Below are 211,472 nucleotides of genomic sequence, written 5' to 3'. Positions count from 1 at the left end.
CCTTACCCGACTGTACGGTAAATACAAGTTACTGCACCCATCTCACACTGCCAGGGAAGAAGTGCAGAGGAACTCAGCCATGGATTGCCAAGTCAATTACCCCGTGAACCACTTTCAGATTTTTGTTATAAAGCCTTCTCAGTGCTCGTTTTTTAGGCAGCGCACGCTGCGGGCACCGATAACAAAGACGATCAGCGCCACCTGTTAAGACCATGCAAGACCAACGCAATCCGACTTCGCGCCTGCTCAGCGCCGTGCGCCGGCATTTCCCGTGCACTCACGCACTGGCCGCTGGCGCGGCCAGCTTCGCCCTGGCGCTGACCATGTTTATTTCCACTCCGGACGTGGAAGCCAAACGGCTCTCCCTGCCAGTTAATCTGCCCCCCATTGAAGAGGGGGCCGCGACCACCTCCCCTGCTACGGCTGGAGCCGAGACACAACGGTTGCGCGCACTAAAGATCGAGGTCAAACCCGGCGACACCTTGTCCGACCTCTTTCAGCGCGCCGGTGTCAGCGCCGCGGAGATGTATCGACTGCTGGCCAGCGGCAGCGAAGCAAAGCAACTGGCACGCCTAATCCCGGGTGAAAAGCTGACCTTCCATATCGACGGCGACGGCGCTCTACAGAGCCTGGAACTGCACCGCGACCGCCTCAACCTTGTGGAATTCAAACGCGCAGCGGACGAATTCCAGTATGTACTGCACCAGCGCCAAGCAGATAGCTACACCGCCTACCGCCAGGGAGAAATCGACAGTTCGCTGTTTGTCGCAGGTAGCGAGGCCGGCCTCAGCCACGAATTAATCATGGAGATGGCGGATGTCTTCAGCTCCGATATCGATTTCGCCCTGGACATCCGCAAGGGAGACAGCTTCAGCGTAATGTTCGAGGAGGAGTTCCTCGAGGGAGAAAAGATTGGCAACGGCCCTATTCAGGCAGTGACTTTTACCAATCAGGGCAAGACCTACAGTGCGGTGCGCTATGTGGATAGTAACGGCGATGCCAATTACTACACGCCGGATGGCAAGAGCATGCGCAAGGCATTTATCCGCACGCCAGTGGATATCGGCCGCATCAGCTCCCACTTCAATCCGCGCCGCCTGCATCCCATTTTCAAAACCCGGCGCCCGCACAACGGCACTGACTACGCAGCGCCACGAGGCACACCAGTGTATGCAGCCGGAGACGGCCGCGTCGTTAAAGCCGGTTACAGCAAAGCCAACGGCAACTACGTATTTATCCAGCACGGGGAGCGCTACATGACCCGCTATCTGCACCTGGATAAACGCAAGGTGCGCACCGGGCAGCGAGTCAAACAGCGGCAGGTCATCGGCACTGTGGGCTCCACCGGTTACGCCACAGGGCCGCACCTTCACTACGAGTTTTTGGTGGACGGCCGACACCGCAACCCCGCGACCATTGTGCGCAAACTTCCCAAGGCCAAGTCCATTCCCAAATCGGAAATGGCCCGCTTCAAAACCCAAACACAGCCATTGCTGGCACAGCTGGAAAACTACCGGCAACCCGCCCTGGCACAGCGGGATGAAAACAATGACAATACCAGCGTCAATTAATATCAATCGGACCCGCGCCAGATGCCCAATCTGTATATCGGCCTTATGTCCGGCACCAGCGTCGACAGCATCGACGCGGTGCTGGTCGAATTCAATGAAGAAGGAAAATCATCCTCTCCTCACATCCTGACCACCCTCAGTCACCCGATTGCCCCGCCGCTACGCGAGGATATTCTCGCACTTTGCACTCCCGGCCCAGCGGAATTGGACCGCGCCGGCCAGCTGGATCGCCAACTCGGTCAGGTTTTCGCTGATGCGGCCAACACTCTGCTCTCACATGCAGGAGTCAAAAGCAGCGACGTAACCGCCATTGGCAGCCATGGACAAACGGTACGCCACCGCCCGCCCGGCACAGTGACTTCTCCATTCAGTTTGCAGCTGGGCGACCCGAATAGCATTGCCGCGCTCACGGGAATCACCACGGTTGCGGATTTCCGCCGGCGGGACATCGCTCTCGGCGGCCACGGTGCGCCACTGATACCGGCCTTCCACCACGCCGTATTTGCCACTGACCACAACCGGGCGGTCATCAATATTGGGGGCATGGGCAATATCACCGAATTGGCCGCGGATGGCAGTGTCAACGGTTACGATACAGGGCCCGGCAACGTCCTGCTGGACTACTGGATCGGGCTGCACCAGGGTGCACCTTACGACCGCGATGGTGCCTGGGCTGCCAGTGGGCAGGTACACAGTGAATTGTTCAAACGCCTGATGGCCGATCCTTACTTCGCAGCCAAACCGCCGAAGAGCACCGGCCGCGAGGCCTTTAATGCGAGCTGGCTGGAACAAGCCTGCAGTGGTCTGGAAGTGTCTCCGGTCGATGTACAGGCAACCCTTGCCGAAGTTACTGCAGCGAGTATCGCCGATGCCGTGCGCCAGTTTGCGGACAGTGGTGACGTGCTGGTATGTGGCGGCGGAGCAAAGAATAAGGACCTGCTGTCACGGCTGCGCCGCCGGCTGCCGGACTGGTCTGTCTCCCCCACAGACAATCACGGCATAGACGCGGATTGGGTGGAAGCGGTCGGATTTGCCTGGCTGGCCCGACAGACGTTGCTGGGACTGCCGGGGAACTGCCCGTCGGTGACAGGCGCTCAAAAGGAAAGTGTGCTGGGCGCTATTTACCCAGCCTGAACCTCGCGCTCGGACACAGGGCACACGTCAATCTGAAAGGGCGCACACCGCTAGACGCCGCGCCTTGTGTATGTGCAAGAACGGCTTCCGCCGCGGCGATCTCAAATGGAAAGTAGACAGATTCTAGATAGAAAAAGAGGAACCACAGCCACAGGTGGAGGAAGCGTTGGGGTTTTGCACCACAAAGCGGGACCCGGACAGCCCCTCTTCATAATCGACACTAGCCCCCACCAGATAGGGATAGCTCATGGCGTCCACCAACACCTGGATGCCATCTTTCTCGATTACGGCGTCATCTTCAGCCACCAGTTCATCAAAGGTAAAACCGTACTGGAAGCCGGAACAGCCGCCGCCGGTCACGAAAACCCGCAGTTTCAATTCCGGGTTGCCCTCATCCTCCAACAGGCTCTTGACCTTGGCCACAGCCTTGTCAGTCACCACAAGTGGTTCGGGAGAAAAAGATACAGCTTCAGACATATGCCTCTCTCTGGACCGGGGAGCATTTGTACCGTATAAAAATCATACAAGGTACAGCTTCGCTGCCCGCCATCTTGCAAAAACCCAGAAAACCAGTCAAGTATTATAAACAACAAACCCCGGCCTCTGCTTTCCTCGCAGAAGTACCGGGGCAAGCCAATTGACCAGTGGTTGGAGCAGGTCAGTCTGCGTCGATAACAGTTTCTTCCGCATACTCAATCATACGCGGCTCCCCGGCGGTATCCACATCGATATTGGAAACCAGAGAGCCATTCACCTGGGCGCCCTTGACCATCTCGATCAACTTGTAGTGGACATTGCCCTCCACCATGGCCTTGGATGCCAGCTCCAAGTGGCGCGCAGCGTAGACATCGCCCTTTACATTGCCGTTGATAACTACGTGAGGCACGCGAATCTCACCTTCGATCACGCCACCATCGACAATCTGCAGCCGGGCATCGCTGTCGCTGTGCGCATTCACATTGCCCTTGACGGTACCTTCAATAACCAGGTTGCCGCGAAAATGCAGATCGCCGGATACCTCGGTCTGACGCGCGATCAGCGTCGTATGGTTGCTACCGGAACTGGCCATAGTTACTGTCTTCTCTTTCTTACCAAACATAATATTCCGTCAAACCTCGTACTTCAGCGCGGCGGCTAGTTCTTCTGTACCAACCAGCCGTAGCGCTGCTCTATGTTGAAACCCTTGCGCCCGCTCGACTTGAGCGACAGCTCGACTTCTTCAGGCTGGAATCCCTGCGGCAACCGCAGCTCACCCTCGATGTTCTGGAAATACTTGAAGCGCAAAGGTATCGATTCGCTATCCACCTGCGGCGAGAGTTCGCTCAGGGAATAGCGTTTAGGCTGTCCATCCTGGCGGCCTACAACAGTGAATATCGCGCGACCGGTCACTAACTGGTGTCGCGTCGCCGACTGCTGTACCAGCAACTTGTACTGGTAACGCCTTTCATCGGCGGTCTGCGAAATACTGAAGCGGCCAATCGAAACTCCCTCACTGCCATCGGCAGGGGCCATCAGGCCACGATAAAAAGAGATTTCCTGCTTGAGTTCCGCGATACGGCTCTCTTTTTGCACCAGCTCTGCCCGCACCTTTTCACTGGCTTTTTCTCCAATCGCCAGGGAGCGCTCCGCAGTGACAGCACGCAGCCGCAATGCTTCATTTTCGCTTTTCAGTGCCTCCAGCTGGTGCAGTGCCTGCTCGTGGGCCACAGTCTTCTGATCGAGACTACTGCGCAGATGATGCTGACCGGCAAAGTACGCAGACGTCGAAGTGGCCAGTACCAGCAAGGCCACCCCGACCGTGGAAAAAGCGCGGGACATGGGGCGGTCTGGAACCACCTTCATGCGGTACTGCTTGCTGCCTTTTACTTTGCGCGCCATAAAATCCGCTGCTTTTTTCTGGTTATAAGTGGTCGTTGAAGAAATTTCCGTTGATTCTAAGGCAGCAACGCCGGGCTCTCCAGTCCCTGAGTTTCATTGAGGCCGAACATAATATTCATATTTTGCACTGCCTGCGCTGAGGCCCCCTTGGCCAGGTTGTCGATCACCGACATCACCACCACGGTATCCCGGTCCTGTGGCCGCATCACGCTGACCCGGCACATATTGGTACCGCGTACACTGCGGGTTTGCGGATGGCTGCCGGCGGGCATGACATCCACAAACGGCTCTTCTTTATAGCGGGCCTCGAACAGCAGCTGGAGTTCCTCTGCCGGGCAGTCGGATTGCAGTTTTGCGAACAGGGTCGCATGGATGCCGCGCACCATCGGCAACAAATGGGGAACAAAAGTTACCTTGGGGGCGTCTGCGCCCGCCGGTTGCACCCGGCGCAGCCCCTGCTCGATTTCCGGCAGATGGCGGTGACCTGCGGCGGCGTAAGCGCGGAAATTATCGCTGTTCTCCGCCAGCAACAACTCCGTCTTGCCCTGGCGGCCAGCGCCGCTGGCACCACTGGCGGCACTGGCAATCAGTGTTTCCGGTTTTACCAGCCCCGCCTCCAGCAGCGGTATCCAGCCCAGCTGTATCGAGGTGGGATAGCAGCCGGGACAGGCCACCAATTGCGCGTTGGCTATCGACGCGCGGTTTACCTCCGGCAGGCCGTACACAGCTTTCTCCGCCAACTCCGGCGCCGCGTGCCGCTGGCCGTACCATTGCTCCCAGAGCGGAATATTTTTAAGGCGGAAATCCGCCGACAGATCAATCACGCGCACGCCGCGCCGCACCAGCTCCGGTACCTGGGCCTGGGCGACGCCGTGGGGTGTGGCGAAAAATACCAAATCGCCCGCAGCCAGCTGCTCCACATCCGGCTCGCAGAAGTGCAAATCGCAGTGACCGCGCAGGTTCGGGAACAATTCCGCTACCGGCGTGCCCGCCAGTGCTCTGGAAGTGATTGCGGTTAGCTCAACCTCAGGGTGCACCGTTAGCAAACGCAACAATTCCACTCCCGTGTAGCCGGTACCGCCCACAATTGCTACTTTAATCACTTCGTCCGATTCTCCCTGTACGCGCCCGCCACCGCGGCGGAGACTTCTAATCAGCGGAGCACTCTACCACAACAGTTTAAGGATTTGCGGTGCCACGGAAGTCCAAAGAATCCATTGCAAAGCCCCATACAAGTTGGCCGCAGCGGGAAAGAGGCCTGGAGAGGCTGCGCCTGATGCTCGCTGCGCAGGACGCCCTTGCGCCTCTGCTGGTAATGGCGCTGCTCACGGGCACCTGCGCCGGCCTGGTCACCGTCGCCTTCCGCTTGCTAAGTGAATGGCCGACGCAATTCTTCCTCCCGGTCCCCGACCACTATGAGTCACTCCCCGCGCACTGGCGGTTCGCCTTGCCATTAATCGGCACTCTGGTGCTCGGCGCTGTCTATCAGCTGCTGAAGCCGAGCCGCCGCAACGTGGGTGTAGTGCATGTACTGGACCGTCTGCACAATCACCAGGGCCAAATGCCAATACAAAATGCCGTACTACAGTTCTTCGCTGGTGCCGCAGCTTTAGTCAGCGGGCACTCGGTGGGGCGAGAGGGGCCCGCCGTACATTTGGGCGCGGCCAGCGGCAGTTGGATCGCGCACAAACTCCGCTTGCCCAACAATTCAGCGCGCAGTCTGCTGGCCTGTGGGGTTGCCGCCGCAATAGCGGCTTCCTTCAACACACCGCTGGCCGGCGTGGTCTTCGCCATGGAAGTGGTCATGCTGGAATACTCCGTGGCGGGTTTCCTGCCCGTCATACTGGCGGCAGTGGCTGGCAGCGCGACAGCGCAAATCACCTTTGGCCGCCAGCCCGTGTTTAACGTGCCCGCGATACAGCTCAGTTCTCTGGCGGAACTGCCGGTACTTTTCCTGTGCGCCCTGGCGATCGGCTCCCTGGCGGCGCTGTTTATCCTCGCCCACCGGCGCCTGGCGCCCTATCAGCGCCGCTCCCCAATGGCGCGCTTTTTGCTGATTGGACTTACCACCGGCACTCTGGCGATCTGGGTGCCGGAAGTCCTCGGTACCGGCTACGACACCCTGGAAATGGCCATGCTCGGAGAGTTGGGGCTCACCACCTTACTGCTGATCGTGGCGGCAAAGCTCGCCGCCACGGCTCTCGGCACTGGCCTCGGCATTCCCGGGGGTGTTATTGGTCCCAGCCTGTTTCTCGGCGCCTGCCTCGGCGGCATCGCCGGCGGTCTGACCAACCTGTGGCTAGGAGAATACACAGCCAGCCCAGGCTTCTACGCCATGGTGGGCATGGCGGCGATGATGGCAGCGCTACTGAACGCACCGCTGGCCGCGTTGCTGGCAATTCTCGAGTTAACCTACAACCCCAACGTGCTCTTCCCGGGCATGATGATGATTGTGGTGGCCTGCCTGGTCAGCCGACATTTTTTCTCCACTGAAGGCATCTTCCAGGAGACACTGCGCGCCCTGGACAAAAGCGGCACCCCCAGCTGGCGCCAGCAGATGTTGAGCCGTGTGGGTGTGGCCAGTGTGATGGAGCGGAGATTTGTTGTCGCAGAGCGCTTAATCAGCGAGGAGCAAGCCGAACAGATCATCGGCCAGCACCCTCAGTGGATACTCATTGATCTGCCTGAAGAACCCGTTCCGCAATTGCTGCGTGCTGCCGACCTGGCCACCTTTCTCCAGCGGGTGAAAAAGGCACGGGAAGAGGGGCACGAGAACCGGCAGGAGGGCGGCGGGGACAAGATCGACTTGCTCAAACTGCCCGGCGAACGCGAACAACTGGCCAAATTGAACTGGCGCGCCACCCTGCTAGAAGCTCACCAACTGTTGGAATCCAGTGGTATCGATGCCCTCTACGTCAGCAGAGGCAGCGGCGGAGCACTGGACAAGAATGCCGCTGGCATTATCCTGCCGCAGCATATTGACAACTTTTATCGCAAGTAATTGCCAACCACTTTTCCGGGGGAACATGCCATGCTGTGGGTCAAAGCCTTCCACCTTATCGCCGTGGTCTGCTGGTTTGCCGCGCTTTTCTATCTGCCGCGGCTGTTTGTGTATCACGTGGACGCCACCGATGCCGTAAGCCGGGACCGCTTTTGTATCATGGAGCGCCGCCTCTACCGCGGCATTGCCACACCCTCGATGATCGCCACTATAGCGCTCGGAATCTGGCTGATCAGCTACAACGGGAACTACTACCTGAAAGCCGGCTGGCTGCACGCCAAGCTGTTTTTCGTCCTGCTGCTGATTGGCTATCACCACCTATGCGGAGCCTATGTGCGCCAATTCGCCGCGAACACCGTCAGCAAAAGCGGGCGCTACTTCCGCGTCTTCAATGAACTGCCGGTGATAGCGCTGATCGCGATCGTGATCCTGGCAGTGGTGAAGCCCTTTTAATCGGCGTTCCGCTGCAGAATCACTCCGATAGCAGCAGGCGCAGCAACTAAACTAAGAGGACTTATCCACAGCAACCGCCAGCCGTGCACACAACCAATGGATACGCGCCAACCCGTAATACTAACGATCACGCACCACGACCCGAGCGGCAGCGCGGGCATCACCGCCGATACCGAGACAGCCGCCAGCCTCGGCTGTCACTGTACCTCAGTGGTTTCCGCAATCAGTGTCGGCGATACCAGCGAGCTGATGGGCGTGGCCCCCGTAGAGGACAGCCTGTTGGTGGAGCAAACACGCGCGGTGCTGGAAGATATGCCGGTAGCGGCCATTAAAGTGGGCTACCTGGGCTCCGTGGAAAATGTGCGCGCCCTGCACAGTGTTTTGCACGACTACCCGGACATCCCCGTGATCATAGATCCGGACGCCACTCTCGCCGATAAAGAGAGCCTGCTGGCACCACCGCTTTGGGAGGCTTTGACATCACTACTGCTTCCCTACGCCACCATGGCCTGCCCCAACCGGCGTGAGGCCTGTGCCATGGCACTGGAAGCGGACGTACTCGACGCCATGGCACAGGAGCTACTCGAAAGCGGCTGCCGCTATCTATTGCTCACCGGGGTACCCAGCAATCAGCACCTTGAAAACCGCCTTTACGACGAACGCGGCCTGATCCGCCAATTTCAATGGGAGCGGCTGCCCTCCGCGGCCTACGGCACCTGTGGCACCCTCGCCACCGCCATTGCCTGCCATATCGCCCACGGCCTGACGGTCATCGAGGCGGTCAGCCGCAGTCAGCAGTTCACCTGGAGTGCCATCGCCGACAGCCGCAGATTGGGGATGGGGCGACCGATTCCCAACCGACTATTTTGGGCCAAGCGATAGGGGCTGCCCGGCTTCCGCCGTAGCCCTGCCCCTCTCCCGCCCGTATACCCTCGGTTGTAGCACCGTGTCCCGAACGCGATAATAGCCCGCCTCTATTCCAAAGCACTTCCAATTCCTATGAGCAAATCCGAGCAACTCTTTGCCGAAGCCCGGCAATACATTCCCGGCGGCGTCAACTCTCCGGTGCGCGCATTCCGAGCCGTGGGGGGCACGCCGCTGTTTATCCGCCGCGCAGAGGGCGCCTACCTCTACGATGCCGATGACAAGCGCTATATCGACTATGTGCAATCCTGGGGCCCGATGGTGCTCGGCCACGCGCACCCGGAAGTTATCGAAGCAGTGATCGAGACGGCGCAGTCCGGCCTCAGCTTCGGTGCGCCCACCGAACTGGAAACCGAGCTGGCGGAAGAGCTGTGCCGCCTGTGGCCGAATATGGACCTAGTGCGCTTCGTCAACTCCGGCACCGAAGCCACCATGAGCGCCATCCGTCTGGCACGGGGCTATACCGGGCGCGACAAGATCGTCAAATTTGAAGGTTGCTATCACGGCCACTCCGACTCCCTACTGGTCAAGGCTGGCTCCGGCGCGCTGACCATGGGCGTGCCGTCTTCCCCCGGTGTACCGGCCTCCCTCGCCGACCATACCATTACCCTTTCCTACAACGATGCCGAAGGTGTACGGGCGTGTTTTGAACAAATCGGCGACCAGATTGCCTGCATCATCGTCGAACCGGTGGCCGGCAATATGAACTGTGTTCCGCCCGTGCCCGGCTTCTTGGAAACCCTGCGCGAAGTCTGCGACCAGCACGGCGCTCTGTTGATTGTGGATGAAGTGATGACCGGTTTCCGCGTCAGCCTGACCGGAGCCCAGGGTCATTACGGCATAGAAGCCGATATCACCACCCTGGGCAAGGTGATCGGCGGCGGTATGCCCGTGGGCGCTTTTGGCGGCAAGCGCGAGATTATGGAAAAAATCGCCCCTCTCGGCCCCGTGTACCAAGCCGGTACTCTGTCCGGCAACCCGGTGGCCATGGTCGCCGGTCTGGAGACACTGCGCCTGATACAGGAAGCGGGGCTCTACGAGAAGCTGACAGAGAAAACCGACCGTCTCGTCGAAGGTATACTGGCCGCCGCCGCAGATGCGGGCATCCCAATGACCGCCAACAAGGCCGGCAGTATGTTCGGATTCTTCTTCACCGACGACGCGAAGGTCACCAATTACCAACAGGTAATGGCCTGCAACAGTGAGCGCTTTAACCGCTTTTTCCACGGCATGCTGGAGCAAGGGGTTTATCTGGCACCCGCCTCTTACGAGGCCGCTTTTATGTCGACGGCGCACAGCGATGCAGATATTGAAGAAACCATTGCCGCCGCACGCAAGGTGCTCGGCCAACTGGGCTGACCCCCTCCCTGACCCGCACCCCGGTGCGGGTCAACTCTGTCTCCTTCTCCTCCCCAGTCCAATAGGCTCCCTAAGGCACCTCAGATTTATTCACTTCCTGGCGGCAACGCTTCTTCAGATTCGAATGCGCATCCCATTACCTGGGTGCTCCGCAATCAACGACAGCGTAAATACAAGGAACCTCTGATTAATTCGCGTGAACGCTTTGGTTAGTTCCGTGGCGCTCAGGAAATAGGATGGCTATTTCGAAAACGCACGAGTACTTCCCTGTAGCTCCGACGGATACATCCCTGTATCCGACAGTTTCGAAATGACCATGCTATCACCTGAGCTTCTCATCTAGCGCCAAAGAATTTTTACCGTCAGGAAGCGAATTAATCAGAGGTTCCACAAGTTCAGCAACTGCTGTCACACAAAATGGTTGCGCTCACAATAAAAGCGACATATAAAAATGTATACATTTTATAAAAGGTATACATTTTGTCTCGCTCCATTTTTACAGATACGAGCCTGTCCGCAGTGAGTGCCGGCTTTGTGGCAGTGCTGGTCGGGGTCGCCAGTTCCATTGCCATTGTCTTCGAGGCCGCCCGCGCCGCTGGCGCCAGCGAAGCGATGATGGTGTCCTGGATCGGTGCGCTCGGACTCGGCATGGGACTCACCTGTATCCTTTTTTCCTGGTACTACCGCGCGCCGGTTATCACCGCCTGGTCGACCCCCGGCGCCGCGTTACTGGCCACCAGTTTGCAAGGCGTGTCCATGTCCGAGGCGGTTGGCGCTTTCCTGTTCAGTGCTGTGCTGACACTTTTGCTGGGCTTGTCCGGCACCTTTGACAAGGTGACGCGAAAGATTCCCGCGCCTGTGGCCAGCGCCATGCTGGCCGGCATTCTGGTTCAGTTCGGCCTGTCCGTATTTACTTCGCTGCAGGCCAGCCCGGCACTGGTGGGCGCAATGTTGGCGGCCTACCTCCTCGGCCGCCGCTGGCTGCCTCGCTACGCGATCATCCTGGTTTTAATCACCGGCTTTGTCGCCAGCTGGTTGCTGGGCCTGACCCATTTCGAACAGATACACTGGGCGCTGAGCCAGCCAATATTGGTAGCGCCGGAGTTCAAACTTTCCACTCTGTTCGGGGTCGGTCTGCCGCTGTTTATCGTCACTATGACGTCACAAAACATTCCCGGTGTCGCGACGCTGCGCGCTAGCGGCTATGAGCGGGTACCTGTTTCACCGGTCATCAGCGGCACCGGACTGGCATCACTCTTACTGACACCCTTTGGCGGGTTTGCTTTTAATCTCGCCGCGATCACCGCCGTCATCTGCACCGGACCGGAGGCACACCCGGACCCGGCCAAGCGCTACACGGCAGGTATCGCCGCGGGCATTTTCTATCTGCTGGTCGGTCTTGGAGGCGTCACTGTGGTTTCTCTGTTCAGCGCCTTCCCGCCAGCGCTAATCGCGAGCCTGGCGGGCCTGGCGCTGATCGGCACTATTGGCGCCAGTCTCGAGGGCGCCACCCGCGAAAGCGACAGCCGCGAGGCCGCACTGATCACCTTTCTGGTCACCGCCTCCGGGGCCAGCTTTCTGGGAATCGGCTCCGCCTTTTGGGGGCTTGTCGGAGGACTCGCCAGCCACTGGATTTTCAAGCGGAGAGATTAAATGGGCCTGTATCAACGCCTGAAGTCAGACTTACAACAGGGGCGCTTTGCGCCGGGCCGAATCTTAAAGCAGAGCGAATTGGCGGAAATGTACGGCGTCAGCCGCATACCAGTGCGGGATGCCCTACAGCGGCTGAAAAGCGAGGGCTGGCTCAGCGGGCATGGCAAACGCGGGGTGGCGGTGCCCCTGTTCGACCCGCTGGAAGTAGAAGACCTTTATTTAATGCGCACGCGGCTGGAACCCCTGCTGCTCGAACTTGCCGCGCCGCATCTCAGCGGAGAAATCCTCGGTCGCGCGGAGGATATTCTCGACCGCATGGAAATCGGCAACCAACTCGAGGCTGCAGAAATTGGTGCGCTCAACCGGGAATTTCACGCCTGTCTCTACCGCCCCGCCGGCAGGCGGACACTCTTCGCGACGGTGGAACAACTGCACCAACAATGTGAACGCTATATCGGCTACCAGTCCCGAGGGCTCGATTATCAGGCCCAAAGTCAGAGCGAACACTATGAAATTCTGTCAGCTCTGCGCCAAGGAGAAATCCAGCAGGCGACATGCATTCTCGGAAACCATATCAGCGCCGCAGGGCAAGCTCTGGTGCAGCACCTGCGAAATCCCTGACATATTCCCATGGGTGTTGCAGAGAGCTTCGACAGGCTATGGAAGAGGAACAGCTCAACCGCAACCGGTTTGTTATGATTGCCGCCGCTTTACGTTCTTCCAACCGGAGTCACTTCCCCATGAGCAATAACCTTCACCGCGGCGCCTACCCACACACCCGCCTGCGCCGCTTGCGCGCTCGGGACTTTTCCCGCCGCTTGGTGCGTGAGCACAGCCTCAGCTGCGACGATCTGATACTGCCGCTGTTCGTGATCGAGGGGCGTGGCGAGACTCAGAAAGTTACGTCTATGCCGGATGTCGAGCGCCTGAGCGTGGATTTGCTGGCAAAAAAAGCCAAAACGCTGCTGCAGCTGGGTATTCCCGCGGTGGCGCTTTTCCCGGTGGTCGATCCGGCACACAAATCCGATGACGCCCGCGCTGCTTATGATCCCGATGGCCTGGCCCAGCGCGCCGTGCGCGAGCTCAAAAATGCCGCGCCGGAACTTGGGGTAATCACTGACGTAGCCCTGGACCCCTTCACCAGCCACGGCCAGGATGGGCTGATGGACAACAGCGGCTACATCGTCAATGACGATACTGTCGAAGTTCTGGTACAGCAGGCCCTTTCCCACGCCGTCGCCGGCGCCGACGTAGTGGCGCCCTCGGACATGATGGACGGCCGCATCGGCGCCATCCGCGAGGCTCTCGAGCGGGAGGGCCATGTGAACACCCTGATCATGTCTTACGCCGCCAAATACGCTTCTGCCTACTATGGCCCGTTCCGCGATGCTGTCGGCTCCGCAGGCAATCTGAAGGGCGGCAGCAAGGCGAGTTATCAGATGGACCCGGCCAACAGTGATGAAGCGCTGCACGAGTGCGCCCTGGACCTGCAGGAAGGTGCGGACATGATTATGGTCAAACCGGGTATGCCCTACCTGGATGTGGTGCGGCGAGTGAAAGACGAACTCAAAGTCCCCACCTTTGCCTACCAGGTGAGCGGTGAGTATGCGATGCACTGTGCCGCGTTTGACAACGGCTGGCTGAATCGCGAGTTGGTGATACTGGAATCCCTGACGGCCTTTAAACGCGCCGGCGCGGACGGGATACTGACTTATTTCGCCGAAGAGGCAGCGCAGCTGCTGCAGGACTGAATCAAATCACCGCAAACTGACGCACCAGGTTGTGGTAAACACAGTGCAACCGATCCAGCTCGGCCCTGTCCACCTGCCCCTGGTGCAACAACCGCTGGATACTCTGATCCAGTTCATAGAGGCTTCGCCGTGCCGACGTATCGGATACCATGCTCTGAATCCAGGTAATGGCAGCGAGACGCTGACCTCTGGTCACCGCAGTGACCTTGTGCAAACTGCTGGAGGGGTAGACTACAGCCGAGCCGGAGGGCAGCTTGACCGACTGCTCTCCGAACTCAGTGGCAACGATTAGCTCGCCGCCATCGTATTCTTCCGGCTCGTTCAAAAACAGCGTCATCGACACATCGCTGCGCAATACGTCTGCGGTGCCGGGGATACGCATGATCGCCGCATCGACATGGAATCCATACTCTTCCGTTTCGCTGTAGCGGTTGAATACCGGCGGAAATATGCGGTGCGGCAGTGCGGCGGAAATAAATGCGGGCGTCTCCCCCAGGCGCGCCAGCAGTTGGTTGGCCAACCGCTGCACGCCCGGGTTCGAGGCATCGGCCTGATGATTGTTCTTGACCGCCGCCGCCATCCCCATGGCGGTGGCCTTGCCGTCACTCCAGGGCAAGGACGATAACACCTCGCGGAAGCGGCTGACTTCCTCTGGTGTCAGCAGGTTTTCAATCACAACCATCGGCCGTACGCACTCCCCTTGTCAGAACTCGTAGGTTAACGTTGTGCGGAAACTGCGGCCGTCACCCAGGTACATAAACGCCCCGGAGCGGTATGCCGCGGTCCAATACTCTTCATCGAGCAGGTTGCCAATATTGGCCCGCACGGTAAGTCTTTCCGTCGCATGATAGTTAGCGAAGAGCCCCACCACTTGGTAACTGGGGACCACAATGCTGTATTGACCGCTTTCGTGGTCGTAACCCGCCGCAGTATCCGGCTGGCCGCCGTACATTTCACCCTGGTAAGTGTAATCGCCACCAAAAGCGAGGCGCTCTGTCGGCTGATAGCGGATCTGGAAATAGTAACTCTTCTCGGAGAAGTTACTCAGCGCCAGCCCTATGTTCTCTTCGTTGTAAGAATCCAATACTTCGGAATCCATCAGTGTGGCAGAGGCCTGAATACTGAGTTTATCGGTGATATCACCGCTTAGGCCAAACTCCACCCCCTCGACCCGGTTTTCACCGGTATTCAGGGTGCCCAGGGTGGAGTAGCTGTCACCCACACTCTCCATCACGTCACTTTTGGTCATGCGGAAAGCCGCAGCTGTAAACATCAGCTTTTCATCGAAAAGCATCCACTTGGTGCCCAGCTCCAGATTTTCCACCACTTCCGGATCCGCTTGCGCAGCCTGCTCCGGCGTACCGCACAACCCGCCATAACCACAGTTGGTGCCCAGATCCGACTCGCCGCCATTGATATTGGTCGCGGTGCTGTATGTCGCGTAGACATTGCCGTTTTCGGCTAAGTCATACACCAGGCCCAGGTGGCCGTTGTACATGGTATCGGAATAGGCGTACAGCTGATCGCTGGTGACATTGCTGTAGTCAAAGCGGTCCTGGCGCAGGCCGAAAAAGATATCCATCTTGTCTGTGACGGCAAAGGTGTCCATTACATAGGCCGACACGGTTTCAATGTCATAGAGTGAATCGGCTTCACCACGAGTGAACGTTCGACCCATTACCCGGCCGAGGTCGCTCGCCAGATTGCCCTCCGCATCCAAAATACAGTATGCGCCGGAAACACCTCTACGCCCCGAAGTCAGGCAGTTGGTTTCGTTGCCATACTCGATGTCATAAACGCCGTTATCCACTGACTCGTCGGTGTACTCGAGGCCGAACACCAGTTTGTGCTCCCGACCGAACCATTCGGCATCCCAAAAAAGGTTGAATTGGGTGGTGACATAGTCCACCTCCTGCCAACCTTGATGGGTACTCAGGGTCATGGTGGCAGCACCGGGTGCTTCGGGATCGGTATCGGCCCGGTTGGTACCGTGAAGACCGGTTGTGATGTAACCGTTTTCCGTTTGCCCTGTGCGCGTCGCGTTATAAAAACGCAGCTTGTCGTTGATCTTGTATTCGGTGCGCAGGGTAAAGGTGGTCACCTCGGAATCCAGGAAGTCGTTGTCCTGGGCATACACCGGGATATCCTCTACCGGCTCGCGGACAGTTTTGTCGAAATAGCTGCCCAGATCCGGCTTGTCATGCGCATCCAGATAGTAGACGTCGGCAATGAAAGACAGTTTTTCGGAAGGGTTGTATATACCAGACAATTGTGCACCGTCGCGCTCGCGCTCGATGCCTTCGCGCCCCGGCTTGTCTTCGCTTGCGGACAAGCCATTGATGCGAACTGCCACCTCATCCGACAGTGACAGGTTGTAATCGACTGTAAAACGGCTGTGGTCATCGCTGCCCGCGGCCAGATCTACACGTCCAAAGTTGTAAGCAGTGGAAGCCTTTTTCGTAATGCTGTTGACCGCACCACCGGACGAGCCGCGCCCGGCAAAGGTGGAACTCGGCCCCTTGGTGATTTCGACGCGCTCGGTGGCAAAGCTTTCGCGAGTGGTCATCCCCGGATCGCGCAAACCGTCGACAAACACATCACTGCGCGCCTCGTGCCCACGGATAATATAGCGGTCGCCAAAGGCGTTGCCGTTCTCACCGGTGCCCAGAGTGACTCCTGCCTGGGCATTGAGGATATCTTTCAGGTCGGTCCTGCCGGATTCCTGAATCTGGTCCAGAGTCAACACACTGATCGTTTGCGGCGTATCCACCAGGTCGGCGACCCGGCGGGGGTCCCCCGAACGATCGTAGCGGTAAACCGAGTGCCGCACGCCGTGAATTTCGATGTGCTCTATGGCCTCCTTATCGGCCACGCATTCCACATCTTTTTTATCCTCGCACTCCGGCTCCTCTGCATAGACGGCCGCGGCGTGCGTGCCGAATGCCAACGCCGCAGCAATAGTCTGCGCCCCCAGAGTGAGCGGTGTTTTCTTTGTGTACTGTCCTGACATTATTCTGACCTCCCAAAATGACCCAGCGCCAACGCCGGCGCGGAGTATAGGTGATGTTTGCGCTGAAATAAATATAAATGGCAACTATTATCATTTATATACAAAGGGCAAAGGGGGGGGGGCGACCGCTAAATCCACTCAAAAATAAACACCGCGAGAGGAAGTCTTCGAGCGGTCAAAAAAAGAGGGGGCCAAGTCTTGTGAAATAACCCTTGCGGACGGGACGCAGTGCGTTGCCCAGGAGGGGGGCGCTTCGCCAGCGCTTCAATCGAGGTTCAAGGCCACTGGTCCTCCAGCTCCCAGGGCTGCGGCGCTTCCCGCTGCCAGGGCTGCGCCTCCACCACCGGCGCAGCGCGGTTACGGAGATCTTCTTCGCGCCGCGGCAACTGTAGCGGCTCCTCATCCGGCTGGGGGTCCTGTTGGCTTTCATCGTCGCGGCGCAGCTGCTCCTGCAATTGTCGCTCTCGCTCGCGGCGGCGCTCTTCTTCGCTTGGGTCAATTCCCCAGCCCGGTGTCATCTCTTCCCTCGGTGCGGCCTCCTGCTGATCCCCGCGATCAAACCAGTTGCGGAACCAACGCCAACGATCACGCCCCGCGCACTCCGGCGCTGGCTGCAGACGCGTCTCATAGGAGAAGGGCAACTCTGTACCACCGCGGCAATAGTCAGGGTCCATATATTGGCCGCGCTCGTTGACCGGCTTGAACTCCACGCCGCGGGGCGGCTCCACGCGACCGTGACGGTGCGGCAGGCTGCGCATTACCTCGGTCCAGATAGACAGGGCGCCAGTGGCCCCGGTCAGACTCGTGCGCGCATTGTCGTCGCGGCCCAGCCACACCACTGCAGTAACGCCCGGGGAGAAGCCCGCAAACCAACTGTCGCGATAGTCGTTGGTGGTTCCCGTTTTCCCGGCGAAAGCCACACTGCCCGGAAGCCGTCGGAAGGCACTTCTGCCGGTACCCTCGCGCATCGCCTGTTCCAATGCGTAGCGCAGCAAATAGGCGGGCACAGGGTCCACACCGCGGTCAGCGCGACGGCGGAAGTACTGCGCATGGCCGCCGTCCGCATCGGAAACTGCTAGCAGGGTGCGAGGCTCCACATGTTCACCGCCGTTGGCGATGGTCTGGAACATATTGGCCACTTCGAAGGGGGTTAACTCCACCGCGCCCAAAAGCATGGCGGGCACCCGCGGCAAATCCGCCTGCACCCCCAGGCGGCGGATGGTCTGCCGTACATTCTCAAGCCCCAAATCCATTCCCAGGCGCGCCGTGGCCTGGTTATAGGACTTGGCCAGAGCCAGGTACAGGGGCGTGGGGCCGTGACTGCGCTTGTCGAAATTGGAGGGCATCCACACCTGACCATCATCCGACTCGACACGGAGCGGAGCATCCTCAATCGGTGTGGCCAGATTGTATTTATGCGGCCGCTCCAGCGCGGTCAGGTAGACCGCGGGCTTGATCAGAGAGCCCACTTGGCGGCGCGCCTCCAGCGCGCGGTTAAAGCCCGGATAGTGCGGGCGGCGGTCACCAACCATCGCCAGCACCTTGCCACTCTGATTTTCCAGCAATACCGTCGCCGCCTGCAGGGAGCCTTTCTGAATGCCGCGCGTCTTCTCCAGATTGGCGGCACCAGCGCTGACAGCGTCCTCCACCACTTTCTGCACCGAGGGCGCCAGCGTGGTGTAGATGCGCAGACCTGCCGTCCGCAGTTCCTCGTAGGAATAATAGGGGCGCAGCTCTTCCAGCAGCCTCTCTGTAAATGCCGGATAGGGGTTTTGCGCGTTGCCGCCGGCGCTGCTCACGCCGAGCGGTTTCGCCTTGTTGGCCCGGTGGGTGTCCGCATCGATCAAGCCCTGCTTGAGCATAATATCGAGCACGGTATTGCGCCGTTCCAATGCCCGCTCCGGATGGCGCCAGGGGTTGTAGTAGGAGGCTCCCTTTGCCAACCCTACCAGCAGTGCGATCTGGTGCGGCTCCAGCCTGTCCAGGGGCCGCTGGAAATAGAACTCGGAGGCCAGGCCAAAGCCGTATATGGCGCGACTTCCCTGCTGGCCCAGCCACACCTCATTGATGTACTCCTGCAGGATATAGCCCTTCTCGTAGTGCAATTCCATCAGGATTGCCATCAGGGCTTCATTGAATTTGCGCCACAGACTTGGCTTGTGGTCAAAAAAGATATTTTTCACCAGCTGCTGAGTGATGGTGGAGCCACCCTGCACCACCTCACCGGCCTTGAGATTGGCCAACATGGCACGGGCAATGCCGCGCGGGGACACACCGAAGTGATTGAGAAAGTCCTGATCCTCCACTGCGATCAGTGTGTTGGCCAGCAGCGGGGGAATATCGGCAAAACGCACTGGGTTGCGATCGTCGCCGCCACCGAGAAGGGTGCCGATGTTCGCGGCGTCGAGCCGGAAGCTTTCCAGGCGCTCACCATTTTCGTCGCGCAGGTTGCTGATTTCGTCGTTGCGCAGGCGGAAGCTGACCACTGCCGCCGGCTCGCGGCCATCCGCGTGTTGAAAGTCCCGGCGCCACACCCGGTAATCCATTCCGTTCCGGGTCCACTGACCCGGTTCCGTCAATGTATCCCGCTTGCGGTAATTTAACGCTTCAAACTCCGCTTCCAGTTCGTCAGGGCGCATCACCATGCGCTCGCGCAGAATCAGCGGGCGCGCGAATACCCGCGCCGGCAATTGGTACAGGCGACTGTCGAGCCGCTCGCGCAGCTGTACGTCCAGGTAGACCATGTAGCCCGCCAGCGCCAGTACCCCCACCAGTGCCATCAGGCTAAGGCGCACCATCCAACGGTGTAATCTCCCCGGTCTAGACGCATTTTGGCGCCGGCGCTTGTTCGATGCCATATAACGAAGTTTCAGACTATTTAATCAACTATAGATAGAGTGCAATCTGTGGATTGACCGCGGCAGCTGTACAAAAGTTCACCACAAAGAGCAGCACTTCTGGGCCGGCCCTTTATAAGGCTTGCGCAACACAAGTCAAACTCGCCACCTTGCACTTGCCCTGAGGGCGGCGATAATGCGCCGGTTATTTACTCAATCAGCTCCGAAAAGGACGAATATGCACCAGTACGACCTCTACGGCATAGGCGCAGCCTTGCTCGACACGGAAATCGAAGTCACAGACAAGGATCTGCAGAAGCTCGGCGTTGAGAAGGGGGTCATGACCCTGGTGGACGATGCGCGCCAGCGGCAGCTGGTAGCGGATCTGGAGGATCACCTGGTAACCGCCACCCGAGCCTGTGGCGGTTCCGGCGCCAATACGGTAATCGCCGCCAGCTATTTCGGTCTGCGCACTTTCTATTCCTGCAAAGTGGCAGCGGACGACAACGGAGACTTTTATCTCGCCAACCTCGCCAGTGCCGGCGTCGACTACCCGGACGCACTGGATGAAGCGGTCCCGGGCACTACCGGAAAATGTCTTGTTCTGGTCACTCCAGACGCCGAGCGCAGCATGAATACTTACCTGGGCATCAGCGAACAACTGTCGACAACAGAGCTGGACATCCATGCTCTGGCCGCCTCCCGCTGGGCCTATATCGAAGGCTATCTGGTGTCATCGGAAACCGGTCGAGCCGCCGCTATCGCCCTGCGCGAGCAGGCGGAGAAAGCCGGGGTAAAAACGGCGCTCAGCCTCTCCGATCCGGCCATGGTACAGCTGTTCCGGGACGGGCTGGGGGAAATGATTGGCGACGGCGTGGATATGCTCTTTTGTAACCGCGACGAAGCACTGGGCTTTACCGAAACCAATTCCCTCGACGACGCGGCCGCGGCGCTGCAGCGCCACTGCCGCAGCTTTGCCATTACCCTAGGCGCCGAAGGCGCCCTACTTTGGGATGGCGAGCGGCAGCACCGGGTTTCCAGCCCCAAGGTACACGCAATAGATACCAACGGCGCCGGGGATATGTTTGCCGGCGCCTTCCTCTATGGTATCAACCGCGATATGCCCTTCGCCGAAGCGGGAGAACTCGCCTGCCGGGCGGCGGCTCAGGTAGTGAGTCAGTACGGACCACGGTTGCGGGCGGAGCAACACGCCGAACTTTTGGCGGCGGTTGTTTAAGGAGGGGGCGCCTAGGGAACCTCTGATTAATTCGAGGGGATACTACGGTGGGTTCCGGGGCGCTCAGGCAATAGGATGGATATTTCGAAAGCGCACAAGTACTTCCCTGTAGCTCCGACGGATACATCCCTGTATCCGACGGTTTCGAAATATCTACCCTATCACCTGAGCTTCTCATCCGCCCACGAAGAATCTCTGCCCCCAGAACGTGAATTAATCAGAGTTTCCCTAGTCGGGAGTCTCAGGAACCGCCCTGGGCCTCGACCCCTGGATTCCGGGCCGCTTCACAGATTTCCGGCAGACAGGCGGCGGCAGCGATACCAAAGCCCTGGGCGTAGTCCACTCCCATTAGGCGCAACCGCTCCATCAGTTCAGGGGTCTCGACGTATTCAGCGATGGTTTTTATGCCCATTCGCTTGGCCAAGTGATCGATAGTGCTGACCATTGCACTGTCGATCTCGTCTTCGATCATATTGCGCACAAAGCTGCCATCGATCTTCAGGTAATCCACCGGCAGCTGGCGCAGATAGGCCAGAGAGGAAACACCGCGCCCAAAATCGTCTAAGGCGAAGCTGCAGCCGGCAGCCCGCAACTTGTGGATAAAAATAAGCGCCCGCTCGAGGTTGTTGATCGCACTGGTTTCCGTAATTTCAAACTGCACCCGCGACGGCGCCACCCCCTTCTCGGTCATCTCCCGCAATACATAGTCGGCGAAGGTTTCATCCCCCAGACTGATACCGGATATATTGATCGCATAGTTGAAACCACTCATACCCATGCGCTGCTCCAGCGCCATGTAGGAGAAGATTTCGCGAATCACCCACCGGTCCACATCCTCGATCAATCCGTATCGCTCCGCCGCAGGCAGGAACAGCCCGGGGGAGATCAGACCTCCATCCCGACCGCGCATACGCACCAATATCTCGTAATGATGCACCCGCGGCTCGCCCTGAAGCGACACCACCGGCTGACGGTAGAGTAAAAAACGCTCCTCGCGCAAAGCCGCATGAATCTCCGCCACCCAGGTGGTTTCGCGACGCTTTTCCAGTACCTTGCGCGGGTCGCCGAAAAACTTCACCCGGTTGCGGCCTTGGTCGCGCGCCACGCGGCATGCGTCGTTTACCGACGCCAGCAACTGGGTGGCACTGGGTGCATGGCGGTCCACGGTGACCGCACCGACAGACAACGCCACGCGGCTATCACTACCCTCCCAGCGGAAGGCAAAACCCTTTACCGCCTCCAACAGCCGCGCCACCACCCTGCGCGCCTCTTCCAAGGTGCAGTCGCGCAGCAATACCGCGAACTCGTCACTGCCCACACGTGCAAGCAGATCGGCACTCGACAGGCAACGGCGCAGCAACTGCGCCAATTGTGTGAGCAGTTGGTCACCGGCGCTGTAGCCCAAAGTGTCATTGATCACCTTGAACTGATAGACATCCAGGTACAACAGCACATGGTGTTGACGCCGGTCGACACACAGGGACAAAGTCTGCTGCAATTCGATTTCAAAGAACTGCCGGTTGGGCAACCGGGTCAGGGCATCGTGGCTGTTCTGCCAGCTGAGACGGGAGGAAATACGGCGCGCGGCAGAAGTGTCCCGCAGGACCAGAACAAAGTTGCTAAGGGCTGCGCCATCGCGCACAGCCAACACTTGTACATTAACCTCCAAGGGGCTATGCGATTCACCGGAGTGCCGTATACAGGCGCTGAACTCCCGGACGCTGGGCGCGTCCTCGTCCCCTCCGGACGGCGGTAATATTGGCGGTAAAGGCACGCCCTGAGCATCGTATAACTGCAGGCTGTCATTGAGCATCTGCCCCGGCAGCAGCCCCACCAAATCACCGGTCATCTCACTGACCAATGGATTGCTATAGGTGATTCGGCCGCGGGCGTCAGTGACAATCACTCCGTCGGCAATCTCCCCCAGCGCCACCTCAGCGGCCTGCAGGCTAATTTGTGCGCCGGGCATCAGGTCACCATCGACCTGAGTTAGCAGGCCGAGATATTCGACGGATTTTGGGTCAAACTCAGTCAAAGCTGCAAGCTCGCGCCTTTAAGTAGTCCTACCGCGCCGACCGGGAACAGCCGCTTGCTCACGGCAGCGGCAATATTGCGATTCCACCGACTCCACTATTCGAGTCCGCGACAATACTCCGTGCACGGTGCCTTCCCTGCCCACCCGCTGTTTCGATGCAAATCACACACTCACAGATGGGTGCGCAAGAAGTTTCTCAGTTTTTCATCCTCAAACGCGCGCTGCAACGTCGCCCCCAAGAGGCCGTTAATGCGCGCTTCGACTTCCTCTCGGCTGGGCTTGATCAGCGTTCGGTCCACGCCACTGGAGCGGTAGCTGCCGAAATAGGTAGCGCCCCCGATCTTCACTTCCAGTTCCACTTCAGCAGAGGTGTCCACCTTGCTGGTATACAACTTGTTGGGGCTGTCGTACTTGAGACCGGTCAGTTTTGCCAGCACCTGCACGTCCCCACCCTCGTCGACCGTGCGGAAAGCCCATTTATCGAAACCACCGCGCAGGGTCGAAGCAATTGCCCCCTCTACATCGTTAGCTAGGCTCACGCGGGCGGTCTCTGCATAGACTCCGCCTAAGGATCCCAGTCCACCGCCCGGCAGCTGATTGACACCGCGCACACTCAAAGTGTACCCGGCGCCGATGGTCTCCGGCACTACCTGTACCTGTGGGTGCACCTGAATCTGCAGTGGACTGTGGGCACAGGCCGCCAGTACACAAGCGCCGAGGAGCAACAACAGCTTTTTCATCAAATCCTCCTGCGTTTTTTCACGCGTTTTTTCGCTTCAATTCGTACCCGGTCAGCGGTAAAAGTTCAGTGGTGGTGATGGTGCTGCGCAGCCACTGGCAGAGCGCGCACCGGCACTTCTACCTCCAGTACCGCGCCGCTGGCAAAGTGCAAGCGCAATTGCAATTGTTCACCGGCCCGCAACTTGACACCGTGCAACATCAGGTGCGTACCACCGGGGGCCATACGCACTTCGCCACCGGCGGGAATCACTAGTGAAGCCAGAGGACGCATGCGGCTGACACCGTCGTCGTCCACAGTTGTATGCAGCTCCACCATGGCACCATCAATATCCGGCAGTTCAACGGACTGCAATTGCATGTCGCCAGTGCCCTCGTTGTGGAAAGAGAGGTAGGCCGCGGTCATCGCCGCGCCCGGCAAAGTTTCACGGGCGTAGCCTTGCACCCGCACAGTTTGCGCCCAGACCGACGCGCCAATGCCCAAAAAAAACACGGTATACAGAAAAATGTGCACTCCTCGCATCATCGCCTCCTGCCAGATTTCATTCCGTATTTCCACCAAGTTGCAGTAGCAACCGCGGCGGGCTGCCCAGCTTGATATCCCCCCGCACACGGTAGCCGGGCACTGCCTCGCGCAATTGTTGATAGATCCAGCGCCCCTCTGCATCGGTGCGTGCCACGATAATCACCCGCAATCCATCATTGCGGATGCGCTCCGCGGCGCGGTGCAACAAAGCCACCACTGCGTCCGACTTTGCATCCAGTTGCCCGACCGGTAGTTCCAAGCTCTCGCCCTGGGGCAGATCCTGGCGCGCGCGACTGAGCTCTCGCGCCAACTGTGCACGCACCTCCATCACCAGTGGATTGCCCGGTGCCAGTTCTTCGGCGCGGCTTAAATAGGTGTTCACTTCCCCGAAAGACCTCTTGCGCAGGGCATTGCGGGCCCGCTCGACGAATTCGATCACTATGGCTTGTATACCCCCGGCGGCACGGCGGTTATCCGGATCCAATTGCCTTGCGCGCAGATAATAGTCATATGCGCTGGCGCCTGCGGGATAAATCAAAAGCCCCTGGTGCAGGGCCTCTTCGGCGCGATCGAGAAAGAACTCAACATTGCGCCTGCGTATTTCCTCCGGCGAGGGTGCTGTCGGCTCTGGTTCCGGCAAAGGTATCGCGCGCGGTGATGGTATCGGCGGCCTGGTGGTTACACAGCCCCCCAAATACAGGACCAACAACAAACTAAAAGTGCGAAGACGGTCAATTGACGACAAGCCAACCCCCAACTGTTGTTTTTTTGCGACACCGCCGTCGCTATACTGCCGGCTCGACCGAACCCCTGCCGACGGCGTCAGTCAAAGGCTCTCGTCAGACTATAATGAATTTTTACTCCGATGACTGTGATAACCAAGCGCTTCTCCAAAATTTTCCTCCCCTTGCTGACAGTCCTAACGCTGGCTTTCGGCACAGGGAGCAGCACATTGGCGTCGGATTCCCCTTTTGCCTCCCTGGCCGCGAGTGACGCAGAGTTCCTCCCTGTCGACCAGGCCTACCAGCAGGACTTCCTCTTCTCCGGCGACAACATCAGCACCATCTTCCAAATAGCGCCAGGCTACTACCTCTACCGGGACAAGCTGGCCTTGTATCACATTGACGGCGGCACCAAGAAAGAGCTGCCCCTGACCCTGCCCGAGGGCGAAGTCATCTGGGACGACTACTTCGAGAAGGAAACAGAGGTCTACCGGCTGCAGCTGGAAATTCCCCTGGCGGTGCAGAGCGCTGGCCCACTGCAATTGGAAATCCACTACCAAGGCTGTGCCGACGCCGGTCTTTGCTATCCACCCCAGGTGCGCCACTTTGAGCTAGATCCTACAAAGGCGAGCGCCACACCGGTCACAGCCCCCACCGCACGAAGCAGCACTCCCCCCTCAAGCGGTACGGACACCAATACCGACATGACCCTGGCCCTGGCGGTGGTGCTGGCCTTTGCCGGGGGACTACTGCTGAATCTGATGCCCTGCGTCTTTCCGGTACTTTCGATCAAGCTGCTGGCAATCAGCCAGACCTCGCAACAGGCGGGCCAGCGGCGCCTGCACGGCTGGGCCTACAGTATTGGCGTGGTAGTGAGCTTTGTGTTGATCGCGGCACTGATGCTGACCCTGCGCGCGGGCGGCGAAGCTGTCGGCTGGGGCTTCCAGCTGCAGTCCCCCTGGCTGGTGGCAGCCCTGGCCTACCTGTTTTTCACCATGGGGCTCAGCCTCTCCGGCCTGACCGCGTTCGGCACCCGCCTGATGGGACTCGGCAGCGGCGTCAGCGCACACCCCGGGCTGCGTGGCTCCTTCGCCACAGGCGCTCTGGCAACCCTGGTGGCGAGTCCCTGCACGGCACCGCTGATGGGATCCGCACTGGGCTTCGCGGTCACTCAACCGGCGGCGGTGGCGCTGGCGGTCTTCGCCGCGCTGGGCGCCGGCATGGCGGCACCCTTTCTGTTGCTGACCTATATTCCGGCCCTGGCGGATCGCCTGCCGCGCCCGGGCCCCTGGATGGACAAGTTAAAACAACTCCTCGCCTTCCCGATGTACCTGACCGCCGTGTGGCTATTGTGGGTGTTGGGTCGCCAGAGCGGCAGCGACGGCGTGGCGCTGGTCCTGGCCGGCGCAGTGGCCATCGCCTTTGCCCTGTGGATATGGCCCCACGCGCTTGAAGCCGGCAGCAAATGGCGCTGGGGTAAAAGCGCGGTAGCTCTGCTGGCACTGGCTTTTGCTGTCGGTCTTCTGCCGCAACTGAATACAGTGGAAGCCTCTTCGGAAACCGCCAGCGGCTACTGGCAGCCCTATTCGCCCGAACGACTGGAAGAAGCGCGCAGCCAAGGACGCCCGGTGCTGGCCAATATGACCGCCGCCTGGTGCATCACCTGCCTGGCCAACGAAAAGGTGGTGTTATCCAGCGACGAAATCGTCACGGCGGTGGAGCAACTGGGGGTAGTGGCACTGAAAGGCGACTGGACCAACCAAGATCCACAAATCAGCGAATTGCTGGCCAAATACGGCCGCACCAGTGTCCCCCTCTACCTGCTCTTCCCCGCCGGTGGAGGCGAGGCAAAAGTCCTGCCGCAGATCCTGACCCGCGAGGGCCTGCTGGCGGAACTGCAGTCGGCCGCCGAAGGTGGGCTCGGCACTTCCATGCGTTGAGCAGGGCAGAAGTGCGCCACTGTAGCCAGACCCACCGGCAAAAAGGACAAACGCAATATTTCTGCGCTGAATATCAGTGAAAAGCCGCCGAAATGCGGCTAACTTCAGCAAGCTGTGCCGCAGGCATGGACATAGAGTCACTTTTGCGGCACACTCACCCCGGCTGTCGGGCACACAATCCGCAATCTTTAGTTTTTCCGCAAGATTGTAGATTTTCACCGGTTTTTTCTAACTGTTTTGCGCCTTTTTGAGAGCATTCCATGGCGAAACTTCTCCTGCTGCACGGCCCCAATCTCAACTTGCTCGGTACGCGTGAGCCGGAAATCTACGGTGCCACCACCCTGGCGCAGATCAACGAGGCGGCGCGCCTCCAGTGCGAAGCTGCCGGCCACCAGCTGCAGACGCTGCAAAGCAATAGCGAAGCGGCGCTGATCGAGCGCATACATACAGCCCGGGACGAGGGCGTGGATTTTATCGTGATCAACCCGGCAGCGTTTACCCATACCAGCGTAGCGCTGCGCGACGCACTGGCGGCTGTGGCCATACCGTTTATCGAGCTGCACCTGTCCAACCCCCATGCGAGAGAGGAATTCCGCCGCCACTCCTATTTTTCCGATCTGGCCCGCGGGGTCGTGTGCGGCTTCGGCGCGCACAGTTACACCCTGGCCCTGCAGGCAGCCATTTTTCAACTGGACACAACGACCAAATAGCGAACCAACACTGTGAGTGAACATTATGGATATCCGCAAGATTAAAAAACTGATTGAACTGCTCGAGGAATCGGATATCGGCGAGCTGGAAATCAAGGAAGGAGAAGAGTCCGTGCGCATCAGCCGCGGTGTCAGCGGTGCCCCCCAGGCGGCTCCCGTTTACGCGGCGCCCGCGGCCCCTGCCGCCGCGCCCGCACCGACTCCAGCGCCGGCAGCCGCTGAAACCCAAGAAGAAGCACCGGCAATCACTGGCCACGTGGTCAAATCGCCGATGGTCGGCACTTTCTACGCCGCCCCCAGCCCCGGCGCCGAGCCTTTCGTGAAGGTCGGCCAGCAGGTGAAAGTGGGAGACGTGATCTGCATCGTCGAAGCGATGAAGATGATGAACCAGATCGAAGCCGACAAGGCCGGAACCATCGAAGCCATTCTGGTGGAAAACGGTCAGCCGGTAGAGTTCGACCAGCCGCTCGTGACCATCGTCTGAGCGGGGTGAATCGGCATGTTTGAAAAAGTACTGATCGCCAACCGGGGCGAAATCGCGCTGCGCATACTGCGCGCCTGCAAGGAGATGGGCATCGCCACCGTGGCCGTTCACTCCCAGGTAGACCGCGACCTGAAACACGTGCGCCTCGCCGACGAGTCTGTGTGCGTGGGCCCCAATCCTTCGCCCCAGAGCTACCTGAACATCCCCTCAATCATCGCCGCAATGGAGATCACAGATGCCCAGGCGGTGCACCCCGGCTACGGCTTTCTGGCGGAAAACGCCGATTTCGCCGAACAGGTGCAAAAGAGCGGCTTTACGTTTATCGGCCCCGACCCCGATGTGATCCGGCTCATGGGAGACAAGGTTTCCGCCATCGCAGCCATGAAAAAGGCCGGAGTTCCCACGGTGCCCGGCTCCAACGGACCGCTGCCGGATAACGGCGAACGCTGCCTGGCAATCGCCCGCGAGATCGGCTACCCGGTCATCATCAAGGCCGCCGCCGGTGGTGGCGGGCGCGGCATGCGCGTGGTACACACGGAGGCAGCCCTTCTAAACGCCATTTCCGTCACCCGCTCCGAGGCCGAGGCCGCCTTCGGCGACGGCACAGTGTACATGGAGAAATTCCTGCAGAACCCACGCCACGTGGAGATCCAAGTGTTGTCCGACGGCCAAGGCAACGCCATCCATCTGGGTGACCGCGACTGCTCCCTGCAGCGGCGCCACCAGAAGGTTCTGGAGGAGGCGCCAGCCCCTGGCATCCCCGACGAGGTGCGCAGCCAGGTACAGGAATCATGCGTACAGGCCTGCATCGACATCGGCTATCGCGGCGCGGGCACCTTCGAATTCCTTTACGAGGACGGGCGTTTCTACTTCATTGAAATGAACACCCGCATCCAGGTGGAGCACCCGGTCACGGAGATGGTCACCGGTGTCGACCTGATTAAAGAACAAATCCGCGTCTGCGCGGGCGAAAAGCTCTCTATCCGGCAAGAGGATATCTCGATCCGGGGCCACGCTTTTGAGTGCAGGATCAACGCCGAAGACCCGAAGACCTTCTTCCCCTGCCCCGGCAAGGTCAACAACTTCCATACCCCCGGTGGACTGGGTGTACGGGTCGACTCACACCTTTACTCCGGTTACACAGTACCGGCCAATTACGATTCCATGATCGCCAAGATCATCACCCACGGCGAGGACCGCCAAGAGGCCCTAGCGCGTATGCGTGTGGCCCTGTCGGAACTGATTGTCGACGGCATCAAAACCAATATTCCGCTACAGGAAGAACTGGTGCGCGACGAGGCCTTCGCCCAGGGTGGAGTCAACATCCACTATCTCGAGAAAAAACTGGAGCTATAGCTCCGCCGCGGGGCCGGAAAGGAATATCCGGCCCCTGTTCCGATGACACCCACAACCAACCTTCACCACTGAATTACCATGCCCTGGCTCCAACTCCGTGTAGATACCGATCGCGAACACGCTGAAAAAATCGAGGAAGCGCTGCTTTTCGCCGGCGCGGTGTCCGTCACGCTGCAGGACAACGCCGACCAACCGATCCTGGAGCCCGGCCTCGGCGAAGTGCCGCTGTGGGACCACACCCGGGTCACCGGCCTCTTCGACGCGGAAGTAGATACCGCCGTGACCGAAGCCAAGGCCGCCGCCTACTTGTGTGAGCTGCTGCCCAACGCCCGCTGGGAACAGCTGGAGGACAAAGACTGGGAACGGGAGTGGATGTCCCATTACAAGCCGATCCGCTGCGGGGACAAGCTGTGGATCTGTCCCAGCTGGTGTGAACCGCCGGAGCCCGAAGCCGTCAACCTGTTGCTCGACCCGGGGCTCGCTTTCGGTACCGGCACCCACCCCACCACCTTTCTGTGCCTGCAGTGGCTGGGACAGGAAAACCTGACCGGCAAAAACGTCATCGACTTCGGCTGCGGCTCCGGCATCCTGGGTATAGGCGCCATACTGCTCGGTGCAGCGCGCGCCTCGGGCACCGACATAGACCCGCAAGCCCTAATCGCCAGCCGCGACAACGCCGAGCGCAACGGCATAGACCCCGCCCGCTTTCCGGTCTATCTGCCGGAGCAACTGCCGCGGGAAAAGGCCGACATAGTACTGGCCAACATTCTCGCCGGTCCGCTGGTGGAACTGGCGCCGCAACTGAGCGAATTGACCCGCATAGGGGGACGCATCTGCCTGTCCGGCATACTTTCTTCTCAGGCGGACCAGGTTAAAGCGGCCTACCGGGAGTGGATCGACTTCGACGCGGACGGGCTACATGAAGACTGGGTGCGCCTCAGCGGCACCCGCGTACGCTAGGCACCGATAAATCGGTACAAGCGCTGCTACGGGCTCGCGGGCGCCTAAGGAGCCTCTGATGAATTCACCTGAGCACAGTCGTTGGTTCCGGGGCGCTCAGGTAATGGGATGGATATTTCGAAAACGCACGAGTACTTCCCTGTAGCTCCGCCGGATACGTCCTTGTATCCGACGGTTTCGAAATATCCATCCCACCACCTGAGCTTCTCATTTGGGTGATAGGTCTCTTTGTCGTCCAGGAGCCAATGAATCAGAGTCTCCCTAACACAAGGTGAACAAGGTTCGCCGTCACGCAACCTGCTGCTACACTTGGCGCCCCGATAAAAATTACGCAACTCGCATGTCGCAACTGGTTACCCGCTGCCCCCATTGCAGCACACCGTTTCACGTCAATGAGCAGCAACTGCGCGCAGCCCGCGGCGCAGTGCGTTGCGGCTCTTGCCTGCAGGTATTCCGCGCCGACGAGAACATTGTCTTCGACGAAGGCGCTCCCTCTGAACACAAACGCCTGGAGGCGCTGCTTGAGGACGACGACATCCTGATTCACGACGATATGGATCTGGAGGATGAAGAAGAGACGACAGCGCCCACCGACAAAACCCCGCCGCCCCCGAGCGCGGTGCGCGAAGAGGACGAACAACCACTGATCGACGACGCCTTTGGCGATAGCCAATGGCAGGAAATCGCCGCCGCGCCGAGTGCGATACAGGAAGACGGCGACGAAGAAGACGACGACAACGAAGTTCTGCTGGACGACGATTGGGATGACACCCCATGGGCAAATGAAATCCCCCAAGCGCCGCAAAAGCCTGACTCCACCCCACCGCCAACAAACCGGGAAGAGCGGAAGCCCCCCCGGAGTGCACTGAGTGGACAAACGCGGCATACCCCTCTGCCCAACACATCAAAAGAGACCTCTGCCAGTGCGGCCTCTCACGATTTTGCCGCAGGCTCCGAGCGCGAGCGGCTGATCTCCGCCATAGAACCCGCACCTCTGGAAGTCGCCTGGTCTCCACACCGCGAAAGACGTGTCCCGGGCTGGCTCTGGACACTGTTGGCACTGCTGCTCGCCGCCGGCATCCTGGCGCAGGTCGCCTATTTCCGCTTCGACAGCCTGAGCAAGCGACAGCCGTGGAGAAACATTTACGCTGCGGTCTGTCCAATGCTGGACTGTGAGCTGCCGCCGCAAGTGGATCTGCAGGCCATACACACCTCCAATCTGGTGGTGCGCAGCCACGCACAAATTCAGGGCGCCCTGGTGGTGGACGCGATTCTGCTCAACACGGCGCCCTTCGATCAGCCCTTTCCGCGGCTGTTACTGAGCTTCAGGGACCTGAAGAACAAACCAGTCGCGAGCCGACTTTTCGAACCCGAAGACTATTTGCAGGGCGAACTGGCCGGGCGCCGACAAATGCCCAGCGGAAGCCCGGTCCACATCGGAATAGAGATCGTGGACCCGGGCAAAGAGGCGGTGAACTACGAGCTGCAAATTGCCCCTTGAGCGCCGCATCTCGCCCTGTAACACCAGCACAAAATGGCGCGTGAACCCGCAAAAATTGACCAAACCGCAGGCTAAACGAGCACAACACAATCAATTTGCGCGTTTTTTCGCTTTGCCAACGCCAGGGCAGCGGCTATCATAGGCCGCTGTTTTTACCCGGCCGGGAGCGATTTGGTCCCGATTTTGTGAAAGCCCCCTGACGCCCGAGCGGAGCAACAGTGTCCATCGCCATAGGTCCTTACATTATCGACAACCCGGTAATTTTGGCTCCTATGGCTGGGGTTACCGACCGCCCTTTCCGCCAGCTGTGCCGAAAACTTGGTGCGGGCTTGGTGGTGTCGGAGATGGTGACAGCGGATACCCGCCTGTGGAACAGCCGCAAGTCGCGGTTCCGCCTGGAGCACACCGGCGAGGTGGCGCCAATATCGGTGCAGATCGCCGGTGGCGACCCACATATGATGGCTGAAGCGGCACGGGAAAACGTCAGGCGCGGCGCTCAGATCATCGATATCAACATGGGCTGCCCGGCGAAGAAGGTTTGCAAAAAGGCGGCGGGCTCCGCCCTACTGCGGGACGAGAAACTGGTCGCGGACATACTGCAAGCTGTAGTGCAGTCTGTCTCTGTCCCCGTAACCCTAAAGATCCGCACGGGCTGGTGTCCTGCATCTCGCAACGGGGTCCGGGTGGCTAAAATGGCCGAAGACATCGGCGTCTCCGCACTGGCGGTACACGGTCGCACCCGCGCCTGTGGCTACCACGGCCAAGCCGAATTCGATACCATTGCCGAGATTGTATCCACGGTGAAAATTCCAGTTTTCGCCAATGGTGACATCGCCAGTGCGGAACGGGCCCGGGATGTGCTCGACTACACCGGCGCAGCTGCAGTGATGATTGGCCGTGCAGCACAGGGACGGCCTTGGATTTTCCGCGAGATAAACCACTATCTCGCCACCGGTGAGCGGCTGCCCGAACCCTCACTGGCAGAAATCAGGGACATTTTGCTCGCCCATTTGGGCGAATTGCACCGTTTCTACGGTGAAGAAATGGGGGTCCGTATCGCCCGCAAGCACGTGGGTTGGTACCTGAAGACACTCGCGGGGAGCGAGTCCTTTCGCAAGACCTTTTTCAAATTAGATAGCGCAGAAGCACAACATGCCAGCGTTCAGCAGTGGTTTGAACGCCGAATAACGAGAGGGGCACAAGCGGCATGAATAACGAAGCACTAATTCCGGATGCTAGCAACGAAGAGGTATCCGTCGGGGGACAGACTCAACTGGCGCAGCCGCAGCAGCAATCCCTGCGCGACGCCGTCGAGCAGGCGATGGAAAACTATTTCCGCCACCTGGATGGGCAAATGGTCACCGACGTTTACGATATGGTGCTGTCCGAAATAGAAGCGCCTATGCTGGAAGTGGTTATGAAACACACGCGCCACAACCAGACCCGGGCCGCGCAGCTGCTGGGCCTGAACCGCGGCACCCTGCGCAAAAAGCTGAAACGCTACGGGCTGCTGTAAGCTAGTCGCGGCACTGTAGCCGAACAACGCGAGGGGGGATGAGGTCACTCATCCCCCCTCGCCGTTTGCTGACGCGGGATTTCCCCTAGACCGCAACCGCCGGATGTCTTCATCGATGCGCAGGCACCGAAGTTGCGGACGCCAGCAGCAGAATTTCCCCGCCCCACTGGGGGTAGAACCCTTTTCTGTAACCTGGATGGATTAACTGCTATGACTGACAAGGTTGCGATTCGCCGCGCGCTGATCAGCGTATCGGACAAAAGCGGAATCGTGGACTTCGCCCGGCAACTCAGTGAAATGGGCGTTGAAATACTCTCCACTGGCGGCACGCACCGCCAGCTGAAGGAGGCCGGTATCCCGGTAGTGGAAGTCTCCGATTACACCGGTTTTCCCGAGATGATGGACGGGCGGGTAAAGACCCTGCACCCGAAGGTGCACGGCGGCATCCTCGGTCGCCGCGGCACCGACGACGACGTGATGGCTAAACAGGGTATCAGCCCAATCGATATGGTTGTGGTCAACCTCTACCCCTTCGCCCAGACAGTCGCCAAGCCGGACTGCACACTGGCGGACGCCATCGAAAATATCGATATCGGGGGCCCGACCATGGTCCGCGCGGCGGCCAAGAACCACAAGGATGTCGCCATCGTCGTCAATGCCGGGGATTACGACACCATCATTGCGGAAATGAAAGCCAACAGCGGCGCCCTGAGCCAGGCCACCCGCTTTGATCTGGCGGTCAAAGCCTTCGAACACACGGCCAGCTACGACGGCGCCATCGCCAACTATCTGGGCGCCCTCAAAGACGGCCAGCAGCAACCCTTCCCGCGCACCTTCAACAGCCAGTTCATCAAAAAGCTGGATCTTCGCTACGGTGAAAACCCCCATCAGAAAAGCGCTTTCTATGTGGAAGCTGCGCCGGCGGAAGCCGGTATCGCCACCGCGGTTCAATTGCAGGGCAAAGCGCTTTCCTATAACAATATCGCCGACACCGATGCGGCCCTGGAGTGTGTCAAATCCTTCAGCGAACCGGCCTGCGTGATCGTCAAGCACGCCAACCCCTGCGGTGTGGCCATCGCCGACAGCATCGGCGCGGCCTACAACCTGGCCTTTGAAACCGACAGCGAATCCGCCTTCGGCGGTATCATCGCCTTCAACCGGGAACTGGATGGCGCCACTGCAAAAGCCATAGTCGAACGTCAGTTTGTTGAAGTGATTATCGCCCCGTCCATTTCCGAAGAAGCCAAAGCCGCTGTGGCTGAGAAAAAGAACGTACGCCTGCTTGCCTGTGGCCAGTGGAGTGAAACCCGCCAGCCGGCGCTGGACTACAAGCGCGTCAACGGTGGTTTGCTGATTCAAGACCGCGACGACGGCGCAGTCACTGAAGCAGATCTCAAAGTGGTCACTAAGCGCCAGCCCACAGAGGAAGAAATCCGCGACTTGTTGTTTACCTGGAAGGTCGCCAAGTTCGTGAAGTCCAACGCAATTGTCTACGGTCGCGACGGCCGCACCATTGGTGTCGGCGCGGGCCAGATGAGCCGCGTTAACTCCGCCCGCATCGCGGCGATCAAAGCGGACCACGCGGGACTTGAGGTGGCGGGCTCCGTTATGGCCTCCGACGCCTTCTTCCCCTTCCGCGACGGCATCGACAACGCCGCTGCCGCCGGTATCCGCGCAGTCATTCAACCGGGCGGCTCGGTGCGTGACGAAGAGGTTATCGCCGCCGCGGACGAGCACGATATGGCCATGGTCTTTACCGGCATGCGCCATTTCCGCCATTGACAACCGGTTGCGACTGCAAACCGGTCATTAAAGCCGGCACAAAATGGGCCGGCTTTTTCTTGCCCACCCTATTCCGGGCTAAAATAGCGCACTTATTGGATTACACCGGCCGACTGAGGGGGATTTGAAAATGAACATATTGGTGATTGGCGCCGGCGGCCGCGAGCACGCCCTGGCATGGAAGGCGGCGCAGAATCCCGCCGTCGACACTGTTTTCGTCGCCCCGGGCAACGCGGGCACCGACCGCGAACCCAAACTGCAAAACGTGGCCATCGGTGTGGACAACTTTTCCGCCCTGGCGGATTTCGCCGAGGAAAACGACGTAGAGCTGACCATCGTAGGCCCCGAGGCGCCGCTGGTAGACGGTATCGTCGATTTCTTCAACGGGCGCGGCCTGTCCATCTTTGGCCCCAGCAAGGCTGCGGCACAACTGGAGGGCTCAAAAGCCTTCACCAAGGACTTTCTCGAGCGTCACAATATTCCCACCGCCGCCTACCGCAACTTTACTGAGATTGAGCCCGCGATCGAATACATCCGCGAACGCGGTGCACCTATTGTGGTGAAGGCGGACGGCCTGGCTGCGGGCAAGGGCGTCATCGTCGCCGAATCGGTGGAGCAAGCGGAGCTGGCCGTGCGCGACATGCTGTCCGGCAACGCCTTCGGCGAAGCCGGCTGCCGCGTGGTGATCGAAGAGTTCCTGCAAGGCGAAGAGGCCAGCTTCATCGTCATGGTGGACGGCGAACATATACTGCCGATGGCCACCAGCCAGGACCACAAGCGCGTCGGCGACGGCGACACAGGCCCCAACACCGGCGGTATGGGCGCCTATTCTCCCGCGCCCGTCGTTACCGACAGTGTCTATCAACGTATCATGCGCGAAGTGATAGAGCCCACCGTTAAAGGGCTCGCCGCCGAGGGCATGCCCTACACCGGTTTCCTCTATGCCGGTCTGATGATAGACCCGGAGGGCGCACCCAAGGTGATCGAATACAACTGCCGCTTCGGCGATCCGGAAACCCAGCCGATCATGATCCGCCTCAAGTCCGACCTGGTGGAATTGTGTCAAGCTGCCCTGGACAAGCGTCTGGATCAAGTAGAGGCCGAGTGGGATCCGCGCCCGGCACTGGGAGTGGTGCTCGCGGCACACGGCTACCCTGGCAGCTACCGCAAAGGCGACGCTATCAGTGGTCTGGATCGCGCGGACGACGACTGTGACACCAAGGTGTTCCACGCCGGTACGGCGCTGGATGGCGAACGGGTAGTCACCAATGGCGGCCGCGTACTCTGTGCCACCGCCCTGGGAGATACCGTCGCCGCCGCGCAGGCCAACGCCTACGCCTGCGCGCGTAATATTTACTGGGACGGCGCCTTCTACCGCAAGGATATCGGCTTCCGCGCGGTGGAGCGGGAGGAAAACCAGTAATCACTGTCCAGGCGCGGCCACTGACCGCTATCCCTCTAAGTACAGATACGGAGCTGCAAATTATGAGTGAGCGCAAACTGACCGCCCTGGATCATCTACTGCTACAAGCGGACCGCGCCCTGCGGACCTTGAGTCCCGGCGCGCCCATTTGCGGGCGGCAAACTCCGGCCGCGGCCGAGGAAGAGACGGAAATGTCCGAGGCGGAACGCAAGCACGCGGCCGGGTTGATGCGGGTTAACCACAGTGGCGAAGTGTGTGCTCAGGCCCTCTACCAGGGCCAGGCGCTGACCGCCAAACTGCCGGAAGTGCGATCTGAAATGGAACGCGCTGCCGACGAGGAAATAGACCACCTGGCCTGGTGCGAGCAGCGCCTGCGCGAGCTGGACAGCCGCCCCAGCCTGCTCAACCCTCTCTGGTACGGGCTCTCCTTTGCCCTGGGCGCCACCGCCGGCAAGGTCAGTGATCGCATCAGTCTCGGTTTCGTAGCTGCCACCGAGGAGCAGGTTTGCAAGCACCTGCAGAGCCACCTCGAGCGGCTGCCGGCCCAGGACAAGAAAAGTCGTGCTGTGGTCGAGCAAATGCTGATAGACGAGGAAAAACACGGTCACTCCGCGCTGGAGGCCGGCGGCGCCCGTTTCCCGGCACCGGTGAAAAAGCTGATGACCCTTGTCTCCAAGGCGATGACATCAACCAGCTACCGAATCTAAACGAAACCGCCGCAGCCACCTTCCGGGATGACTGCGGCGGTTGTTGCCACAGCTGGCGGGGCGGCGCGCCACCGCCCCAGCTGTGGGAGGTCACGCGGATGTCAGACTTCCTCCACCCGGTAACTGTGCACAATTTCCACTCCGGCGTTGCGGAGCATAATGGACGCTGAGCAATACTTGTCCGCCGACAGCTCCACTGCCCGCGCCACCTGCGTTTCTTTTAAGCCGCTACCGCGCACGACAAACTCCATCTCGATACGGGTAAATGGCGCCGGTGTCGTATCCGGTCGTTCACCGTTGAGTTCACAATGGCAGGAAACAACTTTTTGCCGTGCTTTCTGCAAAATTGTGACCACATCATAGGAAGCACAACCGCCCACACCCAGCAGGATCATCTCCATAGGGCGGATGCCGTTGTTCTTGCGCCCACCTTCCATTACCACAGAATTGCCACTGCCGGCCTCGCCAACAAAGGTCAATTCGTCTACCCAGGTCACAGTCCCCCGCATCACCTGACTCCTTTTATTCCATCACGATAAAGCCGCGAAGCTTATCACATCCGCGTTCCACCCCTGGCTCCCCCCAGGTTTTTCCCCTAGTGACTACAGCGGACCCGCGTCACAGAAAGCAAAACAGTGTTAGACGCCGGTTGCCTCTGAGCGCCGCAGCCGCTATAAGTTTCATTCCCGGCACCACAAAGGTGTCGCAGGTCACACTGCGAGAGTTTCCCGGACCCGGCTACTGTTGGGGGCAGAGTTTTAGCGCCATAATTCGCCATGTTGCTGCGCTTTCCGGTTGGGATCCGGCACCACATTAATAAATAAGGAGTAGATCCGTGACGGTTGCTACCGAAGACCCTATGACTATCGGCAATATTGAAGACTTCCTCGCTCACTGCCACCGGCGACGCTATCCAGCCAAGAGCACTATCATCTACGCTGGCGACCGCTGCGAATCCCTTTACTTCATAATGCGCGGTTCAGTGACCGTACTGATCGAAGACGACGAGGGCCGCGAAATGATCGTGGCCTACCTGAATGACGGCGACTTTTTCGGCGAAATGGGCCTGTTCGATCAGGACACCCGCAGTGCCTGGGTACGCACAAAAACCGAGTGTGAGGTGGCCGAGATCTCCTACAACAAATTCCAGGAATTGACCCGTCAGCACCCGGAATTCCTGTTCGCCTTAGCGACCCAGATGGCCGGTCGCCTGCGCAACACCACGCGCAAGGTGGGAGACCTGGCCTTCCTCGACGTCACCGGTCGAGTGGCGCGCACGCTCCTGGACCTGTGCAACGAGCCGGATGCCATGACGCATCCCGAAGGCATGCAGATTAAAATCACCCGCCAGGAAATAGGCCGTATCGTCGGCTGCTCTCGGGAGATGGTCGGCCGGGTGCTCAAAACACTGGAAGAGCAAGGGCTGGTGTCGGTGAAAGGCAAAACGATGGTGGTCTACGGAACCCGCTAAAGGTTACCGCCACCACAGCAAGGGCGATCCCTGCGATCGCCCTATAGAGCCCGGCAGCCTGAGGGCTAAGTTGTTATCCTTGCGCCCTAGTTAAACATCTCCATCAGCTTGCGCCCCGGTTCCGCCTCCCGCATAAACGCTTCACCAACCAAAAATGAATTCACATTGTGACCGCGCATAGCCGCCACATCGTCGGTGGTGTGAATGCCACTTTCGGTGACCACGATGCGGTCTTCAGGGATCAAATCCAGCAGCTTGAAAGTGGTCTCCAGTTGTACATCAAATGTGTGCAGGTTGCGGTTGTTGATACCGATCAGGCGATTCGGCAGTGCCAGGGCGCGCTCCAGCTCAGTGCGATTGTGCACCTCCACCAGTACATCGAGCCCCAGCTCCCGCGCCAAGTCATTCAATTCCCGCATCTGCGCATCCTCGAGACAGGCGGCAATCAGCAGTATGCAGTCTGCACCAATGGCCCTGGCCTCGAGCACTTGATAGGGGTCCACCGTGAAGTCCTTGCGCAACACCGGCAGGCGTACCGCGCTCCTGGCTTGCTGTAGATACACATCGCTGCCCCGGAAAAAATCCACATCTGTCAGCACCGACAGGCAGGCGGCGCCACCCTTTTCGTAGCTTGTGGCTATTTCCGCGGGAATAAAGTCCGGCCGTATCACCCCTTTGCTGGGCGAGGCTTTTTTAATCTCCGCAATGACCGCCGCCTCACCGGAGGCCAACTTATTTTCTATGGCGCTGACAAATCCTCGTGCCGGCGGCTGGTCTTCCGCCCGCGCGCGCATTTCCTGCAGGGAACAACGCGCTTTGCGCTCCGCCACTTCCTGCCACTTGCGTTCGACAATCGTCTTTAGGATGGTCGGTGTGTTTACGGCTGTATTGTCTGCGCTCACGGCTGTCTCCTGTGCGCTCATGGTCGTTCCCCCTGGCTTATGGCTGTTGTCCCTCAACGCGATTAAGAGCGGAAGGCGCTGGTGAAAGCGGCCAGGTCTTTGATTTTCTCACCGGCGATACCGCTGGCAATGGCATCCTGGGCCATGTCGACACCCTGCCCCGCGGAGTCAGCGACGCCACTGACGTAAACGGCTAAACCGGCGTTCAGGGCGATAATGTCGGCGGCTTTGCCCCCGGCTTCAGTGGCGCGCTTGCCCAGCGCATCGCCAATCAGAGCCAGAGATTCGGCGGCTCCGGATACACTGAGACCATCGAGACTCTGCCGTTTGATACCGAAGTCCTCCGGACGGAGCGTCCACTCGTACAGCTCGCCACCCTTCAGTTCCACCACAAGGGTGTCCGCGGCGAGGCTGGCCTCGTCCAGGCCATCGTCGCTGTGCAATACCAGCACGTGCTCGGAACCCAGGCGCTGCAAGACTTCCGCGATCGGGCGGCAATAGCGCTTGTCGTAGACACCGATTACCTGGCGCTTGATACCGGCGGGGTTGGTCAAGGGGCCCAGCAGGTTGAAAATGGTACGCATGCCCAGCGCCTTGCGGGCCGGCCCCACATGGCGCACAGCACTGTGATAACTGGGCGCAAACATAAAGCCGACACCGATGGCATCCACGCAACGGGCTACCTGCTCCGGTGTCAGCTCCAGATAAATACCCGCTTGCTCGAGCAGATCGGCAGCACCGCTGGAAGATGACACAGAGCGGTTGCCGTGCTTGGCCACCCGGGCACCCGCGGCGGCGGCGGCGAAACTGGCGGCGCTGGAGATATTGAACAGATTGGCACCGTCACCACCGGTACCGACGATATCCACCGCATTGGTCAGATCCAGTGCCACCGGCTTCGCCAGTTCGCGCATAACTTCAACCGCACCGGCGATTTCATCGACTGTCTCACCGCGAATGCGCAAGGCAACCAACAGGCCACCAATTTGCGCTTCTGCGGCCTCGCCGCGCATAATCTGGCCCACGATTTCGCGCATCTCCGCACGGCTCAAGTGTTCGCCGCCAACCAGCTTGGCGATGGCCTCTTGGATATTCATTCTTTCTTCCCCCCAAGGCTCAAAAAGAGTGCGGGTACGAGGTGCCTCGCGGCGCCCCCCCTAGGATTGCAAAAAGTTTCTCAGCATATCGTGGCCGTGCTGAGTCAAAATGGATTCGGGGTGAAACTGCACCCCCTCAATCGCCAGTTCGCGGTGGCGCAACCCCATGATTTCGTCTATTTCGCCGTTTTCCGTTTCTGTCCAAGCAGTAATCTCCAGGCTCTCCGGCAGGCTGTCTTTGTCCACAACCAGCGAATGGTAGCGGGTGGCCTCAAAGGGATTGGACAGGCCGTGGAACACCCCCAGATTGTTGTGCACTATCGGAGAAATTTTGCCGTGCATTACCTGGCGCGCCCGAACAACCTTACCGCCAAACACCTGGCCGATACTCTGATGGCCGAGACAAATTCCGAGTATCGGAATCCGCCCTGCATAACGGCGGATAGCGTCCATAGAAATACCGGCTTCATTGGGCGTGCAGGGGCCGGGAGAAATCATAATCTTTTCCGGGGCCAGCGCGTCGATATCCTCGACCGCAATTTCATCGTTGCGCACCACCTTCACATGCGCACCCAATTCCTGCAGGTACTGCACCAGATTCCAGGTGAAGGAATCGTAGTTATCGATCATCAATATCATTGCTCGGCCCCTTCTCCGGATTGCTCTATACGGCGTTGCAGGCGTGCAAGCGCGTCCTGGGTGGCGCGCAGCTCGCGCAGTATTTCGGTATGGCTTGGCGGCAACCGCAGCTCGTCCAGGCGACGCAGCTTGGCTTCCTCCAGATTATTCAACACTACGCCAATAAACAGGTTGATCATTACGAATGCGCCCATGACCACAAAGCTGACGAAATAGAGCCAGGCCCACGGCAGGGACTCCATAGCTGTGTACATAACGTCAGTCCAGTCCTCAAGCGTGACGATGCGGAACAAAGTCAGCAGCGCGATTGGCAGGCTGCGCCAGTGGAGCGGATCCACGTCGTGGAAAAGGAAATAACCCGCCACGCCATAGATGTAGAAAATAATCGTCATCAACAGCGCTATGTGGAACATGCCCGGCAGGCTGTGCAACAGGGTGTCCACCAGCAGGCGCAATTCGGGAAAAGCCGAGACCAGGCGCAGTACCCGCAGCACCCGCACCAGGCGCGCCAGGGTCGCCAGAGGGCCGGCGGCCGGTATCAGACTCAGCGCGATAATTGCGAAGTCGAAGCAGTTCCAGCCATTGGCAAAGTAGCGCCAGGGGCGGCTGCCATGAGCGGCCATTTTGACCGCGGCCTCGGCGACAAAGGCCATCAATATCAACTGATTGATCGCCCCCAGCAGGCCGCCGAAACGCTCGGTGACCCAGGTAGAGGTTTCCAGGCCCACGGCGACGGCGTTGAGCAGGATCAGGCCAATGATAACTCGGTGGAACAACGGTGCTTCAGCGAGGCGCTTGCACTGCTCGGCAAAGGTCGGTTTCTGCGAAATACTAACTTCGTTCATCGCTGGTGATCTTGTCGATTACACTCCGGAAAGCGCAATGGCTGCGGCACGGAAAAGCGCGCGCGCCTTGTTCATGGTTTCGTCCCACTCGGACTGGGGTTGTGAGTCAGCTACCAAGCCGGCGCCGGCCTGGATATATAACTGCCTATTCTTTATTACCGCAGTGCGTATCGCGATAGCGGTATCCATATTGCCGTTCCACGCCAAATAGCCCACGGCACCGCCGTATATACCGCGCTTCTCCGGCTCCAGCTCATCGATAATCTCCATGGCGCGGATCTTCGGGGCGCCGGACAGCGTACCCGCCGGCAGAGCCGCGCGCAGTGCATCGATGCCTCCCAACTCAGATTTCAGTTGACCGGTCACATTGGAGACGATGTGCATAACATGGGAGTAGCGCTCCACCACCATCTGCTCGGTCACCCGCACGCTGCCGGTCTGCGCCACCCGGCCCACATCGTTGCGGCCCAGGTCGATCAGCATCAGGTGCTCTGCAATCTCTTTCGGGTCCGCCAACAGCTCCTCTTCCAGAGCGCGATCCTCTTCTTCAGTGACACCGCGGCGGCGGGTACCGGCCAGGGGCCGCACGGTCATTTCCCCCGCCTCCAGGTGCACCAGGATTTCCGGGCTGGAACCCACTACCTGGTGATCGTCCAGGTCGAGGAAATACATGTACGGGGAGGGATTCAGGCTGCGCAAGGCGCGGTAGAGGTTCAGCGGCGGGGCTTCATAGGGCGCCGACAACCGCTGGGAGGGCACCACCTGCATCACGTCACCGGCGAGTATGTACTCCTTGACCCGATCGACGGCGCGCTTGAAGTTCTCCTCGCCAAAATGAGACTTGAACACCGACTCATCGATGCCGGCACCGTTGAGATCCAGCGGCACCATAGCCGGCAGCGGTTGCGCCAATTTGCCGACCAGCTGGCCCAGCCGGGATTGAGCGCGATCATAGGCGTCTTCCTGCTCCGGGTCGGCGTGCACAATAAAGATCACCGCGCCAGCCAGGTTGTCGAACACCACCAGTTCATCGCTGACCATCAGCAGTATATCCGGGTTTCCAAGGGTGTCCGGCGGCGCGCTATCTGCCAGGCGCGGCTCGATATAACGCACACAGTCGTAGCCAAAATAGCCCACCAGACCGCCGTTGAAACGCGGCAGATCCGGCAGCTCCGGCACTCGGTAACGGCGCTGAAACTCTTCAACAAACGCCAGTGGGTCGGCGGACTCACACCGTTCTATCACCTCACCGTCGCGCTCGACGGTGATCTCGTGTCCACACACCCGCAGCAGGGTGCGTGCCGGCAGGCCGATAATGGAATAGCGCCCCCATTTTTCACCGCCCTGCACCGATTCCAGCAGATAGCTGTAAGGGCCCGCGGCCAGTTTGATGTAGGTGGATAAGGGGGTTTCGACATCCGCCAGCACACGGCGCACCAGCGGTATGCGGTTGTAGCCCGCAGACACAAGTTGGGCGTATTCGCTTGGGGTCATGGCGACGACTCCAGAGTTCAAAATTGCTTTTCGGAATTCGGTTGGCGGGCGGGATTCCTAAGGTGCCCGCGGGAAAGACGGCCGACCGGTACCCGTACCGGATGACCTCAGCGGATCAGCGGCGCCATCGCCAGCTGGTGTTTTGGGGGGCCCAATGGGTGCAGGCGTTAGTGTTCACGGACATTCCCTCGTTGCAGGCGCTCAAGTGTACAAATCCCGATCGGGGTGGGCAAGGGGGTTCAGCGGGCGGAGAAACACACGCTTCTCCGCCCTCATGCGTTACTGCGCCAAATTCCTCCGCATGGCGTCAATCACTTCACCGTAGTCATCCGCATTAAAGATGGCGGAACCGGCGACAAAGGTGTCGGCACCGGCGGCGGCGATCTCGGCGATATTGTCCCGGGTGACACCGCCGTCGATTTCCAGGCGGATATCCAGGCCGGAAGCGTCGATCAATGCGCGCGCTTCACGCAACTTATCCAAGGCCGAGGGAATAAATTTCTGGCCACCAAAGCCCGGATTGACCGACATCAGCAGGATCATATCCAGTTTGTCCATTACGTATTTGGCCGCGTCCAGACCCATGGCCGGATTGAACACCAGCCCCGCTTTGCAGCCGAGGCTGCGTATCAGCTGCAACGAGCGATCCACATGCCGCGAAGCCTCCGGGTGGAACGTGATATAGGTGGCGCCGGCATCGGCAAACATACGGATCATATCGTCCACCGGCTCCACCATCAGATGCACATCGATGGGCGCTTCCACCCCGTGCTTGCGCAGGGCTTGGCACACCATGGGGCCGATAGTGAGGTTGGGCACGTAGTGATTGTCCATCACATCAAAATGCACCCAGTCGGCACCGGCGGCCAGCACTGCATCCACTTCTTCACCGAGGCGGGCGAAATCGGCGGAGAGAATGGAGGGGGCAATCTTGTAATCCGACATAGCAATATCCTTCAGTTTATAGGTTGCCTTTGAGGCGCTGATCCAAACGCTCGAGGCGCTCCGGAGTGCCCACGTCACACCAGTCGCCCTCGTAAACCTCCGCCTGCAGGCGTTCTTCGTTGTAAGTAAGTACTTCCCCCAGTCCAAAACACTCGCGTGCACGGGGGTATTCCGTCAGCACCTGCGGACGCAACCAGCTGATACCAGAAAAGGTGTAGCGGGGCTTGGCGGTGCCGGACAGCAAGCCGTTTTCGATACCGAAATCCCCTTCTGGGTTATGGGGCGGATTGGGAACCATCAGCAGGCGGCCGGGACAACCGGCAGGCAGGGGCCTCGCCAACCAGTGCGACAGGTCAAAGTCACACCAGACGTCGCCGTTGACGACGAAAAAGGGACCATCGCCCAACAGGGGCAGCGCCTTGATTATTCCGCCCGCGGTCTCCAGCGGCTCCTCTTCCCGCTCCACCGAGTAGCAAATCCGCACCCCCCAGCGGCAGCCGTCCCCCAGGTGCTCGCGAATCCGATGGCCCAGATATCCGAGGTTGATCACCACCTGCTTCACCCCCACCGCGGCCAGCCGCTCCAGCGCATATTCAATCAACGGTTTGCCGTTTACCGGCAGCAGCGGCTTGGGCGTACGGTCAGTCAGGGGACGCATGCGTTTGCCGAATCCGGCGGCCAGCACCATGGCAGTGGGCGCCGGATCAGGTGAAAGGGAATCGATCATGTATGTGTAAAATCTGTACAGTTACTCTTTCCTGCCGCGGATACTCTTTCCTGCCGCGGACGCTCAGCGGTTACCGGCACTGCGGTAATCCCGATACCACTCCTGGCGCTCAACCAGTGGCAGCAGTCGTTCGCGAAACCAATCGGCGAAGGGACGCAATTCCGGGTAGCGGTCAGACACCTCCAAGGTGTAGCGAATGACCAACGGCAGATCCGGCAGATACCCCGGTTTGCCATCGCGCAGATAGAGGCGCGGGAAAAGACCCAACACCTTGATATGCCGCTGCAACCCCATCCAGTCAAACCAGCGCAAAAAGGTACCGGGCTGTACCGGCTCCAGCACACCAGCCGCCTCCGCGGTGGCAGCATAGGTCAAAGCCCAGTGCTCCACCCGCTCCCGCGGCCAGCGTATATAGCAGTCCCGCAGCAGCGAGGCCAGATCATAGGTGACCGGCCCCCAGACAGCATCCTGAAAATCCAGCACGCCGGGCCGTTCGCCATCGCGGACCATCAGATTGCGGCTGTGGTAATCCCGGTGCACCAGTACCTTGGGCTGCTCGCAGGCGGAGTCCAACAACAGAGCGAAGGTTTGCTCCACCAACTGCTCCTCAGCTGTATCCAGCGAGTAACCGAGTAACCGGTTGGCCAACCACTCGGGCAGTATCCGCATCTCCATCAACAGCAGTTCACGGCTGTAGCACGGCAAGAGATTCTCGGCCGGCGGTATCTGCTGCAGGCACAGCAGCTCGCTCAGCATTTCCGCGTACAGTGTCTCCACACTGTCGTCATTCAATTGGCCGAGCAGCTGCTTGTCCCCCAGGTCCTCGAGCAACATAAACCCGCGCTCGACATCCGCTGCGACGACCATCGGCGTGTGGATACCGTAGCGGCGCAGATAGTCCGCTATCGCCACAAACCGCGCCGGATTGGTGCGCTCCGGGGGAGAATCCACTGCGACCAGTGGCGGCTCGGTTCCGGCGCGGAAATAACGGCGGAAGCCTGCGTCACCGGCCAGTTTCCACAGCCGCAACACGCTACCTGTGCGCAGCGCGCGGCCGGCCCACTGGCTCAGAGCCTCGAGCCTTTTATCTGTATTGTCTTTCGTGACAGACTCCTCGCCTGTGAAAGGCTCTCTCATGCGCCGCTACTACTCCAATTAATTTGGCCGCATTGTAACCGGGCCGCGAGTTGCGTCCAGCGACAGCGGCGAATTCCCGCAGATTTACACTGTGCTGCCACCAGTTGGTGTCAACACGGCGCACATTCAAGTAGAATCGTCCGCTGTTTTCACGCGCCCCGGCGCACGCCCCTCTTCAAAAAAACACTAGAGATAGCCGGAACATATCACCTGATGCTGGAAGTTTCCCGGTGGCGCCGCCTGGCGCTGGCAATTGGACGAATTTATCGCCCGCGCTCGCTCGCTATCGGCCTGATCGCCGCGCAACCGCTGTGGGCCAACGCTACCGAAGTACAGGATGGCTCCGCGCCGACTGACGCGGAATACAATCCCTATCTCTATTTGGACTGGCTGCCCAAGTGGCAACTAACACCAGCGCAGCGCGCCACCATGCCAGCCGTCTGTTCCGGCGCCTTTGTGGAACCGCAGCGAAACTACCCCGACGCGCACCTGACCCCCGACGAGGCACCGCTGCGCGCCACCGCCGACGAATCCATCTGGCTGGAAGACGGCACCGCCCAACTGCGCGGCAATGTGCACGTCACCCAGGGGTACCGGCAATTATTCGCCGATCAGGTGGACGTTAACCGCAGTGAAAACACCGCCCAATTACGCGGCAGCATCGAAATGCGCGAACCCAACCTGCTGGTGCGAGGCAGCGCCGCGGAGGTACACACGGACAGCAAGGCTGCAGCCATTGAGGACGCGACCTATGTCGTGCACGATGCCTTTGTGCACGGACACGCGAACCAAGCCGCGCGAGAGGCCAGTGGAGAACTGACCCTCACTCAGGGCAACTATACCCGCTGTGAGCCGGGCAAGGAGATCTGGCGCGTCAGCGGCGGTGAGATCACGATCGACAGCGTCGAGCGCCAGGGGGTAGCCCGCGACGTCCGCCTGGAAATCGCCGATGTACCGATTTTCTACTTTCCCTACCTCCGTTTTCCGGTGGGGGACGCGCGCCTGTCCGGCCTGCTTTTTCCCAGCATCAGCAACAACAGCGAAAATGGCTGGGATATCGCCATTCCATACTACTGGAACATCGCTCCGCAAATGGACGCCACCATTGTGCCCCGCTATATCCAGTACCGGGGCACGGGCGCCGAGGTAGAGGTGCGCCACCTGAGTCGCATGTTCAACACGGAAATCCGCCTCGCCGGCCTGCCGGATGACAAGGGCGGCGACGATGAAGATGCCCGCGACCTGATTGATGCGGGTTTCCCTGAGGACCTGGTACTGCCAGCCAAAGGCACCGACCGCTGGCTGCTGAATATCGAGCAACAGGGGGGCGTCGGCAGCTTCTGGCGCACCGAGATCGACTACACCAAAGTCAGCGACCCGGATTACTTCCGGGATCTGGACACCGCCAACCTGAGCGTCTCCGCCGAGACCAAAGTCAACCAGACCATCCAGGCCAGCGTCAGCAACGACCACTGGCGGGCGACGCTGCGCACACAGGACTACCAGCTGCTGCAAAAGGACCAATTCGATACCTACGCCCAGCTACCGCGCCTGGATGTGGACGGTAACTACCGCTGGGGAAACTGGCAACTGTCGCTGGAGAATGAGGTCACATCCTGGGACCACGACGAAACCCAAACCATCCGCTATATCGCCGACACCGACGACCCGGACAGCGTCACCGAGAGCACGCGCGACTTCGTCACCGGCGAGCGGGTGCGACTGGACTATGAACTCTACTGGGACAAGCAGTGGTTGTGGGGCTATATCAAGCCCGGCGTTGCAGCCCGCTACCTGGGCTACAACCTGGACGACCAATTCCTGAAAACCGGGACCAGTGACACCCCCGAGGCTTCCGCAGCACAGTTCACGCTGGATACGGGACTTTTCTTCGAGCGCGACGGATACGCCTTCGGCCACGACTACGTGCAGACCCTGGAGCCGCGGCTCTTCGCCCTGGTCAGCAGCGATGCCGACCAGGACGACTTTATCGATATCAGCGAGGATGCTCTCGACGGCGGCAACGACCTGCTGTTCGACACCTCCCTGTTCACCTTCAGCTACGACCAGCTGTTCCGCGACAGCCGCTTCACCGGTAACGACCGCATCGACGACGCCGACCGCGTGGCCCTGGGCCTGACCACGCGCTTTATCGACCCGCGCAGCGGGCGCGACCTACTGTCCGCCAGTATCGGCCAGATCTATTATTCCGACGACGCGCGAATCGGTACCAGCGACTTTATCGAAGCATCACCCCGCTCGGAACTGGCCGCCCGCCTGGAGAGCCGGCCAATCCAGCCGCTGCGCATCGCCAGCGAGATCGTCTACGATGACAGCGAACACAACATCAACCGCGGCAACTTCAGCCTGCGTTATTTGGACGACAAGCTCCGCATCTTCAACCTGGGCTACGTCTACCAGCGCGATGACGACGAAATCATATTGACAAATGGCAAAGTGACAGATGAATCCATCCGCCAGGGTAACGTCTCCGCCGTCTTACCCGTGAACGCCCACACCTCTATACTGGCCGGAGCCAACTACGACTTCACCTACGACCGGGAACTGGAATACCTTGCCGGCGTCGAATATGACAGCTGCTGTTACCGCGCGCGCTTGGTGTGGCGCCGATCTCTCGACAACGATCTGGCGGACGTGGTGGATCCTGAAGATCTGGAATTCGACGAAGGCGTCTATCTGGAACTCCAATTGAAAGGGCTAGCCGGACTGGGCAGCACCGTCTCCAATATGCTGAGCCAGGGCATCGCCAATTTTGATCAAAGAGAAGTACTGAAACAGTGATGACAATAATGCAGAAATCCGCGCTTAAGAGCGGCCTGATGGCGCTGGTTGCGCTCTGTGCCCTGGTGGCGACCGCCGCTTCCGCCCAAGTACAGACGCTCGACCGCGTCGTCGCCGTGGTCGACGACGACGTGGTGATGGCCAGCGAACTGCAACAGCGTCTCAACACCATCATGAGCCAGATCCAGGCCCAGCAGGTACAGGCGCCCCCCATCGACATACTGCGCCGCCAAGTGCTGGAGCAGTTGATCATCGAGCGACTGCAGCTGCAAATGGCCGCACGCGCCGGCGTCACCATTTCCGAAGCGGAGCTCGATCAAGCCATCGCTCGGGTACAGCAAAACGCCGGTATGAGTCCGGAAGCCTTCCGTCAGCAGCTGGCTGCCGACGGCATCTCCATGAAAAACTTCCGCCACCAAATCCGCCAGGAAATGCTGATCCGCCGCGTCGAGCAGGGCAGTGTTAACCGCCGCATCCAGATTACCGATCAGGATATCGACAACTTTCTGCGCTCCAAGGAAGGCGAATTTTGGAAATCCCCCCAGTACGAACTGGGCCACATCCTGATCCCCGTCAACTCCAGTGCCCCCGCCGACGAAGTCAAAAAGGCGCGGGAAAAAGCCGAGCAACTGGCCCGGCAGGCCCGTGAAGGCGCCGACTTCCGCCGTCTGGCCATCGCCAACTCCGCCGGCCAAAACGCCCTCTCCGGCGGCGACCTGGGCTGGCGCAAGACAGTGGAACTGCCGACTCTGTTCGCCGACGCCCTGGAAGGGCTCAAGGTGGGCGATGTCACAGACCCATTCCGCAGCGATGCGGGCTTCCACCTGCTCAAGATCCACGCTCAGCGCGGTGCAACCGAGCAGGTGGTGGAACAGACTAAGGTGCGGCATATTCTGATCAAACCCTCCGCCATCCTCAGCGACGATGATGCCTACAACAAGCTTGTCGAACTTCGTGAGCAAATAGAAAAAGGCGCCGACTTCGCCAAGCTGGCACGGGAAAACTCCGAAGATATCGGCACCATGCTACAGGGCGGCGATCTGGGCTGGTCCATGCCCGGCCAGTTCGTACCCGAATTTACCCAGGCTATGAACAACACTCCGGTAGGCCAAATCAGCATGCCTTTTCGCTCTCAGTTCGGTTGGCACATTCTGAAGGTAGAAGGCCGCCGCAAACAGGACATGACAGACCAGTACATCCGCAACCAGGCCGCCAACCTGCTGCGCAACCGCCGCTACGAGGAGGAGCTGCAGAACTGGCGCCGCGAAATCCGCGACCAGGCCTATGTGGAAATCAATCTGCCGGACATGCAGGAGAAATCCCAGGACTAAGAGTTCCGACAGGCGCCGGAGGCTCCGGCGCCTTCGCATTCCATTCTGGCGGCATTGGCAAGCATGATCCCCCGAATAGCATTCACCCCCGGCGAACCCGCCGGTATAGGCCCGGAACTGGCGATAAAGCTCGCTTCCATCGGCAGCCCCGCACAAGTGATCGCGGTCTGCGATCCGCAACTGCTGGAAAAAACCGCGGCACAGCTGCGCCAGAAGCTCCGGCTTTTGCCCTTCGATCCCTCCGAGCCTCCCGCTGTCACACCCGCCGGCAGCCTCTATATCCAGCCGGTCCCCATGGCCGAGCCCGCTGTGGCAGGCCAGTTAAACAAATCCAATGCAACCTATGTCTTGGAGACTCTGAGTAGTGCTGCCCAAGGCTGCCTGTCGCGGCGCTTTGACGCCCTGGTGACCGGCCCGGTCCACAAAGGGGTCATCAACGATGCGGGAATCCCCTTTAGCGGCCACACAGAATTCTTCGCCGACCTGGCCGGCGTGGAGCGGGTGGTCATGATGCTGGCGGCTGAAGATTTACGCGTGGCCCTGGTCACCACCCACCTGCCACTCAAGGATGTGAGTGCCGCAATAACAGGCCCGCACCTGGAGCAGACAATCACCATACTGCACCGCAGCCTGCGCGATCAGTTCCGCATCGACGTACCGCGCATCGCCGTCTGCGGCCTCAACCCCCACGCTGGCGAAGGCGGGCATCTGGGGCGCGAGGAAATTGAAATCATAGGCCCAACACTGGACAAGCTCCGCGCCCTGGGGATTCAGCTTACCGGCCCGCTGCCCGCGGATACCCTATTCACTCCGCCGCAGTTGGCGCGCTGCGATGCGGTGCTGGCCATGTACCACGATCAGGGCCTGCCGGTGTTAAAATTCAAGGGCTTCGGCCACGCGGTAAACATTACCCTCGGGCTGCCGTTTATCCGCACTTCCGTGGACCACGGTACCGCCCTCAATATCGCCGGCCAGGGCATTGCCGATAGTGGCAGTCTGCAAGCGGCGCTGTCCCAGGCCATTCAATTGGTCAGGCTGCGCAATCTATAACCTCACTGATTTCCTCTGTAAATGCCTGTGCGCAGGCGAGCATGATTTGATGGACAACTTTTTCCAACACAGGGCGCGCAAGCGCTTCGGCCAGAATTTTCTCGTCGATGAAAATATCATCGAAAAAATAGTGCGCGCGGTAGCGCCCAGAGAAAGTGATCGGCTGGTCGAAATCGGCCCCGGTCAGGGTGCGATCACCCAGCTGCTACTGGCCCGCTGCCCATCGCTCACCGCGATAGAGCTGGACCGGGATTTGATACCGCCGCTGAAATTCAAATTCCGCAACTACGAACAGTTTCAAATCATCGAACAAGACGCGCTCAAATTCGATTTCGGAGAATTTGCCGGCGACAACAAGCTGCGCATCGTGGGCAACCTGCCCTACAACATTTCTACACCTCTGCTGTTCCACCTACTCGGCTTCCGCGGCGCGATACAAGATATGCACTTTATGCTGCAAAAAGAAGTGGTGGACCGTCTCGGCGCCACTCCCGGCAGCAAAGCCTATGGTCGCCTCAGCGTTATGGTGCAATACTTCTGCCGCGTGCAAGGACTCTTTCCCGTGCCGCCGCAATCCTTCCGCCCCGCCCCCAAAGTCGACTCCGCAATCGTGCGCCTGACACCCCACACCACTCAGCCCCACACCGCACGGGACGAGAAATTACTGGAACGCATCGTCAACATCGCCTTTCAACAGCGCCGGAAAACCCTCCGCAACGCCCTAAAACCCCTGTATCCTGACCTGGATGCAAATCAACTACCCATAGATGCCGGGCGCCGCCCGGAAACGCTCAGCGTGCAGGAATTTGTACAACTGGCAAACTACTGCGCAGAACTCGACAGCAAATAACAGAAAAGCATTGAGGTTGCGTTTTGGCCACATATGCCATCGGCGATATTCAGGGCTGCCTTGAGCCGCTGCAACGACTACTGAAAAAAATTCACTTCCGCCCCGACCGGGACAAACTGTGGCTGGCCGGCGACCTGGTGCACAGAGGACCTGACAGCCTGGGCACGCTGCGCTTCCTCTACCAGCACCGCGACCAGATCACCGCTGTACTCGGCAACCACGATCTGCATCTCCTGGCTCTGGCCCACGGCGCCAAACGCCTGACGGACAAAGAAAAGGATCTCGCCGAAGTACTCGCGGCCCGCGATGCCGACAAGCTACTTACATGGCTCCAGAGCCTGCCACTGGTGGTGCACAAAAAGGGATTCACCATGGTGCACGCCGGTATTCCCCCCATGTGGAGTGTCACTAAGGCGCTGACACTCGCCAGCGAAGTCCACCGGGCGCTGGCCGACAGCGCCATGGCAAAAGCCTATTTCTACGGCATGTACGGCAATGAACCACACCGCTGGAGTGATCACCTGCTTGGTATCGAGCGGCTGCGCTGCATCACCAACTACTTCACCCGCATGCGCTTCTGTACCGCCGACGGCACCCTGGACCTGATCACCAAGCGCGGCCCCGCTGCTGCCCACGGCGACTTCAAACCCTGGTTCAGCTTTCCCGAACGCAAAACCCAAAATGACAAAATTATTTTTGGCCATTGGGCGGCACTGGAAGGCAGAGCCGACACACCCAACGTCTATGCCCTGGATACCGGCTGCGTCTGGGGTGGATACCTGACCGCGATGCGGCTTAACGACGAAGAATTTTTCTGCGCGGATTGCAGCCTATAGGGGTACCCCGCGTCCTTGATCAACTCATATATGCGCCGTAGCAGGCCGGGGCTGCCCCTTCACTTGAACCAATCTCCTGGCAGATTCTTGCTTTCCGGCCCAAGAGAAATCTGAATTGAAGCTTTCTTGAGGTTATTCCTCCCTCTACGGAAAAGAAGGAGGATTAATCATTAAAGAATGCCCAAATAAATCACCACAATCGCACTGGCCAAATTATTCAGGCCGTGCAACAACATTGGCAACAGCACCGAGCCACTTTTCTCCCGTGCAATTCCCAGCATCAGAGCCAGAATAAAAATAAAAACCGCCTGGACCCAGTGATACTGCCCCAGTGCATAAGGGCAAATAGAGCGGAAGTCAGCAGCAAAGTGCCAGTGAGGCCGAGTCGGGATTGCCGCCAAGCGGTGAACAAATAGCCGCGAAAAATCAACTCTTCCAATACAGGCGCCACCAAAACAATCACCAGAACCAATGGCAGATGACGGCTTCCGGCCAGCATCTGCATAAATTCTCCCGGCGCTACGTCCAGCAGGCGTACCAGGAAAGACTGCACAGCCAGAAATACCAGCAACAAACCAATCCAGAGCCACACCAACTTAATCGCAAAAGGCCGCACCGCCAATGTCGACCAGAGAGACTGCGTTTTGAAATTTGCCACTGCCAGCAATACCGGAATAATCAGAAAAAACTGCACCAGATAAGAGCCAACTATAGCCGCCGGCGTTTGCAAATGTGCAGCCACCGCAGCTTGAATTTCCGCCGGATCAGGCATTCCCCCCTGCGCGCCAAGGCTTTGGCTGCGAAGAGAGATCAGCAGTTAAACCAGCATCAGGGGTGCTATTTTCAAACGTTGATTCCATGATATTTCCGTTTCCTTCTTCTTTACTTAAAAATACTGCGGCTTAATTCATATCACACCATAGTTAGTTATTACTTGAAAACAAGGCATATTTTGTCTTTTCATATATAACTAGAGTTTAGAGCGAGCTAGATCTCCAGCGGCCCTGTATTAGCCAATGAAAATCCAACACAACTCCAATTGTCTGCTGAAAAATCTCTATTTTTACAGTCCCCACCTGGAATCGGACAAAAACTCACCATGTGGCGTCTCGAATTTCCTGCAGGTAACATTCCGCCAGCCGCGAACATTAAAATTCCGTAATTGTCGGGCCAGCTCTTGTCGGATTCTTCCGGAAGTGATCGATTGTTGACTTCACCAAGAACTTATCTGGCTCAATTCCTTGGTCACATCTCTGCCTGCTACTGAGAGCAACTGGATCAAGGTAAGCGGTAAATCTACCACCCCATTGCCATTACTCATCTTATGTTCAGACAAGATTCCACGGCAGCAGCTGCTCTATCTCTTCCACGCTCTGCGCCTTGGGCAGTTCTGTAAACACCTGCCTGAGATATCGGTACGGCTCGTGCCCGTATAGTTTGGCGGTTTCAATCAAGCTGTAGAGTGTCGCTGAAGTTCTGTCCCCAGCCTGTCTGTTTATGCTATAGATGTACACTCTTCTACGAAGAACACTTTTTTACTCTACATATTGGTGATGAATATCACTAAAAAATGTATTAAAAAATAATAAAAAGAATCGCATTCACTGCACATACTTACCTAGCTTAAAAATATCTTTAGACCATATAAAATATAATTTCTTCCCCAAAATTTGATTTTTTTGAATAAAAGGATAATGATAATGACGAGAATCTATAGAACCACATCTATTATCCCCCAGAACAAAATAGCTATCATCCGGAACCGTAATTGGACCTAATTGCTGGCTTTTAGAACATGTACCATCATAATTTTTATATTTCTCTTCAAGAGGAACATCATTTATATAAACAACTCCATTTTCAATAAATATTTTTTCTCCTGGCAATCCTATAACTCGCTTTGAGTAAGCAGATGCACCTCCAGGAAATTTGAAAGTCACAAAATCCCCTCTAATAATTTCATACCCTTCACCAACATCAAGCGTAATTTCTCCATCGATCAAATTTGGATACGATGAACTTCCATTTAACACACTTATATAGAATGGAGGAGGATTCACGGAAAAAAGCAAACAATAGAAGAAAGCATATAAAGATAAATATAATATTTTTTTTAGATTAACCTCCTCCTTAATCTTAAACAGAATTAACGACGAAATGGCGTACGACATCAACACAATAAAAAAAGAAGCATAAAAATAAAAAGGAGACTTAGCCCATAAGAAAGCCCCAAAAAATATTGCACAAATAATGCATATGGGTGTCAATAAAGCCACTAACGGACTACCCACAATAATTCCAGATATCCCAGGGAAAATAGTGTTTATTATTAGCCCTACAAATCTGTACAAAATAATTCTCACTTACTATTAAACCTCTCTCTTAGCATGATCAAGCAAAAACGGCAACCCCGTTAAGCTATGTAGTGCTCAGAATTCCGTGTCATTTCTTTACCATTAGCAAAAAAGAGATGCCCCATGAGCAAACCTACCTTCGATATGGAAGCCGCCATCAAGGCACTGCGTGATCCACCAGATCCGCAATTCGATAAAGTACGTGTCTTCGAAGAACCAGAAGACTTTTATGGCGGATCTCAAATGTGTCTACAAGGCGGCAACACTCAATGCTGCCGAGAGCGCACTGGACGAGCTGGAAGCTAAGTGGGGCGACAAATAGCCGATGGTGATCAAATCCTGGCGCAGCAAGTGGCCCACACTATCGGCCTACTTCAAATATCCGGAATACATACGCAAACCGATTTACACCACCAACGCCGTCGAAGCCGCACATAGGCAGTTTCGAAAACTGACCAAAACCAAGGGTGGCTTCGCCAATGGGAACAGCTTATTCAGGCTGCTCTACGTCGGTATACTGAAAGCCTCCGAGCGCTGGACGCACCCAATCCAGAATTGGAATCTGACACTGTCACAGCTGGCGATCCACTTTGCGGAACGCCTCGAGAAATACATCATTCTATGAGACTACTTGTCTGACATAAAATTTTGAACCCCCTCCTAAACTCTAGACTCTTAAAAAAGGCTTAATTTCAATGGTCCCTCTATACGCAAATTTGATAAATAATCATCGATTCCTATAAATAACAATGCCGAAAACACCGAAAAGAACAACAGCAGATAAAATAATAATTTTTATAAAAATATTTTCAATAAATTGCATTAAAACTGAAAGAACAACGACAAGAAGCAAAAAAAATTTATGGTAAGAGATTTCACTCATATTTGCCCACTATTTACCATGTAAAATTTAAATTTGGGTGTTTATTTGTTGCTCGAGCAGCGCCAAATCTTTTTCTGTGGAGGCTATACACTGCTCGATATTCTGCTGTTGCTGTCGATAAATATTTTCACTTCGCTCTAATTGCGCTGTAAGCAATTGTCGCTGACTTTCATATTCTCTCAACAACAGGCTTTCAAGGTGCCTACCATCGGCAAGAATGCGGTCTTCATTTAGACATTTTTTACAACGTCTAGTCACTTCATTCAACATGCAATCTATTACACGCCATTACACAAACCGAACAGTAATTCGAATTTATAAAAGACAAACAAATGCTCTGATCAAACCACCATTTTTCACTTTAAAAATGCGGACGAGCATTCCTGAGGCGGACGCTGATAACGGCTGAGGAAAGTATATTGATTAGAAAAACTGGGGAACTTTTCAGGAGAGAGATCTCTGATTAATACGACTGATATATCAGTTTCTGGAAATATTCTTTCCTGTTCCTGAACGCTGCGTGGAACACATATTAATCAGAGGCGAGGGATATCTGCTTTTATTCCGCGGAATAACCATTCGGGTTTTTAGACTGCCAGCGCCAGGTATCCTCCACCATTCGCTGCAGCTCATACTCCGCTTTCCAGCCCAATTCCTTTTCCGCCAGAGACGGGTCGGCATAGCATTCTGCGATATCTCCAGGGCGGCGCGGGGCTATTTTGTAGGGGATTTCTCGACCACAAGCCTGCTCGAAGGCGCGCACGATTTCCAATACGGAGCTGCCACGACCGGTGCCCAGGTTATAGGTGTAGCAGCCCGCTGGCGTTTCACTCAGGCGCAGTTTTTCCAACGCTGCCAGGTGCCCGCGGGCCAGGTCCACCACGTGGATATAGTCGCGCACGCCGGTGCCATCCGGGGTATCGTAGTCATCGCCAAACACCTGCAGCTGCGGCAGCCGCCCCACCGCCACTTGGGCCACATAGGGCAACAGGTTGTTGGGAATGCCGCGCGGGTCTTCACCAATGGTGCCGCTTTCGTGGGCGCCAATGGGGTTGAAGTAACGCAGCAAGCTGACTTTCCAGCCACTATCCGGTGCGGCACAGAGATCGCGCAGTACGTCTTCCACCATCAGTTTGCTCGCCCCGTAGGGATTGGTAGCGCCAGTGGGGAAGTCTTCTCGGATAGGGACGCTGGCGGGATCGCCGTAAACGGTAGCGGAGGAACTGAATATCAGCTGCCGGACACCAAACTCCTCCATCACTTGGCACAGCGTCAAAGTACCGCTGACATTGTTTTGGTAATAACGCAGTGGCTGCGCCACGGATTCGCCCACGGCCTTAAGGCCGGCGAAATGCACGACAGCATCAATGTCGTAGCGGGAAAATACTGACCGCAGTCCATCGGCATCGGCAATATCCAGCTGATGAAAGGGCACTTGGCGTCCGGTAATCATCTCTACCCGGTGCAGAGATTCGCTACTGCTGTTTACCAGGTTGTCCACCACCACTGGTTCCCAGCCAGCAGTAAGCAATTCGATACATGTGTGACTGCCAATGTAACCGGCCCCACCAGTAACCAGGATCGCCATAGCAACTTCCTTTAATCACTTTGAATTCTCAAGAGGCCGCCTAGTAGAGCCTAAAACTGCCGCTCAATTCAACCCATTTTGGCGCCGCTTCGCCGCCGCGAACTATGCTGGAAAAGCGGGAGCACCAATTTGTCATTGCTCTCGCACGGCAGAGCGATATGACTGCCACCATAAAGATAGTGTTTCGCGCCAAGCGCCTTCCAGCATTCGCGCAGCCTGAGGAGCGGGCGCCCGCCCCAGCTCGCCAGCCCGACAATCCATTGACGCAGTATGCAATGTGCTTGTCCACTGCGGCTGGCAATACGCCGAATGCTGTCCGACACGCTACAGGGAGTTGTACATCATGACGATATTCAATCACTACCTGGAGAGATACGAGTCCATCCAGGATGAAGAACTCAGCATTCAGGAATACCTGGAACTGTGCAAAAATGACCGCAGCGCCTATGCGTCCCCCGCCGAACGCATGCTGATGGCTATCGGCGAGGCGGAGCTGGTGGACACCTCCCGCGACCCCCGCCTGTCACGGATTTTCTCCAACAAAGTAATCAAGCGCTACAAAGCCTTCGATGAGTTCTACGGCATGGAAGAAGCCATAGAACAGATCGTTTCCTTCTTCCGCCACGCCGCTCAGGGACTGGAAGAAAAGAAACAAATCCTCTACTTGCTGGGCCCGGTGGGCGGTGGCAAGTCTTCTCTGGCGGAACGGTTGAAGGCACTGATGGAGAAAGTTCCCATCTACGCCATCAAAGGCTCACCGGTGTTTGAGTCGCCACTGAGCCTCTTCTCCCCCAGCGAAGACGGACAGATCCTGGAAGAGGATTACGGGATTCCCCGCCGTTACGTAAATACCATTATGTCGCCCTGGGCGATGAAACGCCTGCATGAATTCAAGGGCGACATCAGCAAGTTCCGCGTCGTGAAGATCTACCCTTCCATTCTCGACCAGATCGCTATCGCCAAAACGGAACCGGGGGACGAAAACAACCAGGATATTTCCTCACTGGTGGGCAAGGTAGATATTCGAAAACTGGAAGATTTCCCCCAAAATGATCCGGATGCCTACAGCTTTTCCGGCAGCCTGTGCCGCGCCAATCAGGGATTGATGGAGTTCGTGGAGATGTTCAAGGCGCCCATCAAGGTACTGCATCCGTTGCTCACTGCTACCCAGGAAGGCAACTACAACAGCACGGAAGGGCTGGGCTCCATCCCCTTCAACGGCACCATACTGGCGCACTCCAACGAATCCGAATGGCAGTCCTTCCGCAACAACCGCAACAACGAAGCCTTCCTGGACCGTATCTATATCGTCAAAGTCCCCTACTGCGTGCGCGTACAGGAGGAAATCAAGATTTACGGCAAACTGCTGGAAAACAGTTCTCTGGCCAATGCACCTTGCGCACCGGACACCCTGCGCATGCTGGCGCAGTTCTCCGTGCTGTCCCGCATCAAGAACCCCGAAAATTCCAGCATTTATTCAAAGATGCGGGTCTATGATGGTGAAAATCTCAAAGATACAGATCCGAAGGCAAAAACCATCCAGGAATATCGGGACAACGCCGGTGTCGACGAGGGCATGACCGGCCTTTCCACCCGCTTTGCGTTCAAGATACTCTCCAAGGTGTTTAACTTCGATCCCACCGAAGTTGCCGCCAACCCGGTACACCTCCTTTATGTGCTGGAACAGCAGATTGAACAGGAGCAGTTTCCTCCGGAAGTACAGGAAACCTATCTCGGCTTTATCAAGGAATATCTGGCGCCACGCTATGTGGAGTTTATCGGTAAGGAGATACAAACCGCATACCTTGAATCTTACGCCGAGTACGGTCAGAACCTGTTTGACCGCTATGTCACCTACGCAGATTTCTGGATACAAGACCAGGAATATCGGGACCCGGAGACAGGGGAAATCCTCGACCGCGGCGCCTTGAATGAGGAACTGGAAAAAACTGAAAAACCCGCCGGCATCTCCAACCCGAAGGACTTCCGCAACGAAATCGTCAATTTCGTGCTGCGCGCTCGCGCCAACAACCAGGGAAAAAATCCCGACTGGCGTTCCTACGAAAAACTGCGCGCAGTAATCGAGAAAAAGATGTTCTCCAACACCGAGGATCTGCTGCCGGTAATTTCCTTCAACACCAAGGCATCGGCGGATGACAAGAAAAAACACGCGGACTTTGTCGCGCGCATGGTGGAGCGGGGCTACACAGAGAAGCAGGTCAGACTGCTTTCGGAATGGTATCTGCGTGTGCGCAAATCGCAGTAGCAATTGGAGCGGTCAAGGGCGAATGGTATCCGGTTGCTGAGTGCAAGATCCGCAGTTGGGTATGGTTCGACGCAGAGGCAGTAATATGAGCTATATCATCGACCGCCGGCTGAACGGCAAAAAGAAAAGCACGGTCAACCGCCAGCGCTTTTTGCGCCGCTATAAAGCCCATATCAAAAAGGCTGTCGGAGAGGCGATGAACAGCCGCTCCATTACCGATATGGAAAAGGGCGAGCGCATCAGCATCCCCACCCGGGATATCAGAGAACCCGTCTTCTCCCACGGTCCCGGCGGACGTGTAGAGCGGGTGTTGCCCGGCAATAAAGAGTTTGTCGCCGGCGATCGCGTCCCCCGGCAGGGGCAGCAGGAAGGTGGCGGCGGTGGCGGCGGCAATGCCAGCGACAGCGGCGAGGGCATGGATGATTTCGTTTTCCAGATTTCCCAGGAAGAATTTCTGGACTTTATGTTCGAGGGATTGCAACTGCCGAATATGATTAAGCGCCGCCTGACAGGTAATGACGCTTTTCAGGTTGTGCGCGCAGGCATCAGTAACGAGGGCACGCCCGGCCGCCTCAATGTGGTCCGCTCCCTGCGCGCCGCTAATGCACGACGCATCGCACTGACCAGTAGTAAACGGCGCAATCTCCGCGAGCTGGAAATCGAGCTGGCGCAAGAGGAAGCCAAAGACCCGGCCCTGCGCGATCAGCGCAAACTCGAACAGCTGCGCGGAAAGATTGAAGAGCTGCGCCGCCGCATCGACCGCGTACCCTATCTCGATGATTTCGACCTCAAATACAACCTCCTGGTGCGACAGCCCCGCCCTCGGTCCCGCGCCGTGATGTTTTGCCTGATGGATGTCTCCGGGTCCATGAATCAGGCCACCAAAGATATGGCGAAGCGCTTTTTCCTGCTCTTGTACCTGTTCCTGCGGCGCAGCTACGAGTACACCGAGGTGGTATTTATCCGCCACCACACCAGTGCCAAGGAAGTAGACGAAGAAGAGTTTTTCTATTCCCGCGAAACCGGCGGCACCATTGTCTCCAGTGCTCTGAAACTAATGCGCCGCATCATGCGGGAGCGCTACCCCGCCAGCGAGTGGAATATTTACGGCGCCCAGGCGTCCGATGGAGACAATTGGAACGATGATTCCAGCACCTGCCACAAAATTCTGATCGACGACATTATGCCCTACGTGCAGTACTACTCTTATGTGGAGATCACGCCCCGGGATCACCAGGCACTTTGGGAAGAATACGAGCGCGTACGCGAGCTTTTCCCGAACCACTTCGCCATGGAACAGATTGTCGACGTCTCAGACATCTATCCAGTCTTCCGCCAGTTGTTCAGCCAGAAGGTGCCCGCCTGATGCTCGATACCTACACCACCGGCGCGGATGCGTCCGAGTCAGACTCCAGCGGCCCCATATCCACTACATCCGAGTGGACCTTCGAACTGATTCAAAAGTACGACCGGGCCATCGCTGAGCTGGCCGATGAATTCGGCTTGGACACCTACCCCAATCAAATCGAAGTCATCAGCTCCGAACAGATGATGGACGCCTACTCATCGGTGGGCATGCCCGTGGGCTATCACCACTGGTCTTTCGGCAAACAGTTCATCAACATCGAAAACAACTACCAGCGCGGCCTGATGGGGCTGGCCTATGAGATAGTGATCAACTCCAATCCCTGTATCGCCTATCTCATGGAAGAAAACACCATGACCATGCAGGCGTTGGTGATCGCTCACGCCTGCTACGGACACAATTCTTTCTTTAAAAACAACTACCTTTTCCGCAGCTGGACGGATGCCAGCAGCATCATCGATTACTTGATTTTCGCCAAGAATTACATCGCCAGCTGCGAGGAGCGCTATGGTCTGGATGAAGTCGAGGCCGTTCTCGATTCCTGCCACGCCTTAATGAATTACGGCGTGGACCGCTACAAGCGGCCCTATCCCATTTCAGCGGTGGAGGAAGAACGGAGACAAAAAGAGCGGGAGGAATACCGCCAACGCCAACTGAACGATTTATGGCGGACGATTCCAAAATCGGGCACCGGTGAAGAGGAAAGCGAGGAACAGCGCTTTCCCGAAGAGCCACAGGAAAATATCCTGTATTTTATTGAAAAAAATGCACCGCTTTTAGAAAACTGGCAACGCGAACTGGTGCGCATCGTGCGCAAGCTGGCGCAATATTTTTACCCACAGCGTCAAACCCAGGTAATGAACGAAGGCTGGGCCACCTTCTGGCACTACACCCTGCTGTCAGAGCTGTACCGCCGGGGACGGGTAACAGACGGCTTCATGATGGAGTTTCTGCAAAGCCATACCAATGTGATCTATCAGCCGCCTTTCGACAGCCCCTATTACAACGGCATCAACCCCTACACCCTCGGCTTTGCCATATTCAGCGATCTGCGACGCATCTGTGAAAACCCGACCGAAGAGGACCGCCAGTGGTTTCCGGATATCGCCGGGAGCAATTGGAAGGAGACGCTTCAGTTCGCCATGCGCGACTTCAAGGACGAAAGCTTTATTCTGCAGTTCCTGTCGCCAAAGGTTATGCGTGATCTGAAGCTCTTTAGTATCACCGACGACGACCGGGAAAGCGAAATCCTGGTCAGCGCCATACACGACGAAGATGGCTACCGCGAACTGCGCGCCACCCTGGCAGGTCAGTACAACCTGGGAAATCGCGAGCCAAATATCCAGGTCTATTCGGTGGATACCCGCGGCGACCGCTCACTGACCCTGCACCACACCCAGCACTGCCGCAGGCCTCTGGGCAAGGACACTGGCGAAGTGCTCAAACACCTGCATCGCCTGTGGGGGTTCGACGTACACCTGCACAGCCTCAACGGCGATGAGATTACCGCCAGCTACCACTGCCCGGAGATCGGCCGCGACCGTTCCGATAGCGAAGAGGAGTCCATGCTCGTTCCAAAACCGATCTAAAAGCTATGATGCGTAAATCGGCAGACTTGGATAATCAAACGTCGAGCAACAACTTCACCTTAGCTGCCAGTTCGCTGCGCGCCACTGGATAATCGGCCAGGGCATCGGCGCCGGCGTCGAGCCAGCGCTGTTGGTCCCGGTCCTCAGCAGACGCAATGACCAATACACGCACATTGGCGTATTCACTGCGGGAGCGCAGGTGGTCCAGAATCTGAAACCCCTTGGCACCCACGAAGCACGCATCGATTACCATCAGCGCAGGTTTGCTACCGGCCATCAGGGCCCCGGCGACAAAGCTGTCGCCAGCCACCTCCACATCGCAGCCGGCTTCCTGCAGTGCCTGGCGACCGGCGGCGGTCAGTTCGGGATTGTCGGTCAGCAGCAGCACCTTGCGACTGGCGGCGGCCAGCTCACTGGGTATCGGCATGGCGTTATCGCGCAGAAAACCGACAAAGTCTTCCACGCAAATGCGGTGGTCACCACGACCGGGCAACTTGTACGCCTTTAGCTGTCCCCGCTCTATCCAGCGAATCACCGTGCGGAAGTTCACACCACAGTACTTGGCCGCCTCTCCGGTAGTGAGTACATGCAGTTCATTCATCTTTATGTCTTCCCCCAAACATCCCGCGGTAACGGGCAAATGCCTTCCACGTCCATCTGAGCGACGGGCGGCGGATAATCGCAGCCCGCAACATCAAATTATCCTGTTTTTTCATGCCAATCTTATAAATTATGCTGTTCAGAACTAAAAAACCAGCCCGAAACTCGGCACCTATATTTTTATTGACGAACGGCGCGGAAACCCCCTCAAAAAATACTGAAAGATAGAGTTGACAGTTATGACAGGTGGAATAGAATGACAATCATTCGGCAGAGCGGTTGGCTGCCGAGCCGCCACAAAGCGGTAGCCCCTCACCAGGCATCGGGGCATCAGTCTCTTTGAATGGCAAATGGATATTCCCTACCGAATACCCTAAGACCCTGGGCCCCTTGTTTTTTTGGGGCCTTTTTTTTATCTTGCAAAAGCTTCGGACTTTTCCCTAGATCCCGCCCCGGGCGGCGCCAAAAGTATTGGATTTATGGCAGCGCACCGCGTAACCCGGCATATCTTGCTCCTTCCCTCCCTGGAGTGCTCTCCGTGAAAATTTACCTGGTCGGCGGCGCTGTGCGCGACAAACTGCTCGGAAGACCCGTACACGAGCGCGACTGGGTTGTGGTCGGCGCCGACGAACCCCACATGCGCGAACTCGGATTCACCCCGGTGGGTAAGGACTTTCCCGTGTTCCTGCACCCCGATACCGGCGACGAATACGCACTGGCGCGCACCGAGCGCAAAAGCGGCCACGGTTACGGCGGCTTTACCGTTCACGCCAGCTCCGATGTCACCCTGGAGCAGGACCTGCTGCGCCGCGACCTCACCATTAACGCCATGGCGGAGAGCGACCAAGGTGAGCTCGTCGACCCTTACGGCGGACGGGCCGACCTGGAAGCGCGCCTGCTGCGCCACGTTTCCCCCGCCTTTGCGGAAGACCCGCTGCGCATACTGCGGGTTGCCCGCTTTAAGGCCCGCTACCACCACCTCGGCTTCACCATCGCCGACGAAACCATGGCGCTGATGCGGCAGATGGTGAACCAAGGGGAAGTCCAACATTTGGTGGCGGAGCGGGTATGGAAGGAAGTCAGCCGCGCCCTGACCGAGCCGGACCCCGATGTCTTTTTCCGCGTACTGCGCGACTGCGGCGCCCTGAAGATACTGTTGCCGGAATTGGAGCGCCTGTTCGGCGTACCCCAGCCGGCCATACACCACCCGGAAATCGATACCGGCGAACACGTCATGCTGGCACTGCGCGCGGCGCCACCACAGCTGCCAGTGCGCTTCGCTGTACTGCTGCACGATCTGGGCAAAGGGGTAACCCCGGAGGAAATCCTCCCCAGCCACCGCGGCCACGAGCGCGCGGGCCTGCCGCTGGTCCGCGAAGTCTGCCGCCGCTGGCGCGCCCCCAAAGAATTGACCGCCCTGGCCACCGGCGTGTGTGAGTATCACCTCCACTGCCACAAAGCCTTTGAATTGCGCCCGCAGACACTGATGAAATTACTGCGCGCCCTAGACGCCCTGCGCCGACCCGAGCGGTTTGAGCAGTTCCTGCTCGCCTGCGAGTCGGACGCCCGCGGTCGCAAAGGACTGCAAGACAGGCCATACCCCCAAGTGGACTACCTGCGCGCCGTGCGCGAAGCCGCGTGCGGGGTCTCCCCAAAAGAGTTGATGGAACAGGGCTACGAAGGGGCCGCCCTGGGCAAAGCCCTGGACCGGGCGCGGGTCCGCGCCATCGCCAAGGTAAAGGAAAGCTACCCCAATGCGTAACGCCCTGATTACCGGAGCCGCCGCCCGCCTGGGGCGCGCCATCGCCCGCGAATTGCACCGGGACCACCGGGTGGCAGTGCACTACCGCCGCTCTGCCGACGCTGCGCACACTCTGGTAGAGGAGCTAAACCGCCTGCGCCCCGACTCCGCCATTGCCCTGCAAAGCGAACTGGCCACCGCCGCCGACTGCGAACAGCTGGCCGTGCGCGCCGCGGCCCAATGGGGCAGCATCGAAGTACTCGTCAATAACGCATCCGCCTTTTTCCCCACCCCGCTGGACACCGCCGACGAATCCGCCTGGGAACAGCTGATCGGCAGCAACCTGAAGGCCCCTTTCTTTCTCAGCCAAGCACTGGCGGACACCCTCGCCCACGGTAAAGGCTGTATCGTCAATATGGCGGATATTCACGCCGAGCGCCCCATGCCCGGGCACCCGATCTATTGCATCGCCAAAGCCGGATTAGTGATGTTGACCAAGAGCCTGGCTCTGGAGCTGGCGCCCCGCGTGCGGGTCAACGCCCTGGCCCCCGGCGCCATTCTGTGGCCCGAGCAGGAAAACGCGAACCAAGCGGCGAAGACCCGGATACTCGAGCGTATCCCGCTGGCCCGCACCGGCGGCGAGAAAGACGTAGCGCGCACCGTGCGCTTCCTCGTCAGTGAGGCACCTTATATCAGCGGTCAGGTAATTGCGGTAGACGGCGGGCGCAGCCTCAATATCTGAGCACCACGGAAGAAATCAGGAAAGATCCCGCCTGCACACAGGGAGGGGGGATTCAGTCTACGGCCAATCAAACGCCACGGGCCACAGCTTCTGCTTGGTTTTGTCGTACTCCGCCCACATCTGCGCGAAACTCTTGCCCGTGAGCGGGTGCACCCAATCCGGAGCCAGCTCCGCCAACGGTTGCAGCACAAAGGCATTTTTCTCGATTTCCGCCCGCGGCAGCTTGACTCCATCGACGGTACCGGTCAGATCACCATAGATCAGAATATCGATATCCAGCGTGCGGGCACTGAATTTGGGTCCGGCACGCAGGCGCCCGTTGGCATCCTCGATCCCACGCAAACGCAAAGCCAGTTGACCGACAGGCAGCGCCGTGTGAATCGCCACCGCCAGGTTGTAGAAGTTGTCGCCATCGAAACCCACGGCCACACTTTCGAAAACCCGCGAAACCCGCAGCCGCCCAAACTCTCCGGCCAGGGCCTTAAGCCCCGCGCGAATGTTCCGCTCGCGATCGATATTGCTGCCGAGGCCCAATAAAACTTCCACCACACCCGTCACCTTCAAATCGCCGACGCCGCACCGGTCGCCGGTCTTTCTCCGCGCTCGATAATCACACCTACATCCCGCGATCCGCGCACGGCACCGGGCTTGGACAGCCGCAGGCGCAGCCAGGGAACCGCGAATTCCTCACGCACTATGGCCGCCACTTTTTCCGCCATGGTCTCCACCAGAAGAAACTCGCTCTCCTCAATAAAGGCAATCAAGCGCTTGGCAACGGCTTTGTAGTTCAAGGTATGACGAATATCATCGGTCCGCGCAGCCTCGCTGATATCAAAGGCCATCTCCAAGTCCAGACTCACCGTCTGGCGCACCTCGCGCTCCCAATCGTAGATACCGATGATAGTGTCTACCTTTAAATCCCGTATATAAACGATATCCATCGCTCAGCTGAGGCTCCCATCCAATTCCATCATCGGCCAGCGCGGCCGCACTTCCACCGCCAGGCCGGACCGCTCTCCCGCCTGCAGGCGCAAGCAACCGGCGTAAGCAATCATGGCGCCGTTATCGGTGCAGAACTCATGGCGCGGGTAATAAACGCCCGCCCCCTCTTCCCGCAGCCTGGACTCCAGGCGTGTGCGCAGCAGCTTGTTGGCGGACACCCCGCCAGCGACCACCAGAGTCTTGTGACCGGAAACCCGAATAGCGCGGCGGCATTTGATCACCAGGGTATCCACCACCGCCTCCTGAAAAGCCGCGGCGATATCCGCGCAGGTCTGCTCATCCGGCAATCCATCCGCCTGGGCGTATTGGCGCACAGTGGTCAGGGTGTAGGTCTTGAGACCGGAAAAACTGAAATCCAAGCCCGGCCGGTCGGTCATGGGGCGCGGAAAAGTAAAGCGCTCCGGATCACCCTTCTCTGCCAGCGCCGCCAGCCGCGGGCCACCGGGGTAATCCAGATCCAACATTTTCGCCGCCTTGTCGAACGCCTCTCCGGCGGCGTCATCCAGAGATTCCCCCATCAGACGGTAATCCCCCAGGCCGCGCACATCCACCAGCTGCGTGTGGCCGCCGGACACCAACAGGGCAACAAAGGGGAAACTCGGTGGACGCTCTTCCAGCATCGGGGCCAGCAGATGCCCCTCCATATGGTGCACCGCCACCGCGGGAAGCCCCCAGCCATATGCCAGAGCGCGCCCGGCACAGGCGCCCACCATCAGCGCCCCCACCAAGCCCGGTCCCGCCGTATAGGCGATACCGTCCAGGTCGCGCGGATGGGTATCCGTCCTGCGCATTACCTCGCGAACCAGCGGCAGCAATTTGCGCACATGATCGCGGCTGGCCAGCTCCGGCACCACACCGCCATATTCCGCGTGCAGATCCACCTGACTGAAGAGCGCGTGACCAAGCAGCCCCTTCCCGGTGTCGTAAATCGCTACCCCCGTTTCATCGCAGGAGGTCTCTATACCCAGAACTCGCACTTGGCCCTGATCTCTCGTGACTGGTTGAAAAGGCCGCTATCATACTGGAAAGCCCGCAGGGCTGCAGAAATCCGCTCCCGCGAGCGCTTGACAAAAAGTCTTGCGATCCCGCTTTGGAGTGTTTAGAATTTGCGCCCTCGCTGTGGACCGGCCTCCGGGTTGCAACTGCGAGGCGAGAGCAAGCAGTAGCCGGAATGGCCGAGAGAAACGAATTTTACAGGTAATCGAATGCCCTCTGTACGAATCAAAGACAACGAACCTTTTGATATCGCCCTGCGCCGCTTTAAGCGCTCCTGTGAGAAAGCTGGTGTACTGTCTGAAGTGCGCCGCCGCGAGTTTTACGAAAAGCCGACTGCCGTGCGCAAGCGCAAGGCAGCTGCTGCCGTAAAGCGTCACGCCAAGAAGCTGCAGCGCGAAAACCGCAAATTCCAACGCCTGTATTAATCGGGCCACCGGCGCAGCAAACAGGCGCCGGGCGGGCAATCAGCCCAGAGCGGAAAACAAAAACGGCGTGCGAGCCCGTCTCGTGCGCCGTTTTTTATTCGATATCCCAATATTCTCAGCCGGCGCCCGCCGTTTTTTGTTTGCCGCGAAAGCGCTATTCTTGGCCGCACACCGCTTCAACCCCTTGCGGGAGGGAGCAGCCGCGATCGCGCCGCCAGCTTACGCCGAGGCCGCTCGCCTACACTCCCTTCCTACACGGCAGTAAACCCCACACGAAAACGGAACAACCACCATGAGCACTCTCAAGGAAACCCTGGCCCAGGCCACCAAAGACGCAATGAAAGCCCGCGACAAAGAGCGCCTGGCAACCCTGCGCCTGATCAACTCCGAAATTAAGCGCGTGGAAGTGGACGAGCGCATTGAGCCGGATGACGCCCGCATCCTGGCCCTGCTGGACAAAATGATTAAACAGCGCCGAGATTCCATCGCACAATACGAAAAAGCCGGCCGCGCCGAACTGGCGGCAGTGGAACAGGCCGAGATTGATGTCATCCAGGAATTCCTGCCCGAACAGCTGTCCGAAGCGGAAATCAACGAAATCGTCGCCGCCGCCATCAAAGAGACCGGCGCCGCCGGCATGGCCGACATGGGCAAGGTGATCGCACAGGTTAAACCCCAGGTGCAGGGCCGTGCGGATATGGGCGCGGTCAGCAAGCTGGTCAAGGCCCAGCTGGGCTGACAGCGCGGAACCCGAGCGCATGGCCGGCAAAATACCCCAGCACTTTATCGACGACCTGCTCGCGCGGGTAGACATCGTCGATCTGGTGGACAGCCGGGTCAAACTGCGCAAGACCGGAAAAAACTATTCCGCCTGCTGCCCGTTTCACGACGAAAAAACTCCCTCGTTTACCGTCAGCCCAGACAAGCAGTTCTACTACTGCTTTGGCTGCGGCGCCAACGGCAACGCCATCGGCTTCCTGATGGACTACGACCGCCTCGGCTTCCCCGAGGCGGTGGAAAAGCTGGCCGCCAGCCAGGGGCTGGAGGTACCGAGGGAACAGCCCAGCCCGGGCCAGGAAAAACGCCAGAGGGAGGCCCTGTCTCTCTATCAGCTCACCGAACAGGCCGCCGATTTCTACCGCGACCAACTGCGCAACCACCCTGCCGCGGGACCCGCCGTGGCCTATCTGCGCAACCGCGGCGTATCCGGCGAAATAGCGCGGGACTTCGGCATAGGCCTGGCGCCGCCGGGATGGGACAACCTGCTCAACGCCCTCGGCACCACACCGCAGAAAGCGGATCTGCTAGAACAGGCGGGACTCGCCATCCGCCGCCAAGACAGCGACGGGCGCACGGAGCCGGGGCGACGCCACCACTACGACCGCTTCCGCAACCGCATTATCTTCCCCATCCGCGACCAGCGCGGCCGCACCATCGCCTTTGGCGGCCGGGTACTGGGGGACGAAAAGCCGAAATACCTCAACTCGCCGGAAACCCCGATCTTCCACAAGGGGCGCGAACTCTACGGTCTCTGGGAAGCGCGACAGGCCAACCGCGACCTGGCGCGGCTCATTGTGGTGGAAGGCTATATGGACGTGGTGGCCCTGGCACAATTCGGCATCCGCTGCGCCGTAGCCACCCTGGGCACCGCCTGCGGCGAAGACCATATACAGCTGGCCTTCCGCCACACGCAGGAACTGGTGTTCTGCTTCGACGGCGACCGCGCGGGCCGCGCCGCCGCCAGGCGCGCCCTTGAGGCCGCGCTCCCCCACATGCAGGACGGCCGCAGCCTGCGCTTCCTGCTGCTGCCGGAAGGGGAAGACCCTGACACCCTGGTGCGCCAACTGGGCGGAGCGCGTTTCAACCAGCTGCTCGATGAGCAGGCGCGGCCCCTGGAAGACTTCCTCTTCGACCTGCTGGGGGAAGGCATCAACCTACAGACCATGGACGGCCGCGCGCGCCTGTCAAAACTGGCCGCGCCCCTGCTGGACCTGCTGCCGGAAGGCGTCTACCGCCAGCTGATGTTCCAGCAGCTGGCCGCCCGCACCGGCCTGGACAGAGACACCCTGCAGGAAGTCATCATCGCGGAAAAAGCCCGAACCGCGCAGACACAACCACAGCCTCCGGAACCACCGCCAGCACGCGATCCCGGCCAAACGTCCGCCGAAGCCGAAGCGCCACCGCCGGAACACCACGTGCCCGCGCCGCCACAGCCGCGCCGCCGCGGACAGCATCGCCTGCCGACCGAACGCATGCTCATCGCCCTATTGCTGCACCACCCGCACCTGGCACAGCAGATCGACGACAGCGACTACTTCCGCCAGCGCGGACACCCGGACCTGGCCCTGTTCGCGGACCTGGTGGACCTGCTCAAGAGCCGCCCCGACTACAATCTGAACCAGCTGCTGGGCTACTGGCGCGCCCACCACGGCGCCGATTCCTGCGAAATCCTCGCCCGACTCGCCGCCTCACAGCTGGTCAGCGGCGTACGACACCTGGCCCAGGGCGACGAAAAGCTGGAATACGACCCGGCAGCCGAATTCAATGACTGCCTGCAGAGACTAGAACTGGCCGCACGGAAACAGCGCAACCGCGACCTACTGGCCCAACTCAAGGCCTCCGGGGGGCAACTGAGCGCGGAGCAACTCGCCCTGCTCGCCAACTGGCGCAAGCGCGAATAGCCCGCCCCCTTGAATCCCGGACGCCCGCCACCATTATCAGTCACCCCGGAGGTAGGAAACCAGAAACCATACAAACCACCACTTGACAGTCACAAGTGGTTATTGCTACCGCAAATACGCTATAATCCCGCGTCTTTGTCCCGTATTTCTCCTTACGTTTCAGGGTTGTGCATGACCGACAACACCCAACAGCAGACTTCCCGCATCAAGGAACTGATCGCCCGCGGTAAAGAGCAGGGCTATCTGACCTACGCCGAAGTGAACGACCACCTGCCGGAGGACATCTCCGACCCCGATCAGGTGGAAGACATCATCGGCATGATCAACGACATGGGCATCAAGGTGTTCGAGAGCGCACCGGATGCCGAAGAGTTGTTGATGGCCGAGGGCGACAGCTCCGCCGACGAAATCGCCGCCGCCGAAGCCGCCGCCGCCCTGGCTGCAGTGGAATCCGACGTAGGCCGCACCACCGATCCGGTACGCATGTACATGCGCGAGATGGGCACCGTAGAACTGCTCACGCGCGAGGGCGAAATCGCCATTGCCAAACGGATCGAAGAGGGCCTGCGCGAACTTATGGCCGCCCTCGCCTACTGGCCCGGCGCCGTGCAGCAGGTAATCGATGAATACCAGCTAATCGACCAGGAAGAGCGCCGCATCGCCGACATTGTCGCCGGCTGGCTGGACCCGGCCGAAGACGTCCCCCCCGGCGCCCAAGCCGGCCAAGCCGCGGAGGAAGCCGACGCCGACACCACTGACGTCGACGCCGACGATGACGATGACGACGACTCCAGCACCCAGGAGGAAGATGCCAGCGGCATCGACCCGGAAGAGCTCGCAGAGCGCATGAAGCTCCTGATCGCCGCGCAGAAAAAAGCCGATGCCGCGATCAAGAAATTCGGCCGCGACTCCAAAGAGGCCGGTGCCGCCATGGAGGCCGTGGGCGAAATCTTCCGCTACTTCAAACTGGCCCCGCGCCAATTTGACCCGCTGTACAACGAGGTGCGCAGCATTCTCGACGAGGTGCGCGAACAGGAGCGCACCATCATGAACCTGTGCATCAAAAAGGCGAAGATGCCGCGCAAAACCTTTATCAAGGAATTCCCCGGCAACGAGATCAACGAAGACTGGATCCCGGCCGTCATCAAGAAAAAGCGCGACTACTCCGACGCCCTGCGCCATGTGGCGGACGACATTATCCGCGCACAGCGCAAACTGGCCCAATGCCAAGAGCGTGCCGGCCTGGAAATCAGCCAGATCAAGGAAATCAACCGCCGCATGTCGATCGGCGAGGCCCGCTCGCGCCGCGCCAAGAAGGAAATGGTTGAGGCCAACCTGCGCCTGGTGATCTCCATCGCCAAGAAGTACACCAACCGCGGCCTGCAATTCCTCGACCTGATCCAGGAGGGCAATATCGGCCTGATGAAAGCGGTGGACAAATTCGAATACCGCCGTGGCTACAAGTTCTCCACCTACGCCACCTGGTGGATCCGCCAGGCGATCACTCGCTCCATCGCGGACCAGGCGCGCACCATCCGTATTCCGGTGCACATGATTGAGACCATCAACAAGCTCAACCGCATCAGCCGCCAGATGCTGCAGGAAATGGGCCGCGAACCCACTCCGGAGGAACTGGGCGAGCGCATGGACATGCCGGAAGACAAAGTGCGCAAGGTGTTGAAGATCGCCAAGGAGCCCATCTCCATGGAAACTCCGATCGGCGACGACGAAGACTCCCACCTGGGCGACTTCATCGAGGACGCCAACCAGGCCTCCCCGGTCGACACCGCCACCCAGACCGGCCTGCACGACGCCACCCGCGCCGTGCTCGCAGGCCTGACCGCGCGCGAAGCCAAGGTACTGCGCATGCGCTTCGGTATCGACATGAACACCGACCACACGCTTGAAGAAGTGGGTAAACAGTTCGACGTGACCCGCGAGCGCATCCGCCAGATCGAGGCCAAGGCCCTGCGCAAGCTGCGCCACCCGTCTCGCTCCGAGCACCTGCGCAGCTTCCTCGACGAAGGCTGAGAACTGCTACACTGGAAAGCCCGGCACCGCCGGGCTTTTTTATGAAACGAAAGATCGCGCAAGCCCCCACCCTCGCCTAAGGCCGAGGTAAAGGGTGAAAGAAATTGCGCCGCACGAAACCTCGTATGCAAGAAGAATTCACCAACAAACCCGGCAAAACCGGCATCACCAGACTGATCGACGCCACCTGCTACTCCTGGCAAGGCCTCCTCGCCGCCTGGCGCAACGAAGCCGCCTTCCGCCAGGAAGTCACCCTGGCCGTATTCCTGATCCCCCTCGCCCTGTGGCTCGGCGACAGCGGCGTTGAACGCGCGATGATGATCGGCGCCACCCTGCTGGTAATGATCGTCGAACTGCTTAACAGTGCGGTGGAAGCGGCCATCGACCGCATTGGCCCCGAAAAACACCCCCTGTCCAAATTCGCCAAAGACACCGGCTCCGCCGCTGTGTCCCTCTCCCTGCTGCTGTGGCTGTTTACCTGGGGCTGCATACTCCTGCCACGCTGGATCGGCGGCTGACCGGCCAGCAGAGCAACACTTTTCCGCCAACCTCCTTCCAGAGCGGCCAAGGCCGCAGTGCCAGCTACAATTTCTGTACAGAGATAGTAATTGAGCCAAGGAAGGTTTATGCAGCTCAAGCCCCTGTCACCCGCCAGCCTGGCGGCGATACTCTGCATCACGCTGCCCGCTGAGGGACTCTCCCAGGGGACCCCGGCCACAAGCGAACTGGTAGTCCACACCCAAATCAAGAAACTCGCCCTGATGGTTTCCTTGGACCAACTGGACGGCTTTCAGCAACGCCGCCAGGAATGGCGAAGCGACCCTGCGGGCTACAACAACATCCGCTTGCAACTCCACCACGGCGACCTGAAACTCGACTGGCAGGGCGACACACCCAGCCGCATCGACGGCACCTTAAGCAGCCTGAAAATCAGCCGCGACCTCTACAGCGGCCCCTCCTGCCGCGGCAGCCAGCAGGGCGGCATCAGCGCAGGCAGCAGCTTCGTCAACGGCGACAGCAGCGCCCTGCTGAGCGAACGCGGCGCAAACCTCCCGGTGGGACAAAATCAACTGCAAAGCCACTTTATCGGCGCCTACTTCAGCGATTACCGCAACACCGGCCACTATTTCGACCTCCAGGCCAAACTGGCCTATCTGCGTACGGACAGCCGCGCCCATAGCGGCAGAAGTGCCACCCGCCACGGTGTACAAATCGCCCTGTCCGCGGAGAGCGGGCTCGACATAGCGCTCGGCGAACACTACAACCTGGAGCCCCAGGCACAGCTGCTCGCCAACTACACCAGCCTGAACGCCTTCTCCGCCAACGGCTACCGCATGGATACCGGAGTGACCCCGGAACTCAATCTACGCCTCGGCCTGCGCGCCTACGCCACCGGCAAGCCCCACTTCGCCTTCGCCAACTTCTGGTACACCCTGGACGGCGACGACGAACTCTACGGCAGCGGCCAGCTGGAACTGAAAAGCCCCCGCGGCGCCCGCTGGCTGGAACTGGGCCTGGGCACCCGCCTGCTGCAACTGCCCTTTGCCGACCTATCCCTCGATATCCGCTACCGCAGCGCCGCGGATGACTACGACTGGAGCGACATAAGCGCCAACCTAGGGCTGAGCTGGGCCTGGTAATCCAGACCACCTCACCGAAAACGCAGCAAACGAAAGGAACCCATTGATCCGCAAAGAAAAATCAGGTAATTTCCCACCCCTCTCGCGACCGCGAGACCGCATTGGGGGCCCTTAGCTCAGTTGGTTAGAGCATCCGACTCATAATCGGCAGGTCCTGGGTTCGAGTCCCGGAGGGCCCACCATCTTTCTCATTAAACCCCGCCAGTTCCGAAGTCGTAACGTAGCCAGCATGGTTGTGTATCTATCGGCAAGAGAATAAGCGAGAAGTAAGCAATCGTTCGTTACTCTATTTTCCTTTTCACACTTCTATCCAGCTTCGCCCTTTCTTCGGCCCAGGGCATAGTGCCATTTGGTATCGAGCTTTTATTTCCAAACAGAAATCACCGATTCAGCGCCCTATTACTGGCTCCCAAAATGCCGCACAACTTTTATATTCCTCCATCATTTATTTGCATACAGGCGCACATAGTACAGCTTCAAATCGTAAATTGTCGCTAGATCTAAAAGCCGTGGTATTCTTCCCCGTTATTCGCAAAAAAACCAGGGACAGTCAGGCTATGACATCTTGCTCAATAAAGTAACCGTATAAATAGTGCTTCTGAAAAGCCTCTACAAACGATGTGCATTATTCAATTACGGAATTGATGAACTGCTTAAACGTACTGAGCAGGCAAGCATCAACAGCAATCAGTCTAAAAAGAAGTGAGCATGATCAACCAAAACCCCGAACAAATCGCTCGTGATCACATAGACGCCCAGCTCCGGCAAGCGGGCTGGGCGGTGCAGGACAAAAAGAAAATCGACTTTTCCGCCGCCCCGGGTGTGGCCGTGCGCGAATACCAGACCGATGTAGGCCCGGCGGATTACGTCCTGTTCGTGGATAAACAGGCCGTGGGCGTAATTGAAGCCAAATCCGAATCCTGGGGGGAGAAAATCACCACGGTTGAAGATCAGTCTCAAGGGTATGCCAGTGCCACGCTGAAGTGGGTCAACAACAGCCAGCCCCTGCGTTTTGTCTATGAAAGCACCGGTGTGATCACCCGCTTTACCGACGGGCTGGACCCGCACCCGCGGTCCCGCGAGGTGTTCAACTTCCACCGCCCGGAAACCCTGGCAAAATGGCTCAGGGAGCCGAAAAGCCTGCGCGGCCGCCTGCAGGACTTTCCGCCGCTGAACACCGAGGGTTTGCGCGAGTGCCAGATCACCGCCATTACCAACCTGGAAGCCTCCTTCCGGCAGGACAAACCCCGTGCGCTGATACAGATGGCCACCGGCTCCGGCAAAACCTTTACGGCGATTACCGCCTGCTACCGCCTGTTGCGGGAACCAGTCAGCGCCAACCGCATCCTGTTTCTGGTGGATATCAAAAACCTGGGCGAACAGGCCGAGCAGCTGACCAAGCCTAAAGAACCCCTGCCAGTGGTGTACAACGAGAAGATCCCGCCGGAATTATTCGACGTGATCATCATCGACGAATGCCACCGCTCCATCTACAACCAGTGGCGGCAGGTGCTGGAATACTTCGACGCCTATCTGGCGGGCCTCACCGCCACGCCGGATAACTGCACTTACGGCTTTTTCCGCAGGAATGTGGTCAGTGAATATGATCAAGAAAAAGCCGTGACCGATGGCGTCAATGTGGGTAATGGTGAGCTGAATGAACTGGTCTACAGCATCCCCCACGACAAAAAACAGACGATAGTTCACGACGACCTGGATCAGACACTTGAAGTCGAATGGATCGGAAAACCAAAGGAAACCCCAAGGAATTTGTGCAAAAATTTTACGGCCATTTGAAAGAACAAACCAGCCAGATAGACGTCCTAATCATCTACAAAAACCCCCTAATGACCTAATAGTCGCACAATAATTAAAAATTTGAGAAAAATTCAAAAGAAGAGAATTATTAATCGAAAGAACAGATATGAAATTTAACGCCATCGATTTATTTTGTGGTGCCGGAGGACTTACTGTTGGCTTACAAAAAGCCGGATTTGAAGTTCTTGCTGGTGTAGAGATAAATAAAAATGCCGCTGAAACATATAGGCTAAATCATCCAAATCACGTTCTATATGAGAAAGATATTTGCGAACTAACCCCTCAAAATATTATTGATGATTTAGGGATAAAAAAAGGAAATCTTGACCTATTAGCAGGGTGCCCACCCTGCCAGGGTTTTTCAAGGCATAGGACAAGAAATAAAAGCGTTTCGGTAGACGACGCGAGAAATGAATTGATTTTCGAATTCATTCGCTTTGTGGAAGGTTTATTACCAAAAACAATTATGATGGAAAATGTTCCTGGGCTTTACAAAGACCCTAGAATGAAACTTGCCATTAAAAAGTTGAAAGCATTAGATTATCAGTTCTCAGAACAGACTCTAGCGATAAGAGACGCTGCAGATTTTGGAGTTCCACAGCGACGAAAAAGAATGATATTAATGGCTTCACGATTTGGAATTATTGAAGAGCCCCAAAAAGATAAGAAACCAGCCACTGTGAGAGACTTCATTTACAACCTTAAAAAATCAGGGGAAAGTGGTGATTTTTTACATGACTGGCAATCAAAACGCACAGAAAAAGTAAATAAAATTATTTCACTTGTTCCAAAAAATGGGGGGTCCAGATCAGACATTCCGAAAAGATACTGGCTAGATTGTCATAAGAAAAATCCAGACAGCTATAAAGATGTGTATGGACGAATGTGTTGGGACTCTGTAGCCCCCACTATTACTGGAGGGTGTCACAACCCATCCAAAGGACGCTTTATTCACCCAGAAGAAGACCGAGCAATTTCTCTTCGTGAAGCTGCTCTTCTTCAAACTTTCCCTAAGCGCTACAAATTCTCCGTAAAAGGTGGGAAAGACTCTGTCGCACTAATGATAGGAAATGCACTCCCACCAAAATTTATCAAGCGACAAGCTGAAATGATTTACAAACACCTAAAAGAAATCTTTGGAGAAGAATAATGGATTACGAATTGAAATTTGACCCAAAGACAATTGAGCACCTAGGGGTAAAAATGTACTCAACATTACCCCCAGCTTTAGCAGAAATTATTTCAAATGCATATGATGCTGATTCAGATAAAGTAATTTTGACTTTTCATGAGCAAAACAGAGTGCCTAAATCAATAAGCATTAAGGATGATGGAGAAGGCATGAGTGCTTCAGATATCCAAAATAAATTTTTGGTGATTGGTAGAAATAGAAGGGATGTTGAGGGTGATAAGCCGTCAAAGAAACATAATCGGTTACCAACAGGAAAAAAAGGACTGGGAAAGTTAGCGCTTTTTGGGTTGGCTAAAAAAATTACTGTAGATACTGTTCAGGATGGATTGAGGAATCGTTTTGTATTGGATTGGGATAACTTGCTGTCCGCCGATGGCTCTTACCATCCTCAAATTGAAATTGCAAATCAAAAAACAGATTCCCCGAATGGTACAACGATTAAGTTGTCAGAACTGAAACGGAAGACACCTTTTGATCTAGAATCCATCGCAGATAGTCTATCAAAAATATTTATTATTGATAACTCCTTTTCTATCGAGTTAAAAACCACTAATCCTGATGACAAATCTATTCTAGTCAATAATGAGCGTAAATATGCTCTTATAGAGCAGGAGTTTACGTGGACAGAAAAAGATCTCATATCTTCAGATAGTGATTACTATGGCAAGATTTCATTTACTTTCATTACCACTAAAACTCCGATCCCACCTAACTCTGGGTTAAGAGGAGTTACTTTATTTTCAAGAGGAAAGTTGGTAAATGCTCCTGAGTATTTTTCATCCAGCACATCAAGCCATTTTTACCAATACTTGACGGGATGGATTAGAGCTGACTTTATTGACCTTCTAGATGAGGATGTAATTTCAACAAATCGCCAATCCATAAACTGGGATCACCCTGAGATGCAAGAACTTAGAGAGTTTCTTTCGAAGTTGATTTTGCAAGTGGGAAAGGAGTGGCGTGAAAAACGTAAAAACAAGAAAGAAGAAAGATTCTCAAAAAATACAGGGATCGATAAAGAGAAATGGCTTTCTAGCATGTCTGATGATGTCAGAAAACCTGTAGAAAAAATTGTAGATGTAATGACAAAAGATGAGGAGGTGGAGAGTACATTCACCCCAATAATTCAAGCATTACATGAAATTGTACCAGAATACCCAGAGCTTCACTGGCGTCATCTACATAAAAAAATCAGGTCAAGAATACAGAGTTACTATGAAAATCAGCAATTTGCCGAAGCAGCTGATCAAGGCACAAAAGTATATGGTCAAATTCTTCGTGAAATAAGTGGAGAATCTTTAGACGGTACCGATTTGGCGAAATTATTTGCCACAGGTGACAAAAAAAGACCTAAAAAACCAAAGATAAAAGTTGCTGATGTCAATACTGAAAGTGGTTGGAATATTCAAGAGGGTCAGGCGCACATGACACGCGGCGTCATGGCCGGATTTAGGAACCCAATGAATCATGCACCCATTGATGTTGTGGTTCCAGAGATCTTCACTCAATTGGACTGTTTGAATATTTTGAGCTTAATTTCATATTTAACTACACGACTAGACTATTCTGATAATGATAGATCAGAAAATAATTCTGAAAGTTCGGCTTCGGATAATAAATGCAATTGGTAAAGGGATGGCCATCTGGTAGATGGCCTGCACCTTTCCTCACCAGGAGAAATACACTGATGAACTACAACCAGCTGATTGCTTCCTTACCAATTGCACTTATTATCAAAAACCGCGCAATAAAAAGATGAAATATACGACAGGATAGAACTCAAATGAAGACCAAAAACATATGGATAGCTTTTATAAAAAGTCGACCGCTTCCTAACTGCGATTTCGATTTCGATGGAGGCGATTTCTTTTTCTGTGAAGCCTATGTCCCAATATACCAATCAGAACGTCCACAACATATTTTTGAGGAAATCATTAGAAAATCTAAAGAAAAACTGCAGGATAAAAACTTGGAAATTGTTGATATTTCCATGATTACCCGGTTTGATCAATCTCAATGGGAAGTAGAAGGCAACAGCGGAAACAATCCTCACGAACTCGCAAAGCTCGCCAAAGAAAGCAACAATATTGTCTTTAGCGGATTTCGGTCCGAAGAGATTGAAGAAGAAACAAAATATATACATAGAATTATAAATTTGGACTAACAAGCAAACAAGGATTTAAAAATGGAATTTAAAAGTGGGGCCACATCAATAGCAGAAGACAAATACGAATTTAAAACCGATGTAAATCTAATCTTTGGAAACAAAACCATTACGCGCAAATATGTCCTAAGAACAACACTGCACAGCCTACCTGTATGGAAGGCAAGAAATGCTAATGTGAATATCACTGCCTACGAAGACCGTACTGCAAGCGTCGTAAAGAAAGCCGCCATTATTGACAGAGAAATCTGGGTATTTGAAATTGATTCAACATGTGCAGATGATATAGTGGCCGCCGTCAAATATGCATCACATTACTACGACGCACCCCCTGAATTACTATTAAAAAATGTCTACGCTAAAAATCTAAACGCAGAAAATATCGATGACAAAAATGATGAAATTAAGATAAGAACAAACAAAGATCTATACTCGAATACTTGCAACGCAATTCTTCAAGCCGCAAAAACACTTGGAGTATCAAGTCAACTGAACTTTTATGTATTCAGCAAAAATAATAATCCGAAAATACCGCAAACAGAATTAAAAGAGGCACTATTATGTGGCGGCGCAAGGTCCGTTACTACAGACGATCATAAACCTAAAGTTTACATCGGAAATAACGCTGGTACTGATTTTATAGTACAAAGGACCAACTTCCATCTCGCTACTCTTTCACCTTAGCCTAGACAATTTTCAGTTGTTGAGTATAAATTGGCCATCGGAGCATTTATCTTTATCGGCGTTAGAGATTTGAAGAAGAAAAGAAGTTATTCCTACTTCAATTGATTTCATCAACGGGGAAAAACCGCCTCCCTATACTACTTTTAAAATCCTCGACTTAAAATTAATAAGTGCAATCTTGTATGCAGGGCATCCATGTTTACACTCTGCCCTGCATACACAATCAGCTAAGCGCACATATCAGCGCATTATTTACCGCATTTATCCTCCAGTTTACTCATCGCCTTGGCAAATTCGGTGCCCATGCGGATAAAGCCTTCGGTATTGTAGTGCCAACCGTCGTCTAGGTAACCGAAGTCTTCGGTGGCGGTCATGTAGGCGGCGCAGGTGTCACTTTTTACGTAGTCTCGCTGAGCGTCTTGTACGGTTTTGATGTAGTCCATCACTGTGCCGTCTTCGCTCATTCCGGAGTCGGTGATTTTGCCAATAACCACGGGCAGGTCATCCACGCGCAGTGCGGCCCGCAGTAAATCCATTAAGCGTTGCAGGTTTGCGCGGTAGTCGTCGGCGGCTGCCTGGCTATCAAAGGCATCGGCCTCACCTTGCATCCATACGATCCCTGCAGGGACCAGGGTATCGGGGGCACCATCGCCGTCAATATCTGGATCTGCAAAGGCGTTTCGCAGGGTTTTTAAGGCGTGGTCGTATTGGTTCAGCCCGGCGCCTTCATTGAAGTCCGGATGCCAGTTTCCGTAGCCAACCCCTTGAGCCAGGCCTGTGCCACCGACGGCGTATTTAATAATGGCGATGCGCTCTTGCGGGTAAGTGTTGGCCATTACCTGGCCAAAAAAGAGTTCGGGGCCAAAGCGTCCGGAGTGCATGTTTTTCTTGCCGTCGGTTTTAAAACCTGTGCCAAAGCCCGGTTCCAGTGTTTGCCACAGGCCGACGCCACCATGGGTTTGGTTATCCAGGGCTGGCTGACCGGCAAAAATCTTCACCCTGTCATTGGCTTTAAATGCGCCTTTTGGCAGTTCATTGGTATACCCATACCCCTCCATGTTCGACTGGCCGCCTAAAAAGTAGAGTCTGTAAGTATTGCCTTCGGTAGCGGCAAATCCTGTGCTGCCGATGCATAAGCCCAGCGCAGCGATAAGTTTTTTGACACACCTCATTATTTACTCCTATGGTAGTGTTGCTACGGATCTGCCGGTTTTGGCATTATTGCCGTCAAATAAGCGCACAAAGGTGGCTATTAATAGCAAAATTCAGTGGTTTGGGCCAACTAATTTCATTGCGGTGCGCGATGACTGATGGATGCAGTCAATGGCTCGGCTTATATCCGCCTATCAACTGAATCCTTTCCAAGCGTCACTCTCCCACCCTATGTCGATGTTCGCGCTGCAGCAGCAAGAAAACCGCTTGCGTATACCAGCCGGGGCATTTAGGCTGGCAAACGCCCCACCCTCCTGTTTGTTAATCATCCAGTGGAGCAATGGCGCCTATTCGCAAACAGAACGAATGATCAACCCATGGTGATTCATCCTGGATCGACGTAGTGCCAATTTGCACAAGCTGCAATAGTTAATCTTTATCCAATGTGGCTCGAGAAAGAAGAATAAATTGTGGAACACCATTATGAAGCATTATATTTTCATTGTTTTTTTATTGATTTGCGGATGTGCAGTTACCAATCCCCAGGGGGCTATCGAGTCCTCTCAGGCAGATAACACCACAGACGACGCCGCCCCTACACATGCCGAAGATATTGGGGACAGCAATTACCAACAGGCTCTGGAAATTCTGAAAAACAAAGGCAGTAAGGCCGAGCCAAAAGACTTCCAGCGCGTACGAGAAGCCTATGCCAACTCTTCAAAATACTTCCCGTATTTTGATCCAACTTCCAGCCTAGTGGAAACGGGGTTTGAATCTTTGAATAAGAGTGACTGGGCCGCATGTATCAATGCCGCAAACGAGATAGTGAAGGCCAATTACACCAGTCTGCCCGGCCATTTTCTCGGCATGGCCTGCAATATGGAAAGCGGCAATACAGAAAGAGGAGAAGTACATAAACTTGCGTTGAATGGATTTATCGAAGCCATCTGGTCCACTGGTGACGGCAAGAAAATGGAAAGCGCTTTCCACACCTATAGCACGCCGGAACTCCGCGCTTTTCTGCAACTACAGGGGTTGGAGATTATCGATCAGGCACTGTTGAACGGTAAAGAGGGTGTTTTCGATCTGATGGGCGTTCGAGATCCGCAAACCGGAGATGAATTCAAGCTCTATTTCAATATTACCCATCAGTGGGTCAAGGGGGCATCCTCTTTTCAGTAATGCTTCCGCCGCCTTTTAAGGAGCGTTTTGATGCGCTCGCCGGAGCGCTCCTGAATTCGCTATAGCCTTTTGGAGAGTCAGTTGGCGATCTCTTGTGGGTTATTCCTTCGTCAGGAGTAGCACACAAGAAAGCTTTTCAAACATAACTCTGTACTGCTTCTTCCTTCCCGAATACTTCAGGCAGAGCAGAGTTTTACGCTGTCTAGCCACCTGCCATCAATGCAACACATCCGACTCCGGCAAATTAATGCCCAGGTCTCTCAGCTGCCGTGCCAAGTGCGGGTCTCGGGTTTGGCGCCAGCGTTGGTAGAGGTTCAGGACGTCGGCGGCGTCGAAGAGTTTCTGCCGGGCACAGGCGCGGGCAACCAGATCGAGCATGCGCGCGAACATGGCGGCTAGTTCGGAAAAGATATGCCGGTTGTGCCGGGCGTTCTCTGAAAGGTAATCGTAGGCACCGCCGCCCATACCCACGAAGTAGTCCCTGAGTATTCCCCGGCGCTCGAACTTTTCCGGGAAAAGGGCGCCGAGGAACAGGGCTGAGTCACCCAATTGACGCAGTATCAGGCAGCGCTGACGCATATCCTCGGCCTCGTGGGCGTCTTTATACAGCAGAGCCAGCGGGCGGATGTCCACTTCACCGCGGTCGTAGCTGAACAGTTGATCGCTGTCACCGAAACGGGCCAACATATTGGCAGTGTACCAGAGGGTATCTTCGTGGGGTGGCGGCGCCATCCGGCGGCCGAGTTCCTCCAGCCGCTCGCGAAAGTATTCGGCCAGGGTCATTTCAAAAACAGGCTGTTGCACCAGGGACATATACACACCTCCTACACTTCCCCAGACTATCGAAAAGCGCGGACCGGACCTAGAAACATTCCATTTTCAAAGCCGCGTTTTTTATACGAAAAAATCATAAAAATTTTGCTGACCCACCCCTTGAAATGACTTTGCGCGCTCTTATTTTGCCGCTCGGAAGGGGCCGGGGCGGTCTGCCCGCGGCCGCGTCTTCCGCACTTATTGTGATTTCTGCTTCGGCAATATTCGCAATTGTTTATGGGAGGAACCCCAATGAAAATCAAACCGCTCCAAGACCGGGTGGTTGTCAAACGTCTTCCTGCAGAAACCACCACCAAAGGCGGCATTGTGATTCCGGACAAGGCCGCCGAAAAGTCGACCCAGGGCGAAGTCTGCGCCGTGGGCGACGGGGTACCGCTGGACAGCGGCGAGCTGCGCCCGCTAACCGTGAAGGTCGGTGACCGGGTCCTGTTTGGGCAGTACGCGGGCACCGAAGTGAAAATCGACGGTGAGGATTACCTGATCGTCAAGGAATCCGACATTCTGGCCGTACTGGACAACGCAGAGGTTGAGGAGAAAGCCGCATGAGTGCGAAGGTTGTAAAGTTTTCTGACGATGCCCGTGAACGCATGCTGGCCGGGGTCAATATCCTGGCCAACGCGGTAAAAGCCACCCTCGGCCCCAAGGGCCGCAACGTGGTGCTGGACAAAAGTTTCGGCGCGCCGCGGGTGACCAAAGATGGCGTATCCGTGGCCAAAGAGATCGAGTTAAAGGACAAGTTCGAAAATATGGGCGCGCAGATGGTCAAGGAGGTGGCTTCCAAAACCGCCGATGTGGCCGGTGACGGCACCACCACCGCCACTGTGCTGGCACAGGCAATGCTGCGCGAGGGCCACAAGGCGATCGCCGCCGGGTTGAACCCCATGGATCTGAAGCGCGGTATCGACGCCGCCGTGAAGGCCGCCACCGAACAGCTATCAAAACTGTCCAAGCCCTGTGACGACAGTAAATCCATCGGCCAAGTGGCCACTGTATCCGCCAACTGGAACACAGATATCGGCGAAATTCTGGCGGAGGCCATGGAGAAGGTGGGTCGCGACGGGGTGATCACCGTCGAAGAGGGCAAGTCGCTGCAGAACGAACTGGAAGTGGTTGAAGGAATGCAGTTCGACCGCGGCTATCTGTCGCCCTATTTTGTCACCAACCAGGACAAAATGCAGGCCGAGCTGGAAAACCCCTACATCCTGCTGTTCGACAAAAAGATCAGCAATATCCGCGACCTGCTGCCGCTGCTCGAATCCGTGGCCAAAGCCAGCCGCCCACTGCTGGTGATCGCCGAGGATATCGAAGGCGAGGCCCTGGCCACCCTGGTGGTCAACAACTTGCGCGGCATTCTCAAGGTGGCCGCGGTAAAAGCGCCCGGCTTCGGCGACCGCCGCAAGGCCATGCTGCAGGACATCGCCACCCTCACTGGCGGCACCGTGATCTCCGAGGAAGTAGGGCTGTCGCTGGAGAAGGTGGAATTGGAGCAGTTGGGCAGCGCCAAGCGAGTGGTGATTGGCAAGGAAAACACCACTATTGTCGACGGTGCCGGCCAAAAAGCCGATATCGATGCGCGCGTCGCCCAGATCCGCGCCGAAATCGAGAAATCCACTTCCGATTACGACCGCGAAAAACTGCAGGAACGCGTGGCCAAGCTGGCCGGCGGTGTGGCCGTGATCAAGGTCGGTGCCGCCACGGAAGTGGAAATGAAAGAGCGGAAGGATCTGGTGGACGATGCCCTGCACGCAACCCGCGCGGCTGTGGAAGAAGGCATAGTGCCCGGCGGTGGTGTCAGCCTGGTGCGCATTGCCGACGAATTGCGCAAGTCCGACCTCAAGGGCGCCAATGACGACCAACAGGTAGGCATCAGGATCGCCTTGCGCGCCATGGAAGAACCCTTCCGCCAGATTGTCGCCAACGCTGGCGTAGACGGCAGCGTGGTACTGGAGAAGGTGCGTTCCGACAACAACCAGGCTTTTGGCTACAACGCCCAGACCGGCGAGTATGGCGACATGATCGGACTCGGGATTATCGACCCAGCCAAAGTCACCCGCTCTGCGCTGCAGAACGCCGCATCTATCGCAGGCCTGATGCTGACTACCGAAGTGATGGTGGCGGACAGACCCAGCGAGAACAAAGACCAGGGTACAACACCTCCCGCACCGGATTTTGCATAAAGCTTTATCTCAGGGGGCCTCAGGGCCCCTTTTTTTGCCTACCTCTCAATGCACTACACTCGATACCAGAGCAGCACACCTCCCGCCTCATCCCATCACATTGCCAAACCTTCGTCCCTACAACCCCGACTCCGATGAGCTGCCCTTTTGGCGCCCCTATCAACCAGAAGACGTGCGGAATCGCACAATTCCGTCACCCAAAGTAGTACTTCAAGCCAAAACCCACAAATAGGCTTTACAAAAAAATTACACCTGACTAACCTCTTTTTCACTTTTGGTCTTGCCAAAAATTTCACGTCGGCAGGCCAAAAGTATCCACCCCACATGGGGAAGTAGTTCAGCGATGATGATTGGCTGGTAAGGTCCCAGCAGCACCCAGACCGGCCGCAGTAGTGATCATCTTTCCGATAAATAACCAATAAACACGGAAGGTCAGATGAAAGCGAAAACTAAAATTCCGGTGGCGCTCGGCGCGCTGCTGGGCAGTCTGCTAGCGCCGACATGGGCGTCGGCACAACCAGTGGGTTATGCAACCTTGAACGGTGGTACTACCGGCGGTGCAGGAGGCCAAGTCGTCTACGCCACCACCGGCACCGAGATTCACAAGGCGCTGTGCAACCGTGCATCCAAAAGCACCCCAATTATTATTCACGTCGAAGGGACAATTAATCACGGCAACACCAGCAAGGTCTCCGGCAGCAGCTGTAACACCGCCGACGATAAAATCGAGATAAAAGATGTCAGCAATATTTCGATTATTGGTGTCGGCAGGGGTGCCCTTTTCGATCAAATAGGTATCCACCTGCGCAATTCTTCAAACATCATTTTGCAGAATCTGCATGTGCGCAATGTGAAGAAATCCGGCTCGCCGACATCTAACGGCGGCGACGCTATCGGCATGGAGAGCAATGTCCGCAATGTGTGGGCAGACCACCTGACCCTGGAGGCCTCGGGCGGTGAGAGTGAAGGCTACGATGCACTTTTCGATATAAAAGCCTCCACCAAATACGTCACCCTCTCCTACAGCATTTTGCGCAACTCCGGCCGCGGTGGCCTGGTCGGCTCCAGCGATAGCGACAGCGATAATGGGCCGATCACCTTCCACCACAACTTGTACGAAAACCTGGATTCGCGGACGCCGCTGTTGCGCCACGGCACTGCCCACTCCTTTAATAACCACTTCCGGGGTATTAAGAAGTCGGGCATGAATCCGCGGATTGGCGGACGTATCAAGGCGGAAAATAATTATTTTGAAGACTCCAAAGATGTATTGGGAACCTTCTACACCAACGATATGGGATATTGGGATGTGCGCGGCAACATCTACTCCAATATCACCTGGACTAACGATAAGGACAAAAACCATCCGGCGGGTCCGAATCCGAAGTCAACAACCTCAATCAGCATTCCCTATTCTTACAAGCTAGACGACGCCGGTTGTGTACCACAAATTGTGCTGGCCACCGCCGGTGCCAACAAAGGTATGCTGCGTTCCGACGGCAACTGCCAAAGTCAGGGCGGTTCTTCTTCCGGCGGCGGTTCCTCCAGCAGTTCCAGCTCCTCATCTAGCGGTAGCTCTTCATCTGGAGGCTCTTCATCCGGTGGCTCTTCATCCGGTGGCTCCAGCGGCGGTTCCTCCGACTTGGGTCCGAACTTAGCGCTCTCCGGCGATGCCGATGGTAGCAGCAAGGCCAGCGGTACCAGCTATGGCAATGCGGTGGACGGCGACCTGCAAACCTACTGGCAGCCCAATTCTTCCAGTGGCGAGCGTATTTCCGCGAAAAAATTCGGCGATAATTTCAATACCGTGATCATTCGCGAAATCGGTAACGCTGTACAGAATTGGCGCCTGGTTAACCACGATACCGGAGCACAACTAGCGTCCGGAAACGGTATAGGGTCGTCCAAAAAAATCTATGTCGGCAATGTCTCCATGAAAAAAGTCGACCTGATGATCGACAGTGCCAGCAGCGCGCCGCGGATCGCCGAATTCGAGGTCTACAATGCGTCCCAGTAACTCTGGCCCCTCTTTGGACAGTTCCCGTAGTGGCGGCGCATCCACACCGTAACTGCGGGAAAATGCCGAAGACAACAATAACTAATACCTTTCATTCTCACAGGATCAAGGCGCCCGTCTCGGGCGCCTGCCTTACCGATAAACACCAATTCCGATAATCCTATGAAAACTTATACAAAAATTCCGGCAGTGCTCGGCGCATTGTTCGGCGGGTTAATGTCGGTCTGGACCTCGGCTCAAGATCTGGGCCCAAACCTAGCACTGTCCGGTGGTGCCGATGGCAGCAGCAAAGCCAGCGGAACCAGTTATGGCAATGCGGTCGATGGCAACCTGCAAACCTACTGGCAACCCCGCTCTTCCAGCAGCGAACGCATTTCTGCAAAAAAGTTTGGCGGAAGCTTTAATACGGTGATCATTCGCGAGATAGGCAACGCAGTACAGGGGTGGCGCCTGCTCAACCACGACACCGGCGCAGAGCTGGCATCCGGCAACGGTATAGGATCGGCCATGCAGGTTTATCTCGGCAATGTATCCATGAACAAAATCGACCTGATGATCGACAGCGCCACCAGTGCACCGCGGATTGCCGAATTCGAGATCTACAATGCGAGCGGGGGCAGTAGCTCCTCGTCGGGAAGTTCCAGCTCCGGCGGCTCATCCTCCAGTAGCTCTAGTGGAGGTTCCTCCAGCAGCTCCAGCTCCTCCAGTTCCAGCGGCGGCTCATCCAGCAGTAGCAGTGGTGGAATCAGCAATGCCTGCTACACCCTCGCCACCGATCCAAACGTCAATTGGCGCGATTCCTCCGAACTGGATACGGATCAGAAAATCGTCAAGTGCCTGTCCGACACCCTTGGTCGCGCACTCGGCTACGGTGAAAACGCTCTCGGAGGTTACGACCCGGGCGGTAGCAGCAAACTAACTGTCATTACAAAAAATGATCCCCAGGGCCGCTCCGTAGAACAGCAGATTCTCGACGCCATCAGCGGCGACACGCACAACTGGATTGTGTTCGACAAATTTGATTTTGCCCAGGAAACCGAGATCGCCATGTATCGCACTCACTGCGGTGACGCTTCCGTACAGGCGGCCATCGACGGCACCCAGGCTCAGTGCATCGACTACCGGCAATGGTGCGCCGCCAAGGGCTATGGTTCCGGCCAGTCCTGCCTGGATGAATTCTTTAACGAGCGGCTGAACGATAAAAACCTGCCGATCCGCAACCCGGTGATCGGTTCCAACAAAACTATCGACGGTCGGCTCAGCAAAGCCTATTTCCGCTTCAGTGGCTTTGCCATCGGCAAGGACAGTTCCGGACAGCCCACCCAGACTGCGGAAAACGTCATCCTCACGCATCTGGATTTCCGCGGCGCAGGGCACACCGAAGACCACGGTCTGGACCCCGATATGATCCGCTCCACCGGAGCCTCCCACGATATTTGGATTCACAAAAATACCTTTGATACCACCGGCGATTCGGCGTTTGACGTGAAAGTGGGTGCCTACGACATCACCATGTCCTTCAACCGCCTGGTAAATGTAAAGCGGGCAACCCTGCATGGCTCCAGTGATAGCCGTACGATTAACGAGCAAATCACCACCACCATGCATCACAACGCCTTCGTCACCACCGACGACCACTATTCCACACTGGGCAACACACTGCGGCGCGTACCGCTGATTCGGCGCGGAACCTCGCATATGTTCAACAATTTGTTCATGAACTACCGCAAAGATGTACTCAGTGTACGCGTGGGCGCCAGTGTGCTGTGGGAGGACAACGCGTTTTTGATCAACCGCGACCACCAGGAAAAAAGTGATCCGCACGCCGCACTGGACGAGCGCGCCGCACAGTTGGCACGAGATGTGGGTGGAGGTAACTTCCGTAGCGAAGGTTCCCGCGTCTGGTTCTCCGACGCCCAATGTAACCTGGACAGCGCCTACGTGCGTGAGATCACTGACGCGTCCGGATCCGTGGGCAATCTCAGCCAAAACTACACGCAAAGGTCCCGCGACGCCATTCAAGCCCACTGGTTACCCGCAGGGCAAGATCTGGTGGACTACATCAGTGCCACTGCTGGCAAAGGCCGCCGCGCCCCCTTCAATTCCCCCCTGGCTCACGACATCAACTATGTGGTCGGCCTGGGTGAGATCCCCTGTCAGTAGCCGAGTCTCCATATTCGGCAAGCTCTTGGCGCCCCCTGGGCGCCCTTTTTTTGTGTGCAGAAATCAGCGCTGTGTCTTATCTGGCCACTAACCGACTCGGTCAGTCACCGTCACTATCGAGTCGGGAAAATGCAGGAGGCATTGTCACACTTATCGAACCGCTTGAAGTGATCTGAAAAATATCAATAGACTATATATTCGGTGCTTTTTTTCGCTATATCTGGAACGACTTTCCCCCTAGGAAGACGCTTTCAGCAAGCGCAAAAACAGTGCACATACAGGAATGATGAAATATTTCCCGCAGGGAAATCCCACAAATCGCCCAAGAATAGCAGCTCCCGACAGGCTGATCTTTTATCAATTACCCGGAGCACAAAATGCGTTATTTATTCGCCGCCGCTTTGTTTATTTTTTTCCACTCCAGCGCAGCAGCCCAGAATTATCACGCCGTGGTCGATGCGGCTGGCGTGCACGGAAGTTACACCAGTGTGGGCGCGGCACTTGAGGCCGCACCTTCTGCCTCCAAGAAGCCCTATTTAATCTTTATCCGCAATGGTAATTACAAAGAAAAACTAACGGTCGACAAGCCCAATATCACCCTGATCGGTGAGTCCCGGGAAGGGACCATCATCACACACGACGCTTACGCGGCACAAAAAATACCCGGCTCCGAGGAAACCTGGGGCACCTTCCGCTCCGCCACTCTTACGGTGACGGCCCCGGACTTCCGCGCCGAAAATCTGACCATCGAAAACAGCTTTGACTTTCTCGCCAACGATGCGCTGGATGCCGATGCGACCAATAAAATTCACGGCACCCAGGCGGTGGCTCTCGCCATAGACAAAAATTCCGACCGCGCGGCCTTTCGCAGAGTCAAGATCTCCGGGTTTCAAGACACGCTGTATGCCAATTCCGGGCGAAGTTATTTCACGGAAAGCCGGATAGAAGGCAATGTGGATTTTATCTTCGGCGCTGGTACAGCCCTATTTGAAAACAGTGACATCATTAGCCGTGTACGGGGCCGAAAAATGACAACCAGCGGGTATATCACTGCACCCAGTACCAATATCCACAATGCTTTTGGGTTGATATTTATCCGTTGCCGCTTGCTCAAAGAACAGGAGGTACCGGATGACTCCGTTCCTCTGGGGCGCCCATGGCATCCCACAACAACCTTTCCCGACGGCCGCTACGCCGATCCGGAAGCGATTGGTTCCAGCGTATTTATCCAAACGTATATGGACAGCCATATCGCCGCATCAGGCTGGGCCTCTATGCGCGGTACCGCCAGGGACGGAACCAAAAGCGCGCTATTCACGCCTGAGGACGCCCGTTTTTTTGAGTACCAAAACTACGGCCCCGGTGCCAAAATTACATCCACCCGGCGCCAGTTAAGCGAAAGACAAGCGGAAAAATTTGTGCGGAAAAAGATTCTCAATGGCTGGACGCCAATATTCCATACGTTTTAGGGGCATTTGGTTGGGTGCATTCGCGGCTCGGGCCGCTACGCACCCGGAAGAAATCAGAAATTACCGAAATAGGATGGGGGATCAGGCAGGCAGCATCGGGGTTCCCCGCTTGCATAGCTGAATCGCCAGTCCCCAGGGGTCCCGCATCATTACCAAATGTGAACCGTCTTTCAAACGCACCTCATCCACAAAACTGGCCCCTCCTTCCTCCAGCCGTAAGCGGTCGACTTCCGGTTGTTCGCTGACAAATGCCAAGTGCAAAATTAAGGGGTCCATTTCTCCGTAAGCTGGTACTTGGTCGGCGGGATTATTGTAGATCTCTATCATAACGGAGCCACTGCTATCGGCGAGAAAATGCGTGTGGGGCGCCTCATTAAGGGCGCGAACCACCCGCATTCCGAGATGTTCGCTATACCAATTCGCTACCGCCACCGGATCGGCCACATTAAAGGCGAAATGCTCGATTTTCACTGAAAACTCCTATGGGACCTCAGATTCATTTACATGTGTACTGTCGTTCGTCTGGATGCGTCCATCCCATCACCGGAGCTTCTCACTTGCTTTCGAAGTCTCAATATCGGCTGGATGCGACATAATTAGAAACGCCCTATTCTATGTCCCGCGCCAATTTTTCCAGCCAGGCGCCGACGTCTTCGGGCACCGTAAGTGGCCTGTAACTGGGTTCACTTTTGGGGTAACCCCCTACCTGCTTCTGGCTGTCGATAATCCGCCCTTGACGGGCAATAAACGACTCGATGATTCTCCGATCCACCGGGTCCCGATCTTTGGGTCTCGCGCCCGCATGATTGACCAAATACTCGACCAGCGCTTCCGGATCTCTCGGTGTAAGACCCTCGAGCCAGGAAGGCTTGCGATCCAGTTTACGGATATTTCCCTGGACAATATTCATCAGCCCATCGTCGAGATTGTATACGCGGTTGTTTTCGAGAAAAGCATCGCCCTGATAGGCCACCAGTGCCAAATCACTGTAGGTATCGCGGCCGTAGTAGAGTAAATTCCCCACAACGGATACCCGGGGGTTTTCCGGAGAGAAATCGGCTTCCCGCCACTCGTCCTCGATATAGCCAAGCTGGATTGCCGCAGAGTCCGGGTTATAGATCAAATTGTTGGCCACAACCCCAATGGTATTGGCTTTGAAGTAGGGGTTTCGCCGCGCATTGTGCGCGAAAAGGTTGCCGATAACTGCTACTTCGCGGGCGAAGTCATGCACCAGCAACCCTTTTGAATGGCGCCCTTTTCGGTGGCTCGCATAGTCCAGTGCTTCAGCGATAATGGAGTTGCTGATTGTCACCTTGCGCGCGGTGTGCTCCGGCCCGAGCGTGCGAGGACCAGATACGGAAATATTTTCATCCACTGCCCAACTCACCGAACAGTGATCGATATGCACATTGTATGCACCGGCACCCGATACACTGATGCCGTCCGGCTCCCAACCACTGCGCGGCGGTTGACCGGCATCACCGGGACGCACCCGAATATGCTGAATGCGCACGTCGTGTGTGCGGATACTGATCCCGCCGCGAATCAATGTAATTCCAGGGGACGGTGCCGTCTGCCCGGCAATAGTCACAAACGGCGCCTTAATACTGAGATTTTTCCGGCGAAGATCTATCACTCCACCTACTTCAAAAACAATTATCCTAGGTCTTTTTTCTTCAAGGGCCGCGCGCAGGGAGCCGGGACCATCGGCGTTTAGATTGGTTACCCGGATCACTGCTCCACCCAGCCCTCCAGGGGTATCAAGCCCAAACCCGGAAAGCCCTTCTAGACCCATTGCACTGGCATGAAGCTGTGCTCCGAAAAACAGTAACAGTAGAGGCCAGCAGCGAAAAACGTTTGCCATGGAATTACCCCCAGATTGGGTTCTAGTTATTGTTTATATATTTCCTAGGGCTCTGATGACTTCTTCTCCCCTGGACATCACGGAACTATCAGCGACACCCGGAAACACCCAAACTAATCAATCAGTCCCAATGCTCTCGGCAAATACTCGCTAATGGCGGGTACATAAGTCACCAGCACAAGTACCAGGAACATCATGGCGTACATGGGTAACAAAGGCCTTATCAGGCTGGTGATCGAAGTTTTGGATATGCTGGCACCGACAAACAGTACACTGCCCACGGGGGGAGTACACAGACCGATGCACAGGTTCAGAATCATCACTATACCGAACTGCAAAGGCGACATTCCCAATTCAGTGACGACAGGCAGAAAAATCGGTGTAAATATCAATACCGCCGGAGTCATGTCCATAAAGGCACCCACCGCCAGCAATATTAGATTGATCGTCAGCAGTATCAGCAGCGGGTTTTCACTGATGGTGATCAGTGCCCGACTGATGGTCTGGGGGATATTTTCATAAGACAGTATCCAAGACATCGCAGAGGAAGCGGCAATCAAAAACATCACGATCGCCGTGGTTTCGACTGCCTTCACCAGTATTCCCGGCAGCTGGTTTACCTTGACTTCCCGGTAAACCACCACAGATAGCAATAGAGAGTAGAGCACAGCGATTGCGCTAGCCTCGGTGGCAGTGAAGATCCCGCTGATAATACCGCCGATCACCAGAACTACCAGGAAGAGGCTTGGGACTGCGTCGAGCGTTTTGGCCAGAGCTTCGCGCCAAGGTGTTATTTCGCCCACCGGATAGCCTTTGGCCTTGGCCCAAATACCACATACAATCATCAGACCCAGCGCCAGTATTAGCCCCGGCAAATAACCGGCGATAAAGAGTGCGGCAATGGAGACGCCACCGCTGGCAAGAGAGAAAACAATCAAAATATTGCTCGGCGGAATCAGCAATCCGGTGGTGGACGAGGCGACGGTTACCGCAGTATTGAAATTTTTATCGTATCCCTCTTTGTTCATCGAAGGAATCATAAAACCGCCGATCGCCGAAGTGGCAGCCACCGCGGAACCGGAAATGGAACCGAACAGTGTGCAACTGATAATGTTCACAAATGCCAGGCCACCGGGCAGCATACCGACCAATACCCGCGCAAAGGCAATGATACGACGGGCAATACCACCACTTCCCATCAACAAGCCGGACAGAATAAAGAACGGTATTGCCAACAGCGCAAAGCTATCAATACCGGACGCCATCCGTTGGGCCATGGTAATCAGTGCCGGGAGCGGGTCGATGGTAACCAACATGGTCAGCAGTGTGGCAATGCCAATACTGACGGAAATGGGGACGTTGAGCGCGAGCAGGACCAGGAAACTGATCAACAGTACGGCAACAGAAATTTCCATAATCTTCCCCTGACTCCTACCCTTGAACCGAAGCGGTTTCTTCCGGACGCCCTGCGTGATCCTCAGCAGCACCAGTTACGCCCAGTAGTTGCAGCAACTGATGCAAGGAGTAAAGACAAATTAATCCCCCCGATAGCGGGATTACCGCGTATACATATCCCATCGGAATATTCAGCGCGGCGGACAGTTGATCCAACTCGAAGGTGAGCATCATTAATTGAACACCGCCGAACACCATGACGGCAGCGGCAAAAGTGAAGCACAGGGCAAGCGTCAGAAACTCCACCTTTTTGCGCAGCCTGCGCGGCAGCGCCTTGGTAAGCAGATCGATTCCCAAGTGCGATTTTTTCCGGTAGGCATAGGCAGCGCCCAGTATACCGATCCAGATCAATAGGTACCGGGCCAGCTCCTCTGTATAGGAACTGGGGCTCATCGGCAGGAAGCGGGTGAGTATTTGCCAGCTGACATCCAACACCATCAAGGCCAGCAGGCCGCCGAGCAGCAGCTCCAGCAGTCGGTCAATTCTTTGCATTATCATCGCTGCGTTACCTTTTATTTATTGTGTTGTGCGGTTGCTTCCTCGAGCGCGTGCGCAGGTGCAATACACCCTGCGAAATATTTATTACAGGCGCGCTATCTGCGCTAGCAGATCACCGACTTCCGTACCCGCGAAGCTCGCGTGCAGCGGCTTCACAGCGTCGATAAACGGCTGCTTGTCCGGGTAAATCACCTTCACCCCGGCCGCCTCAACCGCGGCGAGTGATTCGCGCGTGGACTCCTGCCACAAGGTGCGCTGGTAATCCACCGCCTCATCCACCGCCTGCTGCAGCCAGGCCCGTTGCCGGGCATTGAGCTTTTTCCACACCTCGGTGGAAATTAGCAGCATGTCCGGGACATAGGTGTGCTCATCCAGGGTGTAATAGCGGGAGACTTCATAGTGCTTGGAGAGATAAAAGCTTGGGGGATTGTTTTCCGCGCCCTGCACCACACCCTGCTGCAGCGCCGTATAGAGCTCGCCCCAGCTTACGGGAGTAGCTGCGCCACCGAGGGTGTTGACCATCTTGATGGCGGTCTGACTGTTTTGTACACGGATCTTCAGACCTTTCAGATCTTCCGGAGTGTAAATGGGCTTGTCATTGACATAAAAGCTACGGCTGCCGGCATCGAAGTAGCCGAGACCCCGCAGGCGCGCACGCTCTCCGGCCAGCAGCAGTTTGCGGCCGATATCGCTCTGCAGCACAGCCCAGAAATGATCGGCGTCGCGGAAAACGTAGGGGAGGTTAAATATTTTCAGCTCCGGCACAAACCCCTCCATGGGGCTGGCCGAAACTTTGGTCATTGCCAGACTGCCGATCTGCAGCAGCTCGATCAGCTCCCGCTCACTGCCCAATTGTCCACCGGGATAAATATCAATGCGCATGCTGCCGCCGGACAACATTTGCAGGCGCTCGTCCATAAACTCCATAGCACGGTGGACAGAGTGCTGCTGGTCCAGGGTGTGGGCCAGCTTCAGTACCGTCTGCGGCTGTTCGAGACCGCAGCTGCCGATCGACAGCAGCAGAATCAACACCACCAGCCTCAGCGGCAGTTTTCTCATCATCATGTCTGAGCACCTGTTCTCTATTATTATCGCTACAGGTATGGCCAGCATCGCACGCAATGGCAGGCCAAATTGGCCTTACCATTCTAGCCGCGTCGGCAGCCGGCTGCAATGCCGTTTTACTGCCAAGCGTGTGCCGCCTCCGCAGGCGGTCTGTCCTCCGGAAAGCAGTCCGCCGCCGGGATAATGGCGCCGCGGTGGCGAATGACCGCCGCCGCACAGCGGTTGCCGGCAATGACGGCACGCGCCGGCTCCCGCCCCTGCAGACGCGCCGCCAGGTACCCCGCGTTAAAGGCGTCGCCGGCGCCCGTGGTATCAACGATATCCTGCACGGGCGGTACGGGGATGGCGTTTAGTTCACCATCGTATTGCAGTAAGACAGGCTCCGCCCCCCGCTTCAGCACCAGCTCCTCCACCCCGTGACGACTGTTGCGCTCGATACAGCGGCCGGCATTGCGGTCGCCCCACAGGGCCTGCTCGTCTTCGAGCGTCAGCAGAGCGATATCGGCCTGCCGCAGACAGGCGGACAGGGTCTCGCGGGCTTCGTCTTTGGAGCGCCAAAGGCGCGGCCGGAAGTTGCTGTCAAACGCCACGCGACCGCCAGCACTGCGGAAGTCAGCGAGAAATGTAAGCAAGTGCTTACGCGCCTCCAACCCCATTATTGCCAATGTTATTCCCGTGAGATAGAGATAATCCATCCCCTGTAAATAGATTTGCAGGCGCTCGCGGGAACGGGCGCCGGAGAAGAGTTCCCGCGCCGCTGATTCGCCGCGCCAGTAGGTGAAGTAGCGTTCGCCATCGGCACTGTTCTGTATCGTGTAAAGCCCCGGACAACGCCCCGGCAATCGCTCGATAACACTGGTATCAATACCTTCGCCCTTCATCGCCACCAGCATCTGCTCGCTGAAAAGGTCGTCGCCAAGCAACGTCACGTAGCTCACCGGCAGGCCGCTGCGGGCCATATAGACGGCGGTGTTGTAGGTATCTCCGGCAAAGCCCTGCGCGTAGAGCGGCGCACCGCCCGGCGCTGTTTCCTGGGGCGCCAGCTCCACCATCACTTCTCCCAGAGCGGCTATTTTCACGACTTTCTCCTTACTGTTCTCTCCGGCAAACACTGCCTGGCACCAAGGCCTTACCATTAAGGTTGACTGGTATAACCAATTTTTGGCAGTATGACAACTCCAGTCTGATGCGGCTGGGTTTCTCCACGCCCTTGGCGGCATGCCCAATCGGCTATGCCGCAGATGCCCCCCGCCCCTCCACGGGGCGGGTTTTTTTCGCGGCCGCCAGGCCGGGTTAATCTTAGGAAACCGGATTCATAACAAGAGCAATGCCTATGACGCGCCCTCTGCACCTGCATCCCGACCGCCTGTTTCCGGCGGATAAGCTCACTCGAGATATCGCCCGCAGGCTCTACGAGAGTGTCAAAGACCTGCCGATTATCAGTCCCCACGGCCACACAGACCCGGCCTGGTTTGCAGACAACCAACCCTTCGGCAACCCCGCCCAACTACTGATCAAACCGGACCACTACGTGTTCCGCATGCTGTACAGTCAGGGCATTCCCCTGGAGCGCCTCGGTATTCCCAGCCGCGACGGCACGCCGGTGGAAGATGACCCGCGCGCTATCTGGCAGCTCTTCGCGGATAACTACCACCTCTTCCGCGGCACCCCTTCGAGGATCTGGCTGGACAGTGTGTTCCACGATGTTTTCGAACTGGACGTGGCGCTGGATAGCACAACCGCAGGCTACTATTACGAAGCTATCGACAGCTGCCTGAAAAAGGAGGAATTCCTGCCAAGGGCACTGTTCGAACGTTTCAGGATCGAGGTAATCGCCACCACCGAATCACCGCTCGACGATCTCCGCCACCATCAAAAAATCAAGGAGAGTGGTTGGAGTGGACGCGTGATCACCGCCTTCCGCCCCGACCCGGTGCTCGACCCGGACTATGAGTCCTTTACCGATAATCTGGACCGGCTGGCGGAAATCACCGGCGAGGACACCGGCAATTACACGGGCTATCTGGCGGCGTTGCGCAACCGGCGGGAATTCTTTAAAGGGATGGGTGCGACTTCCACTGACCACGGTCACCCCACTGCAACCACGGCCAACCTGGATCGCAGCGAGGCAGAAGCCCTGTTCAACCGGGTACGCAAAGGCAACGCCAGCGCCGAAGACGCGGAGTTGTTCCGCGGCCAGATGCTCACGGAAATGGCGCGCATGAGTCTTGAAGACGGTTTGGTCATGCAGATCCATCCGGGCTCCGTGCGCAACCACAATCCACTGATATTTGAGCGCTACGGCCGCGATAAAGGCGCAGATATTCCGTCGCGCACCGACTATGTCCACGCCCTGCGCCCACTTCTGGAAGCCGTCGGCAACGAACCGGACCTGACGGTAATCCTCTTTACGCTGGACGAAACCAGCTATAGCCGCGAACTGGCGCCCCTGGCGGGACACTATCCAGCGCTGAAACTCGGGCCCGCCTGGTGGTTCCACGACAGTCCCGAGGGGATGCGCCGCTTCCGCGAACAGGTGACGGAGACCGCGGGTTTCTACAATACCGTCGGATTCAATGACGATACCCGAGCCTTCCTTTCTATTCCCGCGCGTCACGATGTCGCGCGGCGCATGGACTGCACTTGGCTGGCACAACTGGTGGCCGAGCACCGCTTGGCTGAAGACGAAGCCTTCGAGCTGGCACACGACCTGAGTTACGCACTGGCCAAACGGGCCTATAAATTGTGATTGGGCAAACGCCCGTGCATATAGCAGTGTCCGCGATCGAACCGGTAAAACACCAGCCAAATGATCGCGGACATCCACCGAGTCCCGGAAAATATCAATGAGTAAAAAACTTCTGAACAGGCACACACTGAACCTGTTGCCGGATTCCGTCACCATACCGGACTACGACCGCAATACGATCAGAGCCGGTATCGTGCATTTGGGAATAGGCGCCTTCCACCGCGCCCATCAGGCTTGGTATACGGAACAGTTGCTGGTGGAGGGGGCAAGCGAATGGGGGATTATCGCCGCCAGCTTGCGCTCGCCGGCGGTACGCGACCAGCTGGCACCCCAGGACTACCTTTACTCTGTGGCGGAAAAAAGTAATGCCGGGGAAAAGGTTCGCGTTATAGGTTGTGTACAGCATGTCTATGTCGCGCCCGAAAACCCGGGCGCGCTTCTGGAAGCCATGACCGATGGGGAAATTCGGATTGTCTCTCTCACCATCACCGAGAAGGGCTATTGCCATGACCCCGCCAGCGGCACCCTGAACCTGCAACACCCCGATATCCAGCACGATCTGGCCAATCCCCAATCCCCCAAAAGTGCCCTCGGCTTTATCGTCTACGCATTGCAGGCGCGCATGGATAAGGGCCTGCCTGGGTTTACTCTGCTCTCGTGCGATAATCTCCCCGCCAATGGCAAGCTATTGCAACGGGTCTTGTTCGAATTCGCGGAACAAGTCGACCCCGACCTGGCTAGCTGGATAAAAGTAAACACCCGCTGCCCCAGCACCATGATCGATCGCATAGTGCCGGCCACCACAGACACCGACCGAGAGGCACTGGAAAATATGCTCGGTCTACGCGACAACGCCGCGGTAGTAGCGGAACCCTTCAGCCAATGGGTGATCGAGGACAACTTCCTCCGCGGGCGCCCGGACTGGGATCGCGCGGGCGCGACTTTTGTGGAAGATGTCGAGCCCTACGAACTGATCAAGCTACGGCTGTTGAATGGCTGCCACTCGCTGCTTGCCTACAGCGGTTACCTGGCCGGTTTTGAAACCATTGCCGACGTGATGGCGGAACCGGCATTCGCTGCCCTGGCACAGCATTTCCTCGCCACCGAAGCCGGCACTGCTGTCGAAGCACCACGAGGCTTCGATCTGGAAAAATACCGCCAGCAATTGCTGGAGCGCTTTTCCAACCGCGCCCTGCGCCACCGCACTTGGCAGATTGCCATGGACGGATCGCAAAAAATTCCTCAGCGCTGGTTGGGCACGCTGCGACACCAATTGGCGAACGGTGGTCCTATCGATCTCCTATCTTTCGCGCTGGCCTGCTGGATACGCTACGTCTCTGCGGTAGACGATGCAGGAAATACAATTGAAGTTTCAGATCCCCTGGCTGCGGATCTGAAAGCACTCTGCGACCGACACGCTGACGACACCAGCGAATTGACCGCTGCTTTTTTACAATTTTCCGCGGTGTTTGGGGCAGATCTGCGACAAAGCGAAAGACTGCACAGCGCGCTCAGCGGCTGGCTGACCCGCCTGAAGCAGCACGGCGTACTGACCTGCGTGCGGACGCAGTTTGAGAAAAGTCCTGCCTAAAATTGAAAACCGCCGCATACATCCCTGTATGCGGCGGTTTCGCCATCTCTATCCCACTACACGCCCTGCTTTTCACTGTAAGGCTTGCCGATAGTCGCCAGAATACCGCCATCCACGTACACAATCTGCCCGGTGACAAAATCACTCGCGCGACTGGCAAGAAATACCGCGGTACCCTGAAGATCTTCCGGATTGCCCCAGCGCCCCGCGGGTGTGCGATTGATTATAAATTCATTGAACGGGTGGCCATCGACGCGAATCGGCGCTGTCTGACTGGTGGCGAAATATCCCGGACCGATACCGTTGACCTGCACATTGTATCTGGCCCACTCTGTGGCCATATTGCGAGTCAGCATTTTCAAACCACCCTTTGCCGCCGCATAGGCAGCCACATTGTCCCTTCCCAACTCGCTCATCATCGAGCAGATATTGATGATCTTCCCGGCGCCGCGCTCAATCATGCGTTTCGCCACCGGCCGGGTCATGGTAAAGACTCCGGTGAGGTCGGTTTCTATCACCTGCCGCCAGTCCTCGAGCGACATTTCCAGCAGGGGTGTCCGTTTAATAATGCCGGCATTGTTGACCAGAATATCGATGGGCGCGCACTCGCCCTCAATCTGCCCCACCGCATCGGCGACTTGCGCCTCGTCGGTGACATTGAACAGATACCCATGGGCGTCGTAGCCCTTTTCCCGCAAACTAGCAACGGCTTTGTCCAGCTTTTCCTGAGAGGAATGCCCCGTAATCACCAGTTTGGCACCCGCATTCCCCAAGCCTTCCGCCATAGCCATACCGAGACCATGAGTGGCGCCGGTCAGCAAGGCGAGCTTACCGGTTAAATCAAACAGTGAAGACATTGTTTTCCACCTGTATTCGTTGCTGCTTTCCCACGGAAAGGTGAATGAAAAAAATCAACGCAGCTCGTTCGGTTGCACAAAATCCATATCGGTGTAATCCAGATTTTCTCCGGCCATGCCCCAGATAAAGGTGTAATTGCTTGTCCCCACGCCGGAGTGCAAAGACCAGGCGGGTGAAATCACGGCCTGCTCATTGGCCATCCAGATAAGGCGGGTCTGCTGCGGCGGTCCCATAAAGTGGCAAACCGCCTGGTCTTCCGGCAGGTTGAAGTACATATAGGCTTCCATCCTGCGACTGTGTGTATGGGCCGGCATGGTGTTCCAGACGCTGCCGGGGGCGAGCTCGGTCATCCCCATCTGCAACTGACAGGTGTCCACCACTTCTTTCACCAGCAACTGGCGGATCACACGCTGATTACAGGTTTCTCCAGCGCCCATTTCCAGCACCTTGGCGTCCTCCTGCCCCACTTTGCGTGTCGGGCACTCGCGATGCGCGGGCGTGGAGTTCAAGTAGAACTTCGCTGGCGCCGCCGAATCCCGGCTGGAGAATTTCACCATCCTGGCGCCACGGCCGATATACATGGCCTCTTTACAATCTATTTCGTATTGGGTCCCGTCCACTTCCACAATACCGGGCCCACCGATATTGATCGCACCCAGTTCGCGGCGCTGCAAAAAAAATTCCGCCTTCAGCGGTTCAATGGATTCCAACTCAATTGTTTTTGTCACCGGCATAACACCGCCGACAATCATTCTGTCTACATGGGAGTAGGTCAGACGTGTTTTGTCCGCATCAAATAGCACCGGCACCAGGAACTCCTCCCGCAGGCGCTCGGTGTCGTAGCGGGCATAGTCGCGCGGATGCGGCACAAAGCGTTCTTCGTATAAGGTGGTCATCGTCAACCTCTCAGTTGTATCGGTTCAACAATTTGTGCATTTCCACTCCGGCCATGATAAAGGGGCCTACGCCCTTGAGATCATCATCGACCACCGGCTCGCTCATGTAGTAGCGGTAGCTGCCGTCGCGGCCGAAGCCAAGCCCCGCCACTTCGCAGTTACTGGTCAGACTAATGCTGCCGTCGTTATGCACCCGAACAAATTCATTCAACAGGCCCTGATAGGATTTCTTCGCCACCGGCAGCCAGGATTCCGGCAAATATCCCTTGAGGATCGCCTTGGCAAAAAAGTAGGTGAACATGCTGCTGCCACTAGCCTCCAGGTAATTGCCGCGAGCACCCGCCTTGTCGGTGACCTGATACCAAGTGCCGCTTTCAGGGTCCTGGTATTTTTTCAACGTCGGCGCCAGGTCATTGATCATGTCAATCAGATACTGGCGGTCATCTTTGTTTTCCTCGGGGAGATAATCGAGCACGTCTACCAGCGCCATGGCCATCCACCCCATTCCGCGGGACCAGAAATTCGGCGAGAGGCCGCTCTTGTCATCCGCCCAGACCTGATTACGGGCCTCGTCCCAGCCGTGGAAGTACAGGCCGGTTCGCGGGTCGCGCAGCTTTTCCCGCACCACCCTGAATTCCGCTAGTACTTCTTCAAAATCCCCTTGGCCACGCAGTTTTTCGTAGTGCGCCAGAAAGGGAATTCCCATATAAACACCGTCCAGCCACACCTGGTGTGGGTAGATTTTTTTGTGCCAAAAAGCACCGGCATCGGTGCGTGGATGCTGCTTCAGTTGTTCGCGCAGCGTGTCTACCGCCGTCTGATATTGCTCTTTGCCATTGCGTTCATACATCCGCAGCAGCACCTTACCCGCATTGATACTGTCGATATTGAATTTCGACTGCACGTAGCCGTTGATGCTGCCATCCTCATTGACAAAGGAGCCCATCACTTTTTCCACCGCTGCCGCGTAACGCGCATCCGGACTCACCTGGTTAAGGTCGTCATAGGCCTGCATCAGCAGTCCGGTGGTGTACTCGAAATAGGCCGGGCGCTTGCGGTGCGGATCCACACCGCCAAAACCCAGTTGCAGGGCGCTGCGTTCCAGCTCTGAATCCGCCATGCGCTTGCTCCACGCCAGCGCGACCTCCGCGCTCAGGGGCTGCTGTGTCTGCGCTTCACTAACAGCAGTCGTCAGGCGTTTGCGCAGTGGAATGGTGCGCTTTTCCGCTTCCCGGGCCAGATAACGCTCAAAGTCTTCGGCACTGGTAATGGGGCCGTGACGGCTTTCCCCTTCACCAGCCCAGGCGGCGGTGAAGTAGTAGTTGAATTCATGGGTGGCCGGCTCCTTGAACACCACCACCCGGTTGTGCTCGTCTTCCGTTATTTCGCGAACAAATTTTTTCTGGACCAACAGCCCCATGCCAAGATCGCTGCCATCCAGGCTCTGCCGCCCCCAGGTGCCGATATAAGTCCAGGCACTGCCGGGAATATCCAAGTCGCCCACGATCAATTGCGTGCCGGGATGTTTGACTAAACCCGCGACCGGAGCACCAATGGCCCTGTCTGTGTGCCCCCGCACTTCCACCAGGCGGCTGCCGGCAGCGATCGACATAACCGCTGTCAGGTCTGCCTGCAGGTCCTCATCCGGTTTCCACCCCTGGTATTTAATGCTGAAAGCGGAGTAGAGGTTGCCGTTATCGAGGATCTTCGCACTCCAGTTCTGGACATCGCTGACCCTTACAACTTTCTCACCATCCCAGTAGCCGTAGCCGCCAATGCCCAGGGCGTCGCCAACTTTCAATATATCCATACCCCAGTCGGCCATCTGGTGATAGGAATCAAAACCATCCTGCCCCACATCCTGCAGTACGGGCTCACGCACCTTCTTTCCGAAAATATCGAAGCCATTGCGCCAATCGAGGTAGACCCGATAGCCAACCAGGTCGGATTCGATACCCGGCCCTTCGTAGCGGATAAAGTATGAGTGATCCGTGTGCTCTGGAGGCACATCGAGAGTGCTGACATTTTGGAAACTGCCGCCTTCGTATTTATTGCCCACCCAACGGCCGCCGCTCTTATGGGAGATTTCCGCCTGCGTGCGCTTGGGTTCTGGCTGTACGGTTTCAATTGCGGGCAGGATTTGCAGGTCGAGGGTTTCGTCCACCTGTATATCCACCAGGAAGATAACCCCATCTATACTGCCGTCCGCATCCCGGTCTACCCGCTGCACCGGCAACAGCGTTTTCCCTTTTACCGCCAGTGGGTGAGCGTAGTTGTCCGCCAACCCCAGTTCACGGAAGCTCAGGTAGACGGCTTCGTCCAGACGCGGGAAATCCGACGGGTTGGAAAGTTGTAACCGGGCAATGATCTTGTCGGCCAGCGGCTGCTCAAGTGCCTGGAGAGCTTCTTCTTTCTGTGCTCCCGCCTTTTCTTCACCACAGGCTCCAAGCATTAACGCAGCCAATGTGATAGGGAGCGCCTTGCATACCGATATGCCAAACCGTTTCACATCAATCTCCAGGAATCCGCTTTTTATCTCGTTATGGAAAAAGCGGTCGGGTACTGCTGCGAATTCTGACCCGGAAAAAGCACCGACAGAATTCCGTACCCGACCGCAACCGCGTTACGTTACCGAGTGAAACGCTATCACTCAGAACTTGTACTTAGCACCCAGATAGAATTGACGACCCGTGGTGTGATCAACAACGATACGGTCGAAGTCCACAACCTGGACGTTGGGTTCGTCGGTCAGGTTAATGCCCTCAAAACTCAGCGTCGTATTGTCATTCAGGTTGTAAGTTGCAACGAAGTCAACGTTAGTGGTGCCGAGCGTACCTTCATAGGTCAGGCCGTTGCGCGTGGATGCCGGCGAGCGCGTCATATAATCACTGCGCTTGGAGAAAGACACGCGCGCACTGAAGACATCATTCTCATAGTATGCAGTGGCGTTGTAGGTATTCTTCGACATGCCGGTCAAGGCGTCGTACAGCGGGTCCTCCTTGGTGCCGTAGTTCATTTCAGAATCCACATAGGTGTAATTCAAAATGACACCAAAGTTATCTAGCACCGGCTGTTGATACTGGATTTCAAAGCCTTCCAGTTCGCCGCCTTCACCATTCACTTTTTTGTTGATATTCCACAGGCTGTTTTCATCGAAGGTACCGCCGGCCCCTTCGAGCGCAGACGCATCCAGGCCGGTTTCGGACCAGGGGCGCCCGTCTTCAGACGCTGAGGTTATGAAGGAGTTAACGTCTTTATAGAAGTATGCCAGGGCCAACACCGCATCATCGGTAAAATACCACTCATAGGAGAGGTCGTAGGCACGAGCGCGGAAGGGGTCCAGCTTGGGATTGCCAAAACTGACTTCCCCATTGTAGGTATCAATACTGCCGTAAGGGCTCAAGTCACCCAGTGACGGACGGGCCATCACGTCGGCGACAGAAAAACGCACCACCATATCCTCGCGCACATCCAGCGCCAAGTTCAGAGACGGCAGCACATCGTCGTACTCGTTTTCCGCGGAGACTGGGATAATTTCATCACCATCAGCGGTTTTGCGCTTGGTCCAACCGGAAGACTCCACCTCTGTGGTCACATGGCGCACACCGAAGTTTCCGCGGAAGGGAAGACCTGCGAGTTCACTGTCCCAGCTCAATTGCAGGTAAAAACCTGTATCATCCTCTGTAACCGAGCGGTTGTCCTGTGGGCGGGTTTCGTAGGGCCTATCTCCCATGATTGCATCTACGTCCGCAGCAGCAAACGCATAGACATCACCCACGTCCGGGGAGAACCAGCTTACCCCCTCCATGGATACAATATTGCCGCCGAAGTTTGCCGCAGATATCCCCGCGAATTTTGGCTCGGCACGGTATTCCTGTACTTCGAACTCATAGCTCTTACTGGAAACACCAGCTTTCGCTCTCCAAGTATCGTTGATGTCATATTCGACATTGAAAGCGATGGTTTGGAAGGTGTTATCTACACTGTTGGGGCGGTGACGAAGCTGGAATAACTGGAAGTTATCCGGATTGGTGGTATCAAAGCCATGGAAATCCAAATTTCCGTTATCGGTATAAGTGAATGAACCATCGATACCATAGGCGTCGATAATGGCGGTAGTTTGTACCGGGTTGGAGAAGTTGGACTCAGAGGCACCGACAATACCGTCCACGCGCAACGACTCGCTGAAGTCGTGGGAAGCGCGAATCGAGAATTGATCGAATTTTGTTTCCAGCTCATCGAAACGGTTTTCGATGCGAACCGCATAGTCATCGAGCGTCATGGAAGTAATAGTGCCGTTACTGTCCATGGTGTAGTCGACGACATCTACAACCTCATAGTTGAATTTCTCTTTGATACCGACAGAAACAAATTCCTCCTGACGAGTTGCCTCGAAGTTGGAGGTCAAGTAATCCACCAGAATTTCAGTGCTGTCAGTGGGACGGAACTGCAGAGTACCGGTAAAACCCTGGCGCTGCTGCTCGTGGGTAAGGTTTCCATAGCGCGGGATACGCGGGAAAAACCCTTCGTTCAGCGCAGCCAGCTCAGCTTCATCGGCACAAGCGGAGCAATTGACAAAGTTTTCGCTGTTACTCCAACGAACAGTGGAAAAGCCCTGCTCGAGAATATTGCGGTCAGAGTAGGAGTAGGAAGCCATCCAGCCAAACGTCTCGGCTTCGTTCTTGCCCGCAATCAGGAAAGAAGCGCGGGGATCGACTTCCTCAGACTGATCGTTATACCCCATTTGTCCATTGGCGGCGAAAGTAAAGGTATCATCGTAATCCAGGGGCTTGCCGGTGTTCAGGTCCACAGTGGCACCGAGAGAGCCCTCGTCCAAATCCGCCGAAGACGTCTTGTGCACGGTCAGGTTGGAAAACAACTCCGAAGCAAAGGTATTGAAGTCAAAGGAGCGGCTGCGGTTTGCGCCACCGGAGGAATCGGTACCGCCGGTGGTGGAAATGGCCTCCAGGCCGTTGATGCGCACGCGGGTAAATTGGGGGCCCAGACCGCGCACGGAAATATTGCGGCCCTCACCGGCATCGCGGGTGATGGCTACGCCCGGAATCCGCTGCAAGGACTCGGCGAGGTTCAAGTCGGGAAAATCCGCAATATCCTCCGCCAGAATGGTGTCTTTACTACCCACAGCGTAACGCTTTTGATTGAGCGCTTTAGAGAGGCTGTCCCGGTAACTGGCCGTAACCTCAATCTCTTCCAGCAACTCAGCGCTCTGTGCTTGCGCCACAACCGGCACGGCAATCACGGTCATCGCCAGGGCGAGGGGTTTGAGTTGGAACGTCGTCATGACTTTCATCTCCGCTTCTCTCGTTATTTTTTTGGCAAGCCGGTTTATTTTGGTAATCCGACTGGTAATACCACTTTTTATCAAAGCGAGCCGATAATCGCATATGGAAGACCAACTTACAACATTATGGCTGACCAATTTTTATAGTCTGGTTGGCTTCCGGGGCCAGCCATAAGCAAGCGGCAGAGGCGCCTCTGCACCGCCTAAAATCTATTTCGGCTTAAACAGCTCACCATTTATCGTCACCGCACTGACGGTCAGACCACTGACCTGCTCAATCACCCCGACGGACTCTGCCCGCAGAATGTCACTGCGCGCGACGTGCAATCCCCGAATGGGCGCGCGCTCAAAGCCGCGGATATGGAAGGCACGCTGAGCTCGTTCACAATGCAGGTTTTCCACGAAAATATCGTGGACATCCGGATCGTAGGGTCCCCGGTCCCCCTCCTCGTAGAAGAAATTGATCACAATCACGTCTTTCACTTGGCCAATGCTGACATTGCGCACATAGACATGCTGAATTTCGCCACCGCGCATGGCGTTGGTCTTGATCCGCAAACCACGCTCCAGGTTGGGACTGCTCATAGTGCAGTTTTCTAGGAACACATTGCGCACACCGCCGGAGATCTCGCTGCCCAGCACCAGGCCACCGTGGCCATCGCGCATGCGGCAGTCGCGGATCACTATGTTTTCACTGGGCACGGCGAGGCGACGGCCGTCGGCGTTGCGGCCGGACTTGATGGCGATACAGTCGTCGCCATTGTCGAACAGGCAGTTTTCAATCAGCACGTTGCGGCAGGACTCCGGGTCGCAGCCATCCGAGTTGGGACCGTGGCTGCGGGCGGTGATACCGCGCACAGTGACACTTTCGCAGAGCACCGGATGCAGCACCCAGAAAGGGGCGTTTTCCAGGGTTACACCCTCGATCAGTACATTGCGGCAGGCATAAAACTGCACCAGCGGCGGGCGCAGGTAGCTGCCGTCGGCGTAGACCCGCTCGGCCACGGGTACGCCGCGTTCGGCATCTTCAAACAGCGCCTTGCGCGCGGCGTGCTGGGTGGGCCCCGCGTCGGAGCTTTGGGCGCACTTGGTGTTCAGGCCCTTCCAGGGCCACCAGGTATCGCAGTCCGCGCCACCGTCAATGCGCCCCCTGCCGGTCAGGGCGACATTCTCGCAGCCGTGGGCGTATATCAGCGGCGAATAGCCCATCAGCTCCATGCCTTCCCAGCGCGTCTTCACCGGCGGCAGATAGCGGTCGGGATCGGGAATAAAAGACAGCACAGCACCTTCCCGCAGATGCAGCTCGGTATTGGACCCCAAGTGGATAGGACCGCTGCGGTATTGGCCCGGCGGCACCACCACGCGCCCGCCGCCCGCGGCGCGACAGGCCCGCAGCGCCGCGGTGAAAGCCCCGCTGTCGTCTTCGCCACCAGTGGCGCCAAAGTCGCGGATATCGAATTCCCGCGCCGGAATACGCGGCAGCTGGATGGTGTCGAGAATCTTCGGCACGGCGGCCCAGGGACCAGTGTAATCCTGCGGTGTGGGCCGGCTCATGGCGTGGGAAAGGGATGGTGCCATGGCAGAGAGAAGGATTGAGCGCAAAAAGCCGCGCCTGCTGAAACTCACAATTGCTCTCCCAGAAATTATTGTTTTATGTGTAATGGATCAGGCCAGGGCAAACTGGAAAGACCAGAGCTGCGTACTTAGCCTAGTCTGTCATACCAATTTTGCTGTGGCAACTGGGAGTCGGGGAACTACCTAGCGGGAGAATAGCGGGTGGTAAAGGGAAACGGCGGCGCATTCGCCCGAGCGCCACAGCTGACCCGGCGCGATCGAGCACTGGGATGGCGGATTCGAAAAATGAACCGGGGAGCGCCCTATCGACAGGAGAGAACAACCCTCCCCCGTCGCGTCAGGGCAAAGCAAAGCGCTGGCGGGCGGCATCGACTTCGCGGCGGGCGGCTTCCAGGGCCTCCGCCTCAGTGGCGTCCAGCAACTGCTGCACCACCCGCTGCAAATGATCGCGCATGGCATTGCGCGCGCCCTCCACATCGCGGCGCTTGATAGCCTCCAGAATACGGCGGTGCTCTTCGATGCGCGGCTTTGACCCAGCCTGGCGCACCTTCTCGAGAATGCGCGCGGACACGGTGGAACTATTGCGCAACTGCCACAGATGCTCGCACACGGATACCACGGCATCGTTGTGGGTACCGCGAGCGATATGCAAGTGAAACTTTTCATCCGCCACCTCCGCCTTGGCGTCGGTAGCGTTCTCCGCGATCATCTCCTGCAGCAGTTGCTCCAGTTCCGCAACCTCTTTATCACTCATCTCGCGGGCGGCCAGACCAGCGGCCTCCCCCTCGAACATAATGCGCGCCTGCAGGATTTCAAAAGGGCCGATGTCCGTGTCGGTAGGCTTGAAGCTGCCCGCCTCGGCATCCACCACATAGACGCCGGAGCCGCCCTTCACTTCCACGCAACCCGCCAGCTCCAAGGCAATGATGGCCTCGCGCACCGTGGGGCGGCTCACCTCGAAACGTTCCGCCAACTTGCGCTCCGCCGGCAGGCGGGTTCCGGGAGGATAGTCGCCGGCGGCGATGGCCGCGGCGAGCTTTTCGGCCACCTGTTGGTAGAGTCGCGAACCCTGCATGGACTGTCTCTCCGTAAGCAATTGGCAATAAAGAAGGTGTGGCGCAGTTTAGCAGATGGGGCTAAACCACAACAACCGATCGGCCACCTTTATAGTCTTACCAAAATTCAACATTGCGGCCTTACCAATATAGTGCTAGATTGCAACCATTCACAGAACCCAAGCGCGATATAAAAAGATTTGTAACCGCCTACGGGCTGCGGAGTCAGTGTACGGATGGACCTTATTCATATTCACGAAGCCGACAACGTGGCCCTGTGCCGCGCCCAGATGCCAGCGGGCAGTCTGGTGAACTGGCGCGGCGATATGCTGCAGTTGGCCACCGACGTACCGGCCATGCACAAAGTGGCGGTTCGCCCCATCAGCCGGGGAGACGCCGTGCTCAAGTACGGCCAGGTCATCGGGTTCGCCTGTACCGATATCGCCACCGGCGAACATGTGCACGAGCACAATATGCATGCCGGGGCGCACAAGCCCGACTATGCGTTTTGCAGCCAAGTACCGGTTACCGACTATATCGAGGAAAATGCCAGAGCCTCTTTTCGCGGCTTCCGCCGCGCCAATGGCCGGGTTGGCACGCGTAATTTTCTCGCCGTCGTTTCCACGGTGAACTGCTCCGTCACCGTATCCCGGGCCATCGCTGCCCGCGTCACCAACAGTGGTCAGCTGCGCGATTTCCCCAATATTGATGGTGTGGTGGCTCTCGGCCACGACAGCGGTTGCGGCATGTCCACCAGCGGTGAGGGTTACCGCACACTGATGCGCACCTTGCAAGGCTATATCTCCCACCCCAATTTTGCCGGCGTGCTCTTAATCGGTCTCGGCTGCGAGGCAATGCAGGTGAATCACCTGCTGCGCGAATGCGGCCTGGAGACAGGCCCTCTGTTCCAGACGATGACGATTCAGGGCTCGGGCGGCACCCGCGCCGCCATTGAGGCGGGCGTGGCCAAACTCAGTGAAATGCTGCCACTGGCCAACGCCTGCGAACGAGAGCGGGTATCAGCTTCGGAGCTGACACTCGCAGTGCAGTGCGGCGGCAGCGACGCCTTTTCCGGTATCACCGCCAATTCGGCTCTGGGGGCTGCGGCGGATTTACTGGTACGCCACGGCGGCACAGTGATCTATTCAGAAACACCAGAAATTTATGGCGCCGAGCACCTGCTTACCCGCCGTGCAGTATCACCGGAAGTAGCACAGAAACTCCTGAATAGAATCCGCTGGTGGGAGCACTACACGGAAATAAACGGTGCGGCCCTGAACAATAACCCTTCACCGGGCAACAAGGCCGGGGGACTAACCACCATCGCGGAAAAATCCCTGGGCGCCCAGGCCAAGGGCGGCACCAGCGCGCTGCAGGATGTCTATCTATACGCGGAGCGCGTGCGCAAGAAAGGACTGGTATTTATGGACAGTCCAGGATTCGACCCCGTCTCTGTCACCGGGCAAATAGCGGCCGGTGCCAATATTGTCTGCTTCACCACCGGACGGGGTTCCGCCTTCGGCGCCAAGCCCGTGCCCAGTGTTAAACTGGCCAGCAACTCACAGCTGTTTCAGCGCATGCGCGAAGATATGGATATCGACTGCGGAGGCATAATCGAAGGCCACTACACGGTGGCCGAGTGTGGAGAGATGATTTTCCAGCGAGTGCTCGCCATTGCATCCGGAGAGAAAAGTGCCAGCGAACAGCTCGATTATGGCGACAACGAGTTCGCGCCCTGGCATATCGGCGCGGTGATATAGCAGCTGCTCCTTTTTGTTCAAGGCAGGCCTACTTTTTCCTATGGAGCCTCTGATTAATTCGCCTGAGCGCGGCCGTTGGTTCCGGGGCGCTCAGGCAATGGGATGGGTATTTCGAAAACACACGAGTGCTTCCCTGCAGCTCCACCGGATACCTCCTTGTATCCGACGGTTTCGATATGCACATCCCATCACCTGAGCTTCTCATTTGGGTGATATGTCGCTTTGTCGCCCAGGAGCCAATTAATCAGCGGCTCCCTAGCATTTCAGTAAACGGGCACCATCCGACGCCCGTTCAGGTTTTACCGCCGCTTCAGCTATCCTGCAAGAAACGCGCGATGGTGCGCACACCATGTCCCTTGCCCCCCGGGGCCCAGAGATCATTGCCACTAGGCTGGTATGAGCCGGACAGATCCATATGCACCCACTTGCGCCCATCGTCACGCACAAAGCGGGCCAGGAAGGCAGCGGCCGTGGAGGCACCGGGGCTGCCATCCGCACCCACGTTGGCAATATCGGCAAAGCTGGACGGGATCTGTTCCAGATGAAGGGGCTCCAGTGGCAAGCGCCAGGCTTTTTCATTTTCCGCCGCGGCCGCGTCCAACACCTTTTGCGCCGCCTCGTCCTCAAGGCTCAGTACGGAATTGTAATCGCGCCCCACCGCCATCTTGGCGGCGCCGGTGAGCGTGGCGGCATCGAGAATCCAGCGCGGTTCCTGTTCGGAAGCGGCAATCAGTCCATCCGCCAGCACCAGGCGCCCCTCGGCATCGGTATTTAACACTTCGACGGAAACACCATTTTTATACTGAATAATATCGCCCAGCTTGAACGCCCGGCCCGAGATCAGGTTTTCCGCGCAGCAAAGGTACAATTTGATACGCTTTTGCAATCCGCGTGCGATCGCCAGGGCCAGACCGCCGGTGAGCATGGCCGCGCCGCCCATATCGGACTTCATCGTCGCCATACCGCTGGAGGGCTTGATGCTGTAGCCGCCGGAATCAAACGTAATCCCCTTGCCGACCAAACAGATATCCACCGGAGCCTGTTCATCGCCACCGGGGTTGTAATCCAGCTGCAGCATCACCGGCTCGCGCACACTGCCGCGGCCCACGGTGTGGATGCCGACAAACCCCTCCTGCAACAGTGCATCGCCGGCGATGATCTTGTGGCTCACCGCCTCAGGCGCCAGCTCCGAGAGCAGCGCCGCTGCGCGCTCCGCCAGAACGCGGGGAGAGACTTCTTCCGGCGTGCCGTTGGTGATTTCCCTTACCCAGCGCGCGGCCTTTTCCCGCGCGGCCAGCTCTTTCAACTCTGCGGCATCGCCGGTACCCCAGTCCAGGGCGTTGTCTTTGCGCGGGTTAAAGAAACCGGCCCAGAAGGCCCAGCGCCGCTCCATATCCCAGCCATCACCGGCCAGAGCTACTGCTCCGATACCCATACCATCCAGACGGCGCGCTGCGCGCTGTGCCGCAACCAGCGGCCCTCCAACCGCCTTGGTGGCGTGCACAGTGGCGCCAGTTTCGGTAAAACTCAACAACCCCTTTTCCCCGCCCCAAATGTCTTCTGCGGGCGTCTCAACCAACTGAACCTGCATTGCCTTCGTCATACTGCATCCTTTACTCAAATCGTCGGGTGGATTCAGCGGTATTCTACCAGCCTACCCGGCTCACCTCTCCCACCCTATTTTGAAGTGAGGTAGCCTTATTCAATGATGCATGCAAGGTATCAAATTCAATCTGCCTGTTCTCCCGTTTCGAAGAGGAATACGTCATGAGCGATACAGCGCAAAAAATGCATTTCCATGTGCAGGCACAGCGTGTCGATGCACACGGTAGCCTAGCCCACTGCAAGGAAGCCAAACTGGAGTTGGATACCGATCTGGCGGGGAGAAAAGATGCGTTTAATCCCGCCGAACTATTGTTAGCGGCTGTATCCGCCTGCATGCTCAAGGGCATTGAACGCGTTACGCCCATGCTGAATTTTGAGCTACGCAGTGTAGAAATTCATTTACACGGCATCCGTCAGGATGTGCCGCCAAAAATGGAGTCCATCAATTACGAAATTATTGTCGATACCGACGAGCCTGATCGAAAGTTGGAGCTTTTGCACAATAACGTGCGTAAATACGGCACTGTATTTAATACCGTAGCCCCCGGCACAATCCTGCAAGGGACAATCAAGCGCAAACACTAATGAAAAGGCTGGGATAAGCCTTTCGAGGAAGCGCTGGGGAACCTCTGATTAATTCGCCTGAGCGCTGTAGTTGGTTATGGGGTGCTCAGGCAATGGGGGGGTACATTTCGAAAACGCACAGCTACATTCCTGTACCTCCGTCGGATGCCTCCCGGCATCCGGCGGTTTCGAAATGCGCATCCCACCACCTGAGCTTTTCATCCGACTTCAGAGTATTTTGTCGTCAAAGAGCAAATTACTCAGAGATTTACTTCGACGTCTCTGGTAATCGCTTATAGCGCAGCTTTATAGATAGCGGCCACTTCGTCGTCTTTCAACTTACGGGGATTAGTCAAGCAGCAGACATCCTTCTGCGCATTGCCCACCATAGTTGGAATATCTTCGTCCTTCACACCGAGCTCGCTCAACGTCTGCGGGATTCCCACATCCTTCGACAAGGCTTCGATAGCCTCAATGGCCAAATAAGCGGCATCCCGCTCAGACAGCCCGTCAGTTACTTGCCCCAAAGCATCGGCGATATCGGCAAAGCGCTCGGTGCGAGCCATCAGGTTGACACGGCACACGTGCGGCAGCAGCAGAGCGTTACATACGCCGTGAGGCAAGTTATAGAAACCGCCCAGCTGATGCGACATTGCGTGTACATAACCCAGACCAGCATTGTTGAATGCCATACCGGCCAGATATTCTGCATAGGCCATCTTGTCCCGGGCTTCCATATCATCGCCACGGGCCACCGCTTTGCGCAGATACTGACCGATTAAGCGAATCGCCTGGAGTGCACAAGCATCGGTGATAGGTGTTGCGTCGGTGGACACATAAGCTTCCACAGCGTGGGTCAGAGCATCCATACCGGTGGCAGCTGTCAAGGAAGGAGGCATATCGACCATCAATTCCGGGTCGTTAATCGCTACATCCGGCGTAACCCTCCAATCGACAATAGCCATTTTCACATGATTGGAGCTATTGGTAATAATGGTAAAACGGGTCATCTCACTGGCGGTACCAGCGGTGGTATTGATGGCGATAAAAGGAGGCAGAGCGGCCTTTAATTGGTCCAACCCCTCATAATCTTGGATCTTCCCACCATTGGTCACCAGAATACCAATCCCCTTACAGCAATCGTGCGAACTCCCGCCCCCCAAGGAAATCAGCAGATCACAGTTTTCCTTACTGTAAATCTCCGTGCCTTCTTCAACGTTATGGTCAGTGGGGTTAGGTACAGTGCCGTCGTATACAGCGCAATCGATACCTTCAGATTTCAGTAATTCCGTAACTCGAGCGGTATAACCGAGGTCTGTCATACCTTTGTCGGAAACCAACAGCGGTTTTTTTCCCTTGAGCATTTTCACACGCTCAGGCAAAGAAGCGAGGCACCCTTCTCCCATCAGGGAAACATTGGGTACGAAAAATGCATCAATCGTCATGGCGGGTCCTCTTTATGGGTAACAGCGGGGAAGATCTATTGACAGTAAAAGAGCACAAGTGGACGCCTTGCGTTCTAAACAACCAGCAACAGACGTACTGTGAGAACAGGAGCAATTTATCCCTCTCAGGAGCTAGGATACTGCAATTATCGGTATTGCCAAACTCCGGAACAGTATCAACTGGTTCAAGATGCGCCACTAAAGTGCAGAAATTATTCAGACACCGCCTTAAAAAACCATTATTCTTTTTTAGAAATTATTTTCATAATAAAAATGCATTAACAAGCAAAAAATTAGCATTTTTTCTTGCGAAATTATTTTTATATTTTTCCCCAAATTCGGTCACTTCCACCCAAAATCCGAAAGTGGCACAAGAAAGGCTCAGATAATTTTATCAATCCAGTCACGATAAACATCTGCATCCCGCACCCCAACTGCAGAATCAGCAATAGAAATGAAACGGCCGAATATGCACCTCCGCGCAAAATAGAGACACCGCACTGACTCGAACAATCTCAAGCTCAAAATGAAATTTGCGCCACTCGCATAAATACCGATAAACTACGCACAGGGAAATAACAACAATACTGGGAGTAGTATGACTAACAATTGTACCTACCATTCCACAACAGAAGCCTCTTGGCACTGCCAGCCCTGCGGCCGCTATTACTGCGATACTTGTATCCCTGGCTCCAGCGCCAACTACCGCAACGGCCAACCCGACTGCCCGTTGTGCCACAAGCCGCTCAGCTATATCGGCGCGAGCAACAGCGCCAAACCCTTCTGGCAGATGGGCATCTTTTATTTCAAATACGCGCTGCAACCGGGACCGTTGACCGTGATAGCACTGGCGGCGGCAGTAGGCTTGCTGATATCGGGGCCGGGAATCGTTTCGTTGCTCATGTTGCTCGGCGCCTTTGCCCTGGTTACCCGCTACAACCTGTTAGTCATCCAAACACTGGCCGGCGGCCAATTGCAGGCACCTGGCTTCGGCGACGCCATGGACGGCAACAGCGCACCGCTGTTTCTGAAAGTGATCGGCATGTCCCTGATCGCCGGTTTCGTCGGCTACAAACTGCTTTCCATCGGCCCCGGCGCACTTCAGCTTTACTCTATTGCTCTTTCATTACTCACACCAGCGGCGATGATCGTTCTGGCTCTGGAAGGCAGCTTGCGGGCGGCCATCAACCCGCTAAAACTGCTGCAGTTCACCCTGATTATCGGCTGGCCCTATTTATTGTTATGGCTCAGCACCGGCGCCATCTCCGCTGCCCCCGGTTACCTGCTTATGCTGGTGGCAGACAAACTTCCCCCTTGGGCCCTGATTCCAGTGATCGCCGCAACCACCACCTACTTCGCCATCGTCACCAGTGCCATGATGGGATATATCTGCCTTTCGCGGCAGCAGCAGCTGGGTATTTCCGCCATCCGTGATGACGATGACAGCTACCTGGAAGAGCGCGACTTTGACTGCGCCCGGGCCCAGGCAGAAGCCAACATACTGATGCGTGAAGGCGACTTCAAAGCGGCCCGCCAAACCCTGGTGGAATGCCTGCGCCGTTACCCGGACGAATCGGCTCTGAACGAACGCTACTACCGTTTGCTGCTGGCCACTCAGGACAAAAAAGCCCTGCGCGAGCTTGCGCCCCACCTGCTGGAAAAATTTATCCTCATGAACCGCGCCCACACCGCGGCGGAACTCTATCTGGCCACCAATCCGCCCCCCACCATCGATAAGCCCCATGTCCGTCACCAACTGGCGGAAGCACTCTACCGCCAACAGAAATTCCGCCCGGCGGCCTTACTCCTTACCAATCTCCATAAACACAACAAAGACTACCGGAACCTGGATGCCGCCTACCTGCTACTGGCACAGATTTATATCGATGGATTTAACCGGGAAGACACGGCTAAGCAATTATTGGCTTTTATCAAGAAGCACTTTCCCGATACCAGTCTGCGCAAGCAAGTGGATACGCTGGCGCAAATACTGACCAAAGCGGAAGCGGCCGGCTAAGGGGGAATGGGGGCCTGTTTTACGTATCTAAAAACAGCAGGCTCCCGTCAATGGCGGGAGTTATCTGTGTAATTATTTTAGGTTTGTGCCAACCTGAGCCCGGCGATACCAATACAGATTAGCCCCAAACTCACTATTTTGAAGGCACTGGCTGGTTCATCGAAGAGAATCATGCCGAAAAGCGCGGTACCAACAGCGCCAATACCTACCCATATTGCATAGGCTGTACCTACAGGTAAGCTTTTCAGCGATATACCTAATAAAAGAAAGCTCGCGACGAGCGAAAATATTGTCCAAATACTAGGCCAGAACTTCGTAAACCCTTCCGAATACTTTAGCCCAATTGCCCAGACAACCTCCAAGAGGCCCGCAATAAATAAAAGGAACCAGTTCATAAACTCCTCTCAACTTACTTACGGGGCCGTCCCCTGATGAAATTTGAGAGGTGAGGTCGTCCTCACTTCAAGTACTTGCTTTTTAGGCGCTGTAGATGTGGAGTGCATTTTAATGAAATTGCACACAGCCGCAAACGCAGTATCAGCCAATACATAATTGCGTACGGACATATTTTTCCGCTGAGCGCGCAGTTCTCTCCGCTGCAAATTCTATACGCTCGTTTTCAATTGCAGCAGATCCAAAATCTCTCGCGCTTGTGCTTCCTCTCCTACACGTCGGTAGTGGTTCACCAGGGTCATTCCCAGCTTGGGCAGCAATGGGTGATCCACCCGCTGGCGCAACAAGCGGCGCAGTAGCGCTTCCAGCCACGCCCAGTCGTGTTCCCGCGCTGCACGGCGGGCCAGCAGGAGGCAGGCTTTGGGTGTCAGGGCGCGTGGGTTTGTGCTGGTTTGCAGGTAGCGGTGATAGCCGTTAGACAGGGCACGGGCGTCGATTTCGGTATTATCCGCCAGCGCGAAGAGCGCGAGATTCGCGCGGTGGTAGGCTTCGCTTTCCGGTGCTGAGGCGGTTAACGCGATGGCGCGCTCAATCAGTGGCAGCGACTGGGGGTACTGGCGAATTGCCATGGTGGCGGCCTGTGCGGCTTCGAGCAGTTTGCCTTCCTCCTGAAACCGGTCGATGCGCGCTATTGCGCCCTGCTGCGGCGACGGCGGTTCATCCTCCATCGGCATTTGCTTCACTGCGGGACGGTAGCTGAGCAGTATAAGGGTGAAGACGAATCCGGCCAGCAGGCCGCCGGTATGGGCCCAGTAGGCGATACCCGCATCGCCGTAAAAGTACCCGAAGATTTCCTTGGCCAGCCACAGGGGCAACACCATCAGGGCCGGCGCGCTAAATTCGCCGAAAATAAAGCCGATGGTATAGAAAAATCGCATGCGGCGTACGCCGTAGACGGCGACAAACATGCCCATGACGGCGGACACGGCGCCGGAGGCGCCGACCATGGGCACCGGGCTGCCCGCCTCCACGGCCATATGCAGGCCCGCGGCGGCGAGACCGCCCGCAAGGTAAAGGCCGGCGAACCACAATCCGCCCAGTGCCAGTTCCACCGACAGTCCAAACAGCAGCAGGAACACCATGTTGCCGATCAGGTGATCCCAACTACCGTGCAAAAACATATGGCCGATGAGTCCCGACGGTCTCGGTTCGGCGGGCACCAGCCCATAGGCGATACTGCTGAGACGATCGCGCAATTTAGCGAAGTGTTGCCGCTGTGCCAGCCATTCGGCTTCACCTTCCTCCTTCAGGTGCCGCACAAGCCAGTGGTGAAATTCCGGGTTCCACAGCAGTTCGCGGTAGACAAAGTCCTCTCCCTGGGCATCCACCTGAGTGCGCCACTCGGGGCGGACTTCGTTGACATAGATCAGGAAACGCTGCTCCTCCAACTCCGGCAAGTCGCTGGAAAAGTAGTAGTTTTCCGCTTTTTGCCAGCGCGCTTCATCGCCGCCCTGATAAAACACGAACACCAGCAGGTTGATGGCAATCAAGGCAAAGCACATCAGTGGCGGCCGGCGCCAGTCGGGCTTGTTTTGTAGGGGAATAATCAACACAGGAGCGATCTACTGTGACTAGTGGGTTAGCGCCCCAGAATACCGCTGAGACTTCCCAATCACAAACCGTCAAAATCTAGGGAACCTCTGATTAATTCACTTCCTGACGTAAAAACGCTTTGGAGCCAGATGAGAAGCTCAGGTGATAGGCTGGCCATTTCGAAACCGTCGGATACAAGGCGGTATCCGTCGGAGCTATAGGGAAGTACTCGTGCGTTTTGAAATAGCCATCCTATTGCCTGAGTGCCCCGGAACCTACCATAGTGTTCACGCGAATTAATCAGAGGTTCCCTAGGGCTAGTTGCCGTTTTTTCGCGTTATCGGCAACGGCGCCTCGCAACTGCGCAAATGCAGATCCCGCTGGGGAAAGGGGAACTCTATACCCTTCTCTCGGAATTCACGCAGCAGCTCCAGGTTGTAAAGTGCATAGAGGTCTCCCAGGGAAGACACCATATTGCTGTTTACCCAGACCACCAGCTTGAAGCGAAGTGCGCTCTCGCCGAACTCCATCAGCCACACCTCGGTCTTGCGCTTCCAGTCGGTGTGGGTGATGTTGACCCGCCGCGCGGCTTCCATGGCCGCCTCGCGCACCAGATCCGGGTCCGATCCGTAAGCCACGCCAAAGGGAACGTGAATGCGGCGCACTGGATCTTCCAATGTGTGGTTGATCACTCGACCAGCAACAAACTCTGAATTCGGCACCAGAATATCCACATTGTCGCGAGTAGTGATGCGTGTCGAACGCACGTTGATATCGCGAATGCGACCAAAAACGCCGGATTCCAGTTCCACCAGATCCCCCACGCGCAGCGGCTGCTCGAACAACAAAATTAATCCGGAAATAAAATTGGAAAAAATTGCCTGCAAACCGAAACCGATACCCACGGAAAGGGCGCCGGCCACCAACGCCAGCTTAGAGGTATCCAGTCCCAGCATGGCGAGCGCGACCACAAGCCCCACAGCAATAATGCTGTAGTGCAGCACCCGGCCGAGGTTATACATCGACTGTTCACTGGCGCGCTTCTTGCGAACCAAACGGTTCAGGAAACGACGTGTAAGCCCTGAAATCAGCCAGGCACTCACCAGTACAAAGATGATTTTGGCAATCTGGCGCAGGGTAATGGGATTTTGGGCGATGGTGAATAGCTGGTAGTCTGCCAATTCGCGCCAGCGGCGGTAGAAGAGATCGGAAAAATAGCCAGTGCGCTCTCGTACCGTCGCCCACCACCCCTGGCGCTCCTTGTAAACCTGCAGTTGCGCCAACTCGTAGCGCTGTACATCATCGATCAGGTCGCGGGCCCGGGCCAAACCGCTGTCGATGCGCTCAAAGGCGCGCCACCAGCGGTCCAATTCCTGCCCTTCCTCGCTCCGCCAGGCGACCACTTGGCGCTGGCGGATATTCAGTTGTCGCGATATACCATCGATCAGGGTACGCGCGGAATCCACCAGATCACGACTCACCACCAGGGGGAGTTTTTCTTCCACTTCTCCCAGTACACTGTTAGTGGAAAGCAGTAACTCATCCTTGCGCTTTTCCAGGTAGCCTTCGAGCAAATCGACCTCCAACTGCATCAGGGCGAGGTCTTTTTTCAGGTTGGCCTCCGGTTCAGTCGATTCCACTGTGGCGCTCTGTAGCGCCGTGCGCTCCGCCGCCAGTTGGTCGATTTCCGCTGTCTGTTTTTCTATGTCTTTTACCAGTGCCTCTCCGGCTTCGCTGCTAAACTGCAGTTCCGCGAGCATGCGGTTCAATTGGCCCTCCGCCAGGTCCAGCTGCTCCTGCCAGGCTTTCAACTGGTCCTGCAGGGATTCGCTCTGCTCAATGATATTTAGCTGGTTAATCTGCGCCAGCAGCAGAGCCAGTGCGGCGGATTCCTTTTTCGCCTGACCTTTTGCCTCGCGCATACGCACTATCTGCTTGCGCAGTTGGACCAGCGACTGGCTCAGAGTATCGTCCAGCTGGCGCGCCTCCAGCTGCAGTCCGAATAGACGCAGGCGCCCGCGGTTCACGGCGGCATCGGACTCGGCCCAGGTCAGGATATTCGGATCGGGTGGGAATTTTACGTCTTGCAACAGCGGTATCCGCTGGTATTCCGCGTGTTTGCGCCAGGTGATTTCCACCCCTTTCAAAGCTTTATCGATGGCTGCCGCCTGCTTTTGCAGTCCCTCTTCTTCCGGCAATTGATTCCGCCATTCTTCCCAGGCGAGAGTCAGGTCCTGCAACCACTCCCGGCGCTCCTCTCGCGAGGCGTCGGGCCAGCCGCTCCACCAATCGGCGGAGGGAGCACTGAAATTGGGAATCACAGGCTCGAATTGCTCTTTTTTCTGTCCGGGCAGCTGGGCATTGGCAAACGGGGAGATTCCGCCCAACAACAGGCACAGAATAAAAAACACCAGGATGCGGATACCGACCTCAACAGCGCGGGTAATGAGAAAAGAGACAACACGGTATTCGCCTGTCATAGAGCGCAGCTGCTCCGAAGGAAAAATCCCGGGCAGAACACGAAGGTTTCCCGCGTTTCCCGCTCGTTCCGTTGGACACCTTCCTGTACCCGACAGATTTGCACGGTCTATCGCGTTACTTGCGCTACTCATCGGGGTTGGAGTTTCCTTTTCACATCGAGGCAAATTAATCAATATTCCCCAGCACCACTTCCAATTGGTTTACGCTCATGACAACGGCGCCGCTGCGATAACCGCCCTCGGCATGCAGTATTTTTACCGCGGCGCCACCGACGATATAGCGGTCCAAATCGACAGCGAACGCTCCGAAGTCCGAATAGAGCCTGATGAGGTCCCCCGCGACAATGGCGTAAAGTCCGTGCTCCAGCACCGGTTGTAGCAGTATCGCGCGGTTCAGATCCAACAGATTGGTAAAGACAGCGCCGCGACGGATATAAAAATCGCTGCCCAAAATACCCGCTGCCAGGTTCGGCCGCAGGCCATTCGCATCCAGACTCAATAACGCTTGCGTGCTGCCGTCTCCGGCCCAGGTGACCATCAGTTGCGCGCCCCGCTCGGTGAAGTCCTCAACAGCCACGGCGTCGAAATCCGGTGGCGCGCTGCCGTATGCTGCGACATAACCGAAAATACGCAGCGGCGCATACTTTGCCCACTTGCGCGGTTCCAGTGATTGTATGTCGACCAGATAGTTGAATGGGTCTGCATCGTCGGCTTCTTCGCGCCCCGTACCGGCGTAGTCGAACAACAGGGAATCGCGGTTGCCGAATGCCAGGGTAGTAACGTCGAGCGTTTTTTCACTGGCTCGGTTTACCGTTGCATCCAATGCGGTCGGCAACAGACGCACTTCGGCGGCATTGAGCCACTGTGCATCTTTCCACAGGCCGAGAGCGGTAATGCGCTGCCCAACGGAAACGGCGGCAGAAGTCCTCTGCGCGGTAAAAAAACCCGGTCTTATCACCCGTGTATCCACGGGGAGCAGCAGTTGCCGCTCATCTTCGTAAAGGACACTGCCGTCAGTGCGGATCAAGCGTGTATCGATCAGCGTCAGCAAATTGCCTTCGCGCGCCAGTACGTGGCCGTGCAACGCCTCCTGAATTTCCCCCGGCACACTACTGCCGACGTAGACCACGCTGGCCGTAAAGCGGTGCCTGTCTGAATCGAAATGGCCGAAGGCGAGTGTGGCCGTATCGGCGGGCTGTTCCTCAAGGGCCGCCAAGCCATTGGTGCTGAAAAAAACCTCGCCATCAATCTCCCATTCAGTATTGCCGTCGACAAAGATCTCAACGCCACCCTGACGGCCCCTGCTCAGATAGAAAGGGCGCAGGGCGATGCGGTACGAGAGCTGGCGCTGGTCCACATCCAGCAGAGGGCCACGCAGGCGAAATTTTTGTGGCGGCGGGGGATTCGCTTCCGCGGTGATCACCGGATAGATTTCCACCAAAGGCGGTGTTTCTCGAGTGTCGACGATATGGGAAGCGGTGAGGCTGAAATCCAACAGCAGGAGCGGCGGCGGCACTGGCCTTGCCAGCGGCCGGTTATCGGGGTCCAGATCCAGTGTCAATTTCAGCTCGCGGACGCGGCGCCCATCCGGATAGCGCACTTCCACTTTCTCCGCTGCACCGTCCACATCTACGCGGATATCTGCGTCCGTGTAATCGAGGGTAATCTCCACACCCACATAGACATCCACCGGAAGTGTCGCCGCGGTTACCAATTCCGCCAGTCCTTTGTATTGCACTAGGTCGACGGTGTTGTCTTTTTCCAACAACTCAATGCCTGTACCGTTGGCACGCAAAACCCGCAGTGAAGTGATGGCAACCTGATAACGGACGAAATCCCCGTCCAGATCGGTAAAACCGACCAGCAGACGACCGCAACCGTCTGGGGGGACAATGGCGTCGCTGGTTTCACACACCACTTTGTCACCGCCGGAGTGACTGCCCCCGCCGCCTCCTCCTCCGCAGGCGGAAAGCAATATGGTGGCGATTAGTGCACACACACGGCAGCGTGCGGAAAAATCCTTTTCCCTCAACATGGCCTTCCCTCGGCACAATGACAGCGGAAATTCCCTAAGGAACCTCTAAAGACTAGCCGGGCGTGCGGCGGAAAGAAAAATTGCGATCGCTAAGTAGCGACATACCGTGAATCTAAGGAACCCCTGATTGATTCACTTCCTGGCGTAAAAACGCTTTGGAGCCAGATGAGAAGCTCAGGTGATAGGCCGGCCATTTCGAAACCGTCGGATACAAGGATGTATCCGGCGGAGCTGTAGGGAAGTACTCGTGCGTTTTCGAAATGGCCATCCTATTGCCTGAGTGCCCCGGAACCTACCATAGTGTTCACGCGAATTAATCAAAGGTTCCCTAACGCATGCAGCGCTCATATTCATCCCAGTAGTTGCCCGGCTGGCGGCGGTAGGGTCCTACCTTATCCCGACGCGACTGGTCCCGCGCTATGCGCCGGCAGGTGGATTTACGCTCGCGATAACTTTCATCGTAGATGTCGTCACGGAAACCATAGCGGCCGTAGTAGCCGTAGCCCCAGTAGCCGCCGTAATTACCGCGGTATCTGGCATAGGGGCGCGGGTATGCGCGCGGTATTTCCTCATACTGTACCGGCCGGGGCACTGGAACTGCACGGTATTCCGGCGACACACGGAAATAGTCGCGCCAGCCGTAAGGCTCATTCACTACGGTGTAATCTCCGCCCCTGGGGTCGTACCAAAAGAAGGTGCCGTCGTGCGCGACGAAATAGCGTTCACCGCCCATAGTAAAAGTGCCTTTTATTTTAGGCACAAAGGGAACCCGCGCGCCGACAGGTGCATCGACACGCATGTAACCGCCTTTGGTCGGGCGGTAAAACAATCCGCCAGCGTAATAATAACTTTCACCGCGCACGAGAAGTTGCGAGGTACCGGTAAGCTGACGTCCCCCTCTGTCATTCGCCCAGGCAAAAGTGACAGTGAGACTGAGCAGAAGTACTGTGGCGCAGCGCATGGCGGCTACTCCTCTTCACATAATTACCGGAAGTTTATTCAGCGGGGGTGTCCACCCCCACTCATCACGGAAAATTATTTCTCCGGAGCGCGGGTATATTGAGAAACGGCGGATGCAGTAGCATGCTCGCGGCTGTTGAGTCCGGGACTCCGGCCGTGGGTTAAGCGCAGGTAATACAGGAAAAGAAAAAAGGGAAGGCGCCGGCTCTTCGGCCGGCGCAAAACGGTTTCATTTATGGGCGGTTATTGCAGACCCAGCATGCTCTTACAGCGATTGAGCTCGGTCATGTAAATCTTACCGCCAATGGCCGGGTTGCGACTGGCACGCGCTGCGGCCCAGTTACGGCAATCCTCCATAGTAGTTATCGTCGCGCGGTATTCCCGCGGGGTGAGACGATAGAAGTGCGGCTGCACGTCACGGACCATTCCTTTGGGCGGCTGCACTCTATAGTAATAACCACCGTCCGGAATATAACGATAATATTTACCGTTGTGCGCAAAATACGTCTGGCCCATATACTGGATTTGAGAAGAATCCGAGGGCAAAGAGCGCATCCGTTCCTGCGCCTGGCTGTAGCCGGCGAGGGAACACATCAGGATTAAGGGAATCAAATAACGCATGGGACTTCCTCCTCTTACTACCGTGTGAAGAAGTCTATTCAGAGCAAATGCCAATCCCCACTTTGATTGATGTGCGCTCGAAAGGCGCTCTTGAGAACCAATTGCAGCGCATTGGCGACGCAGTCTCGGGGACGACAATCCATCACAGAAAGTGCTGAACCTTGTTCTTGTAACTGCGGCTCATTTTCAGGCGCTCACCGTTATTGAGTACCAGGTGATATTCGCCGTTGATGTGGGCGCAGATCTCACACACGCGATTGAGGTTGACGATGGTGGAGCGATGAATCCGTTGAAACACTCTCGGGTCGAGTTGCTGCTCCAACTCCTTCATCGTAATACGCATCACATGGGTTTCGCCCTTGGCGTGCACGCACATGTAATCACCGGCCGCATCTATCCAATCAATTTCCCGCGTCGGTACCAAAGTAATTTTGCCGGAGTCCTTGATGGCAATTTTCTCCGGGTAGGCACTTCCCCCCAGTTCTCCCGCCACCAGTTTTTGCTCCAGCACCTCGGGCGCTTCTTTGGTTAGACCTGCCACCGCTTCCAATAATTGTTCCCGCTGGCTGGCGATATCGGCATTGGCTATCTTTTCCCGCACTCTTTCCAGCGCTAGGGCCAGGCGCTCTTCCTCAATGGGTTTGAGCACATAGTCCACCGCGTTGACCTCGAAGGCCTCCACCGCGTACTGATCGTAGGCAGTGACAAACACCACTTGCGGGAGCTGTTCCACCGGAATCCGCTGCACCAATTCCAGGCCGCTGATCCCGGGCATCTGGATATCCACAAAAGCGACATCGGGCCGCAGCTCGAGAATTTGCTCGAGTCCCTGCCGCCCGTTGCCGCACTCAGCGATGACTTCAATCCCCCCGATCTCATCCAGGCGCAGGCACAGTCCGCGCCGCGCCAGGGGCTCGTCATCGATTACTATCGCCCTTAGAGGGTCAGTCTTGCCGTTCATCACCTTATTCCTGTTCGTAGGGAATACGAATATGGACTGCCAGCCCACCCTCGGCCCGGTTGCAGAAACGTACCTTCTGCTCGTCGCCGTAGAGCGCCCGCAGCCGTTCACAGGTATTACGGATACCGACACCGTAACCGCTACCCGATCTGGACGCCAGCGTCGCCAGTTCTCTCTCCGACATACCCGGGCCGTTATCACTGACTTCCAACAGCAGCTCACCGGCGAAAGTACGCGCCTTGATTGACACTTCCCCACCCCATTCACGCTGAGAAATCCCGTATTTAATCGCGTTTTCCACCAGCGGCTGCAGCAACAGGCTTGGAACCAGCGCCCGCGGCGACTCTCCCTCCAGATCCAGATTCACCCCCAGGCGATCGGCAAAGCGCACTTTTTCAATGTCCAGGTAGAGCATCAGCGCTTCCACCTCTTTAGCCAAAGTCACCTTCTGCATTGGATCGTTATCGAGGGAGTGGCGCAGAAACTGGGACAGGCGCGACACCATATCGTTGGCAGTCCGGCCCTGGCTGTCGAGAATCAGGGTGGATATGGCGTTCAGCGTGTTAAACAGAAAGTGAGGATTGAGCTGGTAGCGCAGCATTTTCAACTGCGCCTGGTGCGCCATGGACTCGGCGCGCAGGGCCTTCTCCTGCTGGGTCAGTGAGGCCTTGTAGTACTTGATACCGTAATAAAGTGCGGCCCAAGTCATCAGAATCAAAAACGAGTAGGAAAACCAATAGATCGCCAGTACCGCGGGGTGTTCGTCCTCCGATCCATACAGCCACAAGGAGCCGCCGAATTTGATCGCCGCCCACACAAGCGCGGCCAGCGCCACCACCACCAGAGAACCGAGAAGGCGCGCCGCGGGCGGCTTATCCCACAGCTTTTGAAACCCCCGGCGCATGCCCTCCGACAGCAGGACACCGGAAGTGGTGGCCACGGCGATATAACCGGAATGAATCCAGTGGTCCTTAACCCAGAAAAAACTGCCGACAAAGGTCAGCAGGGTGTAACCGCCCCAGCCGCACAACTGTAGCGCCCAGTACTGCCAGTGCTGGGCGGAGAGCCGCTCGGACAGCCATTGAATTGCATTGTTGCCCATAAATTCCCGTATCGTGGCGCCGCCGGCGCCGGGTTGACACTTTCACTGGCTGTCATACTAAATGGCGTCCGCCGCTGGAGAAATACCAACCGGCGCAACATAAGGACAGGCTGCCGCAAGGGCATCGATATGAACTACTGGCTATTCAAGTCCGAACCCGACGAATACAGCATCCGCGATCTGGCCGCCGAGCCGGGCCAAACGGGCCGCTGGGACGGCATTCGCAACTACCAGGCGCGCAATTTTCTGCGCGACCGTGTGCAAAAAGGCGATTGTGTGCTCTTTTATCACAGTGCCTGCAAGGTACCCGCAGTAGTGGGCACCGCCAAAGTGGTGCGCGCCGCCTACCCGGACCCGGCCCAGTTCGACTCCGGGAGCAAATACTTCGACCCCAAGGCGAGCGGGGACAAGCCGCGCTGGTACTGTGTGGATATCCGCTGGCAGAGCGAGTTCGCGCGGCCGGTGCCACTAACAGAGATCAAGCAAAATCCAGATCTCGCAGAAATGGTACTGGTAAAGCAGGGGCGGCTTTCGATTCAGCCGGTGCGCCCGGAGGAATGGAAAACCATAGTGGCATTAGGGAGCATGTAACGCAAAGCGTTCCCAGTGGGAGAGAGGTTTACACGACGCCTTTAGTGCTGGCGATAAACACGCTGAGCAGGGACAGCAAGCTCAACACAACGACAATCACCAACAGCAGTAACAGGGGGCGGAAGGGCTTGCGCTCCACCTGGTTAAAGCCACTGTGCAAATACTTGTCGACCCTTGCCTGGTCTGCGTCGGAGAGTTTCTTCTCGGGCTTTTCGGACATGGGCAATCGCGCTCATTGTTCTTATTCGCCGCGGGTGCGCCGGGCGCCGCCGGTCCGAGTTTAGAAGAATTGCCTGAGTCTGTTAAGAAAGCACAGTGAATTTGCGCCCTGCTTAGAGAAAAACTAGAAGTTCGGGGGCGCCGGTACACAGGCGCCCCGTCACTATGGGGAAAGGTCAGAAGAGCTCCGCCTCGATATCCATCAAAGTGCCGCTGCCTGCCTTGACGCTGGCGGCCAGGGACTGGGTGCGGGGCAGCAGGCGGGCGAAATAGAAGCGCGCCGTCTTCACCTGTCCCTTGTAGAAATCGTCCTCCCCCGCCTTCGGCAGTGCTTTCGCGGCCATTCTGGCCCACATATAGGCATAAGCCACATAGCCGAACAGGTGCAGATATTCCACCGAAGCGGCCCCCGGGGCGTTGGGGTCTTCCTTGGCGCGGGCGATCAGACTGGCGGTGACCTCTTTCAGGCACTGCAGCCCGGCCGATAGCGGCAGGACAAACTCGGCCATTTCCTCGCGGCCGCCCTCGCGGTCGATAAACGCCTGTACGTCAGTGGCAAATAACTCGAAATAAGCCCCGCCGTTGGCCACCGTTTTGCGGCCCACCAAGTCCAGCGCCTGAATACCGTTGGTGCCTTCATAGATCTGGGTAATACGCACATCGCGCACCAGCTGTTCCTGGCCCCACTCGCGGATATAGCCGTGCCCGCCGAATACCTGTTGACCGAGCACGGTGCACTCGAGTCCGGCATCGGTGATAAAGGCTTTGGCCACCGGGGTCAGTAGCGCGACCATGCCTTCCGCATGCTGCTTTTCCTCGCCCTCGCCGAATTTGGCGATATCCAACCACTGGGCCACATAGGTGGAAAGCGCGCGGCCGGCGCCGATCAATGCCTTCTGGGTCAACAGCATGCGGCGCACGTCCGGGTGGACAATGATCGGGTCCGCGGCCTTATCCGGCTGCTGGGGACCGCTCGGTGCGCGGCTCTGAATGCGTTCGAGGGCATATTCGCGCGCGTTTTGATAGCTGCGTTCAGACGCGCCCAGGCCCTGAATGCCGACCCCGAGGCGCTCGTAGTTCATCATGGTGAACATGGCCGCTAGCCCCTTATTCACCTCGCCCACCAGCCAGCCCTTGGCGCCGTCGAAATTCATCGCGCAGGTGGCTGAGGCCTTGATTCCCATCTTGTGCTCGATGGAACCACAGTGGACCCCATTGCGCTCGCCGAGACTACCGTCTTCATTGACCAGATATTTCGGCACCAGGAATAGAGAAATACCCCGCGACCCCGCAGGCGCATCTGGCAGCTTGGCCAGAACCAGGTGCACGATATTTTCTGAAAGATCCTGATCGCCGCCGGTGATAAAGATCTTGCTGCCGGTAATTCTGTAACTGCCGTCCTCCTGGGGTTCCGCCTTGGTGCGGATCATGCCTAAATCTGTTCCGGCGTGGGGTTCGGTCAGATCCATCACCCCGGCCCAGGTGCCCTCATACATCTTGGGCAGATATTTCTGTTTCAGCGCTTCGCTCGCATGGGTATCGATGGCCAGACAGGCGCCGGCGGTCAGCATTGGATACAGGGCAAAGGAGATGCTGGCAGAGTTGATCATTTCCTCCACCTGGGCACCGAGCATCTTCGGCATGCCCATGCCGCCGTACTCCGGGTTACCGAGCAGTGCGCCCCAGCCGCCCTCGCAGTAGGTGGCATAGGCCTCTTTCATGCCCGCTGGCGTGGTGACCTCACCCTCCACCCAGTGACAGCCCTCTTCGTCGCCGGAGCGGTTGAGCGGATCCAGGGTATTGGCGGCCAGCTTGGCCATTTCCTCGAGAATCGCGTCCGCGGTCTCGCGTTCCACCGCGCCCGCCAACCCCGGCAGGCGCGCCCAGAGTTGGTCCGCGGCAAAGACTTCGTGCAGCAGGAAGTGCATCTCCCGCAGTGGCGCCTTGTATTCGGCCATGCTCCCGGTCCTCATTCAGTTGTTTCAAACAATCGTTTGAATCTAGGCGCACAGGGGGGCCTTGTCAACTGCCCGCGGCTATTCAGCGCTGGAATGCGCCCCGGAGCCAAGTGCGCGCGCGCGAATGAGTTAGGGAGCCTCTGATTAATTCATTTCCTGGTGGCAGAGGTTCTTCGGGGGCGGATGTGAAGCTCAGGTGATAGGACGGATATTTCGAAACCGTCGGATACAGGGATGTATCCGTCGGAGCTACAGGGGAGTACTCGCGCGTTTTCGAAATATCCGTCCTATTGCCTGAGCGTCCCGGAACCTACTTATTGTGTTCACGCGAATTAATTAGAGGTTCCTTAGACGGACTTCACCCCAACAGCGGCGCCAGGTCCAGGTGCACCGCCGCACGCCGGTAGTCAGCGGCGGTATCGAAAGGCAGAGTGCCGAGCAGTGGCGCCGGCACCAGACTGCGCAAGGTAGCCAGGTTTTCCTCCGCACGGGCCATATCCCGACCGACAAAGTTAGCCACCCAGCCGGCCAGCGCCAGGCCATCGCGGCGGATCGCCTCCGCGCTCAACAGCGCGTGGTTGATACAGCCGAGCCGCATGCCCACAACCAAAATCACCGGGATGTTCAATTCTCGCGGCAATTGTGAAAGGAAAGCACCCGGTCCCAGGGGCGTGCGCCAACCGCCGGCGCCCTCGATCAATACCAGATCGGCCCCGGCGCTCATAACACCCCGGCAAACACCGGCCATGCGTCCCAAATCCAGCCGCCGGCCCGCCTCCCGCGCCGCGATATGAGGCGCTATGGCGGGCGCCAGCGCGAAGGGGTTTACCTGCTGGTAGGGAAGATCCAAGGTCATGGCCTCTTGCAGCAAAAGCGCATCGCTGTTGCGCAGCCCATCCGCGGTTTCCTCGCAGCCGGATGCGACCGGTTTTACCGCCGCAGTGCGCAATCCCCGCGCCGCGGCGCTGGCGAGCAGTGCGGCAGTGGTATAGGTCTTACCGACCTCGGTATCGGTGCCAGCGACGAAATAGCACTGGGCCACAAAAACCTCCATTTTTTTCTTGACGCCTATTTAAACGTCGTCTACCTGATGATAAATTACCCGCTTAGCATAAAAATTCACCACCCTGAAGATCTTTTCGACAAGGGGGGAGGATAACCGGCTAAAAACGTCCCGGCTTCTGCCGGGCTGGCGGCGGGAAATAAAGCTGCCAGAGATGCACTGTGAGCAATAAAGGCAGGGAGTTCGCCCCAAATCACAGATAACCGACAACGACACTACGGCTTGCCAAGACCATGCAATACCTGACCTTTGCCCTGCTGATGCTGGCGCCTCTGTTCGCCTCCGCCACCGTCAAACCCGTCGACCTAGTGGTGGTCTACAAATCCAAACATTTAATGCAGCTCGTACGCGACGAGCGGGTGGTCAAGAGTTACAGAGTGGTGTTCGGCGATAACCCCAAGGGACACAAGGTCCAGCAGGGGGATGAGCGAACCCCCGAGGGCCGCTATACCCTGGACTGGAAGAATCCCAACAGCCGCTTCTACCGCTCCATCCACATCTCCTACCCCAACGCCACCGACCGCGCCCGCGCGCGCCGCCTCGGAGTAAATCCGGGCGGTGCCATCATGATCCACGGTATAAAGCCGCAGTGGCAGCACATGGAGAAACAGTTGCAGCGCATGAACTGGACCGACGGCTGTATCGCAGTGACCAACCGGGAAATGGATGAAATATGGGCGCTGGTGAAAACCCCGACGCCCATCCACATCTATCCCTGATCGCGCTTTTCCGCGAAGGTGCCACCGTCCACAAGGCGGACATGGCCACGCCCGCAGCGGCCCGCGGCGAGCTCCAGATACAGTACTTCGTAGCTGGCGGGCAGGCCGGCCTCAGTGCGCAGCGGCTCGTAGGCCGCCGTCAGGCGGCGCAGTTTTTCCCGGCCCGTCAGCCCGCGGTCGGCATCGCGGTTGATATTGCGCGCGCCGATATTTTTTAAATCCCGCATCAGCTTTTGCACCGTGCGGTAGTGCAGCACCCGGCTCTCTGCGCGCAGGGCACCGCTGAAGCCGCTCTCCGCGGCCGCGGCCAGCCAGGCATCCCTGGGCAAAAAACGGTTGACGTGGACACCACTATCCACTGCCGCCCAGCTGCTTTTCAGCTCGTGCAATGTCGCCGGGCCCAAGGTCGCCACCAGACAGTGGCCACCCTCCGCCAACACCCGCCGCAACTCCGCGAACAGCCCCGGCAACCGGTAGCACCACTGCAGCGCCATACTGGAGAAAATCAAATCCACGCTGCCATCCGCCAGGGGCAGCTGTTCGGCGTCGGCCACAATATGGTTGTCCGCTGCAGGGCGCCGCTCGCGCGCGTAGCGCAGCATCGCCTCGGCCAGATCCAGTGCGACAATCCGCGCACGGGGAAAACGCTGGCGCAGCATTTCGCTGCCATAGCCGGTGCCGCTGCCCAGATCGAGAATCACTTCTGGCGCCCAGCCGCTGTCTGCGTCGGCGAGCAGCTGCCGGCAGACAGCGCGCTGGAGGTGGGCCGCCGCATCGTAAGTGGCAGCGGCGCGGCCGAATGATCTGGCCACGGCACTTTTGTCCAGAGGAGATTCTCCGCAGGAAATTGGGCCGTCCCCGCACCGGGGCAGGAAGGCGCGGATTTTTTCCGCCACCAACTCCGGGCGGGAAATCTGCGGCGCGTGCCCGCAATCCACCAACACTTCGGCAGTAGCGCCCAATTGGCGGATTTTGTCCGCCGCCGCAGCGGGCACCAGCGCATCCTTGCCGCCGAACAGGTGGAGCGCCGGCAGTGGGATTTCCCGCAAAATTCTGCGGTTATCCAACCGCCCCAGGCACTCGAGTGCACTCAGCCAGGCGCCGTCGACGGACGGCGGCGGCCAGTCTTTCAACTGTTTGAGAACGCGGCGCATAGCGGCGTCGCCGCGCGCCTGCAGGCCGCAGAATTTTTCCCAGGTGGATTTGGGCGTATCCGCCAGTGAGTGGCGAAAACGGGCAAAGGTCTCCGGGTCCATTCCCGGCCAGTCCGCGCGCTGCAAAAAGGTGGCATTGGCGGCAATCGTGATCAGCCCGGCGATCTTCGTCTGTCCTCGCTGGGCCGCCATCCGCGCGGCGAGCATACCGCCCAGGGAGTGCCCCACCAGCAGACAATCCGCTGGGAGTTGCGCATAGAGCTGCTGCAACAGAGTTTCGTCATCGGGCCAGGGACAACCGCTGTTGCCACCGAAGCCGGGCAGTTCGAGTAAAGTTACCGCGACATCGGTTGCGTCTCCGGCTCGCAGCGCTTCGATCAGCGGCTGCCAGATGCGCCCATCGCAACCCCAGCCGTGCAAAAGGACCAGCTTCACACCGGCACCGCACTTGCGCCGAAAGCGCGCAGAGAAGCGTCCAATGCAGCGAGCAATGCTTCAATCTGCGCCTGGGTGTGATTGGCGGTGAGCGTGATGCGCAGGCGCGCGGTACCCGCGGGCACCGTCGGCGGCCTGATAGCCCCCACCAGAAAACCGAGCCGCTGCAGCTCGGCGGCGACGGCCATGACTTTTTTTTCGCAGCCGAGCAACAGGGGCTGTATCGCGCTGGCAGATTCCATCAGCGGCAGCTTCAGCGCCCCGGCGCGCGTGCGGAAAAACGCGATATTGCACTTGAGCAACTCGCGCCGCTCCGGCTCCCGCAGCATCACGTCGATCGCCGCCAGACAGCCGGCGGCCACCGCCGGCGGCATGCCAGTGGTGTAAACATAGGGCCGCGCGAACTGTACCAGGTAGTCGATCAGTTCCCGCGAGCCGGCGACAAAAGCGCCCGCATTGCCGGCGGCCTTACCCAGAGTCCCCATCATCACCGGCACCGCATCCTGGTCTAGCCCAGCGGCAGCGACACTGCCGGCCAGGGGCAAATCCGAGCTCCCCATGGCGCCGAAACCGTGGGCTTCGTCCACCATCAACCAGGCGTTATAGCGCCGGCAGAGGCCGGCCATTTCCGCCAGTGGTGCGAGGTCGCCGTCCATGCTGTAGACACCGTCCACCGCCACCAGCGTATTGCCGCCGTTTTGTGCCGCACGCTGCAATTGCCGCTCCATCCCGCCGAGATCACTGTGGGCGAAACGCAGGCTGGCGGCACCGCACAGGCGTGCGCCGTCGATCAGGGAAGCGTGATTGAGGCGGTCGGAAATGATGTTGTCACCCCGGCCCACCAGGGCGCAAATGGTTCCGATATTGGCCATATAGCCGCTGGAAAAGACCAGCGCCGCTTCGCGTCCGGTGACTTCCGCAATCTTCTCCTGCAGGCGCGCGTGGATTTCCAGGTGGCCATTGACCAGGTGCGATGCGGTGGCGCCAGCACCGAGACTGGCCCCTTCCCGCTGTGCGGCAATCACCTCCGGGTGGGTCGCCAACCCCAGGTAATCGTTACTGCTGAAAGTAAGCAGCTCGCGTCCATCCACCACAGCCCGCGGGCTCGGCGCGGCGGCCAGGGTCTTGAGCTGGCGGTACAAATTGCGCTCGCGCCTCTCCTGCAGGCGGGCGCGCAGGGTTTCCGCGAGGGTCATTTGGCGGCGTTATAGAAAAAGGAGTCGTTGCGCCGCTCGGCGATCTGCGCCTCCAGCTCCGCCTCCACTTCGGCCTCATCCGCGTGCTGCTGGTACTCTTCCGGCTGAATACCCAGGCGCTTGAATAGCTGCATGTCCTTGTTGGCCTCGGGGTTGGCGGTGGTCAGCAGCTTCTCGCCGTAGAAAATGGAGTTGGCGCCGGCGAGGAAAGCCAGGGCCTGCATTTCATCGCTCATCTGCTCCCGCCCGGCGGACAGGCGCACATGGGATTTGGGCATCATGATGCGGGCCACGGCAATACAGCGGATAAACTCGAAGGGGTCCAGATCGCGCTCCTTTTCCAGCGGCGTTCCGGCCACCCGGACCAGCATATTGATAGGCACAGATTCCGGGTGCTCCGGCAGGTTCGCCAGCTGCATCAACAGGCCCGCCCGGTCCCGCTCGCCTTCGCCCATGCCGATAATTCCACCGGCACAGACTTTCATACCTGCGGCGCGCACCCGCTCCAGGGTCTCCAAGCGGTCCTGGTAGGTGCGCGTAGTGATGATCTCGCCGTAGTATTCGGGAGAGGTATCCAGGTTGTGGTTGTAGTAATCGAGGCCGGCGTCCGCCAATTCCTGCGCCTGTTCGTCACTGAGCATGCCCAGCGTCATGCAGGTCTCCAGGCCCAGAGCCTTCACTTCCCGCACCATTTGCGTCACATAGGGCATGTCCTTTTTCTTCGGCGAGCGCCAGGCGGCGCCCATACAGAAGCGGGTGGCGCCGCTGGCCTTGGCCGCGCGGGCCTCCTCCACCACTTTTTCCACCCGCATCAGTTTTTCCCGCTCCAACCCGGTGTCGTAGCGGGCACTCTGAGGGCAGTAGGCGCAGTCTTCGGGACAGGCGCCGGTCTTGATGGAGCAGAGGGTGCTGACCTGTACCCGGTTGGGGTCGAAGTGCGCGCGGTGCACCTGCTGAGCGATAAACAGCAGGTCGCTAAAAGGCAGCGCGAACAGGTCCAACACTTCTTGGCGGGTCCAGTCGTGGCGGATGGTGGCGGCGGGGATTTGCTGGGCGGCGGTCACAGGCTTAATCTCTCTTGTTGCTTTGTAGCGGCGCCTTAAGGTGCCGGAGGAATAGACTGGCCAGTGTAGCGGGGGGCGAACCGCTGTCAACCAGATAACCCAGGGATGGTTTACAAGAAGATTTCACACTTTCTCTCCGGATTCCCGGCAGCGCGCCTTACGCTGTGCCTGCTGTGTGGCAATCACAGTGACGGCAACGGCATCTGTCCTCCTTGTGCCGCGGAACTGCCCTGGCTCCAGCGCGCCTGTCGCCACTGCGCCCTGCCGCTGTCTGCACCGGCGGAAGTGTCCGGGATCTGCGCCCGCTGCCTACAACAAGCACCTTCTTTCAACACCGCTCGCGCCGCCTGGCTCTACGCTTTTCCGATCGGTCAGTTGGTGCAGCGCTTCAAGTACCGCGGCGACCTGGCCGCAGGCCACAGCCTGGCGCAACTGGCGGCCGGGCCTCTACGCCCTACCGATAAGGCGCCGGACCTGCTGGCACCGATTCCCCTGCACTGGCGCCGCTATTGGCAGCGCGGTTTCAACCAGTCGCAATTGATCGCGGCCGAGCTGGGCCGCCAGTGGCACCTTCCTGTCCATGCCCGCCTGCTGCGCAGGGTGGTTGCCAGAGAGGCACAGCTGCGGCTGAAACGGTCGCAGCGACTGCGCAATCCGGAACACTCTTTCGCCGTGTGCAGCCCCGTGGAAGGCCGACATATCGGATTGGTGGACGATGTAATCACCACCGGCGCCACCCTGGAGGCGGCCGCCCGCGCCCTGATCGCCGCCGGCGCGGCCTGGGTCAGCGCCTATGCACTGGCCAGAACACCCTGATTCTTCGTCCCCTCCGCACATAGACCGGATTTGACATTCCCGTCACAATTACACTCCCAGCAGGATGGTACTGGCGTCTCAGCCAAAGCCGACACTGCTACATTGAAAATGACCAATCGCTCGCGCTGCATGCCGCGGGCCGGGGAATTCAGCGATGAGTGAATACAAGCTGCCGCGCGGCATTGTGATCAGTGGCACGGGCCTGTGGACGCCACCGGAATCCATCAGCAACCAGGAGTTGGTGGCGGCTTACAACGCCCATGCGGCGCTCTACAACCGCAAATATGCCGCGGAAATCGAAGCGGGCGAAATGGCGCCCAAACTCGAGTCTTCAGCGGAATTTATCGAGAAAGCGTCCGGCATCAAGAGCCGCTACGTGGTTGCCCGCGAAGGCATTCTGGACCCGGAGCGCATGCGCCCCTATCTGCCAGAGCGCGCCGACAACGAACTGTGCCTGCAAGCGGAAATGGGCCTTGCGGCGGCGAAACTGGCCCTGGAAAAAGCCGGCAAGACGCCCGAGGATATCGACATGGTCATCGTCGGCGCCTCTTATCTGCAACGCGCCTATCCGGCCATCGCTATTGAAATCCAGGCGGCGCTTGGTGTCGAAGGCTTCGCGTTCGATATGGAAGTGGCCTGCTCCTCGGCGACCTTCTCCCTGCAGCGCGCGGTGGACGCCGTCGCTTCAGGCAGCGCCCGCGCGGTGCTGGTGGTCAACCCGGAACTGGCCTCGCCGCAAATCGACTTTACCGACCGCGACAGCCACTTTATTTTCGGCGACGTGGCCGTAGCCAGCGTTGTGGAACGGCGCGAAAGCTGTACCGCGGATACCGCCTGGGAAGTGCTCGGCACCAAGGCGCAGACGGTCTTCTCCAACAATATTCGCTCCAACTTCGGCTACACTGCCCGCGCCGCCGACGTGGATCCCTTCGGCCCCGGCAAGCTTTTCCGCCAGAATGGCCGCAGGGTGTTCAAGGAGGTCTGTCCCATGGCCGCCGCGCATATCGAAGCCCATGTGCGCGAGACCGGCAGTGAACCGGCCGAAGTACGCCGCTACTGGCTGCACCAGGCCAATATCAATATGAATAACCTGATCGCGAAGAAACTGATGGGCGACGGCGCAAACGCAGAGCGCGCCCCCATTGTTCTGGACCGCTATGCCAACACCGGCTGCGCCGGCTCGGTCATCGCCTTTAACCTGCACAGCGATGACCTGCAGCCCGGCGACCGGGGCGTGATCTGCTCCTTTGGCGCAGGCTATTCGATCGGTAGTTTGGTTCTGGAAAAGATCTCTCTTTGAATGGACGAAAACACAGGGCCGGCAAAGCTCCCGGCCCTGTAGCCAACGTATCGCCGCTATTCCTCTACCTGCGCATCCAATTCCCGCAATACTCTTTCCCCCCAGGCGAGCCAAGTCTTTTCCGCTTCGATCCCCAGCAATAGTGTCTGGTGCGCAAGCCAATAGCGGCGTTGCAGCTGCGGGTCCCGTTTCAGCACTTTTTCATTTTGTTCCAGATAGGTGGCCAGGAGCGCGCGGTGCTGATCCATCTGTCGCTGAACCGCCACCCTGGCCTGTTCGCGGCTCAGGTGGTGACCGGCGAACAACTGTACAAGAAAGGGCTCGCGGATTTTTTGTGCCGGCGCCGGTCGCTGCACCCATTCCTTAAGCACCTGCCGCCCCCGGTCGGTCAGACTGTATATCTTCTTGTCCGGCTTGCCCGCCTGGGGTTGCTCCGTGCAGTCCAACAACCCCTCGTCGTGCAGCCTGTGCAGTTCGCGGTACATCTGCTGGTGGCTGGCACTCCAGAAGTGGGAAACACTGCGTTCAAAGCGACGCTTGAGGTCGTAGCCGCTACCGGGCTCGATATCCAGCAGAGTGAGAACGGCGTAGCGCAGAGACATAGGGGCTTCCACTCGATTATGCAAAAAATTGCATATTAATCGCGCTAGACCTCAGCCGCCATAGACACCGACAACACAAATCGAAAGAATTAACTTACAAATAAATGTGAAAATAGGATGGTAATATCGATATATAGGATATATTGATACGTATAGCTAGATTATACGGAAAATACGGATATAATCGCTCGGCCAATAGCCGCGCCCTACCCACAGGCCACGGCGTGTCGTTTCCCGAGAGTCGTACCCATGCCTTCTTCTGTCTCCACTACCCGTAATATTCCGGAATCTGACGACGCAAACGAAGCAAACCGGCCCTCACGCCGCCTGGATTTTTTCCTGGATATCTTTGCGATGAACAGCTTTTCCTGGCTCATCGCCATCCCCATTGAGTTGGTACTGGCGGGCATGAGCTGGCAGGAGCACCTGAAGGTGCGGTTGATGGCGCTGGTATGCAACACTTTGATCGCACGCCCCTTCGGCCTCTACCGCAGCTGGGTGGCCCATCGCTTCGGCGGCCGCGGTAGACTCAACGCCTATCTGGTGGACACATTCGTATTCCTGAGTTTTCAGCTGCCACTATATTCGGGCAGCATCTATCTCAGCGGTGCAGGGCTGAGGGAAATTCTTACTGCCAGTGCCACGTTTATATTGATCGCCGGAATCCTTGGGCGCCCCTACGGCATTTACCTTGACTGGCTGCGCAGAATGTGGGTCAAAAAGCGCCCCTTTGCAGAACCCCACACACTCGCCTGATCTTTGTGCGTTGTACCGTGGGTGCACTGATGCGCCTTTAAAGCCGCGTAACCGCGAATTTTCCCTTGTACGTACTGCCGTATTGCAGTATCAACTCGCATTGAGGTATCTCCCAGTAAACACCTTCGCGGGCCGCAGGACTTGGCCCCGATCAACGCAAGTGGCAACAAGGATGAACAAGACCATTTTCCACTGGGGGAGCTCGGCTCTCCGCACCAACCTCCCCGCACACCTGCTCGCCGGCATTACCCTTTTTCCGACGGCTGCCAGCGCGGCACCGATATCATTGACCGATACCCGGATAGCCCTCCTGTGGCCGGCGTCATTCGGTACGGCACTACTGCTTATATCCGCTCTTGCCCTCGGCCTTTGGTTGCGCCAACGCAGAGACACCGCAGCGGCTGAGCGACGCGCTGTCGCGCTCAGGGAAGAAAACACCGGTATTCACCGCCAGCTGCAATCCTGCAAAAACGCGCTTTCCGATCACAAACGCCAGCTGACAAAAGCCGTCCAGACGCTCGAGCGGCAGCGCCAGGAGACCGCCGATCTGCTGGCCATCATCAGACACCACCTGCGTCAACCACTGGACGCACTGCAGCACACCCTCGGGCAACTGGCGCGAATCGAGGATGCCGAATCCAGTTGGCTGGTAAAAAGAGCGCAGCGGCAGCTGCAAACCGCAAACAGGGCCCTGGAGGAAATCCGCAATTGGGGGCAGGTGGAAGCCGTTGAGCTGCAACTCCCTCCCGATCGCCGGGCCGCTGAAAAACGCGGCCTATCCATTCTGCTGGTGGAAAACGATCGCAACCCTACGCTTTGCGACAAATTACAGGCGCTCGGCCACCGGGTGGAACGACAAAACAACGGTGTGGACGGCGCCAGTGCAGCGCTCGAAAAGCCGTTCGACCTGGTATTGATGGACAGCCATTTGCCACTGATGGACGGAGTGGAAGCCACCCAGAAGATACGCCGCGGTCGTGTCACCCAGCTGCCGGTATTCGCCCTGCTCAACGATCCCCGGCCCGGCGACAAAGCCCGCTACCAGGCACGCGGCCTGACCGGCGTACTCGCCCGCCCCGTATCCGACCAGGAGTTGGAACAACTACTCAAATGGGCATCCCGCCACGCACGCGGTGACAGCCGTCAGACACCCCCACCCCTTCTCTCCCCTATGCTGGAAACCGGCACGCTGAAACGGCAACAGAATGCACTGGGACAGCGGCGGTTTGCGGAACTGCTGAGCGCGCGCGCCGCCGCGCTGCCGAAACAGACCGCGGCACTCACCAGCGCCCTCACTGGGCGCCACTGGCTGGAGGCGAAAAAGCAGGCACAGACGCTGGCAGTACAAGCGGAAGAAGTGGGCCTGGAGGCAGTGGCGGCGCGCTTGCGGGAACTGGCCGCGCAGCTCGGGATCGACAAAGAGCGGGAGGCGTGTCGCCAGCAACGTACTGAACTGCTGAATCTGATGCGCGCTTCCGTGCAAGCGTTGAAATCCTGGCGGGAGCAGAATATGCGCGCTGAATGGCTGTCGGTGTGAGACGACCATTGTTGAAAACCGCCACGGCGCGCGCACAATAGAGGGCTGATATTCCCGCGAGAAGAAACTATGTCCGAGCAGTTTCCCACGAAAAACCCAGAGGTCCGCGAGCAGAGCGGCCGCGACCTCGCGACCCTGGTATACCTGATTCAGGCGATCGCCCTCTTCACCGCTGTGCCGTTTTTTGTCGCCGTGCTGGTCAACTATTTCAAGCGCGGCGATGTGCGCGGCACCCTGGCGGAATCCCATTTCCGCTGGCAGATTCGCACCTTTTGGTTCTGGCTGCTGTGGACGGTGATCGGCTCCCTGACCTGGTGGCTGCTGGGGCTGGGCTTTTTGATTATGGGTATCGCCTGGGTGTGGGCGATCTACCGGGTAGTCCGCGGCTGGCTGGCACTGGCGGACCACCGCCCCGCTTACTGAGCAGAATCGTGCCGGAAGGCGCGCAAGCGTAAAACTCCGGCCTCGAAAAATACCCGTTCTACTGCCTGAGCGCCCCAAAACCGCTTACAGCGGTCATACACCCTTATTAGGGAACCTCTGATTAATTCGCGTGAACGCTTTGGTTAGTTCCGTGGCGCTCAGGCAATAGGATGGCCATTTCGAAAACGCACGACTACTTCCCTGTAGCTCCGACGGATACATCCCTGTATCCGACGGTTTCGAAATGGCCATCCTATCACCTGAGCTTCTCATCTAGCTCCAAAGAATTTTTACCGTCAGGAAGCGAATTAATCAGAGGTTCCTTAGAAGTCACCGGTCAGCGCCAGTAGCAACAGGTCCGGTGGCAGCTGCTGCCCATTGACCAGCAGCCGGCCCCGGTCCGCCTGCAAGTGCATCTGCAACTCGCCGTTATTTTCCATCAGTAACCCGTATTGGCGCAGCATCATCGCCTTGGCCACCAGCGGCGACTGCATCAACGCCTGCTCGGCGGCACTGAATGTCACTGTGCCCGCCAGCGGCGCCAGCCACCAGTCTGCGCCATTACCTGCGCCGCGCGCCGTGCCGTGCCAGTCGATATCCGCGTCCACAAGCACCGGCCCATTGCGGGACTGCACCTCCAACTGCTGCTGCAACCTCAGGGGGCGCCGCATCGCCCGGGGCCAGTCGCGGCCGGCATCCGCCGGCACCAGTACGCTCAAGTAATGCAGTAAGTCCGTTGCCGCCACCTGCGGCAGGGTCATCTGCTGCTGCAGAGCGGTTACCGGCGTGGCGGACTGCACCTGAGGCAGCTTAAGATCGGAGATCAACTTCAACAGACCTCGCCCCACTTCCTCCACAGACAGCTGCAAACGGATATCGCGCAGTTCCAGGGGGCCGGATTCAGACTCGGCGCGCAGCAATGGCAACAGCAACTCGGCCTCGCCGCCCGCCCCGGGTGTGTATTTAAAAGTTCCCTCAGCCGGTTCCGTAAAGAGCGCTTCATGTCCGGCCCGGGTATGGCGGATAGAACCCAGTTCCAGGCTGCCGGTCAGCAGTGCTCCGCTGTAATCCGTCTCTATCAGCAACTGGCCACCATCAAACATCAGCTCGCCACTGCTATCGGCGCGGGTGAACGACGCCAGGCGCAAGTAATTGACGATGCGGTTGTCGGCGCCGACCAGGGACTCCAGCACCAGCGGACTCTGGTCCAGGCGGCCGTACCACTGTTCCAGCTGCGCGCGCAGTTGCGGTGCCAAGTGATCCGGGGACAGGCGGGTTTCTGTGTAGACAACGCCCAAGCGTGGCCCGTGGGCGGTAAAGAGTAGCGGCCCGTGCTGTATTTCACTGCGCAGTTCAGTGCCACCATCACCGCTTTCCACGCGAGTGCTGGCCTCGGCGCCGAACCAGCCGCGCTGGTATTGCGCCACCTCGCCGCCCTGCAGGCGCGCCAGCTGCTGTTTCCAGATTTCCTCAACCTTGGGGCCGATAAGACCGGGGGCGGCCAGGGCCGTGGCCACGGCGAGGCCGAGCAGGGAGAAGACAGAAAGGCGCAGTAGCTTCATGGCGAAAACAGATTCCAAAAAATTTCGCCGATATTAGCAGATTCCGTGTAACAGAAACCTGAAGCAGTTTGGGAGGCGCGGATGGACACGCCTCCCGGTGGGAAATCGACTGAGCGCCCCGAAAGCACTCGTGCGCACTGCGCCGGGGCGCCTGAAAAATCAGCCCGCCAGTGCCTTGGCCACACGCGAGTTGCTCTCGCGGCCCAGTGCGGAGGAAATGAAATTTCCGGCATCCGCCAGCAAGTTGAGATCCACCCCCGTTTCAATACCGAGACCGTTCAGCAGATAGAGCACGTCCTCGCTGGCCACATTGCCCGATGCGCCTTTGGCGTAAGGGCAACCGCCGAGACCGGCCACCGCCGAATCCACCACCGCCACGCCCATTTGCAACGCCGCGTAGATATTCGCCAGTGCCTGGCCGTAGGTATCGTGGAAATGTACCGCCAGCTTTTCCACCGGCACCCTCGCCCCCACCTGCTCGATCATGCGCTTGGCCGCCTCCGGCGTGCCCACGCCGATGGTGTCGCCGAGGGAGATTTCGTAGCAGCCCATCTCCAGCAGCGCGCCGCTTACCTCCGCCACCTTGCGCGGATCGATATCGCCCTCATAGGGACAGCCGAGCACGCAGGAAACATAGCCCCGCACCCGAATGCCGTCCTGGCGCGCCCGCTCCAACAGAGGGCGGAAGCGCTCCAGGCTCTCGCTGATACTGCAGTTGATGTTTTTTTGCGTAAACGCCTCGGAGGCGGCACCGAACACCGCCACCTCGTCCGCCTTGGCCGCCAGAGCGCGCTCGTAGCCTTTTAGGTTCGGCGTCAGCGCGCTGTAGACGGTGCCGGGGCTGCGGTGTATGCCCGCCAGCACCTCCTCGCTGGCCGCCATCTGCGGCACCCATTTGGGACTGACAAAACTGCCCGCCTCAATCACAGACAGGCCACTGGCGCTGAGGCGGTCGATCAGCGCGATGCGGGTGTCGACGGAGATGGACTGTTTTTCGTTTTGCAGGCCGTCGCGGGGGCCGACCTCAACCATTTTGACCTTATCGGGCAAACGCATCGCTATTCCTCCTCGGCGAAATCGATCAGCAAGCTGCCGCCGTCCACCAGTTCGCCCTCGGCACAGAGGAACTGCTGCACTTTACCGGCAGTGGGCGCACGCAGGGTGTGCTCCATTTTCATCGCCTCCATCACCAGCAGTGGCTGATCCTTCTCCACCTGCGCACCCGGCGCCACCAGCAGTGCGATGATGGTGCCGTTCATCGGCGCCTCCAGGCCGTGAGCCTGATCGCCGCTTTCGCCGATATCCGGCGGTAGCAGCTCAAATTCGACCTGGATACCGTCGATAAAGATGGCGCCGCCGCAGGCGGTATCCACCCAGGAAAAACTCACCCGCCGTCCGTCCACCAGTGCGAGTTCGCGCTCGGGCAATATGCGGATCTCACCGCTTTTGCAGTCGCTTTGCAGCGCATCGCACTGCCAGTGGACACCACCGGTACCGGCGACAGAAGCAATCTCGGCACGGTGGCCGCGGTAGTCGATGCTGTGCACGCGCCTGGCATCTATGCCGGGGCGCCAGTCATCGCCGCTGTGCCAGGGGGAGTGCGGATCTGCGGCGGGGGCGGACGCGCGCAGATCCCTCGTCTCGCGCATATGCAGATAGCCGGCGATGGCGGCGCACTTCAGCGGTGTCAGCTGTTGTTCCTGTTGCAGGATGTCCGCTTCGTAATCCCCAATAAAATGCGTGGATACCCGGCCGCTGGCAAAGGCCCGGTGATTGATCACCCGGCGCAGGAACTCGATATTGTGGCGGACGCCTGCTATCTGGTACTCCTGCAGCGCCCGGTCCAGTTTCGCCAGCGCTTCCTTGCGGCTGCGGCCGTGGCAGATCAGCTTGGCGATCATGGGATCGTAGTGCACGCTGATCTCGTCGCCGCTCTGCACGCCCGTATCCACGCGCACACTTTCGCTCTCCTTCGGCGGGCGGTGGCGCACCAATGTACCCGTGGCCGGCAAAAAATCGTTGTCGGGATCTTCCGCGTAGATGCGTACCTCAAAGGCGTGGCCGAGGATATGCAGGTCGTCCTGGCCCAGGGGCAGCGGCTCACCGGCGGCCACGGACAACTGCCAGGCGACCAAGTCCTGGCCGGTGATCATTTCGGTGACCGGGTGCTCCACCTGGAGGCGGGTATTCATTTCCATGAAATAGAAGGCGCCGCTGGCATCCAGCAGGAACTCCACCGTCCCCGCCCCCGTGTAGCCGATGGCGTGGGCCGCGCGCAATGCTGCCTCTCCCATGCGCGCGCGCAGTTCTTCCGACAGCCCCGGCGCCGGCGCCTCCTCCACCACTTTTTGGTGGCGGCGTTGCACCGAGCAGTCGCGCTCAAAGAGGTAGACGCCCTTGCCCTGCTGATCGCAGAACACCTGTATTTCCACGTGGCGAGGACTGACGACATAGCGCTCCAGCAACATCTGGTCGTCGCCGAAGGCGTTCATCGCCTCGCGCTTGGCGGCAGCCAGAGCGTCTTGAAATTCTTCCGCACTGTCGACCCGGCGCATCCCCTTACCGCCACCGCCGGCGGCGGCCTTCAGCAGTACCGGATAGCCGATGCGGTTGGCGTGTCCCTCGAGGATATGCACGTCCTGGTTGGTGCCGTGGTAGCCGGGCACCAAGGGCACACCGGCCTCTTCCATAATGCGCTTGGCGGCGGACTTGGAGCCCATGGCCTCGATGGCTCCTGCGGGCGGGCCGACAAAGACGATGCCGGCGCGGTCGCAGGCGCGACAGAACTCGGCATTTTCCGACAGAAAGCCGTAACCCGGATGTATCGCGTCGGCACCGGTCTGACGGGCGGCATCTATCACCTTTTCCATATCCAGGTAGGACGCCTTGGCCGGCGGCGGTCCCAGGCGCACCGCTTCGTCGGCCATCTGCACATGCAGCGCGTCCGCGTCCGCGTCCGAGTATACGGCCACAGTGGCCACTCCGAGGCGGCGGGCGGTTTTGATGATGCGGCAGGCGATCTCGCCGCGATTGGCAATCAATAATTTGCGGATCATTTTCAGCCCATCATTCTTCGCTGCTATTCATCCACTTGGGCGCGCGCTTTTCCAGAAAAGCATTGAGCCCTTCCTGCCCTTCTGGGGACACGCGCACCGCCGCGATCAGGTTACTGGTCTGCGCCTGCAGCTCCTGGGTGATCACTCGGTTGGACATGGACATCGCCAGCTGTTTGGACATGGCCACGGCGCGGGGGCCGTTATCGGTGATAGCGTTTACCAGTTTTTGCACCGTCAGATCCAGTTCACCCTCCGCGCAAACTTCGGAAACCAAGCCGATTTCCCGCGCGCGCTCGGCGGAGAAGCGCTCGGCGGTGACGAAATAGCGCCGCGCCTGGCGCGCACCTATGGCGTTGATCACATAGGGGCTGATGGTGGCCGGCAACAGGCCGATTTTCACTTCCGACAGGCAGAAGCTGGCGCGTTCACTCGCCACCGCGATGTCGCAGCAGCTCACCAGACCGACACCGCCGCCGAAGGCGGCGCCCTGCACCCGCGCGATGGTGGGCACCGGAAAGGTATCCAACTTGTGCAGCATGGCGGCCAGGGTGGCGGCGTCGCGGCGGTTTTCCTCTTCGGAGTAATTCACCATCCGCTGCATCCAGTTCAGGTCGCCGCCGGCGGAAAAACTTTTGCCGTTGGCGGCCAACACCAGTACGCGGATCGCCGGGTTGCGCGACAAGCGGTCGAAGGTCTCGCCCAGTTCGCGGATCAGTGCGTCGTCGAAGGCGTTGTGTATTTCCGGCCTGTTCAGAGTGACAGTGGCCACGCCCTCACTGTCGATTTCAGTCAGCAATTTGATACTCATAAGGGATTCCTTGTTTTCCGGGCCACCCCGGTCCCTGCCCCACAAGTGGGAAAGGGCATTGATCTTCGAATACCGGTGCGCAATTACATGCGGAATACGCCGAACTTGGTCTCTTGCGGGGCCTTGTAACTGGCAGCGGCCAAACATAATCCCAGTATGCGGCGGGTGTCGGCGGGATCAATGACACCGTCATCCCACAGGCGCGCGGAGGCGTAGTAGGGATGTCCCTGGTGCTCGTAGGTTTCGATAATCGGCGCCTTGAAAGCCCGCTCTTCTTCCTCGCTCCACTGCTCGCCGCGGGCGGCCATCTGGTCGCGTTTGACCTGCGCCAATACACCGGCAGCCTGCTCTCCTCCCATCACCGAGATGCGCGCGTTGGGCCACATAAACAGGAAGTTCGGATCGTAGGCGCGGCCGCACATGCCGTAATTGCCAGCGCCGAAGGAGCCGCCGATCAACACGGTGATTTTCGGCACTCTGGCTGTGGCCACGGCGGTCACCATTTTGGCGCCGTGCTTGGCGATACCCCCGGCCTCGTACTGTTTGCCCACCATAAAACCGGTGATGTTCTGCAGAAACAGCAAAGGAATTTGGCGCTGTGCGCACAGCTCGATAAAGTGCGCGCCCTTTTGCGCGCTCTCCGAGAAGAGAATGCCATTGTTGGCGACAATACCCACCGGATAGCCGTGAATGCGCGCGAAACCGGTGACCAAAGTAGTGCCGTAGAGGGCTTTGAACTCATCGAACTCCGAGGCATCCACAATGCGGGCGATAACTTCGCGCACATCGTAGGGCTGGCGCGGGTCCTTGGGCACCACGCCGTAGATATCCTCGACCGGATAGAGGGGGTCCACCGGTTCCCGGATATCCAGGCCGGGATTTTTCACCCGGTTCAGGCGCGCCACCGAACGCCGCGCCAGCTGCAGGGCGTGCACGTCGTTGTTGGCGTAGTGGTCCGCCACACCCGAGGTGCGGCAGTGCACATCGGCGCCGCCCAGTTCTTCTGCAGATACCTCCTCGCCGGTGGCGGCCTTCACCAGCGGGGGACCGGCCAAAAAGATAGTCGCCTGGTTTGCGACCATAATGGATTCGTCAGCCATGGCTGGCACATAGGCGCCGCCGGCCGTGCAGCTGCCCATCACTACGGCGATCTGCGGAATATTTTTCGCCGATAGATTCGCCTGATTGAAAAAGATGCGGCCGAAATGCTCCCGGTCAGGGAAGACGTCATCCTGGCGCGGCAGATTGGCGCCACCGGAATCCACCAGATAAATGCACGGCAGATTGTTCTGCTCCGCGATCGCCTGGGCTCGCAGGTGTTTTTTTACCGTAAGTGGATAGTAGGTCCCACCCTTCACCGTAGCGTCGTTGGCAACGATGACACAAGGCTGGCCGGACACAGTGCCGATACCGGTGATAATTCCGGCGGCCGGCACTTCTTCTTCATAGACCTGGTAGGCGGCCAGTTGAGAGAACTCCAAAAACGGGCTGCCGGGGTCCAGCAGCGCATCGATGCGCTCCCGCGGCAGCAGCTTGCCGCGCGCCAGATGTTTTTCCCGCGCGCGCTCGCCGCCACCCTGGGCAATTTTTTCAACTTTCTCCCGCAGATCCGCCACCAGCTTGCGCATGTGCGCGCTGTTTTCAGCGAAGGCGGCGTCGCGGGGGTTAATTTTACTTTGCAACTGATTCATAAAAGTGTGTTCACAGTTTTCCGGCTGCCGCCCGCTCAGCGGGTCTCGTTAAAGAGTTCGCGGCCAATTAGCATACGGCGGATCTCCGAAGTGCCGGCGCCGATTTCGTACAGTTTGGCATCGCGCAGCAAACGGCCGGTAGGGTATTCGTTGATATAGCCGTTGCCGCCCAGTGTCTGTATCGCCTGCAGGGCCATCTGTGTAGCGCGCTCGGCGGTAAACAGAATCACCGCGGCGGCGTCCTTGCGTGAATCCTCGCCGCGATCGCAGGCTCTCGCCACTGCGTAAAGATACGCCCGGCTCGCATTCATGTCCGCGTACATGTCCGCAATCTTGCCCTGCATCAACTGGAACTCACCGATAGCGCGGCCAAATTGTTTGCGCTCGTGTACATAGGGCACCACCACATCCAGACAAGCCTGCATAATGCCCACCGGACCGGCGGCGAGAATGGTGCGCTCGTAGTCGAGACCACTCATCAGTACGCGCACCCCGCCATTGAGTTCGCCGAGAATATTTTCTTCCGGCACCTCGCAGTCCTCGAACACCAGCTCGCAGGTGTTGGAGCCGCGCATACCCAGCTTGTCCAGTTTCTGCGCGCGGGAAAACCCAGGGAAATCCCGTTCGACAATAAATGCTGTGATGCCGCCGGAGCTAATACCCGGCTCGGTGCGCGCGTAAATCACATAGGTGTTGGCATCCGGCCCATTGGTAATCCACATTTTGTTGCCGTTGAGAATAAAGCGGTCGCCCTTCTTCTCCGCACGCAACTGCAGGCTGACCACGTCGGAACCCGAGTTGGGTTCGCTCATTGCCAGCGCGCCAACATGTTCTCCGGAGCAGAGCTTGGGCAGGTATTTGGCCTTCTGCTCCGGCGTGCCGTTTTTGCGAATCTGGTTGACGCAAAGATTGGAGTGGGCGCCGTACGAGAGGCCCACGGATGCGGAGGCGCGGGAAATTTCCTCCATCGCCACCGCGTGAGCCAGGTAGCCCATGTTGGAGCCGCCGTACTCCTCCTCGACCGTCATCCCCAACAGGCCCAGCTCTCCAAACTTTTTCCACATATCCGCGGGAAACTGGTTTTCCTCGTCGATCTGCGCGGCGCGCGGAGCCAGTTCCGCCTGGCAGAACTTGTACACCATGTCGCGCAACATATCGATTTCTTCACCGAGACCGAAATTCAGGGTGCGGTAAGGGGTATTCATAGCGACTCCGTAAAAATTCTCTCGTCAGTGATCGGTGTTCTGTTCCAGGGCGGCGCGAGCCCGGGCCTCGGCCTCGTCCAATTCGCCCATCAGACTCTGGATATCGCGCAGCTGCTGATGCAGTTGCGCGCGTTTTTGTTCAATGGCGGCCAGCAGCCGTTGCAGCTGCTCCACATTGCCCCCGGCCGGATCGTACATATCGATGATTTCCCGGCTCTCCTCCAGGGAAAATCCGAGCCGCTTGCCGCGCAGTATCAACTTCAGCCGCACCCGGTCCTCGGGACTGTATATACGGGTCTGCCCCCGGCGGGCGGGACTGATCAGCCCCTTGTCTTCGTAGAAGCGGATAGTGCGGGTAGTGATGTCGAACTCCCGCGCCAGCTCGGAAATACTGTAGCTGGCGGGCTCTTTGGCGGCTTTGGCTTTCATGGAATCTCCTCTGAACAAGTCAGAGACTAGCAAGAGTTTACGTTAACGTAAACGTAAACCACCTGTTCAAAACGGACTAGTCCAAGGCTGTCGGTCACTCATACGACAGGAAGCATTAACAAGCACGAGTGAGCGCTTTGAGGGGAGCGGGGCGCTCAGGCGGGGGAAGCTATGTCGACAGGGCAGCAGTGCCCTGATACTCCGGGGCGAGCCCTAGAGCCTCAGGGCTCAGAGGTTGCGTGACTATGCACTAGTTGGCGCAACTGGTTATCCAGCAGTTTCTGATAGTTCGGTGTCAGGCCGGTGATCTCGGCGCCCCAGCTGGCGTCGTGCCGCACTATGCGCCCGTCAAGAGAGGGGTTTCCCAGCAGCTCCGGGTGCAGGGACAGGCCGCGAGTCTGGGCGAGCAGCAGTTCGCTGGCAAAACCGAATACCGAAAGCTGTGCCGGCACCACCGCCAAGCCCAATTGCAGGCCCGCGGCGCGGGTGGCGCCTTGCAGTTCGCGCAATAGCAGCCCGCAGCAGACAGCCCGGAAAGCCGCATCCTCGCCGCAGAATCCGAGCCCCTGCTGCGGGCCCGCATGTTTCAGGGGCTGGGCATCGTATATGCGCCCGAGCAATTGCAGCTGCCCTTCCAGTGCCCGCTCAAGCTTCTCCAGAGCGCTGCGGCTCAACTGGTTGCCGAGCTGGGCCCAGTTTAACGGGCGCAGGTAGAGGCCGACGGCGACCTCAGGGACCGCTCGAGGCGTCGGCACCGCCTGCACCAGCGGCAGCTTGCGGCGCCGAATCAGACTCGCAGCCGCCAGCGCAGCAGCGGCGGATATCGGCAGTGCGAACACCAGGCACAGCAACAAACTAGCCCAGGGGAAAGGGATGTCCCCACCGGGCAAGAGATTGACGGTGACGCTGCCGGCGATACTGTCGTGCAGTACCACCGGCGCAGTCACCGACTCGCCGCTGTGAATGTCCCCCACCTGCGCCAGCGCATTGGACTCCACATCGCGAATGGAGACCCCTGTGATAGCCGGCAGCGCCAATACCTGTTGGCCGAGCAGCTGTATGCTGATGCGGTCACCAGCGACGATTGGCTCCAGGCTCTGTGCGGCGAGAAACTTTGCCGCCGCCTCCGCCTCGGCGCGGTCCCTGGCAGTGGCGGCCGCTACCTGCTGGCCGTGATAGTGCCCGAGCGCTGCGCCGCAGAAGAGCGCCAGCACCAGCCAGATAAGTGCTGCCAGCAACTGCTGCTGCGCCTTCTGTGGCAGGGCGGTTATGCGTTCCGGCAATTGTTTCAGGGACAGTGAAGCGATCATAGGTTTGGCGCGTTGTTGTGTTCCTTGCGCGGATTTTAGCGAATTACCACCCCGGGGCTATAATGCGCGGTTCCATCAGTCACGGCCGCAGGGACCATTGCCATGGGCGAACAAACCACCGCACGAGAATTCCACCTGCCCCTGGAGCAGATTGCCGGCGCCTCCGCTGACGGCGCCCTGCGCTATCTGGAATACCGCGGAGACATGGCGCGCCTCGGCCTGGCAGTGAATGGCGAACCGCCCTTCGCGGATGCCGCCGCCAGCGAGCCCGCGCCACCGCCCGCCGAACCAGCACCGGTATCGGCACCCTGGTGCGTCACCCTGCTGTCCCCCGCCGTCACCCTGTCACAGCTGCGACAGCTGCTGACTTTCTTCGCGGAGCACGGTTGGCCGGTGACCGGAGTGGATACCCTGGCGCAAAGCGATACGCGCACAGTGCTGCGCTTTCAGATCGATGCGGTACTGGACTTTTCTACGGCCAAACACGCCTGCCTGCAACAAGCGGAGAAGCTCAAGGCCGACCTGGTGCTGCAACCGGGAGACAGCCAGCGGGTGCCCGCCCTGGCGGGTTTTGACATGGATTCCACACTGATCGATGCCGAAGTGATCGACGAGCTGGCAAAAATCACCGGTATCGGCGAGCAGGTTGCCGCCATCACCGAGGCCGCCATGCGCGGTCAGCTGGATTTCCGCCAGAGCTTCAAAAAGCGCATGGCGCTGCTCAAGGGCTTCCCGGAAACCCGCCTGGCGGAAATCGCCGCCGAACTGCCGCTGAAAGACGGTGCCGCAAAGCTGCTCGGTGCCCTGCGCGCCCTGGGCTGCAAGACGGCGATCCTCTCCGGCGGCTTCACCTATTTCGCCCACTATCTGCAGAGGGAGCGGCTGCCGGTGGATTTTGTGCACGCCAACCAGCTGGAATTCGCGCAGGGCGCACTGACCGGCGACGTGATAGAGCCGATAGTCGACGGTGCGCGCAAACGGGCACTGCTACAGCAAATGGCGGAAGATTTGGGGCTGGGCCTGGACAGAGTGATTGCGGTAGGTGACGGCGCCAACGATATTCCGATGCTGAACCTGGGCGCTCTGGGCATCGCCATTCACCCCAAACCCAAGGTGCGTTTGGAAGCGCCCCAGGCCATTAGTGGCTTCGGATTGGATGCCGCTCTGTACCTGTTCGGCCTGAATGATGCCCAGATAGGAAAACTGACGCAGAGCGGCCTGTAGCCGCTCCGGCAAAATAGATAAAGCTGGGGTTCAGAGATCCGCGTGGGGAAACGGCAGGCTGCGGGGTTTGTCTCGCTCCGCGCAGACATTGTTGTCACCGCTACAGCCGCCGGCCAACAGAGCCAACAGCAGCAGAGAAACCAGTCTTTTGCTCACGATAACCTCCATTCACTCGCCGAATCGCGGATTTCGCAAAGTGTTCCGCGCTGAATAGCTCAGCGCGGAATTTTCCGCTAGGAAATCAGCCCTGCTCGTCTCCGTAGATAACACGGCTGTTTACCTTGACCGTCAGCGGGTGGTAGCCGGCCTTGGCGTTCTCGAAGATACGCGCGGCTTCGTCCTTCTTACCCGTCTCCACCATGGCGCGGTACAGCGGGCGCACAAATTTATTGCGGCCGATACCGGTGAGGAAGCTCTCCAGACGGGCGTAGGCGGGCTGGTAGTCGTTGCGCACGGCGATCATCAGCCAGCTGAAGGCGACCTCGTTGTTTTTGGACTCGGTGAGACCAAAGGCAGCGTCCAATTCTTTCAGCTGCTCTGCGCTCAGTTTTTCCGGCATGCCGTCGAGGAAGTATTTCCACTGGTGGAAAGTCCAGCCCTGGGTATCGATATCTCCAGCGCGGATTTTTCCGTCCAGCCACTGCTGGCGCACCGGGTCCAGCTTGCTGAAGGCGTCCGACATTGGGTGCGGGGCGCCCTCGGGAATACCCGGTTCATAGATCCACTGGCGGACCCGCGCGGCATCGAGCTTGTCCGGATACTGCTTCAACAGCGTTTTTTCCAGGTAGGCCAGGAAATCTTCCGTGGTAATGCTCTGGAAGGAGAAGTGGTTGAAGTAATCGAGCAGGAAGCGGTCGAAGTTCTCGCGTCCGACTTTCTGCTCCAATTCATACAAGAAGAGAGAGCCCTTCTCATAGGGAATATTGGAAAAGGCCTCGTCAGGATCGCGACCGCGCAGGTCGATGGCCATAATCTCATCTTTGTCGGGGCGATCGGCGAGATCCGCCTGCAGGTCATCGTAGCCTAGCGCCATTTCCATCCGGTAGCGCTCATCGCCGTAGATAAGCTGCATGATACGATTGGTCAGATAAGTGGTGAAGCCTTCGTTCAACCACAAGTCGCGCCAGGAGGCGTTGGTCACCAGGTTGCCGGACCAGGAGTGCGCCAGCTCGTGGGCGATAAGCGCCACCAGGCTCTTGTCCCCGGCAATAACGGTCGGCGTGATAAAGCTCAGGCGCGGGTTCTCCATGCCGCCAAACGGGAAGCTGGGCGGCAGTATCAGAAGGTCGTAGCGATCCCAGCGGTAGGGGCCGTAAACCTTTTCGGTGGCCTCCAGCATGGATTCGGTATCTTCGAATTCCTTCGCCGCCGCATCCAGCAACACCTTTTCCGCGTAGACACCGGTGCGCTCGCCCATGGGTTTAAACTCGAGGTCGCCCACGGCAAGTGCGATCAGGTAAGAGGGGATCGGTTGCGGCATTTCAAATTCGTAAACACCGTCCTTTTCCGCCTTGGGATCGTTGTTTGCACTCATCACCGCGCGCAGCGCTTTCGGCGTGCGGATGGTGGCCTTGTAGGTAATACGCACCTGGGGGGAGTCCTGCAGCGGGACAAAACTGCGCGCGTGTGTAGGCTGAGCCTGAGTGAACAGGAAGGGATGTTTTTTGCCGGCGGTCTGCCGCGGCTCCAGCCACTGCACACCGGAAGCACCCGGAGAAGTGCGATACGCAATGGAGACGCTGGTGGCGCCCTGAGGCAGCTGAATTTCCAGCGGCGTACCCAGGTGGCTGTCCTTTTCCCCGAGACGGAATTTCACCGGCGCCATATCTCCGCCCTGCCCCGCTTTCACCTGTTCGATTTCCAGGTCGCGGGTATCCAGTACCAGCGGCGGGTTCTCGTCGGTCAGCCGCTCGACTTGCAACACTGCCTCACCCTCGAGCACTTTGCGCTCGAAATCCACAGTCAAATCCAGGTCGAGGTGCTGTACCCGGTAGTCGCCGGTATTGGCAAGGGAGTGGTAGTCGACACCGGATTCCGGCATCGCCGCCGAAGCGTGTTGCGAGTCGGCATCTGCCGCTGTGGAGGCGGGGCTGTCCGCCCTGTCGGACGTATTCGGTGGCTCCGATTTCGCACAGCCGCCTGCCAGCGCAAGGGCGCCGACAAACAGGCTGGTAAAGAGTAAGCGGGACATCATGGGATGGCTCCAAAAGTATTCTGCTTATTTAAATCGCGGCACAGGATACCCGAAGCACAGCAAATGATGAACGCGCCCTCAGAGAAGACGGCGCAATCAGTCGAGACTGAAGTCGAAGTTCATCTCATCCGCGGGCGGCTGTACATAGTAGCCCTGGATGTAGTCGGTGCCCGTCTGCCACAGGGTGGGCAGCATACTGGCCTGTTCGACATGAGGCACGATCACCTTGATGTCGCTCTCCCCCAGCTGCTGGATCAGATTGGCGAGGGTATCGCTACTCTCGCCCTCATCCTGCACTTCGCGCACGAATGAGGGGTCCACCTTGGCGACATCCACATTCACATGTTCCAGCGCCTTAAAGGGGTTGAGCCCAGTGCCAAAGTGACAGATAGCGACGCGACAGCCGAGCTCCCGCACCTGATTGCTGAAATCCCGGGCCGCGTGCAGATTGCTGTTGATATCCTCCTGCCGCAATTGGAAAACCACCGATTTCGGCGGCACCTTGGCGGCCTTAAAGGCCACCCCCAGCCAGGCGGGCAAGCCGCTGTCGACCAGGGAGGCGGCGGTGATATGCAGCAGCAGTGAAATATCCTTGCCGGCGGCGCGCTGCGCGGCGGCCGACTTGATGGCCGTGAGTATCACCCAGCGGTCCATTTTGCTGGAGAGGCCAGCGTCTCCCAACGCCTCGAGGAAGGCCACAGGCGCCAGTTCATCCTTGCCGTCCACCAAGCGCACCAGCACTTCATACAATTGCTCGCCAGTTCCCTGCAGGCTGAGGATGGGCTGATAGAGCAATTTCAGATTGCCGGCTTCCAGAGCCTGCACCACGCGGGCGCGGCGGTAGGTATCAACGTCACCCTCCTGGCTGGTATCCGGTTCATAGAGTGCAACTGCGCCGCCCTGCTCACTCTTCGCCAGTGCCTGGTCATGCGCCTCCAGGGCCTGATCCAACACTTTCTGGGCGCCGGCGGAGGCTTCGCTGAACAGAGAAATCCCCACCGATGCGGTAATCTGCACTGTTTTGCCCGCGGCATCGAAAATAGTGTCCGCGATTTTCTTCACGATTTCCTCGGCGCGGTGTTCGGCGCTGTCCGGGGTCGTGTCCGGGATCAGCAGGCAGAAGCTCTCCTCCCCGTAACGGGCCACGATATCGCCGCGGCGCAGGCTGGACTGCAACAGTTGCGCCAGGCCTTTCAGCATGGCATCCGCGCCGGCTACGCCGACCGCCTTCTGCACGGCTTCTTCGAAGCGGTCTACCTCGATATACATCAGACCGCCAGTGCGCTGGGAACCGGCGGCGGACTTGATCGCCGAGTCGAATAGCTGCAGGAAATGCTGTCGGTTGTAGAGGCCGGTGAGCGGGTCCCGGTTTTTGATATCGCTGAGTTGCGCCTCCAGCTGCTCGGCGTCACCGCCGCGGGCGGCGATACGCACCTGCAGGCAGCGCTCTTCGTCATAGATGGTGGAGAGCACCTCGGCACGGGTAGGCAACTGCTGGCCGGAGGCGGTTTTAGCGGTAAATTTCCACTCCTTCGCCTCCACTTCGTTATTGTCGATGGTGCACTGTTTGAGAAATTCGCGCGCCTCTTCCTGCTCGGCTTCAGCCAGCATATCAATCAACGGCTGGTACTCGACGTCCTCGTTGCTCTTGTAGCCGAAGCGCTCGGCGAAGGACTCGTTGGCATAGACGATCAATCCGTCCGAGATATAGGCGATGGCATCTTTGGAGCTATCCAGCAGTTCCTTGGCGCGCTGCAAGGTGGCGTGGTAGCGACGGTCGTGCAGACGCGCCTGCCGGCGGTTATCCAGGGCGGTCATCTCGCGCTGTATCACCAGCAGCAGGTGCTGGTCTTCGTCTACGGTGACGACATCTCGCGCCCCCAGCTTCAACCCCTCCACCACCGGTTGCGCGCCTTCGCGTTCGGTGAGCAGGATCACCGGCACGTCTTTTTGCAATTTGCTGATGGTGCGCAACGCCACTGCCGCGGGCAACTGTTTGCTACTCTCTTCGGCAATCAGCAGGTCCCAGGTTTTGTCCTGCAGTAACTTGGTCAGCGCCGCCTCACTGGCGACATGCTGGGCCCGGTTGGAACGGCCGGCATTGTGCAACATGCTTACCAGGCGCTGGGCCTCGGAAGGCGTGTCGTGGATCAGGAGAAGTCGGATGGTGTCGTTGCTGCTCATTCTACGCTCTTTGATGCCTGACTGCGGCACTACAAGTGCGGGATTTCACACAAAGCCGCGAGCCGGGTAGTTTAGGGGGCCGCGGCAGTGGGGTACAAGGGCGGAAGGAAGAGCGAAAAGCGATCCAGGTCACACAAATTCGAAAAGGCGGCTAGAGCGGCGACTTGGACCTCTGTCCCGGAATCTCCCGCACCAGCCTCGGCACCAAGTAACCGGGCATCCGGTTGCGCAACTGCTCTACCAGCCACTGGGCGCGGCCCGTCTCCACCTCAAAGTGGGCGGCCCCCTGCACCCGATCCAGTTGGTGCAAGTAGTAAGGCAGGACGCCGGCATCGAAAAGTGCTTCGCTCAGGTCTGCCAGCGCGCCGACACTGTCGTTGACGCCACGGAGCAGCACGGCCTGATTGAGCAGGGTCACGCCACCGGCGCGGAGCTTTGCCAGCGCGGCCTGCACTTCGCCATCGATTTCATTGGCGTGGTTGCAGTGCAGCACCAACACCGGCTTCAGGCGCGTGCTGGTAAACCAGTGGACCAGCTCATCGGTTATCCGGCTGGGAACGACAATCGGCAGGCGACTGTGCACCCGCAGCTTGTCCAGGTGCTCGATCTCTGCCAGCTCCTGCGTCAGCCGGGCTAACTGGCGGTCTCCCAGTACCAGCGGATCGCCGCCACTGAGAATCACTTCGCGCAGCTCGTCTCGTTCGCGGATATAGTCCAGCGCCTCCTGCCAGCGCCCCCCGCTCAGGTGGTTGTCGCCATAGGGGAACTGGCGGCGGAAGCAGTAGCGGCAATTGACCGCGCACTGGCCCGCGGCGATCAGCAGCAAGCGGCCGCGGTACTTGTGCACCACACCTGGCACCGGATTGGCACGCGCTTCGTCAAGGGGGTCGGCGCTAAAGCCCGTATTGACCTGCAGCTCCGGCGCACCCGGCAACACCTGCAGCAACAGCGGGTCGCTCGGGTCCCGGCGGCGCATGCGTTTCAAGAACGGCCTAGGCACCCGCAGAGGGAAGTCGCCGCTGGCGCGCAGGGCTTGGGGCAGCTGGGCCGGGTCCAGGCCCAGCAACTCGATCAATTCCGCGGGGTCGGTCACGAGGTCCGCCAGCTCCTCCTGCCAGCGTCGCTGTTCCAGAACGGTTATTTCGCCCACTGCTGCGTTTCGCGCCATACCTCCCCCGGGTGGAAAAAAGCGCATTGTAACAGTGGCACAACCCAAACGGCGAAACCGACCCGAAACCAACTACAGAATTCGCGCAGATTGAACGGCGCTGATTAACACTGCTAGCGGTCTCCGACACCCCTCAATTCTGCTAGGTGACGCCCCTCCCTCCCTTAAATAGTCTGCAGTCAATTCAAACGGCCGCCGGTTGTAGGCAGGGAAGCCTTCCGCAGTTGTTGTGCTCTCTCTGTCCCCGCGCAAGCCGCCAAGGAAGTGCCGATCCCGGTCGACGGTTAATCCAACCACCAGCAAGTCAGGAAACCGATATGGAACAAGTGCAGAGCAAACGCCCAGCCGCGGAAAAAACCTCTCGCAAGAATGGCGCAGCCAAGGCAACACCGTCCAAACGCGGCCCCACCACGCCACTCGAACCGGCGGCGCCAGCCAACACTGCGCTCTTCCCGGTTACAACCGAAGTTCCACAAAGCCGTGAACATTTACTCTGGTACGACTCCCGCGTGCTGGCGACCATGGACGAGGACTCAAGCAAAGCGATCGTCCAACGCCTGGGGCAAGGCCGCTACAACGGCATAGTGCTTTACGCCGACAATATCGCAGAAATGGACAAAGCGGTTTCACCGCGCCTGCAGCGGATACTGCATTTGGAAACCCTTGAGGACTGGAATCACTTCACCGAAAAGGCCGGGGCTGAAAGTGACGGCAAGCGCGTGGCGGTTATTTCCAGCTATGAGCCTCAAGTACTGAACGCGGCCCGGGCAGCTGGATTCCGCACCAGCCTCCGCATGCATGTGGACAATGCCACCAGCCTGCACGCCTCCTTTCACCTGGGAATGCACTTCGACCACCTAATGGTCTCTTTTAAAGATCCCACCAATATCCCCCTGGAATTGGTCATCGCAGAACTGCACAAAACCAATACGGTTCTGCTGAAGGAGGTGCACCAGGATGTGGACGATGCGGTCATTGCCCTCGGCGTGCTCGAACTAGGCAGCGACGGCGTACTGACCTCCTTTACAACAATGGAACAGTTCGACCGCTTCGCCAGCAAAATGGACGCCCAAGCGTCGCCCAGGATCGAAATCCAGGTGGGTGTGATCGACCGCATTACCCACCTGGGACTGGGCTACCGCGCCTGCATAGACACCACCCACATGTTCAACCCGGATGAAGGCATACTGGTGGGTTCCACCTCCACCGGCGGCATCCTCTGCTGCCCGGAAGTGTTCCATCTTCCTTACATGGAGCTGCGTCCCTTCCGCATCAACGCTGCCTCGGTGCACAGCTATGTCTTTCAGAGCAACGACCGCACCAGCTACATCAGCGAACTGCGCGCCGGCAGTCAGCTGACTACGGTAAACGCCCGCGGCGAGACCCGGCAGATTTACGTAGGGCGCACAAAAACCGAGATACGGCCACTGCTGCTAATCGAGGCGACCTTCCCGGAGAACCGCAAAGTCAACATCATCATGCAGGATGACTGGCACGTGCGGATTTTTTCCGACGAGGCCAAACCCCTCAACGTCACCGAACTCAAGCCCGGCGACCGCGTACTCGGTTTTGGTACCGAACCGGGGCGCCACGTGGGCGTAAAAGTCGATGAACACATCATCGAACTTTGATTCCTCCACCCGGTGGGCAGGGCTATCCCCGGCGACGCCCACCGCTTCCCCATCAACCGGATAGAAAAGGAGAGTGGAAGTGCATCAGGTACTGATTACCGGCGCCACCGGCTTTGTCGGCAGCGCCCTGGCCGCGAATCTTCTGGCCCGAGGTGCCAAAGTGACCGCCGTATCCCGCAATGACCCCGACGGCGTGCGGACCACAGAGGCAATACTGACCGCGGCCCGCGGATGCGGGCTTGACGTGAGCGGCGCAGTAAAACATCACCTGCGGGTACTCAATATCGACTTCGCCGACCTGGAGGATGAGCTAGCCAACGCCGGACTGGAGGAAATCACCGAAATTTGGCACGTGGCCGCGGAGATGAGCTACTCCGCCCACAAATTGGGGACCTCCTTCGATACCAACGTCGGCAACAGCGCGCGCCTGTACGAAACCGCCGTGCGCTGCGCCCCCCGCTGCCGCCGCTTCTACTATGTATCCACCGCCTATGTCGCCGGTATGGCCGGCGGCCCGGTGCGCGAGGAATTGCACGCCAGGGGCCGCATGGTCAACACCTACCAAGTCACCAAGTGGAGCACGGAACAATCGCTGCATCTGCTGTATCTGCGCTGCGGCCTGCCAATCACAGTCTTCCGCCCAACGGTGGTGGTCGGACACCGCCACACCGGTTGGGCGCACCGCAACGGCTTCGGTTTTTACATGTTCCAGGACGCGATGATCGCCATCGCCGCTGCCGGTCACAGAGAAATCACCGTAGATCTGCTGCCGGAGGCGCGGCCAGATTTGGTTCCGATCGACCAACTCTGCACCGACGCCTGCGCCCTGACACTGCGCAGAGATACCGGTGACGCCTTCGAGGTATTCCACTCCAGCGGCGGTATTCAAGTGCGCATGGAGGAAATCGTGCGCATCTGGGGACAGGTGGCCGGTATCGACGCCCGCCTTGGCACCCCCACTACCGCAATGGAACAAAAATTCGACCGCGCCGTGGCCCCCAACCGCCCCTTCGCGCGCACCGAGTGGCAATTCCAGCGCTCCCGCCTGGATGCCGCCATCGACCTCGAACAGCCGGTGCAACCACTTTCGCGCGACGAACTCCACGCCCTTTGCCGCTGGTATGCAAACGAGTCTTCCACCGCGAACGAAGGCAACGCAGCAAGAGTGGCCGAAGCCATCTAAGGGACCCAAAGTGACCAGCCTGACCACCTCTGCAACCACCGACGACAGCCTTGCCGGCAAACGCGCCCTGGACGCGCTGGCCGAAGTATTCATACACCTCGGCGATATGGCCAACGTCAACACCAATCAGTTACTGATTGTCAGTGGCCGGCTGGATCCCCTGGCACTGGAACAGAGTGTGCAGCGCGCAGTGGCGCAGATCCCATTATTGCGCTACCGCCCGGACGACGGTCAGCTGCGCCCCTTCGATACTTCCACCACCCGCTGGGTGAAGCACCTTGAATACGCCGCCCCCTGTGATTTCAACGACGCAGCCTTCCGCCGCTTGTTAATGAATTTCAGTTCAGAGCATCGCCTGCGCTGGCGCGAGCGGCCGCCACTGCAGTTACTGCTGGTTACCGGCAACGGCGGCCACAATTCCTGCGTTTATCTGAGCAGTCATCACGGCGTCGCCGATGCCCGCAGCGACTGCCTGCTATTGCGCGCCATCATCGGGCACTACGCCCATATTACCGGGGTACCCGGTGCCACAGCCCCCGGAGGCGAACTGCCTTTCGCGCCCCTGGCGGAAATACGCCCCGGCTGGTTCCGCCCGCGAGTGCGTGGACACCGCTGGCTGCGGGCCCTGGGCAGTGTCGTTGCGGATTTACTGCACCGCGATATCGGCTTCACCGTACAACTTCAGGGACAGCGCTGGGAGGGGATGGCAGCCGATCCGGATATAGGACAGCTGGACTTTTTTCACAGTCTGCTGCCACGGGAACTGGAGGCGCGTCTGGGACCAGCGGCCAAAAGCGCAGGGGTCACCATTAACACCCTTCTATGCGCGGCGCTGGCGCGGTTAATGGAGTCCACTGGCAGCCACCATCGCGGCACACTGCGCATCACTTGTGCCATCAGCCTGCGGCGCCTGATCGAGCATCACCACGACCGCAGTTTCCGCAACTACCTGGTGCCCAGCGGCATCCGCCTGCGCACTGGCCAACAAACTCCAGCCCTGCTGCACAACCTGCATACAGCTATTTGCCGGGCGCGCAGCGACCGGCAAATAGGCACTGAACTCGGACGGCTGGAAATCCTGCTGCCACTGCTGCGGCTGCGCTCCCTGCGCGGCCCCGCGCGACACCTGCTGAATCTGTGCCAGGGCACCAACGCCTGCTACTCGAATCCCGGGCGCATCGAGGAGGACTTTTCCTCCTTCGGTTCCAGCGAACACCGCACCCAAAGTTACCTGGGCTTCGGCTGCCTGGTACCCCCGTACGATTTCATTCTGTACACGCCCACCGTCAACGGCCGCATGCAATTGGACCTGGTTTACCGCCGCGCGGCCTTCAGAGATATCCACAGGGAATTCGCCGCACCCTATCTAGACGCCCTGCGGCACCTGTTGGAAGAGCTGCAATCCCCACCCAGGAGATAAAGCCAAGATGATGAGCTACGCAATCGCCGCTATCGCCACCCTGCTTTTCGCCTACCTGCTCTTCGCCGCCGCACAGCTGGGCTACTTCGGCCGCCTGTCTCTGCTGGCCCGCTGGGACGATCGCGTAGACCGCGCGCTGGAATTCGCTATGCGCCGCCACGGCGACCGGAAGCTGGTGGAGCTGACCAGCCCCCTGAGCTGGACAGACGAACTGCACTGGAGCACCCCTCGGATTCTGACCACAGTGAAAAAACTGTCCGCCTGCTGGCACCATTTGGGGGTCGAACAAGGGGACCGAGTGGCCATCTACAAGGCCAACCAGTTCGACTACTTTCTATTTTCTGTAGCCGCACTGCGCATCGGCGCCATCGCAGTACCGATCAACGCCAATTTGGCCGCGGACACAGCCGCTGGCTATATGGAGCGGCTGGGTGTGCGGCTACTGATCACCGACAGTGATGCCTGGCGGAAACTGACAGGGCAGGGAGAAGAACTTCTATCACAGGATATCCGACAGATAGTGCTAACGGACACGCCCCGTCATGCTGGCTGTCATCGCGTACACAGCTTGACGCGGCTGCTGGATGAAGCACTGCCCACGCCCCCCGAGCGCCCCCGAGGCCCCGAAGATCCCCTCTACATAGTGCACACCTCCGGCACCACCGGCGTCCCCAAGGGCGTGATCCTCAAGCAGGAGGGCTTAGCCCAGTCGCTGCGCTCCATCATTCTGTTCAACCCCGTTTCCACCCGCGATCTGGCCTGCTTCGCGCTGCCGTTGAATCACCAGGTTTCACACCTCTATCTGCACGGGGTGCTGTTAATGGGCGTGCGTTGCATAGTCAACCCTCAAATGGCGGCCCCCGAGCTGGTACGCCAGCTGCACGAGCGAAAACCCACTGTGTTTTTCGGATTCCCAATCACCTACACACGCCTGCTGGAAGCTGGGGTCACGGATCAGCCGCTGGACAGTGTGCGCATCTGGGGCACAACCGCGGACGCCAGCCACGAGGTACAGCAGCGCGCCCTAATTCCCCACGGTTCCTTTTTTACCCGCCTCGGTATCCCGCTGAAAGGCTCACTGTTTGTCGACGGCCTAGGCTCCAGCGAGGTGGGCATCGCCGCCCTGCTGCGTATCGCCACCCCCTGGACCAAGAAATTCTCCCGCCGAGTGGGGCGCCGAACGCCACTCGGCCCCGAGATAAAAATCGCTGACGCCGATGGTGTCCCGGTCCCCAGAGGCGAGGTCGGTCGTCTGATGATTCGGGGCAAGAGCATGTTCGGCGGCTATTGGAATGCCCACGACATTTTCTATTCCGCTACCCGCGATGGCTGGTGGTTCACTGGCGACATGGTGTGCGAAGGCGAAGACGGTGAACTGGTGCACCTGGATCGCGAGGTAGACGTGATGCACACCGCCCGCGGTCCCGTATATACCCTGCCACTCGAAGAGATAGTGCTGAAGCAGGAGGGCGTTTTAGACACCTGCGTCTTCGGCGTCCGCCCGCGCGCAAATGGACCGGAAGTACCCGCAGCAGTGGTTGCCCCACAGGCCAATGTGCGTATCCCCGACGCGGAAACCCTGCGGCGCACACTAAACGCCCTCCTGCCCGAGGAACAACAGCTGATCCACCTGTGGGTGATTAGCTGGGAAGAGTTCCCAATAGGTGCCACCGGCAAAACCCTCAAGCGACACCTGCGCGAACGCTACAACACCCTGCTGCAGGCACAACAGAAACCCATAGCGGAGGCGGCTCCATGCGAAGCCAGTGCACTGCAGTCCGCCTGATTCCAGCACTACTGACCGCCGCGATCTGCGCCGCGCCGTCAGCCGCCGATAACGACTGGGCCTTTGACAGCAGCGGCGGGCAAAAAACCTGGAGCTCCGACTACGAGCTCACACTGCAGTTGATCCGGGAGCGCGAACAACTCTTCGCCCCTCTTTCCACATCCTGGAGCGGCGGTGACAACACCGAGCGCAGCGCCGCCGAGCTGCGCCTAGACCTGCAGCTGCGCTGCAATAGGAAGCCCTGCGACGGCACGCGCGTGGTTCTAAAACCGCGCCTGGCCCTGGAAGACGACGAGCGGCCTCAGGCCATGCCGGACCCGCATCCCGATTGGCTCGCCGAAGGCTATCTGCTGCGCGAACTGGACGGCGGCAGCCGCATCGGCGCCGGCAAGCGCCTGATTGGCTGGGGGCCATCGCTACTTTACAGCCCCACCAACCGCCTGTTTCCCGACAACGGCGCCGTAACCCCCCGCCGCGATATCCCCGGTAAACCCATGCTCTTCGCAAGCACCACTATTACATCCCGCGGCCGCGCCAACCTACTATTGGCGGACCCACGACTTGACCCGGTGGACGGCATTGAGAGCGGCGGCACCTTCACCCTGGCTCGCGCCGAGTGGAACTGGGTGGAGAGCCGCATCGCCACCCTGGGTGCTGTAGCTGGCGGCGGCGGCGGTTTCCGACCCTATATCGGCGGCTATTTCCAACACGGTCTCGGTGAAGCCTGGACCATTGGCATTGAAGCATCCGCATCGCGCGGCTATGCCGAGACCGCCAGCGGCGCCGAGCCACTGGCACAGAACCGCTCACGCTGGCGTTGGGACGGCGTTTTCAATCTGCGCTACGGCGCCACATCCGGCGCAGAGACAGGCCTCGAACTCATCTACAACGGCTATGCCCAGAGCGATAAGGAACTACTAAATCCCACACTCGCCGCCCTACCTTCAGCCGGGCGGGGCCCCTCCAGAAATAGGCCTCTGCACCCCTTCGCACAGCGCCACTACGCGCTGCTGCAAACCACCTGGCCAAAGTTGTTCGGCGACCGCCGCTGGGGCCTGACCGCACGACTGCTACAGGGTTTGGATTCCGCCAGCAGCAGTAGCTTCGCGGAGCTTTCTTACAGCCCCAGCGACGACGCCACCGTTTATTTGGGACTCTCGCGCAGTCGTGCTGGCAAAGCGCTGGAAATGAGTCAGCCGGTTACCCGCAGCGCTTATTTGGCTCTGGACGCCTTCTTCTGATGGGAAACACAACAGCGAAATTTAAGGAGAGAGGAAATGAATTTGGTGGAATTCGAATCGGTCACCAAGCGCTACCGACTCGGCGAAGTGGAGATCACCGCTTTGGACGCTGTCAACTTTGCCGTACGCCGTGGTGACTTTGTCGCCATCACCGGGCCCAGCGGCAGCGGAAAGACCACAATGTTGAACCTTATCGGCTGCCTGGACAGTCCCTCGTCAGGGGAAATCCGCGTATCCGGCCGCCCCGTCAGCAGTCTCGATGACCATGCTCTGGATCAACTGCGCAGCCGCACCTACGGCATCATCTTTCAGAATTTCAATCTGGTGCCGGTACTGACCGCTCTGGAAAACGTCATGCTGCCGCTCCATTTACACAAGATTTCCCAAGAAGAGCGGCGGATGCGCGCCTGCGCGGCCCTGGCTGCCGTCGGTCTGACCCGCTTCGCGGACTTCCGTCCCGACCAGTTGTCCGGTGGCCAGCGCCAGCGGGTCGCGGTCGCCCGCGCCCTGGTCACAGAACCCAAACTGATTCTGGCCGACGAGCCCACCGCCAGCCTCGACACCCCCAGTGCCCTCTCATTGGTGGAATTGATGAAAGAGCTGAACACCGAGCGGCGGGTGACCTTCGTCTTTTCCACCCACGACCAAAGACTGCTGCAACACGTCAGTCGAGTTGTTGAGCTCCGCGACGGCAAATTATCTGCTGACCGCCCCACCGCCGGCGACAAAGCCGACACCTCTGTATTACCAAGCAAAGACAGCGAGGTGGCGTAATGTGGTCCATGGCTTTCCGCAACCTCTACCGCGATCGCAGGCGCACCCTGGCCACCATCATCGCTGTGAGCGCGGGTCTGTTCGCAGTGCTGATGTTTCTCGGCTATATCCGCTTCGTGGAGAGCTCCCTGGCCTCAGTGGTCATCTACCGCGATGCCAATGCGCATGTGCAGGTCTACCGCAAAGACGGCCCGGAACAATTGGCGGCGAGTCCGGCACAGTACTCGCTCGACAGCGCGGAGCAGGCGTTGATTCACCGCACCGCCGCCGAATTGACGCATTTTGTGCGCGCTTCCAATCAGTTGATGGGTGTCGGCATGGCACAAGCGGACAGCGAAAGCGCCGTTTTCCTCGCCCGCGGCGTAGATCCTGAGTTCGAAACCGCGCTACAGCAACACAGTCCGCTGGCCGCATCACCCCCGCCCCGAAATGGTCTGCTGCTTACCACTCAGTTGCAGGACCTGCTCGGCCGCCCGGATAAAGGCAGTTATCTGCAGTTGTTCGGCGCCTCCTACGCCAACCGCATGAACGCCATAGAGGCGCCACTGACTGGCGACTTTTCCACCGGCATTGAAGCCATCGAAGACAAAGGGCTCAAAGCACCTCTGGATTTGCTGCAGTCCCTGTACGACACCGATGCCGTCTCGCGGGTGGTTATCCAACTAGACGACCGCGTTCACAGCGGCGCCTTCCGCAACCAATTGGCGGCGGCGCTGGAGCGGCAGCAACCCGGCCGCTTCGAAGTCACCACCTGGGACCACCCGCAAATAGGCCAGCTTTACACCAGCTTTATGGGATTCTTCACCATGGTGTTCGCCTTCACCGGTATCGTCGTGTTCACCATTGCGCTCACTACCATCCAGCACACGGTGGCGATGAACGTGGCCGACCGAACCCGCGAGATTGGCATTCTGCGCTCCCTCGGGTTCAGCCGCGGACGCATCGCCGGGCTGTTCGTGCGCGAGAGTCTATTAACAACCCTGGCGGCAGCGCTGGTCGCCACCGCTCTCGCCTACACGGTCATCGCCGCACTGGCACTGATCGGTGTGCAAACCCAGCTGCCGCGCATCGCTGAACCCACCGCGCTGACCCTACAGCTGCCGCCCACCTGGGCTATCGGCGCCATCGCCTGCGCCTGTGCGGGAATCACTCTTGGCGCCTTACTCACCGCGCGCAAACGAGTCGGAGGCGAAGTGCGCCCCGGGCGCCGCGGCGTGCCCCTGACCCGCATGTTGGCATCCGCCGCCTGCCTGCTGCTGGCCCTGCCGTTAACGGCGCCCGCCGAGGAGGTGCCGGATGAGGAAACCATGCGCAACTGGCTCAAACAGGCTGACCTGGCTCGCGGTGGCTGGGGCAGTTATATGTGGAAGCTGAGCATACACACCGAAGACCCGGCTGGCGCTACGGACACCGACTACGATATCGCCGTGCGGAACGGCCGCGCCCTGGCGATGACCACCGCGCCGCGGCGCTACCGCGGGGAAAAGATACTCATCGCCTCCCGGGCCATGTGGTACGCGAAGCCGGGCCTGCGCAAACCGATCAGCATCAGTCCCCAGCAGCGCCTGGTGGGCGAAGCAGCCAATGGTGACATTGCCGCGACTCAATACGCCCGGGACTACTCCCCAGAGTATTTGGGGCCAGTGGAGTTGGACGGCATCCCCTGCCACAAGCTGAAACTTACCGCCGCCACGGACAGCGCCACCTATGAAGCCATTATCTACTACCTAGATCGGCGCAGCCGCCTCGGCGTCAGGGCCGAATTTCTGACCGCCAGCGGCATGCCCCTCAAAGTGGCGCATTTCGAGTACGGCAACCGGGTACAGATCAACGGCGAAGCGCGGCTCTTTGTATCGCGCATGAAAATCGTCAACGCCAACTTCCCCGAGCGCTACAGCCTTCTCCAGTACGACCAGGTGATACCCGCTGATCCTCCGGAAAGCCTGTTTTCCGTCGACACACTGATGACCCTTTAGGAGCACAGATATGCCTGTCAAACTGTTGCTGACCATGTCCCTGCGCAACCTGTGGCGACACGGGCGCAAATCCCTCGGCACCTTTATCGTGATGACGGTTTCCGTGCTCGCCTTGTGCCTGCTGTCCGGCTATACGCAATCCAACGTAGAACTGATCCGCGACGCTTTCATGCGCTGGGGCGCCCGCGGTCACTTGGTGATTGAGCGCCCCGCTTCCGAACTCGCCCGCAGGGTCGAGGGTGCGGGACAGCTTCCGCTGACCGCGGAAATTCAGCGCCGCATTGAAGCGGTACTGGACGAAGAGCCGCAACTGCAAACCCACGCGCGCGTTCTGCGCATTTCCGGAATGGTGTCAAACGCCAAGGTGAGCACCATCTTCGCCGGCATTGGCCAGGACGTGGAGGCAATTCGCGCGATCAAGGGGCCGGCCTACGAATACGATGTGGTCGCCGGCACCCCACTGTGGATGGAAACCCGCCCGCAACCGCTGGTGCTCGGCCAAGGCCTCGCAGCCATTCTCGGCTGCGATGTGCCGGATGTGGGGTTCGCACCATTGCAGCCCGGCGACACTCCCCAATCGCGGCCACTCGAATGTCCCCCCGGAGCCCTGGAGCTGACCGCGACCACCCGCGGCACGGCGCGTGTCAACGCAGTACGCGCACAGCCCACCGGGATCATGGACTGGGGTATCAAGGAAATTAACGACCGCCTGGTTGTGATGCCCATGGACGATGCCCAGACGCTGCTCAACACCACTGATGTCAGCGAGTACCACCTGCTGCTCAAAGACGGCAGCGACGAGGCCGCCGCGCGGGCACGTATCGCCACCGCCCTGGCCGAAGCGGGCCTGGAAGATGTGGCAGTCTTTCTCTGGTCCGACCGCGCTGCCTTCTACCAGCAAGTCAAAGCAGTGCTCGGCGGCTTCCTCAATTTTATCGCCCTCATTGCCTGCGCCATCGGTTTCACCAGCCTCCTAAACGCCAGCCACATGAATTTTATCCAGCGATCACGCGAGTTCGCGACGCTGCGCAGCCTCGGTTTCACCCGCCGCTTTGTGTTGGCGCTAACCGCGCTGGAAAACAGCTGGTTGGCCCTGGGCGCGGCGCTGGCGGGCATAGGCGCCACCGCCGCTATTGTCTGGACGGTACGCGAGGCGCAGATCATGTGGACACCGCCCGGCTCCAGCAACGCGGTACCGATCGATCTGGCCTGGGTTCTTCCCACGTATGTGGCCGCGCTGATGGGAGTAGTACTGCTCGCGGTGATCGCCAGCGCAATTCCAACCCACAAGATAATGAGACGGCCGATCCGCGCAGTGCTCTCCGACGCGTAACGCCGCCACTTTCGCACCAAAGGAGAAATTTCAATGACTGAAATGGCACGCAAACGGCGCTGGAAACGCTTTATAGACCAGGAATCCGGCAAGGCCCTAGTGGTCCCCCTGGACCACGGACTGACCATGGGACCCATCCCCGGTATCCACAGCCCGGAGGAAATTGAGCGCTGGCTCAGTGCCGAAATCGCCACCGGCGTAGTGCTGCACAAGGGCTACGCCGAACGCATTGGCGGGGGCCTGAGCTGCGGCATGGTGATCCACCTGAACGGCTCGCTCAACATAGATGAACAGCCGGACCTCAAACAGCTGGTGACCTCGGTCGAAGCGGCCGTCCGACTAGGGGCGGATGCCGTTTCAGTGCAGACAAATTTCTCCCCCGCAACGGCCTCCCACAACCTGCGCCTGATAGGTCGGGTGGTGGACGAGGCTCACAGCTGGGGGCTGCCAGTACTTAGCATGGTGTACGACAAAACCCGGCACGACGACCGCGCCCTCGAACACCTGCGCCACTTTATGCGCGCAGCTGTCGAGCTCGGTGTCGACGCACTCAAAGTAGCGCCACCTGCGCAACTGGAACGCATCCCCGAAGTGCTCGACGGGGTGCAGAACCACACCCCGGTGCTGTTTGCCGGCGGCGCCCTGGCCGAGGAAAACGCACTATTGGCGCTGGCAGCCGCCGTAGTGCGACACGGCGCAGAAGGCATCTGCGTAGGCCGCAACGTGTTCCAGCGTGCCGCGCCGGCGCTCACGCTGCAGCGCCTGCTGCAGGTATTCCGCACCGGTGCGATTACCGATATCCGTTTCACTTGTCCGCCGACACAGCGGGAGCGGGAGACCGAATTGGCCGTGTGAGCAGCCCCCTCAAAAACGCGAAGGAACAACAGAAAAGAAGGACACCACCGTGAATTTGATCGACCCCAGTCCCGGCTGCGTCGACCTTCTGGTCGACCGCCACGTGCGCGCCGGCCGCGGCGACCATCCCGCACTCGTGGAGCGCGACGCCTGCGGCCGACGCAGCCTGACATACCGCGAACTGCAGCAACGCACTCTGGCCGCGGCGCAGGAGCTGCAGGTGCGTCTGGCCGGCAGCCGCAGCCAGCAGCGCATTGCACTGGTCGGCGCAGCGACGCTCGAAAATATCGTCTACTGGCTCGGCGCCATGCGCGCCGGCCACCTGCCATTTAACGTGCACCCGGCCCTGCCCCCGGAGCACTACGCCAGCCTATGGGAGGACTTCGATCCCACTCTGGTTCTGGCGGACCGGACGGCAGCGCCGGCCGCGGAAGCGGAGCCCATGACCGCAGTGGAAGAACTTGTGGTCGCCGGTGCCGCCGAGGGCCAGCTACGGGAAGTCAGTGATTTGGCCGCCGACCTGGACCGACGCCCGGCATTGGTTCTGGCCACCTCCGGTTCCACTGGCCGACCAAAGCTGTGCGTGCACAGCCACCGTGCTTTCTGGGCCTTCGCGCGCAATGTCAGCCGCGCCATGTGGGATATTCGGGAGGACGACCGTGTGCTGGCCAGCACCGGCCCTTTCTTCTCCTTCGGCCTGCAGGGACTACACGCCCCTCTGGCCTGCGGCGCCACCGCGGTGACACTGCCGGAATGGCAGCAGCACACGGACTTTCTCGAGGTAATGGAGAGCGAATCGGTCAGCGTCTTTCTGGCAGTCCCCACCCTCTACCACTTACTGATGTCCCGCGCCTGCCGCCCCTATCGGCTGGATGCCTTGCGGCTGTCTCTGTCCGCTGGCGAGCGACTGCCCCCAATAATCCGCGAACGCTGGCAGGCCTGGAGCAATTCTCAAATGTTGGATTCCATCGGCACCACCGAAACCTTTGCCCCCTATCTGTCCGAGAGCGCAGCCAGTGTCGCACCGGACAATCCCCATGGGCTGCAGCGGGTCGGCGGTTTCCACTACACAGAGACACCACACGGCAGCGACGGCGACTTTTCGTTATCGCTCTCCGAAGGATGCCTGATGCTGGGCTACCTGAGTCCGGGCAGTGGTCTGTTGCAAGAGGTGCCAACGCCCTTCGCTACCCGCGATCTCTTTACCCGCACCGGGGCCGGGGTGCGTTTTGTGTCCCGCGACAGCGAGCGCATCAAAGTAGCCGGGCACTGGGTCAGCCCGCAGGAGCTGGAAGAGTTCCTGCTCGCGGATACCCGGGTGCTCAAAGCCGCGGCACTACCGCTGGAAACCGCCGAGGGCCTGACGCGGCTGCGCGCCTTTGTCGTCGCCGATACCGATGGCTATTCCGCCGAGGCGCTGATCGACAGTCTGATGAAACGCATCCGCGAGCAACTGCACCCGCGCGCGCTGCGCCCGGACCGCATAGAGCTGGTCGAGGATATCGCCACCACCCCGAGCGGCAAAATCAAGCGACAGGAGCTGCGCAGCCTAGTGGGACGGCCAGTGGCCAGGGCCGGGGCCCTGCTTGCCCGCTAGGGTTGGATCAGCCCCAGGGACAGGGCCCGTGCCACGGCCTGGGGTCGATTGGAAACCCCCAGCTTATGGATGATATTGCGAAAATGAAAATTCACCGTCGCCTCGGAGCAGCCGAGAATGCGCGAGATCTCCCAGGAGGTCTTGCCCACCGCCGCCCAGTGCAGGCATTCCCCTTCTCGCGGCGTCAAACCCACGTCCGCCGCCGCTTCGGCTTCCTCAATACGCAGTATCGCCTCGTACGCGTAGGAAGCCAGCAGCTGAATAGTGGGCATTGTCTCGGTGAGCCAGGACTCGATCCGCTTGCTGAACGGGGCTCCATTGGCCACAGAAATCATCATCGCCCGGCTGTGCCCGGCGCTGCGCAACGCTGTGGCCACGCCAGTGGCGATTCCGTGAGCCGCGGACTCCTCGTACAGCTCGCGGGCCTCGCCGGGAAAGTGCTCCCTATGCCAGATCATCGGTACCGGCGACTGCCGGCAGTGGCGAACCACGGGATCACGTCCAACCCAGCGCAGCCGGCTGTAGCGCTCGACGCACTCTCGCGGGTAATTGGTCTGCACGCTGTATGGCGCGCCACCGGAGGCTGTGGGCTTTTCGATGCCAATCAAAAAAAAGTCGAAACCGATGGCACGGACGGAGCCGCGGATGCGGTCTTTGACTTGTTCGACGGTCTGCGCAGCCAAGAGGTCGGGCAGGGCCCGAATCACTTCCTTTTGCGGGCACAAATCTTTTCTCCCAATAAGACGAGGAAAATCAAAGGATTATTCTGCGTTCCTGCAGAAAACCACCCAATAGTAACGCAGTTTAATGACAAAGAAGAGAAAAAGTTTCCATTAACCCCGTCCGGTCCCTGTGCTGTCTTTGGCAAACCCGACATATACGAACCGTAAGTGACAAGGAGAGAACACCCAATGGATATGCAACTTAAACTGCTTGAAGCCGGCAAGGGCGCCTTAATCGGACGCCTGCGCTCACACCCATTTCTGCAGCGTTGCCGGGAGGGCGCAATCCAGTTGGATGAATTGAAAGTATTCCTTGCCCAGCAGGGCCTCTACAGCGCCTACTTCACCCGTTACCTCTGCGCCATGATGGCCAACCTGCCCAGTAACAGGGAAGTGCTGGCCCTGGCAGAGAACCTGTTTGAAGAACTTGGCCTGGAGCCGGACAGTCCCCAACCTCACCATGAGGTTTACCGCTCTATGCTCTACCGCTTTGAAGTGAGTCTGGAGAGTGCCGAACTACTGCCCGGTACCAGCCAGCTGATCGACACCATGTTCCGCCACTGCCGTGACACGAGGCCCAGTGCCGGCCTGGGTGCCCTTTGTCTAGGAGCAGAGGCGCTGGTTCCGGCAATCTACGGCGACATAGTCGCCGGCTTCCGCGCCTGCGGTGCCGCAGACGGGGACATCGAGTTTTTCCTGTTGCACATAGAGTGCGACGACGGCCACGCGGAAACCATCCGCGACATAATGGTGGATATCGCGGCCGCCGATCCCGGCCAACTCGGCATCATGCTCGCTGCCGGCAGCGACCTGGTGGAGGCCCGCCTGCGCTTCTTCGACTCCATAGAGGCCGCCTGCCGCGGGTCGCAGCCCCAGGCCACGCACGCTGACACGGCGCCCGAAGCCATTCCGGCCTGATATATCAGAGGACTTCACAGTGAGCGCAGAAAAGATCACAGGCGAAACCCTGTCCTTGAACAAATGCGAGCTGGTACGGCGCGCCCAGGATGCGATGCACAGACACCTCGATATCCCCGACTGGTCCCTGCGGGAAAAAGTCGCGCTTACCTGCCGCATTCTGTTTTCCCAGGGGCACGACTCCGGCCTCGCCGGTCAAATCACCGCCCGCGCCGAGGTACCGGAAGCCTATTACACACAGCGCCTTGGCCTGGGCTTTGACGAGATCACCGCCTCCAACCTGCTAATGGTTGACGAAGACTTGGAAGTGCTCTCCGGAGAGGGAATGGCCAATCCCGCCAACCGCTTCCACTCTTGGATCTACCGCGCACGGCCGGATGTGCAGTGCATAGTGCACACCCACCCACTGCACATTTCTGCGCTGTCGATGCTGGGCAGGCCCTTGGAAATTGCCCATATGGACACCTGCCCACTCTACGGTGAGGTGGCATTCCTGGCTGAGTGGCCCGGCGTTCCGGTGGGCAATAGCGAGGGCGAGATCATCGCCTCGGCACTCGGCGACAAACGCGCAGCGCTGCTGGCGCACCACGGCCTGGTACTGGCCTGCCGCTCGGTGGAAGAGGCCTGTGTGCTGGCAATCCAGTGCGAGCGAGCGGCGCGCCTTCAGTTGCTAGCCGAGTCGGCGGGCCGGGTGCGGGATATAGACCCACAGCTTGCCCGCGAGGCCCATGACTGGGTGCTGCACGAAAAGCGTACCGGGGCGACCTTTGCCTATTACGCCCGGCGCGCCCTGCGGGCCATCGGGCCGGACGAGATTCACCCCCTGACCTGACCATTGTGTAAAAACGCCGCGGCGGCGCGGATTCTGGAAATTTGGAGTCGGATCAATGCTGCACAAGTTACACCGTGCTTCGGCACTGTTGATCAGCCTTTACATCCTCGTTCATCTGGCCAATCACTTGCTCGCACTAGGTGGCGTGGAGGAACATATCGCCTTTATGGACAGCTACCGCAACATCTACCGGAACGCTCTGGTAGAGCCGTTGTTGCTGGCTTGCGTGCTCTTCCAGGTTGGCTCCGGAATGACATTTATCATCCGCCGCATCGGTCAACGACGCGGTTTCTTCGACCGCGCCCAGGCCGTCTCCGGCGCCTACCTGGCCTTCTTTTTCCTCTTCCACATCGGTGCGATACTCTACGGGCGCACGGTTCAAGGCGTGGACACCAACTTCTTTTTCGCCGCGGCAGGCCTGCAGCCCGGCGCTTATCCCGCCTTTTTCATGCCCTACTATACCCTTGCGGTGGTGGCCTATTTCACCCACCTGGCCTGCGCGCTGCGCTGGCTGTTGCGGCGCCGTTTTACCCCGCGGGTCCTCGACAGAGCCGCCGCGGGTGCCATGGTGTTGGGCCTGCTGCTGGCGGTCACTGTCGTCGCCACTTTCAGTGGCGCCTTCTACCCGGTAGAGATACCGGCGGAATACTGCCTCGGCGACTGCTGAGGCACGCGGTTCGTTTAGGCCGCGCAGCTCCTGTATAATCCGCCGCTATCAACGACGTTCACTGGGATTTTCATTTTTATGGCTAGTTACTCCACCAACGAGTTCAAGGGCGGCCTCAAGGTGATGCTCGACGGGGACCCCTGCTCCATTCTGGAAAACGAATTCGTCAAACCCGGCAAAGGCCAGGCATTTAACCGCGTCAAGCTGCGCAACCTGAAAACCGGCCGTGTCTGGGAGCGCACCTTCCGCTCCGGCGAGAGCCTGGAGGCCGCTGACGTGATGGACCGGGAGATGGAGTACCTGTACAACGACGGTGAGTTCTACCACTTCATGGAGCCGGATACCTTCGAACAGCACCAGGCTTCCACCGACGCGGTGGGCGACGCCGCTAAATGGCTGAAAGAACAGGATGTCTGCACCGTGACGCTCTACAACGGCGCCCCCCTGGCGGTGACGCCCCCCAATCACGTGGTGCTCGAAATCACCGACACAGACCCCGGACTGCGCGGCGACACCGCCCAGGGCGGCACCAAGCCGGCCACCCTCTCCACCGGCGCCGTGGTCAAGGTACCGCTGTTCCTGGAAATCGGTGACGCCATCAAGGTGGATACCCGCACCGGCGAATATCTGGGCCGGGCGAAGGAAGACTGATTTTCTCTTATCTGACGACAGGGGCGGCCCGCGCCGCGATCGCGCTTCCCGGAGCTCGGGGAAACCGATCGCGGCGCGGGCCGTTCCCGTATGGGGTTCCGATCAATGACGGATAACACCTGGCAGCCCACCGCTTCCCTTGCGGCCCTGCGCCAGCGCGCCGCTCTGCTGGCGGATATCCGCCAATTCTTTGCCCGGCGCCAGGTGCTGGAAGTAGAGGTGCCGATCCTTTCCCGCCGCGCCACCAGCGACCCCCATATCGATTCCATCACCGCCCTTTGTAACGGCGATCCCGCCTATCTCGCCACCAGTCCGGAATTTGGCCTCAAGCGCCTGCTGGCCGCCGGGCTGGGCGACTGCTATTACCTGGGCAAGGCGTTCCGCGAGGGTGAGGCCGGGGGCAGGCACAATCCGGAGTTCACCATGCTGGAGTGGTACCGCTGCGGCTGGGACGACCGGAAGCTCATGGGCGAAGTAGGCGAGTTGCTCAGCCTGGTACTGGACATCCAAGTGGTGCAGTCGCTGAGCTACCGGGAACTGTTCCTGCGCGAATTACAGCTGGACCCCCACACCGCCAGTGAAGCGGACCTGCGCGCATGCGTGGCGCGGGAAATCGAGCTGTCGTTTGCTCCCTCGGACCGCGACGAATGCCTGGACCTCTTGATGAGCCACCGCCTGGAACCGGCCATGGGCCGCGGCATTACGCTGCTGTACGACTTTCCCGCGAGCCAGGCGGCACTGGCCAAGGTGGCCGAGGACGCGACCGGCACACCGGTGGCACGGCGCTTTGAAGCCTATGTGAACGGCCTGGAGCTGGCCAACGGCTATTGGGAACTGACAGACCCCGCGGAGCAGCTGCGCCGCTTTCAGGCGGACCACCGCTACCGCGGCGCACACAAGCTGCACGTCTATCCGTTCGAAGAGCGGCTGGTGGAAGCACTGCAGTCGGGTATGCCGGAGTGTGCCGGGGTGGCACTCGGGGTAGACCGGCTGCTGATGCTGGCCGGAGGTTACTCATCGATCGATCAGGTTATCGCCTTCCCCATCGAGCGGGCTTGAGCGCAAGTGGGTCCGGGGAGCCGCTGATTCATTCGCCTGAGCGCGGTCGTTGGTTCCGGGGCGCCCTAGGCTTCGTAGCGGTACTGGGCAACTTCTCCGACGGCGAAAAAACCGGTTTCCAGCAGCAGCTCCTGTCGCTCCACCGGCACCAGTGCCACGGCAAATTTGTGGTGACTACTCAGAACCTGTCCCACCAAGTGATGAAACAGGGCCCTGCCGATGCCGCGCCCGCGGTATTCTTCCCGGGTGGCCAGATCGTAGAAGCCCAGAGCGTCGGTAGAAGCGAACAAACAGCCCGCGGCGACCTCCTCACCTTCGAGTTTGGCGAAGAAAAACTTCAGCCGGCTGCGCTTCTGCTCTGCCGTTTCCTTTAACTCTTGGTAGAACTTCTTGATTTGCAGCCCTTCGCGGACACCACTGTAAAAGGCGGCCTGAATATCCCCGTAACGATCCAGCTCCTCGGCGGCAACCGGGGCAATTTCCAGCTTGCCACTCAGCTCCGGCGGCGTTTCCCTGTCCAGCGCCAGCCTTTTCACCTCAACCGCCATTGCCACCCGCGACTCCTGGCGCTTCAGTCCCAGCGCAGACAATTCCGTGTCGTCGAGAGGCTTGCTCGCACAGTGCCACAGTGTGAAGGGACTGTGCCGCTCTGAGAAATAGTCGACGACAAAGCGCTGCAGTATGCGCGTCGGCATCACCGCGCTCGTTACCGCCTGGTTGAATGTGTGTGACAGCAGACCGCTGTCCGCTCGCAGCACACCGGTGATTTCTTTACTGTGGTCCGGGTTCAGCAGACCAGCACAATAACTGGCGCGGGCCTCCAGATTGCGGCAGACGAGATTCTTGGCGCTGAGACTGTATTTCATGCCTGTAAGAATAGCGGCTGGCAGAGTAACCGGAGTGGCGGAAAAATGCCGGGTTCAGGGCAACTGCTTGTCGACCAGACTCAGGGCACACTGATCCATGGACAGCGCCGGCTGATCGCAGCTGGCCCTGCAGATCACCCGCGCCGGCACGCCGGCCACCAACTTGTGCGCCGGCACCGGTTTGAGCACCACACTGCCGGAGGCGATCTGTGCACACTCGCCGATTTCGATATTGCCGAGCACTTTGCTGCCGGCGCCAATCAGCACACCACGCCGCACTTTCGGGTGACGGTCGCCGCTTTCCTTGCCCGTGCCACCGAGGGTCACCGACTGCATGATCGATACCTTGTCCTCCACCACCGCCGTCTCACCGATCACAATGCCGGTGGCGTGATCCAGCAGGATACCTTCACCGAGCTTGGCCGCAGGGTGAATATCAACGCCGAAGACTACAGAAATGCGATGCTGCAGGAACAGCGCCAGAGAGCGACGCTGCTGCTGCCAGAGCCAGTGGGCCACGCGGTAGGCCTGAAGGGCGTGAAAGCCTTTGAAGTAAAGAAAGGGTTCGTAGAGTGAGTTACAGGCGGAATCGCGCTGGTGGACAGCGACAAGATCCTCCCGGGCGGCGCGCCCGATGGAGGCATCCGCGGCCAGAGCCTCGTCGATCACTTCGCGAATCAACAGCGCCGGCGCCACCGCGTTGTCGAGTTTGTTTGCCAAATGGAAGCTGAGCGCGGATTCCAAAGTACTGTGGTTAAGGATGGTGGCGTGCAGAAAACTCGCCAGCATCGGCTCCTGCTCCACCTGCCGGCCCACATCGGCGCGGATTTGCTGCCAGAGCGCATCCGCCTTGTTCGTCGATTGAATCGCTTCCATCTGTACAGACTCCATATCAAGTCACGAACCGGGCCCGCCGGCACCACCGCCGACTCAAACCACCCCCTCGCACTCCGTTGCCTGGCACTATTCCACTGGCAGCGGCGGCCTTATGCGGCGCACTTTTGCCTCGACATCCCTACGCGGAAAGCCCGAATTGTAACAGCGGGACACTGCCGCGGCGATCCGATGACCATCGACGGCACGTCCCGCCCGGGCAGGGGCTGCTTTCACCCCCGGGAGCGCATGAATCGAAGGCCGCTACCATAAATTTTGCCTTCCGTCACCTGACAATTCTGCTAGGTGGTGTGCTCTTCCGCCATTAAATAGTCTGCCGCCAAACCCCACAGACGCCGACCACGAGCGGGAAAGCAGTCAGCTTCTCTCCATTCCGTAACACTGCCGCAGTGGGCACTGCCGGGGGCGGCACCACTACCCAGCCATAACAATAAGGAGAATATAAAATGCATCACGTACTGATTACCGGTGTCACAGGCTTCGTCGGCAGAGCGTTGGCTGCAAATTTTCTGACACATGGCGCCAAAGTTACCGCCGTATCGCGCAATGACCCCGACGGCATCCGCACCACTGAGGCGGTTCTGAACGCGGCCCGTGGCTGCGAATTAGATGTGTCCGGCGCGGTGGAGCACAACCTGCGGATACTCAATATTGACTTCGCCAACTTGGAATCTGAGCTGGCTGCAGCTGGGCTGGGAGAAATCACCGAGATCTGGCATGTGGCCGCGGAGATGAGCTACTCCTCACACAAATTGGGCGTCTCCTTCGATACCAATGTCGGCAACAGTGCGCGCCTGTACGAAACCGCTCTGCGCCACGCACCCCACTGCCGTCGTTTCTACTATGTCTCCACCGCCTTTGTCGCGGATATGGCCGGCGGCCCGGTGCGCGAGGAACTGCACGCGAAAACCCGTATAGTCAACGCTTATCAGGTCACCAAGTGGAGCACGGAACAATCACTGCACCTGTTGCACCTGCGCTGTGGCCTGCCGGTTACCATTTTCCGCCCAACTGTGGTGGTCGGTCACCGCCGCACCGGCTGGGCACACCAGAACGGCTTTGGCTTTTACATGTTCCAGGACGCGATGATTGCCATTGCCACCGCGGGCCACAAGGAAATCGCCGTGGACCTGGTGGCGGAAATACGCCCCGACCTGGTGCCGATAGACCGTCTCTGCGCCGACGCCAAAGCCCTGACACTACGTGAAGATTCCGGTGATGAATTCGAGGTGTTCCACGCCAGCGGTGGCCTCAATGTGCCGATGGGAGAGCTAGTGCGCATTTGGGGGCGGGCTGCCGGTGTCGATGCCCGCATCGGTCCACCCAATAACTTGCTGGAAGAGAAATTCGACCGCGGCATAGGACTCAACCGCCCCTTTGGGCGCACCGAGTGGCAATTCGAGCGCTCGCAACTGGATGCCGCCATCGGGCTCGCGCAGCCGGTACAGCCACTGACCAGTAAAGAGGTCGAGACACTCTGTGCCTGGTATGTCGGTGTTTCCTCCGGCGCAAACACACCCCGCACCGCGGAACTGGCCGAAGCCAGCCAGACTATTGCGAGCGAGGTATAACCGCGCCGCCAATGGCGGAGCGGCTGTAACACCGGTGGCACACGCCCCAGAGCATCGCTACAGACGGATCAAGCCCAGGGACAGAGCTCGGGCCACTGCCTGCCCGCGGTTGACCACGTCCAGCTTGTGCATGACGTTGCGGAAATGAAAATTCACCGTCGCCTCGGAGCAGCCGAGAATACGGGATATCTCCCAGGAGGTCTTTCCGATCGCCGCCCAGTGCATACACTCGCTTTCACGGGGCGTCAGGGCGATGTCCGCCACCATAGCGGCCTCCTTGAGCGCGAGGATTGCCTCATAGGTATAGGATGCCAGCAGCTGAATGGTGGGAGTTGTCTCGATCAACCATGACTCCACCCGCTTGCAGAAGGGCTTTCCGTTAGCCACAGAGATGACCATCACACGGCTGTGCCGCAGGCTCCGCAAACCCGTTGCCACGCCGGTGGCTATACCGTGAACCGCGAGCGCCTCGTACAATTCACGGGTGTCGCCGGGAAAATGCGCCCGGTGCCAGATCACCGGCACCTGTGAGCGCCGGCAATGCCGCATCACCGGGTCCCGCCTGAACCAGCGCAGGCGGCGGTAGCGCTCGATATAGGCCGGCGGGTAATTCGTCTGCACTCCACAGTAGGTGCCATTGGCGGCCACGAGGTTTTCGATGCCAATAAAATAAAAGTCAAAACCCATGGCACTGATGGAGCCGCGAATGTGTTCCGTCACTTGATCCATGCTCTGCGCGGCCAAGAGTTCGGGCAGCGCCCGTATCACTTCCTTTTGCATACGCAAGGCTCCCTCCCCACGAACGGAAAAATAAATTCCATTTCTCGAACAGACGCCCGATAGTAGCCGAGCCGATGCCCACAAAAGGGAAACCGTGTCCCATTTTTCCGGCCCCTTATCCGCACTGCATGGTTGAACCACTCATTCTTGATCTTATTCAAGAGTGATTTGCGGCACGGGTTTGGTGTGGTTTCACAAGTGCATTGCGACGGCGAGCAATGCGGGTAAACGCTGATGGATGCACAGCATCGCAGTCGCTGAACCATTTGTTGAGCGGCGAAATTTCGCAGTCCGCGAGCGCGTTATTTCAGGGTTCCCCAAAGCAGCGCTGCGGCGCTTACACAGAACCCAATGTCAGTGGCGGCTCCTGTAATGCCGACTGCTGTTCGCGCAGTGCCAATATATGCTCGGCCCAATAGCGCGGTGTATTGAACCAGGGGAAGGACTGAGGGAAAGCCGGGTCTTGCCAGCGGCGCGCCAGCCAGGCGGCGTGGTGCATCTGCCGCAGGCAGCGCAGTGGCTCTATCAATTGCAGCTCCTGCGGGTCAAAGGGGGAGAAGGTTTCATATCCCTCGATCACCGCGTCCAGATAGGCTGTCTGCTCGGCGCGATTGCCGGAAATCAGCATCCAAATATCTTGGATCGCGGGACCGCTAAGGCAGTCATCCAGGTCTACAAACCAGGGGGTATCGTCTCGCCAGAGAAAATTGCCGCTGTGGCAGTCGCCGTGCAGACGCAGCACCTGCCAGTCACGCTCGAATAGCGGCGCTACCTGATCGATAAGATGGGCGGTGATCGATGCATAGGCATCGCGATTTTCCCGCGGCAGGAAATCGCCGCTGAGGATAAACTCGCGGCTGTCAATTGCGAAATGCTGCAGCGTCAGCGCTGGCCTGAACTGGAAGGGCTTGGAGCGGCCAATCGCATGGATGCGGCCGAGCATAGTGCCCACTTGTTCCAGGTGTTCAAAGTTGTCCAGCTCCAGCTGGCGCCCGCCACGGCGAGGGAAAAGCGCAAAACGGAAACCCTGCGCTTCCATCAGCGTGTGACCGTCAAATGCCAAGGGGGCCACCACAGGGATCTCCGCCTCGGCCAACTCCTGCGCGAAACGGTGCTCTTCCAGTATCTGCTCATCACTCCATCGCCCGGGGCGATAGAACTTGGCAATCAGCGGCTCAGCGCCCTCAATCCCCACTTGATAGACACGGTTTTCATAGCTGTTGAGGGGAAAAATGCGCGCATCGGAGACAAGTCCACAGCTCTCGACGCAGTCGATTACCGCATCCGGCGTCAGGGCATCAAAGGGGTGGTGGCTCAAAGGCATAACCTATCCCGTGGCATTACAGCGGATAGCTATGCTAACGCGGCGTGGGGGCCGGGGACAAATCTGTCCCGCCAGTGACAGAAAATATAAGAGAATACCCCCTCCAGAGGAGGGGGCCCCATCCTGTGAGGGATAGAATTACTTTTTCAAATCGTAACGATCCAGTGTCATCACCTTAGTCCAGGCTTTGACAAAGTCGTTGACGAACTTCTCTTCGTTTCCATTCATCGCGTAAACCTCTGCCACGGCGCGCAGCTCAGAGTTGGAACCGAAGATCAGATCCACCGGAGTAGCGGTCCACTTCAGCTTGCCAGTCTTGCGATCGCGTCCTTCGTACAACCCTTTTTCCTCGGAGGATTTGGACCACTTGGTGGACATATCCAGCAGGTTGACGAAAAAGTCGTTGGTCAGAGTGCCCGGGCGGTCGGTAAAAACACCGTTTTTGGAGTCACCGTAGTTAGCGCCCAGAGTCCGCATGCCGCCGACCAGAACAGTCATTTCCGGCACACTCAGCGTCAGCAGGTCCGCACTGTCGATCAACATCCGTACCGGTGACCAGATTGCTTCCTCACTGTAGTAATTGCGGAAGCCATCAGCCTTGCGCTCCATGAAGGAGAAGGACTGCACATCAGTTTGTTCCTGAGTGGCGTCGTTGCGGCCTGGCGTGAACGGAACCTCAATATCGTAACCCGCTTTATGCGCAGCTTGTTCGATCGCCGCCGCACCACCGAGCACAATCAGATCCGCCAGAGACACTTTTTTGTTGCCTGAAGCCTTGCGGTTGAAGTCCTTTTGAATGCGTTCCAGGCGTGCCAAAACTTTTTTCAGTTCTTTGGGGTTATTCACCGCCCAATCTTTCTGCGGCGCCAGTCGGATGCGCGCACCATTGGCGCCTCCGCGATGGTCCGTTCCACGAAAGCTTGCTGCAGAAGCCCATGCGGTTCTAACCAGCTGAGGTACCGTTAAACCACTGTCAAGAATCTCCGCTTTCAGCTTTTTAATATCCTTGGCATTGATCAAGGTGTAATCCACCGGCGGAATCGGATCTTGCCAGATCAACTCTTCGTCGGGCACTTCGCTACCCAGGTAACGCGCACGGGGCCCCAGATCCCGGTGGGTCAACTTAAACCAAGCCTTGGCGAAGGCGAGCTGGAACTCCTTGGGGTTTTCCACAAATCGCTTGGCGATTTCGCGGTATTTCGGATCGAACTTCAGCGCCAAGTCGGTTGTAAACATTATCGGGGCATGGGTCTTACCTTCGATATGCGCATCGGGCACAAATTTGAGTTTATCGGCGTTTTTCGGCACCCACTGGATGGCGCCACCCGGGCTCCTGGTCTGCACCCATTCGAAGGCAAAAAGATTGGATAAATACTGACTACTCCACCGAGTGGGCGTGGCAGTCCAGGCGCCTTCAAGACCACTGGTGATGGTGTCTTCCGAGTGACCTTTGCCACATTTGTTGCGCCATCCCAAGCCTTGTTCTTCCAGCGCAGCACCCGCCGGGGCGTCACCCACACACTCGTCCATTTTGTGCGCACCATGTGCCTTACCGAAGGTATGTCCACCGGCAATCAAGGCCACGGTCTCCTCGTCGTTCATGGCCATACGGCCAAATGTGTCGCGAATCCGCTCTGCAGAGGCGAGCGGGTCGGGGACGCCGTTGGGCCCTTCAGGATTGACGTAGATCAACCCCATGTGGGAGGCCGCCAGCGGCTTCTCGAGTTTTTCGCCCTCGTAACGCTTGTCATTGGCGAGCCACTCGCGTTCGGAACCCCAGTAAACAACATCGGCTTCCCATTGGTCTTCGCGGCCACCGGCGTAACCGAAGGTTTCAAAGCCCATGGATTCCAAGGCAACGTTGCCCGCCAGGACCATCAAATCCCCCCAGGAAATGCTGTTGCCGTATTTCTGCTTCACCGGCCACAGCAGACGGCGCGCTTTATCCAGGCTCACATTGTCGGGCCAGCTGTTCAGCGGTTCGAAGCGCTGCTGCCCGCCATCGGCACCACCGCGTCCGTCGTAGACACGGTAGGTACCGGCACTGTGCCAGGCCATACGAATAAAGAAGGGGCCATAGTTACCGTAATCAGCAGGCCACCAATCCTGTGAAGTCGTCAGTACTTCTTGAATATCTTTTTTTACTGCATCCAAATCGAGGCTTTCGAATGCCTTAGCGTAGTCGAAGTCTTCATCCATCGGATTGGACTTCTCGGCATGTAAACGCAAGGGCTGAAGGTCAATGCTGCTTGGCCACCAGTCCTTATTGGACATGGGCGCATCCTGGGCGTTGACACCTGCCGATGTGACCGCGGTCAAAAAGACCGCTAATGGAAAACATTTTTTTAGCATTGTGTTGCGCTCCTTATTCATTTCCGCTGAGCGAAAAATCCTATAAGGGCGCGTAATGGCAGGGAAATTAGACGTAATTATCGCGTTAATAGCGGAGCCCAATACTCCGCCCGGCAATAAAAAAAAGAAATCGGGTTAATAGATTTCTGCAAGGAGACTATCATCAACCGCGCCGCTTCGGCATCAGATACCAGAGTAGTCCGGCAATCAGAAACAGCGCGGGCACATCGCCTAGCAAATTGGCCCGTTCCGATTTGTCCGCCAGAGCCTGCATCAGCATAATCCCGCCGTGAATCAGGCTGGACCATATGGTAAACCAGATCAGGCTGGCATTAGCGCCGGGGTCTTTTGCCGCGCGAATCAGGAAAACACCCAAGGTCGCATAGATGCCGGCGATCATCTGCTCGTATTCCGGCTGCCGCGGTGTCCACCCCCAGCCGGAGGGCCAAATCCACATCATCATCGGATAGATGGCAAATATGAATAAGATCCCAATAACAACCAGAGCGATTTTCAGATAGCGCTCCCTGCTAAACGCATCCATGATGATTCCTTTCTTTTGAGGGGCAACGACAAATGGGCACCGGAGGCAATTTACCCGTAGACTCGCGCGGCTCCGCTGCGGCTATACTTCCAAGTCCCCGGGAGTATGGCAGACCACCTCAACATTATGTCCGTCCGGATCCAGTACATAGGCGGCGTAATAATCGGGGTGATACTCTTCGCGTAGTCCCGGCGCGCCCTTATCTTTGCCACCGGCCTCCAACGCGACCCGATGAAATTCACGCACCGTCTCCCTGTCTTCCGCGCGGAAGGCGATGTGTAAGCCAGGCGCAGTGCTCTTTCCGCCTTTAATCCAGAAAACGGGCTTATCGGCCCAACCGAAACCGCCCCAGCCGGCATATTCGAGTATCAGTTCGTAGCCGAGTGGCGCCAGTGCAAGGCGGTAAAACGCTTTGCTGCGCTCGTAACTGTGTACATAGATACCAATGTGGTCCAACATGGCGTTAACCTCCTTATCACACATCTCCTGAAGGCCCCTAACCAGAGTCTGAGAAATCCCTGTTCCCTCCCTGTTAGGGGCTGTCGATACCGTCTTTCTTGCAATTTTTACCGCATTGCCAGGGCACCACTGATTCATTCTAGTGGACACTGTAATCAGCTTCTGGGCCCAACGCGCTTTAGCCAAACTTCCAGTGATAGAGCCCGTAACAGGCCACGCCGGCGCCAAATAGGAACTGACCAATCAACAGCGCTCGAATCGCAAAGGTGTAACGAATAAAAACGCCCTTTTTGACACTGTCACGGGAAAAAATCCGGCTCGTCTCCGGCAGCTCCTGCTCCAGCCGTTTCAGAGCCGGCACAGCGAGGTTGAGCAGCTCGCGGCTGCGCGCGTCCACCAACCAGAAGACTACGGACAAAATCACGACAAAGCCCCCCAAAAGCGCCAGACTCAGCGGGTGGAAGCTTTTTTCCACCGCGGTAAAAATGCCACCTTCGGCAAACATCGAAAGAATGACGAAAAAGTTAAAGCCCTTCAGTCTCTGCTCTGCGTTGAAGCGGTAGTGCTCACAAAGATACTGCTGCTCGTCCAAAAACACCTCCCTATTGTGTAGTGATTTTCGATAGGTAATTCTCTACCTGGGTCCACTCAGGCTTAAATGCAGTACCGCGTTCTGGGGCACTGTATTTAAGCTCAAAGGACTGCGAGTACCACGGTCAGATACAGAGTAAAAATTTCTTAGGGAACCTCTGATTAAATCACTTTCTGGTGGCAGAGGCTCTTCGCGGGTGGATGTGAAGCTCAGGTGATAGGGCCGACATTTCGAAACCGTCGGATACAGGGATGTATCCGTCGGAGCTACAGGGAAGTACTCGTGCGTTTTCGAAATGTCGGCCCTATTGCCTGAGCGCCCCAGAAGCTATCATAGTGTTCTCGCGAATAAATCAGAGGTTCCTTAGGGAATCCCTGATTCCCCTCCCCCATCCGCGCGCAAAGCTCGCGCGAATGTGTCAGAAGGACTTTTCTGCTGTAATCAGCGATTTACCCTGTGCGCGATCAACTGTTCCACTACCGAGGGGTCCGCCAGGGTGGAAGTATCGCCGAGATTGTCCAGCTCATCGCAGGCGATCTTGCGCAAAATTCGGCGCATGATTTTTCCGGAGCGGGTCTTCGGCAGGGCGGGTGCCCACTGGATAATATCCGGTTTGGCGATGGGCCCAATCTCCCGCGCACAGAGATCCACCAGCTCCCGACGCAGGGCTTCGCTCGGTTCGCAGCCGGCCTTTAAAGTCACATAGGCGTAAACGCCCTGCCCTTTGATATCGTGCGGATAACCCACCACTGCTGCCTCGGCAGTGTCGTCGTGCAGTACGATGGCACTTTCGATTTCAGCGGTGCCGAGGCGGTGGCCGGAGACATTCAACACGTCGTCGATACGGCCAGTGATCCAGTAGTAACCGTCGGCATCGCGGCGGGCACCGTCTCCGGTGAGGTAGTATCCAGGGTAAGCGGAGAAGTAGGTGTCGATCATGCGCTGGTGATCGCCGTATACGCTGCGGATCATGGACGGCCAACTGGTTTTCATCACCAGTGTGCCTTCCCCCTCCCCTTCGATTTCCCTGCCCTTGTCATCCAGCAGCGCTGGCTGCACACCGAAAAACGGCTGTGCCGCGGAACCCGGTTTCAGCGCCATGGCGCCGGGCAGAGGCGTGATCAGATGGGCACCGGTTTCTGTCTGCCACCAAGTATCGACGATCGGGCAGCGCTCTTCACCAACCACCTTGTAGTACCACTCCCAAGCTTCCGGATTGATCGGCTCGCCAACTGTGCCCAACAGCCTCAGAGAACCGCGGTCGGTTTTGGTGACATAGGTGTCTCCGGCGCCCATCAGTGCGCGAATCGCGGTCGGCGCTGTATAGAAAATATTGACCTTGTGCTTATCGACTACCTGCCAGCAACGGGAAGCATCCGGGTAGGTGGGCACCCCCTCGAACATCAGGGTAACGGCACCGGCACAAAGCGGGCCGTAGACGATATAGCTGTGTCCGGTAATCCAGCCCACGTCGGCGGTACACCAGAAGACCTCGCCCTCCTTGTAGTCGAAGGTGTACTTAAAGGTCATTGTCGCCATCAACAGATAGCCGGCCGAGGTGTGCATAACACCCTTGGGTTTTCCGGTGGAGCCGGAGGTATAGAGGATAAACAGCGGGTCCTCTGCGTTCATCGGCTCCGGCGCACAGACCGTGTCCATCTCGGCGACGGATTCCGTGTACCAGATATCCCGCTTGCTGCTCCAGTCGATATTGGCACCCGTGCGCTTGACAACGATAACTGTGTGTACGTCGGGACAGCTGGCCAGAGCCTTATCGACATTGGCTTTCAGCGGCACCTTTTTGCCGCCGCGTACCCCTTCGTCAGCAGTGATCACCAGACGGCAGTCAGAGTCGAGAATGCGGTCCTTCAGCGACTCGGGCGAAAAACCGCCAAAGACCACCGAGTGAATGGCGCCGATGCGCGCACAGGCGAGCATCGCGTAAGCGGCCTCGGGGATCATGGGCATGTATATACAGACGCGGTCGCCTTTCTCAACACCGCGCGCCTTCAAAAGGTTGGCCAGCCGACAGACGTTTTCATGCAGCTGGCGATAGGTGATCTCATCGCTCTCCGCCGGATCGTCTCCCTCCCAAATGATCGCCGTCTGCTCTGCGCGGGCGGGCAAGTGTCTGTCTATACAGTTCACCGTCACATTCAATTCGCCATCGGCAAACCAGGCGGCAAAACCGCGTGCGAGATCCTCTTCCACCACCCGGGTAAAAGGCTTTTCCCATTTCAGGAAATCCTTGGCCTGTTGGGCCCAAAAGGCATCCGGATCCTCCACCGATTTGCGGTACATTTTCCGGTAATCATCCGCATTGATGTGCGCCTTGGCGGCGAAGTCTGCGGGGACGGGACGGGTGTGTACTTCTGACATGGTTTTCTCCCTTATTAGAATTATCGGCACCGGCCAGTTTAGCGGCGGCTTGCGCCCGTTTATAACATTGCCACTCAGGTGGTGACAACGCTGTCAAACGCTCACTTTTACCCAGTGTGCAATGACGATTGTAGGCCTGTCAGCATAGACCGGCAGACACCGGCTTCCATGGCAAAGAGAGAAATAAGTGACAATACCGGTTTACGGGCGGGCGGCGGCAGAGGTTTCGCAGCCAATCCGGCCCGCGACCGGCATTTGCGGAGGGCGATTATCCATACAGCACAAGGAGGCGGATTCTGCCCCAGTGTATGGCCAGCAGCGCGCCTTACGCTTCAGCGCGCTGTACGGGGATGGTATTGGCGCTGCGCTCTACACGGTTCTTTTCGTCCAGGTAAACCAGCTTCGGCTTGAAAGCCTCGGCCTCCTGCTCGGTCATGCTCGTATAGGCGGCAATAATCACGCGATCCCCCACCTGGACCTGGCGCGCGGCGGCGCCGTTCATGGAGATAATGCCGGAACCACGCTCGGCCAGAATGACATAAGTATGAAAGCGCTCGCCATTGGTCACGTTGTAAATATCGATTTTCTCGAATTCGCGCAGCCCGGCCAGCTCCACCAATTCTTCGTCTATTGCGCAGGAGCCGTCGTACCAAAGTTCGGCCTGAGTTACCGCAGCCATATGCAGTTTGCACTTCAGCATTTCAATTTGCATAACTTTCCTCTCCTCCCGCCGCTCAGAGTTCCAGGGATAGGTTGTCGATCAGGCGCGCGGCACTGGTGTAGATGGCGCCGAGAATGGTGATTTCGCTATCGTCATCAGCGGCCGGTTGCAGGTCTTTGCTGTTGCGGATGGAGAAGTAATCGACGCGGAAACCAGCCTTCTCAATACGCTGCTTCGCCTCGTCTTCCAGTACGGCAAAATCCCGGCGACCACCTTCTATCTCACCTTTGGCCCACAGCAGTGTCTGGTAGAGCACCGGTACTTTTGGCCTCTCCTGCGCTGTGATGTAGCTGTTGCGGGAGCTCATCGCCAGCCCGTCCGGCTCGCGGTGTACCGGCGCGGCGATAACTTCCACCGGGATACACAGGTCCTCAACCATACGCCGGATCACCGCCAGCTGCTGAAAGTCTTTGATGCCGAAGACGGCCTTGTCCGGCTGTACGATGTTGAACAGTTTGGCCACCACAGTGGTCACCCCCTCGAAGTGCCCCGGGCGGCTGGCGCCACAGAGGATGTCGGTCATTGCCGGGCAGATCACGCGGGTCTGCTCGTCCATGCCGTTGGGATAAATCTCACTTTCTTCGGGGTGGAAAAGGAAGTCACACTGCACGGCGCGCAGGCGTGCCATATCCTGCTCCATGGTGCGCGGGTACTTATCCCAGTCCTCATTCAGGCCGAATTGCAGGCGGTTGACAAAGATGGACACCACCACCAAGTCGCAATGCTGCTGAGCGGTTTTGACCAACTCGATATGGGCGTCGTGCAGATTGCCCATAGTGGGCACGAATGCGACGGTCTTGCCGTCGCTGCGGGCCTTTGCCAGCGCATCGCGCAGACTGGCCACATGGTGGAAGACTTGCATCGGATTCGCTACCGCTGTGACTGAATCAGCGCGGCATCATACTCCCCTGACCATCGGGCGACAATACGGGCGCAAACGGCAAACCGGCAAACGTCGCCAATCCGGCTGCAAACAGGCACCGATCTGCGCCCATTGCGCAGAAATTAGAATTATCGTTCGGTTTTTTCAGCTCGCGCGGCAGCTCTCCACTCCCCCGAAAAAATCCGGCCGACGGCGGTTCAGGCAATGTTCAGTACGCCAGGGGCACACTGGCATCCACAGTTCCAGAAGTCGCCGCGGCGACTGCGGAAAATCTCCAGCGTTCGGGAGGGAGCCCTTCGCATCTGACCAAAGAGCCTTCAGCGCCTAAGCATCGTGCCCCGGCGCCGGATCAAAGAGCCTCAACGCTCGGGAGAACCCGAAATGAAAACGATACCGACCCTCACAGCTGTTATCGCCACCGGACTACTACTGGCCGCCGCGCCGAGCCTGGCCGACGACCAGCACAAATGGCGCGGCCACCGGGAGGCCAGTGGCTCCGCCCTGCGTGAAGCTTACCAACGGGAACGGCGCAAAGCACACGACGAACACCGCGACAAAAGCCGCCACAAGAAGAGCAAAGACCACAAGGGTGACAAGCACCACGGGGACACAAAGAAATACAAGCGCGCCTACAAAAAAGGCTACGAGCACGGCTACCGCGACAGCCGCCGGCGGAATTACACCCACCACCATAAACCCGTCCACAGGCCACACTACCGCCCCGGCTACATCCATCACAAACCGCGCTGGCGGCCGGCACACTATGGTTACGGCTATCGCTGGCGGCAGTTGCCGCGCAGCTTCGTACGTATCAGCTTCGGCGCCGCGGGATTTTACTTCTACAGCGACGGCATATTCTTCCGCCCCCACAACCAAGGCTATGTTGTGGCGCGTCCGCCTATCGGCGCGGTGGTGCACAGCCTGCCGGGCACCGCGGTGAGCGTGGTGGTCAGCGGCCGCAATTACTACGCGGCCTACGATACCTACTACTTGTGGGACAGCGCCGCGCGGGGATACCGCGTCGTCGCCAACCCCGGTTTCTTCTGATACCTCCTCCCAGACCCACCCCGACTTACGCGGCCCCCGGGCCGCCTTTTTGTTGCCCTTGTGGCGACATATGAATAAAGCCGAATAAAAGCTCAAAAAATTCGCGGCACCTATTGCACAAACCGAATAAAAATTTAATTTTATCCCGATAAAAATAGTGCTTTTGTTATCTATAGTTATTGCTTTCCAGCGGCTCAGGCCCCAAGATTCGCGCCCGCACTGACACTCGACAAAAGACCGCCGAACAGGCCTATGAAACAGCGACAAGTACAAGACTGGTCCGGCGAAGACGCCGCAGAACTTTACGGAATCCGTAATTGGGGCGCCGGTTATTTTGATTTGAACGAAGCCGGTGAAATCACCGTGCGTGTGGAAACGGCCTCCGGTGAGATTCGCAGCGTGTCGCTGATGGATATCGCCCGCGGCGCCACCGAACGCGGCCTCGGTCTGCCGCTGCTATTGCGCATCGAAAACCTGCTCGACGCACAGATCGCCCGTATCAACCAATCCTTCGCCCGCGCCATCGAATCCTGCGGCTACGGCAATGTCTTCCGCGGCGTATTCCCAATCAAAGTGAATCAGCAATGCCAGGTGATCGAAGAGATCGCCAAGGCCGGCCGCCGCTTTAACCACGGCCTGGAGGCGGGCAGTAAAGCTGAGCTGATCGCGGCACTGTCGATCCTCGACAACACGGAATCTCTGATTATCTGCAACGGGTATAAAGACGAAGAGTTCATTAACTTGGGCCTGCAGGCGCAGCGCCTGGGCGTACAGATCTTTTTTGTGGTCGAGACCCCCTCGGAAGTGGACACCATTATCCGCTGCGCCGAGCGGGAGCAAGTGCGCCCCAATATCGGCGTGCGGGTCAAGCTCGCCTCCAAGGTGGGCGGCTACTGGAACGCCACCAGCGGCGATCGCAGCATCTTCGGCCTCGGCAGTAACGACCTGATCGCCATGGTGGACCAGCTGCGCCACCACGACATGCTCGACTGCCTGAAACTGCTGCACTACCACCTGGGTTCCCAGGTACCCAACATCCGCGACATCCGCACCGGTGTGCTGGAGGCCTGCCGCTACTACGCCGATCTGGTGGAAGAAGGCGCAGCCATGGGTTATCTGGATCTGGGCGGTGGCCTCGCGGTGGACTACGACGGTTCCAAAACCAACTACACCCACTCCAAAAACTACTCCTTGGATGAATACTGCGTGGATGTAGTCGAGGCCATCATGGGCACCCTGGACAGCGAAGGCGTCGCCCACCCGGTGATTATCACCGAGTCCGGACGCGCCACTGTGGCCTATTCTTCGGTGCTGCTGTTCGACATTCTCGACACCACCCGCTTCGAGCCCGTGGAGCTGGAGCAAACAGCGCTCAGCGACGGCGACCACCCGATGTTGATGAACCTGCTGGACGCCGTGAACAACATCACTCCCAAAAACCTGCAGGAAAGTTACAACGACGCCCTCTACTACCGCGACGAGGTGCGCGCCCTCTACCTGCACGGCCAGGTCAGCCTGCGTGAGCGCGCCAGTGCGGAAAACCTCTTTCTGCAAGGCGCACAAAAAATACGCGCGCTATTGGACGAAGTGGATGAAGTACCGGTAGACCTGCAGGCGCTGCCGGAAGTGCTCTCGGATATCTACTACGCAAATATGAGTGTCTTCCAATCGCTGCCGGATATGTGGGCCATCGACCAGGTTTTTCCTCTGGTGCCCATACACAGGCTCAACGAGGCCCCAACCCGCTCGGCGATCATCGCCGACATCACCTGCGACTGCGACGGCAAGATAGACCGGTTCATAGGCCGCCAGAAAGAGCACAAGACTCTGCCTGTGCACGCGCTGAAAGAGAGTGAAGACTATATACTCGGGACCTTTCTCATCGGTGCCTACCAGGAAACTCTCGGCGACCTGCACAATCTGTTTGGCGACACCAATGTGGTCAGCGTGCGCATACACGATGACGGCAGTTTTGATTACAGTCGCGAGATTCACGGCGACAGTATTGCCGACGTGCTGAGCTACGTGGAATACCAGCCGCAAGCCCTGTTCGAGAGCTTCCGCAAACTGGCGGAAAAGGCGGTCAAGAGCGGAAAAATCACACCGCAGCAGCGCAAACAAATATTGCATACCTATACGGCAAGCATGAGCGGTTATACCTACTTTGAAAAATAGCCGCGACGCTTTTGAGAAATAATGAATTCAAAATTCCCTTTCATTCATTATGAAACCAAGACGTCGGGGATTGTTTGCGACACAGCCTGTGGCCATTAGGCGCCACGGGCATACACAGCATTTTTGTCCGGCAGAGACGCTACCGCCTTTCTTTCTGGTATAAGAGCGGCAGCCACTCATACAAGGAGATTTATATGGCCAATGTACTGATTATCGGCGCCGGTGGTGTCGGCCAGGTAGTTGCGCACAAGTGCGCCCAGGTCGAGGAAGTATTTGAAAACATCACCCTCGCCAGTCGCACCAAGAGCAAGTGTGACAAGATCGCGGACATGCTGCCGCGCAAAATCGATACCGCCCAAGTGGATGCGGACAATGTGCCGGAACTGGTAAAACTGATCGAAAAGGTCAAACCGGACATGGTGATCAACGTCGCCCTGCCCTACCAGGACCTGCATATCATGGACGCCTGCCTGGAAACCGGCGTGCACTACCTGGACACCGCCAACTACGAACCGCCGGAAGAAGCCAAATTCGAATACAAATGGCAGTGGGCCTACCAGGAAAAATTTGAAAAGGCCGGGCTGATGGCACTGCTCGGCAGCGGCTTCGACCCGGGTGTGACCAGTGTCTTCACCGCCTATGCGAAGAAACATCATTTCGACCGTATCCAAACGCTCGATATTATCGACTGCAACGCCGGTGACCACGGTCTGCCTTTCGCCACCAACTTTAACCCGGAAATTAATATTCGGGAGATCACCGCCAACGGCCGCTACTGGGAAAACGGCCAGTGGGTCACCACTAAGCCGATGGAAGAAAAGCGCGTATTCGAGTTTCCCGAGGGCATTGGGGAAAAGGATATCTACCTGCTCTACCATGAAGAGCTGGAGTCCCTGTCCAAACACTTCCCGGAAATTGAGCGCGCGCGCTTCTGGATGACCTTTGGTGCCAGCTATCTGAAACACCTGGAAGTACTGCAGAATGTGGGGCTGACCAGTATCGAGCCGGTTGAATTCCAAGGCCAGCAGATAGTCCCGATCCAGTTCCTGAAAGCGCTGCTGCCCGATCCCGCCAGTCTGGGTCCGCTGACCAAAGGCAAAACCTGCATCGGCAATATTATCCGCGGCACCAAGGACGGCGAAGAGAAGATCTACTACATCTACAATATTTGCGATCACCAGGAGTGCTACAAGGAAGTCCAATCCCAAGCCATCTCCTACACTACGGGCGTACCGGCGATGATCGGTGCCAAAATGATGCTCGAAGGCAAGTGGATGAAGCCGGGTGTTTGGAATATGGAGCAGATGGACCCCGATCCGTTTATGCACGACCTGAATCAGTACGGCCTGCCGTGGCAGGAAACCTGGCTGGACAAGCCTTTCCAATAACCAGATAACCTCTGCTCAATGCGGCTTCGCGCCCAATCAGAGGTTCCCCCTGAGGCACTGGGAAGGGTTAACCCAGTGCCCGGGGCCCCCTCTTTACACTCACGTGCACACCATTGCTCAACACACATTCGATGGCATATTTATGGACCTGACTCCGCGTATCGATTACTTCGGCAACTTCGATCCCAAACGCGTCCCTTCTCCCTGCTTTGTCGTCGACGAGCAGGCACTGCGCGACAACCTTGAAGTGCTCGCCGATGTGCAGAAACGCAGTGGCGCCAAAATACTGGCCGCGCTCAAAGCGTTCTCCATGTGGAGCACCGGCCCCATCGTAGCCGAGTACTTATCCGGTACCTGTGCCAGCGGGCTATACGAAGCCAGGCTGGGTTACGAGGAATACGGCGGCAAGGACCTCGGCAAAGAGGTGCACGTATTCAGTGCCGGCTACAAAGAGGAAGAACTGAAAGAGATACTGCAGTTTGCCCACCACGTGATCTTCAATTCTTTCTCCCAGTGGAAACGCTACAAGGCGCTGTGTCTGCAGGCTCAACGGGAAAGACCGGAATTGCGTTTCGGACTGCGCATCAATCCAGAGCACTCTGAGGGCCACACCGAGTTGTACGATCCCTGTGCCCCCTGCTCGCGCCTGGGCATAGTGCGCTCCCTGTTCGAAGGCGAAAACCTGGACGGCATCAGCGGCCTGCATTTCCACACCCTGTGCGAGCAGGACTTCAAGCCACTGGAGCGCACCATCGCCGCGGTGGAAGAGAAATTCGGCCATCTGCTGGGTCAGATGGAATGGATCAATTTCGGCGGCGGCCACCATATCACCCGCTGCGACTACCAAGTAGACGAACTGGTCGAAGCGGTGCGCGCCTTTTCCGACAAACACCAGGTGCAGGTTTATCTGGAGCCCGGAGAAGCCATTTCCCTTTTTTCCGGGATATTGGTCGCCGAGGTGGTGGATATCACCTGGAACGGCCAAAATCAGGCGATCCTCGACGCCTCCGCCACCTGTCATATGCCGGACGTACTGGAGATGCCCTATCGTCCCGAAATCACCGGAGCCGCTCATCCCGGAGAACTGCCCCACGACTACCGCCTCGGCGGCCAGAGCTGCCTTGCCGGGGACAGTATCGGCGAATACAGCTTTAACGAACCGCTCAAAGTGGGCGACCGGCTAGTGTTTGAGGAAATGGCCTATTACACCATGGTCAAAACCAATACCTTCAACGGTATACCACTGCCGGCGATCGCACTGTGGAACTCCAGGACTGATGAACTGAAAATAATCCGGGAATTCGGTTACGAGGACTTCAAAGAGCGCCTTTCTGGAAGGGACTGGAAAATACTCGAACACAGCTCCGCGCAAGAAAATGGCGGCTGCGCTTAACGCCCACAAATCAGGTGCAAAAAATGTTATCAGAAAACGACTACCCAATTTTTCTGGGCTCCGAAATCGAGCAAGCCAAACCGGAAGATGCCCTCTTCCATATAATCCCCATTCCCTACGAGGAAACCGTCTCCTACGGCGGCGGCACCGGCAAGGGGCCGGCGGCAATTCTGGAAGCCTCCTGGCAGCTGGAGACCTTCGACAACTTCTCCTACCCCTGTGAACTCGGCATTCACACCCGCAGCCCGGTGAATGTTTCCGGCACACCGGAACAGGTGATGGACAATATCGCCACCGCCACCCGCGAAGTCCTGGAGCTCGGGAAAATGCCAGTGGGCATCGGCGGCGAGCACTCAGTGACCTGGGGTGTGATCAAAGGCTTGTTGGATGCCGGCATCGAAGATTTCGGCGTGGTGCAGATAGACGCCCACGCAGACCTGCGGGATAGCTACGAGGGTCAGAAGCACAGCCACGCCAGTGTGATGCGGCTGGTGGTTGAAGCCGGCATCCCCCTCTTCCAACTGGGTATCCGCGCCTACTGTGAAGAGGAAGTACAAGCCCGCGAACAATTCGGTGTGCGCTATCTGGATGCCCACCAGCTGGTCCCCACTAACGTACAGGAATTCGAACTGCCGGAAGATTTTCCCAGCAAGGTTTTTTTCACGCTCGACGTAGATGGCATAGACCCGTCGGTCTTTCCCTCCACCGGTACCCCAGTGCCCGGAGGGCTCGGCTGGTATCAGACGCTGAACCTGTTTGAATCCGTGGCCCGACAGCGGGAAATCATCGGCTTCGACCTGCTGGAGTTTGCGCCTATCGAGGGATTCCATGCCTACGATTTCGCCGCCGCGCAGTTGCTGTACAAACTGATGGGCATAGTGCAGCGCAACCGGCGGAGCGACACCTGAGATCTGCGCACGCGCAACGCTGAGAAATCTTGATGAATACAGGGGGAGCTGTGGCGGGCTTTGAGATTGCCCACACCTTGAAAGACGTAGTTTAAAGGCCCGGGGAAACGACACTTTTTGACAATTCTTTACGCGACAGCGTGGCGAAAATACAACCGCAAGGGTTACTATTTAAACTATGTGAGTAGCCACTTAGGTAGAGAGACCGTGAAGACATTAAAAACCCTGATCGGCGCGGCATCGCTACTGGCACTGGCAGCATTCGCCTTCAGCCCTCCAGCGGACGCCTCCCCGCGCGGTTACCAGGCCGGTGGCCATGACGCTCACTGGCCCGCCAGACACTGGCACAAACATCGCCACTGGGGACCGCGCATCTCCATCGGCTTTGTCGCGCCAATACTCCCCACAGGCTTCGTCACCCTGAACGTCGGCGGCCTTCCTTACTACTACCACGGCGGTTACTTCTACCGCCCGGCACCCACGGGCTATGTGGTTGTATCCGCCCCCCTGGGCGCCGCGGTGACCGCCCTCCCCGCCAGTGCGGTGCGCGTGGAGATAGGCGGTGCTATTTACTACCGACATGCCAACACCTACTACCAGTGGCACCCGGCGAGACGCGCCTATGTGGTGGTACCGGCACCGGTGGCCGCACCAGCTGCACCACTCCCCCCAACGGCAACCACTTCCGCCTACACACCGGGACAGGTGCTGGAAACCCTGCCGACAGGTTATACCGCCGAAGTCATCAACGGCATTCAGTACTACCGCTATGGCGACGATTACTTTATGCCAACCCAACGCGACGGGCGTGAGGTCTACGTGGTAGTTCGCCTGTAACAGTGCGCAAAGCGGTGCGGAGGGCGCTCAGCCCTCCTGATAGTACTCCGGTGCGAGATTGTCGAAGCGGGTGTACTTGCCGACAAATGCGGCCCGGCAGGTACCGATTTCACCATTGCGCTGCTTACCGATAATCAGCTCGGCTATACCCTTGTCCGGACTGTCTTCGTTGTAGTACTCATCGCGGTAAATAAACAGAATCACATCCGCATCCTGCTCAATGGCACCGGATTCACGCAAATCCGAGTTCATCGGCCGCTTGTTGGGACGCTGCTCTACCCCGCGGTTCAGCTGTGACAGCGCGATAACCGGGCAGTCGTACTCCTTCGCCAACGCCTTTAGAGAACGGGAGATCTCGGAAATCTCCTGTGTGCGCCCCTCGGTGTGCCCCCCAACCTGCATCAACTGCAGGTAGTCCACCATAATCAAGGCGGGCATACTCTTTGCCTCAGCCTCTTCCCTGGTCATTTTGGGGTTTTCCCGCATCAGCTTGTTGGTGTGATCGCGCACGGTGCGTTTAGTGCGCGCGCGCACTTCACTGGGTGTTAGTGCAGGCGTGTCGTCAATGTACAGGGCCCGCCCCTTCATTTTCTGTACTGCGCTGGAAAGCTTGGGCCAATCCTCTTCCTGCAACTTGCCGTTCCGAATGCGGCCCTGGTCGATGCGGCCGATGGAAGACAGCATCCGCATCACCAGGCTGTCGGCGGGCATTTCCATACTGAATACCAGGGTGGGCTTCTCCTGACTCAACATGGCGCTCTCGACAAAGTTCAGCGCCAAAGCGGTCTTACCCATGGAAGGGCGCGCAGCCAGGATAATCAGTTCGCCCGGCTGCCAGCCGGATGTGCGCTGATCCAGTTCAGTCAGGCCGGTGCTTAAGCCAGTGATGTCCCCTTCCGTTTTGAACAACTCATCGATGCGCTCGACGGTTTTCTTGAGCAGAGCATCGACACCGACAAAGCCGCCCTCCTTGACGCCCCCTTCGGCGATTTCCGCCACCCGGCGTTCCGCCATTTGCAATAGGTCCGCGGAGGCCAGACCGCCGGGATTAAAGCTGGTGCGACTGATCTCTCCGGCAGCGGCGATCAGCTGGCGCAGGACGGAGCGCTCGCGCACGATTTTGGCGTAAGCGACAATATTGGCCGCAGACGGCGTGTTCTCGGCCAACTCAGCCAAGTAAGCCGGGCCGCCCACGTCTGCCAGCAGTTCCCGGCTGGCCAGCGCTTCGGCCAGGGTGACGATATCCAGGGGCTGCTCGGTGTCAGTCAGCTCGCGCATCACCGCAAATATCTTGCGGTGACTGGCAACGAAAAAGTCCGCTTCTCCCAGCTGCTCGCAGACACTGTCGATGCGGCTCGGGTCCAGCATCAGCCCCCCCAGCACCGACTGCTCGGCCTCCACCGAATGCGGCAGCGGCGAAGCGTCTTCCGTGGGCACGTCTTCTTCAGGGACAGCGTATTCGTCGATCATAGGGATTTACTGGATACAGAAACAAATCGGGCGCTGAATCCAACAGGGATTCAGCGCCCGATTGTAGCGCGACTTTGCATGGACCTGGACGGAATTCTCCGTCCATCGGCACAGCGCCCGCAGCGGGGCAGACAAGCGCCGGCCCACGGAATCGACAGTGCGCTTATTCCGCCTCGATCACTACCTTCACAGCGGCGACCACATCGGAGTGCAACTGCACGTCAACTTCGTACTCACCTACTTCGCGCAGCGCGCCCTCGGGCAGTTTCACTTCGGCCTTGGCCACTTCCACACCAGCGGCGGTGATCGCCTCGGCGATATCGCGGGTGCCGACAGAGCCGAACAGCTTGCCTTCGTCACCAGCGTTGGCGCTGATAGTGACAGTCAGGTCGGCCAGTTTGGCGGCGCGGGCTTCAGCTTCGCTCACCTTGGCGGCGGCGGCGGCTTCCAACTCAGCGCGCTTGGCCTCGAACTCGGCGATATTGGCTTCGGTGGCCGGGATGGCCTTACCGGTGGGCAACAGGAAGTTGCGGCCGAAACCGGCTTTGACTTCAACGCGGTCACCCACGTTGCCCAGTTTGCCTACTTTGTCGAGCAGAATAACTTCCATCTCGGTTTCCTCAATTTCAGTTTCGTGCGGATCGCGCCTATCGGTTTTTTGAGAAGCGACCGCGAATATCTATCCAGCTATCTATCAGCGCCAAACCGCACAGGAAGCCGGCCAGCGGCAGCGCCGCGATCACCAGCATCACATACAGCGCCACCAAAGGGCCCCGGCCCCATCCCTTGTCGGCCACCAACCAGTGCATCAGTGCAATTCCCGCCACCATGATTGGAAAGGCCACCACGGCCCCCCAAAACACATAGTCTTGGGTCAACAGGCAGTATACCCACACCAGCATTCCGGCTGCCGCCAGGGGCAGCGGCATTCGCAGCAGGTGGAACTCCCGGCGGAAGCCTCCGGGGTTATACAGCATCGCCTGCCAGTAGCGCCCCAGCACCAGGGCCAGTGTTGCAGTGATGGCGGATACCCAACACAGGTAACCGGTAGCCAGTGGCTCGCTGCCGAAAATCTGCTGCAACTGCGCCACCTGGCCGCCGCCGGACTCCTCCGCCGCCTGCAGCAGGCTTTGCAACATGCCGCCACTGAAGTGGGCGGTGCCCAGTATGCCCGCCGCGGCCGCCGCCGTCAGCACCACAAGGGCTGCGCTCCAGGAACGGCTGCTGCGCAACACCAGCGCGCCGCAGAAAACGGCCCCCAAGTGGCTGATGGCCAGACCAGTCATCAGCGGCGACATATGACCGCTCATACTGGCGGTGATCACTGGCAGCAGCGCCCAGGCCAACACCATCAGGCCATCGCTGCCGCCGCGGCGCAGGCTCACCAAGGCCAGCGCCGCCGGGCTGATCAGCGGGATGCCCACCATGGTGATGAGCACCGCGCGCACGCGCCCGCGCATAATGAATTCAGCCAGGGCGCGCACTTAGATAGCTTCTCTTATCAAACGTCCAAGCACTAAAAGCCGGAGCTCAGTGCTCAGGCTTCGTGACTGTCCGTGTACGGCAGCAGGGCCAGGTAGCGGGCGCGCTTGACCGCGGTGGCCAGCTGGCGCTGATACTTGGCTTTGGTGCCGGTGATACGGCTCGGAACGATCTTGCCGGTTTCGGAGATGTAAGCCTTCAGGGTATCGAGATCCTTGTAGTCGATCCGCTTGACGCCTTCAGCGGTGAAACGGCAGAACTTGCGACGACGGAAAAAACGTGCCATCTGATAATCCCCTTACTCTTCGTTGCTGGCGGTATCGGAAGCTTCGCCTTCCGCTTCCTCGGAGGCAGCGGCGTTCTCGCTCTGTCCGCTTTCGCTGCGCTCGCGACGCTCAGAGCGCTCCGCGCGGGCAGCTTTGCGCTCGCGACTCTCTTTCTCCGCCTTCATGATCGGGCTTTCTTCGGTGATGGCTTCGTCTTCGCGAATCACCAGGTTGCGGATAACCGCGTCGTTGTAACGGAAGTTGGTGGTCAGTTCTTCCAGCGCTTCTTCCGAACACTCGACGTTCATCAGAACGTAGTGCGCTTTGTGGATCTTGTTGATCGGGTAAGCCAGGCGGCGACGCCCCCAGTCTTCCAGACGGTGAACCTGGCCACCGCTGTCTTTGATGGCAGCGGTGTAACGCTCCACCATGCCGGGCACCTGCTCGCTCTGATCCGGGTGGACCAGGAATACAATTTCGTAATGACGCATTTTCGCTCCTTACGGTTTAGACAGCCTCCCGGACAACCCGGTGAGGCAAGGAGTACAACGGGCGCAAGGCCTGTTGCGGGCGGCGTATTCTATGGGCTTGGCGGATTGGTTGCAAGTTGATCAATCGGGCCGGGGAGGCAGAGGCCGGGCACCTCTTGCTCCCGGCATCAGAAGATGTAGCTGATCCCCAGGGTGGCCTCGCTCTTGTCGTAGGTATAGAGCTCCCGGTTTTCTTCGTTGTCGATCACTACCAGCTTGCCGCTCAGGCTGAAAGAGGGAGTGAATCTGAACCTGGTGGCGAACCAGGATTTGATCCGCTCAGACTCCCGCCGGTAACTCAACAGGTTCCCATCGGGGTCCGTTACTCGGTTGCTGCCATCGTAGGTACTGCGCCGGTACTCCACCCCAGCCGACAGGCTCCAGGCGGGTACCGGCCTCCACTCCAGGACACCCCCAAACGAATGCCGCACCGGGGAGTAACTATAGAAGTCCCCCTGGTCCCGCAGCAGGTCTTCGCGGTCATTCGCATCGTAGCGGTAGTAGGTGCGCGCCGCCATGGAGAACAACGGATACTGCCATGCGGCTTCGAAGCGCTGTCGCCAGCCATCCAGGTAACTGTAGCCGTCTCCGCCCGTGTAGTAGCTGGGGATATAGGAGAAGGAGAGGCTGGTCTGGCCAAACTCCCGCTGCAGCCGGGCTGTAAACTGTGCCTGCCTTGTCACCTGTTCACTCCCAAGGTAAACCACCTCCGCCGCCGCGCCCGCCTCGACCTGCCAACCCAGCCACCGGCGATCGCGGGACAGCGCCACGCTGGCGCTCGCCAGGTTGAGGCTGTCGAACTCGCTATAGCGCCGACCAAAACCGTACCCGTGCAAGCGCCAGCCATCCGCCCCGGCGCCACTCAACTGGTATTGCCCCCAGACAAACAGCTCGGTGAAACTGTCTGCACTCGCGGATGAATCCCCCAATAACGCGTTTTGCAAGGCATAGGCATTGTCGTCATAGCCGGCGGAAAGACTCGCGGTCCCCAACCAACGCCGCGGCGCGGCCACTTCCCTGCCGTCGGCAGCGAGCGCATTGAGGCGGCCTGCGGCGAGTCTGCGCAATTTCTGCGAGCCGGCCGATCCACTCACTTTCCGGTAGTGTTTGGCAGCGATCATCTTCAGGTTTTGCCGCTCTGCTGCCAGGGCGAGATTGAAACGGGCGATATCGCGCCACTCGGGGTCGCTCAGCAGCATCTGAAAATAAATACCGGCTTCGCGATAACGCCCCAATTTCATTAGCGTGACGCCAATATTGTATTTGAGCTTGGCGCTTTCATTGCCCGATTGCAGCTCCCGCTCGAACAGCCCCAGGGCGCGACGGTAATCCCCGCCCTTGAAGGCGGAGACACCCTGCCTCCACTTTTCCTGTGCCCATAACCCCGGGGCCGCGGCCAGAGCCGCACCTGCCAGCACGATTCCGATAAGCCGTTTGCGCACGCCAATTCCCTCTTTGTATTTCCCTATAAAAAATCCGATGCATTCGCGTGTACGCGGTAGCTGATTCAAGACGCTCGGGCGGAAGGGTAGACAGGTTGAAAACCCTCAAATACCTCCTTGTATTCGATGGGTTCACAATACCCATCCCACCAACTGTGTTTTCCGTCTGGCGCGCAGTATTTTTTGCCAGGAAGCGAATTAGTCAGAGATTTTCTACACGAAAAAATAGGGGCCGCGCACACCCGGCCCCTGCATCCATCGCCGCTACTCCTCTGATTGTTCCCTCAAGCGGTTCCGGACTTCGTCGAGCATTTCATCCAAATCTTCAGGTAGTTCACTTTTGATATCGTCTGGCAGGCTGTCGATAATATCCTGCATCATCTGATCGATCAGGCCATCCAGCTCAGCACCGGAAAGCGCACTTTTTACCGCTTCTTCGATAATTTCACGGGTCGCTTCCGCCGCCCTCAGAGCCTCCTCGTTGGCGATATCCGCCGACGCCGAAGCATTGGCAATCAGTTCCTGGCTGCGGGCCAGCGCCTCGCGGATCATTGCCTCCCGCTCGGCATCGCTTTTTTCACCGACCGTCTCCGCCGCTTTGAGCGCTTCCATCACCGCCGCCATGGTCTCCTCGGCGATGGCTTCCGCCTGCGGTGGCAACTCGATATTGTTGATCAGGTCCTGAACATCCTCGCTGTCCTCGATCACCGTCAGCGTGACATCCAGTTCTCCACCCGCCTCCGGCACCTCCTGGGACATTGCCGGAAGAGAACAGCAGGTACCGAAAAACACACCTGCAATCAGCAATTTTTTCCTCAACATCTTCCCTACCTCTCTGGACTGACAGATCTTGTGATCAGGTTCTGGTGACAGCGCCTGTTGCGACCGGCAAATGCAACGACTTGCGCGCGCCCCGGTATTCGACCTCCACCCGGATTTCGCCCACTTCGCCGCTAGCGCCGATTCTCACTGGCAAAGAAAGCCGGTTTTCACCAGCGGAAATATCCGCCCGCCACTGCAAAGTCCTCACGCGCTCATAGCCATCCAAGCCAACGTTGTCTGGAAGCGTCACCCGAATCGTTGCTCCGGGCATATCCCTCGGGCTCTGCAACAGTATGTGCACGGGCCGCAGAGCAACGGCTTCCTGCAACTGGGTCGCCGGCTCCAGGCCTCTTCCGGCCCAATAGAGCGCAGAGCTAATGAATACAGCACACAAGAGCGCAGCACTGAGCGGCAGCCACCCCAAGTGCGGGAAAGACGGGCGGATCGGTATTTTCCGTGCCCTATCCGCGCGCGCCCGAAAAATCACCTTTTGCAGCATGCGGGCTTCGAAATCATCGCCGGGTTCCGGCACCTCGATAGTCCGCAACAACCGCAATAATTCGCGGTCCTGCTCTGTCTCCGAGGCGACCCTGTTTTCCATTTCGCTCACCTCTCTGCCTCCTGACACGCATGGGAAACCGAAAATGTTTCCTCCGCGAGTATTTTTTTTAATTTTTTACGCGCGCGGTGCAAACGGGACTTCACCGTACCGATATTGATCTCCAGAATGTCCGCAACTTCTATGGCGGAATAACCTTCTACATCGTGCAACAACACGATGTCGCGCCAAGGGCCATCCAGGGATCGCAAAGCGCGGTTCAGCGCACGGCGCAGTTCCAGCCGCCGGTAATTGTCGCAATCTGTCGGCGCAAAAAATTCATCGCCTTCCACGCAAACGGTTTCATCGATTGGCGACGCCTGGCGGCTGCGGTACAGATCCACGAAACGCCGGTACAGTACTTTGATCAGCCAGGGCCCCAGACGCTCGACTTTTTCGATCTGCGCAACTTTCGGCAACAGACTGATTAATACGTCCTGCACCAAGTCTTCCGCTTCCGCCGCGTTCATCGTCCAGCGGAATGCCATGCGGTACATTCGGCGTATATGGGGGGACACCAGCGCGACAAATCGCTCCTCTGGCGACCGACACCGTTCGAAAATACGCGCCAGCCAAATACTCAATGCACTGCTCCCATCGGCGTAAAAGGCACAGGGCGCCAGATAAATATCTGACGTGCACTGCGCACTCGATCACCACTTTTACACGGTTGAAAAATTCGAGAAGTTCCCGCGCACTACAATCGCGCAAGAAATTTAGCAGTGCAGGTGTCTCAGAGGAGGGAATACGCGCTGCGCAGCAAAGTTTTTGCGCACGAGCGGCACGCAGAGAAAAGATACCCGGGAAGTTTTAATTATTTTGCTGTCTGAAGAGATAAACACGGCGCCCGGACGACACTCCATTGCGCCGCTGCGCCGGCGGAAATGCGCGAAAGCATTTCCAAACTGGGAAGAAATCAGTGTATCAGCCGGCGCGCTGCCGGACCGCTTCGAAGAGACAGACGCCCGTGGCGACGGAAACATTCAAACTGCTCACCTCGCCCGCCATGGGAATTTTAATGAGATGATCGCAGTGTTCCCGGGTCAGGCGGCGCAGGCCGGTGCCCTCGGCCCCCATCACCAGCGCCAGCGGACCGGTGAGTTGACTTTGATAGATATCCTGCTCGGCCTCACCGGCGGCGCCAAATATCCACACCCCGGCCCGCTGCAACATCTGCAGGGTGCGCGCGAGATTGGTGACGCTGACAAATGGCAGCACTTCGGCGGCGCCGCAGGCGACCTTTCGCGCCGTGGGTGTCAAGCCGGCGGATTTGTCCTTGGGCGCAATTACCGCGTGGACACCGGCGGCCTCGGCGGAGCGAAGGCAGGCGCCGATATTGTGAGGATCGGTGACGCCGTCGAGGACTAACAGGAAGGGCGCTTCTCCCTTCACCTCCAGCTGTTGCAGCAATTCCTCCAAAAAGCGTTCGTCGAAAACTTTGGTCTGCGCCTCACAAACAGCAACAACCCCCTGGTGATTGCCATCGCCACCGACTTTTTCGTCCAAAGTGCGGCGGTCGGCAAAGCGCACGGCGATATGGTTTTTCTCCGCTTGCCCGAGAATTTTTTTCAGACGCTGATCCTTGCGACCGCGAAGAAGCAGCAGCTCGTGGACCTGTTGGGGAGCACTTTTCAATAGGGCCTGAACGGCGTGCAGGCCATAAACGATTTCTGTGGACATGGGTATTGCTTGCTGATTTGAATATTCGGACCGCGCTCGCCTGTGCTCTCACCCGCTGTGAGAATATCGGGAACTCGCGGTGTTCCCGGCCATTCTGTGCTCGGAGTGAGATAAGCCCGCCGGCCCGGCTGACAGTGAGTCTACTTTTTCTTTTTGCGCTTGATAGAGGACTTTTTCTTTTTTTTAGCCTTGATGGTTTTCCCATTGGCTTTGGCCGCCCGTTGCGCCGCCTTGCGCGCTGCGACCGCCGGGCGCTTACCCCCTTTGCGCGGTGGCGTGCGTTTGGGGCGTCGGCGCTTTTTCGCCGGTATTTCCTCTTCACTTCCAGCTGCATTTTCCGTCAACCGGGTTTCCACCGGTACCGCCTCGGTGGTGCCGACCTTGCGCTTGCGGATGGGGGCAGCAGCGGGCGGAAGCTCGGCGCGCCCGGCCCAGGGGCTGGCTGTGCCCCTGCCACCGGGGCCACTTTTCTTAGCCGCCGAGGACTTGCCTCGCCTATCTCTTTCCCGCTGGTGCTCCAGCGCCATTTCCATTGCGCGGGCGCTGACCTTGACCTGCTCCCGTGGCATCAGCTCTTCAAGGGTGAAATCCACCTTGCGCTCATCCAAATCCACCCGCGCCACCTGAACCCGCACGGAATCCCCCAGGTGATAACGCCTGCCACTACGCTCGCCAACCAGACGCTGATGGGCCTGCTCAAAGCGGTAATAGTCTTTCGGCAGGGCTGTCACATGCACCAGGCCCTCCACGTAGAGGTCGGCCAGTTCGACAAAGAGACCGAAACCCGTGACGGCACTAATCACCCCGGTGTAGACCTCGCCAACGCGGTCCTGCAAATACTCACACTTGAGCCAGCTGACCACATCGCGGGTGGCATCGTCGGCACGGCGCTCGGTCATGGAGCAGTGCTCGCCCAGCAATACCATGGCCGGCATATCGTAGGGCAGGATTTTTTCCCGAGGAATAACCTTGGCGCCGGGCACCGAATACACTTTTTTAGCCACCGCGCGCTCATTGGCGTCGCCATTGCGAATCAACCAGCGCAGCGCGCGGTGCAACAGCAAGTCCGGATAGCGGCGGATCGGCGAGGTGAAATGGGCGTAAGCGGGATAGTCGAGCCCGAAGTGGCCGCGATTCTCCGGCTGGTAAACGGCTTGATTCATAGAGCGCAGTAGCATCATCTGGATAATATGTGCATCGGCGCGCCCCGCCACTTGCTCCAGCAGCAGCTGAAAGTCCATCGGCTGAGGCTCGGCCCCGCCGGGTAAGCGCAGGCCCAGCTCACCCAAATATTCACGCAGATTGCTGAGCTTCTCCTCCTTGGGCGCGTCGTGTACCCGGTAGAGGGCTGGCACTTCCGCCAGCTCCATCAGCCTGGCCGCGCACACATTGGCGGCGAGCATGCACTCTTCGATGAGCTTGTGCGCGTCATTGCGCACAACCGGCACTATGCGCTCTATTTTGCGGTTGGCATCAAAAATAATGCGCGTCTCAGTGGTCTCGAAGTCGATGGCACCGCGGCGGTCGCGGGCGGAGCGCAGGGCCTTGTAGAGGTCGTGCAGATTGTCCAGGTGCGGAGTTAACGCCGCGAACTGTTTGCGCAGACCGGAACCGCGGAGGCCGCGCTCCGCAATTATCTGCCCCACCTGGGTATAAGTAAGCCGTGCATGACTGCGCATCACACCTTCGAAGAAGCGGTAGTCGCGGATCTCACCATCGCGGTCAATGTGCATTTCACACACCATACACAGGCGATCCACCTCGGGATTGAGGGAGCAGAGGCCGTTGGACAGCTTCTCCGGCAGCATCGGCACAACGAAGTCCGGGAAATAAACGGAGTTACCGCGGTTGTGGGCCTCCTCGTCCAGGGGTGTGCCCGGACGCACATAGTGAGACACGTCGGCAATGGCCACCAGCAGTTTCCAGCCACCATCCGGTAACGCTTCGCAGTAGACAGCGTCATCAAAGTCCCGCGCGTCCTCGCCGTCAATCGTCACCAGCGGCAGCTGGCGCAGATCTACCCGCCCGCTCTTATCGCCCTCGACCACCTCATCGGGAATAGCCTCCACTTCGCTCAGCACCGCCGCCGGCCAAACGTGAGGGATATCGTAGTTGCGAATTGCTACGTCTATTTCCATACCCGGCGCCAAATGGTCGCCGAGTACCTCGATGACCTCGCCTTGCGGCACCTTGTCACGGCCCGGCTGGGTGACAATCTTTACCACCACATACTGACCGTGGCCGGCACCTGCAGTGTGTTCCTCGGCAACCATGACATCGAGGTTGATGCGCGGGTTATCCGGGCGCACGAAACAAATACCATTCTCGCGATAGAGACGCCCGGCCAACTGCTGAGTATTGTGCTTGATGACCCGCACCACCGCCGCCTCGCGCTTGCCGCGGAAGCCGCCGGGGGTCTCGCGCACCAGCACTTCGTCACCGTCGAAGACCTTGCGCATCTGCCGGTGAGAAAGATATAAGTCGTCGCCACCATCCCGCGGCGCAACAAAGCCAAAGCCATCGCGGTGGCCGATAACCCGGCCGCGAATCAGGCTCATTTTGTCCAGCACGCCGAAGTCACCAGAGCGGTTACTGGCAATCTGGCCGTCCCGGGACATGGCGATCAGGCGCCGACGCACCCCTTCACGGCGGTCGGCGTCGCGGATATCGAGTAGATCCGCCACCTTCTCCCAGGACACCGGCTCCGGTTGCCGCTCCAGGAGTTGCAGCAAAAATTCTCGGCTGGGAACAGGTTTTTCGTATTTTTCCGCCTCACGCTCCGCGTAGGGATCGGCGGGAGCACTGGCGAGGTGGTGATCTGAAGTTTTCTTTTGCGTCAAAACAGCATCCGTTATTCGAAGTGGCCGCGTATTTTTCTGCGGCATTCCGGAGTACCTGTTGCGGCCGGAAGCTTCCCCGGCAGCTGTCCGAGGCACTCCGACAGTATGGACCGGCGACTGGCACCAGTGATTACCGGTTCAGGCAAAGCCGCCGTGTACGCAGTATAAGCGATTTCGCCGCATTTCCCGACCGGCAGGTAAAAAGTTGAAAAAAGCGCACCTTGGCCGTTGACACCGGCTGCGCAGATCACTATAGTGCGCGTCCTCAACGGCGGATGCCGTCGAATTGCCCAGGTGGCGGAATTGGTAGACGCGCTAGCTTCAGGTGCTAGTGGCCTTACGGCCGTGGAAGTTCAAGTCTTCTCCTGGGCACCATATTCAGACAGAGGCCGACTCGCGAGAGTCGGCCTTTTTTATTGTCTGCAGCGGCGCGGCCCAGAGGGCATTGACTCGCCCTGGAAAATGGCTATAGTGCGCCCCCGCAACGGCACACGACGCCGATTGCCCAGGTGGCGGAATTGGTAGACGCGCTAGCTTCAGGTGCTAGTGGCCTTACGGTCGTGGAAGTTCAAGTCTTCTCCTGGGCACCATATAAAAGAAAGGCCGACTCGTGAGAGTCGGCCTTTTTTGTTGGCTGCACCAGAGGCGTCACCCGGTATTGCGCATCCCGGCGGCGATACCGGCGATGGTTACCATCAGGGCGCTCTCCAGCAGCGGCGCCGACTCCCGCTCGCGCAGACGGGCCATCAACTCCGCCTGCAGCAGATGCAGCGGATCTGTGTAAGGATCGCGCACGCGGATGGACCAACGCATCACCGGGTTATTGTCCAACAGGCTGTCGCGGCCGGTGAGGCAGCGGAGTGCATCCACGGTATGCGCCAACTGCTTGCGCAGGGTGGTGCCGAGGCGCAGCAGTTCCTCGTCATCCGTCAGCCGCTCCTCGTACCAGGAGGCGACCCGAATGTCCGTCTTGGCCAGCACCATCTCCAACATGTCCACCAAGCCTTGAAAGAAGGGCCAGTGCGCATTCATTTCCCGCACCACTTCGGTTTCTTCGCGGACTGACAGCGCCCGGTCGAGTGCTGCCCCGGTGCCCAACCAAGCCGGCAGCATCAGGCGGATCTGTGTCCAGGCGAAAACCCAGGGAATCGCGCGCAGCGTTTCCACGCCACCGCCGGGCTTGCGCCGCGCAGGGCGGCTACCCAGCGCCAGACGGCTGAGCTCGGTTTCCGGGGTCACTGTGCGCAGGTAAGCAACCAACGCCGGATCATCGCGCACCACTTTACGGTAATCGGCCACAGACACTTGCGCCAAGCGCTCCATTTCCGCACGCCACTCCGGACGCGGCGCCGCCGGCGGCACCAGCGTCGCCTCAAGGGTAGCGGC

At 58.3% G+C, this 211,472-nt stretch carries 178 protein-coding genes, 3 tRNA genes and 3 pseudogenes (1 of these 184 only partly in view); 88 read left to right on the top strand and 96 right to left on the bottom strand.

Translation table 11 applies throughout. The features are described from left to right. Positions 1 to 212 precede the first annotated feature (212 nt). Positions 213 to 1,571 carry a peptidoglycan DD-metalloendopeptidase family protein gene (locus A3224_RS02270; protein WP_067150938.1) on the top strand — a complete coding sequence of 453 codons (1,359 nt, stop codon included), beginning with the start codon at positions 213 to 215 and terminating at the stop codon, positions 1,569 to 1,571. Between the two features lie 21 nt (positions 1,572 to 1,592). After that, positions 1,593 to 2,705: an anhydro-N-acetylmuramic acid kinase gene (locus A3224_RS02265; RefSeq protein WP_175487777.1), complete on the top strand. Its 1,113-nt coding sequence runs from the start codon at positions 1,593 to 1,595 to the stop codon at positions 2,703 to 2,705. Between the two features lie 123 nt (positions 2,706 to 2,828). On the opposite strand, the gene erpA is transcribed toward A3224_RS02265, so the two are convergent. From erpA to argC, 4 genes are all read right to left on the bottom strand, one after another. Continuing rightward, positions 2,829 to 3,182, bottom strand: coding sequence for an iron-sulfur cluster insertion protein ErpA (gene erpA / locus A3224_RS02260; RefSeq protein ID WP_067150935.1), 354 nt, complete (start codon positions 3,180 to 3,182; stop codon positions 2,829 to 2,831). 181 nt (positions 3,183 to 3,363) lie between these two features. Continuing rightward, positions 3,364 to 3,804: a bactofilin family protein gene (locus A3224_RS02255; RefSeq protein ID WP_074902500.1), complete on the bottom strand. Its 441-nt coding sequence runs from the start codon at positions 3,802 to 3,804 to the stop codon at positions 3,364 to 3,366. A 35-nt stretch (positions 3,805 to 3,839) separates the two neighbouring features. Next, positions 3,840 to 4,583 (bottom strand): DUF6776 family protein, encoded by a 744-nt coding sequence (locus A3224_RS02250; protein ID WP_067150932.1) that lies wholly within the window; start codon positions 4,581 to 4,583, stop codon positions 3,840 to 3,842. 56 nt (positions 4,584 to 4,639) lie between these two features. Then, positions 4,640 to 5,686, bottom strand: coding sequence for an N-acetyl-gamma-glutamyl-phosphate reductase (gene argC, locus A3224_RS02245; RefSeq protein ID WP_067150929.1), 1,047 nt, complete (start codon positions 5,684 to 5,686; stop codon positions 4,640 to 4,642). An 89-nt stretch (positions 5,687 to 5,775) separates the two neighbouring features. Here argC and A3224_RS02240 point away from each other — a divergent pair, with 89 nt between their 5' ends. From A3224_RS02240 to hemB, 7 genes are all read left to right on the top strand, one after another. Then, positions 5,776 to 7,584: a chloride channel protein gene (locus A3224_RS02240; RefSeq protein WP_231902437.1), complete on the top strand. Its 1,809-nt coding sequence runs from the start codon at positions 5,776 to 5,778 to the stop codon at positions 7,582 to 7,584. Positions 7,585 to 7,614: 30 nt separating this feature from the next. After that, positions 7,615 to 8,037, top strand: coding sequence for a protoporphyrinogen oxidase HemJ (gene hemJ, locus A3224_RS02235; protein WP_067150926.1), 423 nt, complete (start codon positions 7,615 to 7,617; stop codon positions 8,035 to 8,037). A 96-nt stretch (positions 8,038 to 8,133) separates the two neighbouring features. Further along, the gene (gene thiD, locus A3224_RS02230) at positions 8,134 to 8,919 is read left to right on the top strand and encodes a bifunctional hydroxymethylpyrimidine kinase/phosphomethylpyrimidine kinase (protein ID WP_067150923.1); all 786 of its coding nucleotides are present in this window, start codon (positions 8,134 to 8,136) and stop codon (positions 8,917 to 8,919) included. Positions 8,920 to 9,036: 117 nt separating this feature from the next. Beyond that, positions 9,037 to 10,320, top strand: coding sequence for a glutamate-1-semialdehyde 2,1-aminomutase (gene hemL, locus A3224_RS02225; protein ID WP_067150920.1), 1,284 nt, complete (start codon positions 9,037 to 9,039; stop codon positions 10,318 to 10,320). Between the two features lie 480 nt (positions 10,321 to 10,800). Further along, entirely contained in the window at positions 10,801 to 11,973 is a 1,173-nt protein-coding gene (locus tag A3224_RS02220; RefSeq protein WP_067150917.1) for a benzoate/H(+) symporter BenE family transporter, read from the top strand. Continuing rightward, the gene (locus tag A3224_RS02215; RefSeq protein ID WP_067150914.1) at positions 11,974 to 12,594 is read left to right on the top strand and encodes a GntR family transcriptional regulator; all 621 of its coding nucleotides are present in this window, start codon (positions 11,974 to 11,976) and stop codon (positions 12,592 to 12,594) included. Positions 12,595 to 12,713: 119 nt separating this feature from the next. Beyond that, positions 12,714 to 13,724: a porphobilinogen synthase gene (hemB, locus tag A3224_RS02210; protein ID WP_067157311.1), complete on the top strand. Its 1,011-nt coding sequence runs from the start codon at positions 12,714 to 12,716 to the stop codon at positions 13,722 to 13,724. 1 nt (position 13,725) lies between these two features. Here the strand turns inward: hemB and A3224_RS02205 are convergent, their stop codons facing one another. The 3 genes from A3224_RS02205 to mrcB all read right to left on the bottom strand — a co-directional run bounded on the left by A3224_RS02205 (position 13,726) and on the right by mrcB (position 19,532). Continuing rightward, positions 13,726 to 14,406, bottom strand: a complete 681-nt coding sequence (locus tag A3224_RS02205) for a Fe2+-dependent dioxygenase (protein WP_067150910.1) — start codon at positions 14,404 to 14,406, stop codon at positions 13,726 to 13,728. Positions 14,407 to 14,427: 21 nt separating this feature from the next. Then, positions 14,428 to 16,734, bottom strand: coding sequence for a TonB-dependent receptor (locus tag A3224_RS02200; protein WP_067150907.1), 2,307 nt, complete (start codon positions 16,732 to 16,734; stop codon positions 14,428 to 14,430). Between the two features lie 275 nt (positions 16,735 to 17,009). Further along, complete coding sequence (gene mrcB / locus A3224_RS02195; RefSeq protein ID WP_231902436.1) at positions 17,010 to 19,532, bottom strand: penicillin-binding protein 1B; 2,523 nt, start codon at positions 19,530 to 19,532, stop codon at positions 17,010 to 17,012. Between the two features lie 277 nt (positions 19,533 to 19,809). On the opposite strand from mrcB, the gene A3224_RS02190 reads away from it, so the two are divergent. Beyond that, entirely contained in the window at positions 19,810 to 20,808 is a 999-nt protein-coding gene (locus A3224_RS02190; RefSeq protein ID WP_067150902.1) for an adenosine kinase, read from the top strand. Positions 20,809 to 21,049: 241 nt separating this feature from the next. Here A3224_RS02190 and A3224_RS02185 read toward each other — a convergent pair whose 3' ends face one another. The 4 genes from A3224_RS02185 to A3224_RS02170 all read right to left on the bottom strand — a co-directional run bounded on the left by A3224_RS02185 (position 21,050) and on the right by A3224_RS02170 (position 24,747). Next, a complete protein-coding gene (locus A3224_RS02185) occupies positions 21,050 to 22,843 on the bottom strand; it encodes an EAL domain-containing protein (RefSeq protein WP_067150899.1) in 1,794 nt (597 codons plus the stop codon). 170 nt (positions 22,844 to 23,013) lie between these two features. Beyond that, the gene (locus tag A3224_RS02180; RefSeq protein ID WP_067150896.1) at positions 23,014 to 23,583 is read right to left on the bottom strand and encodes a YajG family lipoprotein; all 570 of its coding nucleotides are present in this window, start codon (positions 23,581 to 23,583) and stop codon (positions 23,014 to 23,016) included. A 65-nt stretch (positions 23,584 to 23,648) separates the two neighbouring features. Then, complete coding sequence (locus A3224_RS02175; protein ID WP_175487776.1) at positions 23,649 to 24,095, bottom strand: copper chaperone PCu(A)C; 447 nt, start codon at positions 24,093 to 24,095, stop codon at positions 23,649 to 23,651. Between the two features lie 28 nt (positions 24,096 to 24,123). After that, positions 24,124 to 24,747 (bottom strand): N-acetylglucosaminyltransferase, encoded by a 624-nt coding sequence (locus tag A3224_RS02170; RefSeq protein WP_231902435.1) that lies wholly within the window; start codon positions 24,745 to 24,747, stop codon positions 24,124 to 24,126. Between the two features lie 225 nt (positions 24,748 to 24,972). Between A3224_RS02170 and A3224_RS02165 the strand changes: the two genes are divergently transcribed. From A3224_RS02165 to coq7, 11 genes are all read left to right on the top strand, one after another. After that, complete coding sequence (locus tag A3224_RS02165; RefSeq protein WP_067150886.1) at positions 24,973 to 26,769, top strand: protein-disulfide reductase DsbD family protein; 1,797 nt, start codon at positions 24,973 to 24,975, stop codon at positions 26,767 to 26,769. Between the two features lie 260 nt (positions 26,770 to 27,029). Continuing rightward, positions 27,030 to 27,479 carry a type II 3-dehydroquinate dehydratase gene (gene aroQ, locus A3224_RS02160; RefSeq protein ID WP_067150883.1) on the top strand — a complete coding sequence of 150 codons (450 nt, stop codon included), beginning with the start codon at positions 27,030 to 27,032 and terminating at the stop codon, positions 27,477 to 27,479. A gap of 25 nt (positions 27,480 to 27,504) precedes the next feature. Next, positions 27,505 to 27,963, top strand: a complete 459-nt coding sequence (accB, locus tag A3224_RS02155; RefSeq protein WP_067150880.1) for an acetyl-CoA carboxylase biotin carboxyl carrier protein — start codon at positions 27,505 to 27,507, stop codon at positions 27,961 to 27,963. Positions 27,964 to 27,978: 15 nt separating this feature from the next. Then, entirely contained in the window at positions 27,979 to 29,319 is a 1,341-nt protein-coding gene (gene accC / locus A3224_RS02150; protein ID WP_067150877.1) for an acetyl-CoA carboxylase biotin carboxylase subunit, read from the top strand. Between the two features lie 78 nt (positions 29,320 to 29,397). Continuing rightward, on the top strand, positions 29,398 to 30,279 hold the full coding sequence (gene prmA / locus A3224_RS02145; RefSeq protein ID WP_067150874.1) for a 50S ribosomal protein L11 methyltransferase: 882 nt from the start codon (positions 29,398 to 29,400) through the stop codon (positions 30,277 to 30,279). A 340-nt stretch (positions 30,280 to 30,619) separates the two neighbouring features. Then, positions 30,620 to 31,780, top strand: coding sequence for a DUF3426 domain-containing protein (locus A3224_RS02140; RefSeq protein WP_067150871.1), 1,161 nt, complete (start codon positions 30,620 to 30,622; stop codon positions 31,778 to 31,780). 272 nt (positions 31,781 to 32,052) lie between these two features. Continuing rightward, positions 32,053 to 32,991 carry a tRNA dihydrouridine synthase DusB gene (gene dusB / locus A3224_RS02135; protein WP_067157309.1) on the top strand — a complete coding sequence of 313 codons (939 nt, stop codon included), beginning with the start codon at positions 32,053 to 32,055 and terminating at the stop codon, positions 32,989 to 32,991. Next, on the top strand, positions 32,988 to 33,296 hold the full coding sequence (gene fis / locus A3224_RS02130; RefSeq protein WP_067150868.1) for a DNA-binding transcriptional regulator Fis: 309 nt from the start codon (positions 32,988 to 32,990) through the stop codon (positions 33,294 to 33,296). The genes dusB and fis overlap by 4 nt, the downstream gene beginning before the upstream one ends. A 210-nt stretch (positions 33,297 to 33,506) precedes the next feature. Further along, the gene (purH, locus tag A3224_RS02125; protein WP_067150865.1) at positions 33,507 to 35,078 is read left to right on the top strand and encodes a bifunctional phosphoribosylaminoimidazolecarboxamide formyltransferase/IMP cyclohydrolase; all 1,572 of its coding nucleotides are present in this window, start codon (positions 33,507 to 33,509) and stop codon (positions 35,076 to 35,078) included. 130 nt (positions 35,079 to 35,208) lie between these two features. Next, positions 35,209 to 36,501: a phosphoribosylamine--glycine ligase gene (gene purD, locus A3224_RS02120; protein WP_067150862.1), complete on the top strand. Its 1,293-nt coding sequence runs from the start codon at positions 35,209 to 35,211 to the stop codon at positions 36,499 to 36,501. Between the two features lie 62 nt (positions 36,502 to 36,563). Then, positions 36,564 to 37,208, top strand: a complete 645-nt coding sequence (gene coq7, locus A3224_RS02115; protein WP_231902434.1) for a 2-polyprenyl-3-methyl-6-methoxy-1,4-benzoquinone monooxygenase — start codon at positions 36,564 to 36,566, stop codon at positions 37,206 to 37,208. A gap of 101 nt (positions 37,209 to 37,309) precedes the next feature. On the opposite strand, the gene A3224_RS02110 is transcribed toward coq7, so the two are convergent. Then, positions 37,310 to 37,717: an OsmC family protein gene (locus tag A3224_RS02110; protein WP_067150856.1), complete on the bottom strand. Its 408-nt coding sequence runs from the start codon at positions 37,715 to 37,717 to the stop codon at positions 37,310 to 37,312. 350 nt (positions 37,718 to 38,067) lie between these two features. Between A3224_RS02110 and crp the strand changes: the two genes are divergently transcribed. Further along, positions 38,068 to 38,679 carry a cAMP-activated global transcriptional regulator CRP gene (gene crp, locus A3224_RS02105; protein WP_067150853.1) on the top strand — a complete coding sequence of 204 codons (612 nt, stop codon included), beginning with the start codon at positions 38,068 to 38,070 and terminating at the stop codon, positions 38,677 to 38,679. 86 nt (positions 38,680 to 38,765) lie between these two features. Here crp and trpC read toward each other — a convergent pair whose 3' ends face one another. From trpC to A3224_RS02065, 8 genes are all read right to left on the bottom strand, one after another. Beyond that, a complete protein-coding gene (gene trpC, locus A3224_RS02100) occupies positions 38,766 to 39,581 on the bottom strand; it encodes an indole-3-glycerol phosphate synthase TrpC (RefSeq protein ID WP_231902433.1) in 816 nt (271 codons plus the stop codon). Positions 39,582 to 39,643: 62 nt separating this feature from the next. Continuing rightward, positions 39,644 to 40,678: an anthranilate phosphoribosyltransferase gene (gene trpD, locus A3224_RS02095; RefSeq protein ID WP_067150847.1), complete on the bottom strand. Its 1,035-nt coding sequence runs from the start codon at positions 40,676 to 40,678 to the stop codon at positions 39,644 to 39,646. Between the two features lie 60 nt (positions 40,679 to 40,738). Then, positions 40,739 to 41,317, bottom strand: coding sequence for an anthranilate synthase component II (locus A3224_RS02090; RefSeq protein WP_067150844.1), 579 nt, complete (start codon positions 41,315 to 41,317; stop codon positions 40,739 to 40,741). Next, complete coding sequence (locus A3224_RS02085) at positions 41,314 to 42,162, bottom strand: ion transporter (protein WP_067150841.1); 849 nt, start codon at positions 42,160 to 42,162, stop codon at positions 41,314 to 41,316. Before A3224_RS02085 ends, A3224_RS02090 begins: the two co-directional genes overlap by 4 nt. 18 nt (positions 42,163 to 42,180) lie before the next feature. Then, entirely contained in the window at positions 42,181 to 43,656 is a 1,476-nt protein-coding gene (gene trpE, locus A3224_RS02080; RefSeq protein WP_067150837.1) for an anthranilate synthase component I, read from the bottom strand. Positions 43,657 to 43,935: 279 nt separating this feature from the next. Beyond that, the gene (gene rpe / locus A3224_RS02075) at positions 43,936 to 44,601 is read right to left on the bottom strand and encodes a ribulose-phosphate 3-epimerase (RefSeq protein WP_067150834.1); all 666 of its coding nucleotides are present in this window, start codon (positions 44,599 to 44,601) and stop codon (positions 43,936 to 43,938) included. A gap of 16 nt (positions 44,602 to 44,617) precedes the next feature. After that, complete coding sequence (gene murU / locus A3224_RS02070; protein ID WP_231902432.1) at positions 44,618 to 45,328, bottom strand: N-acetylmuramate alpha-1-phosphate uridylyltransferase MurU; 711 nt, start codon at positions 45,326 to 45,328, stop codon at positions 44,618 to 44,620. A 63-nt stretch (positions 45,329 to 45,391) separates the two neighbouring features. Beyond that, positions 45,392 to 46,465 carry an aminoglycoside phosphotransferase family protein gene (locus A3224_RS02065; protein ID WP_067150831.1) on the bottom strand — a complete coding sequence of 358 codons (1,074 nt, stop codon included), beginning with the start codon at positions 46,463 to 46,465 and terminating at the stop codon, positions 45,392 to 45,394. A 213-nt stretch (positions 46,466 to 46,678) separates the two neighbouring features. On the opposite strand from A3224_RS02065, the gene A3224_RS02060 reads away from it, so the two are divergent. The 5 genes from A3224_RS02060 (at position 46,679) to A3224_RS02040 (ending at position 53,334) form a co-directional block, all read left to right on the top strand. Next, positions 46,679 to 49,267, top strand: a complete 2,589-nt coding sequence (locus A3224_RS02060; protein WP_067150829.1) for an LPS-assembly protein LptD — start codon at positions 46,679 to 46,681, stop codon at positions 49,265 to 49,267. Continuing rightward, positions 49,267 to 50,598 (top strand): peptidylprolyl isomerase, encoded by a 1,332-nt coding sequence (locus A3224_RS02055; protein WP_067150827.1) that lies wholly within the window; start codon positions 49,267 to 49,269, stop codon positions 50,596 to 50,598. Before A3224_RS02060 ends, A3224_RS02055 begins: the two co-directional genes overlap by 1 nt. 63 nt (positions 50,599 to 50,661) lie before the next feature. Continuing rightward, positions 50,662 to 51,648, top strand: coding sequence for a 4-hydroxythreonine-4-phosphate dehydrogenase PdxA (pdxA, locus tag A3224_RS02050; protein ID WP_067150824.1), 987 nt, complete (start codon positions 50,662 to 50,664; stop codon positions 51,646 to 51,648). 49 nt (positions 51,649 to 51,697) lie between these two features. Further along, the gene (rsmA, locus tag A3224_RS02045) at positions 51,698 to 52,498 is read left to right on the top strand and encodes a 16S rRNA (adenine(1518)-N(6)/adenine(1519)-N(6))-dimethyltransferase RsmA (protein ID WP_067150820.1); all 801 of its coding nucleotides are present in this window, start codon (positions 51,698 to 51,700) and stop codon (positions 52,496 to 52,498) included. Positions 52,499 to 52,521: 23 nt separating this feature from the next. Then, entirely contained in the window at positions 52,522 to 53,334 is an 813-nt protein-coding gene (locus A3224_RS02040) for a symmetrical bis(5'-nucleosyl)-tetraphosphatase (RefSeq protein WP_067150817.1), read from the top strand. 170 nt (positions 53,335 to 53,504) lie between these two features. Here A3224_RS02040 and A3224_RS17600 read toward each other — a convergent pair. The 3 genes and pseudogenes from A3224_RS17600 to lepB form a co-directional block, all read right to left on the bottom strand. Then, positions 53,505 to 53,833, bottom strand: a pseudogene (locus A3224_RS17600) (CPBP family intramembrane glutamic endopeptidase). A gap of 829 nt (positions 53,834 to 54,662) precedes the next feature. Beyond that, positions 54,663 to 54,806 (bottom strand): annotated as a pseudogene (locus A3224_RS02030) (transposase domain-containing protein); the annotation flags it as partial. Positions 54,807 to 54,935: 129 nt separating this feature from the next. Further along, positions 54,936 to 55,697, bottom strand: coding sequence for a signal peptidase I (gene lepB / locus A3224_RS16415; protein ID WP_082817353.1), 762 nt, complete (start codon positions 55,695 to 55,697; stop codon positions 54,936 to 54,938). Between the two features lie 157 nt (positions 55,698 to 55,854). Here lepB and A3224_RS02025 point away from each other — a divergent pair. Continuing rightward, positions 55,855 to 56,313: pseudogene (locus A3224_RS02025) on the top strand (transposase); the annotation flags it as partial. A gap of 285 nt (positions 56,314 to 56,598) precedes the next feature. Here the strand turns inward: A3224_RS02025 and A3224_RS16750 are convergent. Both A3224_RS16750 and galE read right to left on the bottom strand, forming a co-directional pair. Further along, positions 56,599 to 56,841 (bottom strand): hypothetical protein, encoded by a 243-nt coding sequence (locus A3224_RS16750; RefSeq protein ID WP_139223183.1) that lies wholly within the window; start codon positions 56,839 to 56,841, stop codon positions 56,599 to 56,601. A gap of 289 nt (positions 56,842 to 57,130) precedes the next feature. Beyond that, a complete protein-coding gene (galE, locus tag A3224_RS02020) occupies positions 57,131 to 58,159 on the bottom strand; it encodes a UDP-glucose 4-epimerase GalE (RefSeq protein WP_067150808.1) in 1,029 nt (342 codons plus the stop codon). 343 nt (positions 58,160 to 58,502) lie between these two features. On the opposite strand from galE, the gene A3224_RS02015 reads away from it, so the two are divergent. The 3 genes from A3224_RS02015 (at position 58,503) to A3224_RS02005 (ending at position 63,380) form a co-directional block, all read left to right on the top strand. Then, on the top strand, positions 58,503 to 60,425 hold the full coding sequence (locus A3224_RS02015) for a PrkA family serine protein kinase (protein WP_067150805.1): 1,923 nt from the start codon (positions 58,503 to 58,505) through the stop codon (positions 60,423 to 60,425). 85 nt (positions 60,426 to 60,510) lie between these two features. Next, on the top strand, positions 60,511 to 61,791 hold the full coding sequence (locus A3224_RS02010; RefSeq protein WP_067150802.1) for a YeaH/YhbH family protein: 1,281 nt from the start codon (positions 60,511 to 60,513) through the stop codon (positions 61,789 to 61,791). Next, positions 61,791 to 63,380, top strand: a complete 1,590-nt coding sequence (locus A3224_RS02005; protein WP_067150799.1) for a SpoVR family protein — start codon at positions 61,791 to 61,793, stop codon at positions 63,378 to 63,380. Before A3224_RS02010 ends, A3224_RS02005 begins: the two co-directional genes overlap by 1 nt. Positions 63,381 to 63,414: 34 nt before the next feature. On the opposite strand, the gene A3224_RS02000 is transcribed toward A3224_RS02005, so the two are convergent. Then, positions 63,415 to 63,981: a response regulator gene (locus A3224_RS02000; RefSeq protein ID WP_067150797.1), complete on the bottom strand. Its 567-nt coding sequence runs from the start codon at positions 63,979 to 63,981 to the stop codon at positions 63,415 to 63,417. Between the two features lie 537 nt (positions 63,982 to 64,518). Between A3224_RS02000 and A3224_RS01995 the strand changes: the two genes are divergently transcribed. Continuing rightward, positions 64,519 to 65,742: a multifunctional CCA addition/repair protein gene (locus A3224_RS01995; RefSeq protein WP_067150794.1), complete on the top strand. Its 1,224-nt coding sequence runs from the start codon at positions 64,519 to 64,521 to the stop codon at positions 65,740 to 65,742. Beyond that, positions 65,735 to 66,463, top strand: coding sequence for a pteridine reductase (locus tag A3224_RS01990; RefSeq protein ID WP_067150791.1), 729 nt, complete (start codon positions 65,735 to 65,737; stop codon positions 66,461 to 66,463). Before A3224_RS01995 ends, A3224_RS01990 begins: the two co-directional genes overlap by 8 nt. Before the next feature lie 57 nt (positions 66,464 to 66,520). Here A3224_RS01990 and folK read toward each other — a convergent pair whose 3' ends face one another. From folK to tsaD, 3 genes are read right to left on the bottom strand one after another with little or no spacing between them, the layout of a single operon-like run. After that, positions 66,521 to 67,012, bottom strand: a complete 492-nt coding sequence (gene folK, locus A3224_RS01985; RefSeq protein ID WP_067157304.1) for a 2-amino-4-hydroxy-6-hydroxymethyldihydropteridine diphosphokinase — start codon at positions 67,010 to 67,012, stop codon at positions 66,521 to 66,523. 11 nt (positions 67,013 to 67,023) lie between these two features. Further along, entirely contained in the window at positions 67,024 to 67,404 is a 381-nt protein-coding gene (folB, locus tag A3224_RS01980) for a dihydroneopterin aldolase (protein WP_067150788.1), read from the bottom strand. A gap of 3 nt (positions 67,405 to 67,407) precedes the next feature. Further along, positions 67,408 to 68,442: a tRNA (adenosine(37)-N6)-threonylcarbamoyltransferase complex transferase subunit TsaD gene (tsaD, locus tag A3224_RS01975; RefSeq protein ID WP_067150785.1), complete on the bottom strand. Its 1,035-nt coding sequence runs from the start codon at positions 68,440 to 68,442 to the stop codon at positions 67,408 to 67,410. A 228-nt stretch (positions 68,443 to 68,670) separates the two neighbouring features. Between tsaD and rpsU the strand changes: the two genes are divergently transcribed. The 12 genes from rpsU (at position 68,671) to A3224_RS01915 (ending at position 81,096) form a co-directional block, all read left to right on the top strand. Continuing rightward, the gene (rpsU, locus tag A3224_RS01970; protein WP_020411530.1) at positions 68,671 to 68,886 is read left to right on the top strand and encodes a 30S ribosomal protein S21; all 216 of its coding nucleotides are present in this window, start codon (positions 68,671 to 68,673) and stop codon (positions 68,884 to 68,886) included. 292 nt (positions 68,887 to 69,178) lie between these two features. Next, positions 69,179 to 69,625 (top strand): GatB/YqeY domain-containing protein, encoded by a 447-nt coding sequence (locus A3224_RS01965; RefSeq protein ID WP_067150783.1) that lies wholly within the window; start codon positions 69,179 to 69,181, stop codon positions 69,623 to 69,625. A gap of 19 nt (positions 69,626 to 69,644) precedes the next feature. Continuing rightward, positions 69,645 to 71,567 carry a DNA primase gene (dnaG, locus tag A3224_RS01960; RefSeq protein WP_067150780.1) on the top strand — a complete coding sequence of 641 codons (1,923 nt, stop codon included), beginning with the start codon at positions 69,645 to 69,647 and terminating at the stop codon, positions 71,565 to 71,567. Between the two features lie 171 nt (positions 71,568 to 71,738). Beyond that, positions 71,739 to 73,598, top strand: a complete 1,860-nt coding sequence (rpoD, locus tag A3224_RS01955) for an RNA polymerase sigma factor RpoD (protein ID WP_067150777.1) — start codon at positions 71,739 to 71,741, stop codon at positions 73,596 to 73,598. Positions 73,599 to 73,723: 125 nt separating this feature from the next. Further along, a complete protein-coding gene (locus A3224_RS01950) occupies positions 73,724 to 74,116 on the top strand; it encodes a diacylglycerol kinase (RefSeq protein WP_067150773.1) in 393 nt (130 codons plus the stop codon). A 108-nt stretch (positions 74,117 to 74,224) separates the two neighbouring features. After that, the gene (locus tag A3224_RS01945; protein WP_067150770.1) at positions 74,225 to 75,238 is read left to right on the top strand and encodes an autotransporter domain-containing protein; all 1,014 of its coding nucleotides are present in this window, start codon (positions 74,225 to 74,227) and stop codon (positions 75,236 to 75,238) included. Positions 75,239 to 75,343: 105 nt separating this feature from the next. Further along, positions 75,344 to 75,420 (top strand) — tRNA-Ile (locus A3224_RS01940). A 526-nt stretch (positions 75,421 to 75,946) separates the two neighbouring features. After that, the gene (locus tag A3224_RS01935; RefSeq protein ID WP_067150767.1) at positions 75,947 to 77,035 is read left to right on the top strand and encodes a DEAD/DEAH box helicase family protein; all 1,089 of its coding nucleotides are present in this window, start codon (positions 75,947 to 75,949) and stop codon (positions 77,033 to 77,035) included. Positions 77,036 to 77,162: 127 nt separating this feature from the next. Further along, positions 77,163 to 78,206, top strand: coding sequence for a DNA cytosine methyltransferase (locus A3224_RS01930; protein WP_067150764.1), 1,044 nt, complete (start codon positions 77,163 to 77,165; stop codon positions 78,204 to 78,206). Then, positions 78,206 to 79,879 carry a TIGR02391 family protein gene (locus A3224_RS01925; RefSeq protein ID WP_067150761.1) on the top strand — a complete coding sequence of 558 codons (1,674 nt, stop codon included), beginning with the start codon at positions 78,206 to 78,208 and terminating at the stop codon, positions 79,877 to 79,879. Before A3224_RS01930 ends, A3224_RS01925 begins: the two co-directional genes overlap by 1 nt. A 152-nt stretch (positions 79,880 to 80,031) precedes the next feature. Further along, entirely contained in the window at positions 80,032 to 80,412 is a 381-nt protein-coding gene (locus A3224_RS01920) for a hypothetical protein (protein WP_067150758.1), read from the top strand. Positions 80,413 to 80,433: 21 nt separating this feature from the next. Next, positions 80,434 to 81,096, top strand: a complete 663-nt coding sequence (locus tag A3224_RS01915) for a hypothetical protein (RefSeq protein ID WP_067150755.1) — start codon at positions 80,434 to 80,436, stop codon at positions 81,094 to 81,096. A 248-nt stretch (positions 81,097 to 81,344) separates the two neighbouring features. Here A3224_RS01915 and A3224_RS01910 read toward each other — a convergent pair whose 3' ends face one another. Continuing rightward, positions 81,345 to 82,268, bottom strand: a complete 924-nt coding sequence (locus tag A3224_RS01910; RefSeq protein WP_067150752.1) for a sialate O-acetylesterase — start codon at positions 82,266 to 82,268, stop codon at positions 81,345 to 81,347. 463 nt (positions 82,269 to 82,731) lie between these two features. Here A3224_RS01910 and A3224_RS01905 point away from each other — a divergent pair, with 463 nt between their 5' ends. Next, positions 82,732 to 83,430: a DUF4919 domain-containing protein gene (locus A3224_RS01905; RefSeq protein WP_067150747.1), complete on the top strand. Its 699-nt coding sequence runs from the start codon at positions 82,732 to 82,734 to the stop codon at positions 83,428 to 83,430. A 216-nt stretch (positions 83,431 to 83,646) separates the two neighbouring features. On the opposite strand, the gene A3224_RS01900 is transcribed toward A3224_RS01905, so the two are convergent. Continuing rightward, positions 83,647 to 84,243: a hypothetical protein gene (locus tag A3224_RS01900; RefSeq protein WP_067150744.1), complete on the bottom strand. Its 597-nt coding sequence runs from the start codon at positions 84,241 to 84,243 to the stop codon at positions 83,647 to 83,649. A 252-nt stretch (positions 84,244 to 84,495) separates the two neighbouring features. On the opposite strand from A3224_RS01900, the gene groES reads away from it, so the two are divergent. From groES to A3224_RS01875, 5 genes are all read left to right on the top strand, one after another. Then, on the top strand, positions 84,496 to 84,810 hold the full coding sequence (gene groES / locus A3224_RS01895) for a co-chaperone GroES (RefSeq protein ID WP_067150741.1): 315 nt from the start codon (positions 84,496 to 84,498) through the stop codon (positions 84,808 to 84,810). Then, positions 84,807 to 86,441 (top strand): chaperonin GroEL, encoded by a 1,635-nt coding sequence (gene groL, locus A3224_RS01890; protein ID WP_067150738.1) that lies wholly within the window; start codon positions 84,807 to 84,809, stop codon positions 86,439 to 86,441. Before groES ends, groL begins: the two co-directional genes overlap by 4 nt. Positions 86,442 to 86,877: 436 nt before the next feature. Then, positions 86,878 to 88,458, top strand: a complete 1,581-nt coding sequence (locus A3224_RS01885) for a pectate lyase family protein (RefSeq protein ID WP_067150735.1) — start codon at positions 86,878 to 86,880, stop codon at positions 88,456 to 88,458. 162 nt (positions 88,459 to 88,620) lie between these two features. After that, the gene (locus A3224_RS01880) at positions 88,621 to 90,621 is read left to right on the top strand and encodes a pectate lyase family protein (RefSeq protein ID WP_067150732.1); all 2,001 of its coding nucleotides are present in this window, start codon (positions 88,621 to 88,623) and stop codon (positions 90,619 to 90,621) included. A gap of 377 nt (positions 90,622 to 90,998) precedes the next feature. Further along, entirely contained in the window at positions 90,999 to 92,090 is a 1,092-nt protein-coding gene (locus A3224_RS01875; protein ID WP_082817352.1) for a pectinesterase family protein, read from the top strand. Between the two features lie 81 nt (positions 92,091 to 92,171). Here A3224_RS01875 and A3224_RS01870 read toward each other — a convergent pair whose 3' ends face one another. The 6 genes from A3224_RS01870 to A3224_RS01845 form a co-directional block, all read right to left on the bottom strand. Then, entirely contained in the window at positions 92,172 to 92,561 is a 390-nt protein-coding gene (locus A3224_RS01870; protein WP_067150729.1) for a VOC family protein, read from the bottom strand. A 136-nt stretch (positions 92,562 to 92,697) separates the two neighbouring features. Next, entirely contained in the window at positions 92,698 to 93,726 is a 1,029-nt protein-coding gene (locus A3224_RS01865) for a right-handed parallel beta-helix repeat-containing protein (RefSeq protein WP_197463032.1), read from the bottom strand. Between the two features lie 341 nt (positions 93,727 to 94,067). Next, positions 94,068 to 95,369, bottom strand: coding sequence for a TRAP transporter large permease (locus tag A3224_RS01860; protein ID WP_067150726.1), 1,302 nt, complete (start codon positions 95,367 to 95,369; stop codon positions 94,068 to 94,070). 16 nt (positions 95,370 to 95,385) lie between these two features. Beyond that, the gene (locus A3224_RS01855; protein WP_074902381.1) at positions 95,386 to 95,901 is read right to left on the bottom strand and encodes a TRAP transporter small permease; all 516 of its coding nucleotides are present in this window, start codon (positions 95,899 to 95,901) and stop codon (positions 95,386 to 95,388) included. 90 nt (positions 95,902 to 95,991) lie between these two features. After that, positions 95,992 to 96,969 (bottom strand): TRAP transporter substrate-binding protein, encoded by a 978-nt coding sequence (locus A3224_RS01850; protein ID WP_067157295.1) that lies wholly within the window; start codon positions 96,967 to 96,969, stop codon positions 95,992 to 95,994. Between the two features lie 119 nt (positions 96,970 to 97,088). Next, positions 97,089 to 98,051: a sugar kinase gene (locus tag A3224_RS01845; protein ID WP_231902431.1), complete on the bottom strand. Its 963-nt coding sequence runs from the start codon at positions 98,049 to 98,051 to the stop codon at positions 97,089 to 97,091. A 254-nt stretch (positions 98,052 to 98,305) separates the two neighbouring features. On the opposite strand from A3224_RS01845, the gene uxaC reads away from it, so the two are divergent. Continuing rightward, positions 98,306 to 99,721: a glucuronate isomerase gene (uxaC, locus tag A3224_RS01840; protein WP_067150723.1), complete on the top strand. Its 1,416-nt coding sequence runs from the start codon at positions 98,306 to 98,308 to the stop codon at positions 99,719 to 99,721. A gap of 97 nt (positions 99,722 to 99,818) precedes the next feature. Further along, the gene (locus A3224_RS01835) at positions 99,819 to 101,312 is read left to right on the top strand and encodes a mannitol dehydrogenase family protein (RefSeq protein ID WP_067150720.1); all 1,494 of its coding nucleotides are present in this window, start codon (positions 99,819 to 99,821) and stop codon (positions 101,310 to 101,312) included. 56 nt (positions 101,313 to 101,368) lie between these two features. Here the strand turns inward: A3224_RS01835 and A3224_RS01830 are convergent, their stop codons facing one another. The 6 genes from A3224_RS01830 to A3224_RS01805 form a co-directional block, all read right to left on the bottom strand. Continuing rightward, entirely contained in the window at positions 101,369 to 102,169 is an 801-nt protein-coding gene (locus A3224_RS01830; protein ID WP_067150717.1) for a gluconate 5-dehydrogenase, read from the bottom strand. Positions 102,170 to 102,223: 54 nt separating this feature from the next. Next, positions 102,224 to 103,066, bottom strand: coding sequence for a 5-dehydro-4-deoxy-D-glucuronate isomerase (gene kduI / locus A3224_RS01825; protein WP_067150714.1), 843 nt, complete (start codon positions 103,064 to 103,066; stop codon positions 102,224 to 102,226). Positions 103,067 to 103,076: 10 nt separating this feature from the next. Next, positions 103,077 to 105,575, bottom strand: coding sequence for a glycoside hydrolase family 88 protein (locus A3224_RS01820; protein WP_231902430.1), 2,499 nt, complete (start codon positions 105,573 to 105,575; stop codon positions 103,077 to 103,079). Positions 105,576 to 105,716: 141 nt separating this feature from the next. Further along, positions 105,717 to 108,368 carry a TonB-dependent receptor gene (locus tag A3224_RS01815; protein WP_067157288.1) on the bottom strand — a complete coding sequence of 884 codons (2,652 nt, stop codon included), beginning with the start codon at positions 108,366 to 108,368 and terminating at the stop codon, positions 105,717 to 105,719. A 210-nt stretch (positions 108,369 to 108,578) separates the two neighbouring features. Then, positions 108,579 to 109,946 carry a glycoside hydrolase family 28 protein gene (locus A3224_RS01810; RefSeq protein WP_067150708.1) on the bottom strand — a complete coding sequence of 456 codons (1,368 nt, stop codon included), beginning with the start codon at positions 109,944 to 109,946 and terminating at the stop codon, positions 108,579 to 108,581. Between the two features lie 334 nt (positions 109,947 to 110,280). Continuing rightward, positions 110,281 to 111,018, bottom strand: coding sequence for a FadR/GntR family transcriptional regulator (locus A3224_RS01805; protein ID WP_067150705.1), 738 nt, complete (start codon positions 111,016 to 111,018; stop codon positions 110,281 to 110,283). 216 nt (positions 111,019 to 111,234) lie between these two features. Between A3224_RS01805 and A3224_RS01800 the strand changes: the two genes are divergently transcribed. Continuing rightward, complete coding sequence (locus A3224_RS01800) at positions 111,235 to 112,758, top strand: UxaA family hydrolase (protein WP_067150702.1); 1,524 nt, start codon at positions 111,235 to 111,237, stop codon at positions 112,756 to 112,758. A gap of 310 nt (positions 112,759 to 113,068) precedes the next feature. Here A3224_RS01800 and pepB read toward each other — a convergent pair whose 3' ends face one another. Beyond that, on the bottom strand, positions 113,069 to 114,361 hold the full coding sequence (gene pepB, locus A3224_RS01795; protein WP_067150699.1) for an aminopeptidase PepB: 1,293 nt from the start codon (positions 114,359 to 114,361) through the stop codon (positions 113,069 to 113,071). A 164-nt stretch (positions 114,362 to 114,525) separates the two neighbouring features. On the opposite strand from pepB, the gene A3224_RS01790 reads away from it, so the two are divergent. Next, positions 114,526 to 114,948, top strand: coding sequence for an OsmC family protein (locus A3224_RS01790; RefSeq protein WP_067150696.1), 423 nt, complete (start codon positions 114,526 to 114,528; stop codon positions 114,946 to 114,948). A gap of 272 nt (positions 114,949 to 115,220) precedes the next feature. Here A3224_RS01790 and A3224_RS01785 read toward each other — a convergent pair whose 3' ends face one another. Beyond that, the gene (locus A3224_RS01785; protein ID WP_067150692.1) at positions 115,221 to 116,372 is read right to left on the bottom strand and encodes an iron-containing alcohol dehydrogenase; all 1,152 of its coding nucleotides are present in this window, start codon (positions 116,370 to 116,372) and stop codon (positions 115,221 to 115,223) included. A gap of 598 nt (positions 116,373 to 116,970) precedes the next feature. Here A3224_RS01785 and A3224_RS01780 point away from each other — a divergent pair. Then, entirely contained in the window at positions 116,971 to 118,389 is a 1,419-nt protein-coding gene (locus tag A3224_RS01780; RefSeq protein ID WP_067150688.1) for a tetratricopeptide repeat protein, read from the top strand. Between the two features lie 77 nt (positions 118,390 to 118,466). Here the strand turns inward: A3224_RS01780 and sugE are convergent, their stop codons facing one another. From sugE to A3224_RS01740, 8 genes are all read right to left on the bottom strand, one after another. Continuing rightward, entirely contained in the window at positions 118,467 to 118,784 is a 318-nt protein-coding gene (sugE, locus tag A3224_RS01775) for a quaternary ammonium compound efflux SMR transporter SugE (protein ID WP_067150685.1), read from the bottom strand. Between the two features lie 210 nt (positions 118,785 to 118,994). Beyond that, positions 118,995 to 120,395 carry a rhomboid family intramembrane serine protease gene (locus tag A3224_RS01770; RefSeq protein ID WP_067150681.1) on the bottom strand — a complete coding sequence of 467 codons (1,401 nt, stop codon included), beginning with the start codon at positions 120,393 to 120,395 and terminating at the stop codon, positions 118,995 to 118,997. 297 nt (positions 120,396 to 120,692) lie between these two features. Then, positions 120,693 to 122,855 carry a mechanosensitive ion channel domain-containing protein gene (locus tag A3224_RS01765; RefSeq protein ID WP_067150678.1) on the bottom strand — a complete coding sequence of 721 codons (2,163 nt, stop codon included), beginning with the start codon at positions 122,853 to 122,855 and terminating at the stop codon, positions 120,693 to 120,695. Positions 122,856 to 123,021: 166 nt separating this feature from the next. Beyond that, positions 123,022 to 124,890, bottom strand: a complete 1,869-nt coding sequence (locus A3224_RS01760; protein ID WP_067150676.1) for a hypothetical protein — start codon at positions 124,888 to 124,890, stop codon at positions 123,022 to 123,024. A gap of 328 nt (positions 124,891 to 125,218) precedes the next feature. Beyond that, on the bottom strand, positions 125,219 to 125,851 hold the full coding sequence (locus A3224_RS01755; RefSeq protein ID WP_067150673.1) for a DUF6515 family protein: 633 nt from the start codon (positions 125,849 to 125,851) through the stop codon (positions 125,219 to 125,221). 242 nt (positions 125,852 to 126,093) lie between these two features. Next, entirely contained in the window at positions 126,094 to 126,471 is a 378-nt protein-coding gene (locus tag A3224_RS01750; RefSeq protein WP_067150670.1) for a hypothetical protein, read from the bottom strand. A gap of 142 nt (positions 126,472 to 126,613) precedes the next feature. Then, positions 126,614 to 127,432: a LytR/AlgR family response regulator transcription factor gene (locus A3224_RS01745; RefSeq protein ID WP_067150667.1), complete on the bottom strand. Its 819-nt coding sequence runs from the start codon at positions 127,430 to 127,432 to the stop codon at positions 126,614 to 126,616. Positions 127,433 to 127,436: 4 nt separating this feature from the next. Further along, complete coding sequence (locus A3224_RS01740; protein WP_067150664.1) at positions 127,437 to 128,534, bottom strand: sensor histidine kinase; 1,098 nt, start codon at positions 128,532 to 128,534, stop codon at positions 127,437 to 127,439. Positions 128,535 to 128,663: 129 nt separating this feature from the next. On the opposite strand from A3224_RS01740, the gene A3224_RS01735 reads away from it, so the two are divergent. Further along, a complete protein-coding gene (locus A3224_RS01735) occupies positions 128,664 to 129,125 on the top strand; it encodes an EVE domain-containing protein (protein WP_067150662.1) in 462 nt (153 codons plus the stop codon). 28 nt (positions 129,126 to 129,153) lie between these two features. On the opposite strand, the gene A3224_RS01730 is transcribed toward A3224_RS01735, so the two are convergent. From A3224_RS01730 to bioD, 3 genes are all read right to left on the bottom strand, one after another. Further along, positions 129,154 to 129,345 carry a DUF3094 family protein gene (locus A3224_RS01730; RefSeq protein ID WP_067150659.1) on the bottom strand — a complete coding sequence of 64 codons (192 nt, stop codon included), beginning with the start codon at positions 129,343 to 129,345 and terminating at the stop codon, positions 129,154 to 129,156. A gap of 175 nt (positions 129,346 to 129,520) precedes the next feature. Continuing rightward, positions 129,521 to 131,302, bottom strand: coding sequence for an acyl-CoA dehydrogenase C-terminal domain-containing protein (locus A3224_RS01725; RefSeq protein ID WP_067150656.1), 1,782 nt, complete (start codon positions 131,300 to 131,302; stop codon positions 129,521 to 129,523). A 358-nt stretch (positions 131,303 to 131,660) separates the two neighbouring features. Then, a complete protein-coding gene (bioD, locus tag A3224_RS01720) occupies positions 131,661 to 132,344 on the bottom strand; it encodes a dethiobiotin synthase (RefSeq protein WP_067157285.1) in 684 nt (227 codons plus the stop codon). A gap of 254 nt (positions 132,345 to 132,598) precedes the next feature. On the opposite strand from bioD, the gene A3224_RS01715 reads away from it, so the two are divergent. Next, positions 132,599 to 133,084 (top strand): L,D-transpeptidase family protein, encoded by a 486-nt coding sequence (locus A3224_RS01715; RefSeq protein WP_067150653.1) that lies wholly within the window; start codon positions 132,599 to 132,601, stop codon positions 133,082 to 133,084. Here the strand turns inward: A3224_RS01715 and bioC are convergent. From bioC to bioB, 3 genes are read right to left on the bottom strand one after another with little or no spacing between them, the layout of a single operon-like run. Then, a complete protein-coding gene (gene bioC / locus A3224_RS16410; protein WP_082817349.1) occupies positions 133,075 to 134,673 on the bottom strand; it encodes a malonyl-ACP O-methyltransferase BioC in 1,599 nt (532 codons plus the stop codon). The genes A3224_RS01715 and bioC overlap by 10 nt on opposite strands. After that, positions 134,670 to 135,869 carry an 8-amino-7-oxononanoate synthase gene (bioF, locus tag A3224_RS01705; protein ID WP_067150650.1) on the bottom strand — a complete coding sequence of 400 codons (1,200 nt, stop codon included), beginning with the start codon at positions 135,867 to 135,869 and terminating at the stop codon, positions 134,670 to 134,672. Before bioF ends, bioC begins: the two co-directional genes overlap by 4 nt. Continuing rightward, entirely contained in the window at positions 135,866 to 136,933 is a 1,068-nt protein-coding gene (gene bioB, locus A3224_RS01700; protein ID WP_067150647.1) for a biotin synthase BioB, read from the bottom strand. Before bioB ends, bioF begins: the two co-directional genes overlap by 4 nt. A 105-nt stretch (positions 136,934 to 137,038) precedes the next feature. On the opposite strand from bioB, the gene A3224_RS01695 reads away from it, so the two are divergent. Together A3224_RS01695 and A3224_RS01690 are read left to right on the top strand one after the other, a co-directional pair. Beyond that, a complete protein-coding gene (locus A3224_RS01695; protein ID WP_067150645.1) occupies positions 137,039 to 137,749 on the top strand; it encodes a ComF family protein in 711 nt (236 codons plus the stop codon). 154 nt (positions 137,750 to 137,903) lie between these two features. Next, on the top strand, positions 137,904 to 139,049 hold the full coding sequence (locus A3224_RS01690) for a beta-ketoacyl-ACP synthase III (protein ID WP_067150642.1): 1,146 nt from the start codon (positions 137,904 to 137,906) through the stop codon (positions 139,047 to 139,049). 56 nt (positions 139,050 to 139,105) lie between these two features. On the opposite strand, the gene A3224_RS01685 is transcribed toward A3224_RS01690, so the two are convergent. Beyond that, entirely contained in the window at positions 139,106 to 139,651 is a 546-nt protein-coding gene (locus tag A3224_RS01685) for a PadR family transcriptional regulator (protein ID WP_067150639.1), read from the bottom strand. Between the two features lie 249 nt (positions 139,652 to 139,900). Here A3224_RS01685 and alaE point away from each other — a divergent pair, with 249 nt between their 5' ends. The 3 genes from alaE (at position 139,901) to A3224_RS01670 (ending at position 142,367) form a co-directional block, all read left to right on the top strand. Further along, positions 139,901 to 140,407: an L-alanine exporter AlaE gene (alaE, locus tag A3224_RS01680; protein ID WP_067150636.1), complete on the top strand. Its 507-nt coding sequence runs from the start codon at positions 139,901 to 139,903 to the stop codon at positions 140,405 to 140,407. Between the two features lie 172 nt (positions 140,408 to 140,579). Continuing rightward, entirely contained in the window at positions 140,580 to 141,944 is a 1,365-nt protein-coding gene (locus A3224_RS01675) for a response regulator (protein WP_067150634.1), read from the top strand. Between the two features lie 69 nt (positions 141,945 to 142,013). After that, the gene (locus A3224_RS01670; RefSeq protein ID WP_067150631.1) at positions 142,014 to 142,367 is read left to right on the top strand and encodes a DUF4870 family protein; all 354 of its coding nucleotides are present in this window, start codon (positions 142,014 to 142,016) and stop codon (positions 142,365 to 142,367) included. Positions 142,368 to 142,690: 323 nt separating this feature from the next. On the opposite strand, the gene A3224_RS01665 is transcribed toward A3224_RS01670, so the two are convergent. From A3224_RS01665 to A3224_RS01630, 8 genes are all read right to left on the bottom strand, one after another. Next, positions 142,691 to 143,929, bottom strand: a complete 1,239-nt coding sequence (locus tag A3224_RS01665; protein ID WP_067150627.1) for a DUF945 family protein — start codon at positions 143,927 to 143,929, stop codon at positions 142,691 to 142,693. A 159-nt stretch (positions 143,930 to 144,088) separates the two neighbouring features. Continuing rightward, positions 144,089 to 144,985: a hydroxymethylglutaryl-CoA lyase gene (locus A3224_RS01660; RefSeq protein ID WP_067150624.1), complete on the bottom strand. Its 897-nt coding sequence runs from the start codon at positions 144,983 to 144,985 to the stop codon at positions 144,089 to 144,091. Between the two features lie 2 nt (positions 144,986 to 144,987). Continuing rightward, positions 144,988 to 146,985, bottom strand: a complete 1,998-nt coding sequence (locus A3224_RS01655) for an acetyl/propionyl/methylcrotonyl-CoA carboxylase subunit alpha (RefSeq protein WP_067150621.1) — start codon at positions 146,983 to 146,985, stop codon at positions 144,988 to 144,990. A 10-nt stretch (positions 146,986 to 146,995) separates the two neighbouring features. After that, the gene (locus A3224_RS01650; RefSeq protein WP_067150618.1) at positions 146,996 to 147,793 is read right to left on the bottom strand and encodes an enoyl-CoA hydratase/isomerase family protein; all 798 of its coding nucleotides are present in this window, start codon (positions 147,791 to 147,793) and stop codon (positions 146,996 to 146,998) included. A gap of 83 nt (positions 147,794 to 147,876) precedes the next feature. Further along, entirely contained in the window at positions 147,877 to 149,484 is a 1,608-nt protein-coding gene (locus A3224_RS01645; protein WP_067150616.1) for a carboxyl transferase domain-containing protein, read from the bottom strand. A gap of 35 nt (positions 149,485 to 149,519) precedes the next feature. Beyond that, on the bottom strand, positions 149,520 to 150,689 hold the full coding sequence (locus A3224_RS01640) for an isovaleryl-CoA dehydrogenase (RefSeq protein ID WP_067150613.1): 1,170 nt from the start codon (positions 150,687 to 150,689) through the stop codon (positions 149,520 to 149,522). Positions 150,690 to 150,713: 24 nt separating this feature from the next. Then, complete coding sequence (locus A3224_RS01635; RefSeq protein ID WP_067150610.1) at positions 150,714 to 151,118, bottom strand: MerR family transcriptional regulator; 405 nt, start codon at positions 151,116 to 151,118, stop codon at positions 150,714 to 150,716. Between the two features lie 221 nt (positions 151,119 to 151,339). Then, on the bottom strand, positions 151,340 to 152,428 hold the full coding sequence (locus tag A3224_RS01630; RefSeq protein ID WP_067150607.1) for a hypothetical protein: 1,089 nt from the start codon (positions 152,426 to 152,428) through the stop codon (positions 151,340 to 151,342). 102 nt (positions 152,429 to 152,530) lie between these two features. Here A3224_RS01630 and serB point away from each other — a divergent pair, with 102 nt between their 5' ends. After that, entirely contained in the window at positions 152,531 to 153,652 is a 1,122-nt protein-coding gene (gene serB, locus A3224_RS01625; protein ID WP_067150604.1) for a phosphoserine phosphatase SerB, read from the top strand. A gap of 30 nt (positions 153,653 to 153,682) precedes the next feature. Here serB and A3224_RS17390 read toward each other — a convergent pair whose 3' ends face one another. The 4 genes from A3224_RS17390 to epmB all read right to left on the bottom strand — a co-directional run bounded on the left by A3224_RS17390 (position 153,683) and on the right by epmB (position 159,198). Then, positions 153,683 to 153,808: a hypothetical protein gene (locus tag A3224_RS17390; protein ID WP_265966517.1), complete on the bottom strand. Its 126-nt coding sequence runs from the start codon at positions 153,806 to 153,808 to the stop codon at positions 153,683 to 153,685. 85 nt (positions 153,809 to 153,893) lie between these two features. Further along, positions 153,894 to 155,846, bottom strand: a complete 1,953-nt coding sequence (locus A3224_RS01620) for a M1 family metallopeptidase (protein WP_067150601.1) — start codon at positions 155,844 to 155,846, stop codon at positions 153,894 to 153,896. 96 nt (positions 155,847 to 155,942) lie between these two features. Beyond that, the gene (locus A3224_RS01615) at positions 155,943 to 158,030 is read right to left on the bottom strand and encodes an EAL domain-containing protein (protein ID WP_067150598.1); all 2,088 of its coding nucleotides are present in this window, start codon (positions 158,028 to 158,030) and stop codon (positions 155,943 to 155,945) included. A gap of 151 nt (positions 158,031 to 158,181) precedes the next feature. Continuing rightward, positions 158,182 to 159,198, bottom strand: coding sequence for an EF-P beta-lysylation protein EpmB (epmB, locus tag A3224_RS01610; RefSeq protein WP_067150595.1), 1,017 nt, complete (start codon positions 159,196 to 159,198; stop codon positions 158,182 to 158,184). A 317-nt stretch (positions 159,199 to 159,515) separates the two neighbouring features. Between epmB and A3224_RS01605 the strand changes: the two genes are divergently transcribed. From A3224_RS01605 to A3224_RS01560, 10 genes are all read left to right on the top strand, one after another. After that, complete coding sequence (locus A3224_RS01605) at positions 159,516 to 160,829, top strand: 3-dehydroquinate synthase II (RefSeq protein ID WP_197463030.1); 1,314 nt, start codon at positions 159,516 to 159,518, stop codon at positions 160,827 to 160,829. Between the two features lie 79 nt (positions 160,830 to 160,908). Continuing rightward, complete coding sequence (locus tag A3224_RS01600; RefSeq protein ID WP_197463028.1) at positions 160,909 to 162,012, top strand: SDR family oxidoreductase; 1,104 nt, start codon at positions 160,909 to 160,911, stop codon at positions 162,010 to 162,012. Positions 162,013 to 162,022: 10 nt separating this feature from the next. Then, positions 162,023 to 163,432 carry a hypothetical protein gene (locus A3224_RS01595; protein WP_067150589.1) on the top strand — a complete coding sequence of 470 codons (1,410 nt, stop codon included), beginning with the start codon at positions 162,023 to 162,025 and terminating at the stop codon, positions 163,430 to 163,432. 7 nt (positions 163,433 to 163,439) lie between these two features. Continuing rightward, complete coding sequence (locus A3224_RS01590; RefSeq protein ID WP_067150586.1) at positions 163,440 to 165,218, top strand: class I adenylate-forming enzyme family protein; 1,779 nt, start codon at positions 163,440 to 163,442, stop codon at positions 165,216 to 165,218. Then, the gene (locus tag A3224_RS01585) at positions 165,188 to 166,459 is read left to right on the top strand and encodes a hypothetical protein (RefSeq protein WP_067150583.1); all 1,272 of its coding nucleotides are present in this window, start codon (positions 165,188 to 165,190) and stop codon (positions 166,457 to 166,459) included. Before A3224_RS01590 ends, A3224_RS01585 begins: the two co-directional genes overlap by 31 nt. A gap of 36 nt (positions 166,460 to 166,495) precedes the next feature. After that, positions 166,496 to 167,233, top strand: a complete 738-nt coding sequence (locus A3224_RS01580) for an ABC transporter ATP-binding protein (protein ID WP_067150580.1) — start codon at positions 166,496 to 166,498, stop codon at positions 167,231 to 167,233. Beyond that, on the top strand, positions 167,233 to 169,209 hold the full coding sequence (locus A3224_RS01575; protein ID WP_067150577.1) for an outer membrane lipoprotein-sorting protein: 1,977 nt from the start codon (positions 167,233 to 167,235) through the stop codon (positions 169,207 to 169,209). Before A3224_RS01580 ends, A3224_RS01575 begins: the two co-directional genes overlap by 1 nt. A 10-nt stretch (positions 169,210 to 169,219) precedes the next feature. After that, positions 169,220 to 170,542: an ABC transporter permease gene (locus A3224_RS01570; protein ID WP_197463026.1), complete on the top strand. Its 1,323-nt coding sequence runs from the start codon at positions 169,220 to 169,222 to the stop codon at positions 170,540 to 170,542. A gap of 33 nt (positions 170,543 to 170,575) precedes the next feature. Beyond that, entirely contained in the window at positions 170,576 to 171,397 is an 822-nt protein-coding gene (locus tag A3224_RS01565) for a class I fructose-bisphosphate aldolase (RefSeq protein ID WP_067150574.1), read from the top strand. Positions 171,398 to 171,446: 49 nt separating this feature from the next. Continuing rightward, positions 171,447 to 172,994, top strand: coding sequence for a class I adenylate-forming enzyme family protein (locus A3224_RS01560; protein WP_197463024.1), 1,548 nt, complete (start codon positions 171,447 to 171,449; stop codon positions 172,992 to 172,994). On the opposite strand, the gene A3224_RS01555 is transcribed toward A3224_RS01560, so the two are convergent. Further along, positions 172,991 to 173,719, bottom strand: coding sequence for an autoinducer binding domain-containing protein (locus A3224_RS01555; RefSeq protein ID WP_082817348.1), 729 nt, complete (start codon positions 173,717 to 173,719; stop codon positions 172,991 to 172,993). The genes A3224_RS01560 and A3224_RS01555 overlap by 4 nt on opposite strands. Positions 173,720 to 173,905: 186 nt before the next feature. Here A3224_RS01555 and A3224_RS01550 point away from each other — a divergent pair, with 186 nt between their 5' ends. From A3224_RS01550 to epmA, 5 genes are all read left to right on the top strand, one after another. Next, positions 173,906 to 174,634 carry a TenA family transcriptional regulator gene (locus A3224_RS01550; RefSeq protein WP_067150568.1) on the top strand — a complete coding sequence of 243 codons (729 nt, stop codon included), beginning with the start codon at positions 173,906 to 173,908 and terminating at the stop codon, positions 174,632 to 174,634. Positions 174,635 to 174,653: 19 nt separating this feature from the next. Next, complete coding sequence (locus A3224_RS01545) at positions 174,654 to 175,466, top strand: aldolase (RefSeq protein ID WP_231902429.1); 813 nt, start codon at positions 174,654 to 174,656, stop codon at positions 175,464 to 175,466. 55 nt (positions 175,467 to 175,521) lie between these two features. Continuing rightward, on the top strand, positions 175,522 to 176,133 hold the full coding sequence (locus tag A3224_RS01540; protein ID WP_067150566.1) for a hypothetical protein: 612 nt from the start codon (positions 175,522 to 175,524) through the stop codon (positions 176,131 to 176,133). Between the two features lie 78 nt (positions 176,134 to 176,211). After that, on the top strand, positions 176,212 to 176,784 hold the full coding sequence (gene efp / locus A3224_RS01535; RefSeq protein WP_067150562.1) for an elongation factor P: 573 nt from the start codon (positions 176,212 to 176,214) through the stop codon (positions 176,782 to 176,784). Between the two features lie 105 nt (positions 176,785 to 176,889). Beyond that, positions 176,890 to 177,843 carry an EF-P lysine aminoacylase EpmA gene (gene epmA, locus A3224_RS01530; RefSeq protein WP_067150559.1) on the top strand — a complete coding sequence of 318 codons (954 nt, stop codon included), beginning with the start codon at positions 176,890 to 176,892 and terminating at the stop codon, positions 177,841 to 177,843. A gap of 65 nt (positions 177,844 to 177,908) precedes the next feature. Here epmA and A3224_RS01525 read toward each other — a convergent pair whose 3' ends face one another. Both A3224_RS01525 and cysE read right to left on the bottom strand, forming a co-directional pair. Beyond that, positions 177,909 to 178,709 (bottom strand): GNAT family N-acetyltransferase, encoded by an 801-nt coding sequence (locus tag A3224_RS01525; RefSeq protein WP_067150556.1) that lies wholly within the window; start codon positions 178,707 to 178,709, stop codon positions 177,909 to 177,911. A gap of 54 nt (positions 178,710 to 178,763) precedes the next feature. Then, entirely contained in the window at positions 178,764 to 179,585 is an 822-nt protein-coding gene (cysE, locus tag A3224_RS01520) for a serine O-acetyltransferase (RefSeq protein ID WP_067157273.1), read from the bottom strand. Positions 179,586 to 180,049: 464 nt separating this feature from the next. On the opposite strand from cysE, the gene A3224_RS01515 reads away from it, so the two are divergent. Beyond that, entirely contained in the window at positions 180,050 to 181,174 is a 1,125-nt protein-coding gene (locus A3224_RS01515) for an NAD-dependent epimerase/dehydratase family protein (protein ID WP_067150553.1), read from the top strand. A gap of 57 nt (positions 181,175 to 181,231) precedes the next feature. On the opposite strand, the gene A3224_RS01510 is transcribed toward A3224_RS01515, so the two are convergent. From A3224_RS01510 to panC, 9 genes are all read right to left on the bottom strand, one after another. Next, positions 181,232 to 181,954, bottom strand: a complete 723-nt coding sequence (locus tag A3224_RS01510; protein WP_067150551.1) for an autoinducer binding domain-containing protein — start codon at positions 181,952 to 181,954, stop codon at positions 181,232 to 181,234. A gap of 337 nt (positions 181,955 to 182,291) precedes the next feature. Further along, positions 182,292 to 183,278: a serine/threonine protein kinase gene (locus tag A3224_RS01505; RefSeq protein ID WP_067150547.1), complete on the bottom strand. Its 987-nt coding sequence runs from the start codon at positions 183,276 to 183,278 to the stop codon at positions 182,292 to 182,294. A gap of 138 nt (positions 183,279 to 183,416) precedes the next feature. After that, a complete protein-coding gene (gene katG / locus A3224_RS01500; protein ID WP_067150543.1) occupies positions 183,417 to 185,651 on the bottom strand; it encodes a catalase/peroxidase HPI in 2,235 nt (744 codons plus the stop codon). A gap of 142 nt (positions 185,652 to 185,793) precedes the next feature. Then, positions 185,794 to 186,174, bottom strand: coding sequence for a DUF6632 domain-containing protein (locus A3224_RS01495; RefSeq protein WP_067150540.1), 381 nt, complete (start codon positions 186,172 to 186,174; stop codon positions 185,794 to 185,796). Between the two features lie 81 nt (positions 186,175 to 186,255). Beyond that, entirely contained in the window at positions 186,256 to 186,633 is a 378-nt protein-coding gene (locus A3224_RS01490; RefSeq protein WP_067150536.1) for a VOC family protein, read from the bottom strand. Between the two features lie 178 nt (positions 186,634 to 186,811). Next, positions 186,812 to 187,225, bottom strand: coding sequence for a hypothetical protein (locus tag A3224_RS01485; protein WP_067157270.1), 414 nt, complete (start codon positions 187,223 to 187,225; stop codon positions 186,812 to 186,814). A 441-nt stretch (positions 187,226 to 187,666) separates the two neighbouring features. Then, positions 187,667 to 189,604 carry an acetate--CoA ligase gene (gene acs, locus A3224_RS01480; RefSeq protein ID WP_067150533.1) on the bottom strand — a complete coding sequence of 646 codons (1,938 nt, stop codon included), beginning with the start codon at positions 189,602 to 189,604 and terminating at the stop codon, positions 187,667 to 187,669. Between the two features lie 325 nt (positions 189,605 to 189,929). After that, positions 189,930 to 190,316 (bottom strand): aspartate 1-decarboxylase, encoded by a 387-nt coding sequence (panD, locus tag A3224_RS01475; protein ID WP_067150530.1) that lies wholly within the window; start codon positions 190,314 to 190,316, stop codon positions 189,930 to 189,932. 22 nt (positions 190,317 to 190,338) lie between these two features. After that, positions 190,339 to 191,187: a pantoate--beta-alanine ligase gene (panC, locus tag A3224_RS01470; protein ID WP_067150528.1), complete on the bottom strand. Its 849-nt coding sequence runs from the start codon at positions 191,185 to 191,187 to the stop codon at positions 190,339 to 190,341. Positions 191,188 to 191,589: 402 nt separating this feature from the next. Between panC and A3224_RS01465 the strand changes: the two genes are divergently transcribed. From A3224_RS01465 to A3224_RS01440, 6 genes are all read left to right on the top strand, one after another. Beyond that, the gene (locus tag A3224_RS01465) at positions 191,590 to 192,255 is read left to right on the top strand and encodes a DUF6515 family protein (RefSeq protein WP_067150525.1); all 666 of its coding nucleotides are present in this window, start codon (positions 191,590 to 191,592) and stop codon (positions 192,253 to 192,255) included. A 252-nt stretch (positions 192,256 to 192,507) separates the two neighbouring features. After that, complete coding sequence (gene speA / locus A3224_RS01460) at positions 192,508 to 194,430, top strand: biosynthetic arginine decarboxylase (RefSeq protein WP_067150523.1); 1,923 nt, start codon at positions 192,508 to 192,510, stop codon at positions 194,428 to 194,430. A 194-nt stretch (positions 194,431 to 194,624) separates the two neighbouring features. Beyond that, entirely contained in the window at positions 194,625 to 195,818 is a 1,194-nt protein-coding gene (locus tag A3224_RS01455) for a saccharopine dehydrogenase family protein (protein WP_067150520.1), read from the top strand. Between the two features lie 142 nt (positions 195,819 to 195,960). After that, the gene (nspC, locus tag A3224_RS01450; protein WP_067157268.1) at positions 195,961 to 197,211 is read left to right on the top strand and encodes a carboxynorspermidine decarboxylase; all 1,251 of its coding nucleotides are present in this window, start codon (positions 195,961 to 195,963) and stop codon (positions 197,209 to 197,211) included. Between the two features lie 23 nt (positions 197,212 to 197,234). Further along, the gene (gene speB / locus A3224_RS01445; protein WP_067157266.1) at positions 197,235 to 198,119 is read left to right on the top strand and encodes an agmatinase; all 885 of its coding nucleotides are present in this window, start codon (positions 197,235 to 197,237) and stop codon (positions 198,117 to 198,119) included. A gap of 207 nt (positions 198,120 to 198,326) precedes the next feature. Continuing rightward, the gene (locus A3224_RS01440; RefSeq protein ID WP_067150517.1) at positions 198,327 to 198,956 is read left to right on the top strand and encodes a DUF6515 family protein; all 630 of its coding nucleotides are present in this window, start codon (positions 198,327 to 198,329) and stop codon (positions 198,954 to 198,956) included. A 27-nt stretch (positions 198,957 to 198,983) separates the two neighbouring features. Here the strand turns inward: A3224_RS01440 and dnaB are convergent, their stop codons facing one another. The 11 genes from dnaB to rnr form a co-directional block, all read right to left on the bottom strand. After that, positions 198,984 to 200,426 (bottom strand): replicative DNA helicase, encoded by a 1,443-nt coding sequence (dnaB, locus tag A3224_RS01435; RefSeq protein WP_067150514.1) that lies wholly within the window; start codon positions 200,424 to 200,426, stop codon positions 198,984 to 198,986. Between the two features lie 163 nt (positions 200,427 to 200,589). Then, positions 200,590 to 201,036 (bottom strand): 50S ribosomal protein L9, encoded by a 447-nt coding sequence (gene rplI / locus A3224_RS01430; protein WP_067150511.1) that lies wholly within the window; start codon positions 201,034 to 201,036, stop codon positions 200,590 to 200,592. Between the two features lie 37 nt (positions 201,037 to 201,073). Further along, a complete protein-coding gene (locus tag A3224_RS01425; RefSeq protein WP_067150509.1) occupies positions 201,074 to 201,910 on the bottom strand; it encodes a hypothetical protein in 837 nt (278 codons plus the stop codon). A 53-nt stretch (positions 201,911 to 201,963) separates the two neighbouring features. Continuing rightward, positions 201,964 to 202,194 (bottom strand): 30S ribosomal protein S18, encoded by a 231-nt coding sequence (rpsR, locus tag A3224_RS01420; protein ID WP_020411626.1) that lies wholly within the window; start codon positions 202,192 to 202,194, stop codon positions 201,964 to 201,966. A 12-nt stretch (positions 202,195 to 202,206) separates the two neighbouring features. Continuing rightward, entirely contained in the window at positions 202,207 to 202,665 is a 459-nt protein-coding gene (gene rpsF, locus A3224_RS01415) for a 30S ribosomal protein S6 (RefSeq protein ID WP_067150506.1), read from the bottom strand. Between the two features lie 167 nt (positions 202,666 to 202,832). Next, entirely contained in the window at positions 202,833 to 204,146 is a 1,314-nt protein-coding gene (locus A3224_RS01410) for a TonB-dependent receptor (protein ID WP_067150503.1), read from the bottom strand. Positions 204,147 to 204,410: 264 nt separating this feature from the next. Next, positions 204,411 to 204,968, bottom strand: coding sequence for a hypothetical protein (locus tag A3224_RS01405; RefSeq protein ID WP_067150500.1), 558 nt, complete (start codon positions 204,966 to 204,968; stop codon positions 204,411 to 204,413). 34 nt (positions 204,969 to 205,002) lie between these two features. Beyond that, positions 205,003 to 205,569, bottom strand: a complete 567-nt coding sequence (locus tag A3224_RS01400) for a hypothetical protein (protein WP_139223181.1) — start codon at positions 205,567 to 205,569, stop codon at positions 205,003 to 205,005. Between the two features lie 5 nt (positions 205,570 to 205,574). Next, positions 205,575 to 206,150, bottom strand: a complete 576-nt coding sequence (locus tag A3224_RS01395) for an RNA polymerase sigma factor (protein WP_139223180.1) — start codon at positions 206,148 to 206,150, stop codon at positions 205,575 to 205,577. A gap of 340 nt (positions 206,151 to 206,490) precedes the next feature. Next, complete coding sequence (gene rlmB / locus A3224_RS01390) at positions 206,491 to 207,246, bottom strand: 23S rRNA (guanosine(2251)-2'-O)-methyltransferase RlmB (protein ID WP_067150492.1); 756 nt, start codon at positions 207,244 to 207,246, stop codon at positions 206,491 to 206,493. 140 nt (positions 207,247 to 207,386) lie between these two features. Beyond that, the gene (gene rnr, locus A3224_RS01385) at positions 207,387 to 210,086 is read right to left on the bottom strand and encodes a ribonuclease R (protein ID WP_067150489.1); all 2,700 of its coding nucleotides are present in this window, start codon (positions 210,084 to 210,086) and stop codon (positions 207,387 to 207,389) included. Between the two features lie 288 nt (positions 210,087 to 210,374). Between rnr and A3224_RS01380 the strand changes: the two genes are divergently transcribed. Together A3224_RS01380 and A3224_RS01375 are read left to right on the top strand one after the other, a co-directional pair. Then, positions 210,375 to 210,461, top strand: a tRNA-Leu gene (locus A3224_RS01380). A gap of 128 nt (positions 210,462 to 210,589) precedes the next feature. After that, a tRNA-Leu gene (locus A3224_RS01375) sits at positions 210,590 to 210,676 on the top strand. A gap of 58 nt (positions 210,677 to 210,734) precedes the next feature. Here the strand turns inward: A3224_RS01375 and ppc are convergent. Beyond that, a protein-coding gene (gene ppc / locus A3224_RS01370) for a phosphoenolpyruvate carboxylase (protein WP_067150486.1) crosses the window boundary here: on the bottom strand, positions 210,735 to 211,472 show its 3' portion. 1,926 nt of this gene lie beyond the right edge of the window; the window shows 738 of its 2,664 coding nt (coding positions 1,927–2,664); its start codon lies beyond the right edge, outside the window — the gene reads right to left on this strand; the stop codon is at positions 210,735 to 210,737.

This window comes from Microbulbifer thermotolerans, assembly GCF_001617625.1.
Taxonomy (GTDB): domain Bacteria; phylum Pseudomonadota; class Gammaproteobacteria; order Pseudomonadales; family Cellvibrionaceae; genus Microbulbifer; species Microbulbifer thermotolerans.
The sequence above is the reverse complement of the archived record's forward strand: the minus strand, read 5'-3'. Positions and strand labels throughout refer to the sequence as shown.

Bases quoted from the DNA above. Each gene is read 5' to 3' on its own strand.
- A3224_RS02270 (WP_067150938.1), top strand. From the start codon at position 213: ATGCAAGACCAACGCAATCCGACTTCGCGCCTGCTCAGCGCCGTGCGC.
- A3224_RS02265 (WP_175487777.1), top strand. From the start codon at position 1,593: ATGCCCAATCTGTATATCGGCCTTATGTCCGGCACCAGCGTCGACAGC.
- erpA (WP_067150935.1), bottom strand. From the start codon at position 3,182: ATGTCTGAAGCTGTATCTTTTTCTCCCGAACCACTTGTGGTGACTGAC.
- A3224_RS02255 (WP_074902500.1), bottom strand. From the start codon at position 3,804: ATGTTTGGTAAGAAAGAGAAGACAGTAACTATGGCCAGTTCCGGTAGC.
- A3224_RS02250 (WP_067150932.1), bottom strand. From the start codon at position 4,583: ATGGCGCGCAAAGTAAAAGGCAGCAAGCAGTACCGCATGAAGGTGGTT.
- hemJ (WP_067150926.1), top strand. From the start codon at position 7,615: ATGCTGTGGGTCAAAGCCTTCCACCTTATCGCCGTGGTCTGCTGGTTT.
- thiD (WP_067150923.1), top strand. From the start codon at position 8,134: ATGGATACGCGCCAACCCGTAATACTAACGATCACGCACCACGACCCG.
- hemL (WP_067150920.1), top strand. From the start codon at position 9,037: ATGAGCAAATCCGAGCAACTCTTTGCCGAAGCCCGGCAATACATTCCC.
- A3224_RS02215 (WP_067150914.1), top strand. From the start codon at position 11,974: ATGGGCCTGTATCAACGCCTGAAGTCAGACTTACAACAGGGGCGCTTT.
- hemB (WP_067157311.1), top strand. From the start codon at position 12,714: ATGAGCAATAACCTTCACCGCGGCGCCTACCCACACACCCGCCTGCGC.
- A3224_RS02205 (WP_067150910.1), bottom strand. From the start codon at position 14,406: ATGGTTGTGATTGAAAACCTGCTGACACCAGAGGAAGTCAGCCGCTTC.
- A3224_RS02200 (WP_067150907.1), bottom strand. From the start codon at position 16,734: ATGTCAGGACAGTACACAAAGAAAACACCGCTCACTCTGGGGGCGCAG.
- mrcB (WP_231902436.1), bottom strand. From the start codon at position 19,532: ATGGTGCGCCTTAGCCTGATGGCACTGGTGGGGGTACTGGCGCTGGCG.
- A3224_RS02190 (WP_067150902.1), top strand. From the start codon at position 19,810: ATGCACCAGTACGACCTCTACGGCATAGGCGCAGCCTTGCTCGACACG.
- A3224_RS02180 (WP_067150896.1), bottom strand. From the start codon at position 23,583: ATGAAAAAGCTGTTGTTGCTCCTCGGCGCTTGTGTACTGGCGGCCTGT.
- A3224_RS02165 (WP_067150886.1), top strand. From the start codon at position 24,973: ATGACTGTGATAACCAAGCGCTTCTCCAAAATTTTCCTCCCCTTGCTG.
- aroQ (WP_067150883.1), top strand. From the start codon at position 27,030: ATGGCGAAACTTCTCCTGCTGCACGGCCCCAATCTCAACTTGCTCGGT.
- accB (WP_067150880.1), top strand. From the start codon at position 27,505: ATGGATATCCGCAAGATTAAAAAACTGATTGAACTGCTCGAGGAATCG.
- accC (WP_067150877.1), top strand. From the start codon at position 27,979: ATGTTTGAAAAAGTACTGATCGCCAACCGGGGCGAAATCGCGCTGCGC.
- prmA (WP_067150874.1), top strand. From the start codon at position 29,398: ATGCCCTGGCTCCAACTCCGTGTAGATACCGATCGCGAACACGCTGAA.
- A3224_RS02140 (WP_067150871.1), top strand. From the start codon at position 30,620: ATGTCGCAACTGGTTACCCGCTGCCCCCATTGCAGCACACCGTTTCAC.
- dusB (WP_067157309.1), top strand. From the start codon at position 32,053: ATGGCTGGGGTTACCGACCGCCCTTTCCGCCAGCTGTGCCGAAAACTT.
- fis (WP_067150868.1), top strand. From the start codon at position 32,988: ATGAATAACGAAGCACTAATTCCGGATGCTAGCAACGAAGAGGTATCC.
- purH (WP_067150865.1), top strand. From the start codon at position 33,507: ATGACTGACAAGGTTGCGATTCGCCGCGCGCTGATCAGCGTATCGGAC.
- purD (WP_067150862.1), top strand. From the start codon at position 35,209: ATGAACATATTGGTGATTGGCGCCGGCGGCCGCGAGCACGCCCTGGCA.
- coq7 (WP_231902434.1), top strand. From the start codon at position 36,564: ATGAGTGAGCGCAAACTGACCGCCCTGGATCATCTACTGCTACAAGCG.
- A3224_RS02110 (WP_067150856.1), bottom strand. From the start codon at position 37,717: ATGCGGGGGACTGTGACCTGGGTAGACGAATTGACCTTTGTTGGCGAG.
- crp (WP_067150853.1), top strand. From the start codon at position 38,068: ATGACTATCGGCAATATTGAAGACTTCCTCGCTCACTGCCACCGGCGA.
- trpD (WP_067150847.1), bottom strand. From the start codon at position 40,678: ATGAATATCCAAGAGGCCATCGCCAAGCTGGTTGGCGGCGAACACTTG.
- A3224_RS02090 (WP_067150844.1), bottom strand. From the start codon at position 41,317: ATGATATTGATGATCGATAACTACGATTCCTTCACCTGGAATCTGGTG.
- A3224_RS02085 (WP_067150841.1), bottom strand. From the start codon at position 42,162: ATGAACGAAGTTAGTATTTCGCAGAAACCGACCTTTGCCGAGCAGTGC.
- trpE (WP_067150837.1), bottom strand. From the start codon at position 43,656: ATGACCCCAAGCGAATACGCCCAACTTGTGTCTGCGGGCTACAACCGC.
- rpe (WP_067150834.1), bottom strand. From the start codon at position 44,601: ATGTCGGATTACAAGATTGCCCCCTCCATTCTCTCCGCCGATTTCGCC.
- murU (WP_231902432.1), bottom strand. From the start codon at position 45,328: ATGATCGATTCCCTTTCACCTGATCCGGCGCCCACTGCCATGGTGCTG.
- A3224_RS02065 (WP_067150831.1), bottom strand. From the start codon at position 46,465: ATGAGAGAGCCTTTCACAGGCGAGGAGTCTGTCACGAAAGACAATACA.
- A3224_RS02060 (WP_067150829.1), top strand. From the start codon at position 46,679: ATGCTGGAAGTTTCCCGGTGGCGCCGCCTGGCGCTGGCAATTGGACGA.
- A3224_RS02055 (WP_067150827.1), top strand. From the start codon at position 49,267: ATGACAATAATGCAGAAATCCGCGCTTAAGAGCGGCCTGATGGCGCTG.
- pdxA (WP_067150824.1), top strand. From the start codon at position 50,662: ATGATCCCCCGAATAGCATTCACCCCCGGCGAACCCGCCGGTATAGGC.
- rsmA (WP_067150820.1), top strand. From the start codon at position 51,698: ATGGACAACTTTTTCCAACACAGGGCGCGCAAGCGCTTCGGCCAGAAT.
- A3224_RS16750 (WP_139223183.1), bottom strand. From the start codon at position 56,841: ATGTTGAATGAAGTGACTAGACGTTGTAAAAAATGTCTAAATGAAGAC.
- galE (WP_067150808.1), bottom strand. From the start codon at position 58,159: ATGGCGATCCTGGTTACTGGTGGGGCCGGTTACATTGGCAGTCACACA.
- A3224_RS02015 (WP_067150805.1), top strand. From the start codon at position 58,503: ATGACGATATTCAATCACTACCTGGAGAGATACGAGTCCATCCAGGAT.
- A3224_RS02010 (WP_067150802.1), top strand. From the start codon at position 60,511: ATGAGCTATATCATCGACCGCCGGCTGAACGGCAAAAAGAAAAGCACG.
- A3224_RS02005 (WP_067150799.1), top strand. From the start codon at position 61,791: ATGCTCGATACCTACACCACCGGCGCGGATGCGTCCGAGTCAGACTCC.
- A3224_RS02000 (WP_067150797.1), bottom strand. From the start codon at position 63,981: ATGAATGAACTGCATGTACTCACTACCGGAGAGGCGGCCAAGTACTGT.
- A3224_RS01990 (WP_067150791.1), top strand. From the start codon at position 65,735: ATGCGTAACGCCCTGATTACCGGAGCCGCCGCCCGCCTGGGGCGCGCC.
- folB (WP_067150788.1), bottom strand. From the start codon at position 67,404: ATGGATATCGTTTATATACGGGATTTAAAGGTAGACACTATCATCGGT.
- rpsU (WP_020411530.1), top strand. From the start codon at position 68,671: ATGCCCTCTGTACGAATCAAAGACAACGAACCTTTTGATATCGCCCTG.
- A3224_RS01965 (WP_067150783.1), top strand. From the start codon at position 69,179: ATGAGCACTCTCAAGGAAACCCTGGCCCAGGCCACCAAAGACGCAATG.
- dnaG (WP_067150780.1), top strand. From the start codon at position 69,645: ATGGCCGGCAAAATACCCCAGCACTTTATCGACGACCTGCTCGCGCGG.
- rpoD (WP_067150777.1), top strand. From the start codon at position 71,739: ATGACCGACAACACCCAACAGCAGACTTCCCGCATCAAGGAACTGATC.
- A3224_RS01950 (WP_067150773.1), top strand. From the start codon at position 73,724: ATGCAAGAAGAATTCACCAACAAACCCGGCAAAACCGGCATCACCAGA.
- A3224_RS01945 (WP_067150770.1), top strand. From the start codon at position 74,225: ATGCAGCTCAAGCCCCTGTCACCCGCCAGCCTGGCGGCGATACTCTGC.
- A3224_RS01935 (WP_067150767.1), top strand. From the start codon at position 75,947: ATGATCAACCAAAACCCCGAACAAATCGCTCGTGATCACATAGACGCC.
- A3224_RS01930 (WP_067150764.1), top strand. From the start codon at position 77,163: ATGAAATTTAACGCCATCGATTTATTTTGTGGTGCCGGAGGACTTACT.
- A3224_RS01925 (WP_067150761.1), top strand. From the start codon at position 78,206: ATGGATTACGAATTGAAATTTGACCCAAAGACAATTGAGCACCTAGGG.
- A3224_RS01920 (WP_067150758.1), top strand. From the start codon at position 80,032: ATGAAGACCAAAAACATATGGATAGCTTTTATAAAAAGTCGACCGCTT.
- A3224_RS01915 (WP_067150755.1), top strand. From the start codon at position 80,434: ATGGAATTTAAAAGTGGGGCCACATCAATAGCAGAAGACAAATACGAA.
- A3224_RS01910 (WP_067150752.1), bottom strand. From the start codon at position 82,268: ATGAGGTGTGTCAAAAAACTTATCGCTGCGCTGGGCTTATGCATCGGC.
- A3224_RS01905 (WP_067150747.1), top strand. From the start codon at position 82,732: ATGAAGCATTATATTTTCATTGTTTTTTTATTGATTTGCGGATGTGCA.
- A3224_RS01900 (WP_067150744.1), bottom strand. From the start codon at position 84,243: ATGTCCCTGGTGCAACAGCCTGTTTTTGAAATGACCCTGGCCGAATAC.
- groES (WP_067150741.1), top strand. From the start codon at position 84,496: ATGAAAATCAAACCGCTCCAAGACCGGGTGGTTGTCAAACGTCTTCCT.
- groL (WP_067150738.1), top strand. From the start codon at position 84,807: ATGAGTGCGAAGGTTGTAAAGTTTTCTGACGATGCCCGTGAACGCATG.
- A3224_RS01885 (WP_067150735.1), top strand. From the start codon at position 86,878: ATGAAAGCGAAAACTAAAATTCCGGTGGCGCTCGGCGCGCTGCTGGGC.
- A3224_RS01880 (WP_067150732.1), top strand. From the start codon at position 88,621: ATGAAAACTTATACAAAAATTCCGGCAGTGCTCGGCGCATTGTTCGGC.
- A3224_RS01875 (WP_082817352.1), top strand. From the start codon at position 90,999: ATGCGTTATTTATTCGCCGCCGCTTTGTTTATTTTTTTCCACTCCAGC.
- A3224_RS01860 (WP_067150726.1), bottom strand. From the start codon at position 95,369: ATGGAAATTTCTGTTGCCGTACTGTTGATCAGTTTCCTGGTCCTGCTC.
- A3224_RS01855 (WP_074902381.1), bottom strand. From the start codon at position 95,901: ATGCAAAGAATTGACCGACTGCTGGAGCTGCTGCTCGGCGGCCTGCTG.
- A3224_RS01850 (WP_067157295.1), bottom strand. From the start codon at position 96,969: ATGATGAGAAAACTGCCGCTGAGGCTGGTGGTGTTGATTCTGCTGCTG.
- uxaC (WP_067150723.1), top strand. From the start codon at position 98,306: ATGACGCGCCCTCTGCACCTGCATCCCGACCGCCTGTTTCCGGCGGAT.
- A3224_RS01835 (WP_067150720.1), top strand. From the start codon at position 99,819: ATGAGTAAAAAACTTCTGAACAGGCACACACTGAACCTGTTGCCGGAT.
- A3224_RS01830 (WP_067150717.1), bottom strand. From the start codon at position 102,169: ATGTCTTCACTGTTTGATTTAACCGGTAAGCTCGCCTTGCTGACCGGC.
- kduI (WP_067150714.1), bottom strand. From the start codon at position 103,066: ATGACCACCTTATACGAAGAACGCTTTGTGCCGCATCCGCGCGACTAT.
- A3224_RS01815 (WP_067157288.1), bottom strand. From the start codon at position 108,368: ATGACGACGTTCCAACTCAAACCCCTCGCCCTGGCGATGACCGTGATT.
- A3224_RS01810 (WP_067150708.1), bottom strand. From the start codon at position 109,946: ATGGCACCATCCCTTTCCCACGCCATGAGCCGGCCCACACCGCAGGAT.
- A3224_RS01805 (WP_067150705.1), bottom strand. From the start codon at position 111,018: ATGCAGGGTTCGCGACTCTACCAACAGGTGGCCGAAAAGCTCGCCGCG.
- A3224_RS01800 (WP_067150702.1), top strand. From the start codon at position 111,235: ATGGACCTTATTCATATTCACGAAGCCGACAACGTGGCCCTGTGCCGC.
- pepB (WP_067150699.1), bottom strand. From the start codon at position 114,361: ATGACGAAGGCAATGCAGGTTCAGTTGGTTGAGACGCCCGCAGAAGAC.
- A3224_RS01790 (WP_067150696.1), top strand. From the start codon at position 114,526: ATGAGCGATACAGCGCAAAAAATGCATTTCCATGTGCAGGCACAGCGT.
- A3224_RS01785 (WP_067150692.1), bottom strand. From the start codon at position 116,372: ATGACGATTGATGCATTTTTCGTACCCAATGTTTCCCTGATGGGAGAA.
- A3224_RS01780 (WP_067150688.1), top strand. From the start codon at position 116,971: ATGACTAACAATTGTACCTACCATTCCACAACAGAAGCCTCTTGGCAC.
- sugE (WP_067150685.1), bottom strand. From the start codon at position 118,784: ATGAACTGGTTCCTTTTATTTATTGCGGGCCTCTTGGAGGTTGTCTGG.
- A3224_RS01765 (WP_067150678.1), bottom strand. From the start codon at position 122,855: ATGACAGGCGAATACCGTGTTGTCTCTTTTCTCATTACCCGCGCTGTT.
- A3224_RS01760 (WP_067150676.1), bottom strand. From the start codon at position 124,890: ATGTTGAGGGAAAAGGATTTTTCCGCACGCTGCCGTGTGTGTGCACTA.
- A3224_RS01755 (WP_067150673.1), bottom strand. From the start codon at position 125,851: ATGCGCTGCGCCACAGTACTTCTGCTCAGTCTCACTGTCACTTTTGCC.
- A3224_RS01750 (WP_067150670.1), bottom strand. From the start codon at position 126,471: ATGCGTTATTTGATTCCCTTAATCCTGATGTGTTCCCTCGCCGGCTAC.
- A3224_RS01745 (WP_067150667.1), bottom strand. From the start codon at position 127,432: ATGAACGGCAAGACTGACCCTCTAAGGGCGATAGTAATCGATGACGAG.
- A3224_RS01740 (WP_067150664.1), bottom strand. From the start codon at position 128,534: ATGGGCAACAATGCAATTCAATGGCTGTCCGAGCGGCTCTCCGCCCAG.
- A3224_RS01735 (WP_067150662.1), top strand. From the start codon at position 128,664: ATGAACTACTGGCTATTCAAGTCCGAACCCGACGAATACAGCATCCGC.
- A3224_RS01730 (WP_067150659.1), bottom strand. From the start codon at position 129,345: ATGTCCGAAAAGCCCGAGAAGAAACTCTCCGACGCAGACCAGGCAAGG.
- A3224_RS01725 (WP_067150656.1), bottom strand. From the start codon at position 131,302: ATGGCCGAATACAAGGCGCCACTGCGGGAGATGCACTTCCTGCTGCAC.
- A3224_RS01715 (WP_067150653.1), top strand. From the start codon at position 132,599: ATGCAATACCTGACCTTTGCCCTGCTGATGCTGGCGCCTCTGTTCGCC.
- bioF (WP_067150650.1), bottom strand. From the start codon at position 135,869: ATGACCCTCGCGGAAACCCTGCGCGCCCGCCTGCAGGAGAGGCGCGAG.
- A3224_RS01695 (WP_067150645.1), top strand. From the start codon at position 137,039: ATGGTTTACAAGAAGATTTCACACTTTCTCTCCGGATTCCCGGCAGCG.
- A3224_RS01690 (WP_067150642.1), top strand. From the start codon at position 137,904: ATGAGTGAATACAAGCTGCCGCGCGGCATTGTGATCAGTGGCACGGGC.
- A3224_RS01685 (WP_067150639.1), bottom strand. From the start codon at position 139,651: ATGTCTCTGCGCTACGCCGTTCTCACTCTGCTGGATATCGAGCCCGGT.
- alaE (WP_067150636.1), top strand. From the start codon at position 139,901: ATGCCTTCTTCTGTCTCCACTACCCGTAATATTCCGGAATCTGACGAC.
- A3224_RS01675 (WP_067150634.1), top strand. From the start codon at position 140,580: ATGAACAAGACCATTTTCCACTGGGGGAGCTCGGCTCTCCGCACCAAC.
- A3224_RS01670 (WP_067150631.1), top strand. From the start codon at position 142,014: ATGTCCGAGCAGTTTCCCACGAAAAACCCAGAGGTCCGCGAGCAGAGC.
- A3224_RS01665 (WP_067150627.1), bottom strand. From the start codon at position 143,929: ATGAAGCTACTGCGCCTTTCTGTCTTCTCCCTGCTCGGCCTCGCCGTG.
- A3224_RS01660 (WP_067150624.1), bottom strand. From the start codon at position 144,985: ATGCGTTTGCCCGATAAGGTCAAAATGGTTGAGGTCGGCCCCCGCGAC.
- A3224_RS01655 (WP_067150621.1), bottom strand. From the start codon at position 146,985: ATGATCCGCAAATTATTGATTGCCAATCGCGGCGAGATCGCCTGCCGC.
- A3224_RS01650 (WP_067150618.1), bottom strand. From the start codon at position 147,793: ATGAGTATCAAATTGCTGACTGAAATCGACAGTGAGGGCGTGGCCACT.
- A3224_RS01645 (WP_067150616.1), bottom strand. From the start codon at position 149,484: ATGAATCAGTTGCAAAGTAAAATTAACCCCCGCGACGCCGCCTTCGCT.
- A3224_RS01640 (WP_067150613.1), bottom strand. From the start codon at position 150,689: ATGAATACCCCTTACCGCACCCTGAATTTCGGTCTCGGTGAAGAAATC.
- A3224_RS01635 (WP_067150610.1), bottom strand. From the start codon at position 151,118: ATGAAAGCCAAAGCCGCCAAAGAGCCCGCCAGCTACAGTATTTCCGAG.
- A3224_RS01630 (WP_067150607.1), bottom strand. From the start codon at position 152,428: ATGATCGCTTCACTGTCCCTGAAACAATTGCCGGAACGCATAACCGCC.
- serB (WP_067150604.1), top strand. From the start codon at position 152,531: ATGGGCGAACAAACCACCGCACGAGAATTCCACCTGCCCCTGGAGCAG.
- A3224_RS01620 (WP_067150601.1), bottom strand. From the start codon at position 155,846: ATGATGTCCCGCTTACTCTTTACCAGCCTGTTTGTCGGCGCCCTTGCG.
- A3224_RS01615 (WP_067150598.1), bottom strand. From the start codon at position 158,030: ATGAGCAGCAACGACACCATCCGACTTCTCCTGATCCACGACACGCCT.
- epmB (WP_067150595.1), bottom strand. From the start codon at position 159,198: ATGGCGCGAAACGCAGCAGTGGGCGAAATAACCGTTCTGGAACAGCGA.
- A3224_RS01605 (WP_197463030.1), top strand. From the start codon at position 159,516: ATGGAACAAGTGCAGAGCAAACGCCCAGCCGCGGAAAAAACCTCTCGC.
- A3224_RS01590 (WP_067150586.1), top strand. From the start codon at position 163,440: ATGATGAGCTACGCAATCGCCGCTATCGCCACCCTGCTTTTCGCCTAC.
- A3224_RS01585 (WP_067150583.1), top strand. From the start codon at position 165,188: ATGCGAAGCCAGTGCACTGCAGTCCGCCTGATTCCAGCACTACTGACC.
- A3224_RS01580 (WP_067150580.1), top strand. From the start codon at position 166,496: ATGAATTTGGTGGAATTCGAATCGGTCACCAAGCGCTACCGACTCGGC.
- A3224_RS01575 (WP_067150577.1), top strand. From the start codon at position 167,233: ATGTGGTCCATGGCTTTCCGCAACCTCTACCGCGATCGCAGGCGCACC.
- A3224_RS01570 (WP_197463026.1), top strand. From the start codon at position 169,220: ATGCCTGTCAAACTGTTGCTGACCATGTCCCTGCGCAACCTGTGGCGA.
- A3224_RS01565 (WP_067150574.1), top strand. From the start codon at position 170,576: ATGACTGAAATGGCACGCAAACGGCGCTGGAAACGCTTTATAGACCAG.
- A3224_RS01550 (WP_067150568.1), top strand. From the start codon at position 173,906: ATGGATATGCAACTTAAACTGCTTGAAGCCGGCAAGGGCGCCTTAATC.
- A3224_RS01540 (WP_067150566.1), top strand. From the start codon at position 175,522: ATGCTGCACAAGTTACACCGTGCTTCGGCACTGTTGATCAGCCTTTAC.
- efp (WP_067150562.1), top strand. From the start codon at position 176,212: ATGGCTAGTTACTCCACCAACGAGTTCAAGGGCGGCCTCAAGGTGATG.
- epmA (WP_067150559.1), top strand. From the start codon at position 176,890: ATGACGGATAACACCTGGCAGCCCACCGCTTCCCTTGCGGCCCTGCGC.
- A3224_RS01525 (WP_067150556.1), bottom strand. From the start codon at position 178,709: ATGAAATACAGTCTCAGCGCCAAGAATCTCGTCTGCCGCAATCTGGAG.
- cysE (WP_067157273.1), bottom strand. From the start codon at position 179,585: ATGGAAGCGATTCAATCGACGAACAAGGCGGATGCGCTCTGGCAGCAA.
- A3224_RS01515 (WP_067150553.1), top strand. From the start codon at position 180,050: ATGCATCACGTACTGATTACCGGTGTCACAGGCTTCGTCGGCAGAGCG.
- A3224_RS01510 (WP_067150551.1), bottom strand. From the start codon at position 181,954: ATGCAAAAGGAAGTGATACGGGCGCTGCCCGAACTCTTGGCCGCGCAG.
- A3224_RS01505 (WP_067150547.1), bottom strand. From the start codon at position 183,278: ATGCCTTTGAGCCACCACCCCTTTGATGCCCTGACGCCGGATGCGGTA.
- katG (WP_067150543.1), bottom strand. From the start codon at position 185,651: ATGAATAAGGAGCGCAACACAATGCTAAAAAAATGTTTTCCATTAGCG.
- A3224_RS01495 (WP_067150540.1), bottom strand. From the start codon at position 186,174: ATGGATGCGTTTAGCAGGGAGCGCTATCTGAAAATCGCTCTGGTTGTT.
- A3224_RS01490 (WP_067150536.1), bottom strand. From the start codon at position 186,633: ATGTTGGACCACATTGGTATCTATGTACACAGTTACGAGCGCAGCAAA.
- acs (WP_067150533.1), bottom strand. From the start codon at position 189,604: ATGTCAGAAGTACACACCCGTCCCGTCCCCGCAGACTTCGCCGCCAAG.
- panD (WP_067150530.1), bottom strand. From the start codon at position 190,316: ATGCAAATTGAAATGCTGAAGTGCAAACTGCATATGGCTGCGGTAACT.
- panC (WP_067150528.1), bottom strand. From the start codon at position 191,187: ATGCAAGTCTTCCACCATGTGGCCAGTCTGCGCGATGCGCTGGCAAAG.
- A3224_RS01465 (WP_067150525.1), top strand. From the start codon at position 191,590: ATGAAAACGATACCGACCCTCACAGCTGTTATCGCCACCGGACTACTA.
- speA (WP_067150523.1), top strand. From the start codon at position 192,508: ATGAAACAGCGACAAGTACAAGACTGGTCCGGCGAAGACGCCGCAGAA.
- A3224_RS01455 (WP_067150520.1), top strand. From the start codon at position 194,625: ATGGCCAATGTACTGATTATCGGCGCCGGTGGTGTCGGCCAGGTAGTT.
- nspC (WP_067157268.1), top strand. From the start codon at position 195,961: ATGGACCTGACTCCGCGTATCGATTACTTCGGCAACTTCGATCCCAAA.
- speB (WP_067157266.1), top strand. From the start codon at position 197,235: ATGTTATCAGAAAACGACTACCCAATTTTTCTGGGCTCCGAAATCGAG.
- dnaB (WP_067150514.1), bottom strand. From the start codon at position 200,426: ATGATCGACGAATACGCTGTCCCTGAAGAAGACGTGCCCACGGAAGAC.
- rplI (WP_067150511.1), bottom strand. From the start codon at position 201,036: ATGGAAGTTATTCTGCTCGACAAAGTAGGCAAACTGGGCAACGTGGGT.
- rpsR (WP_020411626.1), bottom strand. From the start codon at position 202,194: ATGGCACGTTTTTTCCGTCGTCGCAAGTTCTGCCGTTTCACCGCTGAA.
- rpsF (WP_067150506.1), bottom strand. From the start codon at position 202,665: ATGCGTCATTACGAAATTGTATTCCTGGTCCACCCGGATCAGAGCGAG.
- A3224_RS01405 (WP_067150500.1), bottom strand. From the start codon at position 204,968: ATGTTGAGGAAAAAATTGCTGATTGCAGGTGTGTTTTTCGGTACCTGC.
- A3224_RS01400 (WP_139223181.1), bottom strand. From the start codon at position 205,569: ATGGAAAACAGGGTCGCCTCGGAGACAGAGCAGGACCGCGAATTATTG.
- rlmB (WP_067150492.1), bottom strand. From the start codon at position 207,246: ATGTCCACAGAAATCGTTTATGGCCTGCACGCCGTTCAGGCCCTATTG.